Annotated in this window: 132 protein-coding genes, 4 tRNA genes and 1 pseudogene; 83 read left to right on the top strand and 54 right to left on the bottom strand. The window is 70.5% G+C overall.

Going from position 1 to position 164,644, the window contains the following annotated elements; genetic code table 11:
* Positions 1 to 59 precede the first annotated feature (59 nt).
* The 3 genes from EIZ44_RS23690 to EIZ44_RS23700 are packed head-to-tail and all read right to left on the bottom strand — an operon-like array spanning position 60 to position 2,136.
* Positions 60 to 1,250, bottom strand: a complete 1,191-nt coding sequence (locus EIZ44_RS23690) for a cation:proton antiporter (protein ID WP_043830232.1) — start codon at positions 1,248 to 1,250, stop codon at positions 60 to 62.
* A complete protein-coding gene (locus tag EIZ44_RS23695; RefSeq protein WP_009079551.1) occupies positions 1,250 to 1,732 on the bottom strand; it encodes a cation:proton antiporter regulatory subunit in 483 nt (160 codons plus the stop codon). The genes EIZ44_RS23690 and EIZ44_RS23695 overlap by 1 nt, the downstream gene beginning before the upstream one ends.
* Positions 1,733 to 1,767: 35 nt before the next feature.
* Complete coding sequence (locus EIZ44_RS23700; protein WP_134731254.1) at positions 1,768 to 2,136, bottom strand: DUF4267 domain-containing protein; 369 nt, start codon at positions 2,134 to 2,136, stop codon at positions 1,768 to 1,770.
* Between the two features lie 196 nt (positions 2,137 to 2,332).
* Between EIZ44_RS23700 and cmk the strand changes: the two genes are divergently transcribed.
* From cmk to EIZ44_RS23735, 7 genes are all read left to right on the top strand, one after another.
* Positions 2,333 to 3,058, top strand: coding sequence for a (d)CMP kinase (gene cmk / locus EIZ44_RS23705; protein ID WP_037815473.1), 726 nt, complete (start codon positions 2,333 to 2,335; stop codon positions 3,056 to 3,058).
* Entirely contained in the window at positions 3,055 to 3,711 is a 657-nt protein-coding gene (locus tag EIZ44_RS23710; RefSeq protein ID WP_205673281.1) for a lysophospholipid acyltransferase family protein, read from the top strand. Before cmk ends, EIZ44_RS23710 begins: the two co-directional genes overlap by 4 nt.
* A gap of 16 nt (positions 3,712 to 3,727) precedes the next feature.
* A complete protein-coding gene (gene der / locus EIZ44_RS23715) occupies positions 3,728 to 5,212 on the top strand; it encodes a ribosome biogenesis GTPase Der (RefSeq protein ID WP_134668134.1) in 1,485 nt (494 codons plus the stop codon).
* Between the two features lie 273 nt (positions 5,213 to 5,485).
* Positions 5,486 to 9,373 carry a Pls/PosA family non-ribosomal peptide synthetase gene (locus EIZ44_RS23720; RefSeq protein WP_134731256.1) on the top strand — a complete coding sequence of 1,296 codons (3,888 nt, stop codon included), beginning with the start codon at positions 5,486 to 5,488 and terminating at the stop codon, positions 9,371 to 9,373.
* Positions 9,374 to 9,455: 82 nt separating this feature from the next.
* Positions 9,456 to 10,820 (top strand): M1 family metallopeptidase, encoded by a 1,365-nt coding sequence (locus EIZ44_RS23725; RefSeq protein WP_134731392.1) that lies wholly within the window; start codon positions 9,456 to 9,458, stop codon positions 10,818 to 10,820.
* 731 nt (positions 10,821 to 11,551) lie between these two features.
* Positions 11,552 to 13,846 (top strand): glycosyl hydrolase family 95 catalytic domain-containing protein, encoded by a 2,295-nt coding sequence (locus EIZ44_RS23730; RefSeq protein WP_134731258.1) that lies wholly within the window; start codon positions 11,552 to 11,554, stop codon positions 13,844 to 13,846.
* Positions 13,847 to 13,867: 21 nt separating this feature from the next.
* Positions 13,868 to 16,156 (top strand): glycosyl hydrolase family 95 catalytic domain-containing protein, encoded by a 2,289-nt coding sequence (locus EIZ44_RS23735; protein WP_037815483.1) that lies wholly within the window; start codon positions 13,868 to 13,870, stop codon positions 16,154 to 16,156.
* Position 16,157: 1 nt separating this feature from the next.
* On the opposite strand, the gene EIZ44_RS23740 is transcribed toward EIZ44_RS23735, so the two are convergent.
* From EIZ44_RS23740 to EIZ44_RS23760, 5 genes are all read right to left on the bottom strand, one after another.
* Complete coding sequence (locus tag EIZ44_RS23740) at positions 16,158 to 17,888, bottom strand: FAD-dependent oxidoreductase (protein ID WP_134731260.1); 1,731 nt, start codon at positions 17,886 to 17,888, stop codon at positions 16,158 to 16,160.
* Positions 17,875 to 19,800, bottom strand: coding sequence for a maleylacetate reductase and hydroxyquinol 1,2-dioxygenase domain-containing protein (locus EIZ44_RS23745; RefSeq protein WP_134731262.1), 1,926 nt, complete (start codon positions 19,798 to 19,800; stop codon positions 17,875 to 17,877). The genes EIZ44_RS23740 and EIZ44_RS23745 overlap by 14 nt, the downstream gene beginning before the upstream one ends.
* Before the next feature lie 92 nt (positions 19,801 to 19,892).
* Positions 19,893 to 20,774 carry a helix-turn-helix domain-containing protein gene (locus EIZ44_RS23750; protein ID WP_134731264.1) on the bottom strand — a complete coding sequence of 294 codons (882 nt, stop codon included), beginning with the start codon at positions 20,772 to 20,774 and terminating at the stop codon, positions 19,893 to 19,895.
* A gap of 41 nt (positions 20,775 to 20,815) precedes the next feature.
* Complete coding sequence (locus EIZ44_RS23755) at positions 20,816 to 21,640, bottom strand: NAD-dependent epimerase/dehydratase family protein (protein WP_134731266.1); 825 nt, start codon at positions 21,638 to 21,640, stop codon at positions 20,816 to 20,818.
* Positions 21,641 to 21,688: 48 nt separating this feature from the next.
* Positions 21,689 to 22,486 (bottom strand): IclR family transcriptional regulator, encoded by a 798-nt coding sequence (locus EIZ44_RS23760; protein WP_037815491.1) that lies wholly within the window; start codon positions 22,484 to 22,486, stop codon positions 21,689 to 21,691.
* Between the two features lie 129 nt (positions 22,487 to 22,615).
* Between EIZ44_RS23760 and EIZ44_RS23765 the strand changes: the two genes are divergently transcribed.
* The 6 genes from EIZ44_RS23765 (at position 22,616) to EIZ44_RS23790 (ending at position 32,217) form a co-directional block, all read left to right on the top strand.
* Positions 22,616 to 23,548, top strand: coding sequence for a 5-dehydro-4-deoxyglucarate dehydratase (locus EIZ44_RS23765; RefSeq protein WP_134731268.1), 933 nt, complete (start codon positions 22,616 to 22,618; stop codon positions 23,546 to 23,548).
* On the top strand, positions 23,548 to 24,804 hold the full coding sequence (locus tag EIZ44_RS23770) for a glucarate dehydratase family protein (protein ID WP_134731270.1): 1,257 nt from the start codon (positions 23,548 to 23,550) through the stop codon (positions 24,802 to 24,804). Before EIZ44_RS23765 ends, EIZ44_RS23770 begins: the two co-directional genes overlap by 1 nt.
* Positions 24,805 to 24,808: 4 nt before the next feature.
* On the top strand, positions 24,809 to 25,957 hold the full coding sequence (locus EIZ44_RS23775; RefSeq protein ID WP_134731272.1) for a cupin domain-containing protein: 1,149 nt from the start codon (positions 24,809 to 24,811) through the stop codon (positions 25,955 to 25,957).
* 829 nt (positions 25,958 to 26,786) lie between these two features.
* A complete protein-coding gene (locus tag EIZ44_RS23780; RefSeq protein ID WP_134731274.1) occupies positions 26,787 to 28,241 on the top strand; it encodes an aldehyde dehydrogenase (NADP(+)) in 1,455 nt (484 codons plus the stop codon).
* Positions 28,242 to 28,319: 78 nt separating this feature from the next.
* A complete protein-coding gene (locus EIZ44_RS23785) occupies positions 28,320 to 30,638 on the top strand; it encodes a polysaccharide lyase 8 family protein (RefSeq protein ID WP_134731276.1) in 2,319 nt (772 codons plus the stop codon).
* 106 nt (positions 30,639 to 30,744) lie between these two features.
* Entirely contained in the window at positions 30,745 to 32,217 is a 1,473-nt protein-coding gene (locus EIZ44_RS23790) for a flavin-containing monooxygenase (RefSeq protein WP_167754257.1), read from the top strand.
* Positions 32,218 to 32,350: 133 nt separating this feature from the next.
* Here the strand turns inward: EIZ44_RS23790 and EIZ44_RS23795 are convergent, their stop codons facing one another.
* Complete coding sequence (locus EIZ44_RS23795) at positions 32,351 to 33,094, bottom strand: maleylpyruvate isomerase family mycothiol-dependent enzyme (protein ID WP_134731280.1); 744 nt, start codon at positions 33,092 to 33,094, stop codon at positions 32,351 to 32,353.
* Positions 33,095 to 33,138: 44 nt separating this feature from the next.
* Between EIZ44_RS23795 and EIZ44_RS23800 the strand changes: the two genes are divergently transcribed.
* Positions 33,139 to 34,029, top strand: a complete 891-nt coding sequence (locus EIZ44_RS23800; RefSeq protein ID WP_134731282.1) for a MerR family transcriptional regulator — start codon at positions 33,139 to 33,141, stop codon at positions 34,027 to 34,029.
* 132 nt (positions 34,030 to 34,161) lie between these two features.
* On the opposite strand, the gene EIZ44_RS23805 is transcribed toward EIZ44_RS23800, so the two are convergent.
* The 6 genes from EIZ44_RS23805 to EIZ44_RS23830 all read right to left on the bottom strand — a co-directional run bounded on the left by EIZ44_RS23805 (position 34,162) and on the right by EIZ44_RS23830 (position 42,594).
* Positions 34,162 to 35,322: a VWA domain-containing protein gene (locus EIZ44_RS23805; RefSeq protein WP_134731284.1), complete on the bottom strand. Its 1,161-nt coding sequence runs from the start codon at positions 35,320 to 35,322 to the stop codon at positions 34,162 to 34,164.
* Positions 35,319 to 37,499: a DUF5682 family protein gene (locus tag EIZ44_RS23810; protein WP_134731286.1), complete on the bottom strand. Its 2,181-nt coding sequence runs from the start codon at positions 37,497 to 37,499 to the stop codon at positions 35,319 to 35,321. Before EIZ44_RS23810 ends, EIZ44_RS23805 begins: the two co-directional genes overlap by 4 nt.
* Entirely contained in the window at positions 37,496 to 38,581 is a 1,086-nt protein-coding gene (locus tag EIZ44_RS23815) for an ATP-binding protein (RefSeq protein ID WP_037815508.1), read from the bottom strand. The genes EIZ44_RS23810 and EIZ44_RS23815 overlap by 4 nt, the downstream gene beginning before the upstream one ends.
* Complete coding sequence (locus tag EIZ44_RS23820) at positions 38,578 to 40,020, bottom strand: DUF5691 domain-containing protein (RefSeq protein WP_167754252.1); 1,443 nt, start codon at positions 40,018 to 40,020, stop codon at positions 38,578 to 38,580. The genes EIZ44_RS23815 and EIZ44_RS23820 overlap by 4 nt, the downstream gene beginning before the upstream one ends.
* Positions 40,017 to 41,330 carry an SWIM zinc finger family protein gene (locus tag EIZ44_RS23825; RefSeq protein ID WP_167754253.1) on the bottom strand — a complete coding sequence of 438 codons (1,314 nt, stop codon included), beginning with the start codon at positions 41,328 to 41,330 and terminating at the stop codon, positions 40,017 to 40,019. Before EIZ44_RS23825 ends, EIZ44_RS23820 begins: the two co-directional genes overlap by 4 nt.
* Before the next feature lie 106 nt (positions 41,331 to 41,436).
* Positions 41,437 to 42,594, bottom strand: a complete 1,158-nt coding sequence (locus tag EIZ44_RS23830) for an NAD-dependent epimerase/dehydratase family protein (RefSeq protein WP_134668117.1) — start codon at positions 42,592 to 42,594, stop codon at positions 41,437 to 41,439.
* A gap of 188 nt (positions 42,595 to 42,782) precedes the next feature.
* Here EIZ44_RS23830 and EIZ44_RS23835 point away from each other — a divergent pair, with 188 nt between their 5' ends.
* Positions 42,783 to 43,289, top strand: coding sequence for a GtrA family protein (locus EIZ44_RS23835; RefSeq protein WP_043830087.1), 507 nt, complete (start codon positions 42,783 to 42,785; stop codon positions 43,287 to 43,289).
* Here EIZ44_RS23835 and EIZ44_RS23840 read toward each other — a convergent pair.
* A complete protein-coding gene (locus tag EIZ44_RS23840) occupies positions 43,219 to 45,393 on the bottom strand; it encodes a glycosyltransferase family 2 protein (protein WP_134731290.1) in 2,175 nt (724 codons plus the stop codon). The genes EIZ44_RS23835 and EIZ44_RS23840 overlap by 71 nt on opposite strands.
* Positions 45,390 to 46,334: an NAD-dependent epimerase/dehydratase family protein gene (locus EIZ44_RS23845; RefSeq protein ID WP_134731292.1), complete on the bottom strand. Its 945-nt coding sequence runs from the start codon at positions 46,332 to 46,334 to the stop codon at positions 45,390 to 45,392. The genes EIZ44_RS23840 and EIZ44_RS23845 overlap by 4 nt, the downstream gene beginning before the upstream one ends.
* A 224-nt stretch (positions 46,335 to 46,558) precedes the next feature.
* Between EIZ44_RS23845 and EIZ44_RS23850 the strand changes: the two genes are divergently transcribed.
* The 3 genes from EIZ44_RS23850 to EIZ44_RS23860 are packed head-to-tail and all read left to right on the top strand — an operon-like array spanning position 46,559 to position 48,697.
* A complete protein-coding gene (locus EIZ44_RS23850; RefSeq protein WP_037815518.1) occupies positions 46,559 to 47,002 on the top strand; it encodes a hypothetical protein in 444 nt (147 codons plus the stop codon).
* On the top strand, positions 46,999 to 47,607 hold the full coding sequence (locus tag EIZ44_RS23855) for a hypothetical protein (RefSeq protein ID WP_235146665.1): 609 nt from the start codon (positions 46,999 to 47,001) through the stop codon (positions 47,605 to 47,607). The genes EIZ44_RS23850 and EIZ44_RS23855 overlap by 4 nt, the downstream gene beginning before the upstream one ends.
* Before the next feature lie 7 nt (positions 47,608 to 47,614).
* Positions 47,615 to 48,697, top strand: a complete 1,083-nt coding sequence (locus EIZ44_RS23860) for a hypothetical protein (protein WP_134731294.1) — start codon at positions 47,615 to 47,617, stop codon at positions 48,695 to 48,697.
* On the opposite strand, the gene EIZ44_RS23865 is transcribed toward EIZ44_RS23860, so the two are convergent.
* Positions 48,639 to 49,160, bottom strand: a complete 522-nt coding sequence (locus tag EIZ44_RS23865; RefSeq protein ID WP_167754254.1) for a 2'-5' RNA ligase family protein — start codon at positions 49,158 to 49,160, stop codon at positions 48,639 to 48,641. The genes EIZ44_RS23860 and EIZ44_RS23865 overlap by 59 nt on opposite strands.
* 457 nt (positions 49,161 to 49,617) lie before the next feature.
* On the opposite strand from EIZ44_RS23865, the gene EIZ44_RS23870 reads away from it, so the two are divergent.
* The 3 genes from EIZ44_RS23870 (at position 49,618) to EIZ44_RS23880 (ending at position 53,884) form a co-directional block, all read left to right on the top strand.
* Positions 49,618 to 50,418 (top strand): alpha/beta fold hydrolase, encoded by an 801-nt coding sequence (locus EIZ44_RS23870; RefSeq protein ID WP_134668113.1) that lies wholly within the window; start codon positions 49,618 to 49,620, stop codon positions 50,416 to 50,418.
* A 1,029-nt stretch (positions 50,419 to 51,447) separates the two neighbouring features.
* Entirely contained in the window at positions 51,448 to 52,974 is a 1,527-nt protein-coding gene (locus tag EIZ44_RS23875) for a CehA/McbA family metallohydrolase (protein ID WP_134731298.1), read from the top strand.
* Between the two features lie 94 nt (positions 52,975 to 53,068).
* Entirely contained in the window at positions 53,069 to 53,884 is an 816-nt protein-coding gene (locus EIZ44_RS23880) for a hypothetical protein (RefSeq protein WP_134731300.1), read from the top strand.
* 70 nt (positions 53,885 to 53,954) lie between these two features.
* Here EIZ44_RS23880 and EIZ44_RS23885 read toward each other — a convergent pair whose 3' ends face one another.
* The 3 genes from EIZ44_RS23885 to EIZ44_RS23895 form a co-directional block, all read right to left on the bottom strand.
* The gene (locus tag EIZ44_RS23885; RefSeq protein WP_051729105.1) at positions 53,955 to 54,713 is read right to left on the bottom strand and encodes a class I SAM-dependent methyltransferase; all 759 of its coding nucleotides are present in this window, start codon (positions 54,711 to 54,713) and stop codon (positions 53,955 to 53,957) included.
* Positions 54,714 to 54,751: 38 nt separating this feature from the next.
* Positions 54,752 to 55,675 carry a trypsin-like serine peptidase gene (locus tag EIZ44_RS23890; RefSeq protein WP_205670237.1) on the bottom strand — a complete coding sequence of 308 codons (924 nt, stop codon included), beginning with the start codon at positions 55,673 to 55,675 and terminating at the stop codon, positions 54,752 to 54,754.
* A gap of 815 nt (positions 55,676 to 56,490) precedes the next feature.
* Complete coding sequence (locus EIZ44_RS23895) at positions 56,491 to 56,970, bottom strand: hypothetical protein (protein ID WP_037815532.1); 480 nt, start codon at positions 56,968 to 56,970, stop codon at positions 56,491 to 56,493.
* A gap of 181 nt (positions 56,971 to 57,151) precedes the next feature.
* On the opposite strand from EIZ44_RS23895, the gene EIZ44_RS23900 reads away from it, so the two are divergent.
* From EIZ44_RS23900 to EIZ44_RS23910, 3 genes are all read left to right on the top strand, one after another.
* Positions 57,152 to 57,823 (top strand): GntR family transcriptional regulator, encoded by a 672-nt coding sequence (locus tag EIZ44_RS23900; protein ID WP_009079497.1) that lies wholly within the window; start codon positions 57,152 to 57,154, stop codon positions 57,821 to 57,823.
* A gap of 62 nt (positions 57,824 to 57,885) precedes the next feature.
* Positions 57,886 to 59,298 carry an aldehyde dehydrogenase family protein gene (locus EIZ44_RS23905; protein WP_134731302.1) on the top strand — a complete coding sequence of 471 codons (1,413 nt, stop codon included), beginning with the start codon at positions 57,886 to 57,888 and terminating at the stop codon, positions 59,296 to 59,298.
* A gap of 25 nt (positions 59,299 to 59,323) precedes the next feature.
* Entirely contained in the window at positions 59,324 to 60,406 is a 1,083-nt protein-coding gene (locus tag EIZ44_RS23910) for an alcohol dehydrogenase catalytic domain-containing protein (protein ID WP_134731304.1), read from the top strand.
* Between the two features lie 4 nt (positions 60,407 to 60,410).
* On the opposite strand, the gene EIZ44_RS23915 is transcribed toward EIZ44_RS23910, so the two are convergent.
* On the bottom strand, positions 60,411 to 61,103 hold the full coding sequence (locus tag EIZ44_RS23915; RefSeq protein WP_205673282.1) for a GNAT family N-acetyltransferase: 693 nt from the start codon (positions 61,101 to 61,103) through the stop codon (positions 60,411 to 60,413).
* Positions 61,104 to 61,117: 14 nt separating this feature from the next.
* Complete coding sequence (locus EIZ44_RS23920; RefSeq protein ID WP_134731306.1) at positions 61,118 to 63,433, bottom strand: thiamine pyrophosphate-binding protein; 2,316 nt, start codon at positions 63,431 to 63,433, stop codon at positions 61,118 to 61,120.
* A gap of 133 nt (positions 63,434 to 63,566) precedes the next feature.
* Here EIZ44_RS23920 and EIZ44_RS23925 point away from each other — a divergent pair, with 133 nt between their 5' ends.
* The gene (locus EIZ44_RS23925) at positions 63,567 to 64,046 is read left to right on the top strand and encodes an Lrp/AsnC family transcriptional regulator (protein WP_134731308.1); all 480 of its coding nucleotides are present in this window, start codon (positions 63,567 to 63,569) and stop codon (positions 64,044 to 64,046) included.
* A 3-nt stretch (positions 64,047 to 64,049) separates the two neighbouring features.
* Here the strand turns inward: EIZ44_RS23925 and EIZ44_RS44835 are convergent, their stop codons facing one another.
* On the bottom strand, positions 64,050 to 64,343 hold the full coding sequence (locus EIZ44_RS44835) for a DUF3040 domain-containing protein (RefSeq protein ID WP_167754255.1): 294 nt from the start codon (positions 64,341 to 64,343) through the stop codon (positions 64,050 to 64,052).
* A 151-nt stretch (positions 64,344 to 64,494) separates the two neighbouring features.
* Here EIZ44_RS44835 and EIZ44_RS23935 point away from each other — a divergent pair, with 151 nt between their 5' ends.
* The 5 genes from EIZ44_RS23935 to treZ all read left to right on the top strand — a co-directional run bounded on the left by EIZ44_RS23935 (position 64,495) and on the right by treZ (position 73,731).
* Complete coding sequence (locus EIZ44_RS23935) at positions 64,495 to 65,349, top strand: TIGR03619 family F420-dependent LLM class oxidoreductase (RefSeq protein ID WP_037815542.1); 855 nt, start codon at positions 64,495 to 64,497, stop codon at positions 65,347 to 65,349.
* A 264-nt stretch (positions 65,350 to 65,613) separates the two neighbouring features.
* Positions 65,614 to 67,554, top strand: a complete 1,941-nt coding sequence (malQ, locus tag EIZ44_RS23940) for a 4-alpha-glucanotransferase (protein ID WP_134731310.1) — start codon at positions 65,614 to 65,616, stop codon at positions 67,552 to 67,554.
* A 53-nt stretch (positions 67,555 to 67,607) separates the two neighbouring features.
* Positions 67,608 to 69,734, top strand: a complete 2,127-nt coding sequence (gene glgX, locus EIZ44_RS23945) for a glycogen debranching protein GlgX (protein ID WP_037815545.1) — start codon at positions 67,608 to 67,610, stop codon at positions 69,732 to 69,734.
* The gene (treY, locus tag EIZ44_RS23950; protein WP_037815547.1) at positions 69,731 to 72,007 is read left to right on the top strand and encodes a malto-oligosyltrehalose synthase; all 2,277 of its coding nucleotides are present in this window, start codon (positions 69,731 to 69,733) and stop codon (positions 72,005 to 72,007) included. The genes glgX (EIZ44_RS23945) and treY overlap by 4 nt, the downstream gene beginning before the upstream one ends.
* Complete coding sequence (gene treZ / locus EIZ44_RS23955) at positions 72,004 to 73,731, top strand: malto-oligosyltrehalose trehalohydrolase (protein WP_037815657.1); 1,728 nt, start codon at positions 72,004 to 72,006, stop codon at positions 73,729 to 73,731. The genes treY and treZ overlap by 4 nt, the downstream gene beginning before the upstream one ends.
* On the opposite strand, the gene EIZ44_RS23960 is transcribed toward treZ, so the two are convergent.
* Positions 73,700 to 74,668: a helix-turn-helix transcriptional regulator gene (locus tag EIZ44_RS23960; protein WP_037815550.1), complete on the bottom strand. Its 969-nt coding sequence runs from the start codon at positions 74,666 to 74,668 to the stop codon at positions 73,700 to 73,702. The genes treZ and EIZ44_RS23960 overlap by 32 nt on opposite strands.
* 169 nt (positions 74,669 to 74,837) lie before the next feature.
* On the opposite strand from EIZ44_RS23960, the gene glgX (EIZ44_RS23965) reads away from it, so the two are divergent.
* From glgX (EIZ44_RS23965) to EIZ44_RS23995, 7 genes and pseudogenes are all read left to right on the top strand, one after another.
* Positions 74,838 to 76,982: a glycogen debranching protein GlgX gene (gene glgX, locus EIZ44_RS23965; protein WP_037815552.1), complete on the top strand. Its 2,145-nt coding sequence runs from the start codon at positions 74,838 to 74,840 to the stop codon at positions 76,980 to 76,982.
* Between the two features lie 358 nt (positions 76,983 to 77,340).
* On the top strand, positions 77,341 to 79,320 hold the full coding sequence (locus EIZ44_RS23970) for an alpha-1,4-glucan--maltose-1-phosphate maltosyltransferase (protein ID WP_134731312.1): 1,980 nt from the start codon (positions 77,341 to 77,343) through the stop codon (positions 79,318 to 79,320).
* 90 nt (positions 79,321 to 79,410) lie between these two features.
* Positions 79,411 to 81,204, top strand: coding sequence for a maltose alpha-D-glucosyltransferase (gene treS, locus EIZ44_RS23975; protein WP_037815557.1), 1,794 nt, complete (start codon positions 79,411 to 79,413; stop codon positions 81,202 to 81,204).
* 46 nt (positions 81,205 to 81,250) lie between these two features.
* Positions 81,251 to 82,618, top strand: coding sequence for a maltokinase N-terminal cap-like domain-containing protein (locus EIZ44_RS23980; protein WP_134668147.1), 1,368 nt, complete (start codon positions 81,251 to 81,253; stop codon positions 82,616 to 82,618).
* Between the two features lie 4 nt (positions 82,619 to 82,622).
* A complete protein-coding gene (glgB, locus tag EIZ44_RS23985) occupies positions 82,623 to 84,824 on the top strand; it encodes a 1,4-alpha-glucan branching protein GlgB (RefSeq protein ID WP_134731314.1) in 2,202 nt (733 codons plus the stop codon).
* Positions 84,825 to 85,252: 428 nt separating this feature from the next.
* A pseudogene (locus EIZ44_RS23990) lies at positions 85,253 to 86,077 on the top strand (glycoside hydrolase family 16 protein); the annotation flags it as partial.
* A 201-nt stretch (positions 86,078 to 86,278) separates the two neighbouring features.
* On the top strand, positions 86,279 to 87,730 hold the full coding sequence (locus EIZ44_RS23995; protein WP_037815660.1) for a S1C family serine protease: 1,452 nt from the start codon (positions 86,279 to 86,281) through the stop codon (positions 87,728 to 87,730).
* Positions 87,731 to 87,759: 29 nt separating this feature from the next.
* On the opposite strand, the gene EIZ44_RS24000 is transcribed toward EIZ44_RS23995, so the two are convergent.
* A complete protein-coding gene (locus EIZ44_RS24000; RefSeq protein WP_134731318.1) occupies positions 87,760 to 88,581 on the bottom strand; it encodes an oxidoreductase in 822 nt (273 codons plus the stop codon).
* 80 nt (positions 88,582 to 88,661) lie between these two features.
* On the opposite strand from EIZ44_RS24000, the gene EIZ44_RS24005 reads away from it, so the two are divergent.
* The 3 genes from EIZ44_RS24005 (at position 88,662) to EIZ44_RS24015 (ending at position 92,213) form a co-directional block, all read left to right on the top strand.
* Positions 88,662 to 89,186, top strand: a complete 525-nt coding sequence (locus EIZ44_RS24005) for a MarR family winged helix-turn-helix transcriptional regulator (protein WP_134731396.1) — start codon at positions 88,662 to 88,664, stop codon at positions 89,184 to 89,186.
* A gap of 59 nt (positions 89,187 to 89,245) precedes the next feature.
* On the top strand, positions 89,246 to 89,806 hold the full coding sequence (locus EIZ44_RS24010; protein WP_037815565.1) for a cysteine hydrolase family protein: 561 nt from the start codon (positions 89,246 to 89,248) through the stop codon (positions 89,804 to 89,806).
* A gap of 1,270 nt (positions 89,807 to 91,076) precedes the next feature.
* Positions 91,077 to 92,213, top strand: a complete 1,137-nt coding sequence (locus EIZ44_RS24015) for an acyltransferase family protein (protein WP_240691387.1) — start codon at positions 91,077 to 91,079, stop codon at positions 92,211 to 92,213.
* On the opposite strand, the gene EIZ44_RS24020 is transcribed toward EIZ44_RS24015, so the two are convergent.
* Positions 92,214 to 93,419, bottom strand: coding sequence for an FAD-dependent monooxygenase (locus EIZ44_RS24020; RefSeq protein WP_205673284.1), 1,206 nt, complete (start codon positions 93,417 to 93,419; stop codon positions 92,214 to 92,216).
* Positions 93,420 to 94,020: 601 nt separating this feature from the next.
* The gene (locus EIZ44_RS24025) at positions 94,021 to 94,296 is read right to left on the bottom strand and encodes a YggT family protein (RefSeq protein ID WP_037815567.1); all 276 of its coding nucleotides are present in this window, start codon (positions 94,294 to 94,296) and stop codon (positions 94,021 to 94,023) included.
* A gap of 145 nt (positions 94,297 to 94,441) precedes the next feature.
* Between EIZ44_RS24025 and EIZ44_RS24030 the strand changes: the two genes are divergently transcribed.
* The 17 genes from EIZ44_RS24030 to EIZ44_RS24110 all read left to right on the top strand — a co-directional run bounded on the left by EIZ44_RS24030 (position 94,442) and on the right by EIZ44_RS24110 (position 111,880).
* Positions 94,442 to 96,142 carry an IlvD/Edd family dehydratase gene (locus tag EIZ44_RS24030; RefSeq protein WP_134731320.1) on the top strand — a complete coding sequence of 567 codons (1,701 nt, stop codon included), beginning with the start codon at positions 94,442 to 94,444 and terminating at the stop codon, positions 96,140 to 96,142.
* Positions 96,142 to 96,975, top strand: a complete 834-nt coding sequence (locus EIZ44_RS24035) for a fumarylacetoacetate hydrolase family protein (RefSeq protein WP_134731322.1) — start codon at positions 96,142 to 96,144, stop codon at positions 96,973 to 96,975. The genes EIZ44_RS24030 and EIZ44_RS24035 overlap by 1 nt, the downstream gene beginning before the upstream one ends.
* A gap of 87 nt (positions 96,976 to 97,062) precedes the next feature.
* Positions 97,063 to 98,367, top strand: a complete 1,305-nt coding sequence (locus EIZ44_RS24040; protein WP_051729108.1) for an alginate lyase family protein — start codon at positions 97,063 to 97,065, stop codon at positions 98,365 to 98,367.
* Positions 98,368 to 98,472: 105 nt separating this feature from the next.
* Positions 98,473 to 98,757 carry an isoamylase early set domain-containing protein gene (locus tag EIZ44_RS24045; protein WP_134731324.1) on the top strand — a complete coding sequence of 95 codons (285 nt, stop codon included), beginning with the start codon at positions 98,473 to 98,475 and terminating at the stop codon, positions 98,755 to 98,757.
* Positions 98,758 to 99,316: 559 nt separating this feature from the next.
* Positions 99,317 to 99,931, top strand: a complete 615-nt coding sequence (locus EIZ44_RS24050; RefSeq protein WP_134731326.1) for a TetR family transcriptional regulator — start codon at positions 99,317 to 99,319, stop codon at positions 99,929 to 99,931.
* Between the two features lies 1 nt (position 99,932).
* Positions 99,933 to 100,595 (top strand): enoyl-CoA hydratase-related protein, encoded by a 663-nt coding sequence (locus EIZ44_RS24055; protein ID WP_134731328.1) that lies wholly within the window; start codon positions 99,933 to 99,935, stop codon positions 100,593 to 100,595.
* Between the two features lie 128 nt (positions 100,596 to 100,723).
* Complete coding sequence (locus EIZ44_RS24060) at positions 100,724 to 101,191, top strand: fluoride efflux transporter FluC (RefSeq protein WP_134670338.1); 468 nt, start codon at positions 100,724 to 100,726, stop codon at positions 101,189 to 101,191.
* Entirely contained in the window at positions 101,191 to 101,559 is a 369-nt protein-coding gene (gene crcB / locus EIZ44_RS24065; protein ID WP_037815581.1) for a fluoride efflux transporter CrcB, read from the top strand. The genes EIZ44_RS24060 and crcB overlap by 1 nt, the downstream gene beginning before the upstream one ends.
* Positions 101,560 to 101,672: 113 nt before the next feature.
* The gene (locus EIZ44_RS24070; RefSeq protein ID WP_134731330.1) at positions 101,673 to 102,998 is read left to right on the top strand and encodes a purine-cytosine permease family protein; all 1,326 of its coding nucleotides are present in this window, start codon (positions 101,673 to 101,675) and stop codon (positions 102,996 to 102,998) included.
* Between the two features lie 27 nt (positions 102,999 to 103,025).
* Positions 103,026 to 104,576 (top strand): hydantoinase/oxoprolinase N-terminal domain-containing protein, encoded by a 1,551-nt coding sequence (locus tag EIZ44_RS24075; protein WP_037815583.1) that lies wholly within the window; start codon positions 103,026 to 103,028, stop codon positions 104,574 to 104,576.
* Between the two features lie 3 nt (positions 104,577 to 104,579).
* Entirely contained in the window at positions 104,580 to 105,650 is a 1,071-nt protein-coding gene (locus EIZ44_RS24080) for an S-methyl thiohydantoin desulfurase family protein (RefSeq protein WP_134670342.1), read from the top strand.
* Positions 105,647 to 106,741 (top strand): S-methyl thiohydantoin desulfurase family protein, encoded by a 1,095-nt coding sequence (locus EIZ44_RS24085; RefSeq protein ID WP_134731332.1) that lies wholly within the window; start codon positions 105,647 to 105,649, stop codon positions 106,739 to 106,741. The genes EIZ44_RS24080 and EIZ44_RS24085 overlap by 4 nt, the downstream gene beginning before the upstream one ends.
* Positions 106,738 to 107,457 (top strand): SDR family oxidoreductase, encoded by a 720-nt coding sequence (locus EIZ44_RS24090; protein ID WP_134731334.1) that lies wholly within the window; start codon positions 106,738 to 106,740, stop codon positions 107,455 to 107,457. Before EIZ44_RS24085 ends, EIZ44_RS24090 begins: the two co-directional genes overlap by 4 nt.
* Before the next feature lie 14 nt (positions 107,458 to 107,471).
* Positions 107,472 to 108,542 carry a DUF917 domain-containing protein gene (locus EIZ44_RS24095; protein WP_134731336.1) on the top strand — a complete coding sequence of 357 codons (1,071 nt, stop codon included), beginning with the start codon at positions 107,472 to 107,474 and terminating at the stop codon, positions 108,540 to 108,542.
* 68 nt (positions 108,543 to 108,610) lie between these two features.
* Positions 108,611 to 110,035, top strand: a complete 1,425-nt coding sequence (locus tag EIZ44_RS24100; RefSeq protein ID WP_240691388.1) for a PucR family transcriptional regulator — start codon at positions 108,611 to 108,613, stop codon at positions 110,033 to 110,035.
* Between the two features lie 58 nt (positions 110,036 to 110,093).
* Positions 110,094 to 110,951, top strand: coding sequence for a helix-turn-helix transcriptional regulator (locus tag EIZ44_RS24105; RefSeq protein WP_043835920.1), 858 nt, complete (start codon positions 110,094 to 110,096; stop codon positions 110,949 to 110,951).
* A gap of 77 nt (positions 110,952 to 111,028) precedes the next feature.
* Positions 111,029 to 111,880: an oxidoreductase gene (locus EIZ44_RS24110; protein WP_134731340.1), complete on the top strand. Its 852-nt coding sequence runs from the start codon at positions 111,029 to 111,031 to the stop codon at positions 111,878 to 111,880.
* Between the two features lie 61 nt (positions 111,881 to 111,941).
* Here the strand turns inward: EIZ44_RS24110 and EIZ44_RS24115 are convergent, their stop codons facing one another.
* Complete coding sequence (locus EIZ44_RS24115; protein WP_134731342.1) at positions 111,942 to 113,171, bottom strand: alpha/beta fold hydrolase; 1,230 nt, start codon at positions 113,169 to 113,171, stop codon at positions 111,942 to 111,944.
* Positions 113,172 to 113,373: 202 nt separating this feature from the next.
* Complete coding sequence (locus EIZ44_RS24120) at positions 113,374 to 113,667, bottom strand: hypothetical protein (RefSeq protein WP_037815596.1); 294 nt, start codon at positions 113,665 to 113,667, stop codon at positions 113,374 to 113,376.
* A gap of 121 nt (positions 113,668 to 113,788) precedes the next feature.
* On the opposite strand from EIZ44_RS24120, the gene EIZ44_RS24125 reads away from it, so the two are divergent.
* A complete protein-coding gene (locus EIZ44_RS24125) occupies positions 113,789 to 113,977 on the top strand; it encodes a hypothetical protein (protein WP_134670292.1) in 189 nt (62 codons plus the stop codon).
* Positions 113,978 to 114,235: 258 nt separating this feature from the next.
* Here the strand turns inward: EIZ44_RS24125 and EIZ44_RS24130 are convergent, their stop codons facing one another.
* Positions 114,236 to 114,853 (bottom strand): RraA family protein, encoded by a 618-nt coding sequence (locus tag EIZ44_RS24130; RefSeq protein ID WP_037815601.1) that lies wholly within the window; start codon positions 114,851 to 114,853, stop codon positions 114,236 to 114,238.
* Here EIZ44_RS24130 and EIZ44_RS24135 point away from each other — a divergent pair.
* Complete coding sequence (locus EIZ44_RS24135; protein WP_439098616.1) at positions 114,852 to 115,421, top strand: methylated-DNA--[protein]-cysteine S-methyltransferase; 570 nt, start codon at positions 114,852 to 114,854, stop codon at positions 115,419 to 115,421. The two genes, EIZ44_RS24130 and EIZ44_RS24135, sit on opposite strands and share 2 nt — an antisense overlap.
* Positions 115,422 to 115,424: 3 nt before the next feature.
* Here the strand turns inward: EIZ44_RS24135 and EIZ44_RS24140 are convergent, their stop codons facing one another.
* The gene (locus EIZ44_RS24140; protein WP_134731344.1) at positions 115,425 to 116,219 is read right to left on the bottom strand and encodes a siderophore-interacting protein; all 795 of its coding nucleotides are present in this window, start codon (positions 116,217 to 116,219) and stop codon (positions 115,425 to 115,427) included.
* Between the two features lie 1,502 nt (positions 116,220 to 117,721).
* Here EIZ44_RS24140 and EIZ44_RS24145 point away from each other — a divergent pair.
* The 4 genes from EIZ44_RS24145 to fgd all read left to right on the top strand — a co-directional run bounded on the left by EIZ44_RS24145 (position 117,722) and on the right by fgd (position 121,128).
* Entirely contained in the window at positions 117,722 to 118,012 is a 291-nt protein-coding gene (locus EIZ44_RS24145) for a hypothetical protein (RefSeq protein WP_134731346.1), read from the top strand.
* A gap of 79 nt (positions 118,013 to 118,091) precedes the next feature.
* Complete coding sequence (locus EIZ44_RS24150; RefSeq protein ID WP_134731348.1) at positions 118,092 to 118,466, top strand: YciI family protein; 375 nt, start codon at positions 118,092 to 118,094, stop codon at positions 118,464 to 118,466.
* A 124-nt stretch (positions 118,467 to 118,590) separates the two neighbouring features.
* Positions 118,591 to 120,018, top strand: coding sequence for a glycoside hydrolase family 76 protein (locus EIZ44_RS24155; RefSeq protein ID WP_240691394.1), 1,428 nt, complete (start codon positions 118,591 to 118,593; stop codon positions 120,016 to 120,018).
* A 105-nt stretch (positions 120,019 to 120,123) separates the two neighbouring features.
* Positions 120,124 to 121,128: a glucose-6-phosphate dehydrogenase (coenzyme-F420) gene (fgd, locus tag EIZ44_RS24160; RefSeq protein ID WP_134731350.1), complete on the top strand. Its 1,005-nt coding sequence runs from the start codon at positions 120,124 to 120,126 to the stop codon at positions 121,126 to 121,128.
* Between the two features lie 72 nt (positions 121,129 to 121,200).
* Here the strand turns inward: fgd and EIZ44_RS24165 are convergent, their stop codons facing one another.
* On the bottom strand, positions 121,201 to 123,624 hold the full coding sequence (locus EIZ44_RS24165; RefSeq protein WP_134731352.1) for an SdrD B-like domain-containing protein: 2,424 nt from the start codon (positions 123,622 to 123,624) through the stop codon (positions 121,201 to 121,203).
* A 228-nt stretch (positions 123,625 to 123,852) separates the two neighbouring features.
* Here EIZ44_RS24165 and EIZ44_RS24170 point away from each other — a divergent pair, with 228 nt between their 5' ends.
* Positions 123,853 to 124,581 (top strand): hypothetical protein, encoded by a 729-nt coding sequence (locus tag EIZ44_RS24170; protein ID WP_240691389.1) that lies wholly within the window; start codon positions 123,853 to 123,855, stop codon positions 124,579 to 124,581.
* 42 nt (positions 124,582 to 124,623) lie between these two features.
* Here EIZ44_RS24170 and EIZ44_RS24175 read toward each other — a convergent pair whose 3' ends face one another.
* Positions 124,624 to 125,940, bottom strand: coding sequence for a right-handed parallel beta-helix repeat-containing protein (locus EIZ44_RS24175; protein ID WP_134731354.1), 1,317 nt, complete (start codon positions 125,938 to 125,940; stop codon positions 124,624 to 124,626).
* 832 nt (positions 125,941 to 126,772) lie between these two features.
* Between EIZ44_RS24175 and EIZ44_RS24180 the strand changes: the two genes are divergently transcribed.
* Positions 126,773 to 127,843: a Dyp-type peroxidase gene (locus EIZ44_RS24180; protein WP_240691390.1), complete on the top strand. Its 1,071-nt coding sequence runs from the start codon at positions 126,773 to 126,775 to the stop codon at positions 127,841 to 127,843.
* A gap of 62 nt (positions 127,844 to 127,905) precedes the next feature.
* Here EIZ44_RS24180 and EIZ44_RS24185 read toward each other — a convergent pair.
* The 4 genes from EIZ44_RS24185 to EIZ44_RS24200 all read right to left on the bottom strand — a co-directional run bounded on the left by EIZ44_RS24185 (position 127,906) and on the right by EIZ44_RS24200 (position 128,701).
* A tRNA-Val gene (locus tag EIZ44_RS24185) sits at positions 127,906 to 127,980 on the bottom strand.
* A 1-nt stretch (position 127,981) separates the two neighbouring features.
* A tRNA-Cys gene (locus tag EIZ44_RS24190) sits at positions 127,982 to 128,052 on the bottom strand.
* Between the two features lie 21 nt (positions 128,053 to 128,073).
* Positions 128,074 to 128,146 (bottom strand) — tRNA-Gly (locus EIZ44_RS24195).
* Between the two features lie 129 nt (positions 128,147 to 128,275).
* Entirely contained in the window at positions 128,276 to 128,701 is a 426-nt protein-coding gene (locus EIZ44_RS24200) for an SsgA family sporulation/cell division regulator (protein WP_005159130.1), read from the bottom strand.
* Positions 128,702 to 129,092: 391 nt separating this feature from the next.
* On the opposite strand from EIZ44_RS24200, the gene EIZ44_RS24205 reads away from it, so the two are divergent.
* Positions 129,093 to 129,167: transfer RNA gene (locus tag EIZ44_RS24205), tRNA-Val, on the top strand.
* Positions 129,168 to 129,295: 128 nt separating this feature from the next.
* Here EIZ44_RS24205 and EIZ44_RS24210 read toward each other — a convergent pair.
* Complete coding sequence (locus EIZ44_RS24210; protein ID WP_037815611.1) at positions 129,296 to 129,559, bottom strand: hypothetical protein; 264 nt, start codon at positions 129,557 to 129,559, stop codon at positions 129,296 to 129,298.
* On the bottom strand, positions 129,556 to 130,095 hold the full coding sequence (locus EIZ44_RS24215) for an RNA polymerase sigma factor (RefSeq protein WP_037815614.1): 540 nt from the start codon (positions 130,093 to 130,095) through the stop codon (positions 129,556 to 129,558). The genes EIZ44_RS24210 and EIZ44_RS24215 overlap by 4 nt, the downstream gene beginning before the upstream one ends.
* A 391-nt stretch (positions 130,096 to 130,486) precedes the next feature.
* Between EIZ44_RS24215 and EIZ44_RS24220 the strand changes: the two genes are divergently transcribed.
* From EIZ44_RS24220 to EIZ44_RS24270, 11 genes are all read left to right on the top strand, one after another.
* The gene (locus EIZ44_RS24220; protein ID WP_134731358.1) at positions 130,487 to 131,368 is read left to right on the top strand and encodes a nitroreductase/quinone reductase family protein; all 882 of its coding nucleotides are present in this window, start codon (positions 130,487 to 130,489) and stop codon (positions 131,366 to 131,368) included.
* A 647-nt stretch (positions 131,369 to 132,015) separates the two neighbouring features.
* The gene (locus tag EIZ44_RS24225) at positions 132,016 to 133,665 is read left to right on the top strand and encodes a sugar transferase (RefSeq protein WP_240691391.1); all 1,650 of its coding nucleotides are present in this window, start codon (positions 132,016 to 132,018) and stop codon (positions 133,663 to 133,665) included.
* Between the two features lie 155 nt (positions 133,666 to 133,820).
* Positions 133,821 to 134,432 (top strand): malonic semialdehyde reductase, encoded by a 612-nt coding sequence (locus EIZ44_RS24230; protein ID WP_037815622.1) that lies wholly within the window; start codon positions 133,821 to 133,823, stop codon positions 134,430 to 134,432.
* A gap of 155 nt (positions 134,433 to 134,587) precedes the next feature.
* A complete protein-coding gene (gene thrS / locus EIZ44_RS24235) occupies positions 134,588 to 136,633 on the top strand; it encodes a threonine--tRNA ligase (RefSeq protein WP_134731360.1) in 2,046 nt (681 codons plus the stop codon).
* The gene (locus EIZ44_RS24240) at positions 136,630 to 137,172 is read left to right on the top strand and encodes an HIT family protein (protein ID WP_037815627.1); all 543 of its coding nucleotides are present in this window, start codon (positions 136,630 to 136,632) and stop codon (positions 137,170 to 137,172) included. Before thrS ends, EIZ44_RS24240 begins: the two co-directional genes overlap by 4 nt.
* Before the next feature lie 50 nt (positions 137,173 to 137,222).
* Positions 137,223 to 137,753: a MarR family winged helix-turn-helix transcriptional regulator gene (locus EIZ44_RS24245; RefSeq protein WP_134731363.1), complete on the top strand. Its 531-nt coding sequence runs from the start codon at positions 137,223 to 137,225 to the stop codon at positions 137,751 to 137,753.
* A 100-nt stretch (positions 137,754 to 137,853) separates the two neighbouring features.
* The gene (gene pgsA, locus EIZ44_RS24250) at positions 137,854 to 138,501 is read left to right on the top strand and encodes a phosphatidylinositol phosphate synthase (RefSeq protein WP_037815631.1); all 648 of its coding nucleotides are present in this window, start codon (positions 137,854 to 137,856) and stop codon (positions 138,499 to 138,501) included.
* On the top strand, positions 138,498 to 139,400 hold the full coding sequence (locus tag EIZ44_RS24255; protein WP_037815633.1) for a phosphatidylinositol mannoside acyltransferase: 903 nt from the start codon (positions 138,498 to 138,500) through the stop codon (positions 139,398 to 139,400). Before pgsA ends, EIZ44_RS24255 begins: the two co-directional genes overlap by 4 nt.
* Positions 139,401 to 139,417: 17 nt before the next feature.
* Positions 139,418 to 140,560, top strand: a complete 1,143-nt coding sequence (locus EIZ44_RS24260) for a glycosyltransferase family 4 protein (RefSeq protein WP_134731406.1) — start codon at positions 139,418 to 139,420, stop codon at positions 140,558 to 140,560.
* The gene (locus EIZ44_RS24265; RefSeq protein ID WP_043835892.1) at positions 140,557 to 141,042 is read left to right on the top strand and encodes a LemA family protein; all 486 of its coding nucleotides are present in this window, start codon (positions 140,557 to 140,559) and stop codon (positions 141,040 to 141,042) included. Before EIZ44_RS24260 ends, EIZ44_RS24265 begins: the two co-directional genes overlap by 4 nt.
* A 15-nt stretch (positions 141,043 to 141,057) precedes the next feature.
* Positions 141,058 to 141,570 carry an XdhC family protein gene (locus EIZ44_RS24270; protein ID WP_205673286.1) on the top strand — a complete coding sequence of 171 codons (513 nt, stop codon included), beginning with the start codon at positions 141,058 to 141,060 and terminating at the stop codon, positions 141,568 to 141,570.
* Between the two features lie 166 nt (positions 141,571 to 141,736).
* Here EIZ44_RS24270 and EIZ44_RS24275 read toward each other — a convergent pair whose 3' ends face one another.
* On the bottom strand, positions 141,737 to 143,848 hold the full coding sequence (locus tag EIZ44_RS24275) for an elongation factor G-like protein EF-G2 (RefSeq protein ID WP_037815636.1): 2,112 nt from the start codon (positions 143,846 to 143,848) through the stop codon (positions 141,737 to 141,739).
* A 444-nt stretch (positions 143,849 to 144,292) separates the two neighbouring features.
* Here EIZ44_RS24275 and EIZ44_RS24280 point away from each other — a divergent pair, with 444 nt between their 5' ends.
* Positions 144,293 to 145,885: a M4 family metallopeptidase gene (locus EIZ44_RS24280; protein ID WP_134731365.1), complete on the top strand. Its 1,593-nt coding sequence runs from the start codon at positions 144,293 to 144,295 to the stop codon at positions 145,883 to 145,885.
* 136 nt (positions 145,886 to 146,021) lie between these two features.
* On the opposite strand, the gene EIZ44_RS24285 is transcribed toward EIZ44_RS24280, so the two are convergent.
* Positions 146,022 to 146,342: an AzlD domain-containing protein gene (locus tag EIZ44_RS24285; RefSeq protein WP_134731367.1), complete on the bottom strand. Its 321-nt coding sequence runs from the start codon at positions 146,340 to 146,342 to the stop codon at positions 146,022 to 146,024.
* On the bottom strand, positions 146,342 to 147,037 hold the full coding sequence (locus EIZ44_RS24290) for an AzlC family ABC transporter permease (RefSeq protein WP_037815640.1): 696 nt from the start codon (positions 147,035 to 147,037) through the stop codon (positions 146,342 to 146,344). Before EIZ44_RS24290 ends, EIZ44_RS24285 begins: the two co-directional genes overlap by 1 nt.
* A gap of 70 nt (positions 147,038 to 147,107) precedes the next feature.
* Here EIZ44_RS24290 and EIZ44_RS24295 point away from each other — a divergent pair, with 70 nt between their 5' ends.
* The gene (locus EIZ44_RS24295; protein WP_134731369.1) at positions 147,108 to 147,671 is read left to right on the top strand and encodes a helix-turn-helix domain-containing protein; all 564 of its coding nucleotides are present in this window, start codon (positions 147,108 to 147,110) and stop codon (positions 147,669 to 147,671) included.
* Positions 147,672 to 148,137: 466 nt separating this feature from the next.
* Complete coding sequence (locus EIZ44_RS24300; protein ID WP_037811256.1) at positions 148,138 to 148,614, top strand: cupin domain-containing protein; 477 nt, start codon at positions 148,138 to 148,140, stop codon at positions 148,612 to 148,614.
* 2 nt (positions 148,615 to 148,616) lie between these two features.
* Here EIZ44_RS24300 and EIZ44_RS24305 read toward each other — a convergent pair whose 3' ends face one another.
* Positions 148,617 to 149,858, bottom strand: a complete 1,242-nt coding sequence (locus tag EIZ44_RS24305) for a flavin-dependent oxidoreductase (RefSeq protein WP_134731371.1) — start codon at positions 149,856 to 149,858, stop codon at positions 148,617 to 148,619.
* Between the two features lie 118 nt (positions 149,859 to 149,976).
* A complete protein-coding gene (locus EIZ44_RS24310) occupies positions 149,977 to 150,174 on the bottom strand; it encodes a hypothetical protein (protein WP_134731373.1) in 198 nt (65 codons plus the stop codon).
* Position 150,175: 1 nt separating this feature from the next.
* On the opposite strand from EIZ44_RS24310, the gene EIZ44_RS24315 reads away from it, so the two are divergent.
* Positions 150,176 to 150,673 carry a hypothetical protein gene (locus tag EIZ44_RS24315; protein WP_134731375.1) on the top strand — a complete coding sequence of 166 codons (498 nt, stop codon included), beginning with the start codon at positions 150,176 to 150,178 and terminating at the stop codon, positions 150,671 to 150,673.
* Positions 150,674 to 150,868: 195 nt separating this feature from the next.
* Here EIZ44_RS24315 and EIZ44_RS24320 read toward each other — a convergent pair whose 3' ends face one another.
* Together EIZ44_RS24320 and EIZ44_RS24325 are read right to left on the bottom strand one after the other, a co-directional pair.
* Complete coding sequence (locus EIZ44_RS24320; RefSeq protein ID WP_037811573.1) at positions 150,869 to 151,300, bottom strand: Hsp20/alpha crystallin family protein; 432 nt, start codon at positions 151,298 to 151,300, stop codon at positions 150,869 to 150,871.
* A 265-nt stretch (positions 151,301 to 151,565) separates the two neighbouring features.
* Positions 151,566 to 151,832 (bottom strand): hypothetical protein, encoded by a 267-nt coding sequence (locus tag EIZ44_RS24325; protein ID WP_134731377.1) that lies wholly within the window; start codon positions 151,830 to 151,832, stop codon positions 151,566 to 151,568.
* Positions 151,833 to 151,995: 163 nt separating this feature from the next.
* Between EIZ44_RS24325 and EIZ44_RS24330 the strand changes: the two genes are divergently transcribed.
* On the top strand, positions 151,996 to 152,886 hold the full coding sequence (locus EIZ44_RS24330) for an aminoglycoside phosphotransferase family protein (protein ID WP_134731379.1): 891 nt from the start codon (positions 151,996 to 151,998) through the stop codon (positions 152,884 to 152,886).
* A gap of 463 nt (positions 152,887 to 153,349) precedes the next feature.
* On the opposite strand, the gene EIZ44_RS24335 is transcribed toward EIZ44_RS24330, so the two are convergent.
* The 7 genes from EIZ44_RS24335 to EIZ44_RS24365 all read right to left on the bottom strand — a co-directional run bounded on the left by EIZ44_RS24335 (position 153,350) and on the right by EIZ44_RS24365 (position 162,596).
* Positions 153,350 to 155,317 (bottom strand): glycoside hydrolase family 31 protein, encoded by a 1,968-nt coding sequence (locus tag EIZ44_RS24335; protein ID WP_240691392.1) that lies wholly within the window; start codon positions 155,315 to 155,317, stop codon positions 153,350 to 153,352.
* Between the two features lie 193 nt (positions 155,318 to 155,510).
* Positions 155,511 to 156,287: a DeoR/GlpR family DNA-binding transcription regulator gene (locus EIZ44_RS24340; protein ID WP_134731380.1), complete on the bottom strand. Its 777-nt coding sequence runs from the start codon at positions 156,285 to 156,287 to the stop codon at positions 155,511 to 155,513.
* Between the two features lie 75 nt (positions 156,288 to 156,362).
* The gene (locus EIZ44_RS24345) at positions 156,363 to 158,243 is read right to left on the bottom strand and encodes a DUF5107 domain-containing protein (RefSeq protein ID WP_134731382.1); all 1,881 of its coding nucleotides are present in this window, start codon (positions 158,241 to 158,243) and stop codon (positions 156,363 to 156,365) included.
* Positions 158,240 to 159,307 carry an ABC transporter ATP-binding protein gene (locus EIZ44_RS24350; RefSeq protein ID WP_134731384.1) on the bottom strand — a complete coding sequence of 356 codons (1,068 nt, stop codon included), beginning with the start codon at positions 159,305 to 159,307 and terminating at the stop codon, positions 158,240 to 158,242. Before EIZ44_RS24350 ends, EIZ44_RS24345 begins: the two co-directional genes overlap by 4 nt.
* 7 nt (positions 159,308 to 159,314) lie before the next feature.
* Complete coding sequence (locus EIZ44_RS24355) at positions 159,315 to 160,244, bottom strand: carbohydrate ABC transporter permease (protein WP_037811268.1); 930 nt, start codon at positions 160,242 to 160,244, stop codon at positions 159,315 to 159,317.
* Positions 160,245 to 160,254: 10 nt separating this feature from the next.
* A complete protein-coding gene (locus tag EIZ44_RS24360; RefSeq protein WP_037811270.1) occupies positions 160,255 to 161,202 on the bottom strand; it encodes a carbohydrate ABC transporter permease in 948 nt (315 codons plus the stop codon).
* A complete protein-coding gene (locus tag EIZ44_RS24365) occupies positions 161,202 to 162,596 on the bottom strand; it encodes an ABC transporter substrate-binding protein (protein ID WP_134731386.1) in 1,395 nt (464 codons plus the stop codon). Before EIZ44_RS24365 ends, EIZ44_RS24360 begins: the two co-directional genes overlap by 1 nt.
* A 252-nt stretch (positions 162,597 to 162,848) precedes the next feature.
* Between EIZ44_RS24365 and EIZ44_RS24370 the strand changes: the two genes are divergently transcribed.
* Complete coding sequence (locus EIZ44_RS24370; protein WP_134731388.1) at positions 162,849 to 164,591, top strand: RICIN domain-containing protein; 1,743 nt, start codon at positions 162,849 to 162,851, stop codon at positions 164,589 to 164,591.
* Positions 164,592 to 164,644: the final 53 nt, after the last annotated feature.

A 164,644-nucleotide genomic window follows, 5' to 3' on the forward strand; every position in this document is an offset into this window, starting at 1 on the left:
TGGATCCAGGTCAGATTCCCTCAAGGAGCCCTTCACGGACCATCCGCGGAGCCGCGCAGTCAGCTGGCGGTGACGGTTTCTTTCGCGGCTGCCTTGCGCTGGAAGGCTTTCGCGATCGGCTCGACGACTCGCGCGGCCGTCGGCCCGAGGATCGCCATCAGCAGCACGTAAGCCGTCGCGAGCGCGGCCAGTTCGCCGTCCACCGCGCCAGCGGTGACCGCCAACCCGGCGATGACGATCGAAAACTCGCCCCGCGCAACCAAAGCCGCTCCAGCACGGGCGCGGCCGAGCCGACCGATTTTCTGCCGCCGAGCAGCCCACCACCCGGTGGCCACCTTCGTCAAAGTGGTCACCACAGCAAGCGCCGCAGCCCACCCGAGCACCGGTGGGATCGACGCCGGGTTGGTGTTCAGCCCGAACACCACGAAGAACATCGCAGCAAAGAGATCCCGCAGCGGTTCCAGCAGCCGGGTCGCGTTGTGCGCGGTAGACCCCGACACCGCGATCCCCAGCAGGAACGCCCCGACCGCCGCCGACACCTGCAGTGCCGAAGCGATCCCGGCCACCAGCAGGGCGGCGCCGAGGATCTTGAGCAGGAACACTTCCCGGTCGTCGCTGTCCACCAGCGCCGACACATACCGCCCGAACTTCAGCGCGATCACCAGCACCACGGTGATGACCAGCAGCGAAATGCCGACGGCTTCCAGCCCGCCGAGCAGGCTCACCCCGCCGAGAATCGCGGTCAGGATCGGCAGGTACAGCGCCATCACGAGGTCCTCGAACACGAGGATCGACAGCACCACCGGCGTTTCGCGGTTGCCGAGCCGGCCGAGGTCGCCGAGGACCTTCGCGATGATGCCGGACGACGAGATGTACGTGACGCCCGCCATGACGATCGCGCCGATCGGGCCCCAGCCCAGGATCAGCGCGACCGCCGCGCCGGGTGCGGCGTTGAGCACGATGTCCACCAGGCCCGCGGTCCACGACCGCCGCATGCCGGTGAACAGTTCGGCCGCGGAGTACTCCAGGCCGAGCAGGAGAAGCAGCAGCACCACGCCGATTTCGCTGGCGAGGTGGGCGAAATCGCCGATGTCGGCGAGCGGGATCAGGCCGCCCGAGCCGAAGCACAGGCCGCCGAGGAGATACAGGGGGATGGGGGAGAGGCCGATCCGGCCGGCGAGCCTGCCCAGCGCGCCGAGCACGAAGAAGACCGCGCCGAGTTCGATCAGCGAAAGTGCGGTGTGGTCCATCAGCCGTGCTTGAGGATCTTGGCGGCGGCTTCCAGTCCCTCGGACGTGCCGACCACGACGAGCAGGTCGCCCGCGGTGAAGAGGAAGTCCGGCGTCGGCGACGGGTGCACCTGCCCGGCCCGCATCACCGCGACGATCGAGACGCTGGTGCGCGTGCGCATCGCGGTGTCGCCGAGCGAACGGCCGTCGAACGGGCTGTCCGCGGTGATCGGCAGCTGCTTCGTGTTGATGCCCGGCAGCTCGCGGTGCTCCTCGTTCAGCTGCGCCACCAGCTGCGGCGCGCCGAGCAGGTTCGAGAGCGCGCCCGCCTCGTCCGCGGTCAGCGGCAGCGACGCGAGGCAGGCGTCCGGATCGTCGGATTTGGAGACGATCAGCTCGATCTTGCCGTCCCGCTGGGTGACGACGCCGATACGGCGGCCCGCGCGGGTGGCGAAGTCCTTGCGGACACCGATTCCGGGAAGAGGGGTGACTTCGACGTTCACTCGGCCACGGTAACTCATTGTCCGATTCGCGGAGTTCAGCCCAGCAGGAACAGGACCGAGGTCGCGGCCATGAACGCGGCGGTCGCGCCGTGCACTCCGTAGGCCATGCTCTTCTTCCCCTGGTGCCGCAGGATGATCAGCATGTCGCACACCGGCATCACGGTCGCGGCCAGCAGCAGCCAGCCGGCCAGGTGCGCGCTGCCCGCCAGCATCGCGACGCCGAGGATCAGCCCGGTGCCGATGTCGCGGTTCCCTTTGATCTCGAAGAACGCCGTCGAGCCGGTCGGGATTTCCCGCAGGCCGAACGTCGCGGCGCTTTTCGCCGGGGCGGTCAGATAGCCGAAGCCGACGTAGATGATGCCGAGGACGGGGACGGCGGCGAGGACGTAAGCGGCGATCAGCACGGGGAGCCTCCGAGGGAGTTAGCGTCGCTAGGAACAAGTGCAACGCTAACTTAGCGGCGCTAGATTGTCTAGCGGTGCCTGAAATTCCGCCGCGGACACCGCCTGAGGTGCCGGGACCGGCTACGGGCAGAATGAACCGGACTGGGTGTGCGAGACGAACGTGAGGAGAGCATCGGTGACGGGAGCCCTACGTGGGGTGGTCGCGCTGGACGGCCCGTCGGGAACCGGCAAGACCACGGTGGCGCGCAAGCTCGCCGGACGGCTGAGCGCCCGCTACCTCGACACCGGAGCGATGTACCGCGTCGTCACGCTCGCCGTGCTGCGCGCCGGGATCGACCTCGCCGACGAGCACGCGGTCGGCGCCCTCGCGCACGACGTCGACTTCTCGCTCGGCACCGACCCGGAGCGGCCGGACATCCGGCTGGCCGGCGAGGACGTCGCGGCCGAGATCCGCGGCCCCGAGGTGACCGGCGCGGTGTCGCCGGTGTCGGCCGTGCCGCAGGTGCGCGAGGTGCTCGTCGCCCGCCAGCGCCGGATCATCGCCGACGCGGTCGAGGACGACGGCGGGATCGTCGTGGAGGGCCGGGACATCGGCACCACCGTCGCGCCGGACGCGCCGCTCAAGATCTACCTCACCGCCTCGGCCGAGGTCCGCGCCGCGCGGCGGAACACCCAGGACTCCGCGGCGGGACGGGCCTCGAGCGTCGAATCCGCCCGCGAATCGGTGGAGCGCCGCGACCGGATCGACTCCACCCGCGCCGCCTCGCCGCTGCGCGCGGCCGGGGACGCGGTCCAGGTCGACACCTCCGAGCTGACCATCGACCAGGTGATCGTCGCGCTGGCCGAACTCGCCCGCGGGCGGGGGCTGCTCGGCGACTGCCCGGCCGAACCGGCCGCCGCCGAGGCCGGGGTCAGCCGGTGAGCGGGGCCCTCCCCGAGGGGGCGAACGGCCTCCTGCTCGACATCGGGCGGACCGCGGGCCGGTATTATCTGCGTCCGGCGTTCCGGATCCGGGTGCACGGCCGCGACCGGGTGCCCGCCGACGGGCCGCTCGTGGTGATCGCGAACCACAGCTCGAACGTCGATCCGCAGCTGGTGATCGGAATGCTTCCGCGCCGCAGCGCGTTCTTGGCCAAGGCCGAGCTGTTCACGGGGATCGGAGGCCGGTTCCTGCGGGCGATCGGCCAGATCCCGGTCCGCCGGGGCGAGATCGACCGGACGCCGCTGACCACGGCGGTCGGGGTGCTCAAGGCGGGCGGGGCGGTCGGGATCTTCCCGGAAGGCACGCGCGGCGAGGGCGACGTCGGCGCCGCCGAGCGCGGAGCGGCGTGGCTGGTGCGCGCTTCGGGAGCCACCGTGCTGCCGATCGCGATCCGCGGGACGCGCAAGCCCGCCGACGGCAAGCGCCGCTGGCGCCCGCGCGTGGACCTCCTCTTCGGGGAGCCGTTCGCGCTGAAGGTCGGTCCGGGCCGCAAGGGCCTCGACCAGGGCACCGAGGAGCTGCGCACGCAGCTCGCGGCGCTCGTGCAGTCTTTGGACGACTGGCGCGGCGAACACGGGTTCGCCACGCCGTAGGTGAAGTTGGGAAACGATGACAGGGTTTGACGCCGCCGCTGACAGTGCGGTGGACGGTCTCGGCGAGGTCGACGGCAGCTGGTCCGACGAGTCCGAGTTCGCCGCGCTCGACGCGAAGATCGAGGCCGAGGAGGCCGACGGCCGGGCGGCCGCCGCGCAGCCGGTGCTCGCCGTGGTCGGGCGGCCGAACGTGGGCAAGTCCACGCTGGTCAACCGCATCCTCGGCCGCCGGGAAGCGGTCGTGCAGGACGTGCCGGGCGTGACGCGCGACCGCGTCGCCTACGACGCGTTCTGGGCCGGGCGCCGGTTCACGCTCGTCGACACCGGCGGCTGGGAGCCCGACGCCACCGGCCTGCAGGCCTCGGTCGCGCAGCAGGCCGAGATGGCCATGCAGACCGCGGACGCGGTGCTGCTGGTGATCGACGCGACGGTCGGGGCCACCGCCACCGACGAGGCCGTCGCGCGCGTGCTGCGCCGTTCCAAGAAGCCGGTCCTGCTGGCCGCGAACAAGGTGGACGACGACCGGCTGCTGGCCGACACCGCGTCGCTGTGGTCGCTGGGCCTCGGCGAACCGCACCCGGTCAGCGCGCTGCACGGGCGCAGCTCGGGCGACCTGCTCGACGCGATCATGGCCGCGCTGCCCGAAGCGCCGCGCGAAGCCGGCACGGTGACCGCCGGGCCGCGCCGCGTCGCGCTGGTCGGCAAGCCGAACGTCGGCAAGTCCAGCCTGCTCAACAAGCTTTCCGGCGAGCAGCGTTCGGTGGTCGACTCGGTCGCGGGCACCACGGTCGACCCGGTCGACTCGCTGGTCGAGCTGGACGGCGAGGTCTGGCGGTTCGTGGACACCGCGGGCCTGCGCAAGCGCGTGAACTTCGCCGACGGCGCGGAGTACTACGCCTCCCTGCGCACCAAGACCGCGATCGACGCGGCCGAGGTCGCGCTCGTGCTGCTGGACGCCTCGGAACCGCTGACCGAACAGGACCTGCGGGTGCTGACGATGGTGGTCGAGGCGGGCCGCGCGTGCGTGCTCGTGTTCAACAAGTGGGACCTGGTCGACGAGGACCGCCGGTACGCGATGGTGCGCGAGCTGGACCGCGGCCTCGTGCGGGTGCCGTGGGCGGAGAAGGTCAACGTCTCCGCGCTCACCGGGCGCGCGGTGCGCAAGCTCGCGCCCGCCCTGCGCACGGCGCTGTCCTCGTGGGACCAGCGCGTGTCGACCGGTCAGCTCAACGGCTGGCTGTCCGACCTCATCGCGGCCACGCCGCCGCCGGTGCGCGGGGGCAAGCAGCCGAAGGTGCTGTTCGCGACGCAGGCGGGCATCCGCCCGCCGACGCTGGTGCTGTTCACCACCGGGTTCCTCGAGGCCGGGTACCGCCGGTTCATCGAGCGGAAATTCCGCGAGCAGTTCGGCTTCGCGGGCAGTCCCGTCCGGGTGAATGTGCGCGTCCGCGAAAAGAAGCAGAAGCCGAAGGCGGGCGGAAAAGCGGCTCGCAACCGCTGATTCCTTTCCCGGCAAGGGAATTCCCGGCGTATCCGATGCACCGGGATTCCCTTGCCTGGCCTGCGGTCGGTGATGTCCGACACGCCGCCGTTACCCTGACGCGACCTGGGCTTGATCGCCGCGTAAGGTGGACGGTCGCTACGGGCGCCTCATTCGGATGGCCGGCCCGAATGACGCTCGCGAAAGGTGAGTGATGGGCTTGCGCGCCCAGAGTTCGACCGTGTCCACCCCGTTCCGGAATACCGGAGCGCACCCGGCCGCTGGGGCGGCCCGGTGACGCTGACCGCCGATTCCGGCAGCACCGAAGCCCTGACTCTCGCCGTCGAGGCCGCGCTCTCGCCCGCTCTGTTCGAGACCGCCGCGCCCGCCGCCGAGCGCACCCTCCTGGACATCCTCACCGCGACCGCGGAGCGGCACCCGAACGCCGCCGCGCTCGACGACGGCACCGGCCCGCTGAGCTACCGCAGGCTGACCGAAGAGATCGACGCGTACGCCCGCAAGCTGCGCGAGCACGGCGTCGGCCTCGGCGACCGCGTCGGCATCCGGATCTCCTCGGGCACCGCCGAGCTGTACGTCGCGATCCTGGCGACCCTGTCGGTCGGCGCGGCGTACGTGCCGGTCGACGCCGACGACCCCGACGAGCGCGCCGAGCTGGTGTTCGGCGAGGCAGGCGTCGCGGCGATCGCCACCGACGGCGAGATCACCGTCGCCGCGACGCCGAGCGGCGCCACCGGGCAGCCCGGCCCGGCCGACGACGCGTGGATCATCTTCACCTCCGGCTCCACCGGCAAGCCGAAGGGCGTCGCGGTCACGCACGCCTCGGCGGCGGCTTTCGTGGACGCCGAAGCACAGCTTTTCCTGACCGACGAGCCGATCGGCCCCGGCGACCGGGTGCTGGCCGGGCTGAGCGTCGCGTTCGACGCCTCCTGCGAAGAGATGTGGCTGGCCTGGCGGCACGGCGCCTGCCTGGTGCCCGCGCCGCGCGCGCTGGTGCGCACCGGCGTCGACCTCGGCCCGTGGCTGGTCGCGCAGGGCATCACGGTCGTCTCGACGGTGCCGACGCTGGCCGCGCTGTGGCCGGCGGACGCGCTGGAAGACGTGCGCCTGCTCATCTTCGGCGGCGAAGCCTGCCCGCCGGAGCTGGCCGAGCGCGTGGCCGTCGAAGGCCGCGAAGTGTGGAACACCTACGGCCCGACCGAGGCGACCGTCGTCGCCTGCGCCGCGCAGATGACCGGCGAGGGCCCGGTGCGGATCGGCCTGCCGCTGGTCGGCTGGCAGCTCGTCGTGGTGAACGAGGAGGGCGAGCCGGTCGCCATGGGCGAGACCGGCGAGCTGGTCATCGGCGGGGCCGGGCTGGCTCGGTACCTCGACGCGGAGAAGGACGCGCAGAAGTTCGCGCCGCTGCCGTCGATGGGCTGGGAGCGCGCCTACCGCAGCGGCGACATGGTCCGCGCGGAGCCGGAAGGCCTGCTGTTCCTCGGCAGGCTCGACGAGCAGATCAAGCTCGGCGGGCGCCGGATCGAGCTGGGCGAGGTCGACGCGGCGCTGCAGGCGCTGCCCGGCGTGCGCGGCGCGGCCGCCGCGGTCCGCCGCACCAAGGCGGGCAACCAGGTCCTGGTCGGCTACATCGTCCCCGAGGACGGCGAAACGCTCGACACCGACGACGCCGCGACCCGGCTGCGCGCGCAGCTGCCCGCCGCGCTGGTGCCGCTGCTGGCGACGATCGACGACCTGCCGACCCGCACGTCCGGCAAGGTCGACCGCGCCGCGCTGCCGTGGCCGCTGTCCACTGTGGACGCGAGCGCGGCCGGGCTGTCGCCCACCGAGGCATGGCTCGCCGAGGGCTGGAGCGAGATCCTCGGCGTGTCGGTGAGCACCGCCGGCGCCGACTTCTTCACCAACGGCGGCGGCAGCCTCACCGCGGCGCAGCTGATCGCGCGCATCCGCACCCGCCACCCCGAGGTGTCGGTCAGCGACATCTACCAGAACCCGAAGCTCGGCGCGCTCGCCGCGAAGCTGGACGCGCTCAGCGGCGAGGAGACCGAACGCCGCGAGATCGCGCCGACGCCGCGCCGTGCCGGGCTCGTGCAGTCGCTGCTGATGGTCCCGCTGATGGGTCTCGTCGGGCTGCGCTGGACCACGCTCGCCGCCGCCTGCTCGAACGTGCTGGCGCTGCTGGGCGTGTCCTGGGCGCCGACGCTGAACTGGGCGTGGCTGGTGCTCGCCTGGCTTGTGCTGTTCACCCCGGCGGGCCGGATCGCCATCGCGGCGGGCGGCGCGCGCGTGCTGCTGTCCGGGGTCCGCCCCGGCTCCTACCCGCGCGGCGGGAGTGTCCACTTGCGACTGTGGACCGCCGAGAAGCTGGCCGAGTTCAGCGGTGCGGACAGCGTCGCGGGCGCGTCGTGGATGACGACGTACGCGAAGGCGCTCGGCGCGCGCATCGGCAAGGACGTCGACCTGCACTCGCCGCCGCCGGTCACCGGTTTCCTCAAGCTGGGCCGCGGCGCGGCGGTGGAGCCCGAGGTCGATCTGTCCGGCCACTGGGTCGACGGCGACGTCGTGCACATCGGCAAGATGCGGATCGGGGCCGAGGCCAGGGTCGGCGCGCGCAGCACGCTGTTCCCCGGCGCCCGGGTCGGCAAGGGCGCGGAGATCGCCGCCGGGTCGACGGTGCGCGGCGCGGTCCCGGCGGGCCAGCGCTGGGCCGGTTCGCCCGCGGTGCGCTCGGACGTCAAGGACGCGCTGAAGTGGCCGTCGAGCCGTCCGCCGCGGTCGCGGTTCTGGGCTTCGGTGTACGGCGCGACGTCGGTGTTCCTGGGACTGCTGCCCGGGATCGCCGCGCTGCCGGGCGTCGCGGTGATCGGGTACGCGGTCGCTGGCACCTCTCATCTGAGTGCCGCGCTGGGCCAGGCGTTGATCTTCGTGCCGGTGGCGACCGTCGCTTACTTCCTGACGTACGCGCTGCTCGTGCTGGCCGGGGTCCGCGCGCTGGGCGTCGGCATGGTCGAGGGCTACCACCCGGTGCACGGCCGCGTCGCGTGGCAGGTCTGGGCGACCGAGCGGCTGATGGGGATGGCCCGCGAAGGCCTGTTCCCGTTGTACGCCAGCCTGTTCACGCCGGTGTGGCTGCGGCTGCTCGGTGCGAAGGTCGGCCGCAACGTGGAGGCGTCGACCGTCCTCGCGCTGCCGAAGATGACCAAAGTGGACAGTGGCGCGTTCCTCGCCGACGACACCATGGTCGCCACCTACGAACTGGGCCACGGCTGGCTGCACGCCGCCCCGGCGCGGATCGGCAAGCAGGCGTTCCTCGGCAACTCGGGGATGACCGCGCCGGGCCGTTCGGTGCCGAAGCGCGGGCTGGTCGGGGTGCTGTCCTCGACGCCGGCGAAGGCGAAGAAGGGCTCGTCGTACCTGGGCATGCCGCCGCTGCCGGTGCGCCGCGCGGTGGAGGAGAGCGACACCAGCCGCACGTACACGCCGCCGCTGCACCTCAAGGCGGCGCGGGCGCTGGTCGAGCTGTGCCGGATCCTGCCGGTGATGTGCGCGGTGGCGCTCACCGTCGGCGTCGCGTTCGCGCTGGTGGCGCTGGCGGAGTGGGGCGGCTTCTGGGTCGCCGCGCTGCTGGCCGGGCCGGTGCTGCTGTCCGCCGGGATCGTCGCGGCGCTCACCGCGACCGCGGCGAAGTGGCTGCTGGTCGGGAAGTTCCGCGAGATCGACCATCCGCTGTGGAGTTCGTTCGTGTGGCGCAACGAGCTGGCCGACACGTTCGTCGAGGCGCTCGCGGTGCCGTGGCTGATCGGGTCGCTCGGCGGCACGCCGCTGCTGCCCGCGTGGCTGCGCACGATGGGCGTCAAGATCGGCCGCGGCGTCTGGCTCGACACCTACTGGCTGCCCGAGTCCGACCTGGTCGAACTGGGCGACGGCGCGACGATCAACCGCGGCTGCGTGGTGCAGACGCACCTGTTCCACGACCGGATCATGACCATGTCGCGGGTGACGCTGGAAGAGGGCGCGACGCTCGGCCCGCACGGGATCGTGCTGCCGGGCGCGAGCATCGGCGCGCGCACCACGGTGGGCCCGGGTTCGCTCGTGACGCGCGGCGACGCGGTGCCCGCGGACAGCCGCTGGCTCGGCAATCCGATCTCGGCCTGGCGGCGGTGAGGGCACGGCCGTTGCGGCCCCTGCCCTCGTGCCTCATCCTGGAAACGATCACGGCAGCGGGCGAAGGCGGGTTTCGGTGCGGGTGAACGGGAAAGCGGCCGCGCCCGGAGCGGAGACCTCGGGCGACGGGTACCTCCCCGCGCACGGGAACGGCGGCTACCGGGTCCGGCACTACGACCTCGATCTCGACTACCGGATCGGGCCGAACCGGCTGTCGGCCGCCGCAGTGCTCACCTGCGAGGCCACCCAGGCGCTGTCCCGGCTGACGCTCGACTTCGGCGAATTCCGGGTGTCGCGCGTGCTGGTCGACGGCAAACCGGCGAAGTACGTGCGGCGAGGGCTGAAGCTGCAGGTCAAACCGGCGCGGTCGCTTCCGGCCGGTGCCGAGTTCCAGGTGGAGATCCGCTACGCGGGCAATCCGCGGCCGGTCAGCAGCCGGTGGGGAGACATCGGCTGGGACGAGCTGACCGACGGCGCGCTGGTGGCGAGCCAGCCGGTGGGCGCGCCGTCGTGGTTCCCGTGCAACGACCATCCGGCGGACAAGGCGAGCTACCGGATCTCGGTCGCGACGTCGTCGCCGTATCTCGTCGCGGCGACGGGGAATCTCGTGTCGCGGTACCAGTCGGCGAGCACGACCAAGTGGGTGTTCGAGCGGCCGGAGCCGACTTCGACGTACCTGGTGAGCGTCCAGATCGGGCGGTACGAGGACCTCGAATTGTCTTCCGGCGCCTGGGTTCCGGGTACCGCGGTCGACCGGCCGGACGGCGTCGTCCAGCGAGCCGCGGTGCCGCCCCGGCTGCGGCGGGCGTTCGCGCGGGACTTCGGGCGGCAGGGCCGGATGATGGACGCGCTCGAGGAGTGGTTCGGGCCGTATCCGTTCGGCGAGTACGTGGTGGTCGTGACGGACGACGATCTTGACGATCCCATCGAGGCGCAGGGGATGGCGATCTTCGGGGCCAACCATGTGGACGGGAAGCGGACTCACGAGCGGCTGGTGGTGCATGAGCTGGCGCATCAGTGGTTCGGGAACAGTCTGACTGTCGCTGATTGGCGGCATATTTGGCTTAATGAGGGGTTTGCTACTTACGCCGAGTGGTTGTGGTCGGAGCGGGCCGGTGGGGAGTCGGCGGAGGCGTTGGCTCGGGGTTGGTATGCGAGGGTGCGGGCCAAGCCGGCGGATGTGACTATCGGGGATCCTGGGGTTTCTCGGATGTTTGACGAGCGGGTGTATAAGCGTGGGGGGTTGACGCTGCATGCGCTGCGGGGGGAGATGGGAGATTCGGCGTTTTTCGCGCTGGTCAAGGCTTGGGCGGTGGAGAACCGGCATGGGGCGGTGACTACGGCGGGGTTCGTGGCGCTGGCCGAGTCTTATGCTGGGCGGTCTTTGGGGGAGTTCTTCGTCCGGTGGTTGGAGAGGGTTGAGTTGCCGTCCTTGCCGTTGTTGTGATTCGGCTCGTCGCCTGGCGGCGACATTGCGCCCGTTGGTTGCGTGGGGCACCCCGAAGCTTGATTGTGCTGACGGTTCGGGGGTGCTTGTCAAGGCGGGAAAGATGCTTTGACAAGCACCCCCGAACCGCAGATGCGCTTCGTATCGGGGTGCGGGGGAGGGTTGGGTGCCTCGATCGTTGGGTGCATCGGCTGCGGTAGAGGGGCTGGGTGCCTCGACGATTAGGTGCATCGGCGGCGGGGGCGTGGCTGGGTGCCTCGATGGTTGGGTGCGTCGGCTGCGGTTGGGGCTGGATGCATTGATGGTTGGGTGCATCGGCTGCGGGTCGGTTGGGGCGGGGCTAGCGCCCCAATGTGGCATTGGGTGCATCTGACGCACCCAATGCCGCATTGGGGGAGCAGGCCGGTGGGCGCGAGGCTGGCGGGGTGGGCCGTGAAGGGCTCCTTGAGGGAATCTGGTTCCCTCAAGGAGCCCTTCACAACCTTTGTCACCGTGCGCCGCCCGTCGTTGGGAGGGTGGAGCCTCGGCGAGTGCGGTGCGTGAAGCTGTCCTGGGGGATGGGGTGATCCGGCGGTTTCAGGTATCTGAACGCGCGCCCATCGGATCCCAGTCATCGGATGTCTGTGCGGCTTTCCGGGTGAACAACTCTGGCTTTCGCTTGCTCTGTCTGGATATATTCCGCTGATCCCGCGCCTGCGGGAGCGAAACGTAATATGAATCCGGAGGGTGACATGGTCGGGGTGTCGCGGCGGACGGTGCTTCGATCGGTGTCGGTCGCTGCTGGGGCGGCGGCGTTCGGCGGGCTGTGGGCGCAGGGTGCGCCGCCGGGGGTGGCGGCGCAGCGCAATCCGCATCGGGATGTTGCGGTGGATGCGCGGATGCGCTGGCAGCGGTTGCCGAAGAACTGGCAGGAAGCGCCCTTTCTCGCCAACGGTTATCTCGGGGTGCAGGTCTACGCCGGGCAGACGCCGCAGGTGCTGAAGTTCATGCTCAGTCACACCCAGGTCCAGGACCAGCGTATTCAGTGGGAAGCGGGGATCGGGCTGTCGCGGTTGCCGATCGGCGCGATCACGCTTGCCTTCGCCGGAGCGATCACGGGGGTCGACTGGACGCTCGACCTTTACAACGCGGAGCTCGGCGGCACCATCACTACGACGCGTGGGCAGGTCGCGTTTTCTGCGGTGGTGCACAACGATCTTGGTGTCTTGCTCGTCTCGCTCGACCCTAGTGCGGGCGAATCGGGGGCGACGTGGGGGTTCGCGCCGCTCGTGTCGGCGACGACGCGGACGGTGCGCAAGCCGCCGGAGTACACCGCGAATCCTGAGCCGGAGCAGGCGAGTGGGTACTGTGCGCAGCCGCTGATCGCCGGTGGTGGGTATACGACGGCGTGGCGGGAGAAGCGGGTCGGCACGAAGCGGTTGTTCGCGGCGGCGGTCGCGTATTCCTTCCCGCGGTCTACGCATACTCGCGACGCGGTGTCGTTGGTCGGGCGGACGCTCGCGATGAATCCGGATCTGCTGGTCGCCTGGCATCGTCGCTGGTGGAACGGCTTCCACGAGCGCAGTTTCGTGTCCGTGCCGGACAAGCAGGTCCAGCGGTTCTACTGGATCCAGCTTTACAAAATCGCCTCGGCGACCCGCAAGGACGGGCCGGTCGCCGCCGAATGGGGGCCGTGGTTCCCGGAGGTCGGCAACAGCTGGACGGCGGTCTGGTGGAACCTGAACGTCCAGGTCACGTATCCGATCGTGAACAGTACCAACCATCCGGAGCTGGACGCGGTCACCGAAACGTTCCGCCGCGATCATGCGAACCTGGAGGTGTCGGTCCCGCCCGCGTACCGGGACGGCGATACTTACGCGCTTTCGCATCCGGGGGACTGGCGGCTGCGGCCCGGGGGCGTGCGGACGGTCGGCGTGCCGGGGACTACGTCCAAAACGGACCAGACCGGGAACCTGTTGTGGGGCTTGCACAACGTCTGGCTCGCGTACCGCCATCACCTCGACCAGTCGGTGCTGCGCGACGTGCTCTACCCGACGCTCGCCAAGGCGCTCAACTTCTACCGGCACTTCCTCTTCACCGGACCGGACGGCCTCCTGCACCTGCCGCTCACCCGGTCGCCGGAGTACGCCGACGCGGCCGATTGCACGTATGACCTGTCGCTGATCCGCTGGGCCGCGACGACGTTGGTCGACTCCGCGCGGATCCTGCGATTGAACGAGCCGCGCGTGCCGATGTGGCGGGAGATCGCGACGAAACTCGTTCCATACCACGAGGATCCGGCCGACGGCGTGCTGATCGGCGACGGGGTCCGGCTCGCTGCTTCGCATCGGCACTTCTCGCATTTGCTGTGGTTGTACCCGTTGCGGGAGCGGAATTGGGAGCGGCCCGCTGATCGGGACATCATGAGCCGTACTTTCCGGCATTGGGCGGCGGATCAGTCGGCGTGGCACGGCTACAGTTACGCGGCTGCGTCGTCGATGAATTCCGTGATGGATCAGCCTGAGGAAGCGTTGCGGTACTTGAAGTTCTTCCTCGATCGGAACATCGTCGCGGACACCGAGCTGACCGCGAACACGATGTACCGCGAGGGATCGAACTTCGCCATCGAAAGCCCGATCACTGCCGCACAGTCCGTTGTGGACATACTGCTGCAAGGGTCTGGGGGAGTGGTGAAGGCGTTCCCGTCGGTGTCGGCGAAGTGGCCGGACGCGTCGATCGCTGGGTTGCGTACTGAGGGCGCGTTCCTGGTGGACGCGTCGCGGCGGCGCGGTGCGACGGAGTTCGTGCGGGTGCATAGCGAAGCTGGTGCGCCGTTGGTGCTTGACCACGGCATCGACGGCGAGATCGACGTGCGTGATCAATGGGGTCGGCGGTTGCCGTGGCGGTCGGTTGGGGCGCGGCGGATCACGCTCGAACTGCGGCGGGGAAGCACGGTCACCGTTACCCCGCGCGGTGGTCGTCCGGACTTCGGGCCGCGTGACGTTCCTTCGCTGGGTGCTGTTCCGGCCTGGGGTTTGCCTGACTAGAAAACGAGGAGGCTGGCGGACATGGACATCTCGCGCCGGACAGTGCTCGGCGGAGCGCTCGCCGGGATCGCCGCCGGAGCGGTCGGGCTGCCGCAGGCCAGTGCGGCGGAACTGGGCCGCGACGGCGTCGACTGGGCGGATTTCCTGGCGACCGCGGACCTGCGCTGGCGGCGGATGCCGAAGACCTGGTACGAGGGACCGTTCCTGGGCAACGGTTTCCTCGGCTCCGGCATCTACGCCGAACCCGGGCGCAACGCGGTCCGCTTCAACGTCCAGCACAGCCAGGTGCAGGACCACCGGCCGCAGTTCGGGTCGCTGTTCGGCCTGGCACGGCTGCCGATCGGGTATTTCACGCTCGAACCGGTCGGCGCGATCACCGGGCTCGACTGGCGGCTCGACGTCTGGAACGCCGAACTGACCGGCACGATCACCACCGCGGCGGGCAGCCTGGAGCTGCGTGCGATCGTCCACACCGGACAGTCGCTGCTCGCGGTGGAGGTGCGGCCGTCCGAGGGAGAACGCGGTTTCCAGTGGGTGTTCCATCCGGCGAAGGCGATCAGTCCGCGCGCTGATCCGGTGTGGAAGAAGCCGCCGCCGGACGGATATCTGGAGAATCCGCCGGTCCAGCTGCAGCAGGCTGGCGACGCGCACCTCGCGATCCAGCCGCTGCTCGCGGGCGGCGAGCACGTGACGGCCTGGCGCGAGGTCACCCGGGGCAGTGCGCGGACACTGTACACGTCGGTCGCGTGGTCGCATCCGGAGAAGACCTCGGCGGCCCGCGCGTTGCACACGGTGCGGCGCGCGAGCGCGCTGGACGTGCTGACCTGGGATCACCGTCGCTGGTGGCACGACTACTACCGGCGCAGCTTCCTGTCCATTCCGGACACTCGGCTGCAGAGTTTCTACTGGATCCAGCTGTACAAAGTCGCGTCGGCCGCGCGCCGGGAAGCGCCGGTGATGGCGACTTCCGGGCCGTGGCTGGAAAACACGCCGTGGCCCGCGACGTGGTGGAACCTCAACGTGCAGCTGGAATACTGGCTGATCCAGGGTTCCAATCACCTCGAACTCGACGCGGTCAGCTACGCGCTCGGCAAGTACCGCGACCGGCTCACCAGCCAGGTCGCGCAGCCGTATCAGGCCGATTCCGCGGGCATCCCGCGCACCACGGACATGACGCTGCTCAACGGCCTCGCCGATTCCACCATCGGCTACCCGGTCGGCATCCCCGGCAAGGACACCCCGACACCCGAGGTCGGCAACCTTACCTGGGCGCTGCACAACGTCTGGCTGTCCTATCGGCACACGATGGACCGCCAGCTGCTGCGCGACACGCTGTTCCCGTTGCTGCGCAAGGCGATCAACTACTACCTGCACTTCCTCGCCCCCGGCGCGGACGGCCGGCTGCATCTCCCGGCGACCTTCTCCCCGGAGTACGGCGTGAACGCGCCGGACACGAATTACGACCTCGCCCTGATCCGCTGGGGTTGCAAGACGCTGCTGGACACAGCCCGCGAGCTGCGCATCGCCGACCCGCTGGCGGGGAAGTGGCAGCAGGTGCTCGCCACGCTCACCGATTACCCGGCCGACGAGAACGGCTACATGATCGGCGCGGGCGTCCCGTTCGCGAAATCGCACCGGCATTACTCGCATTTGCTGCAGATCTATCCGCTTTACGAGATCACCTGGGAACAGCCGGAGCATCGCAAGATCATCGAAACTTCGCTCAACCATTGGGTCGGCTTCGAGGGTGCGTTGCAGGGCTACACGTTCACCGGGGCCGCGTCGATTTCCGCGCAGATGCTGCGCGGCGAGAAGGCCGCGTACTACCTCGGCGAACTGCAAAAGCGGTATATCCAGCCGAACACGATGTACAAAGAATCCGGCCCGGTCATCGAAACGCCGTTGTCCGCGGCGAAATCCATGCAGGACATGCTGGTGCAGAGCTGGGGCGGCGTCATCCGGCTGTTCCCGGCAGTGCCGGAGGCGTGGGGCGACATCGCGCTGCGCGACTTCCGGACCGAAGGCGCGTTCCTGCTCAGCGCTTCCCGTTCCGGCGGGAAAACGCGCTGGCTGAAGGTGCACAGCGAAGCCGGCGCGCCGTGTGTCCTGCGCCCGGGCATCGACGGCGAGTTGACGGTGACGGACGCGCACGGCCGTCCGCGGCGCTGGCGGCGGTTGGCGAACGGAGACGTGCAGGTCGATCTCGGACGGGGTCAGGACGCGTATGTCTGCCGCCGCGGCGACCGGCCGGACTTCACGGTCCAGCCGGTCGCGCCAGGCGGGGCGAGCGATCCGTGGGGGATGCCGTGAGCTAACGGTCCAGGAGCTTGCGAAGTGCTTCCGGCAGGCCGGTTCCGGCGGCCGCGTGCCGCCAGGCGACGTAGCCGTCCGGCCGGATCAGGAGACAGCCGTCTTCCTCGATCCCGCTGATCCGCGCCCAGTCGCCGTAGGAATCGCGGGCCTCGGGCGAACCGATGGTCACCACCCGGAGGTCCAGCCCGAGGTCCGCACTGGCTTTCGCGGCGGCGTCCCGCCAGACGCCGCCGGTGAGTCCGGTGAGGACAGTCCACCGGCCGCGGCCGACAAGGTCCAGTGTGGACACTCGGCGGCCGTCCGGGCCGACGAGCCAGACGTGCGGCAGTTTCGCTCCCGGCGTGGTCGTCGGACGGTGGTACAGCTCGGGATCCCGGTCCGCAGCGGGCTCGACGCCGTCCGGAAGCACCGCGGCCGAGTCGTACCGCTGGTCCATTTCCACGCCGTGCGCGTTGAACTCGTAGTTCTTCAGCTCGATCGCCGCCTGCAGTTGCTTGCGCCGCAACGCTCCGTCCTCGGTCGGGGCGGTGCAGGCGGCGAGACTGGCGGTGATGGCGTCCGCATCGGAGTCGCCGTCGATGCCGAGCGCGGCGAAGATCGGCCCGAACTGGTCGCGGCTGAGGTTCGCCCGGTCCACGATCTGCTTGCCGACCGGGGCGCGCTCGGCGCTGTAGCTGTCGAGAAGCCCTTCGCCCGCCTCGCCGCGGACGACCATCGCGAGTTTCCACGCCAGGTTGTACGCGTCCTGCACCGAGGTGTTGGACCCGAGCCCGTTCGACGGCGGATGCCGGTGCACCGCGTCGCCCGCGCAGAAAACGCGGCCGGACGAGTACTGCGTGGCGTAGCTGTGGTTGACCGTCCACAGTGAAGTCGAGGTGATCTCCACCGGCAGACCGGGATCCCCGACGAGGTCGCGGACGATCCGGGCCGCTTCCTCGGCGGTCACGTCGGGCGGCGGCTGGGCGATGTCGTAACCCCAGGTCAGCAGCCATTCGTTCCACGGCCGGACCATCCGCACCAGACCCATCCCGATGCCGCCCAGGTGCGCGCCGGGCCGCATCACCCAGTACAGCACGCTCGGCCGGTGCGCGACGTGCTCGGAAAGATCGGCGGTGAAGGTGATGTTCATGCTGCCGGCCTTGCCGGACTGGCCGTCGATCGGCAGCCCGGCCTGCTCGGCGACGCGGCTGCGGGCGCCGTCCGCGCCGATCAGATAGCGGGCGCGGAGGGTGAACTCGTCGCCGCGGACCCGGTCCCGCAGCCGCGCGGTCACCCCGTCGGCGTCTTGGGCGAAGTCGAGGAATTCCGTGTCCAGGCGCAGTTTCGCCCCGCGAGCGGCGGCGTTCGCGGCCAGGATCGGTTCCAGGTAGGTCTGCGGCAGGTCGATCATGTGGCACGGGCTCGCCGACGCGTACTCGGCGGCCGAGCGATCGGCGGTGCCCCAGCTCGCGATCCGGCCGATTTCCTCGCCGACGAGCGACGTGCACAGCACGGTGTCGCCCATCAGCTCAGGGGGAGTGCCTTGCGCGAGCGCCTGGTCTTCGATGCCGAGGTCGCGCAGGACTTCCATGGTCCGCTGGTTGGTGATGTGCGCGCGGGGCGTGTGCGCCATCCAGCCGTACTTGGTCGCGAGCACGGTGCGCACGCCGTAGGTCGCGAGCAGCAGCGCGGCCGAACCGCCTGCCGGGCCGCTGCCGACCACGAGGACATCGGTGTCATAGCTGGTCATGGTGGGTTCCCGGGGAGATGCGGAAGGTGAAATCGAGGCGGCGCCAGGGTTCGCGCCCGTCCGGCGCGGGGCCGGTCTGCTCGGCGAAGTCGACGATCAGGCCGTCCTTCACGCCGAACACGGTGTCCGAATCGAGGTAGTCGCCGCCGCGGACGAACAGCTGGGTCACCAGCGTGCGGTAGCCCGGTTTGGCGATCATGAAGTGCACGTGCGGCGCGCGGTAGGGATGCCGTTCGGTCGCGGCCAGCATGCCGCCGACCGGGCCGTCGTCCGGGATCGGGTACGCCGACGGCACGATCGTCCAGAACTGCAGCCTGCCCTCGGCGTCGGTGCGGAACCGGGCGCGCAGCACCGGGCCGTCCAGATCGGGCAGCTGGACGTCGTAGAAACCGTCCTCATTGGACTGCCAGACGTCCACGACCGCGTCCGGCACCGGAGTCCCGTCCGGTTCGGTCACCTGGACATCCGTCCACAGTGGAGTGCCCGGAAGTCCTTCGGCGAGATCCGCGCCCTGCTCGGTTTCCGGCGGGCCTTCGACGTAGAACGGGCCCAGCACGGCCGACGGCGTGGTGTCCGGCGTGCGCGAGTTCGTGAGCACGTCGACCACGCTCGAAACGCCGAGGGTGTCCGACAGCAGGATGAACTCCTGCCGCGTGTCCGAGCTGATCTGCCCGGTGCGGGTGAGGAAGCCGATCGCGTACTCCCACTCCTCCTGAGTGAGATCGGTGCGCACGACGTACGAATGCAGGGTGCGGACCAGCTCGGACAGCAGTTCGCGCAACCGAGCGTCCGGTGTGTTGGCGAAACTGTCCACGACCTCCTGCGTGAGCCCGCGCAGATCCGGCGGCGTGCCTTCAGCGGGGGTCGGCCGGGTGCCGGACCACGCACGCCGCAGCAGGTCTTCGATGCCGTCGCGGGTGAGTTCGCGCGGATTCGGATACGGCGCTGCGGTGGCCAGCTCGGCGGCCTTGGCGAGATCGCCTTCGGCAAGACCGATTTCGGCCAGCGAATGCGGTACCGGCAGGCTGGCGATCAGATCGAACACCGCGGTCGGCGCGTCCGGCGCACCGAGCGCTTCGGCGATCCGCCGCATCGCCTCTGGAGCGTTCGGCGCGTTGTACGCCATGGCGTGCGGGAGGACGATCGTGTGCGTTTCCGCGTGCGGCAGCCCGAAGCTGCCGCCGAGGGTGTGGCACAGCTTGTGGTGCAGGCCCATCCCGACCGAACCGAGGCAGGAGCCGGCCAGCCACGCGGCACGCAGCGCGTTTGTCCGAGCGTCCACATCGGACGGATCGGCGGCGATCCGCGGCAGCGCGGAGGCGAGCAACCGGATCGCCTCCAAAGCGAACTGGTCGACGATCGGGTTCGCCTGCGCCGAGTAGAGCGCCTCGACCGCGTGCGCCATCGCGTTGACGCCGCTGGTCAGCGAGGTCGGCACGGGCAGGCCGAGAGTGAGGTCGACGTCGTACACGACCACCTCGGGCAGCACCTTCGGCGACGACTGGGTGGTCTTGCGGCCGTTCTCGGTCTGGCCGACCACCGGCGTCATCTCCGACCCGGCGTACGTGGTCGGAACGATGATCTGCGGGATGTCGGTGCGGAGCGCGAGCGCTTTGGCCAGCCCGGTCGCGGATCCGCCGCCGATCGCGACGACGCAGTCCACGGAGTGCTCGGTGACCAGCTCGAGCGCGCGTTCGGTGACCTCGACCGGGGTGTGCATGGCGGGCTCGCCGAAGCGGGCGGCGAGCCGCGGGCCGAGCGCCCCGGCCGTCCGGTCGGCTGCCTCGGCGGCGGACTTCCCGGCCACCAGCAGCACCCGGCCTGCCTCGAGCCGCTGCACCTCGTCGGGAACGACGGCGAGCGTGCCGCTGCCGAACACGACCCGGGCCGGGTTGGCGGTGTAGGTGAACATCGACGGTCCTTCCACGCGGGTACGTCGAGTATCCGGGCGGAGGAGAGACCGCGCCTGCACAGACGTGCTGAGCGGACTGCACGAAACGCGCGTCAGGCGTCCCGGCGAAGCGCGGCGGGCGTGGTGCCCAGCTGGGCGCGCAGGACCCGGGTGAGGTGTTCCTGGTGGGAGAAACCGCAGCGCACGGCGATGTCCGCGATCGGTTCGGTGCCGGTCCGCAGCAGCAATCCGGCCTGCTCCACGCGCAGTCGCAGCAGGTACCGGTGCGGCGGCAGCCCGGTGCGTGCCTTGAACCGCCGGGCGAACCGGCTGACGCTCAACCCGGCCGCCGCGGCGAGTTCGTCGAGGCCGAGCGGTTCCGCGAGGCGTTCGTCCATCAGCTCGCGCACCTGGGCGAACTGCCGATCGGTCAGCGCCTCGACCGGCCTCGCCGCCGCGGGTGCGCTCCGGCCGGCTCGATGCTGGCGGGCGAGCTGCGCGGCGACGAGCGTGCTGAGCTGATCCGCGTACGCGCGAGCGCCGGGCTCCCACTCGCGCACGACCTGGTCGAGCGCGAGAACGAGCTGTTCGAGCAGGGGATCGACGCTGCCGAGCTCGTCGGCCAGCTGGATCGGAGCGTCCGATCCAGCGGCCTCCTGCACCGCCGAATCCGGTAGGTAGACGTGGAGCGTGTCGAGCTCGCCGCCGAGTTCCACCGACAGTTCCTGGTGCGACGGCTGGAGAAAGAGCCCGCCCGCCGGGATCCGCCTGCTGCGCTCGCCGGGCGTCCCGACGCCGCGGCGGACCGTGACCGGACCGGCGAGGTGCAGGATCAGCTGGTGCGTGCGCGCGGGCCCGAACTCCGCGCGATACGGCCGTTCGCGCTGTTTGGACAGGTAGATCCGGTCCCAGCCGAGACCCGCGCTGGTGCGTTCCGGGCGGATCCACGGCAGGGAAAGGATGCCGTTCGTGTCGGCAGGCCCGAGCTCGCCCACGGCGTCCTCCTCCTCGAGGGTCCCGTGGGCGAGGGTACCTCTCAGAGCGGGTTGAACACGCCCAGCGGCGCGGTGCAGAACGGCCCGCCGACGTACTCGGCGGCGGCACCGGTCGGCGCGGGCTTGTCCGCCAGCTGCTCGGCGTAGACCTCGGCGTTGTCGTGCGACTTGTAGCCCAGCGCCTCGGCCTCGGCGAGCGAGTAGACGCGGCGGGTGTTGTCCGAGACGCCCCAGATCATCCGGTAGCCCGGCGACGGCGCGCTCAGGCACGCCTCGAACAGCCGCGCCCCGTCGTCCGGAGACAACCAGCTGGTCAGCCCCCGGATGCCGAGCGGCAGCGGGGTCTCGAAGCACGAGCCGATGCGGATGACGATCACGTCCATGTCGAAGCGCGACGCGTACAGGCTGCCCAGCGCTTCGATGGCGGCTTTGCTTACGCCGTAATAAGTGTCCGGCCGGGTGCTGGAGTCGGCGGGCAGCCCGCGCTCGCCCGCGTCGGCGTTCCGGCGGAAGCCGACGGCGTGGTTGCTCGACGCCAGCACGACGCGGCGGATCCCGGCTTCGCGGGCGGCTTCGAGGACGGTGTGCGTGCCGTTGATGTTGACGTCGAGGGTGGCGTCCCACGAGGCCTCGCGGCTGAGCCCGCCCAGGTGGATCACCGCGTCCGCGCCCGCGCAGGCGGCGGCCATCGCCTCGGGGTCGGTCACCGAGCCGGTCATGATCTCGACCGCTTCGCCGTCCTCGGCGGCAGGCTGCTCGGCGAGGTCGAGCAGGCGCAGCACCCGGCCTTCCCGGCGCAGCCGCGGCCGCATCAGGGTGCCGACGACGCCGGCCGATCCGGTGATCAGCACACGCTGGTCTGGCATGGAGTTCCTCTCACGAAAGCCCGCGGACGGGCGACACGGTGGCGGCGGTCAGCGGATTCCGGCGCGGCGCAGCTGCTGGCCGAGCTCGGCGGTGGTTTCGGCCAGCAACTCGCCGACGCGTTCGACATCGGCGTCGGTGACCTTGCCCAGCGGCATCGAGCAGCTCATCGCGTCGGTGCCGGGGATGCGGTACGGGATCACCGCGGCCACACAGCGCACGCCGAGGGTGCCTTCTTCGATCTCGGCGGCGTACCCGCGTTCCCGGGTGCGCGCGAGGTCGGCGTGCAGCGCGTCGAGCGTGGTGATGGTGTTCGGGGTGAGCGCGACCAGCTCGTCGGGCATGAGCGCCTCGACCTCTTCGTGGGTCAGCTCGGCGAGCAGGGCCTTGCCCAGCGCGGTCGCGTGCGTGGGCAGCGTGCGGCCGACGCGCGAGATGAGGTGCGTGGAGTGCTGCGACTCGCGCGTCTCCAGGTAGACGACCTCGGTGCCGTTGCGGCGCGCGAAATGCGCGGTGAAGCCGGTCTTCTCGCGGATGCGCTCCAAAGCTTCGGTGGCGTAGGGGACGATCGCGTCGCGGTCGAGGTACGCGGTGCCGCAGATCAGCGCGCGCACGCCGAGCCGGTAGCGCGCGGAGTTCGCGTCGGCCTCCAGCCAGCCCGCGTCCAGCAGGGTGCGCAGCAGACCGTGCAGACTGGAGCGGGGGAACCCGGTGCGCGCATGGAGATCCGACAGCGACAGCCACACGTCGTTCGCGGCGAACGTCTCGATCAGGTCGATGGCGCGCCGCGCCGACTTCACGCCCGCGGACTCCGCGGGAGCGGTGGCGGGGTCCGTCTTCTGCGCCATGCGTGTCCTCCAACCGGGCCGTTGACTTGTGAGTCCGGCCATATTAGCGTCCCGAACAGCGTTCTTGTGGGTGAACATAGTCACGATAACAGACTCCATTCAAGAATGTGAACATTGGAGCAGAAACTGATGGCACAGACCGAAATCGAGCTGGACGGCTTGCTGGCGTTCCCGCTGACCCCCTTCACCGAAGACCTCGAGATCAACCTCGACGGGTTCGCGGAGAACGTGGAGAGCCACATCGCCGCCGGTGCGGGCGCGCTGTTCGTCGCGTGCGGCACCGGGGAGTTCAGCTCGCTGTCGGTCGACGAGGTCGCCGCGCTGCTGGCCAAGGCGCGCGAGGTCGCGAACGGGCGGGTGCCGGTGTGGGTCGGCGCCGGCGGCGGTGCGGCCGGTGCGCGCGCGGGCGTCGCGGCGGCGCAGGCGGGGAACGCCGACGGGGTGCTGCTGCTCCCTCCGTACCTGGTCACCGGGCCGCAGAACGGGCTGGTCGACTACGTGCGCTACGCGGTCGGCGACACGTCGGTCCCGGTGATCGTCTACCACCGCAGCACCGGCGTCTTCACCGCGCCGGCCGCGGCGAAGCTGCTGGACATCCCGTCGGTGGTCGGGATCAAGGACGGCTACGGCGACGTCGAAACGATGACCCGGATCGTCACCACGATCCGCGCGCTCGGCACGCAGCGGTCCGCGGACTTCTTGTTCTTCAACGGGTTGCCGACCGCTGAGGTGTCCGCGAAGGCGTACGCGGCGGCAGGCGTCGCGCGCTACTCCTCGGCGGTGCACTGCTTCGCGCCGGAAATCGCGCACCGGTTCCACCGCGCGCTCGCGGAGAACGACGACGCGACGATGGACGCGCTGCTCGCCGGGTTCTACCTGCCGCTGGTGGCGTTGCGCGACGAGACGCCCGGCTTCGCGGTGTCGCTGGTCAAGGCCGCCGCCCGGCTGCGCGGCGACAAGGTCGGCACCGTCCGGCCGCCGCTGATCGAGCCGACGCCGGAGCAGATCGACCGGCTGGGCAAGGTCGTTGAGAACGGTTTCGCCGTGCTGAAAGGCCTCTGATGAAGATCCGGGACGTAGTGCTGACCCCGGTCGCCTTCGCGGACGCACCGCTGCTCAACGTGATGGGCGTGCACGAGCCGTTCGCGTTGCGCAGCGTGGTCCAGGTGGTGTGCGACGACGGCGTGGTCGGCCTCGGCGAGTCTTACGGCGACGCGGCGTTCCTCGGCGAGGTGCGCAAGGTGCTGCCGGAACTGGCCGGACACGACATTTTCGACCTGCCGGGCCTCAAGCGGATCGTCGCGCGCGAGCTGGCCGGAACCGTGCTGACCGACGAGCACGGCCTGATCGGCGGGTTCTCCATCCGCAAGACGATCGCCAGCGTGTACTCGCTGTTCGAGGTCGCTTGCCTGGACGCACAAGGCCAGTTCCTCGGCCGTCCGGTCGCCGACCTGCTCGGCGGCAAGGCTCGCGACGCCGTCGACTTTTCCGCGTACCTGTTCTACAAGTACGGCGCGCATATCGGTGCGGACGAGGACAGCTGGGGCGACATCCTGACGCCGGAAGCGCTGGTCGGCTCGGCGAAGCGGATGGTCGACGAGTGCGGGTTCCGCTCGATCAAGCTCAAGGGCGGGGTTTTCGCTCCGGAGCAAGAGATCGAGGGCATTCGCGCGCTGGCCGAAGCGTTCCCCGGGCATCCGCTGCGCATCGACCCGAACGCGGCGTGGACGCCCGAAACGAGCATCCGCGTGGCCGCCGAACTCGACGGAGTGCTGGAGTACCTCGAAGACCCGACGCCGGGCATCGAAGGCATGGCGCGTGTTGCGCGCGAGGCGAGCATGCCGTTGGCCACCAACATGTGTGTGGTGAACTTCGGCGACCTGGAGCCCGCGTTCCGGGCGCGCGCGATCGGCGTTTTGCTGTCCGACCACCACTTCTGGGGCGGCATGCGCGACACCCAGGCGCTGTCGGTGGCCTGTGAGAGCTTCGGCGTCGGGCTGTCCATGCACTCCAACAGCCACCTCGGGATCAGCCTCGCCGCGATGGTGCACGTCGCGGCCGCGACCCCGCACCTGACGTACGCCTGCGACACGCACTGGCCGTGGAAGACTGCCGACGTGATCGAACCGGGCGTGCTGAATTTCGTCGACGGAGCGGTCGCGGTGCCGGACCGGCCCGGGCTCGGGATCACGCTGGACCAGGACGCGCTCGCCAGGGCGCACGAGGACTATGTCCGATGTGGACTGACCAAACGGGACGATGTGACGTACATGCGCAAGTACACGCCCGGTTTCGAGCCGAACACGGCGAGGTGGTGACCCGGTGAAGGTGACCGGATACGCGTATCCGTGGGACGTGCTCGGCGACACCGCGTTCGCCGAGCGGGTGCAGGACCTCGGCGTGGACGAGGTCGCGGTGGCCCTGGCCTACCACAGCGCGCGCGCCGCGACGCCGTGGTCGGCCGAGCGCACCTCGGTGGTCGCGCGCACCGCCGCGCTCTACCGCCCGGTGCGCGCGGAAGCCTGGTCGGGCCGGGATCTCGTCCCCGCCGCGCCGGACTGGGTCTCGTCCGAGGACAGCGGCGGCGACGCGGTCCGGCGGCTCAACGACGCCGGAATCCCGGCTGCCGCGTGGATCGTGCTTACGCACAACTCGCAGCTGGGCACGGAGTTTCCGCAGTACGCCGTGCGCAACTGCTTCGGCGAGACGTACCCGTGGGCGCTGTGCCCCGCGCAGCCCGCGGTACGCGAGTACGCCGCGACGTTGACTGCGGAATCCGTTGCGGGACTGAAGCTTTCGTCGGTGCTGCTGGAAGCGTGCGGCCCGCTCGGCGGCGTGCACCAGCATCAGCACGAGAAGACCGACGGCGTGTGGGCTCCGGCTACCGCGCGGCTGTTGTCGATCTGCTGCTGCGATGCTTGTGCGGAGGGCTGGACCGGTCTCGACCCGTCCGACGTCCGCGAGACTCTGCGGGCCGAGGTGCAGCGGCTGATCGCTACGGCGGATTTGTCGGTGGTCGAGGATAGACTTGCGGGTGAGTTGAAGGAAAAGCTGCTTTCCGGTCGGCAGCAAGCGACCGATGCGTTGCGCGCTGCGGTCTTGGCGGTGTTGGAGCCGGGCACGCGGATCGTGCTGCACGGCGCGCTCGACCCGTGGGTCACCGGCGCACTGCCCGGCCTGACCCCGACGGCCGCCGACGACGCCGAGACGGTCGTGCTGCAGAACTGGGCACCGGGTCAAGCGAGCGTCGACGCGGTCGCGGCCGCACGGCGAGCGCTGCCGGACCGAGTCGCGATCGGCAGCTACATCACGGCGGTCGCGGCTAGTGCGGTGCCGGACATCGCGGCGTACGTGGGCGAGTTGGCTAAGGCGGGAGCTGCGGAATTGCACCTGTACCACTTGGGTCTTGCCGGTCCGGCGCGGTGGCCGGATCTGCATGCCGCTACTGGTGCCGCGCACTCGGTGTCTTGACGGTTTGTTTGATGAGGAGATGCGTTGAGTCGTGAAGCTTCCGCGCCAGAGCGGGAACGCGAGTTGGCCGCGGCAGCCGCCCGGCGGTTCGCCGAGAGCGCTGCGGCTGACCGGGCCGAGTGGTGCACCGCCCCGCCGTCCTGAACCTGTTTGACGAGGAGGTCCGTTGAGCCGCAAAGTTTCCGCTCCGGCGCGGGAACCCGTGGTGGCCGCTGCAGTCCGGCGGTTCGTCGGTCGTGTCTCGGTTGGCTGGGCTGGCGCGCATCTGGTGCCTGAATCTGTTTGACGAGGAGGTCCGTTGAGCCGCGAAGCCTCCGGCCCGGCGCGGGAACCCGTGGTGGCCGCTGCAGTCCGGCGGTTCGTCGGTCGTGTCTCGGTTGGCTGGGCTGGCGCGCATCTGGTGCCTGAATCTGTTTGACGAGGAGGTCCGTTGAGCCGCGAAGCCTCCGGCCCGGCGCGGGAACCCGTGGTGGCCGCTGCAGTCCGGCGGTTCGTCGGTCGTGCCCCGGCTGATCGAGCCGCAGCGCGCCTGACGTCCTGAACCTGTTTGACGAGGAGGTCCGTTGAACCGCAAAGTTTTCGCTCCGGCGCGGGAACCCGTGGTGGCCGCTGCAGTCCGGCGGTTCGTCGGTCGTGCCCCGGCTGATCGAGCCGCAGCGCGCCTGACGTCCTGAACCTGTTTGACGAGGAGGTCCGTTGAGCCGTGAAGCTTCCGCCCCGGCACGGGAACCCGCGTTGGCCGCCGAAGCCCGGCGGTTCAGCGATCGTGTCCCGGCCAATCGAGCCGCAGCGCACTTGACGTCCTGAACCTGTTTGACGAGGAGATCCATTGAGCCGCGAAACTTCCGCCCCGGAACTGGAAAGCGTGCTGGCCGCCGCGGCCGCTGCCGCCCGGCCGTTCGCCGAGAGCACCCCGGCCGACCGGGCCCGGTGGCTGGCCGCAGCCGCGGACGCGCTCGACGCTGCCGCCGAAGAGCTGATTCCGCTGGCGCACCAGGAAACCCGCCTGCCGGCCGCGCCGCGGTTGAAGGGCGAGCTCGCGCGCACCACGTTCCAGCTGCGGCTGTTCGGCGAAGTGCTGCGGGACGGCGAATTCCTGGGCGCGACCGTCGACCACGCTGACCCGGCCTGGCCGATGGGCGCCCGGCCGGACCTGCGCCGGGTGCTTGTGCCGATCGGCCCGGTGCTGGTGTTCGCCGCGAGCAACTTCCCGTTCGCGTTCAGCGTCGCGGGCGGCGACACCGCTTCGGCGCTGGCCGCGGGGTGCCCGGTGGTGCTCAAAGCCCACCCGGGCCACGAAGAACTCTCGACGCGGACCGGCGAGATCGTCGCCCAGGCGTTGACCGCCGCCGGTGCGCCGGAGGGTGCCTTCGCGGTGATCCACGGCGTCGAACAGGGCGTCACGGCGCTCAAGGACCCGCGGATTTCCGCCGCCGCGTTCACCGGTTCCGTGCCGGGCGGGCGCGCGCTGTTCGACATCGCGGTCTCGCGGCCGACGCCGATTCCGTTCTACGGCGAGCTGGGCAGCGTCAACCCGGTCGTCGTCACGCCGGGTGCGGTCGCCGCGCGCGGCGAAGCGGTGGCGAAGGGCTACGCCGGGTCGTTCAGCCTCGGCGCGGGACAGTTCTGCACCAAGCCTGGCCTGCTCTTCCTGCCCGAGGGCCACGGATTGGACGACTCTCTCCGCGAGGCGGTCAGCGCGGTGGCTCAGCAGGAAATGCTGAACGACCGCATCGCGGCCGGGTTCGCGCAGAAGCTGGCGGACCTGCGTGCGGTGTCCGGCGTCGAATCGGTTGTGGAAGGCGCGCAGGACGGCGACGCGTTCACCCCGTCGCTCCTGGCCACCACGGCGAAGGAGTTCCTGGCGGGCGGCGAGGCGGTCCGCGAGGAGCACTTCGGCCCGGCGTCGCTGATCGTCACCTACTCCGACCAAGCCGAACTGATCGATGTGCTGGACAGCCTCGAACCCGGCCTCACCGCGACGGTCCAGGGCGAGGACGGCGACGCCGATTTCGTGCGTCCGCTGCTGCCGTCCCTGACCCGCCTGGCCGGACGGCTGCTGTGGAACGACTGGCCGACCGGCGTCACGGTCAGCTGGGCCCAGCAGCACGGCGGCCCGTACCCGGCGACGACCGCGCCGACCACGACGTCGGTCGGCACCGCCGCGATCGAACGCTTCCTGCGCCCGGTGGCCTGGCAGAGCTTCCCGGACGCGCTGCTGCCGGAAGCCCTTCAGGAAGCGAACCCGTGGCAGCTGCCGCGCCGTGTCGACGGAGCGCGCTGAGCAGACCCCCTCGTGCGCGGCGACCCCGGTTCCAGCCGGGATCGCCACGCACAACCAACCCCACTGGGAGGCACCGTCATGCCCGTGAACCGCAGAACCGCACTGCGTGGCGGTGCCATCGCCGCCGCGTCGGCCGCGCTCGTCGCCACTGCGCGCCCGGCCTTCGCCGCACCTGCCGCGGATCCGCTGAAGAAGATCGTGGCCGGCTACCGCGAGCTGCAGACGGGCATCAACCGCCCGTCACCGGAACGCACGGCCGCGCTCAAGAACCTCGGCCGGGTCGCGAAGTCTTACTACGACAGCATGTCGGTGTCCGGGAACGGTCCACTGTGGACCGACCTGCCGCTCGGTCCCGGCAGCGACTACACGACGTCGATGTACGCCCGGCTGCGCGCGATCGCCGTCGACTGGGGGACGCCGGGCAGCACGCTGTCCGGCGATCCGAAGGTGCTCGACGGGATCAAGAAGGCGCTGGAACTGATCTACGCCAGCCAGTACAACCCGCAGGTCGGCGAGATCGGCAACTGGTACACCTACGAGATCGGCGTCCCGTACTACCTGCTGCACACCCTCGTCACGGTCGCCGACCAGCTGACCGCCGACGAGCTGGCGCGGTATGTCAGCCCGGTCAAGCGGTTCGTCGGGAACCCGAATCTGCGCGCGAACAACCCGAAGATCGTCGAAACCGGCGCGAACCGAGCGGACAAGGCGCTCATCTCCATCGTTTCCGGCGCGCTGATCGGCGACACCGCGTGGATCCGCACCGGCATCGACGCGATCACCGACGTCGCCGGCGGGGGAGCGGCCAGCGTCCTGGCGAAGCTGGACCGCGCGGCGGGCGACGGTTTCCACGCCGACGGCTCGTTCATCCAGCACGACACTATCCCGTACCCCGGCCACTACGGCATCGTCCTGCTGACTGCGCTCGCCGGGACGATCCACGTCACCGAAGGCACCGACTACGCGCTGCCGGACGAGCTGAAGCAGAAGGTGTACGCGCTGGTCGGCGACACGTTCGCGCCGTTCGTGTACGCGGGCGCGCTGATGGAGCCGGTGCGCGGGCGGATGCTGTCGCGGCAGGGCGAAACCGCGCACGACATCGGACATCAGCTGACCGTCGCGACTTTGGTCCTCGCACGGTCGGCGACCGGCCCCGTGCAGTCTGAGCTTTCCGGGCTCGCCGCCAAGTGGATCAAGGAAGGCACGTACGCGCCGTTCCTGGAAATCCCCGATCCCGAACGGTTCGCGCCCGGCCCGGACCTCGTCGCGACGCCGGGCATCGAGTTCGCCCAGGAGATGCTCGCCGGACGCGTGCGGCCCGCACCGATCGTCGCGACGCACCGGATCTTCGGGCAGCAGGACCGGATGGTGCACGTGACCGAGGGCTGGTCCGCGTCGCTCGGCGTCGGCTCCACGCGGATCTCTCGCTACGAGTCGATCAACGGGATGAACCTGCACGGCTGGCACGTCGGCGACGGGGTGCTGTATCTGTTCCTTCCCAACTCGAAAGGCCACTACTCGGACGCCTATTGGCCGACTGTCGATCCGGCACTGCTGCCTGGCACGACGGCGAAGGCCGGGCCGCCGGGGCCGCTGGCAGCGACGCCGTTGACGACGAAAGCGCACGTCGGCGGCGTGCGCTGGGACGCCCGGCACGGCGCGTACGCGATGGATTTCGTCTCCGAAGACGGTTCGCTGACCGCGAAGAAGTCGTGGTTCTTCACTCCGGCGGGCGTCGTCTGCCTCGGCGCGGGGATCACCGACACGTCCGGGCAGGCGGTCCGGACGACGATCGAAAACCGCAACCTCGGCGAGAACGGACGCGGCACGCTGCTGGCCGACGCGCGCGCGGTCGGCGATTCGAGCACGCTGCACCGGCCGCGCTGGCTGCACCTCGACCAGGTCGGCGGGTATGTCCTGCTCGACAACGCCGAGGTCACCGCCCTGCGCGAAGACCGGACCGGCGCGTGGCGCGACGTCGACACCGGTGCCAACACGAAGGGCACCACGACACCGAACACGCGGCGGTACCAGAAGCTGGTGATCGAGCACGGCGCGAAGCCGGTGGACGCGAAGTACGCGTACGCGGTTCTGCCGGGCGCATCGGTGGTGGGGACGGTCGCGTCGGTGCTCGCGTGGCGCGTGCGGGCCAATACGCCCGCTGTCCAGGCTTTGCGGCTGTGGGATAACACACTGCTCGCAAACTTCTACAGTGCGGGTACGGTAGACGAAGTATCCGTTTCAGGACCGGCTTCGGTAGCGCTCGGCCGGAACAGCATCGCTGTTTCCGACCCGACGCAGCTGCAGGACAGCGTTCGCGTGACGGTGCGGCGGCGCACGGTGGAAGTTCCGCTCAAGGACACCTTCGGCGCCACCAAGGTGGTTTCCCTGCGGTGAACCCGGTTTTCCCCGCCGGGCCGGTGGTTCCCGGCCTGGCCCGGCGGGGCCCCACTTGATCCGGCCCCGGCCGTAGAGTGGGCGGAGTCGCTTCTCGCGGGGAGGAATCGTGGCGCATTTCGATGTCCTGGTGGTCGGAGCCGGGCTTTCCGGCATCGGCGCGGCCTGCCGGCTGCAGCAGCAAGCCCCGGACCGGACGTACGCCATCCTCGAAGCGCGCGACACGATCGGCGGAACCTGGGACCTCTTCCGGTACCCGGGCGTGCGCTCCGACTCGGACATGTTCACGCTCGGCTACCCGTTCCGCCCGTGGCGCAAGGAACAGGCGATCGCGTCCGGCGCCGAGATCCTCGAGTACATCCGCGAGACCGCCGCTGAGCACGAGGTCTCCCGGCACATCCGGTTCGGGCACCGGGTGGTCCGCGCGTCCTGGTCGTCCGCCTCGGCCCGTTGGACGGTAGAGGCCTCGCACGACGGCGAGGTCGTCACGCACACCTGCTCTTTCCTGTATTTGTGCAGCGGCTACTACAGCTACGAGAACGGCCACGTCGTCGACTTCCCCGGCCGCGACTCGTTCCGCGGCGAGATCGTGCACCCCCAGTTCTGGCCGGAGGGGTCGGACTTCACGGGCAAACGAGTGGTCGTCATCGGCAGCGGCGCCACCGCGGTGACCTTGGTGCCGGAACTGGCTTCGACAGCGGAGTCAGTGACGATGCTGCAACGCTCGCCGAGCTACATCCTGTCCCGCCCGTGGACGGACTCGCTCGCCCGCCGCCTGCGCCGATTCCTGCCCTCGCGCGTCGCGTACCACGCGGTGCGCGCGAAGAACGTCCTGGTGACAACGTTGCTGTACCAGTTCTCGCGCCGACAGCCCGACCGCGCCGCGGCTTTCTTGCGCGACGCGGCCGCGAAGCAGCTGCCCGCCTCGATCCCCGTCGACCCCCATTTCTCGCCCCGGTACCGGCCCTGGGACCAACGACTCTGCCTGACGCCCGGAGCGGATTTCTTCCGCGCACTCCGCAGCGGCCGAGCGGACATCGTCACCGACCGGATCGACCGCTTCACCCCCGACGGCATCACGCTGGAATCCGGCGCACACCTGCCCGCGGACGTGGTCGTCACCGCAACCGGCCTGCGCGTGATCGCGTTCGGCGGAATCGAGCTGACCGTTGACGGTGAGGTGATCGAACCGTCGGAACAACTGGTGTACAAGGGAATGATGCTCGGCGGGGTGCCGAACCTGGCGTGGTGCATCGGTTATGTGAACGCCTCCTGGACGCTGCGCTCGGATCTCGTCTCTCGGTATGTGTGTCGGTTGCTGAACCACCTGTCGCGCAACGGTTTCGACACCTGTGTGCCCCGCCCGCCCGCGATCCCGTCCACGAGGCGGCGGCCGATCATGAACCTGACGTCGGGCTACCTCACCCGCGCCGCCTCAGTCCTGCCCCGCCAAGGCGACCGCCGCCCGTGGCTGATGCGGCAGAACTACCTGCTGGACGCAGCGGATCTCCGCCTGAGCCGCATGGACGACGGGGTGCTGCGGTTCGAGCGGGTGGGGGCGCAGCGCGTGACCTCCTGATCTGGTGGGCTGTGCTCGATCGTTTGTGATTGGTCAGCGGGTGTGCTTTTTGAAGCTCGCCGAAAAGGAACCCAGGCTGCTGAACTCGACAGGTCGAGGGTTCGGCAGCCTGGGTTCCGGGAGTTCGACGCGCTCACGCCGCTGAGTGAGCCAGCCAGTGGTCGGCCAGGCCGTGGTCGCCAGTGATCGTGATCCGTTCGGCTGACACGCGTCGGGTGAGCGCCAGCAGGAGGTCTTCGACGGGGCCCGCCAGTGTCACGTCCGCAGCGTCCGTCGCGCGCGTCCACCGGACGCCGTCGGGAGTGCGGGTGATCAGCCAGCCCGCGCCGTCGCCAGGTCGGAGCTGGAGCGTCTGACCGGTGCCGCGCAGGGCCGAGAAACCCGGTCTCAGGGTCGCCATGACCGGATGGGACAGCATTTCCAGCCACTCGCTGATCGCGTCGGCCGCGAGGTCTGGTGCCACTGCGAACGCGGTCCCGGTGGCGAAGGCCGCGTCCGCGTGGTGCACCGTCGTGTCGTGGAGCATGCGGCGCAGCCAGAACGTCGCCGGTCGCGGGCCGAAGTAGGTCCACACTGGACGGTCGGAGGCGGCGACCACCGCCTCGGCGAGGTCCGCGGCGCCCGCTTGGAGCCAGGCCGACCATTCGCCGGGTGCGCCTGGGTCCGCCTCGAACGGGTCGGGAACTGGAGCCGGGCCGGACCGGATGAGGTCCGCCGCCCAGCGATGGGCCTGTCCGACGTGACCGGCCAGTATCCGCAGCGGCCACTCCGGGCAGGTGGACACCGGAGCCTCCGGATCCGCGCCGGCGACTGCCTTCGCGAATCCCTCCGTGTGTTGGTGCAATCCCTGGACAAGTCGTGCGGTGTCGAGATCCATGGCCGTACCGTAGGAACTCCACCCGGCTGGAGGTTCCATCGGAAGTGACCGGCGACACACTCGGGATCGGCGACCTGGCGCGGCGCACCGGCGTGCCCGTCCGCACGATCCGCTTTTACTGCGACGAGGGACTGCTGACGCCCGTGCGCAGCGCCGGCGGACACCGCCGATTCGACCCGGCGGACGTCAACCGCCTCGTCCTGGTGCGGCGCTTGCGCGGACTCGGGCTGAGCTTGAAGTCGATCATGGACGTCCTCGCCGGAGAACGTTCCCTTTCCGACGCCGTGTCCGCAGAGCGCGCCGCATTGGACCGCGAGCTGACGACGCTGGCCTGGCGATGCTCAGCCCTCCGCGCCGTCGAGGAGTCGCCGCCCGCCGACCGCGCCGCCCGGCTCGAGCTGCTGTCCGTCGCCACGGACGGCTTCGCCGCGCATGCGGCCCTGGTCCGCCTTTGGCACCCGATGGCCACCGGTGCCGTTCCGCCGGACACGGCAGACATGTTCCTCGCTGCGAGCGCGCCGCGGCCTCCCGAACTGCCGACGCCGGAGCAGGTCGTCGCCTACGCCGAGTTAGTGCTGCTCGCCGCCGATCGCGCGTTCGCCGCCCGGCTGCGGGCGAGCGCACTGGTCACTCATCTGGGCGCTCTCCACGAAGGCGTCGGCGAGGCCTGCGAACTGGCGGCCCCGCAGGTAGCGGCCGGATCCGAGCCGGAACCAGGACCGGCACTCGACCGGTTCGCCGCAGCCCACGCTGCCGCGTCCGGCACCCGCGACACCCCGGAGTTCCGCTGCACACTGCGACGGCGCACCGCTGGCGATCGGCATCCGCAGGTGCGCCGCTATTGGCGTCTCGCGGGCGAGATCACTGGAGAAGCCGCGCCGGTCGGGGTCGCGCATACCTGGCTGCTTGACGCGCTGGACCGCTCGGCCGGCTGAGATTTCTCGAGCGGGAAACGTGTCGGCTCGCGCGACGCGTTTCGCTGGGCTGGACGGACCAGCGAGCGGGGGTTCGCTCCCTAGCCCGCGCTCGCCGAACCGTTCCCGGCGGAAGAGGCTAGGCGCGCCGGGTCATTGAGCGGTCTCCGAGGCGGCCCATCGGGACAAGTCCTCCCTTCGGAGTGCGGCGGCCATCAGATCCGGGAAAAGGTCTGGCGTGCAGGCGAAAGCGGGCACCCCCAGTTCGCTGAGCGCGGCCGCGTTCTCGTGGTCGTAGAACGGCGCTCCCGAGTCCGACAGTGCCAGCAGCGTGACCACTTGCACTCCGGATCCCACCAGGTCTGCGACTCGGCGCAGCAGATCGTCTCGTAATCCGCCTTCGTACAGGTCGCTGATCAGCACCAGGAGGGTTTGTTCGGGGCGTTCCACGAGTCCTTGGCAGTACGCCAATGCGCGGTTGATGTCGGTGCCGCCGCCTAGTTGGGTGCCGAAGAGGACGTCGACCGGGTCGTCCAGGTGGTCGGACAGGTCGGCGACCGCCGTGTCGAACGCGACGAATTTCGTGCTCAGGGCGCGCATCGAGGCCAGCGCCGCGCCGAAAACGCCTGAGTACACCACGGATTCTGCCATTGAGCCGGACTGGTCGACCGCGAGGATCACGTCGCGGCGGACGCTTTGTTCTCGGCGGCCGAAGCCGAAAAGCTGTTCGGGCACAATGGTTTTCAGCTTGGGGGAGTAGTGCTTCAGGTTCCGGCGGACGGTGCGGTCCCAGTCGATGTCCGCGCCTCGGGGGCGTTGGGTGCGGGCGGCACGGTCCAGTGCACCGCGGACTGCTGCTCGGGTGCGTTCGGCTAGGCGTTCCTCCAGCTCGGTGACGACTTTGCGTACGACGGTGCGTGCGGTTTCCTTCGTCTCCTCGGGCAGGACGTTGTTGAGGGACAACAGGGTGCCGACCAGGTGGACGTCCGGTTCCACGGCGCTGAGCAGTTCCGGTTCCAGCAGCATCCGGGTTATGCCCAAGCGGTCTACGGCGTCGCGTTGCATGACTTGGACTACGGAGCCGGGGAAGTACTTCCGGATGTCTCCGAGCCAGCGCGCGACTCGTGGCGCGGAGGCTTGCAAGCCGCCGCTGCGGTCGCCGCTGCTGCGGGAGTTTTTGGGGCGCTCGTCGTAGAGAGCGGCCAGCACGTTGTCGACGCCGGTGTCTCCTTCGGACAGTGCGTGGCCGGTGCCGTCGGAATCTCCGCCCAGCACTAGGCGCCAGCGGCGGAGGCGTTCGGGGTCGGTGGTCACGGGGCGGCTCCCAGGAGGGTGGCGAAGACCGGCAGGGCGGCTGCGGCGCGGATTTCGTCCAGGTCTTCGGCGAGCGCCGGCTCGACCCGGCGAGTGCCGGACAGGGTGGCGGCGCGTTCGCCGATGGCGCGTTTTTCCGGACTGGCGAAGGCACCGAAAGTGCGGCGCAGCAAGGGAAGCACTTCGGTGAAGACCTCGGGCGGGATCGAGGTCAGCCAGGTGTCGACGACGCGCAGCATGCGTTCGTCGTGGACCAGCAGGAGCGCGCCGCCGGAGAAGAAGCCTTCGACGTAGGCCGCGCCGTCGGTGGGGACGATGCCGGGGGTGAGCATGCGGCTCAGCCGGAGTTCGACCTCAGCGCCGTCCAGCAGGTCGGCGTCGTGCAGCAGGCGCACGATGCGGCCCGCGAGCAGCGGGGGCAGGGCGTCACGGGTGGAGAGGCGGGCCAGTGCGGTGAACCAGCGGTCGCGGGCGGCGTCGCCAAGCAGGTCGGTGGCTTCGTGGACGTCGTCGATGAGTTCGCAGAACTGTGCGGCGGCTTCCTCGTCGATGCCGTGCACGGCGGGGGGAAGGCCGGCGCAGACTCGGGTGAGGATTCGGTCGGCGACTTCTTGCAACTGCGCGGTGTCGGTGCCGCGGACGTCGCCGTAGCGGGTTGCCCGCGCCAGCGGAGGCAGCGCGGTCATGAGGTGCGCGACGTCCGCATCGGCGGCGGCGCGGGTGTCCAGAGCGGCGAGCGTTTCCGGCAGGGCGTCGCCCAGGTCGGCGAGAAGGCAACGTTCTACCGCCGCGGTGATGTCGGCGAGCGGCGGAGATTCGGCGACCGTTTCGCGCACGACCGCGGTGGCGGCGGCGGGCACGGTCGTTCCGTGGACCGCGGCCGCGACCAGGTCGACCTCGAAACCTGGTTCCCAGCACAAAGTCCAGGTCTCGCGGAAGGTGCCTTTGTTGCGCACCGAGGACAGTTCCGGTTCGCCCCAGGGGATGCCGAGGATCTGCAGCCGGTGCAGCAGGCGCGAGCGGTCGAGACCGCCGGGGGTGCGCAGGTCCAGATCCAGTTCCCGCGCTTGAGGTTCGCGTTTGAGCCGGAGCCGCCGGGCGGTGGCGATCAGGTCGGCGGCCAGCGGTGCTTGCGGCACGTGGTCCGGGACCTCGCCGAGCAGTTCGCCGACCACGAGCCGTCGCGTGACCAGGTCGGCCTGGACGTCGTCGCCTCCGCACAGGACCGCGCGGGCGGCGGCGTCGACCTCGGCCAGTCCGGCGGACGACCGGCCGCGCAGGGCGGCCAGCGTGTCGGCCAGCCGCACCGCTTCGATCACGTGCGCGGTGGAGACCGGCAGGTCTTCTTCGCGCAGCACCCCGGCGACGGCGGTGAGCCACCGGGTGGTGACGTCGGCGGAGGTGCTGAACAGGTGGTGGTACCAGCCGGGAGAGCGGACGCCCGCGCCGTAGCCGGTGACCGACGCGAGCCTGCCGTGCGTCCACGGCACCCACGTGCACACGACCTTCCGCTTCGGGAGTCCTTTGAGGACAGCCTGGTCCTTCGACGCGGGCGGCAGCGGGTCGGCCAACGCGGGCACGTGCCATGCCCCGCACACGACGGCGACCCGTTCGTAGCCTTCCTTCCGCGTCTTGCGCAGCACGTTCCGCATGTACGCCTCGCGCCGCTGCTCGTGCGGATCGTCCGGCCGGTCGCCCTCGCGCAGCGCGGTCATCGCGTCGGCGATCACCTCGAACGGCGATTCCTCGCCTCGCCGGGATTCGACGAAGTCGTCCCACCAGCGTTCCGGATCGTCGTAGCCGCCCGCCGCGGCGAGCTCCGCGAGCGGGTCGGTGCGCGGCGCGGTCCGTTCCTCGCCGAGCGCGAACTGGTGCGCCGCGGGGAGATCGCAGAACTTCACCGGAACACCGGCCGCGGCGGCGTACCGCAGGGCCTGCCATTCCGGGCTGAACACCGCGAACGGCCAGAACGCCGCGCGCGACACGTCGTCGGACGCGTACGCCAGCAGCGCCACCGGCGGACGCATGCCGTCGTCCGCGGCGAGATCGACGAGCTGGTCCGCTTCCGGCGGTCCCTCGATCAGCACCACGTCCGGTTCCAGCTCGGCGAGCCGGGCGGCGACCGCCCGCGCCGAACCGGGACCGTGGTGCCGGATCCCGAGGAGATGAGTGGTCATCCGGCGATCTCCTGGCCTGCCCGGTAGAAGTCGGCCCAGCCTTCCCGCTCGCGCACCACGGTCTCCAGGTACTCGCTCCAGATCGCGCTGTCCGCGACCGGATCCTTCACCACCGCACCGTGGATCCCCGCCGCGACGTCCTGCGCGCGCAGCACGCCGTCGCCGAAGTGGGCGGCCAGCGCGAGACCGCCGGTGAGCACGCTGATCGCCTCGGCCGTCGAGAGCGTGCCCGACGGGGTTTTGACCGCGGTGCGGCCGTCCTCGGTGCGGCCGGCCCGCAACTCGCGGAACACCGTGACCACCCGGCGGATTTCGGCGAGATCGGCGGCTTCGGCGGGCAGCGACAGCGCGGCGCCGAGCTGGCCGACCCGCCGCCGGACGATGTCCACCTCGGCTTCGGCGGTGTCCGGCAGCGGCAGCACGACGGTGTTGAACCGCCGCCGCAGCGCGCTCGACAGCTCGTTGACGCCCTTGTCCCGGTTGTTCGCCGTGGCCACCAGCGTGAACCCGGGCCGGGCCTGCACCTCGGAGCCCAGCTCCGGGATCGGCAGCGTCTTCTCGGACAGGATCGTGATGAGCGAGTCCTGCACGTCCGCCGGGATCCGGGTGAGTTCCTCGAGCCGGGCGACCTTGCCGTCGCGCATCGCGCGCAGGATCGGGCTTTCGACCAGCGCCTGGTCGCTCGGCCCTTCGGCGATGAGCCGCGCGTAGTTCCAGCCGTAGCGGATCTGCTCCTCGGCGGTGCCCGCGGTGCCCTGGACGAGCAGCGTGGAGTCCCCGCTGATCGCCGCCGCGAGGTGTTCGGACACCCAGGTCTTCGCCGTGCCCGGCACGCCGAGCAGCAGCAGCGCGCGGTCGGTGGCGAGGGTGGCGACCGCGACCTCGATCAGCCGTCGCGGACCGACGTACTTCGGGCTGATCTCGGTGCCGTCGTCGAGTTTCCCGCCGAGCAGGTAGGTGACCACCGCCCACGGGGACAGCCGCCACGACGGCGGTTTCGCCCGGTCGTCGGCCGCGGCGAGAGCGGCCAGTTCGCCGGCGTATTCCTGTTCGGCGTGCGGCCGGAGGACGGGGGACGTCATGCGAGCTCCTTGTGCATTTCACGGCGGAAGGACAGGGTTTCGGCGACTGCGCGCCGCCACGGGGCGGCCTCGCCGGGAAGCGGGATCTCGGCCAGCGGGTGGCCGAGGCAGGCGACGGGCACGGCTTTCGCGATCAGCGCGGCCGCGTGCGCGACCAGCCGGTGGTCGCGCTGCCCGGCGACCCAGTCGAGCAGCACCGTGCCGAGCGCGGCGGGCCACGGCTGCGGCAGGTCGAGGATGAGCCGGGTCAAGGCCTCGACCGGCAGGCCGCGGGTCAGCTTCGCGACCGTGGCGGCCTGTTGTTCGGGCGACAGCACGCCGATGAGCGCTGCGGTACTGCGGCCGCCGGGCTCGGCTTCCACGAGGGCTTGCGCCCATTGCTCGTCACGCTGCCGAAGCGCGGCGGTGGCCCAGCTTTCGCGCACCACGTTCAGCGGCGGCCCTTCGACGAGCATCCCGGCCAGTTCGCCCGGGGTGCCGTACTCGGCCCAGAACCGCAGGGGAGTGGCGGCGACGATCGCGCGCAACCGGGCGGTGCCCTGCCCGGGCCCGGCCGGGACGCGGATGCCGTCGCGGATCAGGCTCTCGTCCGGTTCGGGCGGGGTGAATTCGAGGACGTCGGCCCGCAGCGCACGGCTGCGCACGGTGACGCAGGCGCGCAGCCGTTCGATCATCCGCTCACCGGAGGCCGAATGGGGGTACCGGCCGATCAGCCGCAGCGCGATCTCGCGCACCCCGGCCGCCCGGTCGCCGAGCGCGGCTTCGACGAACGGCTCGTCCTCCTCGGTGAGGTGCTCGCCGAGCAAGGTCAGGAACGTCGCCCGGACGTCGGCCGGTTCGTTCCCCCAAGCCGCGGCGAGCGTCTCCCGCGCGCGGGCGGGATCGGCGGCGAGCACGCGTTCCAGCCAGGCCTGCCGACGCGCGGCGGTGCCGAACTGCCAGGCGTCGTCGCTGGTGTCGTCGTCGGCGGCGACCAGGAACGCCCAATCCGGGTTCCGCTCGCCGAGCCACGCGCCGACCGGCCCGGCGACCGTCGCGAGCGGCGCCCGCAGCGACACCCGGGTCCGTGCCGCGTCGGCCAACGCGGGCAGCCGCTCGGCCGGGACGCGGAATCCCTTGTGCGCCACCGTGTCGAGCCATTCCTCGACCAGCTCTGGCCGGTTCGCGGAGAGCAGGTGCCCGAGCCGCGCCCGCGCCACGTTCGGGATGAACGGGCGGGTGTCCTCCGCCGCGGCGGGTTCGGGCTCGATGCCGGTGAGCGGTCGCTGCCCGGCGCGCCGGTAGCCGGTGTACGCCGCCGCCGCGACGAGCGCTTGGTCGGCGGGGTCGGCGCGGTGTCCGGCGATTTCCGTTACCCCGGGCGGTAATCCGGCCGGGTCGAGGGTCCGGCGGCGAGTGCCGAGCAGGACGGTGCTGACGAGATCGTTCCAGGCAGTCACAGTCGCACCATCCCGTCGCGATGCCAGCAGCTCAACGGCCGCAGCCCCGCTGTCGTCCACTCCGCGGCCACCGTGACCGGCCGCTCGGCCGCGAGCGCCAGCAGCGGCCACGGATCCACGGACGGAACCAGCGGCAGCGCTGCACCGTCCACATCGGACAGTGCCCATCCCTCCCCGTGCCGCGCCGGACGAAGATCGCTCACCAGCACCGGCCACCGGTCCAGCCACGGATCAGCCGCGAGCGCGGCGGCGTGTTCGGCCAGCGCGGCAGCGAAGGTGCCGCCCACCGGCCCGCTTTCCGGAGCGACGGGCTCCTCCCGATGGTCGAACACCGCCCGCAGCGGCACCGCGCCCGGGTGGAACACCAGCTCGCCCGCGACGACGTATCCCGGCGGCAGCGAACTGTCCAGCGGACGCCCGGGCGGAGCGAACGACAGCACCAGCGCGTGCCGGCCGCTGCGTTTGCCCCGCAGCCACGTGCGCCTGCTGCGCAGCGACTCCTGCTCCTCGTCGATCGCGCCGGTGACCAGCCATTGGTCCGGCACCCGTTCGCCGGACTCCAGCACTTGCGCGTTGCTCACCGAGAACCCGAGCCGGGTCCGGACGGTGTCGGCGAGCCCGGCGGGCAGCGACTCCAGCCTGCTCGCCGCGTCCGCGAGCACGTACACCAGCGACAACTCGGCCAGCAGGCGGTCCGGCCAGTCCCGGCCGCGGCCGACCAGCGCCGCCGCCCGGCGCAGGCCGTTCGCCAGCCCGGGAGCTTGCGCGTCGACCATGCGCGAGGCGACCGTGTACAGCTCGTCGGCGCCGCCGCGTTCGAACGCCGCGAACCCGGCGGACACCCGGTCGGCAAGCCATCCGCGCAGCTCAGCGGCTCCGGCGGTGACCCGCGCGAGCCGTTCCTGCGCCCGCTTCGCCGCCGCTTCGAGATCCTTCGGCGCGTCCGTCTTCTTCTCGGCCCGCTCCGCTCGCGCGGCCCGTTCGTCCAGCCACGGGTGCACCCATCCGGGCTCCTCCGCGCGGGGGACCTGGCCGTCGGCCCAGAGCAGCAGCAACCCCAGCGCGTGCTTGCACGGGAACTTCCGGCTCGGGCAGGTGCACCGGAACGCGGGTCCGGCCGTTTCCACCGTCGTCTGGTACGGCCGCTTCCCGCTGCCTTGGCACGCGCCCCAGACCGCACGGGCGGACGCGCCCGCGTCCGACCACTTCGCCGGCGCCGCCTGCCCGCGCCCGGCTTTCGCCGACGCGGCGTCCGGAGCGAGTTCGAGCACCCGCTCCGGGCTCCACCGCGCCGCTGCTTCGTCCCCCACGTTTTCCTTGCCGCTCTTCCAGTTCTTCTCCCCCTCGGGGCTGACTCGAAGAGCATCCCACCCGCCACCGACAATTTCCGCGGGCGGCGGGGGAGAGCAGCGGAAATCAGGAGGATTCGACCGCTCCGCGCCAGCGCACCGTGGGCCGCAGCCGGTCGTCGTTCACCCGGTGCTTGTTCGCGCCGACGATGTCGAACATCGACTCGATCAGCGTGTCCGACAGCAGATGCGGTTCCAGCCCCAGCCCGACCAGCCCGGTGTGCTTGACGTTGTAGTAGTGCTCCGGCTGCTCCACCCGCGGGTTGTCCAGGTTCTCGATCTGCACCGGCCCGGGGAAGCGGTCGGCGACGAGTTCGGCGATCTCCCGCACCGACATGCTCTCGGTCATCTGGTTGAAGACCCGGAACTCGCCGCGCCCGGCCGGATTCTCCACGGCCAGCCGGATGCACTCGACGGTGTCGCGGATGTCGATCAGGCCGCGCGTCTGCCCGCCCTTGCCGTACACCGTGAGCGGCTGCCCCAGCACGGCCTGGATGACGAACCGGTTGAGCACCGTGCCGAACACCGCGTCGTAGTCGAACCGCGTGGCCAGGCGCGGGTCGAGCGCGGTCTGCGGCGTCTGCTGGCCGTACACGACGCCCTGGTTGAGGTCGGTCGCGCGCAGTTCCCAGATCCGGCAGGCGAACTCGATGTTGTGCGAGTCGTGCACCTTCGACAGGTGGTAGAACGAGCCCGGCTTCTTCGGGTAGAGCATCCGGTCGCGGCGGCCGTTGTGCTCGACCTCGAGCCAGCCTTCCTCGATGTCGATGTTCGGGGTCCCGTACTCGCCCATCGTGCCCAGCTTGACCAGGTGGATGTCCGGGTCGATCTCGGCGATCGCGTACAGCAGGTTGAGGTTGCCGACCACGTTGTTGTGCTGCGTGTAGACGGCGTGCTCGCGGTCGATCATCGAATACGGCGCGGACCGCTGCTCGGCGAAGTGCACGATCGCCGCCGGACGGAAATCGCGCACGGCGTCGAACAGGAATTCCGCGTCGAGCAGGTCGCCTTCGTAGCTCGCGATGCGCTTCCCGGACACCTCGTGCCACGCGTCGACGCGGGTGCTCAGGTCTTCGATGGGGACGAGGCTCTCGGCGCCGAGCTCGACGTCGTACTGCCGCCGCGCGAAGTTGTCCAGAACAGCCACTTCGTGGCCTTTGTCCGACAAGTGGAGCGCAGTGGGCCAGCCTAGGTAGCCGTCACCGCCGAGAACCAGCACTCGCATCCGGAGCACCCTTTCCTTTCGTTTTCGCGACAGGCACGGCCTTTCGTTGTACACGACGCCCGGATGTCGCGGTGGCAGATCCGAACCTAATCGCCCGCCGCTGATGTTCGGCTGGCAGTCAGCTGTGAATCCGCTGTGGGCCGGGGGGTCGCGCGGCGGAGCCGGCGGCCCGAGGGGAGACTGGGACTATGACGACGGTAACCAACCCGGCGAACCCGCGCACGACGGAAGAATCGCCCGAGCCGCGCCGCCGCGGCCTGGCCAGGTTCGTCCGCGCGGCCGCCAGTTCGGTGGCCGCCACGCTGCTCAGCCAGGCCGCGCTGATCGCGGTGCTCGCCGCGGGCGGGGCCCCGTGGCTGGCCAGCGCGTGCGCGTTCGCGGCCGGGGCGGTGCTGAACTTCTTCCTCACCCGGCGCTGGGTGTGGGGCCGCCGCGGCCGTCCCGAACCCGTCCGCGAACTGCTGCCCTACGTCCTCGTCATCTCGCTCGGCGGCCTCGCCTCGGTCGGCCTGACCACGCTCGCCGGGCACCTGCTCGCGCCGTTGCACCTGCCGCACTTCTGGTGGGTCGTCCTGCTCGACGCGGCGTACGTGCTCAGCTACGCGCTGGTGTTCGTCGCGAAGTTCACGATGCTCGACCGGTTCGTTTTCGACCGCGGCGCAGCACGTACCCGCGCCACCACGTCCCTGTCATGACCCGCGCGTAGTTCGCGCCGTACACGACGCTGCCGCCCTTCTTGCTCTTGCCCGCCTTGCGCAGTCGCATGCTCATCGGCCGTTCGAGCACGCGCGCGCCTTGCGCGGTCGCGCCCAGCAGCAGTTCCGACGACTGGTACTGCGGTTCGTTGAGCGGGATCGCGCACGCCAGTTCCGCGCGCAGCGAACGGAATCCGAACGACGTGTCGGTGATCCGCCGCCAGGTGAGCACAGACGCGAGCCACGCGAACACGCGCACGCCGATCCAGCGCATCCGGCTGTCGGCCTCTTCGTGGCCCAAACGCCGGGAGCCGGTCACGAAATCGGCAGTGCCGTCCAGCAGCGGTGCGAGCAACTCGGCCATTTCGCTGTTGTCGTACTGACCGTCGCCGTCGGTGGTGACGATGTACTTCGCGCCGTTCTCGGCCGCAAGGTGGTACCCGAGGCGTAGCGCGGCGCCCTGGCCGCGGTTAGTCGGCGCGACGCACACGTACGCGCCATGGTCTTCCGCGATGGCCGCAGTGTTGTCCGTACCGCCGTCTACGACCACCAGGACGTCTACCGGCAGCCCGAGACATTCGTCCGGCATCTTCTCCAGCACTTGTCCGATGCCGCCGGCTTCGTTGTACGCGGCGATCACTACGGTCAGTTCGGACAGCTTCGCGCCGGGATGCCGGTCGTGGAAGTCCTTGATCGCGCCTTCGTCGACAGAGTCGGGATAACTGCCGAGACGGCGACGGCTCGCCACAGTGAGCGTCGTGAACCCGAGCGCACCCGCGACTGGCAACAGCACGAGCGCGGGAAGCTGGTAGCGCCAGGAAAACTCGAACACCGCGGACCCGAACAGCAGGAACAACCCAGTGCCCGCAGCGAACAACGCCCCGCTGCGCGCAGGGTGCCGGGGTTTCTTGCGCCGCAGCACGGTCAGCAGGCCGAGCAGCGCGAAGAACCCGAGCACCGCGCCGGGCACGAACCCGCCGTTGATCTGGTAGTCGCGCAGGAACGCCGCGATCGGCTCGTTGACCTGGGGATCCGTGCTGTCGTACTGCTGGGTGACCGCCTTGACCGCGGCGGGATCGGCGAACTCCGGATAGGTCAGCTGGAACTGCCACCGGTCGATCGGCACGTCGGTGGGCGCGGTGTAGCGGGTGAACTGGAAGCTCTTCCCGAAGTCGCCGAGGATCGACGTCGCGACGTCCCACCACTGCGCTTTCAGCGCGGTCATCGCGAATTCGTGCGCCAGCACGCCCTTGTCCGCGCCGGGCGGCAGCGGGCCGGGCCACGCCGGGTCGAGGTCGGCGTGCGTGTAGTTGTCGACCAGCCGGTTCTCGACCGGTTCGGTGGGACAGAACTGCCGCACGACCGGGTCGAGCTGGAGTTTCGCGCAGTCCGCGACCGCGGCGGTCCGGCCGTAGAGCATGCTGCCGGACGGCCCGCTCAAGCCCCAGTTTCCGGTCTCCGCCTTGACTTTCGCCGCGTACGGGACCACCACGACGAGGATCGCGAGCAAGCCGACCCCGGCGTCGCGCCAGCCGCGCCACGAACGCCACGCGCTGCCCGCGGCGAGCACGTAGAGCAGGAACGGCACGGCGATCGTGACGCCGATCAGCCGCACCAGCACGCCGAACCCGACCACGAGCCCGGCCAGCGCGATCCGCCGCCAGTTCGGTTTTCCCTTGGCCAGCACCAGCCACAGCAGCCCGAACAGCAGTGCCTCGAACAGCACCTCGGCCATGATGTTCTGCTCGATCTGCACCTGGTAGGCGTCGAGCAGCAGGGGCGCGGCGGCCAGCGCGCCCACCCAGTTGCGCGCGCCGAGCCGCCGGGCCAGCGCGTAGATGCCGACCGCGATCGCCAGTCCGGCCAGGTGCTGCACGGCGGCGACGAACGACAGTCCGCCGACCGCGAGCAGCGGTTTCAGCAGCAGGTCGTAGCCGACCGGGTTGATCCCGTCGGCGCGCAGGCCCTGCAGATTGTCCAGGTAGCGGAAGGAATCGATGTACAGCAGCGCGGGCCGGTAGGCGATCCAGGACAGCACCCGCAGCGTGGTTCCCGCGGCGAGGAGCACCAGCAGGAACGCGTGGCGCCGGAGGAATCCGGTCACGGCGCCTCGGCCCGGTCCAGTCCGGAGAAGTACTTCCACGCGGTGGCGAGACCGTCGGCGAGGGTGATTTCCGGGCGGTAGCCGATGGTTTCCGCGCTCGCCGAGACGTCCACGACCACCGCCGGCATCTCCCCGGCGGGCGCGGGCACGTGCTCGATCGGCAACTCGGCCCCGGTCACCGCGCGCACGGTCTCGACCATTTCCAGCACGGACACCGAACGTCCGGCGCCGACGATCGCGCGACCGGTGTAGCCGCTTTCGTAAGCGAGCACGATCGCGCGCATGACGTCGTCTACATGCACGAGGTCGCGACGTTGCTCGCCGGTGCCGTACACCCGCACGCCTTCATTATTCAACGCCGCGCGCATCATGCGCGGCACGAAGCTGTCTTTGTGCGACATGCCGGGCCCGTACACGTTGGTGAAGCGCAGCGCGCACGTCGTGATGCCGTACGCGCCCGCGTAACCCGACAGCAGCATCTCGCAGGCCGCTTTCGTGGCACCGTATGGCGTAAGCGGCTTCGTGGGCAGGTCGACCGTGATGGTGTTAGTGCCGACATCGCCGATCACTGCGTTCGTGGACGCGAGAATGAAGCGCGGCACCTCGCGTACGCGACACAGTTCGAGAAGTTCTTGTGTCACCGCAACGTTCTCCGCGTACGTGTCGCGCGGCAGCTCTACGGACTTCAGCACGGACGTCAGCGCAGCAAGGTGCACGATCCCGCCGACGCCTGCCTCGACAGCTGCTTCGCGCGTTTCGGCGGCACGCAGATCTCCGACGACGACGCGCACTCCCTCGTCCGTCGTCTCGTAGCGCACGCGGTCCACGACAGTGACCGGATAGCCGCGCTCACGGAACTCGCGCACGACAGCGCGGCCGATGAAACCGCTGCCGCCGGTGACGACGACGGGTGTCCTTTCGGGACTGTGGGGGAGTGTCATGGCGCACAACCTACCTCCGCAGTCTGTGCGTCACTTGTGCGTCCCTCGCCCGCGCGAGCGCGGGACCGCGTGCGGGCACCCCCAGCGACCGCACGCGGATCCCGGTGTTTAGTTTTCTAAACGATGCGCGGGGCGAGTGTAGCCGGAACGGGACGGCTGGTGTCAAGTTTTCGGGACGGTTATGCTGGTCGCTGTTACGGAGACGGAACGGTGATGGGGGCGGCATGGCCGAGCAGGCGGGGGAGCGCAGCTTCGCGGAACGTCTGGCGCACCTGATCGCGACCGTGCATCCGCCGGACCGCAAGCCCTACTCCTACCGCGAGATCGCCCAGGGCGTCGCGGACGTGACCGGCGTCAGCATGTCGGCCACGCACGTCCAGCAGCTCGCCGTGGGCGCGCGGCGCGACCCGAAGCGGTCGCACATCCAGGCGCTCGCGCGGTTCTTCGGCGTGCCGGTCACCTACTTCTTCGACGACGAGGTCGCCGGCCGGGTCGACGAGCAGGTCGCCGACGTGGTCGCCTGGCGCGACACCCAGGCCCGCGACCTGGCGCAGCGCGCGATGCGGCTGTCCGAGCGCGACCGGCGGACCGTTTCCGCCCTGATGGACCAGCTCGGCAGCTACGCCGAGGGGCGCGACCGCACCCGGCGCGGACGCAAGCCGGAGTGAGCCGGGCGGCTATGCTGGCGGCGGCCGGAGCGCCGGGGACCCCCTGGTGCACCAGGCTGGTCCAGCCGCCGATCGCCTCGGGAGGGGACATCGACCCGACCGTGCGAGCGCGCGCCCGCGACCGGGTGCGCGACCTGCTGCGGCACGTGCCCGCCCCGCGGCCGTGGTCGATGAACGCGTGGATCGACCGGCTGGAACGGCACCGCGGCCGCGACATCGACCTGGTCGCGGTCGACTACGCGCCCGGCCAGCCCTCCGGCGCGTGGCAGCGGCACGACGACTTCGACCTCATCGCGTACGCGGCGGGCACGTCGTCGCTGCACCAGGACCACATCATCGCCCACGAAATCGCGCACCTGCTGTGCGAGCACCGCGGCGAATGCGTGCTCACCGACGCCGAAGCGGCGACGCTCGCGCCGGATCTCAGCGCGCACCTGCTGTCGCATCTGCTCACCCGCGTCACCACGAATTCCGACGAGTACGAAGCGGAGCTCATTGCCGTGTTCCTGATGAGCGCCGCCACCGAGAGCGGTGCGCAGCTGCGGCCAGGCGCTTCCGGCCCGGCAGCGGAGCGCGCGCGGCGCTTCGCGTCGCTGCTCGGGTAGTGCGCGGATGATCGACGTTTTGTTCTTCGGCGTCGGCCTGCTCGCCGTCGCGGTCGGGATCTGGCGCGCGGTGCGAGCACGGCGGACCGGTGCTGGCGCGGGCCTCGCGACCAGCCTGATCGCCCTCGGCGTCGCGTTGTGCTTGCTCGCCGACAGTGCGCAGGCGATCGAGAGTCAGCTGTACCCGAGCCTGGGGCGGCTGCTGTCGAACCTCGCGACGATGGTGGCCGCGTACGGCATTGAAGTGACTGTCGCGGAGATCGGTGGCGTGGCAGAGCGTCGGCGGCGCGCGCGGCTCGGGGCGTTGATTGTCGCGCTCGTCGTGCTCACTGCGTCGTTCTTCGCGACGCGCGGGCTTCCGACGGGCGTCGGGCTCTTCGACGAGCTGTACCGGTCGAATCCGACACTGGTCGTGTACATCGTCGTCTACACGCTGTACCTGGGTTTGGCGGTGGCGGACATCGCCGTGGTGTCGGCCGGGGCGGTGCGCGCGGGTACGGGTGCGCTGCGGGCCGGGCTGGGCATCATGTTGCTGGCCTGTGTGTTCGCTTTCGCTTATCTGATCGGCAAGATCGTCGGCCTGATCGGTGATCTGACCACGGAGCATCCAGTCACGAAGCTGTGCCGCGGCGCGTTTTCGACGGTTCCGTGCACGCTCGCGGTCGGCTTCCCAGCGGTATCGGTGCTGCTGGTCGTGGTGGGGCTGACGGTGCCTGTGTTGCCCGCGGTGGGCCGGGCGGTGCGCGACGCGCGGACGCGGGCGGTGCTCCGGCCGCTGCGGGAGCACCTGGCTTCCCGGTACCCGGATGTCGTGCGGCTCGACGACGCGTCGGGGACCGGCCGGGAGCGGCTGCTGACGATGATGAGCGAGATCAACGACGGACTGCTGCTGTCCGGGGTCGGGCCTGAGTTGTCGCCGAGCGCGGCTGTGCGGGTGCTGCGCAGCTCTGAGCCGGTACTGGACCAGTCCGCGGAGCCGCCGGTGCAGCCGCAGGAGACCGCTTTCGCGGCTGAGGTGGCTCGGCTGCGGGCTATCGCGCAGGAGTTCCGAGCGGAGCCGACAGCCGGAGCTGCCAACCCTGCTCCGTGAGCACGACGAGGTGCAGCATGTCCGCCCGGGCGGTGAGCGGCAGTGCTGCTCGGGCGCGTTCGGCGACCTCGGCGCGCTGATCGTCGGTGCCGCCGAGGGCGATCGTCAGGTGCGCTGGCGGGTGCGCTCCGAAGCGTCCGCCGTACGGGGGCACGTCGGGCCAGTGATCGCACACGGCGTCGGCGAGGGGCTGGAGTGCCGGGGCGGCCGCTGCGACGAATCCGGGTGCGAGGACGAGGTCGGTGAGCTGCACATCCGTTACGGGGAAGCTCGCGGCGAGGTGTGTGACGTCGGCGTCGGTCTGTTCGGTGAGCCTTTCGGCGGGCAGGAACGGGTACAGCGCCGTGACGTGCGGCGGAAGACCGGGACGGACGAGTCCGGGGTCGACGGCCGCGGCGGTTTCGAGCAGGACGGCGGCGGACGGGAGCGTGACGACGAGCGCGCTGGTTCCGGGCGTGGGCACGGCCCCGATCCTGCCGGACCGCCCGCGCCGTCGCACCGCAAGGGCCCCGCTTCCCGGCGTAAAGGAAAGGCAACCCTTTCTTTTCTGCTTCTTCCGGTGAATTCCGCTTAACCGAACCCTAAGTCTTCCCCAAGTCCGCCGACGGCGATTCCCGGCGGTCCTACACTCGGTGGATGAAGATCGTCCTATGGACCGCATTGTGCGGATTGTGCGCCGTCACCGGCCACGTGCTCCTGGGCGTCGTGGCAGGTTTCCTTCTGCTGGCTTGTGTTCCGCGCCGTCCCGCCCCGGGCCGGCCGGCACCCGAAAGAGAATTGATCAGCTCCCGCGGCTGACTTTCCGGAGAATTCCCCCGGAATTGCCGCCCGGCGGCCGGCGCCGCCTCCTCCCGGCCGCCGGAGTCCCGGAATTGTCGGTGCCGTGCGGTACAACGGTGGCCGGCGAACAGGGAGGGAACATGCATTACGTCGAACACGGTTCCGGCACGCCGGTGCTGGCCGTCCACGGCTGGATGCCGGACCACCGCCTGATGACCGGCTGCCTCGAGCCGGTCTTCGCGCGGCGGCCCGGATTCCGGCGGATCTACCCGGATCTGCCCGGCATGGGCGAGTCGCCCGCCGGGTCCGCGCGCGGGTCGGACGACCTGGTGGCGGGGCTGGCGGACCTGGTGGACGACCTGATCGGGAACGAGCCGTTCCTGCTGGTCGGCGAGTCGTACGGCGGCTATCTGGCGCGCGGGCTCACGCGGGCGCGGCCCGAGCAGGTCGCGGGGCTGGCGCTGGTGTGCCCCGTCGGCCGCCCGGTGCCGGTGCTGGAGCGGGACGTGCCGGAGCACGAGGTGCTGCGCGCCGACCCGGACCTGCTGGCGAGTCTCGATCCGGTGGAGGCGGCGGAGTACGGGGAGATGGCGGTGGTCCAGTCCGAGGAGACGCTGGCGCGCTTCCGCGCGGACGTCGCGCCTGGTCTGGCGGCCGCTGACCGGGCCGCGCTGCAGCGGATGCTGACGGGCTGGAAGCTGTCGGTCGATCCGGAAAGCGGTCCGGTGTACCGGAAACCGTCGCTGATCGTGTGCGGTCGGCAGGACGCGTCTACGGGATTCGCTGAGTTGTACGGATTGCTGGGGCACTATCCGCGGGCGAGTTACGCGGTGCTCGACCGGGCGGGGCACAACCTGCAGTTCGAGCAGCCGGTGTTGTTCGAGGCGCTGATGGACGAATGGCTGGACCGGGTCGAGGAGGGGAGTGGTGCGGTGACGTGAGGGTGGGTGGGGTGCTTGCTGGCTGAGGGGCCCGGCTGTTCCTGTGGCGGCGGTGCTGCGGCGTGTGGTGCGCGGTTTAGCGTGGTGCTAGGTCGGTGCCGGGCGTGGCGACTTGCTGAGCGCTGGGTGGTGGCGCGCGGTCGGGTGCTGCTCGGCTTTTTCCTGCGCAAGGTTGTGCCGTTGCGTCACGTGGTGCGCGGTGTGGTGTGGTGCGCCGGGGGTGGCGAGTCGCTGCGTGCTGGGCGGTGGTCGGGTGCTGTTCGCGGCGTGCTGGGCGGTGGTCGGGTGCTGTTCGCGGTGTGGTGAGCGATGTTGCGTCGTGGCGGTGCGCGGTTCGTGTGGTGCCGGGCGAGTCGCTTTGCGGTGGCGGGTGGTCGGGTGCGGCTCGGCTGTTCCCGGGTGCGGCGGGCGGTGCTGCGTTGCGTGGTGCGCGGCGTGGTGTGGTGCCGGGTTGGTGCGCGGGCGTGGCGAGTCGCTGCGTGCTGGGCGGTGGTCGGGTGCTGTTCGCGGCGTGCTGGGCGGTGGTCGGGTGCTGTTCGCGGTGTGATGGGCGGTGCTGCGTCGTGCGGTGCGTGGGTTCGTGTGGTGCCGGGCGAGTCGCTGTGCGTTGGCGGGTGTTCAGGTGCGGCTCGGCTTTCCCGGTTCGGCAAGTGGTCCTGCGTCGTGCGGTGCGCGGTTTGCTGGGGCCCTCGGGCGATGCTGCATGAGCCGAGCTGCCGTGCGCGGCTCGCTGTGCGACGGCAGTCAGCTGCTCTGCTGTTCCGCGCGCGGAATGTCGTCCTGCGTCGCGTGACGCGGGTCGATGTGGTGCTGGGTCGGTGCCGGGCGAAGCGAATCAGCGAATGTTCCGGTCCCGCTCCACGATCCGGTGCGTGGCAACCACTCTCGCCCGTCGTCGGCCGGATGCGCGGCTCAACGCGGCGATCCCTAGCAGCCGAGGCGAGTCGCCCAGTGTTCACCGCAGCGTCGTTGAAGGGGGTGGCTTCGAGGGCTAGCGTCGGCGCGACTTCATTGCTGCGGAGGTAAGCCATGTCCACTGGGGAACTCAACCGGCGCAACCTGTTCCGGGCCGGAGGCGTCGTCGCGGCGGGGGCGGCGATGAGCATGGTGCCGGGCGTCTCGTTCGCGGCGCCCGCGCCCGGTGCCGGGCAGCAGACGAAGACCGTCACCGGCACCTTTCGGCCGGACGTGCCCGACTGGTACTACCTCCCGGTCGACGTGCCGCGCGGCGTGAAGCAGATCGACGTCGTCTACTCCTATGACAAGCCGTCGGTGCCCGCGGGGACGCGCGGAAATGCTTGCGACATCGGGATGTTCGGGCCGGAGGGGCACGAACTGGGCACCCGCCGCGGCTTCCGCGGCTGGTCCGGCGGCTTCCGCGACCGGTTCTCGATCAGTGCTGCCGAAGCAACTCCCGGGTACCTCGCCGGGCCGATCACGCCTGGCCGCTGGCACGTGATTCTCGGTCCGTACACGGTCGCGCCGCAGGGGCTGAACTACCGCGTCGACATCACGCTGACCTTCGGCCGCGACACCGCGAAGCCGTTCCAGCCGAACCCGGCGCCGGAGACCGCGCCCGCGCGCGACCGCGGCCGTTCCTGGTATCGCGGCGACTCCCACCTGCACACCGTCCACTCCGACGGCAAGCGCACGCCCGAGCAACTGGTCGCGGATGCCCGCGCGGCCGGCCTGGACTTCATCGTGTCCACCGACCACAACACGTCCAGTTCGCAGCTGGTGTGGGGCAATTACGCCACCGACGACCTGCTGATCCTGAACGGCGAAGAGGTCACCACGCGGTCCGGGCACTGGCCCGCGATCGGCGTCCCGGCAGGCACGTGGATCGACTGGCGCTACCGCGCTTCCGACCCGCGCGACTTCCGCCGGTTCACCGACCAGGTCCACCGGGCGGGCGGTCTGGTCACGGCCGCGCACCCATTCGCGAATTGTTTCGGCTGCACCTACGAATTCGCGTACGAGATCGCCGACCTCGTCGAGGTCTGGAACGGCCCGTGGACCGCGGACGACGAAGCGAGCGTCACGCACTGGGACGGTCTGCTGCGCGGCGGCCGGTGGATCCCGGCGATCGGCGATTCCGACGCGCACAACCCGGACCAGACCGTCGCGCTCCCGCACACGGTCGTCCAGGCGGACCGGCTGGGCCGGGCCGAACTGCTCGCCGGGCTCAAGGCAGGGCGTTCGTGGCTCGCCGAGTCGAAGGACGTGCAGCTCGACTTCTCCGTGTCCGGAGCGGGCCGCAGCGCAGGTATCGGCGGACGGCTCGTCGCGGGCATCGGCACGCCGATCGAGGTGCGCGCGGTCGTTCGGGGAGTTCCCGGCACGACCGTGACGTTCCTCGACCAGCTCGGCCCGGAGCACAGCGAGACCGTCCCGGAATCCGGCACCGCGACCGTCACGTGGACGACGTACCCGCGCTACAGCCGCTGGGTCCGCGTCGAGGTGCGGCGTCCGTCGGGCGGTCCGAAGACGACCACGCCGAACGCCATGGTCGCCATGTCGAACCCGATCTTCCTGGGCGCCGCCGACGCCGGCTGACCCGACCCGAGCGTCCCGCGACCCGGACGCCCGGGCAGACTGTGCACTTAAAGTGGGCAGTGGGGAAGGGCGGGCACGGGTGCGCGGGTGTGGCGTGCGAGCGGCGATCTTGGCGGTCGTCGTGGCGCTCGCGGCGGTGGTCGTCGTGGTGGTCATGTTCTCGAGCAGTGACGAGGTGAAGACCCCTGGCTGCACGGTCGCGTTGCCGAAGGGGCCGAACGACGCTTCCGCGCCGCAGTACACGCTGCAACCGGAACCCATGAACAACGCCGCGATCATTGCCGCCGTCGGGATCAAGCAGGGGCTGCCCTCGCACGCGGTGACGGTCGCCCTCGCGACTGCCCTGCAAGAGTCGAAGCTCCGCAACCTGAGCGGCGGCGACCGGGATTCGATCGGCCTGTTCCAGCAGCGCCCGAGCCAAGGCTGGGGCACGCCCGACCAGCTCCAGGACCCGGTCTACTCGGCGACGGAGTTCTACAAGAAACTCGCGAAACTCGACAACTGGCAGACGATTCCGATCACCGAAGCGGCACAGGCGGTGCAGCGCTCCGGCGCTCCCGACGCGTACGCCCAGTGGGAAGACGAGGCCACCGCGCTGACCGGAGCGCTGACCGGCCAGTACCCCGCGGCGCTGACCTGCCGGAACCTCACGCTGAACCCGTCGGCGAACCTGGTGACCGTCGCGAACGCCGAACTCGGCACGGCGCGCTTGAGCGGCGCGCACCCGTCCGCGGAGGGCTGGCGGATCGCGAGCTGGCTCGTGGCCCGCGCGGCGAAGCTGGGCGTGGACCGGGTGAGCTTCGCCGGTCAGACGTGGACCGCGGAGGCCGGGGCGTGGGCTCCGGACGAGAAGGCGGGGCAGAATCTCTCGCTGCATCAGGCTCCGGCCGCGCCGCCCAGCTCAAGCTGATCGGGTGCGCTGACGGGCAAATTCGACGTGACCGTGGCGAGTTTGTCGCCGGGTCGTTCGGCTTCGAGCCTTATCCGTCCGCGGTCGCGAGGACTCTGCGCCTCAGATCGAAAGCGGACAGCACGTGGACGCCTTCGTCGTGGAGGGAGCGCAGGGCAGCGTCGTCGCCAGGGTCGAGCGCCGCAGCCGCTTCCCACATCGCGCGCTCCGCGGCCCGCCACTGCGGACGATCCCGGACCACAACGTTCGCGAAGCCCGCGCCGACGAGTCCGGCTTCGGTGTCGACTGCCCGGATTCGTGCCGAGACGCGCTCGTCCGCGCGGTCGACAGCCTCCCAGGTCGTCAGCGCGACGCGTCCGCCCGGACGGAGCACCCGGCGTATCTCGTCAAACGTCTCGGCGGTCGCCCGGAACTGGATCGCGTCGACGCACACGACCGCGTCGACCGACTCCGCTGGTAAGGCCGTGTCGGCAAGGTCGCCCACCTGGAACTCCGCGTCCACGGAATCGAACTGCCGAGCCAAGGTCCGAGCCTGCTCGATCGCCGCCCGCGAGAAGTCGACACCGATCAACCGCGCCCCGGTCCGGGATGCGATCTCGAGGCCGTATCCGCCGCGCCCGCACGCCAGGTCCAGCAGCCGGTCGCCGGGCGCGAGCCGCAGCGCCTCGACGACTTCCGCGATGCCGTCCCAGGAGAGCAGACTGCTCGACAGCAGCCGCGGCGGCAGGCCCAGATGCCGCTGGGGGATCTCGTCGCGGGCGGGGCTGTCCAGCATGTTCGAGTACCACTCGTCGAAGTCCTCCGCCGACGGTCCCGATCCGGAACTCACCGCAGTCCTCCTGAGCCTGTTTTCCGTCGCTGTCCGGGTCAGCTGATCGCTGAGCGGTAAAGCTGGGCGATGTCGTCGTCGAAGTAGGCGCTGTAGGAGACGTCCGGGGTGGCGCCGCCGGTCTGGTAGCCGCCGATGGCACCGATGACGGTACCGGTTCCGGTGTTCGGGTCCTGGTTGATGACCCAGGGGCCGCCGCTGGTGCCGTCGGGGAAGCCGGGGCAGGCGACGCGTTGCTGGTAGGTGTCGGACTGGGTGGTGGTGCCCGTGCAGACGACCGGCTGTTCGGTGCCGTCCGGGTAGCCGGTGAGGGTGATCGTGTGCGAGAAGCCCTGGTTCGTGCCGAGCTGGTTGGCGCCGGTGAGGCTTTCGAGGCTCGCGGAACCGGGCTGGGCGACCTTGAGGAACGCGAAGTCGAGGTCCTGGTCGGACGAGGACTTCCACCCGTCGGCGACGACCGCGGCGGTGACCTGCCAGGTGCCGTACGGGGCGATGCCGTCGTGATAGCCGGGTTTGAAGGTGATGCCGGAGACGTCGCCGCCGATGCAGTGCGCGGCGGTGAGGAGCAGGTCGCCGGTGGGGCTGTGCACCACGCTGGCCGAGCAGAAGTGGTTGCCGCCGGAGAACAACGCGCCGACTGCCGCGCTGGCCGTCGCGGTGCTGCTGGGGGAACTGTTCGTCCCTGGGCTGGAGGCATCGGCGGTTGCGGGGGCGCTGCTGGACGAGGTGCTTGTCCCGGCACCGGGGGCATCGGCGGTTGCTGAGGTGTTGCTGGAAGAGGTGCTCGTCCCCGTACCGCGGGAATCGCCGCCGGTCGCGACGGCCGGGGTGCCCGCGCCGCTCGGCTGGACGGCCTGGCCGGTGACGTCAGCGGTGTCGACGACGGCGTTGGCGCCGCCGGTCGCGACGATCGCGGCCGCCGCGCAGACGATCAGCGCTGTGCGGGAAACGTTGACTCTCACGCTTCAAGATGACCATGCCGACGCTCGCCGGGCATCCTGTGCGGCCGGATGCACAGCAACCTCACAGCGCTCGCACATCCGCTCACAGCAGGGGGATTTCGGGTCGGGGGAGGCCGGGATTTTCCACCCTCGCGGGGGTGGTGCGCGGGGGGTTGGCGAGCGCTGGGAGGTGCCTTCTCGACACCCGCATCGGTGTCGGGTGCGGCATGAACGGCCAGCTTGGTGGGCTGGCGGGTCATGTGGTCAGCGCCGCGGGATGTGGCCTGGTTGAGGTTGGGGTTGCCCGGGTTCGTGGGGTGATCGGCGAGTTTGGTGGTCTGGCGGTCATGCGGGCAGCGCCGCGGGTTGCGGCCTGGCTGTGGTTGGGGTTGCCCGGGTTCGTGGGGTGATCGGCGAGTTTGGTGGTCTGGCGGTCATGCGGGCAGCGCCGCGGGATGTGGCCTGGCTGTGGTTGGGGATGCCCGGGTTCGCGGGGTGACCGGCCAGTCTGGTGGGCTGGCAGGTCATACAGGCTGTATGCGGCGGTACCGGCGGGCGCGCTGCCCTCGGCCCCGGGCGACCGGCCAGCCTGGGGGACTGGCCGGTCACCTGCTGGGCAGGCAGCCTGCGGGACGGCCGCATGGTCGAGCCCGTGCGGTCTCCGGTCACCCACTCGATTTGCGTCGAGTCGGCGGCTGTTGCCGGTCCGGGCGTTGGCCACCGGCCGGACCGGCAACAGCGTGCCCACGACTTCGATCTGACGAAGTCGGGCGCCTACCTAGGCGACACCGCCTCCGAGCCGAAGCGGGTTACTCGCGTGCCGCGGATCGGCATGGTCACTCACCCGCCGGCGGGGTGTGGGTGACCAGCAGGGTCACGCCTGCTTCTCCGTCGCAGTCGACCATGACTGGGCCTACTCCGTTGCCGATCTTCGTCGTGAGTTTCGCTGTTGCCTTGAAGGCGTCCGGGTTCGGGTCGACGATCTTGAGGTCCTTGAGGATCTGGTGGCCTGGGTAGCCGCCGATCACCTTCTTCAGGCCCTTTCCTCCGCCGCAGTTGCCGGTGATCGTGACTTCTCCGCCGGGAGCGGCGGGGTTCGGGTCGACCTTCACGGTTGCCCGGGCGCCCTCCGGCGGCTGTTCGGCGGCGGGCGGCTGGGCGACAGCGGCAGGCGCGGCAGCAGCGACAGGCGCGGCTGGATGATCGCTGGTGGCGGCCGCCGCGACGCCGATCGTGCCGCCTGCGATGACGGCTGCGGCCAGTGCCGTGCCTGCGACAAGGCGGCCGTGGCGCAGGATGGAAGACTTCGCTGACATTCGGGTTCCCTCCCTCGGTGTGTCCATTGAGGACACTGCGGTTCACCCCGGGCTGTGGGGTTCGTCCGGGTAGTCGCCGCGACCCCCTCCGCAGGTTCTCTCGGGCGCGAAAAGTGACGGGGGTCACATCGGTGGGGAAAGGCTACGATAGCGGGAAATCCAACGCTGGCGGGGAGTTTTCGTGACAGTGGCCGGAGAAGCGCGCGAACGGCTGAGTCCGCGGGTCGCCAAGCAGGTGCGCGACCTGATCCTGACCGGCGCGGTCCGCGGCGGCGAGCGGCTGCGCACCGAGCACCTCGCGGAGCGGCTCGGCGTCAGCGCGACCCCGGTGCGCGAGGCGTTGATGGCGCTCGCGGGCGAGGGCATGGTGGATTTCCGTCCAGGGCGCGGATTCCGGGTGATCCCGGTGACGCGCCGGGACGTCGTCGACGTGTACGCGATGCAGGCCTACGTCTCCGGCGAGCTCGCCGCGCGGGCGGCGGAAGCGTTCGATCCGGCGGGGCTGGCGCGGCTGGACGACCTCCAGCGCGAGATCGAGAAAACCGTGCGCGAAGGCGACCTCGACGCGACCGAGCGGGCCGATTTCGCGTTGCACCGCATGGTGAATCACGCGGCTGCCGCGCCGAAGTTCACGTGGATGCTGTCGTTGACCCTCCGGTACGTGCCGTTCTCGGCGTACGCGGACATTCCCGGCTGGCCGCTGCTCGCGCGCGACGACCACGATCGGGTGCTCGCCGCATTGAACGAGCGCAAGCCGGAGGCGGCGCGGGAGGCGATGGCGGCGCACATCCGCGAGGCGGGGGACCTGCTGGTCGACTTCCTCGCGGCGCAGGGCGTGCTTGCGGCGCACTAGACAGCCGGAGCGTTTTCTATAGAATCCGGCCCGAGGGCAGAACCCAGGGCGAAGGAGACTCGGTGGCTGAGCGCGACGTGCTGTACATCGGCGGAGAATGGGTCCGCTCGGACGGCGGAGCTTCGATCCCGGTGGAAAACCCGGCCACCGAGCAGGTCCAGGCGCGCATTCCGGAGGGCACGGCCGCGGACGTCGACCGGGCGGTCCGGGCGGCACGCGAGGCGTTCCCGGCGTGGGCGGAGACCAGCCGGGCCGCCCGCCGCGAACTGCTGCGGAAGCTGCACGACGGCCTTGCCAAGCGGGCGGAAGAGATCGGCGAAACGATCGCGAAGGACGTCGGCACGCCGTTGCGGATCGCGACCCGGATCCAGGCCGCGCTGCCGCAGACTGACGTGCAGACGTACGTCGACCTGCTCGGCCAGGACGAGCCGGAGGAGAAGGTCGGCAATTCGCTGATCGTGCGCGAACCGGCGGGCGTGGTCGCGGCCATCACGCCGTGGAACTATCCGCTGCACCAGATCACCTGCAAGATCGCGCCCGCGCTGGCGGCGGGCTGCACGGTCGTGGTGAAGCCGAGCGAGGTCGCGCCGTTGAGCGCCTACCAGCTCTTCGACGCCATTCACGAGGCCGGTTTCCCGCCCGGCGTGGTCAATCTGGTCACCGGGTACGGGCCGCAGGTCGGCGAGGCGCTCGCGACGCATCCGGAGGTCGACGTCGTGTCGTTCACCGGTTCGGTGCGCGCCGGCACCCGGGTCGCCGAGCTCGCGGCGCGCACGGTCAAGCGCGTGACGCTGGAGCTGGGCGGCAAGTCCGCCAACGTGATCCTCGACGACGCGGACCTGGCGACGGCGGTGAAGGTCGGCGTCTCCAACGCGTTCCTCAACGGCGGCCAGACCTGCACGGCGTGGACGCGCATGCTCGTCCCGCGCGAGAAGCACGACGAAGCGGCGGCGCTCGCGAAGACGTTCGCCGAAGGGTTCACGACCGGCGATCCGCTGGACCCCAAGACAAAGCTCGGCCCGCTGGTGAGCGCGGCGCAGCGCGACCGCGTGCGCGGTTACATCGAAAAGGGCATTGCCGAGGGCGCGACTCTGGTGACGGGCGGCATCGAAGCTCCTGCGGACACAGGCTACTTCGTCGCACCGACAGTTTTCGCGGGCGTCGACCCGGATTCCACGATCGCGCAGGAAGAAATCTTCGGCCCGGTGCTGTCGATCATCCCGTTCGACGACGAGGAAGACGCGCTGCGGATCGCGAACAACTCCCGCTACGGCCTGCACGGCGCGGTGTGGTCGGCCGACCAGGACCGGGCGCTGGCCTTCGCGCGCAAGGTCCGGACCGGGCAGATCGACGTGAACGGCGGGGCCTTCAACCCGCTCGCCCCGTTCGGCGGCTACAAGCAGTCCGGGCTCGGCCGCGAAATGGGCCGCGCCGCGCTCGACGAGTTCACCGAACTCAAGTCCATCCAGCTCTAGTCCCGGCTTTCAAGGAGAAGACATCGTGGTCAAAGCCGTGGTCGTGCGCGAGCAGGGCGGGCGTCCGGAAGTCTGCGACATCGTGCTGCCGCCGGTCGGTCCGGAGGACGTGCGGGTGCGGGTCGCGGCCGCTGGCGTGTGCCATTCCGATCTGTCCATGGTGGACGGAACGCTGCGTCCGCAATACCCGTTCGTGCCGGGACATGAGGCGTCCGGCGTCGTGGCGGAGGTCGGCAGCGACGTCACGCACGTGCGGCCGGGGGACCGGGTGGTGCTCAACTGGGCCGCCGCGTGCCGGGAATGCTGGTTCTGCCAGGCCGGGGAGCCCTGGTTGTGTTCCGCGATCGAGGGTGTCACCACATTGCCGCGTGGGGAGCTGGACGGCCAGCCGCTCAACGTCTTGCTCGGCGTCGGCGGGTTCGCGGAGGAAACCGTGCTGCCGGGGCACTCCGTCGTGCCGCTGCCGGACGGCGTGCCGCTCGACCTGGCCGCGCTGATGGGCTGCGCAGCGCTCACCGGGGTCGGCGCGGTGCGCAACACCGCGAAGGTCCGAAAAGGACAGAGCGTGCTCGTGCTCGGGCTCGGCGGGATCGGGCTGTGCGTGGTGCTCGGGGCGAAACTCGCGGGTGCCGGGCAGATCATCGCGGCCGATCTGTCGCCGGAGAAGGAAGCGCTCGCCCGCGCGGCCGGTGCGACGGATTTCCTGGTGAGCGACGACAAACTCGCCAAACAGGTGCGCGGGCTGACCGAGGGGCGCGGTGCGGACTACGCCTTCGAATGCGTCGGCGCGGCGGCCACGATCCGCGCCGCGTGGAGTTCGGTGCGCCGCGGCGGGCACTGCACGGTGGTCGGGGTCGGGCGGAAAGACCAGCAGGTCGTGCTGAACCCGCTGGAGATCTTCCACTTCGCCCGCACGCTCACCAGCACCGTCTACGGCGCTTCCGACCCGGATCGCGACATCCCGGTGCTCGCCGACGAGGTCCGCTCCGGTGCGCTGGACCTGGAAACCCTGGTGACGCACCGGATTTCGCTCGACGAGGTAGGCGACGCGTTCGACCGGATGCGGCGCGGGGAGGGCGCCCGGTCGCTGATCCGGATCGGGGACTGAGCCGTCAGCGAGGCGAGCCGGGCGAGACGATGTCCCAGGTGCCGAACAAGGTCAGCCCGGCGGACGCGGCGAGGGCGATCGACGCGTGGTTGTCGAGCTGACACCGGTACTGCGGCTCGTGCTCTCGCCCGAGCGCGTGCCGCGAGATCGCCCGTACGAGGCGTCGGGCGTGCCCCTTGCCCCGATGCGCCGGCAGCGTCACCACGCCTAAGTCGGCCAGCGGTGCGTCACGCCACGGATACATGCTCGCGACCGCCGCGAGCTGTCCGTCGGCGAACGCGCCGTACACCGCCCAGTGGTCCAGTTCGACCGACGCGTCGTCCAGATCCTGTTCGGACGCGGCGGCCTCGAACGCGGCGAACGCTTCGGCGTCCGAGCCGGTGAGCGGCCGGACCGACGCGTCGTCCGGTTCGGCGAGCAGCTTTTCCCTTGCCTCGTCGGTGAAATAGAACAGGTTGTCGGCCCCGTGCAGCAGAATCCCCGCCGAGGCCAGCCGCTGCCGGAACTCCGGTTCGTCGCGCGGGCGCCCGAGGGTTTCGGCCATCGCCGGGGTGAGCCGGATCCGGGTCCGCCCGTCCGCGGTGACGAGGACGGTGAGCCGCTCGTCCTCGTCCAGCGCGGCGTCGACGGTCAGGCTGAATCCGCCGCCGTCCGGGACCGGAGGCAGCCAATGGCGGGTGACGGCGGCGGCGAACAAGAAACGCTCCTAGCTCAGTCGGCCACGTCCAGCGCGGCCTGGATGATGCTGTCGGTGTCGATGCCGTGGTGCCGGTACACGCTCTCCAGGTCGCCGGACTGCCCGAACCGCGTCACGCCCAGATGCGCCGCCCGCACGCGGTGGACGTTCGCCAGGAACGCCAGCGTGTGCGGGTGCCCGTCCAGCACCGTCACCATCGGCGCGGACCGTTCGGACGGCAGCGCCGACTCCAGGATCCACGTGTCGGCGGTGTCCTGGCCTGCCCGCGCTTGCACGGCGCGGAACAGCAGGCCGGGGCTCGTCACGCACACGACGTCGGCGTGCTTGCCCAGCGCGTCCAGCCGGTCGGCGGCTTCCAGCGCCTCGGTGACCATCGCGCCCATCGTCACCAGCGTGACGTCCGGGCGCGCCACCGCGGCGGTGCGGATCGGGTAGGCACCCGCGACGACCTGGCGGCGGCGACGCTCCCGCGCGGCCGGATCGGCCGGCACCGCGGCCAGGCTCTGGTCCACCGGACGGGTCGACAGGCGCAGGTAAGCGGAAGTCCCGTCGGGACGGCCGAGCCGCGAAAGCGAAGCCAGCAGGGTCCACTCGACGTCCAGCGCGAACGCGGGCTCGTACGTCACGCAACCCGGCTGCTCCAGCCCGACCGACGGCGTGGTCACCGACTGGTGCGCACCTCCCTCGGGCGCGAGCGTGACGCCGGACGGGGTACCGACCAAAATGGACTGTCCGCCGCCGTAGATGCCGAACGACCACGGTTCCAGCGCACGCTCCACGAAGGGGTCGTAAAGCACCCCGATCGGCAGCAGCGGACGGCCCCAGCGCGACCACGTCGTGCCCAGTTCGCCGAGCGCGCTCACCAGGTTCACCTCGGCGATGCCCAGTTCCAGGTGCTGTCCGCTGGGCCGCTCGCGCCAGTGCAGGATCGTTTCCGGGTCGTCGGCGAACCAGTCGACGCGTTCCTGCGGCGACCACACGCCGACCTTGTTGACCCAGCCGCCGAGGTTGGTGCTCGACGAGACGTCCGGGCACAGCGTCACCACGAGTTCCGCGGCCTCGGGCGCTTCGCGGGTCAGGTCGAGCAGCGCGCGGCCGAGCGCGGCCTGCGTGGTGGTGCGGCCGGACGGCGTGCGGCCGATGTCGGACGGCAGGGCCGGAACAGCTTGCAGCTCAACGGGTTCCCGTTCGAGCCGGGCCGCCGTCGAAGCGCACAGCTGCGCGGCCGCGGAGCCCTCGGCGAACTTCTGCCACGGGTTGTCCGGCGAGATTCCGACGCGCTCGGCCAGCGAACCCAGCTGCTCGGCGGTCAGCAGCGACGAGTGGTTCTGCGGGTGCCCTTCGCTGGCGAGGCCGAATCCCTTGACCGTGTAAGCGAAAACGACGGTCGGCCGGTGGTCGTCGATGGCGTCGAACGTGTCCAGCAGCGCGGACAGGTCGTGGCCGCCGAGGTTGCGGATGGCGGCGTGCAGCGTGTCGTCGTCGAGGGTGTCCAGCAGCGGAGCCAGTTCCGGCGTCGTCAGGCGTTCGCGCAGCTGAGCCGGGGTGCAGCGGAGCAGGCGCTGGTACTCCGGGTTCGACATCTCGTCGATGCGCCGGCGCAGCGCCGAACCGCCCGGCCGCTCGAACAGGTCCTGCAGCAGCCGCCCGTACTTCACGGTCAGCACCTGCCAGCCGGCCGCCTCGAACATGCCCTGCAGCCGGGTCGCGCCGATGTTCGGCACCACGCGGTCGAGCGACTGCCGGTTCAGGTCGACGATCCACACGACCTCGCCCAGTTCGGCCACGTTCGGGTCGAGGACGGCTTCCCAGCACGCGCCCTCGTCCAGCTCCGCGTCGCCGACCAGCGAGTACTGCCGTCCGGTGCCCGCGCCGCCGCCGTGCGATTCGACGTAGCGCCGTGCCAGCGCGCCCCAGATCGGGGCGGTCGCGCCGATGCCGACCGAACCGGTGGAGTAGTCGACCTGGTCCGGGTCCTTCGAACGCGACGGGTAGCTCTGCAGGCCGCCGAACTCGCGCAGCGTCGTCAGGTACTTCTCGTCGAGGTCGCCGAGGAGGTAGTTGATCGCGTGCAGCACGGGGGAGGCGTGCGGCTTGACCGAGACCCGGTCCTGCGCGCGCAGCCGGGCGAACCACAGCGCGGTCATGATCGACACCATCGAGGCGCTGGACGCCTGGTGCCCGCCGACCTTGAGCCCGGTCGGATTGGGCCGCACCCGGTTCGCGTGGTCGATGATCGCGGTCGACAGCCACAGCACCCGGTCCTGCACCTCGCGCAGGACGGTCACCGTGTCGTTGTCCGGAAGGCGTTCGGGGGCGGCGCTGCTCACGAAGGATCGGACCTTTCTTGGGCGGAAAGTTCAGGCCAGTCCAGCAGAGCTGGGTAGGGTGCACAACAAGCGCGTTCAACATTGCGCAGAACGCCCAAGTCAGCACCACACGGTGCGGAGAGGATTGCGCAGCATGCCCAGCACTCAGCGGCTCGACGCCACCGACGCCCGGATCCTGCTCGCGCTCGGCCGCACCCCGCGCGCCACCGCGGTCGCGCTCGCCGACGAACTGGGCCTGTCCCGCAACACCGTGCAGAGCAGGCTCGCCCGGCTCGAACAGGGCGACGCGCTGCGCTCGGCCGAACACCGGATCGACCCGGCCGCGCTCGGCTACCCGCTCACCGCGTTCGTGACCGTACAGGCGCGGCAGCGACTGCTGGACGAGGTCGGCCGCGCCCTCGCCGCGGTGCCCGAGGTGCTGCAGGTGCGCGGATTGACCGGCGCGCAGGACCTGCTGGTGCACGTGGTCGCGACCGACGCGGACGACCTGTACCGGATCGCCGGGGAGATCCTGGAGATCCCCGGCGTCGAGCGCACCAACAACGCGCTCGTCATGCGCGAGATGGTGCCTTACCGGCTCACTCCGCTGCTCGAGCGCGCTGCCGAGCGCTGAGGGTCACGTCTGGTCGTCGGCCGCACGTTCGCGGCGGCGCTGCAGCATGGTCCGGTGCGCCCAGACGAGCAGCGGCGCGGCGAGCAGCCCCCACAGGAACCAGCCGGTCTCCCCGCCCATGAGGCCGAAGACCAGCATCATCAGGACGGTGACCTCGGCGAGCACGAGGATCTTCTGCCATCGCCGGGTCTGCACCGGCGGCACGCCTTGGCTCAGCGTCGCGGCGAACACGGGGTCGCTCGCGGCGAGTTCCTCTTCGATCTTCCGCAGGGCGCTGCGGTCGCGATGGGGCAGCATGATCCCCTCCTCGGGCAGGACGGGCCGGTGATCGCTCAAGTACCAGTGGAGTACCCGGCCGGGGGCGCCGTCAAGCCCGGGTTTTCGCAGGAATAATCGCCCGCGCCCGGGGCCGTTGCAAACTGAAACACGTTCTAATACCGTGCCGGGGGTGAGATACGGGATCGTGCTGTTCACCAGCGACCGGGGCATCTCCCCGGCGGCGGCCGCGCAGGCCGCGGAAGAGGCCGGGTTCGCGACCTTCTACGTGCCCGAGCACACCCATATCCCGATCCGGCGGGACGCCCCGCATCCCCGGACCGGCGACTCCTCGCTGCCGGACGACCGCTATCTGCGCACGCTCGACCCGTGGGTCGCGCTCGCCAGCGCGGTGCCGGTGACCTCGACGATCCGGCTGGCGACCGCGGTCGCGCTGCCGGTGGAGAGCGACCCGATCACGCTGGCCAAGACCGTGGCGACGCTGGACCACCTGTCCGGCGGCCGGGTCACGCTCGGCGTCGGGTTCGGCTGGAACACCGACGAGCTCGCCGACCACGGCGTGCCCGGGAAGCGGCGGCGGACGGCGCTGCGCGAGTACCTCGAGGCGATGCGCGCGCTGTGGACCGAGGAAGAGGCGAGCTACGCGGGCGAGTTCGTCGAGTTCGGGCCGAGCTGGGCGTGGCCGAAACCGGTGCAGCCCAAGGTGCCGGTGGTCGTCGGCGCGGGCGGCACCGAGCGCACGTTCCGGTGGATCGCGCGCCACAGCGACGGCTGGCTGACCACGCCGGGCGAGGGCGACATCACTGGGAAAGTCGCGCAGTTGCGCGAAATCTGGCGCGAGGAAGGCCGCGAGGGCGAGCCGGAGGTGATCGCGCTCGGTCCGCGCCCGGATCCGGAGGGGCTCGCCAAGCTCGAGGAGGCGGGCGTGACCGAGGTCGTGTTCGGGCTGCCGGACCGCTCGCCGGGCGAGGTCGAAGCGTGGCTGGACCGGCTCGCCGGGAAGCTCGGGCAGCTGGCCGGAGCCTGACCGCGTCCATTTCGCACGGCGCTACCTCGTTAAGAAGAAAACCGCGCGCTGAAATCGCGAATAGCGCCTGAACGGGTGAACTGGGCGTTCGCGCGTCATTCCGGGGAACGCCTTCCCTCTTGTTTCGTGTGGCGGTGACCGGCCGGCACGCCCCCCGACCGGCCGGTCACCGCTTCGCCCGTCCGCGGCGGCGAGGCGAATGGCGCCGCGGGGCGCCGCCCGGGACACTGGTCCGGTGCGCATTCCCGTTCCCCGGACCGAAACGTGACCCCCGAACTGGCCGAACTGGCCGCCGCCCATGGAGTCGCCACCCACTACGAAAACTCCGACCAAGTCGAAGTACAGGTAGATCCCGACGTCGTGATCGCGGTATTGGCGCAGCTGGACGTCGATGCCAGTACTCCACAGGCAATTCAGCGAGAATTGGCCGCGGTGCAAGAAGCGAGCGCGGCGCGCGTGCTGCCGCCGACGGTGGTGGTGCGCGCCGGGCAAGAACGCGAACTCGGCCAAGCCGCGAGGATTGAGCTCGAAGACGGCACGACGCGTGACGTCGGCGCCACTCTTCCGGCTGACCTTCCGCTCGGCTGGCACCGGATCAAGACCGCGGAGCAACGGGTTTCGCTGGCCGTCGTCCCGGACCGGCTGCCCGCGGTGCCGCCCGCGTGGGGCTGGATGCTCCAGCTTTACGCGCTGCATTCCGAACGGTCGTGGGGGATGGGCGATTTCGGCGATCTCGCCGAGATGGCGTCGCGGTCGGCCGCCGAGCTGGGCGCGGGCGTGCTGCTCGTCAACCCGGTGCAGGCGATCAGCCCGGCGCATCCGGTCGAACGGTCGCCGTATTCGCCGTCCAGCCGCCGGTTCGCGAACCCGCTGTACCTGCGGGTGACCGACACCGAAGCGTTCGCCCGCGCCGACGAGGACACCCGGCGGCGGGTGCTGGCGCTCGCGCCGGATCCGATCGGCGAGCTGATCGACTACGACGCCGTGTGGACCGCGAAACGGGCCGCGCTCGAGCTCTTGCGCCCGCACCATCCGCACCCGGTCGAACTGGACGACGACCTTCGCGATTTCGCCGCGTTCGGCGCGCTCGCCGAGGTGCACGGCAGCGATTGGCGCGAATGGCCCGAGCCGTTGCGCGATCCCGGCAGCGCCGAGGTGGCCGCGGCGCGCGAGGAGCTGGCCGAGCGGATCGAGTTCCACGGCTGGCTTCAGCAGCTCTGTCACGAGCAGCTGGACACCGTCCGCCGCGCCGCGCGCGAGGCGGGCATGCCGGTCGGCGTCGTGCACGACCTGCCGGTGGGCGTGCATCCCGGCGGCGCGGACACCTGGGCGCTGCGGGACGTCTTCGCCGCCCAGGTGCGGGTCGGCGCACCGCCGGACGCGTTCAACCAGCAGGGCCAGGACTGGAATCTGCCGCCGTGGCGGCCGGACAGGCTCGCCGAAGCCGGGTACGCGCCGTTCCGCGACGTCGTGCGCGGCGTGTTGCAGCACGCCGACGGGATCCGGGTGGACCACATCGCCGGGATGTGGCGGCTGTGGTGGATTCCGCCGGGCGAACCGGCTGGTCGCGGCACGTACGTGCACTACGACGCCGAAGCGATGCTCGGCGTCCTCGCCCTGGAGGCGCACCGCGCGGGCGCGGTCGTGGTGGGGGAGGACCTCGGCACCGTCGAGGACACCGTCACCGAAACCATGCACGAACGCGGCCTGCTCAGCTCCGCGGTGCTGTGGTTCCAGCGCGACTGGGACGCGCCCGGCAAGCCGTTCGTCCGCCCGGACCGCTGGGACCCGGACGCGATGGCCAGCATTTCGACGCACGACCTGCCGACCGTGTCCGGCTGGCTCGACGCCGAGCACGTCCGGGTCCGCGCCGAACTCGGCCAGCTCGACCGCCCGGCGGAGCAGGAGTACGCCGAGGCGGCGGCCGAACGCCGGGCGTTGCTCGAACTGGTTGCGAGCGAAGGAATTCCGGACGACGACTTGGTGGTCGCCCTGCACACGCTGCTCGCCTCGGCGGCGTCGCGGCTGGTGCTCACCGCGCCCGCGGACGTCGCGGGCGAACGGCGCCAGCCGAATCTGCCGGGCACCGTGGATGAGTACCCTAACTGGCGCATCCCGCTTCCCGTCACCGTGGACGGGTTCTTCGCCGATCCGCGGGTGCGGGCGGCGGTCGCTCCGCTGGCCGCGGCCCGCCCGCTGCGCTGAACCCCCGAAAAGCCTGTCCGGACAACGTAAACCGATGCCCAAGGAGAAGCCCTGTGCGGCCCTGGCCCGGAAAGCCCTACCCGCTCGGCGCGACCTACGACGGCGTGGGGACGAACTTCGCGCTGTTCTCCGAGGTCGCCGAGCACGTCGATCTCTGCCTGTTCGACGACGAGGGCAACGAAACCCGCGCGCGGCTGGAGGAGGTCGACGGGTTCGTCCACCACGGCTACCTGCTCGGCGTCGGCCCCGGGCAGCGCTACGGATTCCGGGTGCACGGGCCGTACGACCCGAGCCGCGGCCTGCGCTGCAACCCGGGCAAGCTGCTGATCGACCCGTACGCCAAGGCGCTGTCCCGGGGCGTCGACTGGTCCGAGGCGCTGTTCAGCTACCGCTTCGACGACCCGGAACAGCTCAACGAGGACGATTCGGCCGGTCACGTGCCGTACTCGCTCGTGGTGAGCCCGTTCTTCGACTGGGCCAACGACCGCGCGCCGCGGGTGCCCTACCACGAGACGGTCATTTACGAGACGCACGTGCGCGGCATGACGATGACGCACCCGTTCGTCCCCGAGCGGCTGCGCGGCACGTACGCCGGGCTGGCGCACCCGGCGGTGGTCGAGCACCTGCAGAAACTCGGCGTGACCACGGTGGAGCTGATGCCGGTGCACCAGTTCGTGACCGACCACGGCCTCGACGAGAAGGGCCTGCGCAACTACTGGGGCTACAACACGATCGGGTACTTCGCGCCGCATGACGCCTACGCCGCGATGCAGGGCCAGGGCGGGCAGGTGCAGGAGTTCAAGGGCATGGTCCGCGCCCTGCACGAGGCGGGCATCGAGGTCATCCTCGACGTCGTCTACAACCACACCGCCGAGGGCAACCACCTCGGCCCGACGCTGTCCATGCGCGGCATCGACAACGAGGCGTACTACCGCCTGGTCGAGGACGATCCGCAGTACTACATGGACTACACCGGCACCGGGAACTCGCTCAACGTGCGCAGCCCGCACACATTGCAGCTGATCATGGATTCGCTGCGGTACTGGGTGACCGAGATGCACGTGGACGGCTTCCGGTTCGACCTCGCCTCCGCGCTGGCCCGCGAGTTCTACGACGTCGACCGGCTGTCGACGTTCTTCGACCTCGTGCAGCAGGACCCGATCGTGAGCCAGGTGAAGCTGATCGCCGAACCGTGGGACGTCGGGCCCGGCGGCTACCAGGTCGGCAACTTCCCGCCGCTGTGGACGGAATGGAACGGGCAGTACCGCGACACCGTGCGCGACTTCTGGCGCGGCGAACCGTCCACCCTCGGCGAGTTCGCGTCGCGGATCACCGGTTCGTCGGACCTGTACCAGGACGACGGCCGCCGCCCGTTCGCGTCGATCAACTTCGTCACCGCGCACGACGGGTTCACGCTCACCGATCTGGTGTCCTACAACGAAAAGCACAACGAGGCCAACGGCGAGGACAACCGCGACGGCGCGGACGACAACCGGTCGTGGAACTGCGGCGTCGAGGGCCCGACCGACGACGAAGAGGTGCTCGCGCTGCGCGCCCGGCAGCGGCGGAACCTGCTCGCCACGCTGCTGCTGTCGCAAGGCGTGCCGATGCTGCTGCACGGCGACGAACTGGGCCGGACCCAGCAGGGCAACAACAACGCCTACTGCCAGGACACCGAACTGTCCTGGATGGACTGGGAGCTCGCCACGGAGAACGCCGACCTGGTCGAGTTCACCGGCGCGCTCGCCGCGTTCCGCAAGGCGCACCCGGTGTTCCGCCGCCGCCGGTTCTTCCAGGGCAAGCCGGTGCGCAAGGGCGAGGAACTGGGCGACATCGCCTGGTTCACCCCGGCCGGCGAGGAGATGACCGAGCAGAACTGGGACGACGCGTTCGGCAAGTCCGTGGTGATCTTCCTGAACGGGGAAGGGATCCCGGACCTCGACCCGCGCGGGATGCCGGTGGAGGACGATTCGTTCCTGCTCGCGTTCAACGCGCACTGGGAGGACATCGCGATGACGCTGCCGGGCAACGGCTACGGTCGCGAATGGACAGTCGTGGTGGACACCCGGACCGGGGCGGTCGGGGACTGTGGCGTCGAACCGGTCGAAGGCGGCGGCAAGTTCACGCTCGCCGCGCGTTCGCTCGTGGTTCTCCAGCGCACGGCGAAGGAGAGCGAATGAGCACGCCGTCCTCGACGTACCGGGTGCAGTTGCGGCCGGAGTTCGGCTTCGCCGACGCCGCCGCGATCGTGGAGTACCTGCGCGAGCTGGGCGTCGGGGCGTTGTACGGCTCGCCGATGCTCGACGCGACACCCGGGTCGACGCACGGTTACGACGTCACCGATCCGACGCGCGCCCGGGGAGAACTGGGCGGCGAAGAAGCGCGAAAGGCGTTGGCAGCGCGGCTGAAAGACGCCGGGCTCGGGTTCGTCGTGGACATCGTGCCGAACCACATGTCGGTCGAGGTCGCGAAGGCGAACCAGTGGTGGTGGGACGTTCTCCGGAACGGCCGGGAGTCGCCGTACGCGTCGTTCTTCGACATCGACTGGAGCCGCGGCAGGCTGCTGCTGCCGGTGCTCGGCGAGGACAACGACGTGCTGACCGTCGAAGGTGACGAACTCGTCTACTACGACCATCGTTTCCCGATCGCGCCCGGAACCGGCGACGGCACGCCGGCCGAGGTGCACGCGCGCCAGCATTACGAGCTGGTCGGCTGGCGGCGCGGCAACCGGGAGCTGAACTACCGAAGGTTCTTCGACATCACGAACCTGGCCGCGGTCGCCGTCGAGCGGCCGGAGGTGTTCGCCGAAACGCACGGCGAGGTGCTGCGCTGGGTGTCCGACGGCGACGTCACCGGCCTGCGCGTGGACCATCCGGACGGCCTCGCCGACCCCGGCGGCTACTTCCGGCGGCTCCGCGAGGGCGCGCCCGGGGCGTGGCTGGTCGCGGAGAAGATCCTGCACCCGGGCGAGGCGCTGCCGCAGAGCTGGCCGGTCGACGGGACCACCGGATACGACGCGTTGCGCGAGATCACCGGGGTGTTCGTGGACCCGGCCGCCGCGTCGGTGTTCACCCGGCTTGCCGCCGAACAGGGCGTGCGCACCGACTACCACGCGGTCGAGGAGAACGCGCGGAGGTTGGTGACCGACGGCATCCTGGTCGCCGAGGTGCACCGGATCGCGGCGCTGCTGCAAGGCGTGGACGCCGGTGCGGCCCGCGCCGCCGTCGCCGAGGTGATGATCGCGTTCCCGGTCTACCGTTCGTACCTTCCCGAGGGGGCCGGCCACTGGGCGACTGCCGTGGCGCGGGCCCGCAAGCGGCGGCCGGAACTGGCCCCGGCGCTCGACGCGCTCGACAGCCAGGTGCGCGGCGCGCCCGACGGCGAGCTGGCGACGCGGATCCAGCAGACGTCCGGCATGGTCGTCGCGAAGGGCACCGAGGACACGACCTTCTACCGGTTCACCCGGTTCGCCGCACTGAACGAGGTCGGCGGCAACCCGGACCGGTTCGGGCTGAGCACCGGGGAATTCCACCCGCTGGCCGCGGGCCGGGCGGCCGCGGCCCCGGCCACGATGACCACGCTGACCACGCACGACACGAAGCGGTCCGAGGACACCCGCGCCCGGATGGCGGCGCTCTCGGAGGTCGCGGACGAGTTCGCCGTCGCGGTCCGCCGCTGGACGGCCGCGCGCGGGATCGACGAGCCCGCGCTGAATCTCCTGGCCTGGCAGACGCTCGTCGGCGCGTGGCCGATCTCGCCGGAGCGGCTGCGCGACTACCTCGACAAGGCCGCGAAGGAAGCGAAACTCCGCACCTCCTGGACGGAGCACGACGAGGGCTTCGAACGCGCCGTCGCCGAGTGGCCGTCCGCGGTGCTGGACGACGCCGCTTTGGCGGCCGACGTCGAGTCGTTCGTGAAGCGGGTGCGCGGCGCGGGCTGGACGAACTCGCTGGGGCAGAAGCTGCTGCAACTGGCCGGACCCGGCGTGCCGGACGTTTACCAGGGCACCGAGCTGTGGGACTACTCGCTGGTCGACCCGGACAATCGCCGCGAGGTCGACTACGCCGCCCGGCGCGCCCTTCTCGACCGCATCCAGGGCGGCGAACAGCCGGAGATCGACGAGACTGGCGCGGCGAAACTGCTGGTGGTGCACCGCGCGCTGACCCTGCGCCGAGACCGGCCGGAGCTCTTCACCGGATACCGGCCGCTGCAGGCCGAAGGCGTTGCCGCGGAACACCTTCTGGCCTTCGAACGCGGTGCCGGCCTGACCGTCGCGGTCACGCGGCTGCCGCTGGGTCTGGACCGGGCGGGCGGCTGGCGCGACACCGTTCTGCCGCTGCGCGCCGGGGAATGGACCGACGTGCTGACCGGTCGCGGGGTCGGCGATGCCCCGCAGGCGTCCGCGTTGTTCGAGCGGTACCCGGTCGCGCTTCTGGTGCGGGAGGACTCCTGATGTTCCGCGTATGGGCCCTGTCGGCCGAGCGCGTCCGCGTCCGCGTGGACGGAACCGACCACGAGATGACCGCCGCCGGGGACGGGTGGTGGCAGGCCGACGTCACCGGCACCGATTACGCCTTCTTGCTCGGCGACGACGACCGCCCGCTGCCGGACCCGCGTTCGCTGCGCCAGCCGAACGGCGTGCACGAAGCGTCGCGGGTCTACGACCATTCGGCGTTCGAGTGGACCGACCAGTCGTGGACCGGGCGGCAGCTGCCCGGCGGCGTGGTCTACGAACTGCATGTCGGCACCTTCACCGAAGCGGGCACGTTCGACGCGGTCATCGACCGGCTCGGGCACCTGGTCGACCTCGGCGTCACGCACGTCGAACTGCTGCCGGTGAACTCCTTCGACGGCACCGCGGGCTGGGGCTACGACGGCGTCCTGTGGGGCGCGGCGCACGAACCGTACGGCGGTCCCGACGGGCTGAAACGCCTGGTCGACGCGTGTCACGCACGCGGGCTCGCGGTCCTGCTCGACGTCGTCTACAACCACCTCGGCCCGTCCGGCGCTTACCTCGACCGGTTCGGCCCGTACTTCGCCGGCCGCACCGACTGGGGCGCCGGGCTGAACCTCGACGGCCCGGGTTCCGACGAAGTCCGCCGCTATGTCATCGACAACGCGCTGGGCTGGCTGCGCGACTTCCACTTCGACGGCCTCCGCCTGGACGCCGTGCACGCGCTGGTCGACAACCGCGCCGTGCACCTGCTGGAGGAACTGTCCGCCGAGGTCGACGCGCTCTCGGCGGCCCTGAACCGCCCGCTGACGCTGATCGCCGAGTCCGACCAGAACGACCCCAAGCTCGTCACGACGCGCGACGCCGGCGGCTACGGCCTGCACGCGCAGTGGTCCGACGACCTGCACCACGCGCTGCACGTCCGGCTCACCGGCGAAACCACCGGCTACTACACCGATTTCGCCGAGCCCGGCGCGCTGGCCAAGACCCTGCGGGAGGCATTTTTCCACGCCGGGACCTGGTCGTCGTTCCGCTCGCGCGTCCACGGCCGCCCGCTGGACCGGCGCGTCGCCCCCGGCCACCGGTTCCTGGCGTATTTGCAGGACCACGACCAGATCGGCAACCGCGCGACCGGCGACCGGCTGTCCGCGACCGTTTCGCCCGGTCTGCTCGCCTGCGGCGCGGCGGTGGTGTTCTGCTCGCCGTTCACGCCGATGCTGTTCATGGGGGAGGAGTGGGCCGCGGAGACGCCGTGGCAGTTCTTCGCGTCGTTCCCGGACCCGGAACTGGCCGAGGCCGTCCGCACCGGCCGCCGCCGCGAGTTCGCCCGGCACGGCTGGGGCGAAACGGACGTTCCCGACCCGATGGACCCGGCCACCGTCGCCCGCTCGCGGCTCGACTGGACCGAACCGGGCAAACCGGGCCACCGGGAAATCCTCGGCCTGTACCGGACGCTGATCCGCCTCCGCCGCACGCATCCGGAGCTGACCGATCCGCGGCTGGACCGCGTCGTGGTGGAGACCCCGCCGGACGATGCGTGGCTGATACTGCACCGGGGCACGCTGCGCCTGGCGTGCAACTTCGGAGCGAAGCCGGTCGAGGTTCCGGTGGCGGGGGAGGTGCTGGCTTCGTGGGGCAACCCCGAGGTCGGCGACGCGACGGTGCTGCCCGCGGAGTCGTTCGTGCTGGTCGCTACCCGGTGTAGCCCTGCAGCATCTTCGTGAGCGTCTCGGCCATCCGGTCGCGAAGCTCTTGCGGCGCAACCACTTCCGCCAACGGACCGAGCCGCAGCAGGTCGTGCACGGCTTGGTCGGGCTGCTCGACCGGAACGATCACCCGAGTCCACCCGTCCGCTTCGACAACGCCGCCCGCAGCCGCGCGGGCAACCGCAGGTTCGGCGAGCTGCGGCAGGAGTCGCATCCCTTCCGGCGACACCCGCAGTACCGCCTCGCCACGGTGCCGGCGGGCGTCGAAATCGTCGAGGTACTCCGACCAGTAGCCGCCCAGATCGAACCCCTCGGCCCGGTCGAAGGTCTCGTCCAGCATCGCCGCCTCGACGATCCGCGCCACCCGGTAAGTCCGGAACTCGCCGGAATGCCGGGCGACCAGGTACCAGTGCCCGGCCTTGAGCACCACACCGTGCGGCTCGACGGTCCGGGCGACTTCGCGGGGCGCGGCCCAGCGCTGATACCGGATCCGGACGCGCCGCTGCTGCCACGCCGCGTCCGAGACCGTCGGCAGCTGCGGCGTGGCCTCCCTGTCGTGGTACCAGGACGCCGCGTCCAGATGGAACCGCTCGCGGACCCGGTCGGCGTGGGACCGCAGTTCGGCCGGGAGCGCGGCCAGCAGTTTGCGCTCCGTGTTCGCCGCGACCGGCCCCAGCCCCAGCCCGGAAGCCGCGGCGGGCAGCCCGGTGAGGAAGAGCGCCTCGGCTTCTTGCCTGGTCAGACCGGTCAGCTGGGTGCGGTACCCGTCGACCAGCCGGTATCCGCCGTCGTGGCCGGGCTCGCCGTACACCGGGATCCCGGCGGCGCTCAACGCCTCGATGTCGCGGTAGACCGTGCGCGGCGAGACCTCCAGCCGGGCGGCCAGTTCGGCGGCGGTCCTCGGCTGGCGGGCCTGCAGCAGCAACAGGAGGGAGACGAGCCGGCTCGCGCGCATGCGGCCAGCATGCCCCGGTCCACTGACAGAACCTGTCAGGGATCCCGAGGGCACGCCCGGCGCGAACCCCTACTGCCGCCGCTGTCGGCCCAGGTCATCACCCCTGCTCCGGGCAAGTTCAGCCAAGCGCCGGAGCCCGTCGCCGCCGAGGGTTTGAAAGGATCGGCGCATGGCACAGCGACCCGCATCCGACAACCAGGTCCTCGCCGGACGTCCGTTCCCGCTCGGCGCCCACCCGGAGGCGGGCGGCGTCCGGTTCGCGGTGACGTCCGCCGTCGCCGACGCGGTCGAGGTGTGCCTCATCGGCGACGACGGTTCCGAGCGGCGGATCGAACTGACCGAACGCACGTTCGGCGTCTGGCACGGGCTCGTCCCGGGCGTCACCGTCGGTCAGCACTACGGCTACCGCGTGCACGGCCCGTACGACCCGGCGCACGGCTACCGCTGCAACCCGGCCAAGCTCCTCGTCGACCCGTACGCGCGCCGGATCGACGGCAAGCTCGCCAGCCTGCACGCCGCGCAGGGCTTCACCGGGGACCCCGAGCGCGGTCCGATGTCCACTGTGGACTCGCTGGGGGCGGTGCCGCTGTCGGTCGTCGCCTCGCCGGGCGGGCAGGACACCGGGGTCAAGCCCGAGGTGCCGTTCGAGGAGTCGGTGATCTGCGAACTGCACGTGAAGGGGTTCACCCAGCAGCATCCCTTCATCCCGGAAGCGCTGCGCGGCACGTACCTCGGCCTCGCGCACCCGGTCGCGATCGAGCACCTGACCCGGCTCGGCGTGACGACCGTCGAACTGCTGCCGGTGCACGCGTTCGCCGACGAGCCCGCGCTGATCCGCTCGGGGCGGCACAACTACTGGGGCTACTCGCCGCTGGGCTACTTCGCGCCGCACGCGGGCTACGCGAGCGAACCGGGCCGCGAGATCGAGGAATTCCGCACGATGGTGGCGGCCCTGCACGCGGCAGGCATCGAGGTGCTGCTCGACGTCGTCTTCAACCACACCTGCGAGGGCGGCCCGGACGGCCCGACGCTCTCGCTGCGCGGCCTCGACGCCCCGGCGTACTACCTGCACACCCGCCGCGGGCACATGGCCGACCTCACCGGCTGCGGCAACACCCTCGACGCCGGTTCGCCGACGGTCGTCCGGCTGGTCACCGATTCGCTGCGGTACTGGACGCAGGAGATGGGCGTCGACGGGTTCCGCTTCGACCTGGCGAGCACGCTCGGCCGGCCGCGCGGCGAGATGTTCGACCGCGAGTCGACGATGCTGACCGCGATCACCACCGACCCGGTGCTGTCGCGCTGCAAGCTGATCGCCGAACCGTGGGACGCGACCGGCGAGGGCTACCGCGTCGGCGACTTCGGCGCGCAGTGGGCCGAGTGGAACGGCCGCTACCGCGACACCGTCCGCGACTTCTGGCGCGGCGCGACCGGCGTGCGGGACCTCGCGTACCGGCTGTCCGGCTCGTCCGATCTGTACGACCACAACCTGCGCCGCCCGTGGCAGTCGATCAACTTCGTCACCGCGCACGACGGCTTCACGCTGCGGGACCTGGTGTCCTACAACGAAAAGCACAACGAGGCCAACGGCGAGGACAACCGCGACGGCACGAACGACAACCGCTCGTGGAACCACGGCGCGGAGGGCGAGACCGACGACGCGGCGATCGTCGCGCTGCGCACTCGCCAGGCGCGCAACCTGTTCGCGACGCTGCTGCTGTCCACCGGGACCCCGATGTTCACCGCGGGCGACGAGATGTGGCGGACCCAGCACGGCAACAACAACGCCTACTGCCTCGACGACGAAACGTCGTGGGTCGACTGGACCCCGACCGAGGCGTCGGAGCCGATGCTCGACTTCGCCCGCCGCGTGGTCCGGCTGCGCGCGCACAGCCCGGCCTTGCGGCAGCCGGAGTTCTTCGAGGGCCGCACCACGGTCACCGGCAAGCCCGATCTTGTCTGGTTCCGCCCGGACGGCGAGGAATTCGACGAGATCGACTGGTTCGACGAGGACCGCCGCACGCTCTGCATGTGGATCGACGGGTCGAACAGCCAGGCGCGCAACCGCGAGGGCGCGCTCGTCACCGACCACTCGTGGCTGCTGGTGCTGCACGCGGGCGCGGAACCGGCGGAGATCGTGCTGCCCGGACCGGAGTACGGCGAGACTTTCAAGCCCACTTTGGACACCAGCACCGCCGACGGCACCCCGGCCAGCCCGGGAGTGCTGGAGCCGAAGGCGCGGATCACGGTCGAGGCGCGGTCGCTGCTGTTGCTGCGCGCGCCGCGGGACACGGTGGAGATCCCGCAGCTGTAAGGAGACCGAGTCCGAGAAGTCCGGGCGCTTCGCGTGATCGCCGCGGGCGTCATGGGGCATCCTGACTGCAGTCAGCCGCCGCCGAGAAACCGTCACCCGGACATCCGCACCGATACTCACCGGTAATCACCGGAACGCGCCGCCGATTGTTAACGCAATTCGGCGAGCGTGTTGCGGGCGGGGGACGGGAATGCGTCCGGGAGTTCCGCCGAATGGGGGCGTTTCGCCCGACCGGGTGGCGGGAAAATCAGAAAAAGGCCCCGCTGTCAACGGCTTTGGAGGAATCAGGCACACTGACCGTGCTCGCGGAAGCACACTCCGACCACCCTCCCACCCACCGTGAAAAAGGGGCATCGCCATGACCGGCAGGCTCGGGATCGACGACGTCGCACCCATTGTCAGCTGCGGCCGGTATCCGGCCAAAGCCGTTGCGGGCGAACATTTCCCCGTCACCGCCACGGTCTGGCGGGAGGGCCACGACGCGGTCGCCGCGACGGTCGCCTGGCGCGGTCCGGGCGACCGCGCCGCGCGCCAGACGCGGATGGCCGAGCAGGGCCGCGGGCTCGACCGGTTCGGCGCGGTGATCGTGCCCGACGCCGAGGGCATGTGGACCTACCGGGTGGACGCGTGGAGCGATCCGTGGGCCACCTGGGAGCACGCGGTCGAGGTGAAGATCGCCGCCGGGCAGGGGCCGGGGGAGCTCGCGAACGACCTGGAAAGCGGGGCGCTGCTGCTCGACCGCGTGTCCCGCCGCCCGGAGCGCCGGGCCGAGCGCCCGCTGCTCGCCGGGGCCGCGGCCGCGCTGCGCGACGACGAACGCGATCTCGCCGAGCGCGTCGGGCCCGCGCTCTCGCCCGAGGTCCGCCAGCTCATGCACGACTTCCCGGTGCGCGAGCTGATCACCAAGGGCCGCGTGCTGAAGCTGTGGGTCGACCGCAAACGCGCCGCTTTCGGTTCCTGGTACGAATTCTTCCCCCGCTCCACCGGCGGGGTCGACGCGCTGGGCCGCGCGGTGCACGGCACCTTCGCCACCGCCGAGCGCGAACTGGACCGCGTCGCGGGCATGGGTTTCGACGTCGTCTACCTGCCGCCGGTGCACCCCATCGGCCGGGTGAACCGCAAGGGCCCCAACAACACTCTCGACGCGACGCCGGACGACGTCGGCTCGCCGTGGGCGATCGGCGCGGACGAGGGCGGGCACGACGCGATCCACCCGGAGCTCGGCACGATCGAGGATTTCGACGCGTTCGTGGCGCGCGCGGAGGAGCTCGGCCTCGAGGTCGCGCTCGACCTCGCGCTGCAGGCCGCGCCGGACCACCCCTGGGTCGTCAAGTACCCGGAGTTCTTCACCACCCGCCCGGACGGCACCATCGCGTACGCGGAGAACCCGCCGAAGAAGTACCAGGACATCTACCCGGTCAACTTCGACAACGACCCGCGCGGCATCTACGACGAGGTGCTGCGCGTCGTGCTGCACTGGGTGTCGCACGGGGTGCGGATCTTCCGGGTCGACAATCCGCACACCAAGCCGCCGGACTTCTGGGCGTGGCTGATCCAGTCGGTGAAGGACGCGCATCCGGACGTGCTGTTCCTCGCCGAGGCGTTCACCCGCCCGGCCCGGCTGTGGGGACTCGCGAAGCTCGGTTTCACCCAGAGCTACACGTATTTCACCTGGCGCACCACGAAAGAAGAGCTCACCGAGTTCGGCACCGACCTCGTCGAGCACTGGGACCACGGCCGGCCGAACCTGTTCGTCAACACTCCGGACATCCTGCACGAATCGCTGCAGCACGGCGGTCCCGGCATGTTCGCGCTGCGCGCCGCGCTCGCCGCGACGATGTCGCCGACCTGGGGCGTGTACTCCGGCTACGAGCTGTTCGAATCCGAGGCGGTGCGCCCGGGCAGCGAGGAGTACCTCGACTCCGAGAAGTACCAGCTGCGCCCGCGCGATTTCGCCCGCGCGCTCGCCGAGGGCCGTTCGCTGGAACCGTGGCTGACCCGGCTCAACGCCGTCCGCCGTGCGCATCCGGCGCTGCAGGGCATGCGGTCGCTGCGCTTCCACCACATCGACAACGACGCGCTGCTCGCTTACTCCAAACAGGACCCGGCGACCGGCGACACGGTCGTCGCGATCGTGAACCTCGACCCGCACAACGCGCGAGAGGGCACGCTCTGGCTCGACCTGCCCGCGCTCGGCTTCGACTGGACCGAGCGGCTCATCGCGCACGACGAGGTCACCGGCGAGACGTGGGACTGGGGCCAGGCGAACTTCGTCCGGCTCGAACCGTGGCGGGCGGTGGCGCACATCGTGGCGCTGCGCCGCAGGCTCGCGGCCTGACGCCGCGGCCGCTCCGACCCCCGTGGTTATCCCGGAGCCGAACGGGATAACCACTACTCAGCACACGCGACTCACGACAAGGTGGAACGGATGGACGAGGAGAGCCGGCCCGGCGCCGCGGCGGGACTGGCGGACGTGCCGCACACGGGGGAGGCGGTGACCGCCGACGGCCTGCTGGTCGAACCGCAGGCGGACGACTTCGCGCACGCGCACGCGGCGCCGAAGGACCCCGAATGGTTCAAGAGCGCGGTGTTCTACGAGGTGCTGGTGCGCGCCTTCGCCGATTCGAACGGCGACGGCACCGGCGACCTGCGCGGCCTGGCGGGCAGGCTGGACTACCTCGCCTGGCTCGGGGTGGACTGCCTGTGGCTGCCGCCGTTCTACGCCTCGCCGCTGCGCGACGGCGGCTACGACATCAGCGATTTCCGGGCCGTGCTGCCGGAATTCGGCAGTGTCGAGGACTTCGTGTACCTGCTCGACGAGGCGCACCGGCGCGGCATCCGGGTGATCACCGACCTGGTGCTCAACCACACCTCGGACGCGCATCCGTGGTTCCAGCAGTCGCGCTCGGACCCGGACGGCCCCTACGGCGACTACTACGTGTGGAGCGACGACGATTCCCGCTACGCCGACGCGCGGATCATCTTCGTCGACACCGAAACGTCGAACTGGACCTACGACCCGGTGCGCGGCCAGTTCTACTGGCACCGGTTCTTCACCCACCAGCCGGACCTGAACTACGAGAACCCGGCCGTGCAGGACGCGATGATCGACGTGCTGCGGTTCTGGCTCGACATCGGCATCGACGGCTTCCGCCTCGACGCCGTGCCCTACCTGTTCGAACAGGAAGGCACCAACTGCGAGAACCTGCCGCGCACGCACGATTTCCTCAAGCGGTGCCGGAAAGTCGTCGACGACGAGTACCCCGGCCGGATCCTGCTGGCCGAGGCGAACCAGTGGCCCAGCGACGTGGTCGAGTACTTCGGCGACGCGGAGTCCGGCGGCGACGAATGCCACATGGCGTTCCACTTCCCGCTGATGCCGCGGATCTTCATGGCGGTGCGCCGGGAGTCGCGGTTCCCGATCTCGGAGATCCTGCTGCAGACGCCGCAGATCCCGTCCGGCACGCAGTGGGGCATCTTCCTGCGCAACCACGACGAGCTGACGCTCGAGATGGTCAGCGACGAAGAGCGCGACTACATGTACTCCGAATACGCCAAAGACCCGCGGATGAAGGCCAACATCGGCATCCGCCGCAGGCTCGCCCCGCTGCTGGACAACGACCGCAACCAGCAGGAGCTGTTCACCGCGCTGCTGCTGTCGCTGCCCGGCTCGCCGGTGCTCTACTACGGCGACGAGATCGGGATGGGCGACAACATCTGGCTCGGCGACCGCGACGCCGTCCGCACCCCGATGCAGTGGACCCCGGACCGCAACGCCGGGTTCTCCACCTGCGACCCCGGCCGGATCTACCTGCCGGTGATCATGGACCCGGTGTACGGGCACCAGGCGCTGAACGTCGAGGCGCAGGCCGACAACGCGGCGTCGCTGCTGAACTGGACGCGCCGGATGATCGAGGTCCGCAAACAGCACCACGCGTTCGGCCAGGGCGATTTCACCGACCTCGGCGGCTCGAACCCCAGCGTGCTCGCCTACCAGCGCCGGTGGCTGCGCCCGGACGGCCGCGAGGACGTCGTGGTGTGCGTCAACAACCTGTCCCGTTTCCCGCAGCCGGTGGAACTGGACCTGTCCGCGCACCAGGGCGCGACGCCGGTCGAGCTGACCGGCGGGGTGCGCTTCCCGGACATCGGCGAGCTGCCGTACCTGCTCACGCTGCCCGGCCACGGGTTCTACTGGTTCCAGCTGCTCGAGCCGGAAGAATGAGGTGAGTCCGCTGTCGCCCCACGGTTCCCCGCCTGACCTGTCCGCACTGTCCGAACCGCCCGAGCTGTCCGGGGCGCTGGCCGCCCTGCTGCCGGACTGGCTGCCCGCGCAGCGCTGGTTCGCGGGCAAGGACCGGCCGGTCGACGAGGTCCGCCCGGCGAGCCTCACCGTGCTGGCGGGCCCGGATCCGCTGCTGGTGCACGCGGTCGTCGACGTGGTGCAGGGCGACCGGACCGAGCCGTACCAGCTGCTGGTCGGCCGCCGGTCCGGGGTTCCCGAGGTGGCGTCGGCGGCGCTGCTCGGCGAGCGGTTCTACGAGGCGAGCGGCGACGCGGACCTCACCGCGGGGCTGCTGGACCGGATGGCGGCTGGCGGGTCCGCCGGGACGCTGCGGTTCGCCGCGGAACCGGACGCGACGCTCGAACCCGGGCTGCGCTCGCGGCCGATCACCGCGGAGCAGAGCAACACTTCGCTCGTCTACGGCGGGCAGTACATCCTCAAGCTGTTCCGCAAGCTCAGCCCGGGACTGAACAAGGACCTGCTGCTGCACCGCGCGCTGCAAAGCGCGGGCTGCAAGCACGTGGCGCGCGTGGTCGGCTCGATCTCCGGCGAACTGCACGGCGAACCCGCGACGATGGGGATGCTGCAGGAGTTCCTGCCGGACGCGGTCGACGGCTGGGCGATGGCGACCACGAGCGTCCGGGACCTGCTGGCCGATCCGGACCAGCCCGCGGCCGAGGCGGGCGGCGACTTCGCCGGGGAGTCCGAGCGGCTCGGCGCCGCGGTGGCCGAGGTGCACGCGGACCTCGCGACCGCGCTGGGCACCGAGCCCGCGGACGGCGACGAGCTGGACCGCACGGTGCGCGCGATGACCGAACGGCTCGACCAGGTGTCCGAGGCGGTCCCGGAGCTGGCGGTGCACGCGCCCGCGCTGCGCGAGGTGTTCGAGGCCGTGCGCGCGCACGAGGCGCCGATCTCGCTGCAGTACATCCACGGCGATCTGCACTTGGGCCAGGTGCTGCGTACCGTCAACGGATGGCTGTTGCTGGACTTCGAAGGCGAACCGGCCGCCCCGGTCGCGGAACGGCACGCGCTGCGCTCGCCGCTGCGCGACGTCGCGGGCATGCTCCGGTCCTTCGACTACGCGGCGCACCAGCGGCTCGTCGGGCAGCCCGAGAACGCGGACGTGACCCGGCACGCGATGGAATGGGCCCGCCGCAACCGCGCCGCGTTCTGCGCCGGGTACGCGCGCGCCGGCGGCCCGGTCGGCGACCCGCTGGAGCATGTGGACCTGCTTCGCGCCTTTGAACTGGACAAAGCGGTGTACGAGGTCGCCTACGAGCACGCGAACCGGCCGGACTGGCTGAGCGTGCCGCTGGCGGCGATCGCCCGCAGCACCGACGGAAGCGAGTGACCCCGTGAACGCTGTCCCCGCGGATCTGCCCTCGGCGGCCCCGTCTCCGCTCGACATCGACCGGCTGCTGGCGGGCGAGCACCACGACCCGCATTCGGTGCTCGGCGTGCACACCGCCGGCGGCGACATCGTCGTGCGCGCGCTGCGCCCGGGCGCGACGTCGGTGTCGGTCGTCGCGGGCGAGCGCCGCGTTCCGCTGGACCGCGTGGCGGACGCGCTGTTCGCCGCGACGCTGCCGGAGCACCCGGGCGACTACCGGATCGAAGTCGGCTACGACAACCACACTGTCGTCACCGACGACCCGTACCGCTGGCTGCCGACGGTGGGGGAGCTGGACCAGCACCTCATCGGCGAAGGACGGCACGAACGGCTGTGGGACGTGCTCGGCGCGCACGTGCGCCGGTACGACACCCCGAACGGCGTCGTCGAGGGCGTGTCCTTCGCGGTGTGGGCGCCGACCGCGCGCGGCGTGCGGGTGATCGGCGACTTCAACGCGTGGGAGGGCCGCGGCCACCCGATGCGCTCGCTCGGGTCCTCGGGCGTGTGGGAGCTGTTCGTGCCCGGCGTGCCGGTCGGCAGCTGCTACAAGTTCCGCATCCTCGGCGCGGACGGGCACTGGCACGAGAAGGCCGACCCGATGGCGTTCGCCACCGAGGTGCCGCCCGCGACCGCGTCGAAGGTGACCGAATCGGAGTACACCTGGGGCGACGGCGACTGGGTCGCCCGGCGCGAGGCGACCGACTGGGCGGACGCGCCGATGAGCGTGTACGAGGTGCACCTCGGCTCGTGGCGGCCCGGGCTCGGCTACCGCGAACTGGCCGACCAACTGGCCGACTACGTCGAGGAAACCGGCTTCACCCACGTCGAATTCCTGCCGGTGGCCGAGCATCCGTTCGGCGGCTCGTGGGGCTACCAGGTCACCTCCTACTACGCGCCGACGTCGCGCTTCGGTTCGCCGGACGACTTCCGGTACCTCGTCGACCACCTGCACCAGCGCGGCATCGGCGTGCTCGTCGACTGGGTCCCCGCGCATTTCCCGCGCGACATCTGGGCGCTTGCGCGGTTCGACGGCAGCCCGCTGTACGAGCACGAGGACCCGCGCCGCGGCGAGCAGCCGGACTGGGGCACGCTCGTGTTCAACTTCGGCCGCAACGAGGTGCGCAACTTCCTCGTCGCGAACGCGCTGTTCTGGCTGGAGGAGTTCCACCTCGACGGCCTGCGCGTGGACGCGGTCGCCTCGATGCTGTACCTCGACTACTCGCGCAAGGACGGCGAGTGGCTGCCGAACGAATACGGCGGCCGGGAAAACCTCGACGCGGTCCGGTTTCTGCAGGAGCTGAACGCGACTGTCTACAAGCGACACCCGGGCGTCGTGATGGTCGCCGAGGAATCCACCGCCTGGCCCGGCGTCACCCGTCCGACGCATCTCGGCGGCCTGGGATTCGGCTTCAAGTGGAACATGGGGTGGATGCACGACACGCTCCGCTACCTGTCGCACGAGCCGATCCACCGGGCGTACCACCACAACGAGATGACCTTCTCGCTCGTGTACGCGTGGAGCGAGAATTTCGTGCTGCCGCTGTCGCACGACGAAGTGGTGCACGGCAAGGGTTCGCTGTGGGAACGGATGCCGGGCGACGACTGGAACAAGGCCGCCGGGCTGCGCTCGCTGCTGGCGTTCATGTGGGCGCATCCGGGCAAGCAGCTGCTGTTCATGGGCGGCGAATTCGGCCAGCCGCGCGAATGGTCGGAGTCGCGGTCGCTGGACTGGCACCTGCTGGAAACCCCGCTGCACCGCGGAGTGCGCGACCTGATCCGGCAGCTGAACGCGATCTACCGGGACACCGCCGCGCTGTTCAGCGGCGACGTCCGGCCCGACGGCTTCCGCTGGATCGACGCGAACGACTCGGCCGGGAACGTGCTGAGCTTCCTGCGCCTGGGCGCGGACGGCTCGCGGCTGGCCTGCATCGCGAACTTCGCCGGAGTGCCGCACCACGACTACCGGGTGGGCCTCCCGGCGGCGGGCCGGTGGACCGAGGTGCTGAACACGGACGCGGAGTCGTTCGGCGGATCCGGGGTCGGGAACCTGGGCGCGGTGGAGGCGACCGAGGAGCCGTGGCACGGCCAGCCCGCGTCGGCGGTGCTGCAACTGCCGCCGAGCGGGGTGCTGTGGCTGCTGGAGGAGCGTCCGTCCGTCGAGGAGTGACCCTTTCGGCCCACTGCCGCTGGTCGTGAGGTGGCCCTGCGTGAGGGTGGCCCTCACGCACGGCGGCGGGTCGTGAGGGGAACCCTGGGGGAGTCAGCGTCTGTGAGGGTGGCCCTCACGGACGGCGGCGGCGGGTCGTGAGGGGAACCCTGGGGGGAATCAGCGTCCGTGAAGGTGGCCCTCACGGATCTCGCCGAGACCGGCCCAGCGCGCCAGCCCGGTTTCGGCCCGGACCGGTGCCGGTTGCCCGTCCATCCCTCCCGGATTGCCCGGAATTCCTCCCGTCAGCGCCTTTCGCCGGTCGCGGTCGGAAAATGACCCACGCGACGTCTTGCCGGTGAAGGCGCTGGTGGGCATACTTTGTTGCCATCCACAACAAACCCGGGGTGGCGCCGCCAGGCCGCCCCTCGAGTGATTGAGGGATGACAATGACGTCCACGCCCACCTCCTCCCGCTGGCGGCGGCTCGCGATCCCCGCGGCGCTCGCCCTCGCCGGCGCGGTCGCGCTGACGCCCGCGGGGCACGCCGCCCCCGCCGCCGCCCCGGCCGCCGGGTTCTCCGACGATTTCGACGGCCCGGCGGGTTCGCCCGCCGACGGCAGCAAGTGGACCTACGAAACCGGCGACAACAACGGCAACAACCACGAACGGCAGTGGTACACCGCGGGCGCGGCGAACGGCGCGCTCGACGGCCAAGGCCACCTCGTGATCACCGCGAAGAAAGAGAATTCCGGCAACACCTGCTGGTACGGCGCGTGCCAGTACACCTCGGCGCGGCTGAACACGTCCGGCAAATTCAGCCAGGCGTACGGGCACATGGAAGTGCGGATGAAACTGCCGCGCGGGCAAGGGATGTGGCCGGCGTTCTGGATGCTCGGCGGCGGGCAATGGCCGGACGACGGCGAGATCGACGTCATGGAGAACATCGGCAAGGAGCCGAACACCGTGCACGGCACGATCCACGGCCCCGGCTACTCGGGTGCGGGCGGCATCGGCGCGGCGTTCAACGGCCCGAATTTCTCCGACGACTTCCACACCTACGCGGTCGACTGGTCGCCGAACAAGATCGTCTGGCTGGTCGACGGGCAGGCCTACCAGACCCGCACCCCGGCGGACCTCAACGGCAAGAAATGGGTGTACGACCACCCGTTCTTCCTGATCCTCAACCTCGCGGTGGGCGGCGACTGGCCGGGCGACCCGGACGGCAGCACGCAGTTCCCGCAACAGCTGGTGGTCGACTACGTGCACGTGAGCTGACCACCCTCGCCGCCGGAACCACGGCGGCGCGGAGAAGGCGCGGTCTCCGCGGGCCCCGTCCGGCTCTTCCCGAGCCGGGCGGGGCTTTTCCGTGCCCGGTTCCGGGTACACAGCTTCCGCACGGATCACGGCAAGGAAAATCTCAGGTAGCGGGTGTTTGCTGAGCTGGCGGAGGGTGACGAGACGCGGGAGCGGACGATGAACGAGCAGGAGCGCGGCGGGCACGACCAGGGACAGCCCGGCTACGGCGGGCAGGCGCATCCTTATTCGCCGGGGCAGCCGTACCAGCAGGGCTGGGCACAGCAGCAGGCTTGGGGCACTCCGCCGCCCGGCGCGTACGGTCCCCAGCCGGGCGGCCAGTACGCCGGTCAGCCTTATCCGACGCAGCAGCTGCCGCGGCATCGTGCACCACACCCGTTGCGGACCGCGGCCGTCACGGTCGGCGCGATCGTGGTGGCGGTCGCCGTCGGGCTCGGGGTCGGGCATTTCGTGTGGACGCCGTCCGCGCCGTCCGGCGTGTCCGGGAACCAGAACTTCGGCTCGATCGGCAACCAGACCAACCCGTCGAACACGGCGATCGACCCGCAGGCGATCGCGAAGAAGGTCAGCGCGGGCATCGTCAACATCAACACCGAGCTGGGCTACCAGGGCGCGGCCGCGGCGGGCACCGGCATCGTGCTCACCTCCGACGGCGAGGTGCTCACGAACAACCACGTCGTCGAGGGCGCGACCAGCATCAAGGTCACCGACATCGGCAACGGCCAGACGTACACCGCCTCCGTGCTCGGCTACGACCGCAGCCACGACGTCGCGGTGCTCAAGCTGGCCGGCGCGTCCGGGCTGGCGACGGAGACGCTCGGCGATTCGTCGTCGGTGAAGGTCGGCGACGCGGTTGTCGGCCTCGGCAACGCGGGCGGTGCCGGGGGAGCGCCGATCCCGGCCGGCGGGCGGGTGACCGCGCTGAACCAGTCGATCACCGCGTCGGACGAATCGAACAGCTCGTCCGAGAAGCTGCAGGGCCTGATCCAGGTCGACGCGAACATCCAGTCCGGCGATTCCGGCGGCCCGCTCGTGAACGCGCAGGGCCAGGTCGTCGGCGTGGACACCGCGGCGTCGGCCGGGTACCAGTTCAACGGCGGCGGACGGCGCGGCCACGGCGGGCTCGGCAACGGCTTCCCCGGCGACAACTCCCAGGGCTCCCAAGGCGGCTCGCAGGGCTCCCCGGGCGACTCGCAGGGCGACGGCTCCCAGGGTTCGAGCGGGAACGAGGGCTACGCGATCCCGATCAACCAGGCGATCTCCCTCGCCCACCAGATCGTCGGCGGCACCGGCTCCGACACCGTCCACATCGGAAAGAGCGCGTTCCTCGGCGTGACCGTCAGCGATGCCGGACAGCAGCAACAGCAGGGCGGAACCGGTTCGGGCGCGGTGATCCAGCAGGTCGTCCCCGACGGCGCGGCCGCGAAGGCCGGCTTGGCCGCCGGCGACGTGATCACCGCGGTGGACGGCAAAGCAGTCGACTCGCCCACCGCGCTGACCACCCTGATGGACCAGCACCACCCCGGCGACAAGCTGACGGTGACCGTCGTCGGCCAGACCGGTCAGCAGCAGGATGTCACCGTCGTGCCCGCCGAGGGCCCCGTGGGCTGACTCGCCGGCGGTCCGGACGGCTGGATCGATCAGTCGTCCGGATACCGCGTGTCGAGCGAAACCTCCTCCCACGCCGCGAGATCGGCGAGCTGCTGCTCGAGCTTCGCCCGGATCCGGGTCACCGCCTCGGGCCCGAGCGGCAGCCGCAGCGGCGCGTCCGGGGTGTCGACCAGTTTGAGAATGGCCTCGGCGGCCTTCGCCGGATCGTTCGGCTGCGCGCCGTCCTGCGCGGAAAACCGTTGGCGCATCACGCCTGCCGGGGTGTCGCGGTAATCGTCGATGGGCTCGGAGAACGTCATCGACCGCCCGGCGAAGTCCGTCCGGAACGGCCCCGGTTCCACCAGGCTCACCCGGATCCCCAGCGGCGCGACCTCCCCGGCGAGCGCCTCGGACATCCCTTCGAGCGCGAACTTCGACGTCGCGTACAGCGCGTGCCCCGGGTTCCCGACGACTCCGCCGACCGACGACAACTGCACGATGTGCCCGCTGCGCTGCGCCCGCAGATGCGGCAGCACCGCACGCGTGACGTTGAGGACGCCGAACACGTTGGTCTCGAGGACCTGCCGGGCCTGCTCGTCGGTCAGTTCTTCAAGCGCCCCGACCAGCCCGTGCCCGGCGTTGTTGACCAGCACGTCGATCCGCCCGTACTCGGCGATCGCCGCGCTCACCGCCGCTTCCACCGACGCCGGATCAGTGACGTCCAGCCGGGCCGTGAACGTCTTCAGGTCTTCGAGCACACTCGTGTCGCGAGCCGTGGCCACGACCTTTTCCCCGCGCGCCAGCACGGTTTCCGTGAGCACGCGGCCGAATCCGCTGCTCGCTCCCGTGATGAACCAGACGCGTCCGGACATTGCGGACCTCCCCAGGACCAGTTACTTTGATACTCAAATCAAACTACCTTGAGTATCGAGGGAGTGTCCAGTTGGACTCAGTGGGGGCGGGCCTGCCCGAGTGGCTGGCCGTGATGCCCGACGGCGTGGACGAGCAGGTCGAAGCGGCCCGCCAGCGGATCGGACGGCTGTCGCGGCAGTTCGAGCAGGTGCTGCGCGGGGTCGCGGAGGAATACGGCTTCAGCGTGGGGGATTGGCAGGCATTGTCGGCGTTGCACCGCTCCGGTCGCGCGGCCGTCCTCACGCCCAAGGAACTGGCCGACCGCCTGGGCGTCACCTCGGGAACCGTCACGGTCCGCGTCGACCGCCTGGAACGAGCCGGCTTGGTAGAACGTGTCGCCGCGTCCTCGGACGGCCGGAGCCGTCCCGTCCGCCTGACCCGCAAAGGCCGCGCCCGCTGGGCCGCCGCCACCCGGAAACGCACCGAACGGGAACGGTCTCTGTTCAACGCGGTCCTGAACGAGGCCGACCTGTCCGACCTGAACGCTCTCCTCTCCCGCCTGCTGACCCGCTTCGAAACCGAGTTCGGCCCGTCCTCCCAGCACGATGCCCTCCGCCCCGAGTGACAGTTTTTTGTCGGTGGGCGGCGCTAGCGTGAGCGGTACCTGACTGGAGGGAAGATCCGATGACCACTCTCGACAACCGGCCGAACACCGCACTGCTAGTCGTCGACGTCCAGAACGGCGTCGTCGAGGACTCGCACGAACGAGACAACGTCGTGGCGAACGTGGCCGCACTGGTGGACAAGGCCCGGGAGGCCGAGGTTCCCGTGGTGTGGGTCCAGCACAACGGCGAAGGCTTGGCTAAGGGAAGCCCGGAATGGGGCCTGGTCCCGGAACTGACGCCGTCGCCGTCCGAGCCCTTGGTGGAGAAGACGTACGGAGATTCCTTCGAAGACACCACCCTGGAGTCGATCCTCGCCGAGTTGCGGATCGGACACCTGGTGGTCAGCGGAGCCCAAACGGACGCCTGCATCCGCTCCACCCTGCACGGCGCCTTCGTCCGCGGCTACGACGCGACCTTGGTGAGCGACGCCCACACCACGGGCGACCGCACGAAGTGGGGCGCGCCGCCGCCCGCGCAGGTCATCGCGCACACCAACTTGTATTGGACCCACCAAACCGCCCCCGGCCGGACTGCGGGCACTGTCGCCACGAAGGAGGTCGCCTTCAAGCCTGGCGCGTGAGACCGGCGGGGATCCTGGAAGGTTGCCGCGGGGCGGAGTCTTTCGCGTCCGGCACGTGGGACCGGCGGGCTGCGGGCTGGAACTGTCGTCCGGAGCCGGAGCAGCCCTGGTCGCGAGAGGTCACGGCTCGGAGCGTGAGACCGTCTACGGGAGCTGGAGGCGGAGGGACTCGAACATCATCCAGCCCGGGTCAGCCGATCTGCACGGGGGAGCGCGAGCCGAACCCACAAGGCGGAGAGCCGGGACCGGCGGATCGTCCGTGCCGGGCGGCGCGCGACGTCTCGCACGCGGAGCGTGCGCTGGCCGATTGCGTTCGCGGGGTGAGCTCGGTTGGCGGGCTGCGGCTGGCCGGTTGCGTTCGCGGGGCGGACTCGGTTGGCGGGCTGCGGCTGGCCGGTTGCGTTCGCGGGGCGGACTCGGTTGGCGGGCTGCGGCTGGCCGGTTGCGTTCGCGGGGTGAGCTCGGTTGGCGGGCTGCGGCTGGCCGGTTGCGTTCGCGGCGTGAGCTCGGTCGGCAGGCCGCGGCTGGTCGGGCGCATGCNCGTGAGCTCGGTCGGCAGGCCGCGGCTGGTCGGGCGCATGCGCGGGGTGGGCTCGGCTGGCGCGCGACGGCTGGCCGGTTGCAGTTGCGGGGCGGACTCGGTCGGCGGGTTGCGGGTGGCCGGGCGCATTCGCAGGGCGCGCCTGGCTCGGTGTCGGGCGGCGGGCTGCGACCGGCCGAGCGGGTCTGCGAGTTGAGCCTGGCTGGAGGGCCGGAGCAGGTCGGAGCGGAAGCCAGCTTGCCCGGTCGAACCGGGCCGGTCGTCCCGGTTCAGCGGAATGCCGGAGCGGGCCGTCGTACGGCGAGGGCGGCATCCCGCAAGTGACCCCAGCGCTCAACCCCGCGGTGCGCTCGAATCGTCATGCGGTCCGTGGCGCCCGGTCATGCTCGTGCGACACGAACAAGACCGATTCAGTCGCACCGCCGATCCATCCCCAACCCCGCCAACCGCACAGTGCACGGAAACCAAGCAAGCATTTGTCCGTCACATCCAACGAGTCAATCCCGCTTGCTCGCAACCGAAACCCTCTCACTCACCGGAACCCGACAACCCCGAGCCGCCCCTCCCCTCGCGAGCCGACCGAGCCGGAAACCCCTCTGCCACCACGGCTTTCCCCGCCAGACTCCCCGCCCGAAGACCACGAACCCGCGCCCTGTACCGGAAATGCCCGCCCGCCATGCCCCAGGGTCCCTCCGCACCGTGCGAAGCCGACCAGTTACGGTGGCGTGCGTGTCCTCGTTCCGTCCGGTGAGCGTGTCTTCGGGGAACCGGCGGATCAGCTGGGACCTCGTGCGCGGTGGGTGCGTCGTGCTGGTGCTGCTGTACCACGCGACCTTCATGAGCGTCGTCGTGCATCCCGAGCTCGGGCCGCGGCGGTTCGTGTTCCCGCATCAGATCGGGGCGAGCCTGCTGCTCGTGATTTCCGCGTACTTCGCCGCCGTCACGATCGGGCGCGGGTCGCTCGGCCGGTACTGGTGGGGGCGGATCGCGCGGTTGCTGCCGCCGTTTCTCGCCGCCGTCGTCGTGATCTACTTCGCGCTGCGGTACCTGTCGCCGCCCGCCTGGTTCAGCCCGCGGTTCGGCGACCTCGTCGGCAACCTGCTGATGCTCTGGAACTGGAAACCCGCCGTCTACCCCTTCCTCGACGGCTCCCACTGGACGATTCCCCTCCAGCTCATGGCGTTCACCGTCGCCGCGCTGCTCTACCGCGGCAGCTGGGGGCACGGCCGCAAGTTCCGCGTCGTCATGTGGGCCGCCCTGCTCGTCCCGCTCGCGCAGTGGCCGCTGCGCATCTCCGGTCCGCCCGAGTGGTACCGGGTCGTCGTCGACGGCTTCGGATTCCACCGCTGGCACCTGTTCGTCGCCGGCATCGCGGTCTGGCTCTGGACCAAAAAACGGGTGTCCACGACCGAATTCGTGCTGCTGGAAGTCCTCTGCGTCACCGCGCACGCCCTGCACGGCGCGGCCGTCACCCCGGCCGGGATCGACGTCGAATGGGGCTCGACGCTCGGCATCGCGACCGGGATCGCGGTGATCTCGCTGGCCGCGGCGGGCCCGGACTGGAACCGGTTCCTCCCGGCCTTCGTCCAGCGCGCGATCACCTGGTTCGCGGGGATCTCCTACGGCGTCTTCCTGATCCACCAGGCCATCGGCTACCTCGTGCTGCACTGGCTGTCCGGCTTCGGCGTCGACCCGCTGCTGCAGACCGCCGCCATGATCACCACCGGCGTCGTCCTCGGCTGGGCCCTCACCCGCCTGGTCGAACGCCCCGCCCACCGCTTCCTCATGCGCGGCTACGACACCTGGACCGCCCGGCGCCGGCCCGGCGACGAACCAGTCCCAGTCACCGCGGGACCCCGCGCCTGATCAGGTCCGCAGGCTAGGCCCGGAGTCCGGCACCCCGGCATAGTCGGGCAGTTCGACGCCGTTGATCGCGCGATCGATCAGCGCGGTCAACGCCTCCATATCCGGCTCCGGTGCCGGTTCGGCGTCCGGCCGCGGGACGGCGCGGCTCTCCGCGTGCAACCGGCCGATCTCCTGGTTGGCCTCGACGAACGAGCGCATCCGGGCCTCGTACCCAGCGAACCCGACCCCGGGATCCCACTGGGCGGCAGCCAGTTCTCCGGCGAGCAGATAGGCGCCGACCAGAGCCAGCCCGGTGCCCGCACCGGACATCGGCGACGAGCTGTACGCCGCGTCGCCGATCAGCCCCACCCGGCCGTCCGACCAGCGGTCCATCACCACCTGGGCGACCTGGTCGAGGTAAAAGTCCGGGGTGTCGTCCAGGTGCGTGAGAATGCGCGGCGCGAGCCAGCCCAGCCCGGCCGTCTGCTCGCGCAGCAGGCGTTTCTGTCCCTCGACATCGCGGTAATCGACGTCGAATCCGGCCGCGGGGAAGGTGAACATGGCCATCGCCCTCGTGGCGTCCCGGATCGGCCGCAGACCGACGGCCCGCGCGGACGCCTGGTCCTGGTACTCGATGAACCAGCGGTCCAGCCCGAACTCGTTGGGCACGCTGTAGAAGGCCAGCACGAGCCCGAGATGCCGGACGAACTTCTCGCGCGGCCCGAATACCGCCGCGCGCAGTGCCGAGTGCAGCCCGTCCGCCCCGATCACCAGGTCGAAGCGCCGCTGCCCGCCGCTCGCGAAGGTGACGTCGACGCCGTCCGCGTCCTGGACGAGATCGGCGATCCGGTCGCCGAAGACGTACTCGACGCCGTCGCGGGTGTCGTCGTAAAAGACCTGGGACAGGTCTCCCCGCAGGATCTCGATTTCCGCGATGTACCCGTCGCCGCCGTCGTCGTCGGCGCGGTAGGTCTCCAGCACGTTCCCGTCGACGTCCACGGTGTGCGCACCCGCGGTGTCCGTGCGGGCCGCGCGCACCGCCTCGTCCAGCCCCATCCGCCGGATGACCTCCTTGGCCACCCCGCGCGCATCGACCGCCTGACCGCCGGGACGCAAGCCAGGAGCCCGCTCCACCACGGTCACCTCGGCTCCCCGCCGACGCAGCCAATGGGCCAACGCAGGCCCCGCGATGCTCGCTCCGGCCACCAACACCCTGCTACCGCTCACCGCGGCCCCCCTCGCCTCCGGATGACGGTGGGGAGTCTACGGCGAGCGACGCCCGCGCAGGCGCTCCGCAGCCATCGAGGGCGGATGGCCGGGTGCCGCGATCGAGGGCCGACACGGGGTTGCCAGCCGCGAAGGTGCCAACCGGCGAAGTTGTGCCAGACGGCTCCAGGCTGAGAGGGAGCGAGCCCGCGAAGATGCGAGCCTGCGAAGGCGTCGGGGCGCGAAGAAGGTGCGAGCCCGCATGGGTGCCAGGCCCCAAAGACCGCCAGGTCGCGAGGGTGCCAGCCGTGAAGGCGTCAGGCCGCGAAGATGCGAGCCCGCGACGGCTCCAGACTGCGAAGGCGCGAGCCCGCCGAGGTGCCAGCCCGCAAAGGCACGAGGCGGCAAAGACACCAACCCTCGAAGTCGCCAGCCCCGCCAAGGCACCAGCCCGCGAAGTGTCAGCCCGCGAAGGTGTCAGGCCGCGAAGGTGCCAGGCCGCGAAGGTGCCAGCCCGCGAAGGTGCCAGCCCGCGAAGATGCCAGCCGCGAAGGTGCCAGCCTGCCAAGGTGCCAACCCACAACGGCATCAACCCGGCCATCAGCCCGCGAACCCTCGCCCCCTACAACGCGAACGCGATACCCCGCACCACCAGCGCCGCGAAGAACACCACCGTGAACGCCAGGTCGAACCCGACCCCGCCCGCCCGTACCGGCGGCAGCACCCGGCGCACCGGGGCGATCACCGGTTCGGTGGCGCGGTGGCTGATCCGGCGCACCTGGCCGAGCCACGCGGGCCCGGTCGCGACCAGGCGGGTCCAGTCCAGGACCATCCGCACCACCAGCACCACGATGAACACGGTCAGGACGTACCCGACCAGGGTCCCGATCAGGCTCATCGCACACCTCGCGTCTCCGGCAACGTTCTCACCCCCTCCAACGTCCGGCGGTCCCGCGAAGTGTCCGGTTCACCGGATTTCTCAGCCGATTGCCAGGATCCGCCCGATCGGGTATCGAGGAGGGTTCCGGGGAAGGGAGCGGCGGGTGCGCAGTGCGGCGTGGTTCGGGGCGTCCGGCCGGGCGGGGATGATCCACCGCTCGTGGATGCGGTCCCAGGGCTTCGGCCCGGAGGTGTTCGACGGCAGGCCGGTGATCGGGATCGCGGTGAGCGCTTCCGAGCTGGCCCCGTGCAACGTCCACCTCGACCGGGTCGCCGAGGCGGTCAAGCGCGGCGTCTGGCAGGCGGGCGGCTTCCCGCTCGCGTTCCCCACGATGGCGACCGGCGAGACGCTCATGCGCCCCACCGCGATGCTCTACCGCAACCTGATGGCGATGGAGGTCGAGGAGCTGATCCGCGCCAATCCGCTCGACGGCGTCGTCCTGCTTTCCGGCTGCGACAAGACGACCCCGGCGATGCTGATGGGCGCGGCGAGCGTCGACCTGCCCGCGGTGATGGTCACCGGCGGCCCGATGCTCAACGGCAAGTTCCGCGGCGCCGACGTCGGCTCGGGCACGCACGTCTGGAAGTTCGAGGAAGAGCGCAAAGCCGGCCGGATGACCGAGGAGGAGTGCTTCTTCGCCGAAGGCTGCATGGCCCGCTCGAACGGCCACTGCATGACCATGGGCACCGCCTCGACGATGGCCTGTCTCGCCGAAGCGCTCGGCATGCAGCTGCCCGGTTCGGCGACCTGGCCCGCGGTCGACGCGCGACGGTTCGAGACCGCGCAGGCGGCCGGGCAGCGGATTGTCGCGATGGTGCGGGAAGACCTGCGCCCGTCCGGGATCCTGACCCGTGCGGCGTTCGAGAACGCGATCCGCGTCAACGCGGCGATCGGCGGGTCCACCAACGCGATCGTGCACCTTCTCGCGCTGGCCGGGCGCGTCGGCGTCCCGCTCGCGATGGGCGATTTCGACGAGCTGGGCCGAGCCGTCCCCACGTTGGTGAACCTGATGCCGTCGGGGAAGTTCCTGATGGAGGATTTCTGTTACGCGGGAGGGGTTCCCGTGGTGCTGACGAGGCTCGCCGAAGCCGGACTGCTGCACACCGACGTCCGCACGGTCGCCGGCAACACGAGGGAACCCGCGGAGTGCTGGAACGACGAGGTGATCACGACCGTCGACGCGCCGTTCCAGCCGCCCGGCACCGGAACCGCTGTGCTCACCGGGAATCTCGCCCCGGAAGGCGCGGTGCTGAAGCAGTCGGCCGCGTCGCCGGAATTGCTCACGCACACCGGCTCGGCGCTGGTCTTCGACACGGCCGAGGACTACCACCGCGTCGCCGACGACCCGGACCTGCCGGTCACGCCCGAAACGATCCTCGTGATCCGCGGCGCGGGCCCGAAGGGCTACCCGGGCATGCCGGAGGTGGCGAACGTCCCGGTGCCGAAGAAGCTGATCGAACGGGGGATCACGGACGTGGTGCGGATCTGCGACGGCCGGATGTCCGGCACCGGCTACGGCACGGTCGTGCTGCACGTGAGCCCGGAATCGGCGGTCGGCGGCCCGCTCGCGCTCGTCCGCACCGGCGACCGGATCACGCTCGACACCCCGGCCCGCCGGCTGACCCTGCACGTGTCCGACGACGAACTCGCCGACCGCCGCGCCGCGTGGACGCCGCCGGAAAGCCCGTACCGCAGCGGATACACCTGGCTTTACCGCGAGCACGTCACCCAGGCCCACCTCGGCGCGGACTTCGATTTCCTGCACGGCACCCGCGGTTCCGCCGTGCCGAGGGATTCGCACTGATGCGCCGCCTCCTGAAAACCGCCGCGGGCTGGCAGATCACCGACGGCGGGTCCACCGGCGCGCTCCCGCCCGGGACAACGCTCGGCTCCCTGCTGGCACTGTCCGCCGAAGACTTCGCCGAAGCGCTGGCAGTCGAGCTGACGCCGGGAGAACCGGGCGAGCCGCGAGCGCCGGTCGACGATGACACCGAGGTGTGGGCCGCCGGAGTCACCTACGAGGTGTCGCGCGAGGCACGGATGGAGGAGAGCGGCGACGCGGACGTCTACGCGCGGGTGTACGAAGCGGAACGTCCGGAGCTGTTCTTCAAGAGCGTCGGGCACCGCGTGCGCGGGCCGGGGGAGCCGATCGGCGTCCGCGAAGATTCCACTTGGGACGTTCCGGAACCCGAATTGGCGTTGGTGTGCAACGCGAACGCGGAGATCGTCGGCTACACGATCGTCAACGACGTGAGTTCGCGCAGCATCGAAGGCGAGAACCCGCTGTACCTGCCGCAGGCCAAGATGTACCGCGGCTCGTGCGCGGCCGGGCCGTGGATCGTGCCCGCGCAAGACATCCCGGATCCGTACGCGCTCGGCATCACCGTGTCGATCCACCGCGCCGGAGGGTTGCTCTGGACAGGGGAGACGTCCACCGCGCGACTGCACCGCCGGTTCGCGGATCTGGTCGCGTGGCTCTATCGCGGCGACGTTTTCCCGCGCGGCGCCGTCCTGGCCACCGGTACATCCGCCGTTCCCGGCCCGGACGTCACGCTCGAGGCAGACGACGAGGTCACCATCATGATCGAGGGCATCGGCGCCCTCCGGAACCCGGTCCGGCGGGGTCGGTCCGCCTGACCTCCTCTTGACGCGGCCCCGCGCGTTCGGTTATTCAATCTCAGTTCACATATCTGTGGAGTATTCATATTCTTGAACGGAGTTGCGGTGCTGCCTCCTTCCCGGTCTTCCCGTCCGCGTCGTCTCGCGGCGGTTCTCGCGACGGTCGCGGGGCTGCTCGCGTCCACTGCCGGAGCGGCGACCGCCGCGCCCGCGCCGAGGTCGTGTTCGTTCGTCTGCGTGCCGGACACTGTGGTGCTCGACGGCCTGCACCTGGCAGGCAACAAGATCGGCCTGATGGCCGGGAACCCGACACTGCGCACGTCGCTGTCCAACCTGCTGAAGCAGGCTGACGACGCGCTGACCAAGGGCCCGTGGACGGTCGTCGACAAGGAGCGCGTCCCGCCGAGCGGCGACAAACACGACTACCTCAGCCTCGCCCCGTACTACTGGCCGAGCCAGCCGAAAACGCCGGAAAACCCGCAGGGCTGCCCGTACGTCGACCGCGACGGCCAGGTCAACCCCGAGATGAAGAACGTGCCGGACAAGGCCGAGCGGCTCGTCGCGTTCAACTCGATCTACCAGCTTTCGCTCGCCTGGTACTACACCGGCAAGGCCGAGTACGCCCAGCGCGCCGCGCTCGACCTGCGCACCTGGTTCCTCGACGCGGCAACGAAAATGAACCCGAACCTGAACTTCGCGCAGGGCATCCCGTGCAAGACCGACGGGCGCGGGATCGGCATCATCGAGTTCTCCTACACCTTCACCCAGGTCCTCGACGCCGCGCGGATCCTCGAAGCGGGCGCGCCCGGCTGGACGAAGGCCGACGGCAAGGCGTTCCGCGGCTGGTCGGCCGACTTCCTGACCTGGTTGCGCACCAGCAAGAACGGCACCGACGAGGCGAAGGCGACCAACAACCACGGCACCTTCTACGACCTGCTGACCGCGGCGACCGCGAGCTACGTCGGCCAGCGCGACCTGGCCCGCACGATCGTCCGCGACTCCGGCAAGGCCCGGATCGACCACCAGATCGCCGCGGACGGCGGCCAGCCCGAGGAATCCACCCGCACGCGGACGTACCACTACCACACGTTCAACCTGGTCGCGCTGACTCGCCTGGCGCAGCTGGGCAAGCACCTGGGCGTCAACCTGTGGGGCTACCGGAATCCGCAGGGCGGCAGCATTTTCGCCGCCGTCGACCACCTGCTCCCGGCGGCGACCGGGGCCGCGCCGTGGCCGTTGCCGGACATCCACTTCATCCAGTACGCCGCCCTCGACAGCGTGCACGCCGCCGCCGACGCGGGGGACTGGAAGGCCCGTGCCGCGGTCGGCCGCATCCCGGCCCCGCCCGGCGGCGACCTGTTCCCGGTGCGCCCGGCGGCCGAGCAACTGGACGACGTTTCCACCACCTGAGCCCGCTTTTCACCCGGACGCGGCACCCGCCGCGTCCGGGTTCCCGGCGGCGGTCATGGAACGATTCAGAAGGACCGATTCGCCGGAACGGGAAAGGGAAACGCCGTGATCAAGACCAGCCGGAGCAACGGCTCCGGGGCCCGGCGGGTGACGTTCGTCCTGCCGCTCGACACCCCGCCCGGCCCGGTGAGCGTGGTCGGCGACTTCAACGACTGGCAGCCCGGACGCCACGAACTCCGCAAACGCTCGAACGGCACGCGCTCGGCCGCGGTGGAAGTCCCGCCGGGTGCCCGGATCCGCTTCCGCTACCTGGCAGACGGCGGCCGCTGGCTGGACGACCCGGACGCCACCGCGCGCGACGGGCGGGATTGCCTGTACATCGCGGACTGACCCGGCCTGTGCGGCGGGGCGCGGGCGGTTGCTGCGAATGCGGCTCGGCTCCCGCGATCGGGGCGGGACCGCGCTCTGCTTGCCGGACCGGGCTGCCTGTACATCGCGGACTGGCCCGGCCTGCGCAGCGGGGCGCGGGCGGTTGCGGCGACAGCGGCTCGGCTCCCGCGAAGGGGGCGGGGAATCGCGCCCTGCTCGGTGAGCGGCCGGAGGTTGCTTCGCGCGTGGGGCGATTCCTCGGTGCCGGACAAGGTCTCCGGCGGTGAACGCTCGCTCCGGAGCGACATTCCCCCAGAGCGACCTTTGCCCCCAGGGACCGACGGTGCCTCCGCAACGACGCGTGCCCCGGCGAGTAGCTCGTGCGGCGTGCATCAGGCGAACGCCTGAGCAACCCCTGGCAAAGCTGGGCCCGCAGCAATGGCCCCAGCGAAATCATGCAGCGATCCTCGCGTGCGTCTCGCGCGCGTTTAAACCGGTGAGAACCAGCACCACGCACGAACCCTGAGCCGCACCTCACCCCGCTCTAGTTTTGGAGCACCCGCTCCATTACCATCCACCCATGCCCCGCCCCCGGATCCACGATCCCGAGCTGATCCTCGACACCGCCGAGCGTCTCATCGCCGACCTCGGTCCCGAGGCGCTCACCGTCCGGCGGCTTGCGCTGGAGGCGGGCGTCCCGAACAGCACGATCTACCACGCCTTCACCAATCTCCCCGCCCTGATCGGCCGGACCTGGCTCCGCGCCGCCACGTTCTTCCTCGACGAGCAAGAGCGGCTGGTCGACGAAGCCGCCGACCCGATCGAAGCAGTGGTCGCCGCGGCCGACACCCCAGCCGTAGTAGCCGACGCACGACCGGATGCCGCGCGGATGATGATCGCCGTCCCGTCGAAGCGGGTGCTTGGACCGCAGTTACCGGAAGAAGTAGCGGAAGCCTTGCACGCCTTGGACAAACGCCTCGTCCGCTTCTTGGTCCGCCTCGCCCGCCAGCTCTGGAACCGCGGCGACGGGCAAGCCGTAGAAGTCATCACCGCTTGCGTCGTGGACCTCCCGACCGCTCTGCTCGGCCGCGAACTCGCCACCGGCCCCGCCAGCAGGGAGAGCCGGGAACGGCTGGACGCGGCGGTCCGCGCGATCCTCGCACTGGAACCCCCGGAAAAGTCCAGAAAGGACTGAAATGCCCACCCTCACCACCACCGGCGCCGTCCACGTTCTCGACTTCGGCGCCGACGAAAACCGTTTCGCCCCAACGTGGCTGGAGGAAGTCCACGCGCACCTCGACACGGTCACCGCGGGCAAGGAACCCGCCGCGCTCGTCACGATCGGCAGCGGCAAGTACTACTCCAACGGCCTCGACCTCGACTGGCTCACCAGCCACCCCGGCGACGCGGGCAAATACGTGACCAGCATCCACGAACTCCTCGCCCGCGTGCTCGCCCTCCCGGTCCCGACGATCGCGGCGGTCAACGGGCACGCTTCCGGCGGTGGCGCGATGCTCGCGATGGCTCACGATTTCCGCGTCATGCGCGAGGACCGCGGCTACTTCTGCTTCCCCGAGGCCGACATCAACCTCCCCTTCACGCCAGGGATGGCCGCGCTCGTCCAGGCGAAGCTCACCCCGGCCGCCGCAGTCGCGTCGATGACCACTGGGAGCCGGTTCGGCGGTCCGCAAGCGAAGGCGCTCGGCCTGGTCGACGCGACCGCCGCGCTGGACGACCTGCGGACGGCCGCGGTCGACCGGGTCGCTCCGCTCGCGGGCAAGGACCGCGGGACGCTCGGGGCGATCAAGTCCACTATGTTCGGTCCGGCGCTGACCGCGTTGCGGGAGGCGGGGAACTGATCGGGTAGGCTCGCGTACGCGCGGCGGTGGGGCTCGCCGCTCCGGGAATCGCCCGGACAACCGCGGCCGGGGGCCGCCAACAGTCCCTACTCGAACGGTGACGCGTGTCCGTGGAGTAGGAGAAGACTGTGCCTGAAGAACCTCTCGACCCCGACGTCGACCTCCGGGATCCCGTGCAGCAACGCGAACTCGTCCGGCACCACGTGTCGGTGCTCGGGGTGATCGCGCTCGGCGGCGGGCTCGGCGCGCTGGCCCGCTACGGCCTCGCGCAGGCCCTTCCCACCGAGACCGGCGGCTTCCCGTGGGCGACCTTCTGGACGAACGTCGCCGGCTGCTTCCTCATCGGCGTGCTGATGGTGCTGGTCACCGAGGCGTGGTCGGCGCACCGGCTGGTGCGGCCGTTCCTCGGCGTCGGCGTCCTCGGCGGCTTCACCACTTTCTCCACGTACGCGGTCGAAGCGCGCAACCTGCTGCGGCCGGACACCGTGCCGCTCGCCTTCGGCTATCTCGGCGGAACGCTCGCCGCCGCGCTGCTCGCCGTCCTGCTGGGGCACGCGATCACCCGCAAGCTGGTCCCGGTGGAGGTGGCTGTCTGATGACCGTCCTCCTCGTCTTCCTCGGCGCCGCGGTCGGAGCACCGATGCGGTACCTGACCGACCGGGCCGTCCAGTCCCGGCACCAGAGCCTGTTCCCGTGGGGCACGTTCACCGTCAACCTGATCGGCTGTGTCCTGCTCGGCGGGCTCGCCGGTGCCGGGACTGCGCTGCCCGCGGCGGTTTACTCGCTGCTCGGCACCGGATTCTGCGGCGCGCTCACGACGTACAGCACGTTCAGCTACGAAACCGTCCGGCTGGTCGAGCGCCAGTCGTACTTCGCCGCGGCGGCGAACGTGGTCGTCAGCGTCGCGGCGGGCGTCGGCGCGGCGGCGTTCGCGTACGAGGCTGTCCACGCCTTGGTCGGGTAAGAGTGCGGGTCGCACAGCCGGACTGTCCGGGCTGTGCAGATCGCACGGTGACCTCGCCGGAGCTGCTGCTTACCGTGCTGGGAACCGTTCCCCTCCAGGATGAGGAGGTCGCCATGGCCTCGGCTGTCGGTGTCGACGATTACGCGCTGACCAGGGTGCCCGATTCCGCCCGTTACTCGTGGTGGTCGGTCGCTGTGCAGCGGTTCGGCCAGGTTTCCGCGCTGTCCCAGTTCCTGCTCGGCGCCACCATCGGCTTCGGGATGAGCTTCGGGAACGCCGTGCTGGCGTTCACGCTCGGTTCCGTCATCCTCGAGTTGATCACCGTCCTCGTCGGCGTGATCGGCGTCCGCGAGGGCCTCACCACCTCGATGATCGCGCGCTGGACCGGCTTCGGCCGCGGCGGCTCCGCGCTCATCGGGCTGGCCATCGGGATCAGCCTGATCGGGTGGTTCGGCATCCAGTCCGCGGTGTCCGCGCAGGGCCTCGCCGCGCTGGTCGGCGGACTGCCGGAGTGGGGCTGGGCGCTCGTGTTCGGCCTGGTGGTGACCGCGATCGTGGTCCGCGGCTTCCATTCGATGGCGTGGACGGCGTACCTGATGGTGCCCGCGTTCCTGGTCCTGGTCGGCTGGTCGGTGGTCTCCGAACTGACCCGGCACGACCTCGGCGCGCTCGTGGCGTCCGCGCCGCCCGGCCCGACGCTGTCCCTGCTGCAGGGCACGACGCTGGTCGCGGGCGGGTTCATCGTCGGCGCGGTGATCACGCCGGACATGACCCGGTTCAACCGCACCACCGGCGACGTCGTCAAGCAGACGCTCGTCGGCGTCACCCTCGGCGAGTACGTGATCGGCCTGGCCGGCGTGCTGCTCGCACACGCGGTCGGCACGGCGCAGATCACCACGATCGTCACGTCGTCGGTCGGCTGGGTCGGGCTGCTCATCGTCATCGCGGGCACGATGAAGATCAACGACTGGAACCTGTACTCGTCCGGGCTCGGCGTCGTGAACTTCATCGGCACCGTCTCCGGGAAACGGGCGCACCGCGGCCTGGTCACCGCCGTGCTCGGCGTGGTGGGCAGCGTGCTCGCCGCGGCCGGGATCCTCTCGAAGTTCACCGATTTCCTGACCGTGCTCGGGGTCGCGTTCCCGCCCATCGCCGGGATCATGGTCGCGGAGTACTTCGTGGTGAAGCAGTGGCGCGGCGACCTGGAGGAGGCCAGGGCGCGGGGCGCGGTGCCCGCCGACGCCCCGGTGTGGGTGCCCGCGACGATCGTCGTCTGGATCGCCGCCGCGCTGTTCGGCGAGTTCGTGGACTGGGGGCTGCCCAGCATCAACTCGCTCGTCGTCGCTTTCGTTCTGTACGTGGCCGCCGGGAAGCTCGGCCTGGTCCGCGGGGTCGGCAAGAGCCGGACCGCGGACGCCGAACCGGCCCCGGCCGCCTGATTCCGTCACCTGGAAGGGGATTTCTCCGTGCGCATCGGCATCGACGTCGGCGGGACCAACACCGACGCGGTCCTGCTGGACGGCCGCGAGGTGCTCGCCTCGATCAAGACCAGCACCACCGAGGACGTCACCTCGGGCATCGTCGCCGCGATCGACGGGCTGCAGCGGCAGCGGGCGTTCGACCCGGCCGCGGTGCGGGCGGTCATGATCGGCACCACGCATTTCATCAACGCGCTCGTCGAGGCGCACCGGCTGGCCCCGACCGCGGCGGTGCGGCTCAGCCTGCCCGCGGGCGCGTCGCTGCCGCCGATGGTGGACTGGCCGCAGCGGCTGGTCGACGCGGTGTCCGGGCGCAGCTACCTCGTGCACGGCGGCCACGAGTTCGACGGACGCCACATCGCCGAACTGGACGAGAGCGAACTGCGCAAGGCCGCCGACGACATGGGCTCGGCCGGCGTGCGCAGCGTCGCGATCACGTCGGTGTTCTCGCCGGTGAACGCGGAGTTCGAGGCCCGGGCGGCGGAGATCATCTCGTCGCAGCTGCCGGACGTCGCGATCTCGCTGTCCCACGAAATCGGCCGGATCGGCTTGCTGGAGCGGGAAAACGCGACCGTCATCAACGCCGCGCTGCGCGAGCTGGCGGCGCACATTGTGGACGGTCTCGCCGCGTCGGTGACCGGCGCGGGCATCACCGCGCCGCTGTACCTGAGCCAGAACGACGGCACTCTGATGGACGTCGACTTCGCCCGCCGCTACCCGGTGGCGACCTTCGCGTCCGGCCCGACGAACTCGATGCGCGGCGCGGCGGTGCTGTCCGGTTTGGACACCTGCGCGGTGGTCGACGTCGGCGGCACCACGAGCGACGTCGGCGTGCTGCGGCAGGGCTTCCCGCGCGAGGCGACCACAGACGTGAGCGTCGCCGGGATCCGCACGAACTTCCGGATGCCGGACGTCCTTTCGATCGGCATCGGCGGCGGCAGCCGGGTGCGCGGCGACGCGTCCGGCGTGACCGTCGGACCGGATTCCGTCGGCTACGAGCTGACCTCGAAGGCGCTCGTGTTCGGCGGAGACACCTTGACCGCCACGGACATCGCGGTCGCTGCCGGACGGGCGGAGATCGGCGACCCGGCGCTGGTCGCGCACCTCGACCGGGACTTCGTGCGGGCGGCGCTGGACCGGATCGCGGCGGACGTTTCCGACGTCGTGGACCGGATGCGCACGTCGTCCGAGCCGCTCCCGGTGGTCGCCGTCGGCGGCGGTTCGGTGCTGCTGCCGGACGAGCTGGCCGGTTCCGGCGAGGTCCGCCGGCCGGACCACTACGCGGTGGCCAACGCGATCGGCGCGGCGATCGCGCAGATCGGCGGCGAGGTCGACCGGGTGTACGTGATCGAGCCCGGCCGTCGCGAGGCCGTGGTGGACGAGGCGAAGCAGGAAGCGGTCGACCGCGCGGTGGCCGCCGGGGCGAGCCCGGCGTCCGTCGGCATCGTCGACTTCGACGAGGTGCCGATCCCGTACCTGCCCGGCAACGCGACCCGGATCCGGGTCAAGGCGGTCGGCGACTTGCAGCTGGGGGCGTGAACGATGGCTGAGATTACCGAGAAGGACTTGGACGACATCGCGCGCGGCGCGGCGATCCTCGGCACCGGAGGCGGGGGAGACCCGTACATCGGCAGGCTGCTGGCGCATTCCGCGGTCCGCGAGCACGGTTCGGTGCCGCTGGTGAAACTGTCCGAATTGGACGACGACGCCGTGGTGCTGCCGGTCGCGATGATGGGCGCGCCGACGGTGATGGTGGAGAAACTGCCGTCCGCCGAACAGGTCGGGCTCGCCGCCCGGACGCTCGCCACCTATCTGGGCAAGGAACTCACGCACATCGCCTGCGCCGAAGCGGGCGGCGTGAACTCGCTGATCCCGGTCGTCGCGGCGGCCCAGCTCGGCCTGCCGCTCGTGGACGCGGACGGCATGGGCCGCGCGTTCCCGGAGCTGCAGATGGTTTTGCCGACCCTGTACGGAATCCGCGCGACCCCGATGTCCATCGCGGACGAGAAGGGCAACCGCGGCGTACTGGACACTGTGGACAATCACTGGGCGGAGCGGCTGGCCCGGTCGGCGACCATCGACATGGGCTGCTCGGCGATGATCAGCAACTACGCGATGTCCGGCGCGCAGGCCCGCGAATCGATGGTGCCGGGAACGCTGACCTTGTGCGCGGAACTCGGCGCGCTAGTGCGGCAGGCTCGCGAGGAGCACGAGAACCCGGTGGAGCGCGTGGTGGAGCGGCTGCGCGGGCGGACGCTGTTCAGCGGCAAGGTCGTGGACGTCGCCCGCCGCACCGTCACGGGGTTCGCCCGCGGCGAGGCCCGGCTGTCCGGAATGGACGGTGACACCGGCACGGAAATGCTGCTGCGGTTCCAGAACGAGCACCTGGTGGCCGAGGTCGACGGCGAGGTGCGCGCTTCGGTGCCGGACCTGATCTGCACGCTCGACCGCGAATCCGGCGAGGCCGTCACCACCGAAGGCCTGCGCTACGGCCAGCGGGTCACGGTGATCGCGGCTCCGGCGGACCCGCGCTGGCACACCCCGGAAGGCATCGCGCTGGCCGGTCCGCGCTACTTCGGCTATGACCTAGACCCGATCGGGGTTGCGGGATGAGCTGGACCCTGACCGAAGACCACCTCGAGGATCTCGCCCGAGGAGCTGCCGTCCTCGGCACCGGTGGCGGCGGCGACCCGTACGTAGGGCGGCTGCTGGTGCGCGAGGCGATCCGCGAGCACGGACCCGTCACCGTGCTCGACCCAGACGATCTGAACGACGACGCCCTCGTCATCCCGACCGCGCAGATGGGCGCGCCGACCGTCGTGCACGAGAAGCTCCCGAACGGCTCCGAACCCGAGCTTGCCTTGCGGGCGCTGGAAAAACACCTCGGCACGAAGGCCGACGCGACGATGCCGATCGAATGCGGCGGGATCAACTCGATGATCCCGCTGGTCGTCGGCGCACGGCTCGGGTTGCCGGTGGTCGACGCCGACGGCATGGGCCGGGCGTTCCCGGAGCTGCAGATGGAGACGTTCGGCGTGTACGGCGTCCCCGGTTCGCCGATGGGCATCGCCGGAGAACGCGGCGAGACCACGCTGATCGATACCGGTGCCGACAACCGGCGGATGGAATGGCTCGCGCGCGGGATCACCATCCGGCTCGGCGGAGTCGCGCACATCGCCGAGTACTCGATGAGCGGCGCGGACGTCAAACGCACCGCCGTGCCGCGGACGCTCTCGCTCGCACTGAGCGTCGGCCGGGCGATTCGCCTTGCCCGCGAAGAGAACGCCGACCCCGTGGCTGCGCTGGCGACCGCGCTCGGCGACACGTTGTACACGCATCTGCGGGTGTTGTTCCGGGGCAAAGTGTCCGATGTGGAGCGCCGGACCGAAGAAGGATTCGCTAGGGGACGCGCCGCGGCGGTGTCCTTCGACGGCGAGCACAAGCTGGAAATCCTGTTCCAGAACGAGAACCTGGTCGCGCTCGTCGACGGCGAGGTGCGCTGCCTGGTGCCGGATCTGATTTGCGTGCTGGAGGCGGAGTCCGCCGAGCCGATCACCACCGAGACGCTGCGCTATGGCCAGCGGGTCACCGTGGTGGGGATTTCGACGCCGCCGCTCATGCGGACTCCGGAGGCGCTGGCGACGTTCGGGCCGTCCGCGTTCGGGTTGGCGCATGAGTTCGTTCCCGTGGAGGTGGCTTCGTGAGTTCGCTCGACGGCCGGGTGGTCGTGGTGCTCGGCGGCGGGTCTGGGATCGGGCTGGAGGTCGCCCGGCGCGCGAGTGCAGCCGGCGCGCTCGTCCACCTCGGCGGCCGGACCGGCGACAAGCTCCGGGCCGCCGCGGCGGAGCTGGGTCCGACCGCGACTTGGCAGGCGGTGGACACCACCGACCAGGCGTCGCTCGCCGAGTTCTTCGGCGCGCTCGACCGGGTCGACCACCTGTTCACGCCCGCCGCGTCCTACACCGTCGGCCCGATGCGGGACCTGAGCGACGAGGAGGCGGAAAGCCCGTTCGTCACGAAGTTCTGGGGCCAGTACCACGCGGTGAAGCACGCCGCGCCGAAGCTCTCGGACGACGCCTCGGTGGTGTTGATGTCCGGCGTCGCGAGCGTGCGCCCGCCCGCCGCGGCACCGGCGTACATCGCGTGCAACGCGGCGATCGAGGGGCTCGGCCGCGGGCTCGCGGTGGAACTGGCGCCGGTCCGGGTGAACGTCGTGTCGCCGGGCACGATCGACGGGAACCTGTGGGCCGGGCGCCCGGCGGCCGCGCGGGAGGCGAGTTTCGCGCAGTACCGCGCGGACACCCTGCTGCACCGCGTCGGCCGGGAGTCCGAAGTGGCCGATGCCGTGCTGTACCTGTTCACCAGCACTTACACCACCGGTTCGACGCTGTATCCGGACGGCGGCTACAGCTTCCGCTGATACGCTGACCAGCCATGCGCATCACCGCCGCGGACGTGCCGGCACTCGAACGCGGCGTCGCGCTGCTCGGGTCCGGCGGGGGCGGCGACACCGTCACCGCGGCGGTGCTGCTGCGGCGGCTGACCGAATCCGGCCGCGAACCCGTCGTGCACCCGATCGCGGACCTGCCGCCGGACACCCTGGTGGTCCCGGTCGGGATCGTCGGCGCGACCGCCGCGTTCGCCGAGAAACTGCCGAGCGGCGACGAGTTCGCCTCGGCGATCAAGGCGATCGAACGCTGGACCGGGCAGCGCGCGCAGGCGTTGATGACCATCGAGATCGGCGGCCTCAACGGCCTGCTTCCGCTGGTGATCGCCCAGGAGCTGGGGCTGCCCTGCGTGGACGCGGACCTGTCCGGACGCGGGCTGCCGCGGCTCGACCAGCTCTCGGTCGCCGCGACCGGCCGCGGTGTCGCCCCGGCCGCGATGGCCGAACCCGGCGGCCGGGTGGTGGTGCTCGCCGCCGCGGCGGCCTCGGTGGTCGAGAGCGGGATCCGCGCGTTCCTGGCCAGCTCCGGCGGCTGGGCGGCGATCGCGCTGGCCCCGATCCCGGCCGGCGAACTGGCCGACCACACGGTGCCCGGCACGACGAGCGAGGCGCTCGCCCTCGGCTCCCGCGTGCTCGCGGCGGGGGAGAGCCCGGACCTCGCCGCGCTGGAAACCGCCCTGGACGGCCAGGTTCTCGCCCGCGGCCGGGTGCTGGAGGTGTCGCGGCACATCGGCCCCGGCCAGCACGGCCACCCGGGCTTCGGCCGCGGCTCGGCGACGCTGGCCGATCACCGCGACGGCGCGCTGCTGCGGCTGGAAATGGAGAACGAGTACCTGCTCGCGCTGCGGGACGGGCGGCCGGTGGCGTCCACTCCGGACGTTCTCTCGGTCCTCGACCGTCGTACGGGTGTCCCGCTGCAGTGCGACGCGATCCGCGCCGGAGTGGAGGTGGACGTCGTGTGCCTGGCTGCGTCCCCGTTCTGGACCGACCCGCGACGACGTCCGCTGCTGGAGCCGCGCGCGTACGGAATCGACTGCGATCCGGTGGTAGCCCAGTGATTCTCCGCCAGCTGCTCGCGCTGCCCTCGTGGGCTGGTCCCGTCCGAGTGTGCTCCGGAGAGTCCGGTTTGGACCGTCCACTCAAGACAGTCAAGGCCGCGCTCGACGCGTCCGGCACGCCCGCTCGCGGCGAACTGGTGGTGGTCGTCCGCCCGCTCGGTTCCGATTGGCAGATCGACGCACTCCTGCGCCGCTGCGCCGACGCCCAAGCCGCCGGAGTCCTGCTTCCCGGAGCCGAACCCCTTGCCGCGTCACGACTTCTGGCTGAACGACTGTCGGTTCCGCTGCTGGTCACGTCCGCCGATCCGCTCGATCTGCTCGTGGACGCCCGGCTCGCCCTGGCCGCCCCGGACATCGACCGCGCCGAGGCAGTGCTCGCCGCGCATCGCGCGCTAGGGGAGCGGTTGCGGCCGCCCGAAGAAATCGTGACCGTGCTGCGCCGGCTGCTGGACGCTCCCGTCGCAGTCCTCGACGACCGCGGTGAAGTGCTCGCCGGAGAACTCGCCGAGGCCGCCCGCGTGCGAGTGCACGAGCCGGTCCCACAACGCGTCACCCTCGCGGACGGCGTTCTGCTGGCGCATCCCGCGGTGCTGCCGCAGCCTTCGGTCTGGCTGGCCGCCGAGCTGACCGGCGCGAAGGCGCCGCGCGCGGACGTCGTAGCCGCGACGCTGGCCGTCGCTGCCGGTGCCGTGCAGCGCTGGCTGCTGGCCCACCGCCTGGAACTGGAACGCGACGCCCGTTCCCGGTCCGCGCTGCTGGGCGACCTGCTTCGCCACGACACCGAACCCGGTGCCGACCTGCGCCGACGCGCGGCAGACGCGGGCTGGCGACTCGGCGGCTGGCACGTCGGCCTGCGCATCGGCGTGCCCGCAGACGTCGACACGGTCTCCCGCACGCAGGAGGTCGTGCGCGCGCTCCGGGCGGAGTCGATCGACGCGGTCACCGTCGAACACGGCGAGGGCTGGACCGGCTGGGTCACCTTCGAACAGGAACCGACCGCGGAACGGGTGCGGGCGCTGTCCGCGCGGCTGCGGGCGGTGCACCACAGCCTGCGCCGCACCCTCGACGCACACCTCGGCGTCGGCCGCCCGCACGCCGACGGTCTCACCGCGACAGTCGCCGAAGCCACCGACGCCGCGCGCCTCGCCGCGACCCGTCCGGAGACCGGGCACTTCCTGCACGTAGACCAGCTCGGCATGGCGCAGCTGCTTCTGGAATGGACGCGCACGGACACCTTCGAGCCTGCCGCGCGTGCGTTGCTCGCTCCGCTGGTCTCCGTGCCCGGCGACCTGATCCGCACTCTCGCGGCTTATCTCGATGTCGAGTCTTCGCTGGCGGAAACCGCGACGGTGCTGGGAATTCACCGGAACACGGTCGCGGCGCGGATCAGCCGGATCGAGCAGTTGCTGCAGGTCGACCTGTCGCGTCCGGACGAACGGCTGGCGCTGCACCTGGCTGCTCGCGCAGTCATCCTCGCCCGGTCCGGTGAGTAGTACTGACAGGACCAGTTACGGCCTTGGGCAGCGCCCGGGCGGAAGGCAGACTCGAGGCATGGGCAAGAACGACCTGGGCGATTTCCTGCGGGCCCGCCGCGGCGGGCTGAAGCCGGACGAGATCGGTCTTCCGGACGGATTCGACGGCGGACGGCGGGTTTCCGGCCTGCGCCGCAGCGAGGTCGCGCAGCTGGCCGGGGTCAGCACCGAGTACTACACCCGGCTGGAACAGGGCCGCGCGCGGCAGCCGTCCGAGCAGGTGCTGCACGCACTCTGCGACGCGCTGCGGTTCGACGACATCGAGCGGCGGCATCTGTTCGCTCTCGCGGGCGCCACGGCCGAACGCCTCGACCAGGCCGAGCATGCGTCCCGGCTGCGTCCGGCGCTGCGGCAGGTGCTGGACTCGATGGAGCTCGCGTCGGCGTTCGTCAGCGACCGGAACCTGACGGTCGTCGGCGGGAACGCGTTGTGGGCCTTGCTGTTTCCCGACGTGGCCGAGTTGCCGCGACGGGAACGCAGCATGGCGCGCTGGACGTTGCTCGATCCGCGGGCCCGCCTGGTGTGGCGGGACTGGGAACGCGTCGCCCGCGACTACGTGCACGGGCTGCGGCTGGCCGCGGCCGCGCAGCCGCGGAACCAGCACATCGCCAACCTGATCGGCGAGCTGATGATGCGGTCGCCCGAGTTCCCGGCGTGGTGGTCGGAACACCGCGTCCAGGAACGCAGCACCGGTCTCAAACGCCTGCGCCATCCCGTCGCCGGAGATCTCGAACTCCAGTACGAGATCTTCACCTCGGTCGCCGACCCGGGCCAGTCGATGGTCGTCTACAGCGCGCCGGCCGGTTCGCCTTCGCAGGAACGGCTGCGGCTGCTCGCCAGCTGGGGCCGCGAACCGGCCGCTCCCGCCGAGTCCTGACCTTCGCCCATCTTCGGGCCCCGCTGTCTTCGCGGGGTCCATGCCGTCCTGCCATTTTCACGAAAGGACCTTGAGCAGTGAGCAAAACCTTCCTGATCACCGGCGTCAGCACCGGCCTCGGAAGGGCCGTCGCCCGGCGTGCCCTCGCCGCCGGACACCAGGTCGCGGGCACCGTGCGCACCGAAGCGCACGCGGCCGATTTCCGGGCACTGGACCCCGAACGCGCCCGCGCCTTCGCCCTCGACCTGACCGACGCGGACCGGATCGAACCCACCGTGCGGGAGGTCGAAGCGGAACTCGGCCCGATCGACGTGCTCGTGGCCAACGCCGGATACGGGCTCGAAGGCACCTTCGAGGAATCGTCGATGGCGGAGCTGCGCCGCCAGTTCGAGGTCAACGTCTTCGGCACGGTCGCGACGATCAAGGCGGTCCTGCCCGGCATGCGCGAACGGCGCGACGGCCAGATCTTCGTGATCACCTCGATGGGCGGGCACACCACGTTCCCCGGCCTGGCGTTCTACGAGGGCAGCAAGCACGCGCTGGAAGGCATCACCGACACCCTCGCCCAGGAGGTCACGCAGTTCGGCGTGCGGGTGACCGCGGTGGCTCCCGGCGCGTTCAAAACCGACTGGGCGGGCCGGTCGCTGGTCCGCGCCCCGCGCAGCATCGCCGACTACGACGCCCTGTTCGACCCGATCCGGACCCGCCGCCAAGCCCTCGCCGGACAGGGGATCGGCGACCCCGACCGCGCGGGCGACGCGATTCTGCGGCTGCTGGACGTGGAAAACCCGCCGGTGCACCTGCTGCTGGGCTCGGACGCGCTGCGGCTGGTCACCGCCGGACGCCAGCGCGTGCAGGAGGACTTCGACGCCTGGCAGGACCTGACCCTCTCCACCGACTCCGTCGACGGCGGCGTCACCGTCGCCTGACCCTCGCCGGTGCGGGGAACCCTGGGACGGCAAGGGGGTTCAGGGTTCCCCGCACCGCGGGTCAGACGCGCCCGCGCACGAGGTCGATCAACCGCCCCAGCACGTGATCGCCCGACGCGCGGAGGCCGTTGTGCTCGTACTCGTTGGTGATCCACGGCCGAAGCGTCGGGATCAGCCGCGCGGTTTCCTCGGAGAACACCCGCTCGACGTACATGTCGTTGGCGTAGATCGCGGCCGCCGCCGGGACCGTGCACTCGCGCAGCACGTCCGCGTCGTACAGCCGCGGCCACTCGTGCGCGGCGAGCAGTTCGGCGGTCTCCTTCATCGGCCGGAGGCTGTGGAGGTCGTCGAAGAGCGAAGGGAACACGTGCTCGCCGGTGAACAGCGTCCGGTCGGTGCGGAACTCGTCCGGCAGCACGCGCTCGGCGGACCAGCGGGTGGCGAACCCGTCGGAGTACGACGACTCGTGGATGACCGAATACAACGGATTGCGCGCGCTGAACGGCAGCGAGCTGGCGACGTCGTAGGCGAAGGCGGGGGACTTCGGGTCGCGTTCGAGCAGGTAGTGCAGTGCCTCCTCGCCGCCGCTGGCACCGAAGAGGTAACCGAGCTGCTGGAACAACCGCGCGGTCAGCGGACTGCCGTCGGGCAGGACCACGGCCCCGTCGTCGAGCAGCGGAAGCAGCGCTTCGACGCGCTCGCGATCGCCGGGGTAGCGGCGGTAGTACTGGCGGTTGCGCTCGAGGAGATTGGCGAACGTCGCGGTGTAGACGTCGTCCGGATGCCGCGCGATCGGCGGCAGCCCGCCGGTGAAGAAGGCCTCGGTCAGCCCGTCGGGGTATTGAGAAAGGTAAGCGAGCGTGCAGAACCCCCCGAACGACTGGCCGAGCACGCTCCACTTCTCGACGCCCAGCTGCTGCCGGATGAACTCCGCGTCGCGCACGATCGCGTCCGCGCGGAAGTGGGTGAGATAGTCGGCCTGCTCGGCCGGAGTGCCCGGCAGCGTGCCGACCGGCGTGGAGCGCCCGGTGCCGCGCTGGTCGAGCATCAGCACCCGGTATTCCCGCAACGCCCGCGGCAGCCAGCTCGGCGCGCCTCGCGACGGCCGCGGCGCCTCGTGCCCGGGACCGCCTTGGAGATACACGAGAAACGGCCGGTCGAGCCCGTCCGGATCAGCGACCTCGCGCGCGAAGACGGTGATCTTCGCGCCGTCCGGACGGGAATGGTCGAGGGGGACGGAGAACTCGTGCTCGGTCAGCACGAGGCCGGGAATGCGCACGGTGGTTGCCATACGGGCGATTCAACCAGAACGGGCGACGGGGAAGCCACGGAGTTTGGCAGGGCGGGTCTATTGTGGACGGTCGTGCTGCCGGGATTGGCCAGCCGAGCCCGGTGGCGGATGCTTGCCGCGCGCCCGTCCCGGTCTTTCCCGCTTGGCTGCGCCGCTGCGGCGCGGAGTGTCCGCCGCGCTGAGCCCAAGCCGGGAAACGGCGTTACTCCTTGCCCATCGACCGGCGGATCTCGGCCAGCTTGTCCTTCGCCGCCTCCTTGCGGTCGGCGATTTTCTTGTCCAGCGACTGCAGATCCTCCGGCCCGCCGATTCCCGCGAGCTCCTGCGAACCGACCGAGGTGGTGTAGCGCTTCTCGATCCGGTCCCGCACGAAGTCGAACGACGGGGCGCCGTTGTCGCTGTAGTCGGGTTCGGGGAGGTCAGCGGGCGGCGTGCCGGGACTCTCCACGATCTCCGCGTCGAGCGGCTGCTGCTCGCCGGGCTTGTCCGCGCTCATCGTCTCGCCTCTTCTCGGTTCGTCGGCTCCGCCTTCGACCCTAGCCGACCTCGCGCGGACGGGTGGATGTTTCGCCGCCGCCGGTGTGCGGTAGCCCATCAGGGAGAGAAAGGAGCCCGCGATGCTTCGCCCCCGCTCGACCGCGCCGCCCGCCCCGCCCGAGCCGGTCCCGCCAGGCCCGGTGGAACCCGATCCGGTGACGCCGGGACCGGACCGCCCGCTTCCCGACCCCGAACCCCTCCCGCCGGAATCCGAACCCGGCCCCGAACTGGCGACGACCGGTCCGTTGTGGACGGTGCGGCCGGAGTGATCGGGGTACTCCGCCTGGCAAGCCTCGTCCGGTAGCCAGGTCGCCAGGCAGGCCGGGTTCTTCGCCCAGCAAGCCTCCGAACCCCCGTAGCCAGGCCGGAGTGAGCCGGGTTCTCCGGCGGGCAAGCCTCCTGATCCAGTAGCCAGGCGTCCGGCCAGCCGGGATGTGGAAGGGGCCAGCCGGAGCGAGCCGGGTTATCCAGCAATCAACCCCTCCCGATCCCGCAGCCAGCCGGGCATCGCGAGCGAGCGCTCCGGATCAGCCGCGAAAGCCGCCAGCCTCCAGGGCCGCGTCCACCTTCGCCCGGTGCGCCTCCGCCCACTCGTCAAGCGTCTGCGCCTCCTCCTTGGCCAGCTTCGCCCGCGCGTCCGCCAGCACCTGCGCCGCATCGGCCGCGGGCACCACGACCACGCCTTCCTCGTCCGCCACGACGATGTCCCCGGGGTGCACCGTCACCCCGCCGCACCGGGCGGGCTCGCCGAGCGGCGTCACCTTGGCTTTCGTCCCGGGAATCGGGATCACGCCCCGCGCGAACACCGGGAAACGCGCCTCGCGGACCTCCGACAGGTCGCGGATCACGCCGTCCAGGACGAAGCCTGCGATGCCGCGGCGCTGGGCGGTCGCGCAGACGTTGCCGCCGGCCAGCGCGTAGTCGACGTCGCCGGATTCCGCGACGATCACCGCTCCGGCGGGCGCGCGGTGGATGGCCGCGTGCAGCATGAGGTTGTCTCCCGGCGGGCAGCGCACCGGGTACGCGGGCCCGGCGATCCGCGGCACGGGACCCCACAAGGGCCGCACGCCGTAGTCGAGCACCTGGCCGCGGCCGAGCAGGTCGGCGAGGGTCGTGGTCGGGATGTCGGCGAAACCGTCTTCCATGGACGGCGATGCTCTCACGCACGGCCCGGCCGGATACCGTTCCGTGGCACCGATCACGGAGGAGAAGATGGCTTTCCGGCACACCGTCGCGACGTCCCCGGTCGGCGACCTCACCCTGGTCGCCGACGGCAGCGCGCTGGTCGCCGTCTACTTCGACGGCCACAGCCGGACCCCGCGTTTCCCGGACTTCGGCCCGCGCGCCGACGACGGTTTCGCCGACGCGACTCGGCAGCTCGACGAGTACTTCACCGGCCGGCGCCGGACCTTCGACCTCGAACTGGACCTGCGCGGCTCCGAGTTCGAACGCCGCGTCTGGCAGCTGCTCACCCGCATCCCCTACGGCGAGACGCGCACCTACCGCGACCTGGCCGTCGAACTGGGCGAGCCCGGCGCGGCGCAGGCGGTCGGCAACGCGAACGGCTGGAATCCGCTGAGCATCGTCGTGCCGTGCCACCGGGTGGTCGGCAGCAGCGGCGGTCTCACCGGGTACGCGGGCGGCGTCGACCGGAAACGGTTCCTGCTGCAGCTGGAGGAACCGCCCGCCGACGACGCCGGACGCCTGTTCTGAGGCTTACCCCAGCGAGGCGCGACCGTGCTTCCAATACCCCTGGAACGAGATCGCCTGCTTCGGCACCCTGCGCTCGCGCGTGAGGAACCGCCGCGCGCCGGTGGCCAGCCCGCTCTCCCCGGCGACCCACGTGTAGCCCGGCGGATCGGAAAGATCGAGCTGGCCGAGGACGTCGAGCGCGAGCCGCCCGGGCAGCCGGTCGTCCTCGCGGACCAGCCACTGCACTTCGGCGCCGAGCGGCACGTCGACCGTCTGGATGTCGTCCCGCGCCCCGACTTCCAGCAAGACGGTGGCCCGCAGACCCGGCGATGACTCCAAGATCGCCAACGCCGCCGGAATCGCGCTCTCGTCGGCGAGAAGGAGCTGCGTGACGCCCTCCGGCGGCAGATAAGTGATCCCCTCGTCGAGAATCCCGACCTCGTCGCCCGGCCGCGCGTTCTCGGCGAACTGCGAGGCCGGACCGCCGTCGCCGTGCACCGCGAACTCGATGTCCACCTCGCCGGGCCGCGCCGCCCGGATCGTGTAATTCCGCACCCACGGCCGGGACGCGGCGCTCATGAGCATGTGCTGTGCGAGCCAGCGATTGCTCGAAGCAGTGGGGAGACGGAGCCTGCGCTGCCCCTCGCGCGGGAAGAACAACCGGCACCATTGATCGAACCCGAGCGGCGCGAAGTCCTCGAGATCCTCCCCGCCGACGGTGAGGGTGACGAAATGCGTGGACGTCCGTTCAGCTCGCAGCACGGACGCCCGGAGCAGCCGCCTGCTGTCAGGCGTGCGGCGCTGGGGGAGGGTCGGCATGGTGGGTCCCGATTCATTTAGGTAAGGCTTACCTATCTAACGCTAGCCAGTGGTGCGCCGGGACGGCAAGGGCCGAAATCTCCCTGGTCGAAGCTGTGCGTACTCCTCGCCTAATGCGGATACATCCGTTCGGGCCAGCGCGTCGGGTGTCACGCTCTCCTGTTGATCACTCTCCGTATCACTCTTGTGGGTGACTGTTGACCGCTCAATAACCCGGGCTGGCGTGACACTCTGTGTATGACCGCGTGGCGGACTGGGGTGCCGAACTCGAGTTTCTCCGGCTGGCGACTGTGCGAATGAACGTGCATCTTCCCGTGTCAGGGCCGGTTCGCCGCAGTTCGCGGACATGTCGAGAGGTCTGGACAAGTCGCGGCTAGAGTGTCCGCCGGGTGTCGAATCGGTGACCGCGAAGAGTAGCGAAAACCGTCACTCGAACCGTTGGGCGACGCTGAGGGACCGTTCACCGCGACACTGCCAGTAGAGCTGGCTGGTGACGCACCGTCTTCGCCAGGATGAGCGCATCCGGGACCCGCTCCGCACGACGGCCGGGGCTCCGGACAGCTGTCGGGGCCGGTCCGCCGGCCGGAAGAGAAAGGGATGACGACCTCATGACGGTGGTTCCCTGCCTCGCCGACCAACCGCGCCGAACCGGCGAGCCGCCCGCGCGGGCGGAAGGCGCGGTGCTGGTCCGGGAGCCTCAGCCGAATCGAGAGTCCGCTAGGGAAGCGGCGCTGCCTCGCGACCAGGAGAGTCTGGCGCGGCCTGCGGAGGAGATGCAGGACAGCGGCGCGAACGAGCAGGAAAAGCCCCTGCCGCCGGACGACGCGGCCGATGCAGATGCCAGCGCGGCCGCGGGCGGCGCAGCCGAGCCAGGTGACACGCCGAAGCCCGCCCTAGCTGCAGGCGACTTGGCGAAACCCAAGCTGCCTGGCGGCACTGCAGCCGAGCCCGCCCGTTCCGGCGAGGCAGCGGCAAGCGGCTTGGCGAACCCCAACCCGCCTGCAAACACCACAGCCGACCCTGCCCAGTCCGGCGACGAAGCGGCAAGCAACCAGCGGATTCCCGACCCGTCCGCGAACACCACAACCGACCCCGCCCGGTCCGGCGACGCGGCGGCAAGCAATCAGACGATTGCCAACCCGCCCGCGAACACCGCAGCCGACCCCGCTCGGTCCGGCAAGGCAGCGGGGAGCGGCTTGGCGATCCCCAACCCTCCCGCAAACTCCACAACCGGCCCCGCCCGTTCCGGCGAGGCAGCGGGGAGTAGCTCGGCGATCCCCAGCCCGCCCACAAGCACCACAGCCGACCCCGCCCGGTCCGGCGACACAACGGCAAGCAACCAGCCGACTCCGCCCGCCCCCGCCACAACGGCAAGCAAACAGCCGCTCCCGCCCGCCCCCACCACCCCGCAGCCACCCCGACCGAACCACCCCGACCCCGACCACCCCGCCCGGGTCCGGGTCGTCGTCGACTGGGATCCCTTCTCCCGTCCTCCTCGCCGGGTGGCGACCCGGGAAGAAATGGTCGCCTCCGCGCACCGCGTGCTGGCTCGGCGCAAGCCCGGGCGGCATCGCAAGCCCGACACTCGCGAGCCCTGGATGTCCCGGGCCGCGGATTTCGTCGTCGCCTGGGCGGCCACGCTCCGGATGGCGTTGCTTCTCCTTGCCGGGACCGCGTTCCTCAGCGGTCTCGTGCTGATGAACAGCCCCATAGCGGGGGCCGCGGTGACCCTCGTCGCGGGTGTCGCGGCGTGGGCGGCCCGGCCGCGGAAGTCGCCGACGCATCGCTGCTGAGAAAATGTCGAACCCGCGCCAGGCCGTTCGACGAGGATGTGACGGCTGGACGAAGCCAGCCCCAACCGAGGAGCGGTCAATGCGTTTCCTGATGATGCACCGGCTCGACGAGAGCGCCCCCGAGGCCTGGAACCCCAGCCCCGAGTTCATGGAGAAGATGGGCGCGTTCATCCAGGACTGGACCGAACGCGGCATCCTGATCACCGCCGAGGGCGTGCACCCGTCGGAGAAGGGCGCGATCGTCCGCAAACCCCGCGGCGCGGCCCCGAAGGCGACGGACGGGCCGTTCACCGAGGCCAAGGAGGTCATCGGCGGGTTCGCCCTGGTGAACGCCGCGGACCGGGCGCAGGCGGTCGAGTACGCGAGCGAGTACGCGGACCTGTTCGACGAGATCGAGGTCGAGGTCCGCCAGGTCGTGGAGTTCGACGACCTCCCAGACCTGACCGCGGAATAGCCCAGCGCGCCGGGCATCCGGCGGCATTCTCGAGCCAGGTCTTTGTCATTCGTTGACCCGCACCGCGTCTCGGGCGGATCTTCGTTCCGGGGGAACGGGGTCCGAGGAGGCAGCGGTGCGGGTCATGCTCACGGCGGTCCTGACAACGATGTCGGCGCTGCTGCCGGTCCACGCGAAAGCGCCCCGGCCGGCGGCGAACATCGTGGTGTGCAACCAATACTGCGACGACCACGCCGCCGACCAGGCGTCCAGCGACCGGATCGCAGTCACGACGGCGCTCGACGACCGCGTCCTCCAGTTGCACTTCGCCGACGCAGACCCGATGGGCTGGGCCGTCGTCGACCACTCGCGCCCGGGCGACCGGGTGTGGCTCGACCGGTCCTTCGACGGCGGCGCGACCTGGGACGGCGGCGCGCAGCTCGGACTTACCACCGCGCCCTCCGGGGTCGGCGGCTGGCGCACCCAGATGTACAACAACGACGACTGGAACAACCGCGGCGTCGGCGCCCTGCGCGCGTGCGGCAGTGCGGTCGACACCGGCCGGATCGCTTGCACGCCTTGGGCGCGCACCCGCTGGAACGCGGCGAACCGTGCGCAAGCGGCGGCGACCGCGATGATGGCGCTCTACGACAACGGCACCGGCTACTTCCGCAATGGCGGCGGCTGGGGCACTGCGGTGTCGCTCGCCGCGGTGATCCGCAACGCGTCGGTCAGCCGGATGGCCAGCTACGACTACGCGATGGCCACGACGTACGACAAGAACGTCAACGCCGGCCGCGGCCAGTTCCGCAACGAGTTCTCCGACGACACCGGCTGGTGGGCGATGGCGTGGCTCGACGCCTACGACCGCACCGGCCAGCAGCGCTACCTCGCCACCGCGAAGGCCGATGCCGACCACATGCAGACCTTCTGGACCAACGACTGCGGCGGCGGTATCCGCTGGAAAGAAGGCCTGACGTACAAGGCGTCCATCTCCAACAGCCTGTACATCGAGGTCAACGCGACGATCGCCGACCGCACTGGCGACGCGACCTACCGGACCCGGGCGCAACAAGGCTGGGATTGGTTCCGCGGCAAGGGACTCATCGGGTCCGACGGCCTGGTGGTGGACGGTGTCGACGGCGCCAGCTGCACCGCGGTCGGGCAGCGCTACACCTACAACCAGGGCGTATTCGTCTCCGGCCTCACGGCGCTGTCCAAAGTGACCGGAGACCAGAACCTGATCAGCACCGCCCGCTCAGTGGCCGACGCGACGACCCGCACCGGGTCGTTCTTCACCGGCTCGGACGGCATCGTCCACGACCCGGGCGAGGGCAGCAGCTGCACCGACGACGGGTCGTACTTCAAAGCCGGACTCGTGCGCGGACTGTCCGAACTGGACGACGCGACAGCCGACGCGCCCTACCGCGATTTCCTGGCCAGGCAAGCGGATTCCGCCTACGCCCATTCCCGCAACGACTTCGACCAGTACTCGCGTCCGTGGTCCTCAGGCGGGGACAAAGGCCCGGGTTGCCAGGCCGCCGCGCTCGTCCTGATGACCGCCACGTACTAGCCCCGTTAGTGACCGACAGCACACCCGCCTCCGCAAGGCCCGTCCGGGTACGGTTGACGGTGCCACGGAATCCTGCGTGGTGCGTGCGGACGGGGAAGGGCGATCGTGGAGCTGAAGGTCGGGTACAAGGCGTCGGCGGAGCAGTTCGGGCCTCGGGAGCTGGTGGAGTTCGCGGTGCGGGCCGAGGAGCTGGGGCTGGATTCGGTGTGGGTGTCGGATCATTTCCTGCCGTGGCGGCACGAGGGCGGGCACGCGCCGTGGGCGTTGGCGTGGATGCCGGCGGTGGCGGAGCGGACGAGCCGGGTGCTGATCGGGACGAGCGTGCTGACGCCGACGTTCCGGTACAACCCGGCGGTGATCGCGCAGGCGTTCGCGACGATGGCGCTGCTGTCGAACGACCGGGTGATCCTGGGCGCGGGCACGGGCGAGGCGTTGAACGAGATCGCGGTGTCGGGCCGGGAGTGGCCGGAGTTCAAGGAGCGGTTCGCGCGGCTGCGGGAGTCGGTGCGGCTGATGCGCGAGCTGTGGAGCAAGGACAGCGTCGATTTCGAGGGCGACTACTACCGGCTGGTGAACGCGAAGATCTACGATCGGCCGGAGCGTCCGGTGCCGGTGTACATCGCGGCGGGCGGCCCGGTGGTGGCGAAGTACGCGGGCCGTGCGGGCGACGGGATGATCTGCACGTCGGGCAAGGGCATGGACCTCTACACCGAGAAGCTGATGCCGGCGATGGCCGAGGGGGCGGCCGCGGGGGAGCGGGACGCGGCGAGGGTGGACCGGATGATCGAGATCAAGATGTCGTACGACCGGGATCCGGAGAAGGCGCTGGCGAACACGCGGTTCTGGGCGCCGTTGTCGTTGAGCGCGGAGCAGAAGCACACCGTGTCGTCGGCGGAGGAGATGGAGCGGCTGGCCGACGAACTGCCGATCGAGCAGGTCGCGAAGCGATGGATCGTCGCCTCCGATCCGGACGAGGCGGTCGCGCAGATCAAGCCGTATCTCGACGCTGGCCTGAACCACCTGGTGTTCCACGGTCCCGGGCACGACCAGGAGCGTTACCTGTCGCAGTTCGCCGAGGACGTGCTGCCGCGGCTGCGCGCGCTGTCCTGACCGCGGTTTACCGTCTTCGCTAGGGAAAGGCCGGGCCGAGGTCCGCACCAGGCGTGCGGACCCCGGCCGCGGTCACTGCCGCCTGAACCGCCTTCTGCGGGCCGCCACCAGGAAGGCCGTGCCTCCGGCGACGAGCGCCCCGCCGAGGATCAGCAGCATCGGCAGGAGCGGAATCCCGGTCGAGGCCAGCGAATCCGTGTCCGTCGCGTCCGAGGCGGGCGGATGGCCCGCCGGGGGAGCCGGGTCCGGGCTCGTGCCCGGCGGAGCCGACGACGTGGGCGGACCCGGCGGCAACGGAAGATAGACGCCGGCGTCGATGGTGTGGTCGACCCCGCCCGCCTCGGCGGGAGCGGTCACCGGCGCGTAGCCGCTGCAGAGCCGTCCGGTCTTCGGCGGCACGACGTTCGAATCGTGCGCCCGGTCCGGTCCGGCGGTCGGGAGCGTGAACCGCAGGTCGGTCGCCGGCGGTGTCCCGGGCACGTTGTCCGTCGCCGCGGTGCAGACGTCGAACTGCACGGTGTACTTCTCGCCCGGCTTCAGCTGGTATTCCGCGCCGACGCCGCCGAAGTAGTACTCGCCCGCCTTGTCGGTCCGGGTGCTGGCGACCTTCGCGCCGTCGGCGTCCAGCAGGTTGACCGTCGCCTTGGCGAGCGGGACCTCGTCGGTGCGGTTCGGGTCCTGGACGCCGTTGTGGTCGCCGTCGAACCACACGAGGTTGCCGATCTGGATCGGCGCGTTCGCCGCCTGGTAGGCGATGTCGCCGAGGCCGCCCGCCTTGCCGAAGCTGTTCGCCGGGCCCACGAACGCGTACCCGTGCTTCGGATTGTCCTGCCCCGGCCCGATGCCGGAGTCGACGTCGTAGTAGCCGACGCCGTCGGAGCTGACGTGCTGCGCCGGGTCCATCTGGGTGCTGATCACCCATTGCTGCTGCGGGATGTAGGCGACCGACCCCTGCGAGGACTCCTGGTGCACGCCGTTGCCGGACCGGCTCGGATCGTAGAAGTCGCCGGGGAAGTACTCGACGACGCCGGGCGGTTCGTGGCCGTTCGCCTCGGGCTTGCCGTGGTTCGGGCAGGCCCCGGTGCCTTCCCAGTCGTATCCGCCGCCGGGCGCCGCGCACGCCATGGTGATGTCGCCGCCGGACATCCCGGTCCGGACCGTGTCGTCGGTGGGCCGCGGGTCTTTGCCGGAGCCGAAGACGTCCATGAACCGGTCGCGGAAGCCGAGGATCATCGAGCCGTCGCGGGTGAACGCCAGGCTCGCCAGTTCCGGCTGCGGGTTGATCCCCGCGCCCTTCCGGATGAACTTGTCCCACGAGGAGAACGAGGTGTCCCAGGGGTTCCAGTGGTCCATGCTGTCGTCCGGGTCCGGGACCGTGATGACGTAGCCGCGCCGGTAGTCGAGGCCGTGCGTGAGGACCGGGGTGAATTTCGCGCCGTCGTAGGTGTAGACCACGGCCTTCAAATCCTCGCGCCGCTTAGTGCTTTCCGCCGAGCAGACGCCGCCGACGTACAGTTTCGCGTCGTGCGCGGCGACCGCGAACGGCCGCCAGTCGTTCGGTACGGCACAGTCCGGAGCCGGGATCGGGACGGTCTTGCCCGGTTTCGCGGTGGCTCCGGTCGCGTCGAAACTGAGCAGGCTCCGGGTCGCCAGGCTCACCGCGTACAGCGTTTTGCCGTCCTCGGTGAGCGCGATCCCGCCGAGGCTTTCCTTTCCGGGGACGTCCACGAAATGCTGGTCCTTGAGCATGTCGACCTTGCCGTGCGCGGTGACCTCGGCATCCGGCACTTTCGCGAACAATGTGGGCGCGCCGCCGCCGAGCGGCGTGGTGTAAATAGCGCCGCCGCCTTCGGGGCCGTAGGTGGTGAAGCGTTTCGCGAACGCCGCCTGGAAAATGCGGTCGCGGTATTTGTCGTACGCCAACCCCCACGTGGTGCCGACCTGGGCCTGGGTGTTCAGCACGGTCGGGCAGGCCGAGTCGGCCGGGCAGGTGCCGCGGAGACTGCGGTCGAAAGCGACCAGCGCGCGGCTGTTCGGATCGGGCGCGCTGCCGTCGCTGTTCACCGCCGGGCTTTGCACCGGAACGTAATACCGGGCGTCGGGCGGAGTGTGGTCGGCCGGGTTCCAGACGCCGGTGATCACCGAAACGTCTTTGCCTTCCCGCAGATCCACGAACGTCGTGAAACTGTCGAAGTGGTTTTTCTCCGTCGACGCGGGCGCGGCCCGCAAATACGCGCGATACGGATCCGGAACGGAAACGTCGACGCGGTACCGGCCGCCGGCGAGCGGGGCGGCCGGGTCCACCACGACCTTGCCCGCCGCGTCGGTGCGGCCGCGCACCTGATGTCCGGCGGGGTCGGTGACCAGCACGGACATGCCCGGCTGCGGGGTGTCCATGGCGGCGTTGACGATGCCGGTGCCGAAGAAATCCCGGAGCACCTGGACGGTCAGCGTGCCGTCCTCGGCGGCAGCGGCGGCGCCGGTGGTCACCGTCATCGTGCTGCCGCCCAGCATTAAGACAGCGGCGGCGGCGCGCGCCAGCCTGAATCTGCCACTCGGTCTTCTGCCACCTCGGGTCATGACTGCGGGATCTCCGTTCTCTGCGCGGAATATTCGCGCGGCGTGGCGCAAAGCTGTAACAGTGAACCAGAAAACGGTCAGTCCGGGTACGGCACCGGGACACACGGACCGGGTGAATCGAAAACCCTGCTACGGTCACTCGCTGTGCTGGGAAAACGGATCGCGCGCCGGTGGATCGTCGTCGCCGCGGCAGTGACAGTCGCGCTCGGCGCGGGAATATTCTGGTATGCCGCCGCGGGCTCCCCGGATTCCGGCCCGCACGCGGTCACCGCGGACGAGGCGAGCCGGCTCGCGATCGCGCGATTCCGCAATTACCAGAAACAAGGCCGCGCGGTGACGATCAGTGTCCCCGGCTCGGCGGGCGAACTCGTGATCACCGGTTCGGCCGATTACCGCGCGAAGTCCGGTTACGGAGTGCTGAAAGGCAAGGGGCGCAACGACTCCGGCAATGGTCTGATCCGGTGGACCGCCAGCCGGATCGAACTCCGCCCGCTGGCTGTCGTCCCGGATTTCCCTCCCGGGAAACCGCCTTCGGACGGCTGGTTCGGCCGCCCGCTCAATCCGTCCGCGGGCGCACTCGACCGCGCATTGGCGATTCTTCTCGGCCTCGGCAGCGACCGGCCGGACAACGCGCAATTGCTGCCGCAGAACGGTGCCGAATGGGTAGCGGCCGATCAGGTGAACGGACATCCGGTCGACGTCTTCACCGGCCCGGATTCGCGCGACCGCCCCGGCAGCGCGGGAAAAGTCCGGTACTGGCTCGACGCGGACGGCGTCATGTACCGGGTGCAGGCCGCGATCCCGGGAGAAACGGATCCGGTCGTCATTTCCTTCGACACGCACGAATTCACCGCGGTGCCTTCTGTTCGGTGAGGTTTTCTTCGAGTGCGGTGTTGTCGCGGGTTGGGCGATTCCTTAAGCGGCGGCCACGGACGCGCGGTCGGCCAGCAACGACGCCGCTGGTGCTTGGATTTTCGCGACGTCCGGAAACTCCGGCACTGCCGGGACGACCGTGGGTCCAGCCGTGCGCGCGTCCGGAAACTGCGGCTGCAACGGCGGCGCCGCGACCTCGGTAAACGGAATTCCCGCGGGCGGTTTCGCCCTCGTCCACATCCCCGAGGGCGAGGCGGCGGCCGCGGGACAAGCGGCGCTGGTCGGCAGTCCCTCCGGAATCGTGTGCAGCGGCCCGGAATCAACGCAGTTTCCGCTGCCCTTGGTCGCGCCGGGGAATGTCCAGCCGACGTCGAGGCCGTTCGCCGCGAAGACGTCTCCGACGATCCGGTTGCCGTTCGGTGGCACGTCCTGGGTGGCGGTGAGGACGACCCCGGCGTTCGGGTTCCCGGCGATCCGGTTGCGCAGCACCTGGTTGCCGCTGCCGCCGTCGATGCCGATCCCGATGCCCCAGCCGCCGTCGGCCTGCTCCGGCGTCGCCGCCTGCCCGTTGGCCGCGACGAGGTTGCCCGCGAGCACGGAATCCTGCTGCGGCAACAGCTTCTCCTGGTGATCGGAGTTGCTGGTGGCCCCGACCCGGTTCCCGCTGAACCGGTTCCTGACGACGTACATCTCGCCGCTGGCGTTCGTCCCCTCGTACCCGACCGCGTTGAGCTCCGCGACGTTGTCCCGCACGACCGTCCGGCATGGTTTGCATTGGCCGACATAGATTCCGGAATCAGCGCCGCCGGACGCGTAGGACTGCTCGATCACTCCGTTCTGCGCGGAAAACGCATAGATTCCGTAGAGCCCGTTGCGGGTGGCGGTGACGTGCGAGACCAGGAACGAACTGAGGAAACGGATCGGCTCGTCCCCGGTGTCGTACCCGCCGCCGTGCCCCGGCAGCCCGTCGGCGGCTTTGACCGAACCGGTCACGAGGACGCCGTTCTGCGTGTGATTCCGGACGGTCAGATTCTCGACAGCGACGCCCGGCGCGGACACGACGACGCCGTTGTCCCGCTTCAGCTGCCCGTCGACGACCACTTTCTCCCGCACTTCGCCGCGCAGCGTGACGCTCGGCGTCGTGATTTTCACCGTTTCGTGGTACTCGCCGGGCGCGACGAGCACGAGATCTCCCGCCTGAGCCAGGGAAACCGCGGCGGAAATGGTCGGCGCGTCGGCCGGCACGCGGATCGTGACACCCGCCCCGTCCGGCCGGTGCCCTTCGGCGGAGGAAGAACCACACCCGCTGACCAGTGCGGCGGACAGCCCCAGGATCGCCACCATGGCGAGAAAACGCATGCGCCCAGTCTGGCATGACCGCCGGTTTCCGTTGGGGTGATTGTCAGCCGGGTTGGCGGTCGGGCGCTTGGTTGGGGTTGTGCTGCGCGGGCGCGGGGGAGCGGGGTGCGCTGGCGGCCGGGTGCGGGAGCGGGTGTTGTTCGGCCGGAGTCGCGGGAAATGCGGAGACGGGCGTGATGAGGGGCGGCAGTTGAGCGCGGGGAACGGATGGTGCGTTGGCGAGGTCGCGGGTGGTGGGGGACTGGCGATGAGGTTGGCGGTTGAGCGCGGAGTGCCGCGGGATTCGCGGGGTGCTGGGGACTGGCGATGACGTCGTCGGTTGAGCGCCGGGTGCCGCGGGATTCGCGGGGTGCTGGGGGTTGGCGGTTGAGCGCGGCGTGCTGCCGGAGTCGCGGCGTGCTGGGACTGGAGACGGGGGGGGCGGTTGAGTGCGGGAGTGCTGCGGGATTCTCGGGGCGGGCGGGCGGGCGGGAGGGAGGGAGCGGTGGGGTCGGCGGTCGGGTGCGGGCGTGCGTCCTGCGCTGCCGGAGTCGCGGCGCGTGCGGGACGGGAGTGGTTGCAAGGTGGGGGGTTGCGAGTTGGGGCGGGTGCAACGCTGCCGGACTCGCCTGCTTCCGCCGTTGATGCAGCAGCGGCATGCGGTTCGTGTCGGGGTAGCGGAGTCGGCCGGGACTCTCGTCGCGGGTCGCGAGCGGTGCGCCACCTCGCCGGGCTGCCGAGCAAACACCCGTTTGCCGAGCCGAATTCGCCTGCCGCACCGGGATCTGTCACGCTGCCCGTCGTGAATTCCGCTGAGCGCCGCCCTTCCCGGCGGGCTTTTCTCGGGGCTGCCGTGACTGCCGGACTCGCCGCCGGGTGTCATGCGGCTCCCGTGTCCGACGGCGAGAACCGGCCCGGTCCGATTGTGCCCACTGGGGCGCATCAAGCCGGGATCATCGCGCCGCAGCAGCCGCAATCGCATCTTTTGGTCGTCAGTGCGGAGGTTTCCGTTGCGCCAGGACCGCTTCTCGCCGGATGGGGGCGGCAGATCCTGGCTGCGACCGCGGGGAAGGACGAGCGGCTGCTGGGCTTGCCCGCGGGCGATCTGACCGTGACGGTCGGGGTCGGGCCGAGGCTGGTGCGGGCTGTGGATCCGCATCTGCCTGGCGCACAAGACCTCCCTCCGGCCGCCCGCGAGGAGATTGCTCCGGCCGACCGCGGCGGGGATTTGCTGCTTCAGATCTGCGCCAGCGACCCGTCGGTCCCGCCGATCGTCGCGGCTGCGCTCCTGGCGACGCCGGGCGTGCACGAGCGCTGGCGGCAGTCCGGAGCGCGCGGGCCGCACATCCCGGTCTCGGACGGGCAGACCGCGCCGAGGAACGTCTTGGGGTTTGTCGACGGGATCGTCGGCCCGCGCACGCCGGTCGAGCAGCAGCGGGATCTGTGGATCGCCGGACCGGCGCCGGTGGCTGGCGGCACGATCGCGGTCGTCCGGCGGATGGTTCTCGATGTGGCGCGGTTCGCGGCGTTGCCGGTCGCGGAGCAGGAAGCCGTGTTCGGCCGCCGGAGGGACACCGGGGTTCCGCTGTCGGGCGGGGCCATCGGCGACGGGCCGGAGCTAGGCGCGAAAACGCCGGACGGCCGTTATCTCGTCCCCGCCGGCGCTCATATTCGCCGGGCGCACGCGAACGTCGTGGGCGCGGGGCTCATGCTGCGCCGCAGTTACAGCATGGACGCGCCGGCGCCCGGCCTGCTGTTCGTGAGCTTCCAGAACGATCTGCACACGTTCACCGCGACGCTGGCGAGCATGGAGGCGGCGGACGAGCTGCTGCCGTTCACGACCACCACCGCGAGCGGGGCCTTCCTGGTCCTTCCCGGCTTCGACGAACACCGGCCGCTGGGGTCGACCTTGTTCCCGGCGTGAAGCACGGAGGACACGGAAAAGCCCTGCCTCTCCGAGGAGAAGGCAGGGCTTCCGGACAACGCTGGTGCGCGATACTGGGATTGAACCAGTGACCTCTTCCGTGTCAGGGAAGCGCTCTCCCGCTGAGCTAATCGCGCGAGGTGGAGACGGGATTCGAACCCGTGTACACGGCTTTGCAGGCCGTTGCCTCGCCTCTCGGCCACTCCACCGCATGGGGCTTGAGCCCTCCGAGCGGACGACGGGATTCGAACCCGCGACCCTCACCTTGGCAAGGTGATGCGCTACCAGCTGCGCTACGTCCGCACTACCTCGGGTCCGAGGCGGCACCGGTATTCCGGTCCGCACCCCGTCGCCGTGGTGTGAAGAAACCATATCGGACCCCGGCAACCGTCCTGGCACCGGGGGGTTGTTGGCCCGCTCGCGGGCCGGTGATCAGGCCAGATCGTTCGGGATCAGGTGGGTGAGCGCGTCGTCGACGTCGACCCACAGGTGCTCGTTGCCCGGCAGCACGACGTCGTACGTGCGGTCGAGGAAATCGGCCAGCTCCTGCGCGGACGCCTCGAACATGGCGTGCCCGGACGGCGAGTTCAGCTCGATCAGGACCGACTCCGGGTCCTCCACCGAGGGCCGGATCCGGACGTCCCCGTCGCCGGCGTCGGCGAGGAGGCCGTCGGCGAGCAGGTCGCGCGCGTAGACCCATTCGACCCAGCCGGCCCGCCCGGTGCGGAAGGCGGCGACGACGGCATAGGGGTCGCGGGTGTCGTAGCGCAGCTCCACCTTCACCGGAACCGCCGGGGTCCGCGGCGCCAGCAGGTCGAAGACCGCCGTCGAGCGGAGCGTCACGTGATCGTTGCGCATCGTCCTACCCTTCGTCTCCCTTCCCGGCCCGGACGACCGAGGACAACGGTGAGACGCACCAGGAGCCCGGATCCGTCGCGAGTGCGCTCGAGATCACCCGTTCGAGACCGTCTGCCCCGAGGTCCGTCCGGTCCGTCGCCGTCCGTGCCGCGCAGCCTTCAGCGGGCGCCCGGTGGGGAGCCACCAGTACATCTTGCGCGGTTCGGCCGCTGTGCGATAGCACCGTCGCACGGATGTCGCGGACGCCCGCACGCGCCCCCGCCCGGGCAAGGCCTTGGTTAGCTCGGGATTGTTCGGACGGTATTCGCTGGCAGACGCGCTGTAGTCGGATCAAACCACCCGTTTGCAGGCCCCCGAAAGTCGTGGGGTAGGCTGGATCCGCACCGCGAGCGGGCGATTAGCTCAGCGGGAGAGCGCTTCGTTCACACCGAAGAGGTCACTGGTTCGATCCCAGTATCGCCCACCAGCAGCATCCGATGGCCTGCCGACGATCTTCGCCGGCAGGCCATCGGCGTCTCCAGGGCTGGCCGCTCCCGTCCGTGCTGGCACGTCGCGCATGGCGTGCACGCGAGAGGACGGTGGGGGCCAGCCAGTTCAGGAACCTCTCGTCGAGATCCGGCACTGCCCGTCGGCGCACGTCCGTTCCAGGCGGCCCCGCGAGAGGGTCTGCGCCAGCCCGATCGCCCAGCACGTCGGACATCCGCGCAGGGCCAGCACGCCCGCGGGCAGGAACAGCACGCTCGCCCATCCGAGGACCGGGGCCAGCGCGATCGACGCGGCGATCAGGCCGAATCCGATCGCCCCGCGGGCGAGATGGACGGGCAGGGATTTGCTGGCGAACGACGGTCGGGTGCTCATCGGTCTTCCTCCGGGAGATCCAGGCGGGCGCGCACGGCGGTGCGGGCACGGTGCAGGCGCGACTTCATCGCCGCCGTGCTCAGGCCGAGCGACTTGGCGACGGTCTTTCCCGGCAGGCCCTGGATGTCGCGCATGATCAGCACGCCGCGCTGATCGGCGGGCAGCGCGGCGACGGCGGCGGACAGGCGTTCGACCTCGAGCCTGCTCAGCACGTCTTCCTCGGCGGACGGGCCGGCCGCTTCCGGGACCGGCTCGTCGCGCTGCACCAAAGCCCGCGCCCGCCGCAGGCATTCGTTGCGCACGATCCGGAACATCCACGACGCGAGTGCGGCCGTCGCCCGCAGCGTTCCGATCTTGCGGAACAGGACGATCATCGCCTCCTGCGCCGCGTCCTCGGCGTCCTGGCTGCTCGCGCACAACGAGAACGCGAACCGCCGCACGTGCGGGTACGCGCCGGACACCAGCACGGCGATCGACGCCTCGTCGCCGCGCTGCGCCGCCGCCACGAGCTGCTCTGCCGGCCAGGGCTCAGCCACGCTTCGACCTTCCGCGCGCTCGCAGGAAAACCACGCAACTGCACACCAGGACCGCCACGACTGCCGCCGCGACAATGATCAGGGTCATCGAGCCTCCTTCGTCGTGCCGGCCTCGTGGCCGCACGTCCATAAGAGCGACCGGCCCGGCGAAAGGATTCGGCCTTCGCCGCACGAGGTTCGGAAGCTGTGCTAATTTAGCCGTGCGCCCCGTATGGGCCTACGCATGGAGGTAGCGGCTAACCAGCCAGCACAGAGATCGGGCTCTCCGTCTCTCGCAGTTCCGCGGATCCGTCGACCGGATCGCTGCGCCATGCCTTGTGCCTGCGGGGTCTTTTCGCGTGCCCTTTTCCTGTGCTCGACTCCTCCTTTCCGAAAATCCGAAAGGAATTGTGTGAGCAACGATTTTCACCGCCGGCTGATCGCCGAGTTCCGGGCGAACCGCGGTGCCCTCGGCGGCATGTTCGAAGGCTGGTCGCTGGCGGTGCTGACGACGACCGGCGCGCGGACCGGCCTGCCCCGCGAGGTGCTCCTCGGCTACCTGGAGATCGAGGGAAACGGAGTGGTCGTAGCCTCGGCGAACGGCGCGGACCGCCATCCCGGCTGGTACCACAACATCCGCCGGAACCCGCTGGTGACCGTCGAGGTGGGCGGCGAGACCTACCAGGCGATGGCGGCCATTCCGCAAGGTGCCGCGTACGAGAAGCTTTTCGCGCAGGTAATCGCGGAGGCTCCGGGTTACGGCGATTACCAGGCGAAGACGACCCGGGAAATTCCGGTGGTTGTTGTGCATCGGATCGACGAGCGCGTCAAAGGAATGGGCGATTGGCTCGTCGAAGTGCACCAATGGTTTCGCGCGGAGTTGCGGGCGTTGCGCGAGCAGGCGGACGACCTGGCCGACGGCCGCGCGACGGCGATCGTCCGGCCGGAGCCGGACCTGGCGCAGGAGATGCGGACCCACTGCCTCAGCTTCTGCACCGCGCTGCGCAGGCATCACGTCGGCGAGGACTCCGTGGTGTTCCCTGCGCTGGCCGAGCAGTTCCCCGCGCTCGCTCCGGTGATCGCGCAGCTCGCGGAGCAGCATCAGGTGGTCGCGCGTCTGCGGGACTCGATCCGGGAACTGGTCGAGAGCTTCGTCCCCGGTGAATCGGACCCGGTGCGGCTGCGGGCGGAGTTGGAGCGGCTCGCTGGTGAGTTGGAGGCGCACTTCGAGTTCGAGGAGCAAGCGGTGGTGACTGCGCTCAATGCCACGGCTGCCGCTCCGCCGACTGCCTGAGCCGAGGCAGCTTCATTCCGGGAGGGGGCGCTCTTCGCTTCGGAGGGAGTGAGCCGGGACTCGGCCGGGTGTCCAGTGTGGACTTGATCGCGGTGAGAACACGGCGGCAGTCCGGGAAAAATGTGCGGCGGACGCCCGGCCCGGCAGGCGGACGGCATCCCCGGATGGTTCAGACCAGCCGAATGGCCGCAAACCGGGCGGCCCTCCGCATTCCGGAGCGGATTGCGCTGCGGGCAAGGGAAATCGGCGGGTCGGCGGAGAGCTTGTGCCCGAACGGCGGTTGGGGCCGGGCGCATGCTCGGGTGATGACCCGTGCGGGGGAGCTGATTCGGCTGCGGGTCTGCTGGGCCGTTCGGTGTAGGTAGTGGGAAACTTGACTACAGCGGGTAATTTCCGTTGCCGGGTGAGCGTGACCCATCGTGACATCCCCGTTATCTTCCCGGTGCTTCCTGACGGGAAAGACTCGCAGGCCGTGGCTGGAAAATCTCTGTAACACCGCTCGCTGACCACCCGATACCTTGGCGAGTGTCACACCTTCGGCGACGTGGAGCCGGACCGTCTCGTGATCACCGATTGTGATCATCGGCCCTGACTCAGCGTGCCGGTGGCGATCAGGTCCGGGGAGCTTGCGCAGCGCGGGAGGACTGATGGAAGAACCGGTGCGGTCATGGCCCGCGGACAGCGTCGGGCTGCCGCGGCTCGACCTCAGGGCGGTTCCCGCGCCGCCGGTCGACGTGGCGGTGCCGCCGCCCGGCCGGGTCGCGGAAGACCGGCTCGACTCCGCCGCCGAGCACCGGCTGGAGCCCGTCGGCAAGCACCGGCTCGACCCCGCCGCCGAGGACCGCGTGGATCCCGCCGCGGAAGACCGGCTCGATCCCGTCCCGGCGTCCTCGCCGGAAGAAGGCGATCCGCCGAAAACGCACGCCGCGGAGTGGGAGAAACGCTACCGCCGGACGGTCATCGCGTCGGATCTCGTCGCGGCGTGCGTGGTGATCGCGATCAGCGCCTTCGTCATCGACCGCCTCGCACCGCACGACATGCACGCGTTCGGCACCGCGTTCGCGATCCTCTGCGCCCTTCCGGCCAGCCGGGCCTGGAGCGCCCGGGTGCTGGGGGAGGGCCCCGAGGAGTACCGCACGCTCGGCCGGGCGCTGATCACCGCGGCGGTCCTGGTCGCGTTCGGCGGACTGCTGTTCGGCGCGCTCGAAGTGCAGCCCTGGGTGTTTTTCGTAGTCCCCGCTGTCGCCTTAGTGCTGTTTCCCCAGCGATACGTGCTCCGCCAGATCTTGCACCGCAGACGGCGGCGCGGGCTCTGCCTGCTGCCGGTGATGGCGGCGGGCAGCGCGGAAACGGTCGCGGACCTGATCAAGCGGACGCGGACCGAGGCGCACGTCGGATGGCGGGTCGAGGCGGTCTGCACGTCCACCGGGCACGGGGAGATCGACGGGGTCCCGGTCGTCGGGCGGCTGGAGGAGCTGTCCCGGCACGTGCGCCGCGGCGGGTACCGGGTCGTCGCCATCACGGCCGACCAGTACTGGAATCCCGAGCGGCTGCAGCGGCTCGCCTGGGATCTCGAAGGCACGTCGTCGGAGATGGTCGTCGCGCCGGTGCTGATGGAGGTCGCCGGGCCGCGGCTGAACGTCAGCGGAGTCCTGGGCATGCCGCTGCTTCGGGTGACCGCGCCCGCGTTCACCGGCGGGCGTCGGTTGGTCAAAGAGGTCGTCGACCGCTGCGGCGCGACGTTGCTGCTGGCGCTGTTCTCCCCGGTGCTGCTGGCGATCGCGGTGGCGGTGAAGGCGGGCGACCGCGGTCCGGTGGTCTACCGGCAGCGGCGCATCGGCAAGGACGGCGAAGCGTTCACCATGCTCAAATTCCGCACCATGGTCGTGAACGCGCACCTCATCCGGCGCGAGCTGGAGAATGCGAACGAAGGCGCAGGGCCGCTCTTCAAAATGAAGAAGGACCCGCGGGTCACCAAGGTCGGAGGGCTGCTGCGCCGGTACTCGCTCGACGAGCTGCCGCAGCTGTTCAACGTCGTCTCCGGGCGGATGTCGCTGGTCGGGCCCCGGCCGCCGCTGCCGGAGGAGACGGCGACGTACGCTCCGGCCGCGCGCCGCAGGCTGCTGGTGAAGCCGGGGCTGACCGGGCTGTGGCAGGTGAGCGGGCGCAGCGATCTTTCCTGGGACGAGAGCATCCGGCTCGACCTGCGCTACGTCGAGGACTGGTCGCTGGCGCTGGACCTGGTGATCCTCTGGAAGACCTTCCGTGCGGTCCTCGCCGGGCAGGGCGCCTACTGACCTGCGAAGATCGTTCCTACCGCGGCCGCCGGCCCCGTAACGGGCCGGCGGCCTTCCAGTGCGCTGAGTCACAACGGGGCCGTGAGCGAAATAGTCAAGCGTTCAACCAGGTTGGTGCCGTGCGTAGGCGACAGCACGGAAGGAACGCCGAACCGATGACTACTTTCGCAGAGTCCCAGCAGCTGCAGGTGCCCGCCGAGGTGCAGGACCTGCTGTTCCGCGAGGCGCGCACGGCCAACAGCTTCAGCTCGGAGCCGGTGACCGACGAGCAGGTCCGCGCGATCTACGACCTCGTCAAGTGGGCCCCGACCTCGATGAACACCCAGCCGCTGCGCGCGCTGGTGATCCGCAGCGACGAGGCCAAGCAGCGCCTGCTGCCGCACATGGCCGAGGGCAACCGCGCCAAGACCGAGGCCGCGCCGCTGACCGTGATCCTGGCCGCGGACGTCGACTTCCACGAGAACATCCCGCAGACCTTCCCGCACAACCCCGGCGTGAAGGACAACTTCGCCGACGAGGCGGGCCGCGTCGAGTTCTCCAAGCTGAACTCGCTGCTGCAGGTCGGCTACTTCATCATCGGCGTGCGCGCCGCCGGACTGGCCGCGGGCCCGATGACCGGCTTCGACGCCGCGGGCGTCGACAAGGAGTTCTTCTCCGGCAACAACTGGCGTTCGCTCGTCGCGGTGAACATCGGCAAGCCGGGCGAGAACCCGTGGTTCGACCGCCTGCCGCGGCTCGACTTCGACCAGGTCGTCGACACTCTCTGACCCTTCCCGCGCCGCCGGGAGGCCGCCCCGCACGCCCGGGGCGGCCTTTCGGCGTCCGGGGGCAGTGTTGGCTGACGGCGGTCGAATCGGCGAACCCGCCGACGGCTAGCATCAGCGGAAGCCGTTTCAGTCACATCTCCCAAAGGAGTCCGATCGTGTCCCAACCGTCGTCAGCTGCCGCCGTACCCGCCCCGCGCGTGGTGGTGCCGGCGGGCACTACGGCGGGCGCCGCGGTGCGCGAAGCCGGGCTGCCCACCAAGGGCCCGGACACGATCGTCGTCGTCCGCGACGCCGACGGGAAGCTGCGCGACCTCGCGTGGGCGCCGGAAGCCGAAGCCCAGGTCGAGGCCGTCGCGGCGAACACCGAGGACGGCCGCAGCGTGATCCGGCACTCCGCCGCGCACGTGCTCGCCCAGGCCGTGCAGCAGGAATTCCCGGACGCCAAGCTCGGCATCGGCCCGCCGGTGCGCGACGGCTTCTACTACGACTTCGCCGTCGAAAAGCCGTTCACGCCCGAGGATCTGCAGAAGCTCGAGAAGCGGATGAAGCAGATCGTCAAGGGCGCGCAGCAGTTCTCGCGCCGCGTGTTCGCCTCCACCGACGAGGCCAAAGAGGAACTGGCGAACGAGCCGTTCAAGCTCGAGCTGGTGGACCTCAAGTCCGATGTGGACGCTGTGGACACCAGCGAGGTCATGGAGGTGGACAGTTCCTCCTCTGGCGAGCTGACCATCTACGACAACCTCGACCCGCGCACCAAGGAACGCGTGTGGAGCGACCTCTGCCGCGGCCCGCACGTGCCCACCACCAAGTTCATCCCGGCCTTCAAGCTCACCCGGGTCGCCGCCGCGTACTGGCGCGGCAACGAGAAAAACCCGCAGCTGCAACGGATCTACGGCACCGCGTGGGAATCGGCCGAGGCGCAGGACGCCCACCTCGAGCGCATCGCCGAGGCGGAGCGCCGCGACCACCGCAAGCTCGGCGCGGAGCTGGACCTGTTCTCCTTCCCCGAGGAGATCGGCTCCGGCCTGCCGGTGTTCCACCCCAAGGGCGGCATCATCCGCCGCGAACTGGAGAACTACTCGCGCCGCCGCCACGAGGAGGCCGGCTACGAGTTCGTGAACACGCCGCACATCTCCAAGGGCGACCTGTTCCACACCTCCGGGCACCTCCCGTACTACGCGGACACGATGTTCCCGCCGGTGCAGTTCGAGGAAGAGGACTACTACCTCAAGGCCATGAACTGCCCGATGCACAACCTGATCTTCCGCTCGCGCGGGCGGTCCTACCGCGAACTGCCGCTGCGGCTGTTCGAATTCGGCACCGTCTACCGCTACGAGAAGTCCGGCGTCGTGCACGGCCTCACCCGCGTGCGCGGCCTGACGATGGACGATTCGCACATCTACTGCACCAAGGAGCAGATGCCGTCCGAACTGCGGTCGCTGCTCAAGTTCGTGCTGGACCTGCTGGCCGACTACGGGCTGTCCGACTTCTACCTCGAACTGTCCACCCGGGGCGACTCGGACAAGTTCATCGGCGAGGACTGGGAGTGGGAGGAGGCCACCGAGACGCTGCGCCAGGCCGCCGTCGACTCCGGCCTCGAACTGGTGCCGGACCCGGGCGGCGCGGCCTTCTACGGCCCGAAGATCTCGGTGCAGGCGAAGGACGCCATCGGCCGCACCTGGCAGATGTCGACCATCCAGCTCGACTTCAACCAGAACAAGCGGTTCGGCCTCGAGTACACCGCGTCCGATGGCAGCCGCCAGCGGCCGATCATGATCCACCGCGCGCTGTTCGGCTCGATCGAGCGGTTCTTCGGCGTGCTGACCGAGCACTACGCGGGCGCGTTCCCGGCGTGGCTGTCGCCGGTGCAGACGGTCGCCATCCCGATCACCGCCGACCAGGTCGAGTACCTGCGCGGCGTGGAGAAGGCGTTGCGCGCCAAGGGGATCCGCGTCGAGGTCGATGCGAGCGACGACCGGATGCAGAAGAAGATCCGCACGCACACCACGCAGAAGGTGCCGTTCCTGCTGCTGGCCGGCGCGAAGGACGCGGAGGCGGGCGCGGTGTCGTTCCGGTTCCGCGACGGCGGCCAGATCAACGGGATCCCGGTGGACCAGGCGGTCGACGCGATCGCCGAGTGGGTCGAGCGCCGGGAGAACGCGTCGCCGTCGGCCGAGGCCGTGGAGAAGATCCTGAAGTGACCGAGCCGGAACTCGTCGAACAGGACGGGGTCGGGGTCCCGGACGCGCTGCAGCGGCTGTGGACCCCGCACCGGATGGCCTACATCCGCGGCCAGGACAAGCCCGAGGGCGAAGAGTCCGACGGCTGCCCGTTCTGCCGCCTGCCCGGTCTCGGCGACGACAAGCGCGCGCTGATCGTCGCGCGCGGCGAAACCGTGTTCGCGGTGCTGAACCTGTACCCGTACAACCCGGGGCACCTGATGGTGGTCCCGTACCGGCACGTCGCGGACTACCCGGACCTGACGCCCGAGGAGACGCGCGAGCTGGCCGAGTTCACCCAGCACGCGATGGGCGTGATCCGGGCGGTCTCGGCGGCGCACGGGTTCAACATCGGGATGAACCAGGGCGTGATCGCCGGGGCGGGCATCGCCGCGCACCTGCACCAGCACCTGGTGCCGCGCTGGGGCGGCGACGCGAACTTCATGCCGGTGATCGGGCACACGAAGGTGCTGCCGCAGCTGCTCGGCGAAACCCGCGACCTGCTCGCGGGCGCGTGGTGAGGCCCGTCGCGCGGCGGTAATTGAGTGCTCAACCAGCGTATGATGACGATATGTCCGAACCACGCTGGCTGACCGACGAAGAGCAGCGGGTCTGGCGCGCCTACGCCCAGGCCAGTTCGCTGCTGCACGCCCACCTCGAAGGACAGCTGCAGCACGAGTCGGGCATGCCGCACACGTACTACGAGGTGCTCGTCGCGCTGTCCGAAGCGGACGGACGGCGGCTGCGGATGAGCGAGCTCGCGTCGGTGCGCGGTTCGTCGCGCAGCAGGCTGTCGCACGCGGTGGCGCGGCTGGAGGCGAAGGGCTGGGTCCAGCGCGAGTCGTGCCCGACGGACAAGCGCGGGTCGTGGGCGGTGCTCACCGACTCCGGGTTCGCCGCGCTGGAGGAAGCCGCGCCGGGGCACGTCGAGGCGGTCCGGGAGACGCTGTTCGACCAGTTGAGCGCCGAGCAGGTGCGGCAGCTCGGCGAGATTTCCGAGGCGATCCTGGCCGGGCTGCGGCCCAAGTGCCAGGCCGTCCGGGAGGCCGAGGAGGCGGCGGAATCGGCCGCGCCGCTCGCCGAACTGCCGAAATCCGGCTGACGTTCCGGCGGGTCGCGGGCGGGCGGGTCCGGTTCGGACAGCGGGGTCGATAGGCTTTCGTCGCCCACCCGCCCCCGAATCAGGTGCACAGACGAGGAAGATGCTCAACATTTTCGCCCGTGCCTCGGTCTCCCGTGTGACGGACCCGATCGGCGCCGCCCTGGTCCGCGCCGGACTGACCCCGAACGCGATGACCGTGCTCGGCACCGCGGGCGCCGTCGCGTGCGCGCTGGCGTTCTTCCCGCAGGGGATGCTGCTGTGGGGCACGTTCACCGTGTGGGGCTTCGCCATGCTCGACCTGCTCGACGGCGCGATGGCCCGCGCCCGCGGGTACGGCACGCCCTTCGGCGCGGTGCTCGACGCGACGTGCGACCGGCTGGTCGACGGCGCGCTGTTCGCCGCGATCGCGTGGTGGTGCTTCGTCCAGGACCACAACAACCGGGCCGCGGCTGCCGCGCTGATCTGCCTCGTGCTGGCCCAGGTCATTTCCTACGTGAAGGCGCGCGCCGAAGCGTCCGGCCTCGAAGCCGACGGCGGGCTGGTGGAACGCGCGGAGCGGCTCATCATCGCCCTCGTCGGCACCGGGCTGCACGGCTTGGGCGTGCCTTACACCGTCGAGATCACGCTGTGGCTGCTCGCGGTGCTGTCGGTGGTCACGCTGCTGCAGCGGGCCGCGGCGGTGGCGAGCGCGGCGCGGGCGGCCGCGGCGAAACAGGCCGACTCATCGGCAGGCGGGGCGCAACCGTGAGCACACTGTCCCAGCGGCTCAGCGAGTTCGGCTACGCGACGGGCTGGCGGTTCGTCCGGCGGGTGCCGAAGTCGTTCGGGTCGGCGACCTTCGCCTTCGGCGCCGACATGGCCGCGCGGCGCGGCGGCGGGGGAGTGCGGCAGCTGCGCGCCAACCTCGCGCGCGTCGTGCCGCAGGCGGGCGAAGCGGAGCTGGACGAGCTGGTGCGGCGCGCGATGCGGTCGTACGCGCGGTACTGGTTCGAGACGTTCCGGCTCCCGGCGATGGACCACGCGGCGGTCGCGAAGCAGGTGACGGTGACCGGCGCGGAGAACATCGACGCCGCGCTCGCCGAGGGCAACGGCGCGGTGATGACGCTGCCGCACAGCGGGAACTGGGACATCGCCGGAGTCTGGCTCGCGAGCTACGCGGGCACCTTCACCACGGTCGCGGAACGGCTCAAGCCCGAATCGCTGTACCGCCGGTTCGTGTCGTTCCGGGAGTCGCTCGGCTTCGAGATCGTGCCGCTGACCGGCGACAGCGCGGCGATGCGGCTGCTGCTGCGGCGGCTGCGCGAGAACAAGGTGGTGGTCCTGCTGGGGGACCGGGACCTGACGTCGTCCGGGATCCCGGTACGGTTTTTCGGCGAGCAGACGCACCTGCCGCCCGGCCCGGCGCGGCTCGCCGCCACCACCGGTGCCGCGCTGCTGCCGACCGGCTGCTGGTTCACCGAGGACGGCTGGGAGATCCGGATCCACCCGCGCATCCGCGTCACCGCGCGGGCCGAGGTGCCCGCCGCGACGCAGGCGCTGGCCGACGTGTTCGCCGGCGACATCGCCGCGCATCCGGCCGACTGGCACATGCTGCAGCCGTTCTGGCCCGCCGACGCGGCGGCGACGGCGCTGGAAGAAGCGAGCTGACCCGGGTGGCGCGCGGGTTGAAGATCGGGATCGTGTGCCCGTACTCGTTCGACGTTCCGGGCGGGGTCCAGGGGCACGTGATCGACCTGGCGAAGGCGCTGCTCGAACGCGGGCACCGGGTGTCGGTGCTGGCCCCGGCGGACGAGGACGCGCAGCTGCCGGATTTCGTGCACCCGGCGGGCAAAGCGCTGGGGATCCCGTACAACGGCTCGGTCGCGCGGCTGCAGTTCGGGCCGGTTTCCTACGCCCGGGTGCGGCGCTGGATCCGGGACAACGGCTTCGACGTGCTGCACCTGCACGAACCGGCCGCGCCGAGCCTGTCGCTGCTGGCGCTGAAGGTCGCGGACGGGCCGATCGTGGCCACCTTCCACACCGCGACGACGCGCTCGCGGACGCTGGCGGCGTTCCAGCCGGTGCTGCGTCCGCTGCTGGAGAAGATCACCGCGCGGATCGCGGTGTCGGCGCTGGCCCGGCGGGTGCAGGTGGAGCACGCGGGCGGCGACGCGGTCGAGATCCCGAACGGCGTGGACGTCGAGTTCTTTTCCCGGGCGCTGCCGCTGGACGGCTACCCGCGCGCGGGCGGGACGATCGGGTTCGTCGGCCGGTTCACCGAACCGCGCAAGGGCATGGACGTGCTGCTGGAGGCCGCGCGGCGGTTGCTCCCGGAGTTCGAGGACCTGCGGCTGCTCGTGGTCGGCCGCGGCGAGCCGGACCAGCTGCGGCGGATGGCCGGGCCGCAGCTGTGGCCGCACATCGAACTGCTGGGCCAGGTCGACGACGAGACGAAGGCGCGTGCGCTGCGCAGCGTGGACGTCTACTGCGCGCCCAACACCGGCGGCGAGAGCTTCGGGATGATCCTCACCGAGGCGATGGCGGCGGGAACCGCGGTGCTGGCGAGCGGCCTCGATTCGTTCCGCCGCGTCCTCGACGACGGTCGCGCCGGCATGCTCACCACGACCGGCGACCCGGCCTCCCTGGCCGACGGCCTGCGCGAACTCCTGGGCGACCCGGCGCACCGCGCGTCGCTCGCCGCCGCGGCGGGCGAGCGGGTGACCGCGTACGACTGGGGGGTCGTGGTCACGCAGGTGCTGCGGGTGTACGAGACGGCCATCGCGGCGGACCCCCGGCTGGTCGCGGCGGGGGAGCGGGAGCTCGCGTGACGGTGCTGGTGTGGCTGCTCGTGGCGGCGGCCGCGATCGTGGTGCTCGGCGGGCTGTTCCTGGTCGCGACCGCGAACCGGCTCGACCGCCTGCACGTCCGGACCGACGCGGGCTGGGCCGCTCTGGAAGCCGCTCTCGCGCGCCGAGCCGTGGTGGCCCGAGCCGTCGCCGCAGTCCTGCACGACGGTGCTGAACTGCACGCTGCAGCCGCTCGCGCCGAAGCTGCCGCGCGGCCGGACCGCGAGGCCGCGGAGAACGAACTGACGCTGGTCCTGGCCCCGATCGACCGGTCCCGGCTGCCGGTCGTGCTCGCCGAGGAACTGACCGACGCCGAACACCGGGTCGTCATCGCGCGCCGCGTGCACAACGACGCCGTGCGGGACACGCTGGCGCTGCGGCGGCGCCGGAAGGTGCGGTACTTCAAGCTCGCCGGGACCGCGCCGCTGCCGGAGTACTTCGAATTCGCCGAGCCGGACCTCTGAGGCAGACTGAGGCGCATGACGACCGAACCCGATGCCTGCGCCGTCGCACACGGCGAGGTCGAAGAACCGCCCGCCGAACGGACCCTGGTGGCTGTGTTCGCCTCGCCGGTGGCCCGGTACCTGCTGCGCTACGCGGCCGATCTGGGCTACCACGCCGTGCTGTTCGAGCCGGACGAGGCGCGGGCCAGCGATGCCCCGGAAGGCGTCGAAGTCCGCACCACCGCGCCGTCTCCGGGAGCGGACGCGGACGTCGTCGTGACCGACCACCACCGCCCGGAACTCGGGACGGTCCTGCAAGCCGCACTGGCGACGCCGACGCGGTGGGTGGGCGTGCTGGGCAACCCGCGGCATCCGGGACCGCACGTGGAAGCCCTGCGCGCGCTGGGCGTGGCGGAACCGGACATCGCGCGGGTCCACCGGCCGGTCGGGCTGAACATCGGCTCGCGCACCCCGGCGGAAATCGCGATCGCGACACTGGCCGGGTTGGTGGCGGACCGCAACGGGCGGCCGGGCGGGTTCGAGTTCTGACCCGCGAGCGGCGATGCGCCCCAATGCGGCATTGGGTGCGTCCCACGCACCCAATGTGGCATTCGGTGCGTCACATGCACCCAATGTGGCATTGGGGCGCTTGCCTTGCGGCAGGTCGTGAGCGGCGGTGCCGGTTCTAACCGGCATCAACACGCACGAGACGCGCTCAGGTCGGCACCGCCGCCCCCTGCGGCATCGGCTCGAAGCGGGCGTGCCGGCGAGTGAACGTCGCCGTTCCCGAGGTCAGCGAGCGCAGATCCACCGCGTACCGCAGCAGTTCCGCCGCGGGCACCTCGGCGTGCACGACGGTGTGCCCGCCCTCGCCGGATTCCGTGCCCAGCACGCGGCCGCGGCGGGAGGACAGGTCGCCCAGCACCGTGCCCAGGTGTTCGTCCGGCAGGCTCACCTCGACCGTGTCCAGCGGTTCCAGCAGCGAGATCCGGCTGGCCGCCGCCGCTTCCCGCAGGGCGAGCGCGCCTGCGGTCTGGAACGCCGCGTCCGACGAGTCGACGCTGTGCGCCTTCCCGTCGGTCAGCGTCACGCGCACGTCCACCACCGGATAGCCGTCCTGGACGCCGCGTTGCAGCTGTGCGCGCACGCCCTTCTCGACGCTCGGGATGAACTGGTGCGGCACCGCGCCGCCGACCACCTTGTCCACGAACTCGAATCCGCCGCCGCGCGGCAGCGGCTCGACCTCGATGTCGCACACCGCGAACTGCCCGTGCCCGCCGGACTGCTTCACGTGCCGTCCGTGGCCTCGCGCCGGTTTCGCGAACGTGGCGCGCAGGCTGATCCGCACCGGCTCGGTGCCGACGTCCGCGCCGCCCGCGCGCAGCCGCGACAGGACCACCTCCGCGTGCGCCTCGCCCATGCACCACAGCACGAGCTGCCCGGTTTCCGCGTTCCGTTCCAGGCGCAGGGTCGGATCGCCCGCGACGAGCCGGGAAAGGTTGCGGGACAACGTGTCCTCGTCGCTGCGGGACTTCGCGACGACGGCGACCGGCAGCAGCGGTTCGGGCATCCGCCACGGTTTGATCAGCAGCGGATCGTCCGGCGACGACACCGTGTCGCCGGTTTCGGCGGACCCCACTTTGGTGAGCGCGCACAGATCGCCCGCGACGCAGAACGGCACCTCGCGCAGGTTCGCGCCGAGCGGCGAGTAGAGGTGGGCGACGCGTTCGTCGGCGTCGTGGTCCTCGTGGCCGCGTTCGGCGAGGCCGTGGCCGGAGACGTGCACCGGGTGCTCCGGCCGCAGCGTCCCGGAAAACACCCGGACGAGCGAAACCCGTCCCACGTACGAGTCGACCGCGGTGCGCACGACCTCGGCGGCGAGCGGCCCGTCCGGATCGGCGGACAGCGCGGCGTGCTCGGCGCCGTCGGGGCTGGTCACGCCGGGCGGGGTGTGCTCCAGCGGCGAGGGGAAGGCGCGCACGATGCCGTCGAGCACCTCGGCGAGCCCGATCCCGCTGGTCGCGCACACCGGGATGACCGGGTGGAACGAACCTCGCGCGACGGCCGTCTCGAGGTCGGCGATCAGCACGTCCTCGGCGATCTCCTCGCCGCCGAGGTAGCGGTCCATGAGGGTCTCGTCCTCGCTCTCGGCGATGATGCCCTCGATCAGCTCGTTGCGGGCTTCGGCGAACTCCTCGGCCACGGCCGGGTCCGGCTCGCCCACGCGCGGCGGGTAGCCGGCGGAATAGTCGTAGCGGCGCTGGGTGACGAGCCCGACCAGGCCGTCCGGCGCCGGAAGGTACAGCGGCAGCACGCCCGCGCCGAAGGCGGCTTGGCAGGCGGCGATCTCGGCGAGCGGGTCGGCGCGGTGGTGGTCGAGCCGGGACACGACGACGGCGCGCGGCATCCCCACCGACGCGCATTCCTCCCACACCGCGACGGTGGCGGCGTCCACGCCCTCGGCGGCGCAGACGACGAACAGCGCGGCGTCCGCGGCGCGCAGCCCGGCGCGCAGCTCGCCCACGAAATCGGCGTACCCCGGGGTGTCGATGAGGTTGATTTTGTGCCCGGCGTGCAGCACCGGGGCGACGGAAAGCCCGACCGAGCGCTGCTGGCGCACCGCGGCGGGGTCGTGGTCGCACACCGTGGTGCCCTCGACGACCGAACCGGCGCGCGGCACCGTGCCGGACGCGGCGAGCAGTGCCTCGGTGAGCGTGGTCTTCCCGGAACCGGAAGGCCCGACGAGGACGACGTTGCGCACCTTGGCGGGGTCGTCCACAGCGACGGCGGCCCCGGGGTCGGCACTCCTGTTCTGCTTGTCGGCCATGACGGCCTCCTCAGCGACGGCGGATGGAAGAACTGTGTCTCCGATCACACACCCGCGACCCGCCGGGAAGCAAGGCGAACGGCCCGGGACCAGCCGTTCGCTGACCGCGGGATGCGGGCGCGCCGGACCAGCCGAGTCCACTGTGGACAGCGGAAATCCCACTGTCTACAAAGGATTCACCGGCGCATTGCCGCCGGATTCATCCGGAACGCCGGACTGCTGCCGGGGTGGGCGAGTGGCGATTCTTGGGCGGAACGCGGAATTCCCGGAAAGCGGGATCCGGAAATCGGGATCCATGCGCCGAAGTTGATAAATTAACGACCTTCGTCGGTTGTCCGGAGTGGGAAAAAACCCGACTCTTGGCGGGGTTCGATCCCATTCCACTTCCGAATCCGGCCCCCACCCCCGGGCCTGATCCGGCCTGTCCGGAGGAGAACACCGCCGATGAAATCGCGCCGACCGCTCGTGCTGCTCGCAGCCGGGGTGCTGGCCGGGGCCGTCACCACGGCCACCGCAGCACACGCGCAACCGCTCGAACCGCAGAGTCCGCAGGCCGCCGAAGCCATGGCGGCCACCGCCGCGCAGGCGCTGGTCGCCTCCCGGCCCGCCGCCCTGCACGCCGGCAAGGACGACGTTTTCCAGCAGCACAAGGTGATCTCGTCGGTCAACGGCCTGAAATACGTGCCGTACGACCGCTCGTACAAGGGTCTCCCGGTGATCGGCGGCGACTTCGTCGTGGCCACGAACTCGGCCGGAAAGGTGCTCGCCACCTCGGTCGCGCAGACCGCCGCGATCGACCTGCCCAGCACGTCGCCGAAACTGACCGCCAAGCAGGCCGAAGCGATCGCCCGCACCCAAGTGCCCACAGTGGACAGCGTGCAGCCGGCGACGCTCGCCACTTATGCCTTGGGCAGCCCGAAACTCGCCTGGACGACCCGGGTGACCGGGCGGAACGCGGAAGGGCTGAGCAAGCTGGACGTCGTCGTCGACGCGATGACCGGAAAGGTCCTGCACACGCAGGAACACGTGGCGTACGGCGACGCGCAGGGCGTGTGGAACGGCCCGGAGCCGCTGCACCTCGACACGTCCTCGGACGGCGCGGGCGGATACTCGATGACCGACCCGAACATCGCGAACCTCAGCTGCCAGGACGCGGACACCCAGCAGACCTTCACCAAGTCGACGGACAGCTGGGGCAACGGCGACGAGACCGACCGGGAAACCGGCTGCGCCGACGCGCTGTACGGCATCCAGCAGGAGAACAAGATGCTGTCGCAATGGCTGGGCCGCAACAGCTTCGACGGCAACGGCGGCGCCTGGCCGATCCGCGTCGGCCTCAACGAGCAGAACGCCTACTACGACGGCACCCAGGTCCAGGTCGGGAACAACACCGCGGGCCAGTGGATCGGCTCGCTCGACGTGATCGGGCACGAGTTCGGCCACGGCATCGACGACCACACCCCGGGCAGCATGTCCGGCAGCGGCACCCAGGAATTCGTCGCGGACGTCTTCGGCGCCTCGTCGGAGTGGTTCGCGAACGAGCCCGCGCCGTACGCGGTCCCGGACTTCCTCGTCGGCAACCAGGTGAACCTCGTCGGCAGCGGGCCGATCCGCAACATGTACGACCCGTCCCAGCTCGGCCACGCGAACTGCTACGACAGCTCGATTCCCGGCACCGAGGTGCACGCCGCGGCCGGCCCCGGCAACCACTGGTTCTACCTCCTCGCCGAGGGGTCGAACCCGACCAACGGCCAGCCGACGAGCCCGACCTGCAACAACTCCACGGTCACCGGGCTCGGCGTGAAGACCGCGGTGCAGATCTTCTACAACGCGATGCTGCTCAAGACCAGCGGCAGTTCCTACCAGAGCTACCGCACCTGGACGCTGACCGCGGCGAAGAACCTGTTCCCCAACGGCTGCACCGAATTCAACTCGGTGAAGGCTGCGTGGGACGCGGTGAGCGTGTCCGCCCAGCCGGACGAACCGACGTGCGGCGCGGTCGGCGCGACCGGTTCGCGGGCCGTTTCCGCTCGATGAACCGAAACTGATTTCCCCGCCGATCAGGCGCGGGAGACGAGCATTCGTCTCCCGCGCCTGATCGGTATTTTCCCGCCGGGTGATCGAGCGCGGAAAATTCCGCCGGGAATTCGCTGCGCAATTGTTCCGGGAACGGTTACGGCACCCCGGCGAGCCGGAGCAGCGCCGCCGTCGCCGCCGCCGCGATCACGACCGCCACGAACGGGGCCTTCCGCCACGCGAGCACCCCGCCCACCAGCACCCCGGCGGGCCGGGCGATTCCGGCGAATTCGGGCCCCTCGGTCAGTGCGCTGGTCGCGACCAGCGCGGCGAGCAGCACCACCGCCGACAGCGTCATCAGGCGTTCGGCCCTCGGGGACAATCGCACTTTCGTGCGCAGCAGCGGCCCGGCGAGCCGGAACGCGAACGTCCCGGCCGCCAGCACGAGCGTCGCGATGATCAGTTCCGCGCCGTCCATCAGTGCGCTCCTTCCAGGGACTTCGGCTCCTTCGCGGCGGCGCCCGCGACGACTCCGACCAGCGCCAGCAGCACCGGCAGGCCCGCCGGGAGCAGGGGAGTGGCCGCGAGTGCGACCACCACGCCGATCAGCACCGGCAGCCGCGACGCCCGGTCTTTCAGCGACGGCAGCACGAGCGCCAGCAGCACCGCCGGGAAGGCGGCGTCCAGGCCGAACGCGTCGGTGTCGCTGATCGCGGACCCGGCGAACGCGCCCACCACGACGCCGAGGTTCCAGCACACGAAGAGCCCGGCGCCGCACGCCCAGTACGCTGCCCGCCGCCGGGCCGCGTCGCGCTGGGCCAGCGCGAACGCCACCGATTCGTCGATCATCAGGTGGCTTCCGGCCAGTCGTCCGAGCAGCCCGCGCCCGAGCGCGTCGCCGACCGCGAAGCCGAACGGCACGTGCCGCGCGTTCACCAGCAGCCCGGCGGCCACCGCGGCGAGCGGATTGCCGCCCGAGGCGACGATGCCGACGAACATGAACTGCGACGCGCCGGCGAAAACCAGCAGGGAGAGCAGCATCGGCGCCCACAGCGGGAAGCCGGAGCCCACCGCGATGGCGCCGTAGGACACGCCTACGAGGGTGTCGGCCAGGCACACGAGACCGATGTCGCGGGCGAGGCCGCGGTCGAGTGTTCGCCAAATCGAACGCATAGTGGCCTATACTGAACACGTCGGGGCATGTTCGTCAAGGCGAACGAGAAGACTGATGGAGCGAACACACATGCCGAACGAGAGCACGGGCGCGCCGCTGGAGATCATCGCGGCGTCCCTGCGCCGCGAGCGGGCCCGCGCCGGCCTCTCGCTGACCGAGGTCGCGCGCCGGGCCGGCCTGGCGAAATCCACGTTGTCCCAGCTGGAATCGGGCGCGGGCAACCCGAGCGTGGAGACGCTGTGGGCGCTCGGCGTCGCGCTGGACGTGCCGTTCTCCCGGCTGGTCGAACCGGAGAGGCAGGAGGTGAAGGTGATCCGCGCGGGCAAGGGCCCGACGGTGTTCGCCGAACACGCCGACTACGCGTGCACGCTGCTGTCCGCGTGCCCGTCCGCGGCTCGCCGGGACATCTACCTGGTCAGCGCCGAGCCCGGCGTCCCGCGGCGATCGGACCCGCACATGCGCGGCGTGGTCGAGCACACCGTCCTGTGCGCCGGCCGCGCGCGGATCGGCATCATGGACGACCCGGTGGAGCTGCTGCCGGGCGACTACATCTGCTATCCGGGGGACGTGCCGCACATCTTCGAGGCACTGGAGCCGGGGACGTTCGGGGTGGAGATCTCCGAGTACAACTGAGCGCCCGCGCAGCTCAGGTTCAAAGCCGTAAGGGGAACCCTGACGGAATCAGATTCCCCCAGGGTCCCCCTCACGTACCGCGGCGGGCACCCGCGCGAAGGCGACGAGATCGCGGCCCCATTGCCAAAGCGCGAGCCGTCCGATGCTGCGGGACTCGGCCGTATCGAGTCCTTCGAGGCCGCGCGACCAACGCGGTCGTCTACAGCGAATGCGCGCGGATCCGCGTTTACCCGGGCGAACTCACTGGGGTCGAATGCCGCTTCACGAACCCGGTTTTCCCCGGGACGACGCTGTCGGTCCACGCGGGCCGGACGCTTCCCGATGCCGTCGCCTTCGAGGTGCGCACGACGGACGGGACACCGGTTCTCGCGGACGGCGTTCTCGCGTTCTCGTGAATGGCACCTGTACACCGGCGTCCGGATAGCGCAGAGTCCCTGTCGGACGAAACCATCGGCCAGGAGGTGTGATGACCGGCGAGGAAATCGTGCTAGGTCCCCTGCCCAAGGGGATCACGCCCGCCCGCGAGGGCATGCGGAACAAAGTGTGGAACGTGCTCGGCCACACCTACTCGATGAAGGCGGCCAGCGAGTCGAGCTTCGCGTTCGAGACCCTCGATCCGCCCGGCACCGGGGTGCCGCCGCACGTCCATCCGACGCAGGACGAGCACATCTACATCCTGGAGGGCGTCTTCACGCTCTACCTCGACGGCCAGTGGGAGACCGCCGGCCCCGGCGACACCGTGCGGATGCCGAAGGGGCTCCCGCACGCCTATTACAACCGCAGCGAGGGCATGACCCGGGGGCTGTTCTGGGTGAGCCCGGCCGGGAAGCTCGCGACGCTGTTCGACAAGCTGCACAACCTGACCGACCCGGCCGAGGTGGTCCGGGTGTCGGCGCTGCACGACGTCGACTTCCTGCCGCCCGGTTCGGTGGAGGGCGCCTGACCTCAGGCGCGGTTCACCTGCTGCTGGGACGCCCCGGAAACCTGCGCGTAGCCGCTGACGATCGCGTCGAGCGTCGCCGCGTCGATGACGTCCTCGAGACGGTCGAAGCCGTCCGGCGCGCGCCGCTCGACCTCGTCGATGACGTTTTCCGGGCCGCCCCGGCGGTTGCGCAGCACGATCTCGCCGGTGGCGGCCAGCCGGTCGGCTTCGTACGCGCGCAGCGCCTCGGCGGGATCGGCGTGCCGCGTCAGCTGCGCGGCGAGACTGGACGCGTCGAGAATCGCCTGGCCGGCGCCGTTGGAGCCCATCGGGTACATCGGATGGGCGGCGTCGCCGAGCAGCGTCACGCGTCCGTGCGACCAGGCGGGCAGCGGGTCCCGGTCGCACATCGGGAACTCGAAGATCTCCTCGGTGGCCTCGGCCAGCGCGGCGTGGTCGACCTCCGGGCACCGGAACCGCCCGACGTGCCGGGCCAGCTCCGCGCGGTCGCCGGGCTTGGCCCAGTCCTGCCGGTCCGGGGGCGGGTCGCCGGGCCGCCCGGTCTGAACGCAAACCGCCCAGTTGGTGAGCCGGGTGCCCGCGCTCCGGCCCGGCCCGATCGGATAGATCACCAGCTTGGCCGCGGTGCCGCCGGAGACGATCATCGAATCGCCGCCGCCGAACGCGGGCCAGTCGGTGGCGCCGCGCCACATCAAGACCCCGTTCCAGCGCGGCGGTCCTTCCTCGGGGAACAGGAGTGACCGCGCGGCCGAGTGAATCCCGTCGGCCGCCACCAGGACATCCCCGGCCACGGTCACCTCTTCGCCGCTTTCCCGCTCAGCGAAACGCACCCGCACGCCCTGCGCGTCCTGCTCGAACCCAGTCAGCCGATGCCCGGTCCGCACCGCCTCCGGACCGAGGCGGGTCTGGACCGCTTGCAGCAGCATGTTCCGCAGCCTGCCGCGGTGCAGGCAGTACTGGGGGAGCGTGAACCCGGCGTCGAGCCCGCACGGCTTGCGCAGGATCACCTGCCCGAGCCGATGGGTGTAGAACAGCTCGCGGGTGCGGATCCCGATCTCGTCCAGCTGACCGAGCAGCCCGAGCGCGGCGAGCTCCTTGACCGCGTGCGGCAAGGCATTGATCCCGACCCCGAGCTCGGCGACGCGGGTGCTCTGTTCGTACACCGCGCATTCGATGCCTTCGCGGTGCAGCCGCAGGGCAGCGGTCAGCCCGCCGATGCCCGCGCCGGCGATGACGACCTTCACGTGCGGCCTCCCGTCCTCGACTGCCCAGGGTGGCGGAGAGCGGGGTGGCGCGCTACCGCCGACCGGAGGTGGGACGGATTCGGTCTGGTGTGGACAGCTTTCGTAACGGTCGATCGGGTCATTGCGACTTGTGTGCTGCGATCGAGAAGAAAGCCTTCGGTGCGGCCGCGTCGTAATGCTGATCGACCGGGAGTTCCTTGATGCGAACAAGTTCGTGGTTGCTGCTCTGCTGCGCGGTGGCGACCGCAGCGGCGCTTTCCGCTGGCTGCTCCGGGAATGGCGATGCCGCGGTGGCGAGCGCACCGCCAACGGTCACCGTGACCGTTACTACGGAGGCGTCGTCCGCCGCGCCGTCCACGCCCGAGGCGACACAGTCCGCCGGGTCGACCGGCCCGCGGGGCAATCCGGTGAAGAAGGTCGGCGAGGTCGTGCACTTCTCGCGTTCTTCGGCTGTCGCGCCGACGGATCCGTCGTTCACCGTCACCAAGATCGCGAAGCAGCGGTCGAAGTACGGCTCCGAACAGGTCATGGCGGTGATGGTGCACGTGGAGACCAGCACCGACTCCGAACTGAACAGCGACCTGAGCCTGGCGCTGGGTCCGGTCGTCTACGTCACGGATCCGGACAGCGGCGAGAGCAAATCGCCGCACGGGGCGATGCAACTGGGGGAGATGCCGGGGACGTTCGGCCGAGACAAGAAGTACGACTTCGGGTTCGAGTACAAGCTCGCGGACGTGTACGACCACGGATGGCTGACGATCAACAGCAATGGCGGGCCGGGTTCGGGGATCGACATCCAGTACGACCTCCGTTGAGTATTGCCGCTTTCCTCAACGAGATCCCGGCAATCACCGATCGAAGCGATTCAGCCGAAGGGCCCCGGCCCGGCGGCGACGTCGCGATTGGACAGTCCTCGTCCGAGCAGGAGCAGCACGGCGCCGGTGCGGGGCGGGAAACCTCGGAGAGTTCGTGGCCCCGCCCGCCGCGGGGCGGGGCCGGTATCGAGACAGTCAGGCGCGGATCTGCTTGGCTCCGCCGCTGCCGCCGATGGCGATCTTGCGCGGCTTGGCCTGTTCGGCGATCGGCACCCGCAGGGTGAGCACGCCCGCGTCGTAGTCGGCTTTGATGCTGTCGGTGTCGAGGGTGTCGCCGAGGAACAGCTGGCGGGAGAACACCCCGCGCGGGCGCTCGGAGACCTGGACCTCCGCGTCCTCGCCGTAGTCGGGCCTGCGTTCGGCCTTGACGGTCAGCACGTTGCGCTCGACGTCCAGGTCGATCGACTCCGGCGCGACGCCGGGCAGGTCGAACTGCACGACGTAGTCGTTGCCGGACCGGTAGGCGTCCATCGGCATCACCGCCGGACGGGTGGCGGTGCCGTTGCCGCCGAAGAACTGCTGGGTCAGCCGATCGAGCTCCCGGAACGGGTCAGTTCGCATCAACATGACCATGCGCCTCCCTTTCTCCTTCCCACGTGCCCGCCGCCGGGGCGGGCGTTCGCTTGTCGGGGCTGTCGCGGAGATCCGGCCCCGCCGGACGCAAGCGGCGGGGCCGGAACCAGTTCGGGTGAAAAGCAACCGTGCTGTGCTGTGCTGCGGCGGGGCGGTCGCGGGACCACGTCACGAGACGCGATGCCGGGGCTGTGCGAGCCTCTTCGGCCGGGCGTCGTGGCAGACCTTCCCCGTCTCCGGTATCACCTCCCCAGAGATTTCACGACTGTCGGGTGTGGTGCCTGCGGTTTGCCGGAGGAGAACGCTCCCGGTGCTCTGGCGGCCAAGCCCGCCACACGCTCGCCGGAACCCGCGCCTCGGCTGGGTTTCCGGTGCTGCGCGGGGGAAAGTCGTTGGGGTGCAACGGCGGGAGCACGGCGGCGGTCACGATCGACTCGAACTCGGCGCGCAACCAGCCCGGATCGGCGCAGATCAGCTCGACGAATTCGCGGGCAGTCGCGCCCTGGCGGCTGATGGTGTCCGGCATCGTCGACCACTCCCCGGCTACGTAGTTTCGGCACCCAGGTCAGCTATCGCGTATATCCATTTCTATAGCGCGCACTGCAGATCATGTCAAGCCGGAAGTTGAGCCAATCTTGACCGCGGCCGGGCAGGCTGCGTCGGCCGCCGTCTCGGTACTGTCCCTTCCCATGCCCACCACCGAGATCACCGCAGACCTGGTCCGCGACCTGCTCCGGGACCAGCATCCGGACCTGGCCGGTCTGCCGATCCGCGAGGTGGCGGGCGGCTGGGGCAACCAGATGTGGCGGCTCGGGGACGAACTCGCCGTCCGCATGCAGCGGATGGACCCCACCCCGCAGCTTCAGCTCAAGGAACGCCGGTGGCTGCCGGTGCTGGCCCCACGTCTGCCGCTCCCGGTGCCGGCGCCCGTGCGGTTCGGCGAACCGTCCGAGCGTTTCCCCAAGCACTGGACCGTGATGACGTGGGTCCCCGGCGAACCGCTCGACCACGGCACGATCAGCCGCGGCGTCCACGCGGCCGACACGCTGGCGGATTTCCTTCGGGCGCTCCACGTCGAAGCCCCCGCCGACGCGCCGATCGCCGCGGATCGCGGTGCCCATCCCCGGGATTGCACGGGCGGCTTCGAGGAATTCATCGAGGCAGTCGCCCTCGGCAGCCTCGCGGACGACGTCCGGGCAGTCTGGGACGACGCCGTCGCGGCCCGCGCGTGGGAGGGTCCGCCGGTGTGGGTGCACGGCGACCTGCATCCGGCGAATGTCGTTGTCTCGGAAGGAACCCTCTCGGGCATCGTGGATTTCGGCGACCTGTTCGCCGGTGATCCGGCGTGGGATCTCGCCGCCGCCTGGGTGCTGCTGCCCGCGGGCACGGCCGCGCGGTTCTTCGAGAGCTACGCGCGGGCGGACGAGGCGGCGATCCGGCGTGCCCGCGGGCTGGCCGCGATGAAGAGCCTCTTCCTCATCCTCATGGGACAGAACGGGGACCAGGGCCTGCCCGGCGGGAAACCGCACTGGGGACCTGCGGGCCGGGCGGCGCTGGAGCGGGTCTTGCAGGGGCTTTGACGGTCAGTCCCACCACAGCGCGACGGCCAGCTCACGGCGGGCAGCTTCCGCATAGAAATCGCGCCGAATGCTGCCCCGCTAGGTCGCCGGTTACCGTCCGCGCGAGCGAGCCCAGCTCGGCCTCGATCTGCTCCAGGGACGACGGCACGACGGCGCGGACCGACTCCGGGTGATGCCGTGCAACGCTGCGACGTGCCGTGGCTCCAGCGCGGTCACCGGATGTCCGTCGATCGAGTAGAGCACATCTCGGTAGGCCGGATTGACTTCTTCGTAGCCGTCGAACCCGCGTCGCAGCAGCGCGAGGGTCTAGTCGTCGACTCCGGTCAGTTCCCGCCGTGACCCAGCAGTTCGCCCAGCGTTTCCGCCGACTGCCGACGGGCGGCAAGGTGCGCGGCGGAAATGCGGGCGAGCTGCTGGGTCACGGCCATGCGCCCGGACGCCGCGAGGACGCCCGGTCGGCGACTTACAGCTTCGTCGCGAGCTCCGTCCAGCCGGGAGCGCCGATCCGGACGAACATCGGCGTCGTGTCCAGCGGCGCCGCGTAATCGTGCAGGGTCCGGCCGCCGATTTCGACTCGCTTGGTGTGCGGGTCGAACCAGAGTCCTGAAGGCAGCGCGATGTCGCGGGAGGCGCCCGAGGTGATCATCGGGGCCGCCAGCAGGGCGGGGCCGAGCATCCACTCGTCGTCGACGGTGTCGAAGCGGTGGTCGGCGGGGAAATCGAAGTACACCGGCCGCATGATCGGCGTGCCGTCCGCGACCGCTTGCTGTACCTGGGTTTTCAGGTAGCCCGCCAGTTTTGCGTGGGTGCGGACCGCGTCGGCGTACAGTTTCGCGGTGTCGGCCGGGTAGGCGACCGGCTTGCCGGTGGTGGTGTCGACCGTCGTCACCGGGGACGTCGACGCGTACATCAGCGGCATCAGCGACGCGGCCTGCGCCCAGCGCACGAGCACCTCGCGCGACGGCGGCGGCATGCTGTTCGAGCCGCCGATCATGTCCGTCTCGACGAACGGGTAGCCGTTGGCCGAGATCGCCGACGCCCGGCGCAGCGAGGTGCGCAGGCCGTCCCACGTGGTGTCCGCGTCGACCGCCCGGATCACGAAGCCGTAGCGCTGGTTGCCCCAGTGCGTGCGGATGCCCGCGCCCTGCTGGTCGAACGCGTCGGTCATGTCCGCGCCGAGCTTCTGGTAGTCCTGCGGGGTCAGGTTCCCGGTGGCGGCGCAGCGGTCGTCGAAGAAGCGGGTGTCGAACTTGAAGCCGTCGACGCCGTAGTCGGCCATCAGCTTGCGCAGGTTGCCGGTGTACCACTCGCGGGCCTGCGGATTGCCGAGGTCGATGATGCCTGCGGTGCCGTTCCACCAGGTCACCGTGCACGGCTGGGCCGGATTTCCCTTGGCGCGCACCAGATAGCCGTGGTCGCGGGCGTAGGCGTAGTTCGCCGAGTCGAGGTTGATCCAGAACGTGGTCCACAGGCCGAACTTCTGGCCCATCGCGTGGATCCCGTCGGCCAGTTTCTTCGGGTCCGGGAACGTCTTCGGGTCGAAGGTCAGGTTGCCGTAGTTGGATTCCCATTTGTCGTCGAGCTGCACGGTGTGCCCGGCGACGCCCGCCGCTTTCAGATCGCGTGCCCACGAAAGCACTTTGTCCTGGTCGATGTCGCGGTAGTACTGCGCCCAGGAATTCCACAGTGGACTCGCGTACTCGGCGTCGGTCGCGTCGCTCTTGGCCGGCTTGCCGACCTCGCCGACGTAGTCGTCGTACACCGCTCGGCGGTTCGACTCCACGAACACCGTGCTCGAGTACTCCGCGGAGTTCGTCACGGTCAGGTCGGCGCGCCCGCCTGTCATCGCGACCTTCATCGGCTGCGCGGTGCGAACGAAGAGCCCGACCGATTTCGACGTGAAGAAGTAGGGTTCCTGCATCATGTAGCTGGCGGGGGAGAACTCTGGCTCGTCCACCGTTCCGGCGGAAAGCGGATACGGCTGGGCTTTCCCTTCGCTGGTTTCGCCGCCGCCGTACCAGTAGCCGGACGTCGTGAGGTCGAAGTGGGTCGCGCGCTGTCCGGCGGCGAGGCCGTCGACTGTCCACTTCAGATCGAACCGGTCCTGGTGCGGGGTGATCCGCAGGGTCACCGGGCGGCCCGCGGTGCTGTCGGCGGTGGCGACGACGGTCGCGCCGTCTCGCGAGATCGACCGCACGCGCGTCGCCACGCCGCCGTCGAAGGTGAACGCGTCGGACGCGGTGCGCAGCAATTGTTCGCCGCCGCGCGTAAGACTCAGGCCCAGGTGGGCGGTGTCGATGCGCAGCTGGTAGCCGGGGGAGTCGGGGCCGCGCGGCACGGAGATCGAGGTGAGCGGTTGCGCCACGGCAGGAGTCGCGACGGAGCCGGTGAGGATGAGCCCGGCCGCCGCGTACGCGAGTCGTCGAGGCACTGGAGCCTCCTATTCTGCGTGAATATGCTCAAGGTGACGCTCGAACTTGCAGTAGTAAGCACATCGCGCCGCGGCTTTGTCAAGGCCCGGTGAGCGGGAACGCGGCGCGGAAAGGGGGTGTCCTGAATGGACCCGGGCACGACCGAGCCGCCGTCCGCGGGAGCAGCGGCGGACGGCGGGCCGGAGCCGGGTTTCAGGCGATCTGGACCGGGATTCCGGCGGCCTTGAGCTCGGCGGTGACGTCGGGATCGGCGTCGCTGTCGGTCACGACTTCGTGGATGTCGGTGATGTCGCAGATGCGGGCGAAGGCGCGGCGGCCGAGTTTCGAGCTGTCCGCCACCGCCACCACGCGGGCGGCGTTGTTGACCATGAGCCGGTTGATGTCCGCCTCGCCCTCGTGGCAGGCGAACGCGCCCGCGGCCGGGTGCAACGCGTCCACGCCGAGGAACAGCAGGTCCAGGCTGAGCTGGCTGAGCACCAGGGTCGCCAGCGGGCCGCTCAGTTCGAAGGACTGCGGGCGGGCGACCCCTCCGGTGACGACGATCTTCATGTTCGGCCGCACCGCGAGCTCGTGGGCGATGTTGAGCGCGTTGGTCACGATGGTGAGGCCGGGGGCGTCGGCGAGGTCCGCGCGCATGGCCAGCGCCCGCGCCACGCCCGCGGTCGTGGTGCCGCCGTTGAGGCCGACCACCATGCCGTTGGACACCAGTGCCGCGGCCGCGGCACTGATCCGCTGTTTTTCCGGGGCGTGGCGGGCGGTTTTGTACCGCAGCGGCAGGTCGTAGGCGAGGTCGTTCGCGACGGCCCCGCCGTGGGTGCGGGTGAGCAGCTGCTGTTCGGCGAGATGGTCCAGGTCGCGGCGGATCGTGGCGGCGGAGACGTTCAGCTCCGCGGCCACCTCTTCGACGTCGAGTTTCTCCCGCTTCGCCAAGAGGTCCAACAGTGTGCTCAACCGTTCATGCCGAGCCATCGGCTTGTGCTCCCTTCGACCCATTCCCTGCGCGCCCGCCGCCGCGCCATTGTTCACCCATCTGGCCGGTCGCGCTCATCCGGCCCCACCACCGGTTTTCATCCGGAAATCGTATTCGGCGGGCAGCGGGCCAGCGGAGATCGCGTGCCACACATCGCTCAGCGACGTCTCTCCCTCGCGGATCCCGGGCACCGTGAAGCCGCGTTCGTAGACCTCGCGCGCCCCTTCGCGATCGCCGAGCGCGAGCGAGGTTCGCGCCCGCAGCAACGCGAACCGGCCCTCGGGCGGCCACGGTTCGAGCATTTCCCGTGCGGCGCCGGGATCTCCGGCGGCGAGCTGCGCGGTGACGGCTTCCACGGCGAGCGGAGCCAGTTTCGGCAGCAGGTCCAATGCCTGCCGGTAGTACTCTGCGGCGCGCGCCGGATCTTCCTGGGCGACGGCGAGGTTGCGCGATGCCCAGCCGTTCGGCTCTGCCTCCAGCGACCGGTGCCACGCGGCCTTCGCGCCGTCGCGGTCGCCTGCCGCCCAGCGCGCGATTCCCCGGTGGTACCAGGTGAGCCAGCCCTCGTCGGGCACCGCCTCCAGCAGTTCGGCCCAGTGGCGGTTGACCAGGGTGTCCGGCGGTTCGGCGGCGGGGTCGGCCCGGGGCGCCACGCCGTCGAGCAAATCCAGCCACGGCTGCTGGGCCGCGCCGAGACTGTCCTCGGGAAACGGCGTGCCGGGCAGTTCCGTCAGCATCCGGCGGGTTTCCAGCGCGCCCCAGCCGGATCCGGTCGCCAGGATTTCTCCGGGCGCGGCATCTGCGACCGCGCGCCATTCGCGCCAGCGCCGGTCCAATTCCTCCGCGACGGGCAGTTCGGCGGCGACCGAGGCGAGCGCGGCGGGCCAGTCCGGTCCGTGCGCGATCTCCGGGTCGGCCGCGACCGGGCCGTAGCTTTCCAGCCAGTCCCACGAGGCGCCCGCGGGCAGCCGCAGGTGTTCGAGCTGCGTCCGCGCCAGCCCGGCCTGGATTTCGAGGTAGCCCTCCATGCCCGGGGCGAGCCATTCCTGCCACCGCCGCCCGCCCGCGGATTCGCCCCACACGAAGAGCTTCCGCCCGCGCAGCCGCGCCGTGGACGCCTGCCCGAGCCCGTATCCGGCTGCGTCGACGGCGGCGATCCACGGCGGACCGTCGACTTCGAAGAAGTAGTCGGCCGCCGTCTGTGCCCGGGCGGGATAGGTGAGTTCGTCCGCGACGTCGACGAGTTCCAGCCGCCCGGAGTAGCCGTAGTGCCAGGCTCGCGCGGCCGGGGCCAGCACGCGGGTCCCGGCCGTCTGCGTCACCGCGGTGTTGGACCACCAGTACACCGGCACGTCGTGGGCGTGCGGGTTGCGGATCCGCACGCCCACGAACAGCTGCCGCGACCCGTCGGGAAGCCAGAAATCCAGCTGATACGGCAGGTCGCGGGTGCGTTCCCACTCCCAGAGCCGCAGCACCGGTTCGCCGCCGGGGCCGGGTGCTTCGGCGGCGAACATCGGCGCGCAGGTCAGCGTGGTGTGCCCGGTGCTGCCGAGGTTCCACTCGACGCCGCCGGCGAACCACGCGTCGCGCAGCGCCAGGTTCGCCGGCTGGAACACCGGGTTGCGGTACACCAGGTCCCGGCCGGTTTCCTTGTCCAGCAGCGAATGCAGCCGCCCGCCGAGCCCGGGCAGGACGGTGGCGCGCAGCCGCTCGTTCTCCAGCACGAGCGCGGGCAGCCGCTGTTCCGTCCGGTCGCGGCCGTACCCGTCCTGCATCCGGCACGGCAGCACCGTGTCCAGCCTGCCGTAGGAAAGGTTCGCCGCCAGGTCCGCGGGCAGTTCGTCCACGTTGGACACCGAAGCCGCGGGTTCGGTCCGCAGCAGCGGCGGCAGCGGGTTCTCCGGGCCGAGTTCGGCCGCCGGGAGCACGAGTTCGGTGCGGCTGATCGTGCTCATGCGTCCGGCAGCCGTTCGCCGGTGGCGGCGTCGAACAAGTGCGCCGCGCCGGTCCGCGGGGCCAGTGAGATTTTTTCGCCGCGCTTCCACGGTGCCATGCCCGGAGTACGGACGGTCAGCACCCGGTCCCCGGTCCGGCAGTAGAGGTACTGGTCGCTGCCGAGTTCCTCGACCACTTCGACGACCGCGCGGTATCCGGCGCCGCCGATGTCCCAGCCTTCCGGGCGCACGCCGACGACGATCCCCGGCCCGGTCAGCGCGGACCGCTGGGCGGGGGTGAGCGGGAGCGTGCCGTCGCCCGCCGCCGCGCCGGAACCGTCCACTGTGGTCTCGATGAGGTTCATCGCGGGGGAGCCGATGAAGCCCGCGACGAACACGTTGCGCGGCCGCTCGAACAGCCCGACCGGGGAATCGCATTGCTGCAGCACGCCGTCGCGCAGCACGGCCACCCGGTCGCCCATGGTCATCGCCTCGATCTGGTCGTGCGTGACGTACAGCGTGGTGGTGCCGAGCCGCCGTTGCAGCGAGGCGATCTGCGTGCGGGTCTGCACCCGCAGCTTGGCGTCCAGATTGGACAGCGGCTCGTCCATCAGGAACACGCTCGGCTCCCGCACGATCGCCCGGCCCATCGCCACCCGCTGCCGTTGCCCGCCGGACAGCTTCGCCGGGCGGCGGTCGAGGTATTCGGTCAGGTCCAGGGTGGTCGCGGCTTCGCGGACGCGGCGGTCCCGTTCGTCCTTCGGCATGCGCGCGAGCTTGAGGTGGAAACCGATGTTCTCCGCGACGGTCATGTGCGGGTAGAGCGCGTAGTTCTGGAACACCATCGCGATGTCCCGTTCCTTCGGCGGGAGTTCGGTGACGTCCTTGTCGCCGATGCGGATCGAGCCCTCGTCCACGCCCTCCAGCCCGGCGAGCATCCGCAGGGTGGTCGATTTGCCGCAGCCGGACGGGCCGACCAGCACGAGGAATTCGCCGTCGGCGACCTCGAGGTCGAGCCCGTCCACTGCGGGGCGTTCGACCCCGGCGTAGTAGCGGGTGGTGTCGGTGAAGCTCACGGTGGCCATCGAAGTCCTACTTTCCGGCGCCGAGGGTCAGGCCGGTGATGATCCGGCGGGCGAGCACGACGTAGAGCAGCAGCATCGGGAGCACGACGATCGCCACCCCGGCGATCAGCCCGCCGTACTCGGACTGGTAGCTCGCCGCGCCGTAGAAGGTGAACAGCGCGCGCGAGAGCGTGAAGTGGGCCTGGTCCTTGAGGAACACGATCGCCAGCAGGGTTTCGTTCCACAGCCCGATCGCGTTGAGCGTCAGCGCGGTGACCACGCCGCCGCGGGCCAGCGGCAGCACCACCGACACGAACACCCGCACCGGCGAGGCGCCGTCGAGCACCGCCGCCTCTTCGATTTCGTCGGGCAGCGACCGGAAGAACCCGGTCAGCAGGAACACCGTGAACGGGATCGACAGGGCGACGTAGAGCACGAACAGCCCGTATTGGTTGTCCAGGTGGATCTCGCTGAACGCGACGAAAAGCGGGATGATCACGGTCTGGAACGGCACCCCCATGCCGATCGCGACGCCGTTGGTCAGCACGCCCGAACCGCGCACCCCGAGCCGGGTGAGCGCGTATGCGCACGGGGCGGAGACCGCGACCGTGGCGATCGTCGCCAGCCCGACGAGGACCACTGTGGACAGTACGGCGTCGCCGAATCCGGCGTTGTTCCAGGCGTAGACGAAATTCCGGAACGGCTTGCCGACGTGAAACCATTGGTACGGCAGGGCGAACGGCTTGGTGAAGATCTCCACCGGGGTCTTGAACGACGCGGTGATCAGCCAGTACAGCACCAGCAGGTTGCCCGCGGTGAACAGCCACACGAGCACGGAGCCGAGCAGCCGCAGCGGGCTGAGCCTGCGGCTGCCGGGAGCCGGGCGGGGACGGCGCGGCGGGGTGCGCCGGGGCTTGCCCGGGGCGGAGCCGCGCGGCGGTGCTTCCGTGACGGTCACAGGGTCTCCTTCAGAACTGGATGGCGTCACGGCGCATCAACCGGCGCAGGAGGACGACGAGGATCGAGACGAGCGCGATCATCGCGACCGCGCAGGCGCAGGCCGCGCCGAAGTCCGGCGTGCCGTTCGAGCCGAAGGTCCGGTCGAACACGTAGATGCCGAGCGTCCACGCCCGGTTCGGCGGCGCGTAGGTGCCCGGCCCGGCGAGCACGAAGACGAGTTCGAAGATCTTGAGCGCGTTGATCGTCCACAGCACCCCGGCCACGCCCACCACGTCCCAGGTGAGCGGGAGCGTGATGGAGCGGAACTTCTGCCAGGGCGAGGCCCCGCCCAGGTCCGCGTCCTCGTAGAGGTACGGCGGGATCTGGTCGACCGCGGCCATCAGGATGGTGATGTAGAAGCCGGAACTGGCCCAGATCAGCGACGCGGTCACGACGCCGGTCACGTTCTCCGGCGCGAGGAACTTCGCCGCGTCCGCGCCGAGGTGCTCCAGCACGTAGTTGGCGAGCCCCTGTTTGCCCGGCTGGTACTTGAACACGAAGCCGAGGAACATGCCGAGCGCGACCGGGGCGACGATGTTCGGGAAGAACAGGATCGCCCGCACGATCTTCCCGCCGCGCATGTCCCGCAGCACCATGGTGAACAGGAACGCGAGCAGGAAAGTGCCGATGCCGCCGAGGAAGACGTAGATCAGCGTGTTGCCGAAGGCGTAGCGGAACGCGTCGCTCTGCCACATCCGCACGTAGTTCCCGACGCCCTGAGGCCGCGGCGTGTCGCCCGCGCCGGACCAGCTGGTGAAGCTGAGCACCACGGTCGCGATCGTCGGCAGCACCAGGAACGCGAGGTAGAGCGCCAGCGCGGGGGCGGCGAACGGCCAGAACAGCTTGCGTTTGCGGCTCAGGTGCGGCCCGAGCGCGGGCCGCCGCCCGGCCCGGGCCGCCTCCGTGACAGTCGCCATCAGTGCTGGTTCTTCCAGAAGGCGGCGGACTTCTGCGCGAGCTGCGCCACGAACGCCTCCGGGGTCAGCTGTCCCTTGAGCAGCGCGGTGTCGGCGGGGTCGAACACGTCGGTCTGCCATTTGCCGCCGGCGATCGCGTCGATGCCGTCGTACTGCAGCACGTGCTCCTTCTTCTGGTCGTCCATCACGGTCTTGACCGGCTTCAGGTCGTCCGGCACCGCGAGGTCGGGCCGGGGCACCAGGTTGTCGGCCACCGCGGGGATGCCGGCGAGGTTGCCCTTGTTGAGGAAGTAGGCGATGAACGCCTTGGCCGCGTCGGCGTTCTTGGCCTTCTTGGGCACGGCGAAGCCGATCGACATCTGCTCCACGGTGTCGTGCGTGGCGCCGGGCGGCATCGGGAACTGGAACGAGCCGTAGTCGATCTTCGTGCCCGCGCCCTGTTTGTCCAGGTATTCGCGGGTTTCGCTGGGCGCCCAGGTGCCGACGTACAGGAACCGCGCGTCGCCGTCCGCCCAGCGCTGCTGGATCTGCGGGAACTTGGCCGCGTCCCAGCCGTCGATGAAGTACTTCGAGATCCGCGCGGTCTGCGCGGCGGCCTCGCGGAACCCGGGCACGTCGGTCCACGCGCGGCCGGTCGGGTCCTGCGCCGCCTTCGCCAGCCCGCCCGCGCCGACGTAGCGTTCGGCCAGCTGGGTGAAGTAGTACATGTTGTAGAACGGGATGTCGCCGTCCTGGCTGACCGCCGCCTTGCCGTCCGCCTTCGCCTTGTCGAACAGGCCGATCAGCTCGTCGACGGTCTTCGGGGCGGCGACGGCGCCCGCCGTCGCCTTGTCGTACCACCAGGCGCTGGACTGGATCTCGTACGGCACGAGGAAGCTGTGCCCCTCGTGGTCCTTGTTCTGCGGGAAGTCGTACGAGGTGGGGGAGAGGACGTCCTTGACCGTCTTGTCGCCTTCGCCGATCTTCATGCCGTACACGTCGTCGAGGCTCTGCGTGCCGCCCGGGGTCATGATCGCCGCGCCGACCTTGCTGACGTCCTGGTCGAACAGGTCGGGCACGGTGCCGGTGTTGAGCGCCGGGACCAGGTTCTGGGTGTAGGCCTTGCGGCCGAGCCACTGCACGTCGACCTTCACGCCGGTCTTGTCCTGGAAGCACTTCAGCGCTTTTTGCAGCACCTTGCCCTGCGGCTCGTCCGCGGTCCACATGGACCAGTACACGAGCTGCCCGCCGCCGGCCGGTTTCGCCGCCGGCTCCGGACAGGGCGAGGAAAGGAATTCGGCCGCGCCGGGGAGCGCGTTCTCCCCAGTGCCGCCGCCCGCCGCGTCGCCGCTGCCGCACCCGGCGAGCAGCAGCGTCGCCGCTAAGGTCGAGCCCACGAGCTTGTGAAACCGCATCAGCCACCACCTGATCGAGGTCGAAGACCACACACTCAGTGCGTGTTGCTGCGCATTTTTGGCGCTTACCAATCACTTGTCAACATTTTCCCTCAGGTTCGCGGTGGCATCGTGACCCGCGGGCGGAAACGGCCCGACCTGCTCGAAGCAGGTCGAATGGCGGGTTGACAGTGCACAATCGATCACTAAAGCTGTGTGAACTTGTTCGTTCTTGTCGGTTGTTGATGCCGATCGCCTGCGAGGAACCGAGCCATGCCACGCTTCCGCACATCGTTGACCGCCGGTGCGGTCCTGGCCCTCACCGCCGGGACCTGCACCGTGCCCTTGGCCGCGCACGCCGACCCCGGCTACTCCGTGTCGGTCGGGGCCGTCGCCGAATACCCGTACCCGACGGACACGCCGGCCGCCCCGTTCCTGGACCGGGACGGGACCTTCTATTTCCAGCAGTCCGCCGCCCTCTACGGCAAAGACGGCCCGCGGGTCTGGGACTTCTACACCGGCAAGGACTTCGACTCGGCCAAGCGCGACGCGAGCCTGAGCGACGCGGTGAACCCGGCCGAGCCGCGCGATCGCAACAACGACACCACCTGGCGGTGCAACACGAGCCCGACCGGACGCGAGGCGACCGACCCGCCCGCCGGGTCCAGCTACACCCAGAAGAACTTCTGCGATCTCGTCGGCACCTGGGTCGATCCGGATACCGGTGACTGGTACGGCTTGGTGCACAACGAGTTCACCCCCGAACCCTTCGGCGCCTATTCGTTCTCCCACTACGACGCGATCGACTGGGCGGTGTCGGCCGACCGGGGCCGCACCTGGCGGATCGGCGGGCACGCGATCACGTCGCCGTACTCGACGAAACGCGGCGACACGGCGGCGTTCCCGAACCAGACGTTCGACTACGGCGACGGCGATCCGCGGCTGTTCGCCGATCCGAAGTCCGGCTACTTCTACGTCTATTACGGTTCCCGCGTCGTGACGAAGGCCGGTCAGGGCGGCGGCGGGTTCAGCGGCCTCGCGCACGTGGCCCGCGCGCCGATGTCCGGGAAGATGGGCACCGGAACGTGGCAGAAGTGGTACGACGGCCGATGGGCGCAGCCTGGCGTCGGCGGCAAGGAAAGCAACCTCGTGCCCACGGACGTCGACCCTCTCGGCTACACGCCGCCGGAGAAGGACTACAACCCGGCGAACACCGGCACCGCCGCCCAGCAGGTAGCCGCCGGAACGCTGCCGCGGAAATCCGACCTGTTCGTCATGAACATCGCCTACGACGCGCACCTCGGGCTGTACATCGGCGAGCCGGAGGCGGTCGATTCGGTCGGACCGCAGCGGTTCTACGCGACCGAGGACCTGGCGAACCCGAAGTGGCGGCTGATCGGCGACACCGGTTCGTACCGGGACCAGTCGTGGTACCGCTGGTTCGTCGACTCGGGGAGCAAGACCACCGGGACGATCGTGGGCAAGACCTTCCGGTCGTACTGCTCGATCTCGTGCACGGACGGCCGCGACGGCGTCTACGCCGACGTGACCATCACGTCCGCCGCACCGGCCGCGTCCCTGGTCGACCCGGGCCGCGTCTACCGGATCGGCTCCGGTCGCGTGCTCGCCCAGTCGGGCCGCACCGGCACCACGTCCGTGCCCTCGTGGCTGGCCGGCGATGGAGCGAACTGGTGGTTCACCCCGGTCGGCGACGGTTCTTACCGCATCACCAACGCCGCGAGCGGTCTGGCACTGGGAGTTCCGGGCCGTGCCTGGGGGACCGCGCCGACCGTGAGCGCCGGTTCTGGCGTGGCCCAGCAATGGTTCCTGGTCCCGGCGAACGGCGGCACACGGCTGGTCAACCGCTCCAGCGGGCTGGTGCTGGCGCTTTCGGCCGAGCCGGGACGGCGGAGCGAGACCACGCCGGTGCGCGCTTGGACCGACCGCACCGGCAGCCTAGTCGGCGACGGCCGGACCGCGGGCGAGCAGATCCTGCAGCTGACGCCGCGCCGCTGACCTCATCCGCCTGTCCGTGAAGACATCCCTGGGTTTTGTTTGTCAAGCGGCTG

Origin of the sequence: Amycolatopsis nivea (assembly GCF_004522235.1) — a bacterium.
Taxonomy (GTDB): Bacteria; Actinomycetota; Actinomycetes; order Mycobacteriales; family Pseudonocardiaceae; genus Amycolatopsis; species Amycolatopsis nivea.

Bases quoted from the DNA above. Each gene is read 5' to 3' on its own strand.
- EIZ44_RS23690 (WP_043830232.1), bottom strand. From the start codon at position 1,250: ATGGACCACACCGCACTTTCGCTGATCGAACTCGGCGCGGTCTTCTTC.
- der (WP_134668134.1), top strand. From the start codon at position 3,728: ATGACAGGGTTTGACGCCGCCGCTGACAGTGCGGTGGACGGTCTCGGC.
- EIZ44_RS23730 (WP_134731258.1), top strand. From the start codon at position 11,552: ATGGTCGGGGTGTCGCGGCGGACGGTGCTTCGATCGGTGTCGGTCGCT.
- EIZ44_RS23735 (WP_037815483.1), top strand. From the start codon at position 13,868: ATGGACATCTCGCGCCGGACAGTGCTCGGCGGAGCGCTCGCCGGGATC.
- EIZ44_RS23740 (WP_134731260.1), bottom strand. From the start codon at position 17,888: ATGACCAGCTATGACACCGATGTCCTCGTGGTCGGCAGCGGCCCGGCA.
- EIZ44_RS23745 (WP_134731262.1), bottom strand. From the start codon at position 19,800: ATGTTCACCTACACCGCCAACCCGGCCCGGGTCGTGTTCGGCAGCGGC.
- EIZ44_RS23755 (WP_134731266.1), bottom strand. From the start codon at position 21,640: ATGCCAGACCAGCGTGTGCTGATCACCGGATCGGCCGGCGTCGTCGGC.
- EIZ44_RS23760 (WP_037815491.1), bottom strand. From the start codon at position 22,486: ATGGCGCAGAAGACGGACCCCGCCACCGCTCCCGCGGAGTCCGCGGGC.
- EIZ44_RS23765 (WP_134731268.1), top strand. From the start codon at position 22,616: ATGGCACAGACCGAAATCGAGCTGGACGGCTTGCTGGCGTTCCCGCTG.
- EIZ44_RS23770 (WP_134731270.1), top strand. From the start codon at position 23,548: ATGAAGATCCGGGACGTAGTGCTGACCCCGGTCGCCTTCGCGGACGCA.
- EIZ44_RS23785 (WP_134731276.1), top strand. From the start codon at position 28,320: ATGCCCGTGAACCGCAGAACCGCACTGCGTGGCGGTGCCATCGCCGCC.
- EIZ44_RS23795 (WP_134731280.1), bottom strand. From the start codon at position 33,094: ATGGATCTCGACACCGCACGACTTGTCCAGGGATTGCACCAACACACG.
- EIZ44_RS23810 (WP_134731286.1), bottom strand. From the start codon at position 37,499: ATGACCACTCATCTCCTCGGGATCCGGCACCACGGTCCCGGTTCGGCG.
- EIZ44_RS23815 (WP_037815508.1), bottom strand. From the start codon at position 38,581: ATGACGTCCCCCGTCCTCCGGCCGCACGCCGAACAGGAATACGCCGGC.
- EIZ44_RS23830 (WP_134668117.1), bottom strand. From the start codon at position 42,594: ATGCGAGTGCTGGTTCTCGGCGGTGACGGCTACCTAGGCTGGCCCACT.
- EIZ44_RS23835 (WP_043830087.1), top strand. From the start codon at position 42,783: ATGACGACGGTAACCAACCCGGCGAACCCGCGCACGACGGAAGAATCG.
- EIZ44_RS23845 (WP_134731292.1), bottom strand. From the start codon at position 46,334: ATGACACTCCCCCACAGTCCCGAAAGGACACCCGTCGTCGTCACCGGC.
- EIZ44_RS23850 (WP_037815518.1), top strand. From the start codon at position 46,559: ATGGCCGAGCAGGCGGGGGAGCGCAGCTTCGCGGAACGTCTGGCGCAC.
- EIZ44_RS23860 (WP_134731294.1), top strand. From the start codon at position 47,615: ATGATCGACGTTTTGTTCTTCGGCGTCGGCCTGCTCGCCGTCGCGGTC.
- EIZ44_RS23870 (WP_134668113.1), top strand. From the start codon at position 49,618: ATGCATTACGTCGAACACGGTTCCGGCACGCCGGTGCTGGCCGTCCAC.
- EIZ44_RS23875 (WP_134731298.1), top strand. From the start codon at position 51,448: ATGTCCACTGGGGAACTCAACCGGCGCAACCTGTTCCGGGCCGGAGGC.
- EIZ44_RS23895 (WP_037815532.1), bottom strand. From the start codon at position 56,970: ATGTCAGCGAAGTCTTCCATCCTGCGCCACGGCCGCCTTGTCGCAGGC.
- EIZ44_RS23925 (WP_134731308.1), top strand. From the start codon at position 63,567: ATGCCCAGCACTCAGCGGCTCGACGCCACCGACGCCCGGATCCTGCTC.
- EIZ44_RS44835 (WP_167754255.1), bottom strand. From the start codon at position 64,343: ATGCTGCCCCATCGCGACCGCAGCGCCCTGCGGAAGATCGAAGAGGAA.
- treY (WP_037815547.1), top strand. From the start codon at position 69,731: ATGAGCACGCCGTCCTCGACGTACCGGGTGCAGTTGCGGCCGGAGTTC.
- EIZ44_RS23960 (WP_037815550.1), bottom strand. From the start codon at position 74,668: ATGCGCGCGAGCCGGCTCGTCTCCCTCCTGTTGCTGCTGCAGGCCCGC.
- glgX (WP_037815552.1), top strand. From the start codon at position 74,838: ATGGCACAGCGACCCGCATCCGACAACCAGGTCCTCGCCGGACGTCCG.
- EIZ44_RS23970 (WP_134731312.1), top strand. From the start codon at position 77,341: ATGACCGGCAGGCTCGGGATCGACGACGTCGCACCCATTGTCAGCTGC.
- treS (WP_037815557.1), top strand. From the start codon at position 79,411: ATGGACGAGGAGAGCCGGCCCGGCGCCGCGGCGGGACTGGCGGACGTG.
- EIZ44_RS23995 (WP_037815660.1), top strand. From the start codon at position 86,279: ATGAACGAGCAGGAGCGCGGCGGGCACGACCAGGGACAGCCCGGCTAC.
- EIZ44_RS24000 (WP_134731318.1), bottom strand. From the start codon at position 88,581: ATGTCCGGACGCGTCTGGTTCATCACGGGAGCGAGCAGCGGATTCGGC.
- EIZ44_RS24010 (WP_037815565.1), top strand. From the start codon at position 89,246: ATGACCACTCTCGACAACCGGCCGAACACCGCACTGCTAGTCGTCGAC.
- EIZ44_RS24025 (WP_037815567.1), bottom strand. From the start codon at position 94,296: ATGAGCCTGATCGGGACCCTGGTCGGGTACGTCCTGACCGTGTTCATC.
- EIZ44_RS24035 (WP_134731322.1), top strand. From the start codon at position 96,142: ATGCGCCGCCTCCTGAAAACCGCCGCGGGCTGGCAGATCACCGACGGC.
- EIZ44_RS24050 (WP_134731326.1), top strand. From the start codon at position 99,317: ATGCCCCGCCCCCGGATCCACGATCCCGAGCTGATCCTCGACACCGCC.
- EIZ44_RS24055 (WP_134731328.1), top strand. From the start codon at position 99,933: ATGCCCACCCTCACCACCACCGGCGCCGTCCACGTTCTCGACTTCGGC.
- crcB (WP_037815581.1), top strand. From the start codon at position 101,191: ATGACCGTCCTCCTCGTCTTCCTCGGCGCCGCGGTCGGAGCACCGATG.
- EIZ44_RS24070 (WP_134731330.1), top strand. From the start codon at position 101,673: ATGGCCTCGGCTGTCGGTGTCGACGATTACGCGCTGACCAGGGTGCCC.
- EIZ44_RS24080 (WP_134670342.1), top strand. From the start codon at position 104,580: ATGGCTGAGATTACCGAGAAGGACTTGGACGACATCGCGCGCGGCGCG.
- EIZ44_RS24085 (WP_134731332.1), top strand. From the start codon at position 105,647: ATGAGCTGGACCCTGACCGAAGACCACCTCGAGGATCTCGCCCGAGGA.
- EIZ44_RS24095 (WP_134731336.1), top strand. From the start codon at position 107,472: ATGCGCATCACCGCCGCGGACGTGCCGGCACTCGAACGCGGCGTCGCG.
- EIZ44_RS24105 (WP_043835920.1), top strand. From the start codon at position 110,094: ATGGGCAAGAACGACCTGGGCGATTTCCTGCGGGCCCGCCGCGGCGGG.
- EIZ44_RS24115 (WP_134731342.1), bottom strand. From the start codon at position 113,171: ATGGCAACCACCGTGCGCATTCCCGGCCTCGTGCTGACCGAGCACGAG.
- EIZ44_RS24120 (WP_037815596.1), bottom strand. From the start codon at position 113,667: ATGAGCGCGGACAAGCCCGGCGAGCAGCAGCCGCTCGACGCGGAGATC.
- EIZ44_RS24125 (WP_134670292.1), top strand. From the start codon at position 113,789: ATGCTTCGCCCCCGCTCGACCGCGCCGCCCGCCCCGCCCGAGCCGGTC.
- EIZ44_RS24135 (WP_439098616.1), top strand. From the start codon at position 114,852: ATGGACGGCGATGCTCTCACGCACGGCCCGGCCGGATACCGTTCCGTG.
- EIZ44_RS24130 (WP_037815601.1), bottom strand. From the start codon at position 114,853: ATGGAAGACGGTTTCGCCGACATCCCGACCACGACCCTCGCCGACCTG.
- EIZ44_RS24140 (WP_134731344.1), bottom strand. From the start codon at position 116,219: ATGCCGACCCTCCCCCAGCGCCGCACGCCTGACAGCAGGCGGCTGCTC.
- EIZ44_RS24150 (WP_134731348.1), top strand. From the start codon at position 118,092: ATGCGTTTCCTGATGATGCACCGGCTCGACGAGAGCGCCCCCGAGGCC.
- EIZ44_RS24155 (WP_240691394.1), top strand. From the start codon at position 118,591: ATGCTCACGGCGGTCCTGACAACGATGTCGGCGCTGCTGCCGGTCCAC.
- EIZ44_RS24165 (WP_134731352.1), bottom strand. From the start codon at position 123,624: ATGACGGTGACCACCGGCGCCGCCGCTGCCGCCGAGGACGGCACGCTG.
- EIZ44_RS24175 (WP_134731354.1), bottom strand. From the start codon at position 125,940: ATGCGTTTTCTCGCCATGGTGGCGATCCTGGGGCTGTCCGCCGCACTG.
- EIZ44_RS24200 (WP_005159130.1), bottom strand. From the start codon at position 128,701: ATGCGCAACGATCACGTGACGCTCCGCTCGACGGCGGTCTTCGACCTG.
- EIZ44_RS24210 (WP_037815611.1), bottom strand. From the start codon at position 129,559: ATGAGCACCCGACCGTCGTTCGCCAGCAAATCCCTGCCCGTCCATCTC.
- EIZ44_RS24225 (WP_240691391.1), top strand. From the start codon at position 132,016: ATGGAAGAACCGGTGCGGTCATGGCCCGCGGACAGCGTCGGGCTGCCG.
- EIZ44_RS24230 (WP_037815622.1), top strand. From the start codon at position 133,821: ATGACTACTTTCGCAGAGTCCCAGCAGCTGCAGGTGCCCGCCGAGGTG.
- EIZ44_RS24245 (WP_134731363.1), top strand. From the start codon at position 137,223: ATGTCCGAACCACGCTGGCTGACCGACGAAGAGCAGCGGGTCTGGCGC.
- pgsA (WP_037815631.1), top strand. From the start codon at position 137,854: ATGCTCAACATTTTCGCCCGTGCCTCGGTCTCCCGTGTGACGGACCCG.
- EIZ44_RS24270 (WP_205673286.1), top strand. From the start codon at position 141,058: ATGACGACCGAACCCGATGCCTGCGCCGTCGCACACGGCGAGGTCGAA.
- EIZ44_RS24275 (WP_037815636.1), bottom strand. From the start codon at position 143,848: ATGGCCGACAAGCAGAACAGGAGTGCCGACCCCGGGGCCGCCGTCGCT.
- EIZ44_RS24280 (WP_134731365.1), top strand. From the start codon at position 144,293: ATGAAATCGCGCCGACCGCTCGTGCTGCTCGCAGCCGGGGTGCTGGCC.
- EIZ44_RS24285 (WP_134731367.1), bottom strand. From the start codon at position 146,342: ATGGACGGCGCGGAACTGATCATCGCGACGCTCGTGCTGGCGGCCGGG.
- EIZ44_RS24290 (WP_037815640.1), bottom strand. From the start codon at position 147,037: ATGCGTTCGATTTGGCGAACACTCGACCGCGGCCTCGCCCGCGACATC.
- EIZ44_RS24295 (WP_134731369.1), top strand. From the start codon at position 147,108: ATGCCGAACGAGAGCACGGGCGCGCCGCTGGAGATCATCGCGGCGTCC.
- EIZ44_RS24300 (WP_037811256.1), top strand. From the start codon at position 148,138: ATGACCGGCGAGGAAATCGTGCTAGGTCCCCTGCCCAAGGGGATCACG.
- EIZ44_RS24320 (WP_037811573.1), bottom strand. From the start codon at position 151,300: ATGTTGATGCGAACTGACCCGTTCCGGGAGCTCGATCGGCTGACCCAG.
- EIZ44_RS24325 (WP_134731377.1), bottom strand. From the start codon at position 151,832: ATGCCGGACACCATCAGCCGCCAGGGCGCGACTGCCCGCGAATTCGTC.
- EIZ44_RS24330 (WP_134731379.1), top strand. From the start codon at position 151,996: ATGCCCACCACCGAGATCACCGCAGACCTGGTCCGCGACCTGCTCCGG.
- EIZ44_RS24340 (WP_134731380.1), bottom strand. From the start codon at position 156,287: ATGGCTCGGCATGAACGGTTGAGCACACTGTTGGACCTCTTGGCGAAG.
- EIZ44_RS24345 (WP_134731382.1), bottom strand. From the start codon at position 158,243: ATGAGCACGATCAGCCGCACCGAACTCGTGCTCCCGGCGGCCGAACTC.
- EIZ44_RS24350 (WP_134731384.1), bottom strand. From the start codon at position 159,307: ATGGCCACCGTGAGCTTCACCGACACCACCCGCTACTACGCCGGGGTC.
- EIZ44_RS24360 (WP_037811270.1), bottom strand. From the start codon at position 161,202: ATGGCGACTGTCACGGAGGCGGCCCGGGCCGGGCGGCGGCCCGCGCTC.
- EIZ44_RS24365 (WP_134731386.1), bottom strand. From the start codon at position 162,596: ATGCGGTTTCACAAGCTCGTGGGCTCGACCTTAGCGGCGACGCTGCTG.
- EIZ44_RS24370 (WP_134731388.1), top strand. From the start codon at position 162,849: ATGCCACGCTTCCGCACATCGTTGACCGCCGGTGCGGTCCTGGCCCTC.